Below are 230,686 nucleotides of genomic sequence, written 5' to 3'. Positions count from 1 at the left end.
ACATACCGAGTGTGCGTACTTGTCAAGTAGCGCCCACGCGGCCGCCGGACACCCGACCACATTATGCTGCCCATGATGATCCTGCCTCTGGTCAGCGTCATCTCTGATGGCGGCCGCCCGCAGCATGGGCGACGCCTTTTTGCCGCCTTCTCGCGTTTTCTTCCCGCTCAGCCTGCCGGGCGTGCGCGGCGGTTCCCTGTGGTGTTTGTGATCTGCCTCGGCTTTTACATCACGCCGGCCCCTCGGCGGGTTGGGAGACGCCATGCTGTCGACCTTCATGGCGTCGCAGTCCAGACCTCCTGTAAGTTTGCGCGCGTCGCCCTCGGCCGTCACCGCTTCTGGCGGTCGCCGTTGTCGTGCTTTCCATTCTCGGGGCTAGACCTTTCCGGTAGGCAGGGCCGCACGGCGCAACCAGCGCGGAAGTTGGCTGACCCGGCTGCCTTGGTAGTGTGCTGAGAGTTCTGCAAATTCGCTGAGAGAGGGCGGTCATGGCAGGCTGATGATTGTTCACGTCACCGATTCCCGCGAAGGAACGCCGCCATGACCAAGACTGAAGATAAATCCGCCGGCCGTCAAAGACATTCTGCTTTCGAACCCGGATACGGATGGATTGCACGAGGTGATCCGCGCTGTGATGCAGGAGGTGCTCGAGGCCGAGATGGACGAGGCGCTGGGTGCTGCGAAGAACCAGCGCACGCCGGAGCGTCTCGGCTATCGCTCTGGCTATTAGTCTAGGGCCGCACCCTTGTCACGCGGGTCGGCAAGCTTGAGCTGCGGGTTCCGCAGGATCGGGCGGGCCGCTTCTCCACCGAATTGTTTGAGCGCTAGTATCGAAAAACTAGGTTCGGGTCTGCGGATATCCGTCGACGTTCCCGCTGGGGCGCGGCAATCAAGTGAGAGCGCAGCGTCAATCAAGATGAGAATGCCGCCGGCGGCGTTCCCTTTCGGAGCGTTGTCTGGCGATCGCGGCCGACCGGGTACGCCAGTGGTTTGTCGGATTGGAGGAATCACTTAGTGCCCGGCCGCCACGTAACCGATCACCAGATGAGGCTTCATGAAGTTCCGGCAGACCCATACGACGGCCGTCGCGGCGGCGAAGGCGTCGATCGGCACGGCACGGCCTATCGCATCGAGAAGGATTCGAGGCTGCCCTCGCAGAGGAAGGTTCCGCGACAACGCCGCCGCCCGATCCGCTCGCCCGACAATTTTGACGCCGAGATCGTGCCGCTGCTGTGGGCTGCGCCGGGAATCCGGCCGGTCGCAATCTTCGAGGAGACGCTGCGGCGTCATCCCGAGCTGGGCAACGCCATTCGCCAGCGTCGCGTCCGATCCCGGCGCGCTGTCCGATGGCGAGGAACAGGAAGTCATCTTCCGGCAAACGCACGAGCCGGCCGCCTCGGCCTGTCGGATTTCACCGATCATGAGCAGCACCGGCCTCACCATCGCCGGACAGCCGCTCGATCACCGTCTCTATCATTCGCGGCTCGCCTATTCCGGCTTGCAGCCGTGATGGCAGGCGTTGACGCACTGGTTTTTCCGAAGACGGATTCGGCAGAGTGGGTTTTAGAGATCGCGAATGCGGTTTCGGAACTCGAACGCGAAAGAAATCTTCCGCCGGGAGGCCCCGGTCCTTGCCCAGATCGGATCTGAACAGTTCACCAGTCCGACTATCGCACGATTCATCCTCCGAATCCATTCAAGGAAAATGAATCACGGCCGCAGCCCAAGGGCGAGCGCCTGTTTCAACATCCTGCTAGGTCGAGCCGGGTTCAAATCCTTATTTCTCGTCCTCCGCTTGAAATGACTTATTCCGCCGCACGAGATCTTGCCTGCCGCAGTTGTTGCGTGGCGTCGAGATCGATGACGATGCCCGCTTCACTCTTCGTGAGGACTACGGCGTAGTCGCGCCGCGCACCTTCTATGCTGATCTTGCCGAGACGACAGTCTTCCAGCACGCGCTCCGGCTCCCGTTCGGATGCTGGGCCGTACCCACCCCCCGATGGCATCACGTGGCAGAACAGGTCGTTTTTCTTCATTGGTACCGGCTCCTTAAGGAGCACCGGCAGCACGATGGCATTGTCGCCCGAGATCAGACGGTTCATCGACGGCTTGCCTTCGCAGCCCCCAAAGAGGCCATGCGGCGGATAGGCACGCTTATCGGAACGGATATTCAAGGTCGCTGAGCTCGCAAGGAGCCGATAATCGCGCCGGATGGCGAGCCCACCCCTACGGCGTCCCGGACCCCCTGTGTCGGGGACGAAGCCGTATTGCTCGATGCGGATAGGATAGGTCTGCTCGATCATCTCAACCGGCACGTTCGACTGGTTGGCGCCGATATGTGGGCCACCGTCCAGCCCGTCATTCGCTAGGCTGGCTCCCCAGGTTCCCATAACCGTTTCACAGAAGACGAACTGGTTGCCCCCATGCAGGCCCGCAATGGTAGGCAAAGTCGAGCCGCCGGATCCGTCGGCCGTTACCCGGTCGGGAGCAGCCTGCGAAAGCGCGCCGAAGAGGCAGTCGATCATTCTGTAGCCGGTAATGCCGCGCGCGCCGCAGGGGGCTGGCGATACGGGACGGACCACGGTGCCTTCCGGAGCCCTGACCTCGATGATCTCGGTGAACCCGTGGCAGTTGGGAACGTCCGCCTTCATCACGGATCGTAGGGCTGCGTAGGCACAGGCCTTGGTGAAGGGGAAAGTGGCGTTTACGCCGCCGGCGACCTGAGGCGAGGACCCGTCCCAGTCTATCACAACCCGGCTGCCCTTAATCTCGACCTGAACCTTGAGAAGGATCGGCTCAGGATTCTCGCCGATCCCGTCAATATGGTCGGTGAAGTGATAGACGCCGTCGGGAAGATCGCCGATCTCAGCTTCTGCCAGCTCACGTGCGTAGTCGTTCAGATCCTCTATCGCCTGCAGAACCGTATCGGCGCCATAGCGATCGAAGAGACGCACCATTGCCCGCGCACCCGTCGCTCCGGCGGCCATCTGTGCCTGAAGATCGCCCAGGACGAGATCGGGCGTACGCACGTTGATCGCTATCATATCCCACAGAGTGGCGTTGCGGCGCCCTCGATCCACAAGCTTGAGGACAGGGATGCGCAGGCCCTCCTGAAATATTTCGTGAGCGCCGAGAGCGTTAGAGCCCGCCACGATGCCGCCGACGTCCGAATGGTGCGCCAGTGTCGTCGCCCAGCCACGCAGGACATTCTCGTAAAAAATAGGGCGGACGATATAGATGTCGGGAAGGTGCTGGCCCGCTGCCGCGTACGGGTCGTTCATGATCAGCACGTCGTCCGGATGGATGTCGTCGCCGATTTTCCACAGCATCGTCTGTAGCGCATCATAGAAGCTGCCTAGATGCATGGGCGTGCACACGCCTTGAGCGATTGTACGCCCGGTCGCATCGCAGAGGGCCGTCGAGAAATCCAATGAGTCGCGAACGATCTGGGAGTAAGCGGTACGAACGATCGTAAGCGTCATCTCATCGGCGATCGTGTCGAACGCGTTCTTGAATATCTCGAGCAAAAACGGGTCTGTCTTGCGGTTTCGCATCACGCGACTCCTCGTTGCAGATCGACGACCAGGTTGTCAAATTCGTCTCGGAAGACGGAAGCGTCTGGCGGCACAACCGTCGTCCCTTCATATTCTTCCACGATAACCGGCCCGGCCTGCCTCTCCCGCGTGACTTCCGCGCGTCCCACGACAGCCGTCTCAATGAAGCCGTACCTCTTTCCGAACCACACCGGCCTTGAAGTGGTCTCGCTTGGCTTGAGTGCGTGCCGTAGGCGAGCAGGCACGACATGGTCCGGGTCGGATGCCCTGAGACGCAACGCGACGATCTCGACTGCGTTGTGCTCATCGAAACGGTGACCAAACCGTCGCTCATGCTCGGCGTCGAAGCGGGCGCGCAGCTCGCTGCGCGCCTCGGTGGATAGGTGCCCATCATCGAGATCAATAATCAGCTCGAATGCCTGCCCAAGGTAGCGCATCTCTACCTGGCGCATGCACCTGGCCTTCCCGGAAACACCCAGAAGGCGCTCCGCCTCACGCTGGAGCTGAACGTAAGCCTGTTCAGCTGCCGTATAATCGAGCTCGTCCAGTCGTGCGACGAAGGCTGATGCGACAGCTACTGACTTTTCGGCCAGAAGCAGACCCACGGCACTGAAAACGCCCGCTGCTGCAGGAACATATATGCGGCCGATCTCCAAGCTTCGCGCAATGGACGCCCCATGCACGCCGCCATTGCCTCCAAAAGCGAACATGGCGAAATCGCGCGGATTGCGCCCGCGATAGGTCGTCACCGCCTTGATGGCCCGCACCATCGTCGCATTCGCAACCTCATGCACGCCGTATGCGGCTTCATGCACGGACATTCCGAGCGGGGAGGCGATCGTCCTCTCAAGAGATGCGCGCGACAAGCCGGCATCGATCCTTACTGTTCCGCCGGCCAGAGACTGCTGATTCAAGAAGCCGAGCACGATATTCGCATCCGTAACGGTCGGCTCCTCACCGCCCAGCCCGTATGCGGCCGGACCCGGCGCCGCGCCGGCGCTGTCAGGGCCGACTTTGATAGCCCCTGCCCGGTCCAGCCGCACGATGGAGCCGCCACCAGCGCCAACCTCAGCGATGTCGATGACCGGAAGCTTGAGCGCGTATCCGCCGCCGCCGGCGATCGCACCCGCGGTGCTCATCGAAGCGCCGATCTCGTAGTTTTCGGCGAAGATGACATCGCCATCCTCGATCAGGGAACCTTTCGCGGTGGTGCCGCCCATGTCGAACGTTATGGCGTTCCGGATACGCAGAAGGCGGGCCAGATGGGCGGCGCCGACGACACCCGCCGCCGGCCCGCATTCCACGATCTGGGCCGGCTTGTCCTTCACCGCATCGGAGGAGATCGAGCCTCCGGAGGACTGCATGACTGATATGCGGGCGTTGCAACCGGCCGCAGCGAGATCGGCTTCCATCCCTTCCAGGTAGCGCTTAACCGGAGGGCCGACATAGGCGTTTACCACCGTCGTGCTGGTACGTTCGTATTCACGAATCTGCGGGAGCACGTCGACCGAAAGGGTTACGAAGCAGCCGGGGAGCAATTTCCGGAGGAGCGCGCCGGCGCGGCGTTCGTGGTCGGGAAAGCGATAGGAGTGCAGGAAGCAGACGGCGACAGCCTCCGCCCCCGACCTGGCGATGACCTCGGCGGCCTTGCACACATCATCCTCAACCAGCGGCACAACGACGCTGCCATCGGCTCCGACGCGCTCACGAACTTCAAGCCTCAGGTCGCGCGCCGCCAAAGGAAGAGGTTTGACGTAGAGCGGCTCGTAGAGCTTAGGCACACGGATGCGCCGCAATTCAAGCACATCACGAAATCCCGCCGTTGTGAGCAGCGCGACGCGGGCACCCTTGCCCTCCAGAATCGCGTTTGTAGCGACGGTGCATCCGTGCGCCATTTCGGCCATCGTCTCGATCCGAAGATCTCGGGCCGATGCGAGGGCTTTCGCACCTTCGATCACTCCGCTGGCATAATTCTGGGGTGTCGATGGCACCTTAATCGTACTTAGCAGCCCGTCCTCGGCTATAAAGGCAATATCGGTGAATGTACCACCAATGTCGGACGCCAAACGCCAGCCTTTCATCGAACCCTCCCTGCTCCACCAATTTGACGAAACATAGAAAGGAGCGCCCCATAGATGCAAATCGCAATTTACGCTGGAGATCAATAAAGTAATTTTATCGAGTCCGATGAGCCGCGTGCCTTCAAGAACTCTATGGCACGTTCGGTGAGCGTCTCGGGGACATGCGTGTCCGGCCCCTGCGGGTAGCAGACCGTGAAGCGGACATCGGTGAGCTTGAATTCGGTATCGACGACGACAAGGCTGCCGGTAGCGACTTCCTCCTCGATAGAGCCGAGAGGCACCGCGCCTATCCCCAAGCCCTTGCGAACCATCAAAATGGTTGTCTGAAGCGAGTTGATCGGGTTCAGCCTGGGCGCAATATCGGCTTTGCGAAGATCGCGCAGCAGATCCTGGTGTGGCCTAGTCATCCGCTCGAAGGTGAAGATGTCCATGCGGTCGATTTCGGCCGGTGTTAGCTTCCTGCCGTGCAGGCCGAGCGACGGTGCGGCTGCGAATACCATGGGACAGTCACAGAGCAGATGGTTGATCATCTGCGGATTGGAGATGGGACCCACAATGAACCCGATATCGATTTGTCGGGCAAGCAATTCGTCGCGCAGTCGATAGGATGGACCGATGTGAAGCTCGAACTCGGCATCCGGATTTGCCGCGCGCAAGGCCGCAAGGAAGGGCGGGATCCAGATGACTGCCATCGTGTCTGAAGCCCCGATACGCACGATTCCACGCAGCTCGCCTTTGCCGTAGCGTTTGAGGGCCTTGGCTTGGATTTCCAGTAGCTTCTCGGCGCTGCGAAGAAAGCTGCGGCCCTGCGGAGTGAGCGCAACCCGATGGCCCGAGCGATCGAAAAGACTGACGCCCAGCCGATCTTCGAGCGCCGCGATACGCGCTGAAATGGTTGGCTGTGTTGTGTTCAGTTGCTCCGCAGCCTTGGCAAAGGTCCCGAGCACCGCTACAAGATAGAAGCTTTTGATCTGGTCAAAGGTCATGCAGCTTTATCGGTCGGCGTCGGCGGTTCTGCAAGCGCCTTGGCGAGCCGGCCAGCCCCGTGATGGCACGCGGACCCTCGCGTGGGACTGATGATGCCGGTGGCAAACGACTACTACTCGGACCTAAACGACGAAAGGCGCCACTTCGATCTCGCCGACGCCTGCGCCGGCTACAGTGATCAGCTGGAGCTGCAAGCTGTTTCCCTCCTTGTCTTCCCGAATTCCGTCGCCGTTAGTACGCCGATATCCAACGGCATCGAAGCTGCCCGCGCACGCATTGAGCAAAAAATCAGAATGTTGGAGGAGCACATTCTCGGGTTCGCCACACAGGGATCCGTGCCGCCGTGATGACCGTACCCGGCATTGGCGTCTTGACGGCCAATCCGCTTCGTCACCGCGGTGGATGATTTAGCGCGCTTTGTTCGCTCATCGGGTGTTGGCGCCCATTTCGGCCTGACGCCGAGACGGTATCAATCGGGAAGTCGATCGTGACGGGTCGGTGTCAAAATGCGACGACACGCTCACAGGCACCTATCTATCTCTTCGAGCTGCGGGCACTCTGTTGGCACGGGTCGCCAGATGGTCTGCACTGAAAGCGTGGGCGCGCGTCTGGCGCGCCGGATTGGCAGCAAGAAAGCCCGAGTGGCCGTCGCCTGCAGAGTACCCATCCGGTGAAGTCCGCAGACGTGCGTATCTGGTGACCGTGAGGACCTGAGCACCGGAGTGCTGGGGTCAAGCTTTCGATGAGGAGACCCGATGATATTCTTCGAGGAGGAGTTTGACCTCCTCGATGCCTTCATCGGTGAAGGCCAAGATCCCGTCGTCATCGTTGGTGCCGTACACCCAGATGACGCCGTCCTCCGGCTCGAGACCGAGGGTCAGTTCGTGGATGAGCGCTTCGCTGACGCCGAGGTCGCTGGCGACACGGCCGACGGTGTAGACGTGATGCACCTTATTGCGCTGCATGATCAGGCGGCAGCTGGTTGGGTCCGCAGTTTTGCGGACCTCCAATTCCACGGCAGCAGATCATCGATCCGATGGGCCGGATAGGCGGGCAGTCGGGCGAGGACGTCGGCGAGCCAGGCCTGCGGGTCGATATCGTTCATCTTGGCGCTGACGATCAGGCTGTAGAGAACGGCAGCGCGCTGTCCGCCGCGATCGGAACCGCAGAACAGCCAGGACTTTCTGCCGAGAGCGATGCCGCGCAGGGCTCGCTCGGCTGCACTGTTCGATAGGCAGATCCGCCCATCGTCGAGGAACCGGGTGAAGGATGACCAGCGGCGCAGCATGTAGTTGAAGGCCTTGCTCAGGTCGTGTCCGCGCGAGAGCTTTGTCGCGCGTCTCGATCATCCAGCGCTCGAGCTCGGTGAGCAGCGGCGCGCTCCGCTCCTGGCGCACGGCGTGGCGTTGGGCTGGCGACAGGCCGTTGATCGCGCGTTCGATATCGAACAGGGCATCGATGCGCTTCACGGCTTCGACCGCCAGTGGATAGACCAGGTTGGGCTTCTCGCTGCGCGCCTTCTTGCGCGCCGCCGCTTCGATATCGGCCAGCTCGAACATTTTGCGCCGGCTGTGGGCCCAGCAGCTGGCTTCCATAACAGGCGCCGGCTGACGACCCGTCGCATAGAGATCGCCATAACCGCCAAAGGCATCGGCCTGCAGAATGCCGCTCCAGCCGGCGAGATGCGCCGCGGGATGTTCGCCTCGACGATCGCGGGAATAATAGAATACCGCCGCCGGCGGATCGGCGCCGCCGAACGGTCGGTCATCGCGCACATAGGTCCATAAACGGCCGGTATCGGTCTTGCCCTTGGCCAGGACCGGCACCGTTGTGTCGTCGCCGTGCAGACGTGAAGCGGCCAGCACATGGGCTTCGAGCTGCTTGAACAGCGGCATCAGCGCCGCGGCGCCGGCCCCGACCTGGTCGGCGAGCGTCGACAGGCTGAGCGGCACGCCTTCGCGCGCATAGCGTTCAGCCTGGCGGTTGAGCGGCTGATGCTGGCCGAACTTCTCGAACAGGATCATCGCCAGCAGGCCGGGACCGGCCCAGCCACGCGGGGTGGCGTGGAACGGCGCCGGAGCCCGGCTGATCGCCTCGGAGTCGCGGCAGGTGAACTTCTCCCGCACGTGCTGGATCACCTTCCATTGCCGCGGCACCACCTCCAGCGTCTCGGTGATATCCTCACCCAACTTGCGTAGCCGATGACCGCCGCAGCAGTGACAAGCAGTCGGCGCGGGCTCGACCATGCGTTCGCGCGGCAGATGCTCGGGAAATGGCTGGCGCGCGGGTCGCTTGCGCACATAAGGCGCCACCTCGGTGGTCCGGGCCGCAGCCTGTTCGGCGGCGATCTCGTCTTCCGTCGCGGTGCTCTGGAGTTCCTCGAAGATGAGTTCCATCTGGTCGTGCAGGCGGGCTGAGCGTTCAGAACTCTGACCATGCAGCGCCCGCTGCAGCTTCCGGATCGTCAGATCCTGATGTGCGATCAGCGCTGCATCATCCGATGCCTTGGCTCTGGCGACCGCCAGTTCGGCCTCGACCAGCGCAGCGCGCGCGGCCTTGTCTTCGGCTCTGGCCAGCGCCGCGATCAGCGCCGCTCTCAGCGCGCCAATATCGTCCGGCACAGCACCCTGGGCGGTGGCAACCATGCCTTGGAGTGAATCATAAAACGAGTCCGCTGACTCGCGGAAAATGGCGCAAACTCAAAGAAAAACTCAGCCCGCGCGCTGCGGTCGGAACGTGTGACGCGGGTTGCGCCAATCGATCCCGTCGAGCATGTAGGCAAGCTGCGCCCGTGATATCGAAACCGTGCCGTCCGCCGGCGACGCCCATAGAAACCGGCCCTTCTCGAGCCGTTTAGCATACAGCGACATGCCGAGCCCATCATGCCAGATAATCTTGATCAGGTTGCCGCTGCGGCCGCGGAAGACATAAAGATCGCCGGCATGCGGATCCCGGCCCAACGTCTCCTGAACTTGTAGAGCGAGACCCTGCATTCCGCGACGCATATCGGTCTGGCCGACTGCCAACCAGATACGCACCTGGCTCGGAACCGGGATCATGAAACCCCTAGCGCCTTCACCATCGCCGCCGCCAGTGTTGGCGGCGTGGTCAGCGGAATCCGCAGCCGCACCTTGCCGGCGACCTCCAGCTCGATCACCGCTGGGGATGCCGCCGGCCGCGAAACGGCGACAGGCTCATCGGGAGCCACGACAACTTCGGCAAAGCCCGTCTCGCGGGCTCTCACCGTGCGGCGCCACTTGTAGATCAGGCTGGTCGCGACATCGTACTGACGCGCCACCGCCGCCACTGTGGCCCCAGGCGCGAATGCCGCGGCCAGTATCCGGCACTGATCCGCTTCACTCCAACGGCGCCGCCGCTCCGGCCCGGTCAATAACGTCACATGGCTCATGTTGTGCTGCTAACCACGCTCGTAAGGACGACCTTAAGAGCGCAGCCTCGCTACCGTGCCATCTTCTCGCAAGGCGGCCTCCGCCGGAGGCGTACCCTGCAGACTGGCTGTGATCATGCATCGGATCTGGATCGACGTCAGCGAATTCCGCTGGTCGAAGGAGGAGGCGACCGCGATCACCAGCTAAGCATTAAGCAAGATCCGCCCTTTCGGCGGTGAATGTCCCTGCCGGGATGATGGCGTCGTGATCTCGTGGATGGGGAGGCAGCCCTAACTTAAGGTACTACTGCGTCGATTACATTGAGGCACCCACGTCTTGAACGCTAAATGCGGCGACCCAGTGTTAACCGCGAAGAGAACCACAGAGCCGGCAGGAACATGGATACGCCGACAGGAGCTTGCAATCAGCTCCACGATCAGAGAACCCCATCTAAATCCTAGATACCTGCGATATTGATTCTGTTCTTGCATTCCGTCTTTGCCCGCGACCATCATCTTCAACGCAAACGAAGGGAACCGCTGCATCACGCCAAGACATGGCCTAGGCTATGCGCGTTCGGTTTGAAATTGCGGTGCACTAGAATTTAAAGGGAGGACAGAATGAACGAGTGGCAGCTCAACCGCCGTGCCATGATGAAGGCTATGCTTGCGGGATCAACCGCGCCTTGGATCATGCACTCAAACGCGTTTGCCTCGTCGTGTGGTGATCATATCGTGCGCTTCGGCACAATGGGCACCCCGGACACGATGAACCCTTTTGCGAGTTATGGTTCCTTCTGGCCCCTGGTTTTCTCCTATGACTGCTTGGTGGGTATGGACGCGCAGCGCCACGAGGATCGGAAGGGGTTTGCGAAGGAGTGGTCCGTCGCTGACGACAAGCTCACCTGGACCTTTAAGATCTGGCCTGGCATGAAGTGGTCGGATGGTCAGCCTGCGACGGCCAGGGACGCTGCGTTCACCTATAATTATCTACGCGACTCCATTGGCAAGCCCGACGAACTAAATCGGGGTCTCAACAACACCGACGGCATGGACCAAATCGATCTCATAGAGGCTGTTGATGATGAGACTTTGCAAATAGTAACGAAGGCTCCTACGCGCTGGCCAATTGACAACTACCTTCTAATTGTCCCCGAGCACATTTGGAAGGATATCAGCTACGCCGATGCTCGCGGCACTTTCCGCAATAATCCCCCGCTGGTGGGAACTGGACCTATGATCGTTGCGGAGTTTAAACAAGGTCAGTTTGATCGCCTCACGCCAAATCCTTATTTCCGTACAGGACAGCCAAAAACTGCCGGCATGATATTGCAATACGTCACGACAATCGATTCAGTCGCGCAGGGTTTGAAGAGCGGCGACCTCGATTACGGCAGCGGTCTCACGGCCGCCCAATGGGCCGACCTCTCAAAGGATCCCAACATAAAGGTCGGTGAATCGCGCGTTGAGCAGCGTAATTATTTGGCCTTTAACACTCTCTCGGAGAAGGGGGCAGGCAGCACCAAGGCCCTGCAGGACCCGGCTTTTCGCGACGCGATCGGCTATGCGATCGACCAGAAGGCCATCGTCGACCGAGCTTACCGCGGGCACGCGGACCCTGGCGTGGGACTGGTAATGCCGGTGGCGGCCGATTACTATTCGGACCTAAACGACATCAGGCGCCACTTCGATTTCGCCGAGGCAGGCCGCCGACTCGATGCCGCCGGCTATCGCGACAAGAATGGAGACGGCGTCCGGGAGGACAAGGAGGGCAACAGCTTCCAGCTCGATCTGATTACCGGAAAGTTCTCGGGTGTCCTCGAGATGCCGATTGCGGTCGTGCAGCTTATCGCTGGCTGGCTGCAACAAGTCGGCATACCTTTATCGGTTACCCAACTCGACTCCGGCGCGCTCACTGCCCGCACGGCGGCGCCGGCGGATGGCGGCGGAGGCTGGGATTTGCTCGTAGCCAGCAACTGGCCATCTCCCACACCTCACGACCTGCTTAGGATGGGGAGCAGCAAGGCCATCGGCAACCCAAACATGTCATACTGGACCGATGACAACTTCGAAAAGCTCTTGTCCGAGGTCGACAGTACCGTCGACCCTAAGAAGAGCCAGGAACTGGTCGATGAGGCGGCGCGCCTCATTTATCGCGAAGCACCCTATATCATGCTATGCTATCCCCTCGTGCTCGACGCCCATCGCACAGATTGTTTCGAGGGCTGGGGGACACAGGACATGGTGTCGATGTGGACCTATTTTCCGTTCGATCGCTTGAGGTCAATCTGACATGGCTGCCAATGGTGGCCGGACCACGCGGCACATTGGGCATGCCCTTCTCAGAGCAGCCGTAACGCTTTCGATGGTAGTAATTCTGAACTTCATTTTATTCAGAGTCATTCCGGGCGACCCCGCTAAATTGCTATTGGGCGGGGCACGAGTTTCTGTGACCGCTGAGCAGTTGGAAGCGCAGCGGAAGAGTTGGGGCCTTGAGCGGCCGCTGGTGCCGGACCAGCTTGTCGACTACGTGTCAGCAACGCTTCATGGCGACCTCGGTTATAGTTTCAAGTTCAGGGGCAGGCGGGTCGCAGGCCTGCTCTTGGAGCGGCTGCCGGCCACTATTGCACTGGTCGGCATCGCTCAGCTCATCGCAATCGTTGTGGGGGTCACGCTCGGCATGTATGCGGGCTGGCGCAGGGGAGGAGTCGTCGATCATATCACGACGGGTGCCTCTCTCGCCCTCTATTCAACGCCATCGTTCTGGGTCGGCATGCTTCTGGTGGTCATCTTTAGCACGGCATTGGGCTGGCTACCTGGCTACGGTGGATATTCTCCGGGCGCGCTTAAGGGTTCTCTTGACTTATTGTTAGATTATCTGCGGCATCTCGTACTTCCCGTGTCCGCAGTGGCTCTTGGTCTGATCGGGCAATACGTTGTGGTTTCTCGTGCTGCTATGAGCGATGTTGTCGCCGAGGACTACATGGTAACTGCCCGGGCTAAGGGGCTGACTGACCTCCAAATGTTGATGCGTCACGCCTTTCGCAATGCAATGCTACCAGTCATGACCTTGGTGACGCTAAATCTTGGTTATGTAGTGGCGGGTGCTATTACCGTCGAATCTGTATTCGCATGGCCAGGCATAGGCAACTTAACTGTTGAGGCACTCAACGCGAGAGACTATCCAGTTCTGCAAGGGATATTCCTATTGCTTGGTGTGTCGATCGTTGTCGCGAACCTCGTCGCTGATCTTACTTACGGTCTTCTCGATCCAAGAGTTAGGCAATGAGTGAAAATACTGTTCAATATTCTAAGCGCAGCCGAGAGCGGGCTATCAAAGACTTTCTGCGTCAATTTCTTGGTCATGGCGGGGCTCAGCTGGGTATAGTATGCCTTATCTTCTTTTTTGTGCTGGCAGCGGTGCCGAATATTCTGGTGGGACCTCTGCAGACTGCGATCAATGCAACCGGCGACTTCCTCGCACCACCATCAAGCCAGCATCTGCTGGGGACGGATGAGGTGGGGCGAGACGTGCTCAATCTGGTCGTCCATGGTGCCCGGATATCACTCACGATCGCGCTGCTGGCGACTGTAATCAGCCTCATCGTCGGCACCACGGTCGGAATGACCTCGGGCTACTTTGGTGGCTGGGTGGATGTCTGGCTGATGCGCATCACAGATTTCTTTTTTGTTATGCCTTCATTCGTGCTCGCGCTGGTCATCACGCCTGTGGTCCTTGAGGTGATGGGGCGCGGTGGAGACATCCTTGGCTTCCGCCCTTCTCTTTTTGTGATCATTGTTGTCATCGGCATGACCAGCTGGGCGTTCGTTGCTCGTATCGTTCGCAGCCAGACACTCTCGCTTAAGGAGCGAACATTCGTTGATCGTGCCCGGGTGGTGGGAAGCAGCGATTTCAGCATCATGGTACAGCACATCCTGCCCAATCTCGTGCCGCAAATTGCAGCCAATGGCGCCTTGGTCGTCTCCGGCGCAATCTATATCGAGACTTCACTCTCGTTCCTTGGGCTTGGCGATCCCTTGCAGCCTTCATGGGGCACGTTGCTATCGCTCGCTCAGCGCGCCGGCGCCGCCAGTGCTGGAGCCTGGTGGTATCTTGGCGCCCCCGGGCTGTGCGCGCTTACGGTTGCGCTTAGCTTCGTCCTGATTGGCAATGCCCTCGACGATACGTTCAATCCACGCCGGAGGGTGATCCCATGACAGAACCCTCCCGGAGCACGGCGTTGCTTCTGAACGTCGACGGGCTCTCTGTTGACTACAAGCTCAAGGGCCTTTCATCGCGTGCAATCGATGGCGTAAGCTTTGCGCTTCGAGCCGGAGAGGCCGTTGCCCTCGTCGGTGAATCGGGCAGTGGAAAGACCACGACCGCAATGGCGATTGCGGGTCTGCTATCGCCCAACGCGCGGGTAAGCGAGGGCGAGGTACGCTATCGCGGAGAGCGACTGCCTATCAATGACGATGTCGCCATGCGGCCACACCGCTGGAGCGAGACGTCCGTCGTCTTTCAGGGCGCGATGAATGCGCTCAATCCCGTTCACCGCATCACCAAGCAGATCGCCGAGCCATGCATCCTGCGGCTCGGTTTGTCGCGCAGCGAGGCCACCGTGCGGGCAAGGGAGCTGCTCGAACTGGTCGGCATTCCGGCGGACCGCGGTGCAGCCTATCCTCACGAACTGTCGGGTGGGATGCGTCAAAGGGTGATGATTGCGATGGCACTCGCATGTCGCCCCTCGATTGTCATCGGCGACGAGCCCACCACGGCGCTCGATGTCATTACACAGGCTCAGATTCTCAAGCTCTTTGGGGACTTGCGATCGAAGCTTAACCTTGCCCTGATTTTGATTACCCACGACCTTTCTGTTGTTGCCGAGACTTGTGATCGCGTGATGATTATGTACGCTGGCCGCATCGTCGAGGATGGCACTGTCGCCGATGTCTTCGCGCAACCCAAGCATCCCTATACCCAGCTGCTGATCGAATCGATACCAAACCCAGCAAACGGCAAACGGATGATCCGGCCTATCCCCGGTGATCCTCCCAACTTGGTGAATCGACCCTCAGGCTGCGCCTTCCATTCACGTTGCCCGTCTGCAATGACGGTATGCGCGACCGAAGTCCCCAGCCTCGACGAAGTCCGGCGGGGCCGCGTCGCCTGTCACCTTCACCGGCCCTTGACGCAAGAGGACAAGGTCGCAATTCATGCCTGACACTGCCGACATCCTGCGTCTGGAAAGCCTGCAGGTCCACTTCCCGATCCGTGGCGGATTCTTCGACCGTGTTCTGGGCCGACCTGCCGGTGCAGTGCGTGCGGTGGACGGGATCGACTTGAACGTCGGACAGGGTGAAATCGTTGCCCTGGTCGGGGAATCGGGGAGCGGCAAGACGACAGTGGGCCGCGTCATCACCAAACTTGCTCAGCCGACAGGCGGCAGGTTGCTGTTCGAAGGCCGAGACATGACGTCGGAGCGAGGCTCCTCGACCCTGCGTCCTTACCGGCGTCGCGTGCAGATGATCTTCCAGGACGCCTATCAGGCGCTCAATCCGCGACACACCGTATTCGATATCGTGGCGGAGCCGTTGCGCTCCCTGCGGTTGGTCGAGAACCATTCCCAACTTACGGAGAGGGTCAGCGAAGCGCTTGCGGCAGCCGGGCTTAATCCTTCCGGCGATTTCTTTCCCCGCTTCCCGCACGAACTGTCCGGCGGGCAGCGACAGCGGGTCGTGATTGCCGGAGCGCTTGCCGTGAAGCCGGAACTCATCGTCGCCGATGAACCTGTGTCGATGCTCGATGTCTCGATACGCGCACAGATTCTTCAGGTCCTGGTGGATTTGCGTGACAAACACCACATGGCGCTGCTGTTCATCACCCACGACCTGCCGCTCGCGTGGTTGATCGCCGACCGGATTGCGGTGTTGTATCTTGGGCGACTGGTGGAAATCGGCACAGCGGATCAGATCACGTTCAACCCCCGCCATCCGTATACCGTCGCGCTGCGCAACGCCACGCCGCAGATTCGCGGCGACGCAGATCGCAGCAAGCTACCGGCCCTGCAGGGCGAGGTTCCAAGTGCCGCACGCGTGCCGAAGGGCTGTCGTTTCCATCCGCGCTGCCCGCTTGCCTTCGACCGCTGCAAGGAGGAGGAGCCGCCGGCCCTCGAAGTGGGACCACAGCATATGTCCGCGTGTTGGCTGACAAAGTGAAGGTCAGCCAATGCCGGTCAGTAAGGGCTCAGTGGTTGATACTCCAACCCCGTGCAAATCATCGACTGGTATGCTGTTTATGGGCGGGCTCCAGGCGGCGGTTGCGGGCGTTTGTCGCCTTGCTGGGTCGTTGCCGAGCCCATCGTCCCCCAAATACCTCCTCGAACTTCGCCCGCTTGTCGATCATCTCGTAGCTTCTCTTCCGAGAGACTTGATCTCTGGAGGAGGACATGCGGATGAAGATCCCACTGCGCATTCAACTGGATTTGTTCGCGCCCGCTGCGCCACCAACCGACATGTCCGACCGACGATCGGCTGAAGCGAGTGGCTCTGTTGCAATCGCTACTCATCGAAGCGGCGTCCGTGCCAGCCGACGGACAGTCGATCCGCGAACCTGAAGGAGGCGGGCAATGAGCAAGATCACCGCTGAGCACCTTTGCCGACCATCGTCTACATCCGGCAGTTGACAAGCTGCCAAGTCATGAACAACCGCGAAATCCAGCGGCGCCAATACGGCCTGGTCGAGCGAACTCGCCAGTTGGGCACAAGCTGCTGCTCGAGATAGTGCGGAGGCACTGGCCGTCAATCGGTCCGTTGAGAACACAGAGCCAGTCAGTTGCGTAAGGCGCCAACGTTTAACCTTCGCTCGCGGCCATGCGCGGTTCACAGGCGCTTGCTTTTCGGCCCCCACCTCGAGCGTACAACTGGCCATAACTTCGATTCGACGCGATCGACGTTGCCTGGCCGTGCACCGCACCGGCCTGTCCCCGCCGCCGGCGAGCATTGAGCATCTGGATTCGCGATAGCTGATAGCTTAATTCTATGCTTGTCAATTCCGGCATAAGCTTGAAGGTCTAATCAATAGCAAAGCAAGCGAGCTGCAGGGCCATCATCTAGGTAGCTGAAACGGTCGCCCGCGTGTTTATGACTATGTAACAGCGGATTTTTTGCAGTTCATGTTATTAATGATGGCTGAGAATAGCATGCACGTCGCTATTGTAAGCAAGTTCTGCGTCGTGCTGAACGCTATGCTGTCAAAATCGGAAAGAGAAAAACAATGAGGCATCTCATGGGTCATGATTTCTTGAGCGGTTTGCTCGCTAGTCGGGCGGGGGCATTAGTGAAGAAACTATATTTTTGAGGGCTGCCGCGGCAATCCTTACTTTTGCTTCCACGTGAGGGAAGTGTGATGGGAGACAAACGCCTACAGCCGCCGCTTCCCCATTCCGAGCCGCGGATCAGGGTGCTTCATGACGACGTAACAATAGACCGGTATCGATGGCTTCAACACCGGGAGAATCCCGATGTCCGCGCTTATCTGGAAGCCGAGAACAGCTATGCGGAGCAAGCGACAGCTCACCTGAAGGGGCTCAAGGCGGAACTCATCGCCGAGATCGAAGGTCGTCAGACCTGCGAGGGCGTCGCCGCACCAGCGTTCCAGGTTGGACCTTTCGAGTACTTCCAAAGTCACGAGCGGGGCTTGTGTCATCCCGCATGGTGGCGCCGGCCGGTGACCGGAGGCTCGGCCGAGCTTGTTCTCGATCCGAACGCGATTGCTGGGGCCGAGGTCTTCTATCAGCTCGGTGTGTTCGAGCCGAGCGACGATGGGCGTTACGTGGCGTTCAGCTTTGATCTCATCGGCGACGAGCGCTACGAGTTGAGAGTGCGGGACATGGCCGCCGGCCGTGACATATGGCGCGACTCGGGTCGCGCCCGGCGCGTTGTCTGGGCCGCCGACAATCACACGCTCTTTCTTACACGGGAGCGGAGTGATCGGCGGCATGTCGATCAGATTGTCCGCTTGGACGTAGACGTCGGAAACTTCGAGGTGGTGTTCGAGGAGGCCAATGAGCGACTGGCGGTGCTGGTTCGGCGTTCTGATAGCGGCGCCTGGTTGTTCCTCGACGTAGTTACGACCTATTCCTTCAGCGTTCAGCAAGGCGCTGTAGAGGTGTGGTGTCTTCCGTCCGACGAGCCGCAGGGCAAGTGGCGCCGGATCGTGAAGCGTGAACTTGGGCACGAGATCTATGCCGAGCACTGGGGCGACAGGTTCCTGTTTCGGGTGGACGATGCTGGACCGTACTGGCGGCTCGTGTGTGCGCCGATTGACGACCCGTCGCCATCGCGCTGGGAAGAAGTCATACCACATCGGAACGGCGTGACCCTCGAGGAGGTCCACGTGCTCGAACAGCATCTGGTTGTCCTGGAACGAGAAGGTCTTCGTCCTCGCCTGATCTCGCGTAACGGAAGCGGGCGGGTTGGGGCCACGATCGTTCCCGACCAGCCGAGCTGCACTCTAATGGTCGGCCTGTCGGCAGGGGGGCACTGTTCGGTCGCACGGCATCCGTTCCGAAGCTCGAAGTTGACCTACTCGGTTAGCTCGTTTGTGACGCCGGACACCGTCATCGAGCATGATCTTGTCGACGACCGATCGGCAGTCCTGTACCAGGCCCGAATTCCGGGATATGACGCGGCTCAATATGTGGCGACGGTGGTCATGGCGGAGGCGGAAGACGGGGTGCAGGTCCCGATCTCCTTGGTCGCGCGGCGCGATCGAACAAGCCCGGGGCCGGTACTATTGAATGTGTACGGCTGTTACGGAATACCGAGATGGCCCTCGTTCTTCTCGTGGCCCTCATCCATAACAAAGCGCTTGAGCCTGCTCGATCGCGGAGTTGCTTTCGGCATCGTGCACGTACGAGGGGGCGGTGAGCTCGGACGTCCATGGCACGAGGCGGCTACCCGCGATCAAAAGCGCATTACCCACACAGACTTGATCGCCGCTGCAGAGGGGCTCGTTCAGCGGGGGATTGCCATCCGCGACGGCATCGTCATTGAGGGAAAGAGCGGTGGCGGGGGTACCGTGCTTGCCACGGCCGGCTTGCGGCCCGACTTGTTCCGCGCCGTGCTCGCCGAGGTTCCAGTCGCCGACATCCTAGATACCGAACTGGACTTCACGATGCCGTACGCGCTACATGAAACGGCGGAGTACGGAGATCCCCACATCGCCCACGAGTATCGGTACCTGCGCAGCTACGACCCGTACTACAACCTCAGCGCTGATCGCCCACTTCCGCCGACGTACATCGACGCCGCGCTCGACGACGGCCAGGTGCTCTATTACCAGCCCGCTCGCTACGTGGCGCAGCGTCGGTCCTGCGCGGCCGATCGCGATCCCGAGCTTGTCTTCCGCATGCGGATGGTGGGCGGCCACAGCGGCGCTTCACATGGGCCTGGTGTAGCCGAGGAAACAGCATTTCGCATTGCCTGGACGCTCGACCAGCTCCGACGAACAAGCAGCTGAACTGATGCTGTCACAAGTCCTCACGGATTGTGGTCAGACGGAAAGTTTGTCGTCGCCTATGATTATGTGGGCGCTCGGGCGGCCGACAAGTTAAGCAGCCGATTTGTGGACCCGCCTTCGTCCAGCTCTCGGCGCTTGCGTCGGCAATTTCGGGACAGGGACAACCGGCAGCCGAGCCTGAAGTGTACCTCGCATAAATCACCTTGGCTCGTCTGCGGGGCCGGGCCGGGTCCACGCCGCCGCAAAGCCCGCCGGGGCGTGGAGGGCGTAATTGCTGCCGTTGCTCTTTTGAACGAAAGATGTCATCGACGGCAGACGCGAGAGACTTTCGGACCTCGCCGTAGCGCCACATGAAGCGAATACCGATGTGCTCAGGTCACTGGGCATGTTGCTTTGCTGATCATATCGTCTGAGCACCGTGATGTCCTAGACGCCGCGAGATGGTTGCCGCCGCATTCATGACAAGAGGCGCCAGCTGGCGTTCACTTTGCTGGGTGAAATGAAAAACCGGCATCGTAACGGCAATTGCGGCCACAACTCTCCCCCTCCGATCGTGGATCACGGCCGCGATGGCGGCGGTTTCGGGAATGAACTCCCCCACATTCAGCGCGTATCCTCGTTCGCGCACGCAACGCAGCTCGCGTTCAAGCGCGTTCCCCTCGGTGATCGTGCGGTCCGTGTAGCGCTCTAGCCCGAGCGCCAAAACCTCTTCCAGGGTTGACCCAGGCATCTGCGACAGCATGGCTTTTCCAGTAGCCGTGCAATGCGCCGGATTGCGGCGCCCCGGTGCCGCGATGTGCTTGATCGACCCAGGACCAAGTACGTGCTCGATGTTGATGGCCTCCGTCTTGTTCCAAAGACTGAGCGAGGCCGTTTCCCTCGTGCTCTCGGCAAGTTCCTCCAGATAGGGTCGCGCCACCCGGACCACGTCAAGTTCAGCAAGAAGCCTGCTCGCCAGCGCGATGAGCTCAACTCCGAGCACAAACCGTCCAGTCTCTTCATCGCGCTCGACGAATCCGTTGTGCTCAAGCGTCGACAGTGTCCTGGAAACCGCGCTTGCATGCTGTTCTAGCCGCCGCGCGATCTCATTTACTCCGATCGGCCTTTCACTCGCGCCGACGATCCTCAGCAGATTCAATGCCCGTTGCACGGTTGTAACCTCACCACGGGCTCGGTCACGGGCGCTCGGGGATGTTTGACAGAATTCATCGATGACTCCTCAGCTCCACTGGACAAGTGTTCACACCCCTGTCACGTTTCAAACCTAGTTGCAATACAGTTGCATTATCTGCAACACGGACGAGGTCTCGACGAGGTAAATTCGTGCTGAAGTCCGGTCATTCTCACGGGCCACACCTCCTCCTTGGATCCTCCTTGTTCTCAATTGGGGACTGAACAATGGCGATTTCACCAGCCGACCGCACAGTTCCATCGTTCTGGAGACCTGCGTGCCGTCGATCCGATCGCTATTGAGAGTGATGTCACGGGTACGCTTCGGCATTGGCAAACCGGGCAGGTTGGGAACGCAACTGCGACAGCCATCAATAGAGCAGTTGGTGAGTAAGGATCTGTCGAATGAGAATGAGCGAATATGCCGACCACGATGCTACCGATTTGGCCTCTCTCGTGAAGGCGGCCGAAGTGACGGCCATGACGAGGTCAATCGACGCATCAACGCCGTCATAGACTGTCGAGACAGTTGTCGTCTCGGACGAAGGCATCTTGGGCGGAGTACCTTTCCTTCGCAAGGATATTGGCGCTACCGCATCTCGGCGCCCTCAAGAACAGGGGAGCCGTCTCTTCAAAGGATATCGGCCCCGAACCGACAGCCATTATTATCGCCGCGCGCGAGACGCAGGGCTCCGTACCATGGGAGAACAACATGCCCGGAGTTGGGTACCTCAGGTATGAGTGAACTCAATGGCATTACCGCCAATCCATGGAATCTGGAACGATCTGCAGGGGGTCCTCATCGGCGCTGCCGCGACGGTCGCTGCCGACATCACCCCCTTGCACATGCCAGCGACGGCGGCGGGTCAATTCGCATTCCTGCATCCTGGTGCGGTCTTTTCGGGCTCATTCCGATCCCGCGGACGGATTTCAGGTCCAAGACGCTCATTTGGTCGCACTCGCGAATTTGTTTTCTGTCGAACGGTGCGCGACATGGCCGCCGCATTAGACGTCCTTTCGGACCCTCATCCTGGAGATCCGTTTATATCATGGTCTAGCTGGAATGACTTTGCACATGGCGACAACCGCGGGTTAGAAGTCATCGCGTCGGTCGGGCTGCCAGCCGTGTGCGAAGCGCTCTCTGCCAAGCTGTAGAATTGTGACGAGTTGCAGTGCACAGAATGCGCGAAATTACTTCCATAATGGAGATAGATCAATGACCGGAGCACCACACCTTACATTCGATCTCGAAGCGCCTGGCGTGAGCATAGGTTTCCTCGTTGTGCCCAAAGGCGCAGGCTGCGAGGCCCTTTCGTTCCGATTTTCTGCCTAAATAGGGGCCTGTTGCGCAGTAGCGGAGGGATGTTTGAAGGGATCGGATTGCAGGGGGTTTCGCTCGTATTCTTGAGCTCTGTCGCCTTGGGTGGGGGTTGGCGGCGGTGCGGCCTCTTGCGGCCGGATTGTAGGCGCACCTATCCCGTGATGGCGGTCCATCGGCGCATGTTGAATGCGATCGCCGCCATCGTTACCTGGGCGGTCGCCTTGGCCAGCCCGACATAGGGGATTGCGGTCAATCTCATACGGTTCTTGAGCGTGGCGAAGGTGGTCTCGACCGTCGCCCGGCGTCTGGCGATCAGGCGATTGTAGTGCTTGAGCCGCGGCGGCAACTGCGGATGATGCTTGTTGGGGCGGCGCGCAATGCGCACCTTCTTGCCCTCGGCCTTGAGCCGGGCGCGGCGGGCATGGGTGTCGTAAGCGGCGTCCGCCCACACCCTCTTCTCGTCGCCACGGATCAAATCATCGGCCATGGGGACTGTCAGGAATTCCGTGTGCGGGTGGGCGGTTCAACATTGTGCCGCCATGGCTTTGATGAAGCGATTCGCCGAAGATGACGGCAAACTGGGCCTTGGCCATGGACCACTCACGTGGCGGCATTTTCCACTCTTTTCGGACCGGTTCAAGATCAGGTAGAGCAGCTTGGTGGCCGCGCCATCGCTGGGGAAGTGGCCCCTGGCCCTGACAGCCCGCCTGAGCTTCGAGTTCAGCGCCTCGATCGCGTTTGTGGTGTAGACGATCCGGCGGACTTCGTCAGGGAACGCAAAGAACGGGATGACCTCGCCCCAGGCACGCCGCCAGCTCTGGCCGATGGCGGGATAGCGCTGGCCCCATGGGCCGGCCTCGAACGCCGTCAGCGCCTTTTCGGCAGCATCGGCATAGACGGCGCGGTAGATGTCCTTGAGCGCTGTCGCAAGCCCTTTGCGGTCTTTCCAGGAGACGAAGTCCATGGAGTTGCGCAGCAGGTGGACGATGCAGGTCTGAACGATCGCCTCCGGGAAACGGCGGTGATCGCGTCGGGGAAGCCTTTCAGGCCATCGATGACGGCCAGCAGGATATCATCGACGCCGCGGTTCTTGAGCTCGTTCATCACCGGCAGCCAGAACTTGGCGCCTTCATTCTGCTCGAGCCAGGCCGAGTACCTCCTTGGCGCCAGCGGCGCGGACGCCCAACGCGATATGGATGGTTTTGTTGCGAACCATCCCTTCGTCCCGGGTCTTGACCCGGATCGGGTTCGAAGAAAATGAGCGGATAAACCGGATCGAGCGAGCGCTGTTGCCAAGTGGCGACTTCATCGAGCACGGCGTCCGTCACCGTGCTGATCAGATCCGGCGACACGTCGACGCCATACAGATCATGCAGGTGCCCGGTAATCTCCCGGGTGCTCATGCCGCGCGCATACATTGACACGATCTTTTCGTCGAAGCCGGGTAAGCGACGCTGATACTTGGCGATTAGTTGCGGATGGAAACTGGCGTGGCGATCACGCGGTATGTCCGGTTTCCGTCGTCACGGTCTTGCGGCCGTAGCAGTTACGCGTATTGCCAGCGCCTTCGCCGCTCGCCAGATGATGGTCCATCTCCGCGTTCAAGGCGCGCTCGGTCAGAGCCTTCTTGAGCGTATCCAGCAGGCCGCCCTGTTCGAAGGCTGCACTGGCTGCGCCTCCTGCCAGAAGCTGGTCGAGAAGATCATTTGGATCGCAGGCTCTTTAATCCTGGCGCAGAGCATTGGGGCTACAAGCTACGTAGTCGTGATTGTCTCAGCGACTTTAGCCAACTTTGATAGACGTTTAGAGCAAGCTGCCATGAGCATGGGGGCGGGTCCCGTCCAGACCTTCCGACGAGTAACTCTGCCTTTGATTCTGCCTGGTATCCTGGGAGGGGCCGTTTTTGCCTTCATTCATTCATTTGACGAAGTGGTGATAACCTCATTGGTACGCGGTTACTCAATCAAGACCTTACCGCTAAAGATGCGGGAGAACATTAGTCATTCGATTGATCCTACAATCGCCGCGGTTTCCTCTCTGTTAATGCTCCTGCCTGTCCTTTGGGTGGTCGCCATTTATTTTACGTGGTGGCGCTCAATGAAGGAAAAAACATCGTCTCATGCGGCGATTTAAGTGCCGGCAAGGCCCACAAAGAATACTCTGTTCTTCGCAGCGAGGCGGCAAAAGCGATAGTATGGTCAGGGCATTGCAATCGCTGCCGACGGCGGGATCCGGTTCTCTTGCAGGTCGGGCGCCAGTCAATTTAAGATCGCGAAGCGGTGTCATGTGCAATCGTTCCCCATGCCGCACTTTCATTCAAGGGAGCGCGTTCCGCCTAGATGGCAAGCATTCCGCGCGGCAAGCGAGATAGTAGGTTGTGTCTGTAAGTGTCGTGACCGAAGATGGAGCTGCAACAGGAACAGTGCACGTCGGAGCGGTGGCGCCGCAGGTGAAGCGGTTCACCGCGCACCTGGGGAGGTTGTGCGGGCAGAACGGCTTGCCCCACTATGCCGGGCGAACCTACGCACCACCGTGGAGCCTTTTTCGTCCGTCAAAAATTGGGGGAGCTTCAGGGTCTTAGGTCAGGGCCGTTGAGAGAAACCTTCTGCGGATTGGATGCATGGGTCCATGAGTGACTCCGCTTCCATGCTTCCAACCTCAGGCCCGCCGCCTGGAAGAAAGCGGTTCATTAGCGCCGCGCATCAAGCGTTGGTTCAAATCCGGTCGTGGCCTACCACCCGCTTGGCGAAGACATGGGAAGGGTGGCACCCGCAAAAGCAACCCAAAAGCACCGCAAGGGCAGCGGATGGGCCACGCCGAGGATTGTTCCTGGGGGAGCATCTCGCTTCTAGATCATGACATATGCAAACTGAATTTGACGCAACTTGAGATCGACAGTTAGAGGATCAATAGGCGACGTATGCACAGAGGCGAAACTTTCCGGCATCTGCAGAGCTTGGCGCCACAAAGGTCCTAACCTCGGATGTCGGCTGAACAACGCGCCATCCAAACATCCGGAGACTGCACACAACGCCAGAGGCTGAGTTGCCCTGATCTTTCGATCCGTTGAAATGGGGTACGCAGCCACAATCATCCAAGAGACATCGTGGCCTTCGTCAGTATCTCTCAATTGCTGACAATCCCATTCATAGAGGCAGACGATTCTACCCCTCTAGTTCCCCCGCGCTTTACGCTTTTCGGACACTTGGGCGCGTGCTGTTGCCCTAAATTACCCTACCGACGGACGGCCCCACACCAGGCAAGGAGTTAAAACCAATGGCGATGCCAAAAGGACCACAAGCGTTTCCCCGGGCTGAATATCTGCGACGGCTGTCCGTAGTTAAGGCGGAAATGGAAAAACGCGAGATCGATGCCTTATTGGTAAGCACTTCGGCGGATATCACCTATCTTTCCGGATACACTGCCAAATCTGGCTACATCCCGGAAGCGCTGATCGTTTCCTTGAAAGATGAGGAGCCGACCTTTGTGACGCGCCGTTGTGATGCGCCGGGCGCTGTTCATCAGATGTTCTTCGATAGCAATCGAGTTATTGGCTATCCAGAAGCGCTTATCGCAAACCCTGACAAAGATGGCTATGATGCAATAATTGATTTCCTGCATGAAGGTGGCCTTGCGGGGCGGGTGGGGATGGAAATTAAATCCCTCAGGCCGGAATCGGTAGAGAAATTCAGGACCCGGATGCCGGACGCCAAAATCGTAGATTTTAGCAAAGCAGTCGCTTGGATCCGGCTAATTAAATCCGACCTTGAAATCGCTATGATGCGGGAGGCAGCGGCGATCACTGATGCGGGAATGTTGCGAGCGGTAGAGGTAATCCGGCCCGGCGTTAGAGAAGCTGATGCTGCGGCAGAGATCATCTCGACGTTGATCCGAGGTGCGAATGGCAAGCCAAGCACGGATTTGTCGCACTTTCTTTTATGTGCTTCACCGCGTTCCTCCACGCCGCATATCAGGTGGGCAGAAGATGTTTTCCACGACGGTTCGCAGATCAACCTCGAGTTTAGCGGCGTGCGTCATGGGTATACCTCTGGGCTGATGCGAACTCTGTCAATCGGCAAATCGTCGGAGCAGTTGCGTCGAGTGCACGAGGGAGAGGTAGCAGGACTGGAAGCTGCGCTTGCCGCGGTCAAGCCAGGTGCCACTTGTGCCGAAGTCGCTATGGCTTTCAATAAAACGCTGAAAAAGCACGGTTTTGCGAAAGAAACCAGATGCGGCTACGCCCAAGGAATCGAGTGGCTGGAACCAACGGCGAGTCTCAAGGAAGATGACCTGACCGTGCTTCGGCCGAACATGACTTTTCACCTGATGCTCGGAAACTGGATAGACGAAGACTTCGGCTATGTGATCAGTGAAAGCTTCCGCGTGACCGAAAGCGGCGCCGAAACATTCTCTCGCTTGCCACGAACAATCTTCGAAATCTGATTACAGTTTGCCGCGCACCTCCCATCTTTGAAAAGAAGATCGGGCGGGCGGAGCGACACTACGCGGGACTCAGCGTTCACGCGAGCACGTAGCGGCGGATCACTTCCTTGATCGTCGCCAGCCGCCTGTCTGCTTCCTGGTCTTCCAGAATGCTCTTGCCGAATGACACTTCGACCGTATAGGCCGTGGCTACGCTGAACCAGCACTGGCTCGATAGGGAGATCCACAAATCAGCTGGATTGAGGTTCTTCCGAAACACGCCGGTCGCCTCGCCGCGGGCAATAATGCCACCCACGAGCGTCATGAGCTTGTCGATTGCCAATTCTGAGCGCGGCACTGAGCGCAAATTGTCGCCATGATGGAGATTCGCGATTCCAACCAGCACAAGGAACCCAGGATTTTTCCGATAGTAAGTGAGCGTGAACTCGCATAGCTGATCGAGCGCGACCATCGGGTCGGCGGAGATTGTGAGCACGGCTTCGGCCTCGCGCATTCGCCGATAGGCGTTGACGAGTACCCTCTGAAACAACAGTTCCTTGCGCTCAAAATGGCGATAAACTAACGCCTTGTTCACTCTGGCCGCCTTGGCGATACTTTCCATCTTCGTACCGCTCAGGCCATTCGCGACGAACTCCGCCTCGGCAGCGGCCAGAATGGCGGCGCGCGTGCGCGAGCTCTTTTCCGATATGCCATGACCTTCAGCGACTTGCGGCTGGCCTACGTTGGCACGTGCTACGATCATACGTTTGCCTTTCGAATCGGACGAAAACTTAGTTTGTTTCCTAAAAGAAAACTGCGAGGCCTGCCCATAATATGTCTTGCCAGACCATACAGCATTGCTTACGGTAACGGAAACGTTATCGTTACAAAGCGGTGAATGAGCAGGCGCATTCGTGTGCATCGGACGTCGGTGGCACATTCACCGACAGCATCGCATACGACGAGGCTACCCAGACCATAACGGTTTCCAAGGTGTCGACCACGCCTGTCAATCGTGCGCAGGGCACCGTGACCGGGCTGAAGCGGGCTCTTCTTCTGCAGGGCGGCACCGGGAGTGAGGTCGTTTACGTCGGCCATGGCATGACCACGGCGACGAACGCCGTCATTCAGCGCAAGGGAGCGCGCACGGCCTTCGTGACCAATCGCGGCTTCCGTGATATCCTTCTGATCGGCCGGCAGAATCGACCGACACTGTTCGACATTACAATCGTCCGCCCGAGCAACTGGTACCGCGGGACCTCTGCTTCACCGTCCGCGGTCGTCTGGCGCCGGGCGGCACGGAAATCGAGCCGCTCAACGAGGCGGATGTGCATGAGGTCGCCGCTGCGATCAAGGCGGCCAATGTAGAGGCTGTCGGCGTCCTGTTCCTGCACTCCTATGCCAATCCGACTCACGAGGAGCGCGTACGCAAGATCCTCGAAGAGTCGCTTCCTGGCGTCGCCATCTGCATCTCCACCGAGATCAATTCGGAATTCCGCGAGTACGAGCGGGCGTCGACGACGGTCCTGAACGCCTATCTCCGCCCCGTTATGCAGAAAATACCTGGAGTCGCTGCACGGTATGCTCGTAGATGCGCGGGAGGGGCTCGCGCTTTCCAGCGAAAAGCCAATGATGGTCATGGACGCGGCAGGCGGTCTCATGAGCCTCGACAGCGCGCGGATAAAGCCAGTGCACACAGTCCTGTCCGGGCCGGCCGGCGGCGTCGTCGCCAGTGCCCATGTGGCCCAACTCGCCGGGATTCCTGACATCATCACCATGGATATCGGCGGCACCTCGACCGACATCAGCCTCATCCGCAACGGGCGCCCGGAAATCACGCGTTCGGCGAGCCTGGAGACAGTGCCTATCCGGCTACCGGTCATCGATATCAATGCAATCGGCGCGGGCGGTGGCTCAATCGCCTGGATCGACGACGGCGGCGCGTTGCGCGTCGGTCCGATGAGTGCGGAAGCCGTGCCGTGGCCAGTCTGCTACGGCCGCGGCGGGATCCTGCCAACCGTTACCGACGCCAATCTCGTGCTCGGTCGCTTCGACGAGAAGTCGCGACTCGGTGGCGATCTCGGTCTCGATCTGGCGGCTGCGCGCAAGGTTATCGAGGAAAAGATCGCCAACCCGATCGACCATCATCCGCTCGCAGGTTGCTAAGGCGAACGCGCATCTCGACCATGACGGCGTGCGGCAGGAAAAGCGCGACATCGAGGTCAAGATCGACGTGCGCTACCTCGGCCAGAGCTACGACCTGCCGATCCTCGTCGACATAACCGATAAGCATTTCTGGGACAAGCTTCCGGACAACTTCCACGCCGCCCACGCTGCACGCTTCGGCCATGCGGATCCCTCGAACCCGATCGAAATCGTGGGTATCGGCGTGACCGGCATCGGCCGGATCGACACGCCGGTCTTGCCGAAGCTCGCCGAGGGAATGTCGCTACCGCCTCCAGCCGCACTCAAGGGATCGCGCAAGATCTATTTCGAGCCGTTCAATCAGCTCGAAAGGGGCGAATTCCAGGACGCGCCGATCTACGATCGCGCCGCGCTTCTGGCCGGCAACACGATTTGCGGTCCTGCGGTGGTTGAGGAAATCTCGGCGACGACCATTCTTTATCCCGGCGACCGATTGACCGTCCATGTGTCCGGCAACATGATCGTTGAGGTTGCGCAATGACCGGGTTTGATCCCCTCCGCCTCGAAGTCCTCAAAAACGGCCTTGAAGCGACGGCTCAGGAAATGGGTGTCGTCCTGAAGCTGACATCATTCTCGCCGAACATCAAGGAACGCATGGATGCCTCCTGCGCGATCTTCGATGCCAAGGCGCAACTCGTTGCGCAGGCTGAGCACGTGCCCGTCCATCTGGGCTCGATGCTGAGGGCGGTTGGTCCGACCCTCGCCCTCATTGAACCACTGGCACAGGGTGACGTCGTCATTCTCAACGACCCCTACGTCGGTGGCGCGCATCTGCCCGACATCACGCTAGTCGCTCCCGTGTTCGTCGAAGGCCGCTGCATCGCCTATGTCGCAACCCGCGCGCATCACTCCGACGTCGGCGGCATGGAGCCGGGCTCGATGCCGGGCCGCTCGACCGAGATTTTCCAGGAAGGCCTCATCATTCCGCCCGTTCGCCTCTATCGTCAGGGTACCGAGCAGACCGACATTATGGCAATGATCCTCGCCAACGTGCGGACGCCGGAAGAGCGTAAGGGCGACATCAACGCCCAGCTCGCAGCGCTCCGGATCGGCATTCGCCGCATTGACGAACTGGCCCATCGCATCGGCTCTCAAACGCTCGAAGACGGCTTCGCTGCCATTCTCGACTACACGGAACGTCGCGTGCTGAAGCGGCTAGCCGAACTTCCGAGCGGCAGCTGGACGTCGGAGGACTGCCTCGACGACGACGGCTCGAGCGACGATCCGGTCGTGATCAAACTGCGCGTGGATGTCATGCCTGATAAGATGGTGCTTGACTTCACCGGGTCTTCGCGCTTGCGGCGCGGTAACATCAACGCCGTCCAGGCGATGGTTCATTCATCGGTCTTCTACTCCATCAAGATCCTGATGGACCCGACGCTGCCGCCGAATTCCGGCGTCATGCGCCCGGTCACGATCCTGATTCCTGAGGGCTCGTTTCTCGACGCAAAGATGCCGGCCGCCGTTTGCGCCGCCAACACCGAGACGACGCAGCGTCTGGCCGACACGGTACTGAAGGCGTTCTCGCAATTCGCGCCGGACCGGATCGCCGCCGCGAGCCAAGGGACGATGAACCTCGTCGGCGTCGGCGGTCGACCCGCGCAACGGCAAACCGTACACTTACATTGAGACAATCTGCGGCGGCCAGGGCGGGCGGCCGATGGGCCCTGGCATGAGCGCGGTGCACGCCAACATGTCGAACACGCTCAACACGCCGATCGAGGCGCTAGAAATCAGCTACCCGATGAGGGTGGAACGCTACGAGCTGCGCGAAAACTCTGGGGGAGAAGGCGCCAATCGTGGCGGTGACGGCGTCATCCGCTCGCTGCGTGTCATCGGGCACGAAGCGCGTGTCTCGTTGCAGACCGATCGTCGCCGGTTCAACCCCTATGGCCTGCATGGTGGCATGGTGGGGGCGACAGAACGCAATTGGATAGAAAAAAAGGGAGAGCTCACGAGGGCGCCCAGCAAGGGAACGATGACCCTCGACGCTGGAGATGCGGTCATCCTGGAAACGCCTGGGGGAGGTGGTTGGGGAGCTCCGACCGGTAGAAGAGAACCGAAGGAATGAATTTGAAGGGCTTTGACATTGCCGCAGCGAAAATCCGGGCGCTGTCGTTCATGGCCGTTTCGCAAGCGTTCTCGGCTGCGGCTCACACACCGACCGGGTGGTGTTTGGCCACGAAACAGCCCGACAGCTCCGAGGGCAAGACACACAAAGTCTTCGCCGAACAGGTCGAGGAGTATTCCGGCGGCGATCTCATCGTCACTGTCCATCCGTCTGAGCAACTCCACAAGGAGAACGCAATCGGGCTCGAATGCGCTCGGTGCGACCGAGATTTTCCAGGAAGGCTCCGCTTGCCGTTCTTAAGCTCTACGACGGCGGCGTCCTGAACGAGGCGATCTGGGAGATTATCGGCTTCAACGTCCGCGTCCCAGGTATTGTCCTAGGCGATCTGAAAGGCACAAATGGCTGCCTGCACGGCCGGTCGCCGGTCCTTCATGGAGTTGCTCGGGCATTATGGCCTGACGGAAATCCTTGCCTACGCGGAGGAACTTCATAATTACGCCGAGCGGCTCACGCGCGCTTAGATCACCGAGCTACCCGATGGCGTTTACACATTCACCGATCACATCGACGGGCTCGGCAAAACGCCCGAGCCGATCATCATCAAGTTGGCGGTCACGATCAACGGCAATCGACTGTCGGTCGACTTCGCTGGATCGTCGAAGCCGGTCAAGGACGGCATCAACACCCCGCTCCCCTTTACCAAAGCAAGTGTCTATACCGCGCTGCGCTCGGTGATGAAGTCGGAAATACCGAACTGTCGCGGCTTCGAGCGCGCCATAGTCGTCGCCGCGCCGCTTGGCACCGCCGCAATTCCGTGCATCCCGCGCCCTGCGGCGCGCGCGGAATTACCGGCTACCGAATTATCGATGCGATGTTCGGGGCACTCGCGGCTCCGTTGCCCGATCGCTTCACCGCCGACGGGATGGGCGGATCGAGCGTCCCGACCTTCGGTGGCTGGCATAACGGCAAGCCCCTATGTCTTCACCGAGACGGTCATGGGCACCTGGGGCGCTGGTCAGTCGCATGATGGCCAGGTCGGGGTACCGCACATGGGCGCAACCAGGCGAATGTGCCGATCGAGATGATCGAGGCGAGTTACCCCTCCGCATCCGCAACTACGGCACGGTCTCCGACACCGGCGGTGCCGTCGCCAGCGCGGTGGCAACTCCTTCATTCGCGAATATGAATTCCTTGGCGAGGATGGCATTTTGTCGCTGCGGTCCGACAAGCTCGCCTTCCCGCCGCATGGTCTCTTCGGTGGTGAGGTCGGTGCCGGCCCGGACAGCACGTTGTCGCGCAAGGACGGCGCGAGCGGATCCGCCTGCCGGTGCTCGTGACCGAGCCCTATGAACTGCTGAAGGGCGATATCTTCCGTCACGTTTCGCCGTCGGGCGGTGGCTATGGCGATCCGCTCGATCGATCGCTCGACGACATCCGCTACGATCTGCTCGAAGGCTACAGCATGCGCGCTCACCTTGAGGCGAAATACGGCGTGATCTTCACCGACGGCGAGGTCGATGCCGCCAAAACGTCTGCCGCGCGTGCCCGCTTGCGCAGCGAGCGGGCAATAGCCCAGGCAAAGAGCACCCAGGGCGTCTCGGCTCGTGGCGCCGCCCCTAGGCGATCGGCCCGAAATACCGGCAGACGTGCTCACCCCCCGACTTAAGGCACCCCAAAATCTGTTCCGTGAACAATCTCGCTCCTAGATGACTACGATATACAAACTGCGTTTGACGCACGTTGTTGGCCGATTGATGGTCCTCTGTAACGAATGTGCGGCGGCCAACCCAGCCAGGACTTGATAGATGCAGAAGTTTGAAAATTTGAGAGAATTGCAATCTGAGGTCGCCGGGTGGCGACGTCATCTGCATCAATACCCAGAGCTCGATTATCGATTGCATAACACGGCCAACTTCGTTGCAGAGAAGCTGGCTTCTTTCGGTATCAATCACATCGAAACCGGGATTGCTGAGACTGGGGTCGTCGCACTGATCCAAGGCGAAGGCGGAGAGGGTCCGACTGTCGGCCTGAGGGCAGATATGGACGCCTTACCGATTGCAGAAGCATCAAACAAGCCGTGGTCCTCCCGGGTGCCCGGCAAGATGCATGCCTGCGGCCATGATGGCCATACAGCTATGCTTCTTGGGGCAGCAAAGCATCTTGCTAAAACGCGGAACTTCAAAGGCACGGTCGCCTTGATCTTCCAGCCAGCTGAAGAAGATGGGCGAGGCGGTCAGAAGATGGTGCAGGAAGGGATTATGGACCGCTTTGGCATCTCACAGGTCTTTGGCATGCACAACTCGCCGGGTCTCGACGTCGGGAAATTCGCCATCGCTGATGGGCCAATATTGGCTGCGCTCGATGAGTTCGATATTACGATAAGGGGTAGAGGGGGGCATGCGGCAATCCCACATCTTACAATCGATCCGGTCGTTATTGGAGCGCAGATCATTCTCGGGCTGCAGACCTTGGTGTCTCGCTACACAGATCCCACGGAATCGCTCGTCATTTCCGTCACAAAACTGAGCGCCGCGCAGGCCTACAACATCATCCCCGATACGGTCGAGTTGTCGGGCACTGTTAGGACGCTGCTGCCGAGCATGCGAGACTTCGTCGAGCATCAGATTCTGGCGTCCGCTCGAGGCATCGCGCAGGGGTTCGGCGCAGATGTTGAGCTGAAATACCGGCGCCTCGAACCGATGACCATCAATCATACCGAGCAGACTAGTCTGGCAGTCGCGGCTGCTCGAAACCTCGTCGGCTCGGGTGCCGTGAATGACAAGGTCAAGCCTCTAATGGGCTCAGAAGATTTCGCCTATATGCTCGAAGCGCGGCCTGGCGCGATGATATGGCTCGGGAACGGATCGACAGCAGCCGTACACAACCCGGCTTACGACTTCAACGACGAAGCCCTCCCTTACGGGATTGGCTACTGGATAAGCCTCGTCGAGACGACATTGAAGGCATGAACCCCTGTAGCTGACCACTGCCCAGAATTGATCGGAGCGGTAGTCAAGATCCAGAGCCATCGACCAAACTCTCGACAAAGATAACGTGGACCCGGATGGGTGTCTGGCAAACGGCTCGGAATGAGACCTTGGATGCATGGAAAGAGATGTCTGACGCATCTCCAAATGCGCGCTCGCTACTCTCAGGCCAAAGCAGCGGGTGGACGTGTCCATCTGAAAACGCGATAGTGCCGTCCCGGACTCTATATTGGCGAACTCTGCCCCAAGTAGCGCATACTTAGCGTTCAGCTGGTGTGTGCGCCCATCAATGGCTCTAAATGAATCGAGCGAAGTGAAGTGCAGATCAAAGACGTCCTTCTTGCGCCTGGCAACGGCGCGTTCTTTTATGACGATCAAGCTGCCATTAGGTCCGGCGCGACCCAGGACGGCTTCATCTATGTCGGCACACCGACTACGCCTGGGTTTGATCGAATTCGCATTCCGGCATCGTCGCTCAGTGTCGGGCTGGTTCTTACCGACGAAACCGTCGTTTGGGGCGACATGATGAACGTCCAGTACTCCGGTGCAGGTGGACGCGGCCTTGTGTTCGACACCAATCAAATCTCGGATCTTACCTCACGCGCTGTCGTACCGCGGCTTCTTGATGTCGATGCCACTCAGTTTCGTGATTCCTGCACGAACGCTTTTCAGCTCGTCGAACATCGGCGTCTACCTCTGGCTATAGAGTATGGCGTCAGCCAAGCTCTTCTTCGCGCAGCCGCCCATCTCCACCGTAAGACGATGGCAGAGATCATATGTAGTGAGTTCGGGCTGCAGTTACCCACGTCCCGAGTCCCAATTTACTGCCAGAGCGGTGACTCGCGAGAAATCAACGTCGACAAAATGGTTTTGAAAGCCGTGGATGTGCTTCCCCACGGTCTGATCAACTCACGGCAGAAATTCGGCATCGACGGGCAAGCCTTCATGGAGTTCGTGAAGTGGGTTGCAACGCGTACGCGCCAAATCGGCCGCCCGGGGTATCATCCGGTGCTGCATTTCGATGTGTATGGCTGGATCGGCCAGGAAATCGGCCTGGAGCCGCAAAGCATCGCCGACTTTATCTGCAAGGTTGCAGATACGGTCCCGGATTTCACGCTCAACATCGAGTCCCCGGCGGATTTTGGTTCGACGCAAGCTCAAATTGAGAACTACGCCAAGATCGTATCGATCTTGGACAACCGGGGCTCCAACGCACGCCTTGTCGTGGATGAGAGATGCAATACGCTTGAAGATATTCGGCTCTTCGCAGAAGCGAAAGCCACGCATCTTGTCCAGATCAAGACGCCCGATGTCGGTTCAATTGCCGACACAGCGCGGGCCGTTCTCCTCTGCAAGAAAAACAAGGTCGGAGCGTATGTCGGAGGAAGCTGTACCGAGACAGATCTCTCCGCCCAAGCTTCTGTCCACGTATCCGTGGCAACCCAGGCCGACATGATGCTTGCAAAGCCCGGAATGGGTGTCGACGAGGCATTCTCAATTGTCGGGAACGAACAAAGCCGGTTGCTTGCGATGCTGGACCGTCGCCGGTCTCAAGCCATAAACGTTGGATGAAAAGCACGGTGTCGCATGCAAAACGCTCTTGAGGGGATCACTGTCGTAGCCGTGGAGCAGGCCGTGGCCGCGCCTTATGCATCGTCTCGCCTTGCCGATGCCGGCGCCCGGGTGATCAAAGTCGAAAGGCCCGAAGGGGACTTCGCGCGCAACTACGACAAACTGGTGCGGGAACAGAGCGCTTACTTCGTCTGGCTCAACCGGGGTAAGGAGTCGGTCTGTCTGGACCTGAGGTCGGAGGCGGACCGCGCCGTCCTGGACACGCTCGTTGCCAGTGCTGACGTTTTTATCCAGAATCTGAAGCCGGGCAGCATCGAAAAACTGGGTTTCGGGTCTGCGGATCTCCGTCGTCGTTTTTCGCGGCTGATCACCTGCGACATCTCTGGTTTCGGGGAGAAAGGCCCGTATGCCCATTTGAAGGCTTATGATCTCATCGTCCAGGCTGAAACAGGTCTGTGCGCGATCACCGGCACCCAACAGGGACCGGCGCGTGTAGGGGTCTCGGTTTGCGACATCTCGGCGGGCATGACGGCGCATAGTGCCATTCTTCAGGCACTCTATTACCGCGAGGTTACCGGCAAAGGGACCAGCATTCAGGTGTCACTGTTCGATGCCGTCGCCGACTGGATGAACGTGCCGGTTCTGCAACATGACTATAGCGGCTACCACACGGCACGCGCTGGCGTGAAACACCCGTCGCTTGCGCCGTATGGCGCCTATCGTTGTGCCGATGGCAAAGACGTCATCTTTTCGGTTCAGAATGACCGCGAATGGGTAAATTTCTGCGAGAAATTCCTGAAGCAGCCGGCGCTCACGCGCGCACCTGGTTTTGCCGATAATATGGAGCGCCTCGGTCACGGGGCGCAACTTGATGAGATCATTGAACTGCGTTTTTCCGAACTATCCTGCCACGAAGCAATGCAGGAGCTTGAGGCAGCCGGTTTGGCATATGGCCGACTGAACGAAGTGGCGGATCTTTCAAAGCATCCCCATCTTCGCAGGGTCGAGGTCGTCACACCCGAAGGAACTGTCGAGACGATAGCGCCTGCGGCGATCTTCAACTCGGAGCGCCCCTCGCTGCGCCCAGTGCCGGGTCTTGGCGCGCATACAGAGACTATCCGGGAAGAGGTTCTGGGGCGTTTGCGCGATACGGGCCACGTTTCTGGCAGCTCTGCGGTCTCGGCCATGCGGGAAAATACCAAGCGTTGCGCGGCCGAGGGGCTAGCGAAGGAAGTCGGGCGGCTCGGGGCCCAGCCCTTAACCATGAGATCATCACCTGGAGACCCAGAGGACCTTCTCCGGCCGCCGGTGTCATATATTTCCCTCCTCGCTGTACCACCATGAACCAACTTACGAGACGGCGCTGAGCGTCGTTCGCGCGGCGCGGGAGAGTGTTTCATTCAGGACGACCTTGCGAGCGGCGAAGCAGCGCGGTTTCCTAGGGACGGGCCATCTGCAAACGCGATGATATCGTCCAGAATTTTATATTGGCGAACTGAACACCACGTCGCGCATACTCGCAGCTAGCGGGACAAACGCCCGCCCGCAGAGATATGCTCCGGCGCCTGCAATAAGCGAAATGCCACATCTTACCTTCGATCTCGATGTGACTGGCGTGAGCATGGGTCCTGCTGGTGAATGAGGAAGCCTCGCTTGGTCCTTTGGTTGCAGACCCAGACCGCTGAAGCACCGGAAAAACCTGCTCTCGCTGCCGGGGAAGCCCGCATGAGTGGATCGAGCGATCTGGCATGATGAGAAGTCCTGAGGACCGGCTTTTACGTTTGGCATGAGAGAGGTGCCGCGCACTGACCAAGGTAATTCGGCAACAGTGAAGCATGTATGCGCTGTTAAATGCCATATACAAAGTTTATATGGAAAATAGTACCTATAAATGTGCAAACGTTCAATTTGTCCAAGTAAAATTCGAGACATAGTTGCATAAAAGCAACGTCTAATTTATATAGCTCTGAAAGATAAACTTTGCCCTTGCGCAAATGGGAGCCATGGGTAGCTTCGCGCTGCGAAGAATGCACTGCGATGTGCGTCCGTTTCGGTCGTCGGGGCAAAGATGGTCGTCAATCGACGTTCTTCCCCTTTTTGTTGAGAGGCACCAGGTTGAGGCCGCGAGACGGCTGCTAGTTCGCATGCGTGCGAAAACGCAATACATCGCAGTTCTCCAAACTTCATGTCTTCAACGCTCTTTCGGCGGCCTGTTGAGGGAATCCTATTGGGAAAGCCACCTATGTCCGGACCGAGTGATCTTGCGGATGAAAAACGCCAGAGCGAGCTTTCAAGCTTTGTCTTGAAGGAGGTGCAGCGCATTCTTGCCCAATGCGATGAGGCAAAGCAGGGCGACAAGGCTGCTGGCGCGCTTTCGGGTTCTCCTTCCGACAACTCGACCGCCGTGGTCGCCGAATTTCTTGGCAGACTCGAGGCCGAAGCAGCGCGACGGCTGGATGCTCAGGCGTGTGAGATCGCTTCGCGACCGCGGCCCGCCGATCATCCCTTGGGCATCCGCTTCTGAAAGATCATCCCAGAGAAGGCGCCCGCATTGCTGAGTGGGCCGGTCCAGTTGCGGGGTCGACGCATCTCGAGAGACGTTTTGGAATACCGCGGTCAACGCTACATTGGTGGCAGCGGCACAATGATGTGGTTGCCTTTCGCAGAGGCTCCCGCAAGCATGTATTTCCCCTGGCTCAGTTCATCGACGGCAGGCCTATGCCCGGAATCCGGGAGGTCCTTTCCTCGATCTCCGATCCCAGACTGGCTTGGCTGTGGCTGATCAGCCCGTCGCCTCTGCTCAAGGGTCGTGTTCCTGTCGAATTGCTCAGGGAAGGCATGAACACAGAAGCTGTTGCGTCGGCCGCCCAGGCTATTTCTCTGATTGGATCTATCTGACGATTCGTCGGCGTCGTTGGCTGTTCGCGCACGCTCGATGTGGCCGCAAGCAGTGAATGTGCCAATTGTGCGGTTTGTACAAATGTATAGTTGTTCAATTTGTGCAAGTAATAACGGCTATTTAGTGATAAAAATACAACTAATACTGGTACATATTGCAGTGGAACGGAATTTGAACTTGCGCTATTCCGCCCGGTGAATAGCGTTCGAACCGGGAAGGATGCATCGCGATGCGCATCTTTTTCGATCGTGGGGATAGGGAACGGTTCGTCTATCGACGTCCTCGCCCTTTTCAAATCATTCAAGGAGATCAAGTATGAACATCAAGAGCCTACTTCTCGGCTCCGCTGCGGCCCTGATCGCAGTTTCCGGTGCGCGCGCCGCCGACGCCGTCGTCGTCGCCGAGCCGGAACCGGCTGAATACGTCAAGATCTGCGACGTCTACGGCGCTGGCTACTTCTACATCCCCGGCACCGAAACCTGCCTGCGCATTGGCGGCTATGTCCGTTACGACATCAGCGCTGGCGATGTCGGCAGCTTCGATGGCGCACGTTCGACAGACGTTCTCAACGGCAAGGACCAGGGCACCTGGCACAAGAACGCCCGCTTCGCGCTGAAGACCTGGACCGGCCAGGAAACTGAGCTCGGCACGTTGAAGACCTACACCCAGACGAAATTCAACTTCGGCAACAGCGCCTACTACGCTGGCGAAGACGGCAATCAGGCCCACAACAAGGGCGTTACGATGGATTTTGCCTGGATCCAGCTTGGTGGGCTCCGGGTCGGTTTGGATGATTCGGCCTTTGACTCGTTCATCGGCTATGCCGGCAACGTTCTCAACGACACCATCGTTCCTTATGGTGATTTCTCCACGAACCTCATCCAGTACAACTTTGATGCCGGCAACGGCTTCTCGGCCGTGATCTCGCTCGAAGAAGGTTCGGTCGACGTCAATAATGTCTTCTACGTGGGCACGATCGACAGCTATGTTCCGCATGTCGTCGGCGGTGTGAAGTACACGCAGGGCTGGGGTGCCATCGCCGGCGTCGTCGCCTATGACAGCAACTACGAAGAATGGGCCGGCAAGGTTCGAGCTGACTTCAACGTGACCAGCGAGCTGTCGCTGTTCGCCATGTTCGGCTACGGCACCGACAAGAATTCGCTCGATTTCGCAAGCGGTCGCGACTTCTACAAGCAGTGGGGCGGTCACTGGGCCTGGTGGGCCGGCGGTACCTACAAGTTCAATCCCAAGACGTCGTTCAACCTGCAGGTTTCGGGTGACCAGGACAAGAACTATGGCGTGGCGGCTAACGTCGCTTACGACGTCGTCCCCGGTCTCACGGTCACCGCGGAAGTTGACTACGATCACTACGGTCACTTCAACGACGGCACGCCGTTCGGCAACTGGACCGCTGCCGACAAGAAGAACAGCATCGGCGGCCTCCTCCGCTTCCAGCGCTCGTTCTGAGGATTGAAGGGCCGTTCGCCGCGTTCGAAGCGGTAACTGCGAGCCTTCAATTTGTGGCTGAACCATTGTGGTGAGGCTTGAAGAAATTGTCGGGGAAGTGCTTGATCACGGACCTCCAATCCGAGCATTTCGTCGATGAGAAGGGGCGCCCTGTTCCCGGGCGCCCTTTTTTTGCGGGTCGTCATCAGACTCGCGTGAGCGAGACAGATCGGCAGCATCCGGCCGCAAGCCGGTAGCGCATCGCATTGATCACCTCACCCTCGAGCGGACGGCTCAACGCTCAGATCAGTTCCCATGCCTGGTCCGTCAGATTTGGACGAGTGGCACTGGTTTTCTCGGCGATCTTTGCCATCTGGCCGAGCTTGCGACCTCATAAACCACCGCGCCGAAGGGACATTTGCAACTAGCCGGCATAGGGGCGCCCGCGCGCCTTGTGGCGCGCGCCGGGTGCTCGTGAACCGAGCCCGCTTGTCTTCGGCAAGCTCAGGCGGTCTCGGCCCTGCGGCTTCGCCCCTGGCGAGAGGCAGCCTTTCGGCTGCTGACGGTCGCCGGCCTCTCGGCCGGCGTGGTTTTTTGTGCTGGCCTTCCCCGGTGGCGCGGGGTGGGCGGCACTCCCTTCTAGGCCCGCCGCGGCATCCCGCAACCCTTCGCTTGCCGCTCCGGGTCCTCCTCTTCGTTCCGGTCCTTCGGATGCGGTTCGCCTTTGACGTCGGGCCTTTCCGGTCGCTTTCGCCGCCCACCCCGCTTCCGGGGAGGGCGCGGAATTGAAGAGCGGAGGACCAGACGATGCGTGCAAACAGCAAGCGTTCCGGCAGCCGAAAGGCTGGCGCGGGCAGCGGCGGGCGCACGGGTGCCAGCCTTTATCAGGAAATCACCGACCGCATCATCGCCGAACTGGAGCGCGGCACCGTGCCATGGGTCAAGCCATGGGGCAGCGCAAAGGCCGGCCTCGGCCTGCCGAAGAACGCGGCCAGCGGGCGCGCCTATTCCGGCATCAATATCCTGATCCTTTGGGGCGCGGTCATCGAGCGCGGTTTCTGTAGCCAGAACTGGCTCACCTTCCGCCAGGCGCTTGCGCTTGGCGGCAATGTCAGGAAGGGCGAACACGGCACCACCATCGTCCATGCCGACCGCTTTGTTCCCAAGGACGAGAAGGAACGCGCCAAGGCCGATGGTGACGAGCCGCAGGCGGTGCCTTATCTGAAGCGCTTCACCGTCTTCAATGTCGCGCAGTGCGACAACCTGCCCGACCACCTCTATGCCGCCGCCCAACCGCTGCCAGAACGCGAGATGATCCCGCAGGCCGAGGCGCTGATTCATGCAACCGGCGCTGACTTTCGCATCGGCTGCGATCGCGCTTTCTACATGCCGGGCAGCGACTTCATTCAGGTGCCGCCGCAGCCCGCTTTCTTCCACCAGATCGACTATTACCGCAGCTGCTTCCACGAGCTTGGCCACTGGACCGGACACCCGACGCGGCTTGCGCGCGATCTTTCCGGTTCGTTCGGCTGCAAGGCCTATGCGCGCGAGGAACTGGTCGCCGAAATCGCCGCCGCCTTTGTCTGTACCACGCTCGGCATCGAGCCGACCGTGCGCCATGCCGACTACATCGGCTCATGGCTGACGGTGCTGCGCGAGGACAACCGCGCCATCTTCCGCGCCGCCAGCTACGCCTCGAAAGCCGCCGATTTCCTGCTCGGCGCTAACGCCGATGCCCAAGGCAGCGATCAGCAGGAGATCGCGGCATGAGTGCGCGCAATCCCCAAACGCTGCCGACCGAGACGACGCCGGAAGGCGACGAGACCCTCATTCCGGTGAGCGGCCCGTCAACACGCGCGACCGATTTTGCCTTCTCACGAACGCGCCGATGCGCCCGCGCGCGGAGCAGAAATCACCCGATCTCGGCCTCTTGGACGAGTGCATACGCAACCAAACCGACCTGTTCTGACAAGGAACTTTGCCATGATCCTGATCACCGACGACCTTTGCGCCCAACTGCTCGCCAATGGCGCGGCCGACAAGGAAAACGACCATGTTCCGGTGCTGAAACTGTTCGATCCGACCGGGCCGGCGACCTGGCTTCTGACCGAACTCGATATGGACGGCGACACACTGTTCGGGCTTTGCGACCTCGGATTCGGCTTTCCGGAACTCGGCAACGTCAGCCTTGCCGAACTTGAAAGCGTCAAGGGCCGGCTTGGGCTCGGCATCGAGCGCGACCTCTATTTTCAGGGGCGGTTTCCGCTCTCTGTCTATGCCGAAGCCGCGCGCCACGCCGGCCACATCACCGAGGAGGAGCGTCTGCTGCAACAGGCAGCAGACGGGCTTGCAAAACCCCATTCCGAGCTTCCGCCGGATACGGCGGAACAGACGCGCCGCTAGGTGCGAAAACCGTCCCGCCCGCGCCGGCCTCGTGGCCTTTGCGGCGGGGAAACCTCAACCAAACCGAAGGAGACAAATCATGCAGCTTGCCCATATCCCAATTGATCGGTTGAACATTTCCGCACTCAACATGCGCCACGGCAAACGCGCGCCGGATATCTCCGATATCCTGCCGTCCGTTCGCGCGCGCGGCGTCCTCGTGCCGCTTCTGGTGCGGCCCAACGGTTCGCCCGAAACCTTCGAGATCGTCGCCGGACGGCGACGCTATTTCGCCGCCAAATCGCTCGCCGACGAGCGCGGCGAAAGCGATGCCTTGCCCTGCGCCATCATGGAGGATGGCGACGACGCCGATGCGCTCGAAGCCTCGCTCATCGAAAACATCGCCCGCCTCGATCCCGACGAAGTCTCGCAATGGGAAACCTTCTCCCGTCTGATCCGCGAAGGCCGCGCCATTGCCGACATCGCAGCCACCTTCGGCCTCACCGAGCTTCAGGTGAAACGCGTTCTGGCGCTCGGCGAGCTTCTGCCCAAAATTCGCGAAGCCTACCGCCGCGAGGAAATTGACGCCGAGACGGCGCGCTATCTCACCATGGCGTCCAAAGCGCAGCAGAAGGACTGGCTGGCGCTTTATGCCGATCCCGAACAATACGCGCCGCGCGGCTTCCAGTTGAAGCAATGGCTGTTCGGCGGCCAGTCGATCTCCACCAAGGTGGCGCTGTTCGCCATAGAGGACTATCCCGGCCTCATCGTCTCCGACCTGTTCGGCGAGGACAGCTATTTTGCCGATGCCGACCTGTTCTGGCTAAAGCAGAACGAGGCGATTGCCGCCCGACGCGACGCCTATCTTGAGGCCGGATGGGCGCAAGTGAACGTGCTCGAACCCGGCCAGTATTTCCACTCATGGGACCACGAAAAGACGCCGAAGAAAAAGGGCGGCAAGGTCGTCATTACCGTCTCGCATCGCGGCGAGGTCGAGTGTCACGAGGGCTGGCTGTCGCGCAAGGAAGCGCGCCGCGCCCGCGCCAATGAAGGGGCGGCGAGCAGGAAGAACAGGTCGCAAAGCCGTCACGACCTGAACTCACCGGACCGATGCAGAACTATGTCGACCTGCACCGTCATGCCGCCGTGCGCACCGCGTTGCTCGACCATCCCGCCATTGCCCTGCGCCTCATGGTGGCGCATGCGATTGCCGGTTCAAGCCTGTGGCAGGTGCGCTGCGAGCCGCAGCGCGCCGCCAACGAGACGGTCGGCGCCAGCGTGGCGGCCTGCAAGGCCGAAGCCGCCTTTGCCGAAAAGCGGCGCGAGGTTTTGGCGCTGCTCGGGCAACCGGACGAGGACGGCGCGGTCGCAGGCGGCAATGGCGACGCCTTCGCCCTCGCCAGCGTCTTAGCAAAGCTGGTGGCGCTCTCCGACGACGATGTCTTGCGCGTTCTCGCCATCGTCATGGCCGAGACGCTCGAAGCCGGCAGCGCCGTCATCGAGGCGCTCGGCAATCATCTGAATGTCGACATGTCCGCTTGCTGGCAGGCCGACGACGCGTTTTTCGAGTTGTTGCGCGACAGGGAAATCGCCAATCTGATGCTCGCCGATATCGGCGGCAAGCCTGTCGCCGACGGCAATGTTTCGGAGAAGGTGAAGACGCAAAAGAAGATCATCCGCGACTTTCTCGCGGGCGAGAACGGCAGGGAAAAAGTCGACGCCTGGCTGCCGCGCTGGATGAAATTCCCTGCCCAAAGCTACACCAATCGCGGCGGCTTCCGCACCGCCGACCAGTGGGCCAAGGTACGGCACCTGTTCGTGTCGGAATAATCGACCAAGCCCCAGGCGGCGGCACTTCGAGAGCCGCCGCTTGGGGCACCTTCTCGGGCGGTACCGGCCGCACTTTTGGGACTTTTCGGTGCGCACCGTACGCGCAATCTCGACGTCAGTTCGATGCATCTCGCCAGCCCTGCGCCACGTGGGAATGCTCGCAGAGGCGCATCTCGGATAAGCACGTCCCCGCTGGCTGCGGTGTCTGAAGCCGTGCCAAGCTCGGTACCCGCCGCGCCGCCTGCTTGCCGTGTCAGCCGATCGCGCAACTGTCTCCCAAGCGTGTTTTAGGACCATTTCCCTGCGGCTGGCTTGTCGACCTATGGGCGATCCGGCCCGCCCGAAACCCTCGGCCGGCGGCTTTTTTCCCCGCCGCCTGCGGCGGCTCCTCGCGCCGCTTCGCTTCAAAAAAGCCGCCCGCTCGGGTCCTTCGCTGCCGCTGCGGCCCTATCGGGTTCAGGCGGGCCGGATGCGCCCATCACGGTCCGCCATCGCAGGGGAATGGTCCCCGGCGACAGCAAAACAGGAGACCAACATGACCGCGATCGGATACGTCACCAAGCAGGACAATGGCGGCTACAAGGGCCAGCTCAAGACGCTCAGCGTCCGCGCCGACATCGACATCGTGCCCAACCAGGCCAAGAGCGCCGACACCCATCCCGACTTCCGGGTGCTGACCCAAGGCGTCGAAGTCGGCGCCGGCTGGATCCGCATCGGCGAGGCTTCCGGCAAGGACTATGTGAGCCTCTCCATCGCCGCCCCGGAGTTCGGCCCGCGCAAGCTCTACGCCAATCTCGGCCGCGCCGCCGGCCAGGACGATGACGACACCTACGCCATTATCTGGAATCCCGTCGACTGAACGGCGGACACTGGAGCCTCGCGCCGCAGCCGGCGCGGGGCTCACCTCAAAAAAAGCGGCGAAAACTCGCCCCCGACTCTTCGCCCGTCCCCGACGCGATCCCGCTCGCCCATCCTCGCCGTCGCTTCTCCTTGAAGACACGAGGATCATCATGGACGACGAAAACGAACGCGCCGCCCGCGCCAAGAAGGGCAGCCCGTTTCTGAACACAGCGCAAGCCGCCTTCTATATCGGGCTCTCCCAACGCACGCTCGAAAAGATGCGGCTCAAGGGCGGCGGCCCGAAATTCCGCAAGCACGGCCGCTATGTCCGCTATCACATCGACGAGCTCGACGAATGGTCGAAAGGCCATCCCCAGGACGCTACTTCCGAGCACGGTTCCGCGCCGTCCGACGAGGGAGGCCAGTCGTGAACCGGAGCCCTTCCATCCGTCTGATCGGCAGCGCCTTGCGGCGCGTTCGCGCCCGCAAGACGATCGCCATTGCCGCGATTGGCCTCGGCCTTCTGGGCTTCACCACGCTCGCAAAACCCACGCCCTTGCTGGTCTGGAACGCCTCCGCCAGTGCGCCGGTCGGGCTTTATCGAGTCGCTGCCGGAGCCCCCGCGCGCGACGATCTCGTGCTCGTCCGCACGCCCGATTTCGTGGCCTATCTCGCCGACCAACGCGGCTATCTGCCCCGCAGTATACCGCTGGTTAAACGCCTTGCCGCGCTGCCCGGCGAGCATGTCTGCGCCTTCCACGACGCGATCATCATCGGCGGCGACATCGTCGCGCGCCGGCTCAAGGTCGACGCCAAGGGCCGAACTTTGCCCTGGTGGAATGGCTGCCGGGCGCTCGGCCATAACGAGGTGTTCCTGCTCGGCAGTGAGACAAATCACTCCTTCGATAGTCGCTATTTCGGGCCGGTGTCGGCCGAAAATGTCATCGGGAGGCTCGTGCCGCTATGGACCGAGTGACCCTCCTGCTGTTCGGCGTGCTCGCTATCGCGCCATGCGCCTGTTCCGCCTCGACCGGCGCCGAGCCGGTCGCCATCTCCCAAACTCCGCAGCTGCGAAACTGGCAGGAGTTCGTGGCGGAAGCGAGCCGGCGTTTTCGTCTTCCCAAGGCCTGGATCTACGCCGTCATGGATGCCGAAAGCGGCGGCAACACGATGCGCGATGGCCACCCCATCACCTCGAGCGCCGGCGCGGTCGGCCTCATGCAGGTGATGCCCGGCACCTATGCGGAGATGCGGGTCGAACACGGCCTTGGGCCTGATCCGCACGATCCGCGCGACAATATTCTCGCCGGAACAGCCTATCTGCGCGCCATGTATGACCGCTTCGGATTTCCAGGCCTGTTTGCCGCCTACAACGCAGGCCCCGCGCGCTACGACGACCATTTGCAGCATGGAAAACTCCTGCCAAGGGAGACCGTCGACTATCTCAAACAGCTCAAGGCGGCCGGAGTTTCAGGCGACGACATCGACAAGTCCAACGGCAAATCTGTCGCTCCAAAGGCGCAAAACGCTCCCTCCGGACGGTCGCTGTTCTTCCTCCAGGATGGTATTCGCGCCCGCGCGCGAAACGCGGATCTCTTCGTCCCGCTCGGCAAGGAAGGCGGGCTGCCGAAAGAGCCGGATCACTAGCGGTGGCGGGCGGGGCGCGTCCAGAGGGGGCGGGGCGCGTAAGGCAAGATAAAGGCACCGCCTCCACGAGCCGGCCAAGTCGTTGTCTGCACATCGTTTTTACTGGAGGCTCCCTCCTGCGTCAGGAGAGCAGGGACCCGCAAGTGGCTGATTCGACTCTGTTGCGGCCGGAGGCTGGGCATGAAGGATGACGAGTTCCGACCGAAGCTCGGCAAGATAGGCGCCCGCGGCTCCAAGGCCGGCAAACGCTATGCCGGCCAGCTCCGTGCGGCGATCAACAGGGCCGGCGGCCGGCCGCAGCACGGCGGACGCTTCACCGGAAGCCGGGCAGGGCGCGGCGGGGCCGCCGCGGCGCTGCTTAAATCGCGCGATCGTTATGCCGCCTTCCGGCAGCGGCGGGTCGTCGTCAAGGCGCGGATCGTCAAGCTCGCCGGCAAGGGCGCGGACGGGGCGCGTGCGCACCTGCGCTATCTGCAGCGCGACGGCGTCACCCGCGAGGGCGAACCTGGCGAGCTCTATGGCGCCGACAGCGACCGCGTCGACGGCAAGGCGTTCCTCGATCGCGCAAACGGCGACCGGCATCAGTTCCGCTTTATCGTGGCACCCGAGGACGGCATCGAGTACGAGGACCTCAAGCCGCTCACCCGGCGCCTTATGGCGCAGATGCAAGAAGACCTCGGCACGAAGCTCGACTGGGTGGCCGTCGACCATTTCAACACCGGCCATCCGCACAGCCATATCATCGTTCGCGGCAAGGACGACCGCGGCGACAATCTCGTCATCGCGCGTGAGTATATTTCGAGCGGCATCCGCGAGCGCGCCGCCGAGCTGGTCAGCCTCGATCTTGGTCCACGCACCGATCGCGAGATCGAGCAGCGCCTGCGCCAGGAAATCGAGCAGGAACGCTTTACCAGCATCGACCGTCGGCTGCTCAGCATTCGGGATGATGACGGCCTGGTCTCGCCGGCGAGCGGCGACGCCTTTCGGCAGACGCTGCACCAAGGCCGCCTGCGCAAGCTCGAGCGCATGGGGCTGGCCGAGGAAGTCGGCGCTGGCGCCTGGCGTCTCGGTGATGAGCTCGAAACGACGCTGCGCCGTATTGGCGAGCGCGGCGACATCATCAAGACCATGCACCGCGAGCTGAGCGGCAAGGGGCTCGCCCGCAGTGCCGCCGATTGGGCAATCCACGATCGATCCGGCGAGCCGATCCAACTTCTCGTCGGTCGCGTCGTCGCGCGCGGGCTGGCCGACGAAATCAATGACCGGCATTACCTGATCGTCGAGGGCGTCGACGGCAAGAGCCATTGGATCGACATCGGCAGAGGCGAGGCGATAGAACCGATGCCTGATGGCTGCATCGTGCGTGTCGCGCCGAGGAACACCGAGCCGAGGCGGGTTGACCGCACCGTCGCCGAAGTCGCCGGCGCGCATGGCGGTCGCTACAACGTCGATATCCATCTGAGGCATGATACATCCGCCACCGAGAGCTTTGCGCAAACGCATGTACGGCGGCTGGAGGCGATCCGCCGCGCGACCGGCGGCGTCGAGCGAGAGCCGAACGGCACCTGGCTCGTCTCGCCAGACCATCTCGATCGTGTCACGGAATACGAGCGCCAGCGGGCCAGGGCCGAGCCTGTCGTTGTCGACAAGCTCTCATCAATGCCGCTGGAGCGCCAAGTTACCTTCGACGGCGCCACCTGGCTCGACCGGGAGCTGGGTGCGGAGAGACCGGAGGCGTTGCGCGACTCTGGGTTCGGGCGTGAGGTTCGCGAGGCGCAAGCCCGCCGGCGGCAGTGGCTGATCGCGCAAGGCCTCGCGCATGAAGAGCAGGATCGGATCGTCTATCGCGCCAACATGCTTTCGATGTTACGGCAGCGCGAACTGAACCGTGTTGCCGGGCAGCTGTCGGAGGAGCTTGGACTGTCTTATGTCGAAGCCCGGTCTGGAGACGAGTGGAGGGTAGGCTCCGTCGCTCCGTCGAGCTTGCCAGCGGAAAATAATGCCGTCCTTGAAAAGTCGCGAGAGTTCACGCTGGTGCCATGGCGGCCGGTGCTCGAGCGGCACATCGGCAAGGAGGTTTCCGGGATCGTGAGCGGGGAGGGGATTTCATGGACCATCGGCCGGCAGAGGAGCGGGCCTACTGTATCGTGACATGGCTGCACGGAATCGTCGCCGGCGCGCCCGAAGTGACGGGCGCGGCGGACTGGAATAAGCTGGACAAGGGATGAGCGATAAAGAGCGGGACGGCATAGTGGAGAAAGCGGCGAAGTCGGATCGGGTATCGTTGAACATTCTCGTCCGAGGAGCCGAAAAGACATTCGACAACGCGGAACGCCTTTTTGTCGAGGCGGAGCTCTTGGCGAAAGCAGGCGCTGTGGCACGGGCGCTGTGTCTGCATCAGATATCGCTCGAGGAATGCTCGAAGGTCGACAGCCTCGGTGCCTGGGCAGTCAGCCTGGTTGTCGGTTTTGACGTCGATCAGAAGAAGGTCCTGTCCGCCTTCGCGCGTCATGCGTCGAAGAACAAGTCCAATGCGTATATGCTCAAGGCATCCGAGGCGGAGAGTGAGGCCAGATTGCGTGGTGACTGGGACGGCGCGATGGCGGCATTCAAGGACAGCCAGGAGGCGTTTCACGAGAGATCAAATCAAGCCAAGAACGCCTCACTTTACGTCGACTGGATCGACGGTGAGTTTGCCGCCCCGAGTGAACGCATCAGCAAGGAGATGCTGGCCGAGATCACTGAAAGGAACGCAGAGTTTCTCGGTAACAGCCACAATTCGCTGAAGATGCTGAGACGTTTGGAAGAATCGCCAGACAAGATGCGAGGCCTGCTTTCGGGGTTCGTTGAGCAGGTCGAAAAGCTCCGCGAGGAAAAGCAGGACAACCCAATGGAAGCGATGGAGGCATTGCTGTCGAGCTTCCTTGAAGCCGGCATGCGCGAACTGAAGGGCTAGGGCGTCGCTTAGTGAAAATCCCGGCTCCTCACCTATTTGCAACGTGGGGTCAACGAGGTCACGTGGTCTGAAGCCCCTGGGTAAGCTCCGCGGATCGACTCCCGGTCCCCTGTGACGAGCTTCGTCGCCTCGCCCATGCGGAAGGGGAAACGGCGTCTCGCGGTTGCCCACACTGGCAAGGTCCCCCGAAAGGTCGATGAGTTGGTGTGCAACGAGATGGACCACTTCGCCCTCACGCTGAATCTTGCCGCGAACGCTGAGCATAGAGGAGGAGAGCAGCACGCGGCGATACTTCTCGAAAACCTTGACCCAGACGACGACATTGGCAGAGCCGGTCTCGTCTTCCATCGTCAGGAACATCACGCCCTTGGCCGAGCCGGGCCGCTGACGGACAAGAACAAGGCCGGCCGCCTCCAGCCAGCGTCCGTCGCGCGCCTGCATCGCTTCCCTGCAGGTGACGATGGCGCGCCGGGCAAGGTCACTGCGCAGGAACGAGAGCGGATGGTTGCGCAGGGTGAGACCGACATGCCGTAATCCTCGACCACTTCCCGACCGGCCGTCATCGGCCGAAGCGACAAAGCGGGCTCATGGATTTCCGAGACTGTCTTCTGTTCGCGCGCCGAGGCGGCGGCAAAGAGGGGCAGGGGTTCGTCGCGCAACCCCTTGAGTGCCCATAGAGCTTCGCGGCGCGCGAGACCGAGGCTGGAACGGAAGGCATCCGCCTCGGCCAGTTGGACCAGAGCTGCCGACGGCATGCCAGCGCGATGCCAGAGATCGTCGATGGATGCGAAGGGCTCGTCAGTCCGGGCTGCTACGATCGCCGCCGCGTCCGCATTGGCTAGCCCTTTGACGAGGCGCAGGCCGAGGCGGACGGCGAAGCGTCCGTCCTCGCCAATCGGCTCCAGCGTGCAATCCCACCGGCTCGCATTGATGCAGACCGGCCGGATCTCAACCCCGTGGGCCTGGGCATCGCGCACGATCTGGGCCGGCAGGTAAAAGCCCATTGGCTGGGAATTGAGCAGCGCACAGCAGAAGACCTCGGGATGGTGGCATTTCATCCAGCTCGAGGCATAGGCGATGAGCGCGAAGCTGGCAGCATGGCTTTCGGGAAAGCCGTAGCTGCCAAAGCCTTCGAGCTGCTTGAAGGTGGTCGCGGCGAATTCCGGCGTATAGCCGTTGGCGATCATGCCGCCGATCAGCTTGTCGCGAAATCTGCTTACGCCGCCAGTGTGCTTGAAGGTCGCCATGGCGCGGCGCAGCTGGTCGGCCTCGCCGGCACTGAAGCCGGCGCAGACCATGGCGACCTGCATGGCCTGCTCCTGGAACAGAGGGACGCCCAAGGTCTTGCCGAGCACGCGCTCGAGCTCGGGGGTCGGGAACTCGACCGGCTCCTTGCCCTCCCGGCGGCGCAGATAGGGGTGGACCATGTCGCCCTGAATCGGACCGGGGCGGACGATGGCGACCTCGACCACCAGGTCATAGAAGGTGCGCGGCTTGATGCGGGGCAGCATCGACATCTGGGCGCGGCTCTCGATCTGGAAGACCCCGATCGTGTCCGCCTTGCGGATCATGGCGTAGGTCGCCGGATCTTCGGCCGGGATGGTGGCCAAGTCGAGGGTCATGCCCTTGTGCTCGGCCAGCAGATCGAAGCTGCGTTTCATACAGGTGAGCATGCCAAGCGCCAGGACGTCGACCTTCATGAATTTGAGAATGTCGATGTCGTCCTTGTCCCACTCGATGACCTGGCGATCGGCCATGCGGGCGGGCTCGATCGGCACCAAGTCGTCGAGCCGGTCATTGGTCAGAACGAAGCCGCCGGGATGCTGTGACAGATGCGGGGGCGTGCCCTCGAGCTGTTGCGCCAGTTCGAGCGTCAGCCGCAGCCTCCGATCGGCCACGTTGAAATTGAGCTCTCGAGCGCGCGTCTCGTCGATGCCTTCGCCGTGGCCCCAGACCTGGGGCGAGAGCAACTTGGTGACGTCCTCGGGCAGGCCGAGAGCCTTGCCAATGTCGCGGACCGCACCTTTGGTGTGATAGCGCACCACGGTCGAGCAGAGGGCACTGTGGTCGCGGCCATAGGTCTCATAGACCCACTGCATGACGATTTCGCGCCGCTCATGCTCGAAAACGACATCGATATCCGGGGGCTCGTTGCGCTCCTGCGAGACAAAGCGCTCGAAAAGGAGATTGTTGCGCTCGGGATCGATGCTGGTGATGCCAAGCACGTAGCACACGGCGGAGTTCGCTGCCGACCCTCTGCCCTGGCACAGGATGTCCCTGCTGCGCGCGAACTGCACGATGGCGTTCACGGTCAGGAAGTATGGGGCGTATTGCAGGATCTCGATCAGGCGCAGTTCATGCTTGATGACAGCCACCACCTTGTCGGGGACGCCCTCGGGATAGCGGCGCTCCGCGCCTTCCCAGGTGAGCTTTTCGAGCGCCTGCTGCGCCGTCAGCCCGGGCAGCATCTTTTCCTCGGGATACTGGTAGGCGAGTTCGTCGAGCGAGAAGCGGCACTGCCGGGCAATCTCGACCGTACGCGCAAGCGCCTCCGGATAGCGCGAAAACAGGCGTTCCATCTCCTCGGGCGGCTTGAGATAGCGGTCGGCGTGGCGCTCGCGCCGAAACCCCAACTCGTCGATGGTGATGTTGTGGCGAATGGCGGTCACTACGTCCTGGAGGATGCGCCGGCCGGGCTCGTGAAACAGAGCGTCGTTCGTCACCACCGTCGGCACCCTCATTTGGACGGCAAGGTTTGCGAGTTCGTGCAGCCGGACCTGGTCATTGGGTCGGCGACGCAAGGTGAGGGCCAGATAGGCGCGATCGCTGAAGGTCTCCCGCAGGCGACGCAGTTGCATCGCGCAGTTGTCGTCAGCCCGATCGGGAACGAGAACGGCGATCAGGCCCTCGGCATAGTCGGCCAGGTCGCTCCATTCGAGATGGCATTGGGCCTTGCCGCCGCGTTTCTTGCCGAGGGTCAGCAGCCGGCACAGACGCGAATAGGCGGCCCGATCGGTGGGATAGACGAGCAGGGACATGCCGTCGACGAGATCGAGGCGACAGCCGACGACGAGCCTGACGCCGGTGTCCTTGGCGGCCTGATGTGCCCGCACAATGCCGGCTAGAGAATTTCGGTCGACTACAGCCAAGGCCTCAATGCCGAGCGCCGCCGCCTGCGCGAACAGCTCAACGCAAGAGCTGGCGCCGCGCAGGAACGAGAAATGGCTGGTCACCTGCAATTCGGCATAGCGCGGGGTGGTCATGCGAAGACCCCGTGCAGGAACCATTTGTGCGAGCCGGTCTCGCGATCCTCGCCGTCACCGGCGCGGTAGATCCAGAAGCGCTCGCCGGACTCGTCCTCCACCTGGAAATAGTCGCGCACGGCGATTAGTTCGGCGTCGCGCTGCCACCATTCACCGAAAACGCGTTCGGGACCGTCTGCCCGCGCGACGCGATGCCGGATGCCGCGCCAACTGAACCAGACCGGCGGATGGTCGGGTAGCAGCGCCATGGTCTCAATGGGTTCGGGGTGGGTCAGCAGACGCGCCGGGCGAGGCCAGTCACTGGGCGAACTCGTCCCGTCGTCCGGCGCATTCGGTGCGATGCGGCGGACTGAGCGTTCGGGCACGTCACTCTCGACCGGGGCAAAGCGGTAGAGCCGCTGCTCGCCGATACGGTTGGCAAGCACGTCGATGAGATCGGTAATGTCGGGCTCCGGCTCCTCGACCAGTGAGGAGATGATCTGCTTGGCTCCGAAGGGCTCGGCGAGCGTTGCGGCCAGGGTCATCACCTCGATGCCGAAACCGGGATCGACGCTCTCGATCCGGTCGGTAAGGAGACGGGTCAGCCGTTTGACATCGCGCACTGGCACGGCGGTGCCGACGCGAATGGCCTCGATGCGGTTGTCGACACGATGAAACAGGAGGTCTAGCCGGCGTGGCCGAGCCCCTTGGCCTCGAGCGCTTCGCAAAGCGCCGCGACGAGCTTGCCGATATAGCGGGCTATGGTCTCGGCGGCGCCGATAGGCTCGCCGAAGGCCCGGCGAACCTCGATGAGTTCGGGAGAGCGGGCGGGCTCGAAGGGTTCGCTTCGCCGCCCCATGGCCTGGTCCAGGCGACGGCCGAGTTCGGGCCCGAAGCGCAGGGTGAGAGAGGCGCGCGCCTCGATACCGGAGGACGCCATGCGCGAGACGAGTCCCTCGAGCATGGCGTCCTCACCGCCATGCAGATGGTCGGTGCCCGTGGTGTCGATGATCAGGCCATCGGGCGGATCGGCGGCGACGATTGGCGCATAGCGCAGCGACCAGAGCGCCATTCTATCGAGTGCCGCGTTATCGCCGGCGGCATCCAGGTCGAAGCTCTGCACGTTGGGCACCAGCACCTGGGCCTTGCTCGCCGGCATGCCGACGCGCAGGCCGGCCGCGCGCGCCCCCGCATCGGTGGCCAGCACGAGCCGCCGGTTTCCCTGCCGGCCGAGCATGATGACCGGGGTTTCAACCGAGGGCGCGGATTGGCCCATGGCGCGCCGCAGGCGATCGGTCGGCCAGGTCGGAAAATAGAGCGAGACGACCCTTGTCATCGCAGGCTTCCACTTCAAAATCGGCGCTTTCTCCAGCCCGCACCCGGATCAGCTCGAGCTGCCAGCGAGCGCGGCCGATACCGGGGACCGGCAGGGGGCGGGAGGGGAGCGCGGTGACCCGCCAGCGGGTGACCGCAGCGGTTGGTTGTCCAAAATCGGTCGCCTCGGTCTGTCGGCGCCAACGGCGGATGGCGATGCCGATGGCGCCGGAGGTTTCGGCGGCAAGTTGCAGTCGGCGGGAGGCGGTCATTGAGAGCCGAGCCAGTTCGGCAACGACGGCCCCGAGCCCGCCATGGCGAAGCCCTTCCTCGAAACAGGCGAGCACGGAAGCTTCGTCGCCGGCCTCGACATAGACGACGCGGCCTGGGAGCAGACCGGCCTGGGCGAGGGCGGGCGCAAAGAGATCCTGCCGCGTAACGCACCACAGCACCTTGCCCTTGGTTCGAGCGGTAATGCCGGCGGCAAAAAGCGCCGCCGCGGCGCCATCGATCGCTCCGTTTCGGCCGCCGGCGATCTCGTGCAGCGCGCCGAGCGCCAGCCCGCCTCCCGGCAGGACCTTGTCGATGGCGGGAACGCCGAAGGGAAGCGACGCACGGTTACGCGTCGGCCCGCCCTCGAGGCGCGCGATTCGCTCGCGAAGCGCGGCGATAGCAGGGCTGGCGGCCGGCTGACCCATGGACGAACCACTCTCAAACTGTCTTCCCAACGAATTTCGGGGCTGATATGTTCCTTATTTGTTCTCTTGGGGCTGATGAGTCGATCGGGGTCGTTGCGTCGCTTCGAAAGTTGGATCGCAGACTGCACTCCATCGCGTTGCGGTCTATTTTCATATGCGGCAGGCGATGCGGGAAAGGGCGTTATGGGCGAGCGAATTGACAACGGCCAAGAAGCTGATGCGCCGAAGGCGAAAGGCATGGCCATTCTTCGCAAGATCATCCATGTCGATATGGATGCCTTCTTCGCCTCGGTCGAGCAGCGCGACAAACCGGACCTGCGTGGCAAGCCTGTGGCGGTTGGTGGCTCGGCGGCGCGGGGGGGCGTGGCCGCCGCCAGCTATGAGGCCAGAAAGTTCGGGGTGCGATCGGCCATGCCCTCGATCACCGCGAAGCGCAAATGTCCCGAACTGATCTTCGTGCCGCCGCGGTTTGACGCCTACCGGGCCGTCTCACAGCAGATACACGCGATCTTCGCCGAGCACACGCCACTGATCGAGCCGCTTTCGCTCGACGAAGCCTATCTGGACGTCACCGACAATCTTCAGGGCATCCCGGTCGCCACGACGATCGCGGAGATGATCCGCACGAAGATCAAGTCCGAGACCGGTCTGACAGCGTCAGCCGGCGTCAGCTACAACAAGTTCCTGGCCAAGCTCGCCTCTGGCCAGAACAAGCCAGATGGGCTGTTCGTCATCACTCCGAAAATGGGGCCGGCTTTTGTCGAGGCATTGCCCGTGCGGAAGTTTCATGGCGTTGGCCCGGCGACCGCCGACAAGATGGCCCGGCTCGGCATCGAGACAGGCGCTGACCTGCGTGCGCAGAGCCTGGTGTTCCTGGAGGAGAAGTTCGGGAAGGCAGGCCCGTACTATTACTGGATAGCCCGCGGCATCGACGAGCGTCCGGTGCGGGCCGATCGCGAGCGCAAGTCGGTGGGGGCCGAGGACACCTTCGTGAACGATTTGTTTGACCTCGAAAGTGCTCGCAGGGAACTGGCGCCATTGGTCCGAAAGGTCTGGCGCTATTGTGCGGAGCGATCGATCCATGGCCGGACCGTGACGCTCAAGGTGAAGTTCGCCGACTTTCAGCAGATCACACGCAGCCGAACGATCGGTGGCGTCATCGAGACGGAGACGGACCTGGCGACCGTCAGCGGCACACTCCTCGAACAGGTGTTTCCCGTCACCAAGGGGATACGCCTGCTTGGGGTGACGCTTTCGAACTTGAGCGGAACGCGAGCAGAGGCAGACGGCCAGATGTCGCTGACCATCTAGGACTGGCTGCTGTTACCGGACTGCTTTTCGGATCCGCTCGGTCAGGGTTTGTTCGACGTCGAAATAGCCTTCCCACGCGTCGTCGGACTGCCGAGCTCGCGCAGCGGACGCGTAGACGTCAAAGGCGCTGGCGCTTTTGAAGGCCGGCAATTCATCCCAGGTGACGGGTACGGCACAGGACGCTCCAGACCGGGCTCGGGTCGACCAGGGACATATTGCCGTGGCACCCTGGCCATTGCGCAGATAATCGAGGAACATACGGCCCTTGCGCCTCGCCTTGCTCATGTTCGCGACGAAGCGGGCCGGATCCGTGCGGGCCAGCAATTCGGCGAAGTCCTGGCAGAAGCTCTTGACCTCTTCCCAGTCGGCTTCGGGAACGAGTGGAACGACCACGTGAACGCCTTTGCCTCCGGACAGCAGCGGCCAGGATTGAAGGCCGAGCGCTTCCAGAACGCCCCGGATGTCGAGGGCTGCCTGCTTGACGTCGTTGAAACCAAGGCCCTCGTCGGGATCGATATCGAAGATCATGCGATGCGGCAGTTTCGGCTGCTGGCGCAGGCTGCCCCACACGTGGAATTCCAGCACGTTCATTTGGACGCCGGCGATCAGCCCCGCCAGATCGTCGACCCAAAGGATGCGTCTTTCCTTGCCGGACATCTTCTCCAAATGGCCGTCGTGGATGGCCTTGGGCATGCCTGGCAGCTTGTGCTTCTGAAAAAAGGTCTGCCGCAGATCGCCATCAGTGTCGCGCACCAGTGACAGCGGCCGATCCTGGATATGCGGCAACATCTTCTCAACGACCGCGGCGTAGTAGGCGGCGAGCGTAGCCTTTGTAACCTTGGTGCCGGGATACCTAACCTTGTCCGGATGCGTCAGCTTGACGCCGACCGCGACGGCGACCTCCTTGCCGATCGCCGGATCGAGATTGGCGGCGCCAGGCGTCGCCGGTGTCTTCGGCATTTCCATCGCCACCTGATCGGCTCGCTTGTCTTCGCGCATGCCCTGAAAGCTTGGATGTCGCAGGCTGCCATCTGGTGTGACCTCCGAATACGCAACCTCGGCAACAAGCTCGGGCTTGACCCATCTGGCTCGGCGCGCGATGTCCCGCGGTACGGAGGCGAAGGCCGGCTTATCGAGGCGACGCTTCTCAAGTTGCTCGAGGATGTTCTTGCGCATCGGCTGGGTGAAGCCAGTGCCGACGCGGCCACGATAGATCAGCTTGCCGTTCTCATAGGTACCCAAGATCAGCGATGCCATGCCGCGTCCGGTGTCGCTTGGGCGGTAACCGCCGACCACGAACTCCTGTCGTCTTGTGCACTTGATCTTGAGCCAGGTGGGGGCGCGGTCGCCGACATACCGGCTGTCCGCGCGCTTGGCGATGACACCTTCGTGGCCGCCGGCGCACATGGTGTCGAAGACTTTCTTCCCATTGTCGGCGATATGACTGGAGAATTGCAGGCTGTCGCCGGGCTCCCGCTTGCCCAGAAGGACCTCAAGTCTTTCCTTGCGGTCGAGGAGTGGACGGTTCGACAGATCGTCGCCGTTCAATTCGAGCAGATCGAAGGCATAGAACTTGAGCGGCATGCCCGCGGCGATGCCGGTTTTCAGCATGGAGAAATTGCTGCGACCCTGGCTGTCGATGGCCACGATCTCGCCATCGATAAGCGCGGAGCCCTTGGTCAGCGACCTCAGCGGCGGCACGATCACCTTGAACTGGCGGGTCCAGTCGTGGCCGTTGCGGGTATAGACCACGACCTCCGAGCCGGAGATCGCGGCCTGCGCGCGATAGCCATCGAACTTCATTTCGAAGAGCCAGTCGGCGCCCACCGGTATGTCGTCTGTCAGCGTGCAGAGCTGGAATGGGCGAAACTTGGGAAGCGCGTATGGAGGGATAGATTCCGAGTCCTTGCGCCGTGCGCGCTTCTTGCTGAGAGCGGCCTCTACGGCCGACATAGGGAACTCGCATACATTGTGCGATTCAATACTCTGACCTGAGATTCAGTTCCACTCCGCGCGTCTATCGATTGAACCGGAAGAGCCCGACCGCGTTGTTGGGAACTGCACGCAACCCCTTGGAGGAAGAAATGGCCACTACTCAAACAACTCGCGGACGTAGCCAGGACCGCGCGAAAGTCGCTGGTGGGCAGGATCATGAGGTGAAATACGAGGCGGGCAAGACTGGGGCCACCAAGGCTGGTGTCAAGTCGGCTGTGAAATCGGTCGGCAACAGTCGCAAGAAGGTCGAGGAAAAACTGGGCAAGAAGTGAGCCTCGGCCGCGAGGACAGATGGTCCGCATCGCCACCTTCAATGTGAACGGCGTCAATGGCCGGCTGCCCGTGCTCCTCAAATGGCTCAGGGCAAGGGACTACGACATCGTCTGCCTGCAGGAACTGAAAACGTCGGACGAGAAGTTTCCAGCCGACGCGATCCGCGAGGCGGGATACGGCGCGGTCTGGCATGGCCAGAAATCCTACAATGGAGTGGCCATTCTATCTCGGGGAATGGACCCGGTGGAACGCCGGCGCGGTCTGCCGGGCGATCCTGATGATACGCACAGCCGCTACATCGAGGCCGACGTGGACGGGCTTGTTGTCGGCTGCCTTTACCTGCCGAATGGGAATCCAGCGCCTGGTCCCAAGTTCGACTATAAGCTACGCTGGTTCGACCGTCTGATCAGCCACGGCCAAGTCCTGCTCAAAGAGGGAGCACCAACTGTGCTGTGCGGAGACTACAATGTCGTTCCAACCCCAATTGACGCTGTGGTGCCGCGACGATGGCTAGGCGATGCGGTTTACTTCCCCGAGAGCCGGCGAGCCTATGCCGAGATGCTTGAGAATGGGTGGATCGATGCGGTTCGACGCATTCATCCGGAGAAGGGCGTCTACACCTACTGGAATTTCTCCTACGGCGGTGGCTACGATAGGAGCTCTGGCTTCCGAATGGACCATCTGCTCATTAATCCCTCAGTTTCCGACAGGCTCCGCAACTCCGGTGTGGATGTCGAGTTGCGTGGTGAGGAAAAGCCGAGTGACCATGCGCCGGCTTGGATCGAACTTATCTAGCCCACGAGGCTGCGCGGGGTGCAAATAGCGCATTCCAGGCACCCCGAAGCTAACACCGGCTGAACTCATTAGTTGTTGTATGCTTGCACACGCCCAGGCAGGCATGAGGCCGCTTCATTGACAACGAGCGAAAGTAAAGAACTCCATTTCGACGATGTGGATAACAGACTCTACGGTAAGCTGCATGCTGCACGCCACGACTTGGCTGCTGCTCACAGCTACGGGCTGTTTATCTTAAAGAAGGGGTGGAATGGTCACCCGTATGGGCGCGCGTTCGGAGGGAGCAGGGGGTGGCCACAATTTCCCAAGGAGCTTCTGGATACCTACGACACAGCAGAAGCTGCGCTGCACATGAATGTCATTCGCCTGCGTCACCAAGTTTACGCTCATTCTGACTCCCAGAGCTACTATGTTCGACCCTGGCGATCCGACTACCATAGCGATATCGAGCAGGTGCCGATCTTGGAGTTCGATGCGGCGAGTACCCAAACGCTGGTTACGATGTCCCAGAAGATGATGGCGGCCATTGGCACGGCGATGCATCAGATAAAGGCTCGGTATCCTTAGATCGGTCACTGCGATGCAACCCCACGTCCGACATCCTTGCTGTCGACCCCAGTTGTAATCCTGCACCGATCCATCTGATTCGCGGCTCATTTCGCCTGTCGCCTTCCATGGCGAGATACTGGTATAGAATTTCTATTCGCGGGTTGGGGGAGGGAGCGTGTTCTTTACAGTATTGCCTGTCGGCGGGCGGCCGCCGAGCAAGGCTCGATCGCGAGCATTTCTAATCAGCGACAACTGGGACGATTGGTTCGCATTCTCGACCATGTATTTCCTGACCTACATCGATGCCGATGGTGAGAGTCGGGACATCGGGTCCGTGAAAATCGGCCAAGTCGGGATGGAGAAACCTCAGCGGCGTCCCGACATTCCAGAGCGCTTCGAGGCCTTGGAGGAGCAATTTTTCTCTTTGGGCCAGGACGATACCTATTATGCCGCGCTGAACGAAATCGGGCCCGAGCTACGCGACCGAATCCTCGAAGGCCTCAGGGACCTCGCTTTCGATTCGGATCTTTTTGAGCGCGCGCTGCAGGAGCGTGTCACGGGACTATCGCTGCTTCGTTCCGTGTCGACGCAGGCGGTGCGTGGGCAGTACCGCCGCATGGCACGTGGTGGGGCTCGCGTCACACCCTTCGAATTCTCATACAGGATGCCTCGCGATCGCAGGTCGATTACGCAGCGGGTGGAATTGACGTTTGGGGTGTTTCCCGAAGTTCAGCCACCGACCAACATCCATGTCATCACGGGGCGGAACGGTGTGGGCAAGACCTACCTGCTAAACTCGATGACAGAAGCGTTCTTGGATGACAACGATCGCGCAAAGGGGCGCTTCGTCGTCAGTCACGACGACGAAGACGCCGGCTCATTTACAGGGCTCGTGTCGGTCAGCTTCAGCGCGTTTGACGATTTCACTCCAATCAGCGTTCCGAGGGACAAGTCCTCTGGTCCGCAATACTCAACCCACTCCCCTGTCGTGTTGCAGGAGGTGCCAATGAGTTGCGTCTGGAAGATTCGACGCAACGGACGCACTGTCGTCGCCGAACGTCCAGAAATTGAGACCTTTGGTGAGAACGTGGAAATTCTGACCCGCGAGGTCTTCGGCTTGGAGGTAACAGGGTCCGGCTTCCATAGGATGCTGCGAGATCAGGTGGCGGCGGGTGGCGACTTCGATGAGATCGTCGAACACTTCGTCGGTCAACTTGGCCTCGAAGGCCAGGCGATCGTTCGAGGCCTTATCGCTGCACGCGACGCGAATGGCGATGACTGATGTGGAAATTGCCAAAGCCCGAACAAACGGCCGAAGATGTGTTCACCACGACGATCAGCAAGGTGGCAAATGAGGACCTCAAACAGCGCCTTGTGAGCGTAACCGCTGCAATCGTTGGCGCCTCGATCGAGTTCGATGACGCGGCCTCCAACAATGAGATCCACACCATTGCACCGAGTGCGAACATCGACGGTATTGTAACAGTCAAGGAAATGTCGAGGGTCTACACTGGCAGATTGGCCGCGAAGGGGGCCCCTGGCCGGACCGTCTATGATGAACTAATGGCCGCTCCGAAGCACGGCCGATGCCCGCTCTGTGGCCAACACGTGGTCTCAACCCTCGATCACTATTTACCGAAAACTCAGTTTCCTGCGCTCGCGGTAGCCCCGTGGAACCTGATTCCGGCCTGTCATGACTGTAACAAGGCCAAGTCGGATGTCCGGCCATTGACGGCGAGCGAAGAGACTATCCATCCCTACTATGACGATATCGAAGGCGAGCCCTGGCTTGTCGCTGAAGTCGTCGAAGGTACGCCTGCGGCTCTGCGGTTCCTCGTTTCCCCACCAGCCGGCTGGAGCGAAATCTTGACCTCCCGGGTCCAGCGCCAGTTTAAGATGCTCAATCTGGCGAGCCGATATGCGGCAAAGGCCGCACAGGAACTTACCGAACTAAGCGATCTGATGAACACAAACTATGCAGATGGCGGCGCGGACGATGTGCGCTCACTTCTGCAGAGCACGGCGAACAGCTGTCGGCTGGTAAATGTGAATGGTTGGCGGACGGCCTCCTACCAGGCGTTGGCCGACAGTGACTGGTATTGCCGAGGCGGCTTCGCGGCGGGTGTAGCATGAGGAGGATTATAAACGGGGTCGTGTACGATACCGAAACCTCCGAGCGATTAGCCCGAGGCGACCACGGCGACGACAGGTCGGATGCCTCCTGGACGCTTTACCGGACACCAAGCGGCGTGTTCTTTGAGCTGCTGGCAGGTCATGATGGTGTGTTGGAGGGGTTCTTCCCCCTGACGGACCTGGAGGCGCGAAAGTTCCTAGAGCGCCATGCCAATGATCGGGTCGAGCAGTATTTCGGGCCCGCTCGCGAGGCGACGCGCTCGCTGTTTTCGCGCCGGACGATTATTGCGGCGGCTGACGTTCTGGAGAACCTGACGCAGGCTGAAATCAGTGCGCTGCTCACCGACTTTGGGCCCAGCGTTTACGAGAATATCGGAGGTGGTAGCGCAAAAGCACGGATGGTTGAACTGAAGCAGTTCATCGATAGAAATCCGAGACATCCCGTTGACGATGGACTACTTGAAAACGCGCTGGTTGAACGCGCGGCTGCGCGTCTTCCCGCCGTCAAGCCAGTATATGAATGGTCGAAGCCGACCGTTGAGAAGCCCGAGTTTCAAAGGCTCCGCTACGGACTGGAGCAAGACGGGTTCACAGTATCGGATGGCATTCTCCGGCGCAGCCTTCCCACGGACATTGGGCTCCCGCAAACCGATTCCGAGTTGCTGTTGCTTCTAAAGCAGCATCGGTTTGAGGTGTCGCGTGGTCACCTTGTTCAGGCACGGGATGCTCACGCCCGGGGAAATTGGGCGTCCGCAAACGCTGCTGTCGAATTGTGTAAGTTCGTTTGTGCTTGGGGGCCAAACGGGAAGCGATGCATACCCAAACTGAAGCAACCGCTGTCCTGTGCCGGTTTTGCGTACGGCGTCCGCCACAGCCGGCCAAACGAAGTGCGCCTTGGGCGCCGCAAAGGCGCTGACGGAAATGATGTAGTCAAAAGAATGCATGCCGCGACAGCGACTACATTGTTGTAGCCTTTTCAACAGCGTAGGAATCCGACGGTATTTGGAACGGTATTATCGAACTCATTGATAGAAATTATATAATAATTCAATTCGTTGATGCTCCAGTTGATCATCGAGTGGGAATGATTCAGGCCCACCCAAACGCCGCCTATGTGCAGGCGTCGTTCGGTGACTTGTTGCCTGGCGGTTTCTCCCGGTATCAATGTCGCTGACCTGCAAATATTGCTGATGTAATAGCCCGCTCAAGGCACCCACTTACCCGGCCATGCCGGGTGCTTGCGATTTATCGCATGGTCTGCCCCGAATATCCGTAGTTGTGCCGCGCGTCGAAAATGTTTACTGTTAGGAAATAAAATGGAATCAGCGGGTGGCGGCAACATGGCGAAGACTCAAGCAGCAAGGAAAAATGGCAGATCGCCGGCTCCCGTCAAAACATCGGGTGCGGCGACACTTAGCGCGCTGCCGCGCAGTACTCCCCTCATTCAGGATCCCCACGCCGTTCGCGACATGCGCGAGAACGTGCTCGAAGTCGCGATTGGCCACGAGGTTCGCGCCTTTCGCAAGAAGCTCGGCATTACCGTTGCCGACCTTGCCGCGACCACAGGCCTCTCGCTCGGCATGCTGTCCAAAATCGAGAATGGCATCACCTCGCCGTCATTGACCACCCTGAAGTTGTTGTCGCACGCGCTCGGAGTACCGCTCACCGCATTCTTCCGCAGCTTCGAGGAAGAGCGTAAGGCCGTCTTCGTCAAGGCCGGATCGGGCGTGGATGTGGAACGGCGTGGCACGCGCGCGGGACACCAGTATACATTGCTAGGCCATATCGCTTCGGACACCAACGTCGTTGTTGAACCCTACCTCATTACGCTGACTGAAGACTCGGACGTCTTCCCAACCTTTCAGCATGATGGCATGGAGTTCCTCTACATGCTGGAAGGCGAGGTGGTTTACCGCCATGGCAGCAATCTCTATCGCATGACCCCAGGCGACAGTTTGTTCTTCGACGCCGATGCACCGCACGGTCCCGAAGAACTGACGCACTTGCCGATGCGATACCTGTCGATCATCTCCTATCCCGGCGGGCGCGGAAAAGGCTGACGTAAGCCCGCCAGGAGCGATTTCCCCCTGCAGGACCATGCTGAGGTATTGATCGCCTGGGCCTCAACGGATTGATCTCTACGACCGGCGAATGACTCTGATTAGCGCATGACCTCGAGCCGGAGGTTCGGAAAAGATCATGCGCAAAAATCAAGCACTACAACCCAAGAGCGCGCGCGGCGCTGTTGCGACCGCCATTCAAGCGTGCTCGACTGGCCACCAATTGGGCGCCTTTGCGCATTTGGACGACCGTCGCCAGGCGCCTCGATTTCCACGGCTTCCTTAATAGTTGGCGCGCCGACATGCCACGCGCGTCGGCAAGACCTGCGGCCGTTGAAAAGGATTACCGGGCCTCCTTCCACCTCAGGCCGTCATGTTTTTCTACAGGAAAAAAAAATTCATGACAGTTGAATTGTGACTGGGAACCTGCTAGGCATTGCCATGGGTAACAATCAATCGAGGTGACCGGGATATGTGTGGGATTGTTGGACTCTTTCTGAAAGACAAATCACTTGAGCCGCGACTGGGCGCCCTCCTGTCGGAAATGCTGGTCTCATTGACCGACCGCGGCCCTGACAGCGCCGGCATAGCCATATATGACGGCGCAGCAGCGAAGGGGCGTGCCAAGATCACCATTCAGTCTTCGGCTCCCGCAGTGGATTTCCCTGGTCTCGAAGCCGAGCTTGGCAAGAAGATAGAAGCCAAAGTTTCGTCGACGGTGAAGTCTACCCACGCCGTCCTCGACATCCCTGCCGGCAAGCTCGACGAAGCCCGTGCCGCGATCGCCGAACTGCGCCCGAATGTGCGTGTCATGGGCGCCGGCGAAGCGATCGAGATCTACAAGGAGGTCGGCCTGCCGGCCGAAGTGGTCAAGCGTTTCGACGTGACCAAGATGACCGGCAGCCACGGCGTCGGCCACACGCGCATGGCGACCGAATCCGCCGTAACCACACTGGGCGCGCACCCCTTCTCGACCGGCCCGGACCAATGCCTGGTGCATAACGGCTCGCTGTCGAACCATAACAATCTTCGCCGTGAACTGATCCGCGACGGCATGCGCTTCGAGACCGAAAACGACACCGAAGTCGCCGCCGCCTATCTCTCGTCCAAAATCGCTCATGGTCAGAACCTCGGCGAGGCGCTGCAGAGCAGCCTCGACGACCTCGACGGCTTCTTCACCTTCGTGGTCGGCACCAAGAACGGCTTCGGCGTGGTGCGCGATCCGATCTCCTGCAAGCCCGCCGTCATGGCCGAGACCGACCAGTATGTCGCCTTCGGGTCCGAATACCGCGCGCTCGCCAACCTGCCCGGCATTGACAATGCGAGGGTTTGGGAACCGGAGCCGTCCACCGTCTATTTCTGGGAGCACTGAGGATCATGAATATTTCGAATGTTGCCACGGCGCCATCGCGTGAAATGGACTTCGCGCGGCGTGTCTTCGACCTTGGCGAAAATTCACTGCGCGAGCTCAATCAGGCGCTGCACAATCTTGGCCCCGGCTCGAACGAAACCTCCTGGGAAGTGCTCAACCCGAAAGGCAGCCATTCCGTCGCCGTCGGTGTCGACCAGCCGGTCGCTATCGATGTGCGCGGCAGCGTCGGCTATTACTGTGGCGGCATGAATGCCGGCGGCGCCATAACCGTGCACGGCTCCGTAGGCCCGGGCGTCGGCGAGAACATGATGTCGGGCTCGATCGTGGTCAAAGGCGATGCCAGCCAATACGCCGGCGCCACCGGCCGCGGCGGTCTGCTGGTCATCGAGGGCAACGCCTCGTCGCGCTGCGGCATCTCGATGAAGGGCATCAATATCGTTGTCCGCGGTAATATCGGCCATATGTCGGCGTTCATGGCCCAGTCGGGCAATCTGGTGGTGTTGGGCGATGCCGGCGATGCGCTCGGCGACTCGATCTATGAGGCGCGGCTGTTCGTCCGTGGCAAGGTCAAGAGCCTGGGCGCGGATTGCATCAAAAAGGAGATGCGTCCCGAGCACATCGCGCTCCTGCAGGATCTGCTCGACCGTGCCGGCATCAAGGATGCCAAGCCGGAAGAGTTCACTCGCTACGGCTCGGCCCGTACGCTTTACAACTTCAACATCGACAACGCTGACGCATACTGAGGGCGACCATGACCTACCACAATCCTCCGACGACGCCGCGCAAGTCAGCGACCTTCGACGACTACGCGATGTCGGAAATCCGCCGCGCCGCGGCAACCGGCATCTACGACATCCGTGGCTCCGGCGCCAAGCGCAAGGTCCCGCATTTCGACGACCTGCTGTTCCTTGGCGCCTCGATCTCGCGCTATCCGCTGGAAGGCTATCGCGAGCGCTGCGACACCTCAGTTGTGCTGGGCTCGCGCCACGCCAAGAAGCCGATCGAACTGAAGATCCCGATCACCATTGCCGGCATGAGCTTCGGCTCGCTTTCCGGTCCGGCCAAGGAAGCTCTCGGCCGCGGCGCAACCATCGCCGGCACCTCGACCACCACCGGCGACGGCGGCATGACCGAGGAAGAGCGCGGCCATTCCAAGCAACTGGTCTATCAATACCTGCCGTCGCGCTACGGTATGAACCCGCGTGACCTGCGCCGCGCCGACGCCATTGAGATCGTCGTTGGCCAGGGCGCCAAGCCCGGCGGCGGCGGCATGCTGCTTGGCCAGAAGATCTCCGATCGCGTGGCGGAAATGCGCACTCTGCCCAAGGGCATTGACCAGCGCTCAGCCTGCCGTCATCCCGACTGGACCGGCCCTGACGACCTTGAGATCAAGATCCTGGAAATCCGCGAGATCACCGACTGGGAAAAGCCGATCTACGTCAAGGTCGGCGGCGCGCGGCCCTATTACGATACCGCGCTTGCGGTTAAGGCCGGAGCTGATGTCGTGGTGCTCGATGGCATGCAAGGCGGCACGGCCGCCACGCAGGAAGTATTCATCGAACATGTCGGCCAGCCGACGCTCGCCTGTATCAGGCCCGCTGTGAAGGCGCTGCAGGACCTCGGCATGCATCGCAAGGTCCAGCTCATCGTCTCCGGTGGCATCCGCAACGGGGCCGATGTCGCTAAGGCGTTGGCGCTTGGCGCCGATGCCGTATCGATCGGCACCGCGGCATTGATTGCGCTCGGCGACAATGATCCGCATTGGGAGGACGAATACCAAAAACTTGGCACGACCGCCGGCGCCTACGACGACTGGCATGAGGGCAAGGATCCGGCGGGCATCACCACACAGGACCCCGAGCTGATGAAGCGGGTCGACCCGGTCGTCGCCGGACGGCGGCTGGCGAATTACCTGAAGGTCATGACGCTCGAGGCGCAGACCATCGCACGTGCCTGCGGCAAAAATCACCTGCACAATCTCGAGCCCGAGGATCTCTGTGCTCTTTCGATCGAAGCAGCGGCCATGGCCGGTGTGCCGCTCGCGGGGACGAATTGGGTACCAGGGCAGGGTGGCTTCTAAAACCAGACGAATGGGAGCAGTAGACAATGAATAAGGCCTTTGAAGCCAAAATCGATCAGTCTGAGGGGACTGATCTCCAAGAGTTCGCAAGGGTTCGCAACGTCAAGTATTTCATGGTCTCGTATACGGATCTGTTCGGCGGTCAGCGCGCAAAGCTGGTGCCGGCGCAGGCCATCGGGGACATGCAGAAGGAGGGCGCCGGCTTCGCCGGCTTCGCCACCTGGCTTGACCTGACGCCGGCGCACCCCGACATGCTGGCGGTGCCGGATGCCTCTTCGGTGATACAGCTACCATGGAAGCCGGAAGTCGCCTGGCTCGCTTCGGACTGCCTGATGGAGGGCAAGGGCGTCGCTCAGGCGCCGCGCAATACCCTCAAGCGGCTCGTTGCTGAAGCCGCCAAGGAAGGCATGCGCGTGAAGACTGGCGTCGAGCCGGAATTCTTCCTTGTCACGCCCGACGGTAAGCAGATCAGCGACGAGTACGATACGGCCTCGAAATCCTGCTACGACCAGCAGGCGGTGATGCGTCGCTATGACGTTATCGCCGAAATCTGCGACGCCATGCTCGACCTTGGCTGGCAGCCCTATCAGAACGACCATGAGGATGCGAACGGCCAGTTCGAGATGAATTGGCAATTTGACGATGTGCTGGCCACAGCCGACAAGCACTCCTTCTTCAAATTCATGGTCAAGTCGATTGCCGAAAAGCACGGCCTGCGAGCGACCTTCATGCCGAAGCCCTTCCAGGGCCTCACGGGTAGCGGTTGCCATGCCCATATCTCGGTATGGGATCTCAGCGGCAAGACCAATGCTTTCGCCGACAAGGAAATGGAGTTGGGTCTGTCGGAAAAGGGCAGACACTTCCTGGGCGGCATCATGAAGCATGCCTCGGCGCTGGCCGCGATCACCAACCCGACGGTCAATTCCTACAAGCGCATCAATGCGCCGCGCACCGTTTCGGGCGCCACCTGGGCGCCCAACACGGTGACCTGGACCGGCAACAACCGCACCCACATGGTGCGCGTGCCCGGTCCCGGCCGCTTCGAACTGCGCCTGCCCGACGGCGCGGCCAACCCCTACCTGATGCAGGCGGCCATCATCGCCGCCGGCCTCAGCGGCATCCGCACCAAGGCTGATCCAGGTCAACGCAGCGACATCGACATGTACAAGGACGGACACACCGTCACGCATGGCGCCAAGCTGCCGCTCAATCTGCTCGACGCGCTTCGCGCTTATGACGATGACGCCGAGTTGAAGGCTGCTATGGGCGAGGAATTTTCCGCCGCCTACATCAAGCTCAAGACCCAGGAGTGGAACGCCTACGCCTCGCACTTCACCCAGTGGGAGCGCGACAACACGCTGGACGTCTAGCTGTTTGCCAGGCCCAGCGTCCGATCTACGAATTGGGCGCTGGGCGCACCACATGACATTTCGCCGGAACAACTGCGATGAAATATTCGATCTTTTCGCTCGCCAAGGCGGCACTGTCCGGACACAAGGGATGGACGCGGGCGTGGCGCGATCCGGCACCCAAGAGCCGGTATGACGTGGTCATCATCGGTGGCGGCGGCCACGGACTGGCGACGGCCTATTTCCTCGCCCGTGAATACGGCATCCGCAATGTCGCCGTGCTGGAGAAGGGCTGGATCGGCTCCGGCAATGCCGGCCGCAATACCACCATCATCCGCTCCAACTACGGCCTGCCCGGCAATACCGGCTTCTACGAATTGTCGATGAAGCTGTGGGAGCGCATGGAGCAGGACCTCAACTACAACACGATGGTCAGCCAGCGCGGCATCATCAACCTCTACCACTCCGACGCGCAGCGCGATGCCTTCGCCCGCCGCGGCAACACCATGCGAATCAACGGCATCGATGCCGAGTTGCTCGACGCCGAGCAAATCCGCAAGGAATTGCCGTTCCTGAACTATAACAATGCCCGCTTCCCGATCATGGGCGGTCTCTTGCAGCGGCGCGCAGGTACCGCTCGCCATGATGCCGTCGTCTGGGGTTATGCGCGCGCCGCCAGTGAAGGCGGCGTCGACATCATCCAGAATTGCGAGGTCACCGGTTTCGTGCGCGACGCCAGCGGCAGGGTGACCGGTGTCGAGACCTCGCGCGGCAGGATCGGCGCCGGCAAGGTCGGTATGGCGGTCGCCGGCTCTTCGTCGCGGGTCGCGGCGATGGCCGGCATGAAGCTGCCAATCGAAAGCCACGTGCTGCAGGCCTTTGTCTCCGAGGCTATCAAGCCGCTCATCCCGGGTGTCATCACCTTCGGCGCCGGCCACTTCTATGTCAGCCAGTCGGATAAAGGCGGGCTGGTCTTCGGCGGCGACCTCGACGGCTACAATTCCTATGCCCAGCGCGGCAACATGCCGGTCATGGAGGATGTCTGCGAGGGCGGCATGGCCATCATGCCGATGATCGGCCGCGTGCGCATGCTGCGGCAGTGGGGTGGCATAATGGACATGTCGATGGACGGCACGCCGATCATCGACAAGACACCGGTCGACGGGCTCTATCTCAACGCCGGCTGGTGCTATGGCGGCTTCAAGGCAACGCCGGCATCGGGACTCGTCTTCGCCCATCTTCTGGCGCGCGACGAACCGCATTCGGAGGCCGCGCTGTTCCGCCTCGACCGGTTCCGCCGTGGCGCGACGATCGATGAAAAGGGCCAGGGCGCCCAGCCGAACCTTCACTGAAAGAGAGACCGGTTGAATGCGTATTGCATGTCCTTTCTGCGGTGAGCGTGAGAACGGCGAGTTCACCTATCTTGGCGATGCCTCGCCCAAGCGGCCCAACTTCGCCGTCGATGGCGGGGAGAGCCCCGAACGTGTCGAGGATGCTTTCCACGACTACGTCTACCTGCGCGACAATCTGGCGGGTGTGATGCGCGAGTATTGGTACCACGGCGGCGGCTGCCGTTCCTGGCTCGCGGCCGAGCGCAACACCGTCACCCATGAATTTGTTTCCGTGACGGCGGCACCGGGTGCGGGCGCTGCCTTGGCGGCGCGGGCAGGAGAATGACCATGTCGGGGTATTCGCAATCCGAGCCGCTCGCCAGAACAGCGCGGGAGGAGGCCAGCATCCGCACGGCGGTCACGTCCGCCAGCCAGTCGCACCGGCTGCCCGGTGACGGCATGATCGACCGACGGTCGCCGCTCCGGTTCTCCTTCGACGGCAAGGCCATGACCGGATTTGCCGGCGACACACTGGCTTCCGCACTCGTCGCCAATGGCGTCAAGCTCGTGGCGCGGTCGTTCAAGTATCATCGCCCGCGCGGCATCGTCACCGCCGGTTCTGAGGAGCCGAGCGCGCTGGTAGAGATGCGCACCGGCGCCCGACGCGAGCCGAACACGAGGGCGACCACGCAGGAACTGTATGACGGGTTGATCGCGAACAGCCAGAACCGCTGGCCATCGCTGCGTCACGACTTGATGTCGATCAACCAGTTGTTCGCGCCGATCTTCGTCGCCGGATTCTACTACAAGACCTTTATGTGGCCGGCGAAGTTCTGGGAATCGATCTACGAGCCGATGATCCGCCGCGCCGCCGGTCTCGGCAAGAGTGCCGAATTGCCTGACCCAGACCACTACGACAAGGCCTGGGCTCATTGTGACGTGCTGGTTGTCGGGGGCGGTCCCGCCGGCCTGTCGGCGGCGCTTGCTGCCGGCCGCGCCGGGTCGCGTGTCATTCTCGTGGAAGAGGATACCTTGCTGGGCGGTCGTCTGCTCGGTGACGGCGGCGAGATCGATGGCATGGATGCCAGGGAGTGGCTGCGTAGCACAACACGCGAACTCGTTTCTCTGCCCAATGTCCGGATCATGACCAGGACGGCCCTGTTCGGCGTCTACGATGGTGGTACCTACGCCGCGCTCGAGCGCGTCAGCGACAACGTCGCGATGCCGGATCGCCATCAGGTGCGACAGCGGCTCTGGCGCATCGTCGCAAGGCGATCGGTGGTGACCGCCGGTGCGATTGAACGACCGATCGTCTTTCCTGGCAATGATCGGCCAGGCGTCATGATGGCCTCCGCCGTCCGCACCTATGTCAATCGCTTCGCGGCTCTGCCAGGCAAGCGTGTGGTGTTGTTTACCAATAATGATGATGGCTGGCGCACGGCCGAGACCATCCAGCGGGCTGGCGCCCACATCGTGGCGGTGATCGACCCCCGCCGCGAGGTGCCGGCGCAGCACCGGAGGCTTGTCGATACTTACGATCTGCGCGTGCTTGCTGGCGTCGTGTCCGATGTAAAGGGCGGCGTTGACGGCGTCCGCAGCATCGTCGTGACCAACGACAGAAATGGCCAGACGCAACGGGTCGAAACTGACTGCCTTGCCGTTTCGGGAGGGTGGAATCCGAATGTCGGCTTATCTTGCTTCCATCGTGGCAAGCCGATCTGGCGCGAGGACATCGCGGCCTTCGTGCCGGGCGGTGCGCCAAAGGGGATGGCCACGGCTGGTGCTGCCAATGGCGAGCTCTCACTCGGCGCCTGCCTTCGCGACGGGCATAGCGCGGGTGCCAAGGCGGCCGCCGAATGCGGTGCCGCCGGAAAGCCGGGGGAGGCATCGAAAGCCGACGAAGAGGGCTACGGAATCGCGCCGCTCTGGCATGTCAAAGGTAAGGGCAAGGCGTTCGTCGACTTCCAGCACGACGTTACCGCGTCCGACGTGACGCTGGCGCAGCGCGAAGGCTTCGAGAGCGTCGAGCATTTGAAGCGTTACACCACGCTCGGAATGGCGACCGACCAGGGCAAGACGTCCAACATCAACGGCCTCGCAATCATGGCGGAAGCGACCGGCCGCACGATCCCGGAAACCGGCACGACGATCTACCGGCCGCCCTACGCACCCGTCGCCATAGGCGCCTTCGCCGGCCATCATCGCGACGAGAACTTCCATGCCTGGCGGTTGACACCGTCGCATCATTGGGCCGCCAAGCAAGGCGCGGTGTTCGTCGACACCGGGCTGTGGAAGCGTGCGCAATGGTACCCGCGTGCCGGCGAGAAGGACTGGCTGGAATCGGTAAGCCGCGAAGTGCTGGCCGTGCGCAACGGCGTCGGCTTCTGCGACGTCTCCACGCTCGGCAAAGTTGACGTCCGCGGCGCGGATGCAGGTGTCTTCCTCGATCGCGTCTATATCAACGCCTTTTCCTCTCTCGCCGTGGGCAAGGCGCGCTATGGCCTCATGCTGCGCGAAGATGGCATCGTCTATGACGACGGCACGACCTCGCGGCTCGCCGAGGATCACTATTTTCTCACCACCACCACTGCCAAGGCCGGTCTGGTGATGCAGCATCTGGAATTCTGCCGGCAGGTATTGTTCCCGGACCTCGATGTTCAGCTGACCAGTGCCACTGACCAGTGGGCGCAGTTCTCCATCGCTGGGCCGAACGCCCGCAAGCTGCTGCAGGATCTGGTCGACCCGTCGGAAGATCTCACCAACGAGGGCTTCCCATTCATGGGCGCCCGTGAAGTCAAGCTGCGCGGTGACGTGATTGCTCGGCTGTTCCGCATCTCGTTCTCCGGCGAAATGGCCTTCGAGATTTCGGTGCCGGCGCGCTACGGCGCGGCGATGGCCGAGAACCTGATGATCGCTGGCAAGCCCTATGGCGTAACGCCTTACGGGACTGAAGCGCTCGGCGTCATGCGCATCGAAAAGGGGCATGTCGCCGGGCCCGAGCTCAACGGCACGACCACCGCTGACGACCTTGGCCTTGGTAAGATGATGTCGAAGAAGAAGGACTTTATCGGCCGTGTCATGGCCGGGCGCGAAGCGCTGATTGCGCCGAACCGGCAGGTGGTCGTCGGCGTCAAGCCCACGAACAAGGCGCGGCGCCTGCGTTCCGGCGCGCACGTTGTCCCCAGGGGCGAGACCCCTGGGCCGAAAACGGATCAAGGCTATGTCACCTCGGTCTGCTTCTCGCCGGTGCTTGACCAGTGGATCGGCCTTGGTCTGGTCGAGCGCGGGCGCGAGCGCATCGGCGAGATCGTTCGCATCCATGATCCGCTGCGGAGCGAGGACTACGAGGCCGAGATCTGCAGCCCGGTCTTCTACGATCCCGAAGGAGTGCGTCAGCGTGGCTGATTTTTCCTGGAACACCCAATCGGCGCTGGAGAAGGCGCTCGTCCCCGGTCGTCACGGCGTGGCCGGCACGCAGGCAGGCGTCACGCTGGAGGAAGTGCGCGACATCAGCCTCGTTCAGGTGATGGCGCGGCGCGGCAGAGCGGCCGAGACCGCAAAGGCCGCCAAGAAGCTATTTGGCATTGAGCCGCCCCGTGCTCCCGGCGCAGCAGTGGCCCGGAATGCTACGCTGATCTGGTCTGGCCCAGACCAGTTCATTGTCTTCTCTGCACGACAGGCAGACGGACAATTTGCCAAAGTGTCAAAGGCGTTTGCCGGCATCGCGTCGCTCTCCGATCAGTCGGACGGTCGCTGCCTCATCCGGATTGGCGGACCTCGCGCTCGCCAGGCGCTTGCGAAGTTCTGCTCGTTGGACCTGGATGACAAGGCGTTTCCGCTGGGCGCCGCGGCGACAACCTCGATCGACCATACGGCGATGAATATCTGGCGCGGGGCTGATGGCTTGGATGGACACCCCGTCCTCAACATGCTCGTCTTCACCAGCTTCGCCGACAGCCTTTGGCACACGATCCTGGACTCTTCCCTTGAATATGGGGTTCAGGCATCCTCGGCTCACGCCGCATAGTCCTGCTGAGCCGTTTGCACCTCGGCTGAGACAAACCCATTTCGACGCGGCGATTCGCCGTTGCGCATTGACCGCGCAGCGGTGGTTTCGCTGTTGTTGTGTTGATCTGACTTAGCCGACATCCTGGCAACCACCCCCAACAAGAAAGTCTTGGCACGATGTGCCAAGACTTAAAGGGCGCTCCATGGTCTAGCGCCTTGGGGAGAGCGCGGATTTCCCTAGAACAGGCCCTCGATCTGACCCTGTTCGTTGAGGAAGATCTTTTCCGAGGACGGCGCCTTGGGCAGGCCGGGCATGGTCATGATCTCGCCGCAGATGATGACGACGAAACCGGCGCCAGCCGAGAGCCTGACCTCGCGCACCGGCACGGTGTGGCCGGTCGGCGCGCCACGCAGGTTCGGATCGGTCGAGAAGGAGTACTGGGTCTTGGCCATGCAGACCGGCAGGTTGCCGTAGCCGGCCTGCTCCCAGGCATGCAGCTGGTCGCGGATCGACTTGTCGGCGATCGCCTCGTCGCCGCGGTAGATACGCTTGACGATGGTGTTGACCTTCTCGAACAGCGGCATCTCGTCGGGATAGAGCGGCGAGAACTGCGAGGCACCGGACTCGGCAAGCTTGACCACTCTGTGGGCCAGATCCTCGATGCCCGCGGAGCCTTGCGCCCAGTGCTTGCACAGGATCGCATCCGCCCCCATCGAGGCGACGAAATCCTTCAGTGCCCTGATCTCGGCCTCGGTGTCGGTGGTGAAGTGGTTGATCGCCACCACCACCGGCACGCCGAACTGGTGCACGTTCTCGATGTGGCGGCCGAGATTGAGGCAGCCCTTCTTGACCGCCTCGATGTTCTCCTTGCCGAGGTCTTCCTTCTTGACGCCGCCATTCATCTTCATGGCGCGCACGGTGGCGACGATGACGGCCGCCGCCGGCTTCAAGCCCGCCTTGCGGCACTTGATGTCGAAGAATTTCTCAGCGCCGAGATCGGCGCCGAAGCCGGCTTCGGTGACGACGTAGTCGGCAAGCTTGAGCGCCGTCGTGGTGGCGACGACCGAGTTGCAGCCATGCGCGATGTTGGCGAACGGGCCGCCATGCACGAAGGCCGGGTTGTTCTCCAGCGTCTGCACGAGGTTGGGCTGGATGGCATCCTTCAAGAGCACGGCCATGGCGCCGTCGGCCTTGAGGTCGCGGGCATAGACCGGCGACTTGTCGCGGCGGTAGGCGACGATGATGTCGCCGAGGCGCTTCTCGAGGTCCTTGAGGTCGGTGGCAAGGCACAGGATCGCCATCACTTCCGAGGCGACGGTGATGTCGAAGCCGGCCTCGCGCGGGAAGCCGTTGGCGACGCCGCCGAGGGAGCAGAGGATCTCGCGCAGCGCCCGGTCGTTCATGTCCATGACGCGGCGCCAGGCCACGCGGCGGATGTCGATGCCGAGCTCGTTGCCCCAGTAGATGTGGTTGTCGATCAGCGCCGAAAGCAGGTTATGGGCGGTGGTGATGGCGTGGAAGTCGCCGGTGAAGTGGAGGTTCATGTCGTCCATCGGCACCACCTGGGCGAGGCCGCCGCCGGCCGCACCGCCCTTCATGCCGAAATTCGGGCCGAGCGAGGCCTCGCGGATGCACACGATCGCCTTCTTGCCGATGCGGTTCAGGCCGTCGCCGAGCCCGACCGTGGTGGTCGTCTTGCCTTCGCCGGCGGGCGTCGGGTTGATCGCGGTGACGAGGATCAGTTTGCCGTCCTTGTTGCCCTTCACCGATTTGATGAACTCGGCCGAGACCTTCGCCTTGTCGTGGCCGTAAGGCAAAAGGTGCTCGTATGGGATACCGATCTTGGCGCCAATCTCCTGGATCGGTTTTTTCTTGGCAGCGCGAGCTATTTCAATGTCGGTTTTGAATTCGGCCATGGGTCTTTGCCTCGAGATCGGGTTGCGGGGAATGTATGCTGTTTCTAGAACTGTGGCCTCGGCAGGTTGCTGGCGAGGTAGGCTGAGGTCAGCGTGTTGGCCATCAGAAGCGCGATCGTCATTGGCCCGACGCCGCCGGGCACGGGCGTGATCGCGCCGGCACGGTCCGCCGCCTCAGCGTAGGCGACGTCGCCGACCAGGCGGTTCTTGCCATTGCCCTTCTCCGGCGCGGTGACGCGGTTGATGCCCACGTCGATCACAGTGGTGCCTGGCTTCACCCACTCACCCCTGATCATTTCCGGCCGGCCCACCGCCGCCACGAGGATGTCGGCGCCACGACAAAGCTCGGGCAGATTCTTCGTCCGGCTATGAGCAACGGTAACGGTGGCGTTCGCGGCAAGCAGAAGGTTGGCCATCGGCTTGCCAACGATGTTGGAGCGGCCGACGACGACTGCATTGAGACCGGAAAGATCCTTGCCATGCACGCGCTCGATCAGCAGCATCGAGCCGGCCGGTGTGCAGGGTACGAAAGCCGTCTCGAGCTCACCGGTGCCAAGCTTCCCGACATTGACAAAGTGGAAGCCGTCGACGTCTTTCTCCGGCGCAATCGCCTGGATGACCTTGCCCGCATCGATGTGATCCGGAAGCGGCAGCTGCACCAGAATGCCATGGATCGTACGATCACGATTCAAGATATCGATAAGATCGATCAGGTAGGCTTCGCTGGTGTCCGCGGGTAGCGTATGTTGCAACGAATTGAAGCCGCATTCCTTCGCCGTACGCGACTTCGCAGCCACATAGACCTGGCTTGCCGGATCCTCCCCGACGATGATGACCGCAAGACCGGGCGTTACATCCTTCGAAACAGCCAGGTCGTTGCTCGCGCTTGTGACCTTTGCGATCACATCGGCGGCAACAGCCTTGCCATCGATCACTTCAGCCATCGCCTCTCTCCCTCTTGAGAATGAAATACGGCATCGCATTGCCGTCGAACGTCGAAAATCAAGTTGCAAAACCCTGCAATTATTCGGGCTGAAAGTCAACTATAAGGAAAGAAAAATTCATATGAAGAAAAAGAAGTTTTCGCCTCGTCTGCCTCGATCAGTTGGCGGCAGCTACGCCAGGCCTTTCACGGATCAAAAAGGAAGTCACCGCCTGGCCCTTGCAGGCGGTGACTAAGCAACCGCGGTTCAACGCGGCCGGGAGGAGGGAACGTTCCCCGGTTCAAAGATGATCAGGCTCTCGCCGATCACAGTACGAAGATCCGGTCGGCGATCAGCACCACGATAAGGCCGGCCGCCAGCGTCGCGTAAGGCAGGAGTCCGGCTTTCTTGGCTCTGAGATCGGTGGATTTCATGCCGAGATCGTCCAGCATGTGATCGGGGAACTTGCCGCCGTCCTGAATGTAGTGCCGGAAGCAGAATACCGGGAGGATCAGTGCCGCGGTGATCAGGCCGGCCCACAGCGCCATCGGATTCCAGACCTTGGCGCCGGCACCCATGAAGATGGCGTTGACATAGGCGAAGATCGCCCCGATCCCCAGCAGCCAGGTCGGCGCCTTCCAGGGCCGCTCGATATGGCCGTTGTCGATGCGGTGGATCCAGCCGGCGTTGAGGTTGAGGAAGTTGAAGATGATGTAGCCGCAGTTGGACACCGCGAGGATGAAGAAGAAGCTCGTCGCGTCGGCCGAGGCGATGGCCAGCACGATAAGGTTGAAGCAAAGGTCGGTCCACATCGCCCGCGTCGGCGCGCCGTGCTCGTTGACGTGGCTCAGATAGCGCGGCAGCCAACCGTCGACGGAGCCCTGGTAGAGCGTGCGCGAGGAGCCGGCCATCGCTGTCATGATGCAGAGCACCAGCGCCAGGATCATCAGCATCACCAGCAGGCTGTGAATCAGGTTACCGCCGCCGACCATGCTGGCCAACGCATCAGCGACGCCCGAGCCATCGACGATTGGCGTCGCCAGCATGCCGTTCAAGCCCAACACGCCCTGGAAGGTGAACGGAACCAGGATGAACAGAAGCATACAGAGCAGGCCGGAATAGAAGATCGCCTTGAAGGTGTCTGTGCCGGGGTTCTTGAACTCCGACGTGTAGCAGACGGCGGTCTCGAAGCCGTAGGTCGACCAGGCGGCGATGAACATGCCGCCGAGCGCCAGCGTCCAGCCGGCGATGTTCCAGGTGCCGGGATCAGGCGCATAGGCGGCGGCCAGCGGGACCAGCGGCGAGAAGTTCGCCCAGTCGATCTGGCCGGTGAAGATCGGCACGACACCGACGATCAGCATCGGGATGATGACGAGCAGGCCGATATACTTCTGCACACTGGCGGTGCCCAGGATGCCGCGGTGCTGGATGGCGAAGATGATCAGCATCAGCACGGCGCCGATGAAGAAGGTCGCGTTCAATGAGAAGCTGACGGGCCCAAGCGTGTGGCTGAAGAGCGACCAGCTGCGGATCGCAGGCGTTGCGGCAGCCGTCACCGCCGCGATGGCGTCGGCCGCGCTCGTCCCGGCATGCGTCCCGATGTAGGCAATCACCTGCGGAGAGCTCTCGGTGAAGACCGGAACCGGCGCCAGCGCATTGAGGATGTAGGCGGCGGCGATGGAGCAGCCGAGCGACAGCACCGGCGACCAGGCGAACCAGTTGCACCACACCGACAATGGCGCGATGAACTTCGAATAACGCAGCCAGGCGGTCGCACCATAGACCGAGGCGCCGCCGGACTTGTTGGGAAACAGACCGGCGATTTCGGCGTACGTGAACGACTGCAGGAAGCCCATGATCATGGACACGGTCCAGATCAGGAAGGCCAGCTTGCCAGTCGTTCCAGCAATGCCGCCGATCGAAAACAGAACGAGGGCGGGGACGCCGCTTGCCACCCAGAAGGCGCCTCGCCAGTCAATGCTCCTATGCAACTGCCCCGCGGCTTCCACCGCGTAAGTGTCAGATAAAGCGCTCATGGCCTTTTTTCCCATTGTTAGAGGTTGAGTGTTCCTGCGATCCGGCTTCCCTTTGCCGGTTATTCTGTTTCCTACCAGGCTTGTTTTTTTCATTTCAATAAAGGCTGTTGACGATCCTCCGTATCGTCAGGCGCTTCCCACCCCCATTCCCCTAGATCGTTGACCAGCGTCAGTGCGACACGGCGGAATGCCAGGCGCATCTTGTCTACCTGCGGGCCTGAAAGCCGCATTTCGGTGATGGCTCGATCCATGAGAGCCAGCCAGTCCTCGGCGTCGCCCGCCGAGATCGGCACATGCGCGTGCATGAGACGGACGTCCATGTGCCCGTGCTTTTCCAGATAGTGACGACGCCCGCCGAGAAAGCCGCACAGAAAGTTGAACTGTTCCTCGCGGGCATGATTGACGCCGTGTCCGCGAAAATGCAGTCGCAGCAACGCCTCTCCGCGAGGATCGGTCTCGATCAGGTCGTAGAAGCAGTCGACCAGACCGCGCAAAGCCGTTTCGCCGCCGATCTGCGCAAGAAGAGTTTCCTTGGCTGCTACTGGTTCCATATGCGTCAGGACTGTGGACGGGTTTTCTTGGGATCATAGTGCGATAGCGGGACGATCGTGGCCGGCAGCCGCTTCTGGTGCCCGTCGAGCTTGCCGATCTCGACCTGCGTGCCGACATCGGCATGGGCCACGTCGATGCGCGCCAACGCAATGTTCTTGCCGAGGATCGGCGAACGCATCGACGATGTGACCTCGCCGATCTGCGCGCGCCCAAGATGGATGCAGTCGCCATGGCCGACCGCGACGGCCCCTTCGATGTCAAGCCCGACTATCTTGCGCGATGGATGCTCCTTGCGCCGGATCAGTGCGTCGCGCCCGATGAAATCGTCGGCCTTGGACTTGAGCGGCACGGTGAAGCCGATGCCCGCCTCGAATGGGTCGGTCTGATCAGAGAAGTCATAGCCGGCGAAGATCAATCCGGCCTCGATCCGAACCATATCGAGGGCGGACAGGCCCATTGGCGTCAATCCGTGTGCCGGCCCCTCGGCCCAGATCGCGTCGAAGACCTCGCCCGCGTGCCTGGGGTGGCACCAGACCTCGTAGCCCAGCTCGCCCGTGTAGCCGGTCCGCGACAGCACGACAGGTAGGCCCTGGTCATCACCGATGCGGCCAACGGTGAAACGGAACCAGCCGAGTTCGGCGATCGACGGCTGATGCGGCGGCGTCCAGATCACCTTCTTCAGCAGCTCGCGGCTTTCCGGCCCTTGCACGGCAATGTTGTGCAGTTGGTCGGTGGAACTACGGACCAGGACGTTGAGGCCGAGCTTTTCCGCCTGTTCGCGCAGCCATATGCCCGAATACTCGTCGCCGCCGACCCATCGGAAATTGTCCTGACCGAGGCGGAACAACGTGCCGTCGTCAATCATTCCGCCATGCTCGTAGCACATGGCGGTATAAACGATCTGGCCGACCGCCAGCTTCTTCACGTCACGCGTCAGCGTGTACTGGAGCAGCGCTTCCGAATCCGGCCCCGTCACCTCGAACTTGCGCAGGGCAGAAAGGTCCATCAGCACCGACTTCTGCCGGCAAGCCCAGTACTCCTCGATCGGCCCGGCTTCTGCGTAGCGGTTGGCCAGCCAGTAGCCGCGATATTCCACGAAGTTGCGGGTCAGCTTGGACAGGCGGTCGTGAAACCCGGTTTCCTTGGTCATCTTCGGCTCCGAATCGGGAGTGGCGCGGATCGCCACGGCGCGTTGGAATTTCTCCGCCCCTGAATAGGTGCGCACATGGATGTCGGTCGGATTCCAGCCATTGGCCGCCGTCGTGTCGTCAGGGCAGGCGGAGTTGACGCAGACGAGGTCGGTCAGCGCCCGCAAGAGCACGTAGTCGCCCGGCCGCGACCACGGCTCGTCGGAATACATGACGCCATGCGCGTCGACCCCGGTGTTGAAGAAGAAGTTGGCCGCCATCCAGCCGCCGCGCGGACCGACGCCGTATGAGCCGAGCGCCTTGTTGAAGTTTTCCGTGCAGTTGATATGGCCGGGATAGCCGATATCGTCGTAATATTTTGCATAGCACGCCAGCGAGAAGGCGTCGTGGCGACCGCAAGTGTCCTGCACGACCTCGACCAGCGGCAGGAAGTCCTGATCGTAGTACTTCGAATGCAGGCCAGGCAGCGGATAGGCATGCCCCATCGCGCTGCGCGTGGCGGTGACGTCGAGCGCATGCTCATTTCCGCTGTCCAATTTGCGTGCCGAGAAGCATTGGAAATCGGTGCACTGGCGTCCGTCGACATCGATGATCTGAATGTAGTCCCCGGCTTTGACGAAATAGGCCTCCGCCGTCGATGAGTGCACGCGAAGCTCGAGAACCGGATCGGCAAGCGGATCTGGCAAATCCCGGGAGGTCTCACGCAAGCGAACCGTCGCGCGCCGCACGAGGACGCTCAGGGGCGTTGCAGTCTTCTGGTCGTCCGGCGCCATGTCGGTTCCCGGCGCGGCGATGACGAGCCAGCCGCCGCGCTGGACGGTCAACTCGACTTGGGTCTTCGGTGGCGTTGTCGCTTCGAAGAAGCGAATCCCGCCCGCCGCAGCGAGGTCGATACCACGGATCTCCAGCGCCGTGCGCAGCCGTTGCAGGCTGCGGTCCTGACTGACTAGCAGCGCCTTCAAACCCGCAGCATCCGAGTTCGGACCATGGCCGACCATGCCGGCGTCAATGCGGCCCGACGCGTCGGCCACGACCACCTCGCAGATTTGGCCGCCCTCATCATTCGTTACGGTGATGCTGTCGCCTGCCGCAATGTCGATCAACATCGCTCCGGCGCCGCTGACGATGTAACGCTCGGTGCCGGCCGGTAAGGTCAATCCTGCGGGACGGATGATGCGGCTCGCCTGCGGCGGTCCACCGCGGACGGGAGGGTAGATCGTGTTTAGCATCGTTTCCTCCTCGCTGAGCTGGGGCTCAGCTGCTTCGTCGGCTACGCGGTCATCGACAACCTGTGTTGGGATACATCTGTGCAGTTCAGGCCCAGCAGCGCCGGGTCCATCAGGTCGGCGTGCCCGTCCTCTCGGGCGGACAGTCGTGTCTGATGCGGAGCGCATCCGTAGGCTTCGCGATAGACTTTGGAAAAGTGCGACGGCGAGATAAAACCGCAAGCCACCGCAACTTCCACGACTGGCAAGTTGGTGCTCACAAGAAGCAGCTGCGCGCGTTCCAGACGCAGCTCCATGTAGTATCGGTTCGGTGAGCGCCCCAACTCTCTGTCGAAAAGCCTTTCGATCTGCCGGCGCGATATTCCGCTTAACGCGACAAGATCGTCGACCGGCATAGGATCGTCCAAGCTTTCCTCCATCAGGCCAATGACCTTCATCACTGCCTTGTGGTTGAGCTTGACACGAGAATGGAGGGGCAGGCGCTGTCGCTCCCCGGCTGAACGCATTCGGTACGCGATGGCTTTTTCGCAGACGCGGTTGACGACGACTGAGCCATGGTCGCGTTCCACCAAGTTCAGGAACATGTCGAAAGGTGCATCCCCACCCGAACAGGTATGCAGATCTCCATCATGTTCAAAGGCCGTCTGGGTGGACTCTATCCCCGGAAACTGCTCGCAAAATAAAGGAAGCTGCTCCCAGTGAACGGCGCACCGACGCCCGTCCGCCAATCCAGCCCGCGCGACAACGACGGTGCCACTGCCGATGCAAACGACTGGAATACGGCGCATGCGGCATTCCCTTAGCCAGGCATCGAGCTGCCTATTTGGGCGGGGGATGCCGCTGCCGCCGCAAATCACCGCGGCTGACGTTGAGTTTGACTTTTGGGTTCTCTCGCGTTCAGCTCTCAACGTGGAGTCGATGCCGACGGTCATTCGGCAACTCGACATCACGGGTTGCCCGTCTTCAGATATGACTTGCCAGCTGTAGACGGTTTTCCCGATTGCTTCGTTGGCTAACCGCAGCACTTCGACCGCGCAAGAGAACGCCTGAAGCGAGAAGCCAGGCAAGAGGTAGAAACTGAACGACCTATGTGCGGTCTGTGTAGTCAGCATCCCGGCTCCTCCTTATTTTTGCCCTACTCAGCGTGTGCTGACCAGGGCCCGTCTCGTCATCTGCCCGGAACTGCTCCCAACGCGGCAAGGGGAAGTGAACGGTCCGCAGGGCTTCTGGAAAAGTCGCTGGGCAACGAAGCTCAGTTGCGCAGATAACTCTGCATTGTGTCGTCCAGCGCGTCTTTCCACGGCGTGTGATGCTGCGGCGCCATGGTACCGGTCATGACCGATTTGTAGCTGTTGTTGCGGAAGCCCATGATGTCCTTGGCCTTATGCTTCTTCCATTGGAAGAAAGCTTCGTCGGCGCCGTCGACATCAAAGCTTGGATAGTCGGTCTCGGCGATCAGCTCCTTGATATAGCTGCCCTGGTAGCGGATCGCGTCATAGCTGTCCTCTCCCGCATCCTCGGCCGCCACCCGCTTCTCGACGTCGGCAATCAGCTCGTCCTTGGATGCAGGCAGCTTGATCCTGCCGAGGATAACGTCGCGCGCCCACCAGGCCTGCGCATCGAACATATTGAAGGTATACCACTGGTCCTGCATGCCGAGATAAAACAGCGCCGGATTGTGGACGTAGACGACACCCTTGTAGAGGTCAGCCGTGGCCAACCTGTTCGCGGTGCGCAGCCGCAATTCGTCCGACATGAACGGGAAATGGTGCTTGTAGCCGGTACACAGGATGATCGCGTTGACGGTCGCCGTCGAGCCATCCTTGAAGGTTGCGACGTTACCTTCGACCTTGGTCAGCAGGGGCACCTCTTTCCAGTTGGCCGGCCATTTGAAGCCCATGGCCTCCGTCCGGTGGCTGACCGTGACGGACTTGCAACCGTACTTCCAGCACTGGGAACCGATATCCTCGGCGGAGTAGCTGGTTCCGATGATCAGTATGTCCTGACCGACAAATTCTCGTGCATCGCGGAAGTCGTGAGCATGGAGGATACGGCCATTGAATGTCTCGAATCCGGGGAATTCCGGCACGTTCGGAGTCGAGAAATGCCCCGACGCGACGATCACGTGGTCGAACTCTTCCGAGTAGGATCGGTCATTGGGAAGATCGTGCACACGCACGGTGAACTTGCGGGTCTCAGCGCTCCAGGTCACATACCTGACAACCGTAGAAAAACGGATCCACGGGCGGACGCCAGCCTTCGTCACGCGCCCTTCGATGTAGTCAAACAACACGGCCCGGGGCGGATAGGAGGCAATCTGCTTGCCGAAGTGCTCCTCGAAGGAGTAGTCGGCGAACTCGAGGCCCTCCTTCGGGCCGTTGGACCAGAGATAGCGATACATCGAGCCATGCACCGGCTCGCCAAATTCGTCCAGGCCCGTGCGCCAGGTGTAGTTCCACAACCCTCCCCAATTCCTCTGCTTTTCGAAGCAGACGATTTCGGGAATCTCGGCACCTTTCTGCGCCGCGGACGCAAAGGCGCGCAACTGAGCCAAGCCGGACGGGCCGGCACCGATGACGGCAATCCGTTTCTTCATCATGATTCTCCCATTGGTCTGAACCGGTTTTTGCTGGATTGGTTCTTTTGGTTCAAACCAGTTATGATCGAAACGGCAAACTTGTCAACTAATATTCATGGAAGGAAAATGAATTTGCACCGGAATTGGCCTCGGTCTATGAACGGTCGGTGAGGAGCGCCCATGAACGCCGCCAGCCTAGTGCAACGACTTGCAGTGAACGCCCAGGTCAAACGGCTGGGCGTCGGCGCACAACGAGTAGTCAAAGTAGGCTTTCTCGGGCCGCTCAGCGGGCCTGTCAGCTCTTGGGGGCTGCCGGGACTGAACGGCTGCCGCATCTGGGTGGACTGGATCAATCGCACTGGCGGAATGCTCATCGGCGGGACGCGGCACAACGTCCAACTATTGGCCGAGGACTGCGGCTATGAACCCGATCGGGCAGCGGTAGGGGCTCGGCGCCTCGTGCAGGATCACGGGGTAGGGCTGCTGATGATGCACGGAGGCGACACGTTTCGTCCGGTCCAGAACTATCTCATGTCGCGCAAGATCCTGACCTCGACGCTGCTGCCGAGCGATCTTTCGCCCGACACGCCGTACCTGATCGCGCCCAGCGAGATCCACCCCCTCTACAACGTCACGGCAGTCGAATGGCTTGGACGCAACCGCCCCGACCTGCGCCGCGTTGCGATGTGCAGCCAGACGGATGCGCTGGGCCTGCCTTCGCTGGCTACCTATCGCGCCGCCTTTGCGGCCGAGGGGATCGCGTCGGTGGGCGAGATACGCTACGCGCCGGAGGCCACGAACGCCGACGAAATCCTGCGCGCAATGCTGGCCGGCAATCCCGACATTTTGTGTTGGTGCACGAGCTATGAGCCAATGGTTCACGCGCTGACCGAGGCTGCTTTCCGGTCGGGATTCCGGGGGCAGATCATTTCTTGTACTGCCGACTATTATCGGCGGCTTGTCGACCGGACATCGATCGATTTCATGGAGGGCTTTCTGTTCCAGTTCCCGGATTTCGACGATCCGGAGCTTCGCGACAAGGCCTTCTTCTTCAATCGTCCAGCCGAGTTCTTCGCGGAATACAACCGGCGTTTCCCGGACAGCTGGAGCGCGGTTTCCTGGGAATACGTTGCCACGCTCGACCTTTGGCATGCGGCGGTCGAGAAAGCTGGAACGGCAGCGCCTGTCTCCGTTCTCGCAGCGATGAAGCATGGCGGGCTCGGCGAACATGCGTTCGGGATGGCGCAATGGGCGGGCTCGGAGCTATTCGGGAATGACAATGCCCTGATCGGCGACTGGCCGGTCGTACGCATTACGAATGGCCAGGCGCGTATTGTAGCCTTTGGATCGGTCCCGGCTTGGCTGCAGAGGCACGGCGCCCGGTTGCGCGACGAAATGCGCGCGCTTGGGCTGATGTGGGATCAGCGTCATTCCAGTGCCTCCGGAGAGCTGCGCATCGCTGCCGAATTGGACTGACCGAGGCTCAGTCTTCCTGCAGAAGCAGCTTTTGTTCCTCAATCAATAGCAGCTTGGTGAATTCGACCGCACTCTCGATATCGCGGGCGATGATCGCGTTGAGCAGCGTGTTGTAGCGGCGCTGGTAGTCCTGTATTCGCCTGGGTGTCAGATGCCGCCGGTTGAGGGCGGCGCGGAAGCTCTGGCGGCGAGCCTGGAGCAACAGATCGTAGCATGACGTCAGCAGCGGATTTCCCGCGCCGCGGGCTACCTGGCGGTGGAATTCGTCCTCGAGCCGGGCGAACTCCGCCGCTTCGGTTTGAACCGCTTCCATGGCGGACAAGGTCTCGCTCAGTCCCTCAATGGCGCGCGGCGACATGTTGATGATGGCGAGCCTCATCATGTCGGGTTCGATTATTCCGCGCATCACCAGGAGGTCGAGCGGGCTTGTCTCGGCAGCAATACCGCCGGTCGCGTCATCCGGGGCTGCCTGACCCTTCACGAAGCTGCCGCTCCCGGCACGCCGGCGTATGAAGCCATGCTTCTCGAGTATGTCCAGCGCTTCGCGAACCGTGTTGCGGGCGACGCCAAGTTCACTGGCCAATGTCCGCTCCGAGGGCAGTCGCTCGTCAGTGGTGTATTGCTGAGAGCTTATTCGCGCCAGCAGCGTGTCCACCACGACACGAACCGTGGCGGTGATTGAATGGTCCGCGATCAGTGCCAAGGCAGCCTCATGTTTCGATGACATCTGCGACGTTCCTTTCGACATCCGAAAGTTCGCATCCATTTGCGATGGTTCTGGTTGGCCACGCAAGCCACGGCCGATGACCGCGCCCTTCTGGCGGTCGGGTGATTCTGATCGCCAATTCGGCGTTTCGGCGTCTGTTTCGCGCAAGTGTCTCGCTCGCCATTTCGGTTGGCCTTCGGTTCTTCCTTGCCGCGATGTCCGATCGGTCATTTTTGCTCTCAGGTAAAAAATTTTAACGGGGAGTATTGATTTCAAGAACCAGTTCTCGCAAACTGGTTCAATAATTGGTATAAAAAAGGGGAATGCAATGACCAATTCCTGGAGATTTTCCACGCTCGCCGATCGCCATCGCGCGCTAGGTTCGAAGCTTGAAGACTGGAGCGGCATGGGCACCGCCTGGCAGTATGCGGGCGACCCGGAGCGCGAATATCTGGCGATCCGCACCAAAGCCGGCCTTATGGACGTCTCCGGTTTGAAGAAAGTCCATTTGAACGGCCCCGCGGCGAGCCACATCATCGACCGCGCCACGACCCGCAACGCCGAGAAGATCATGCCCGGCCGTTCAGTATACGCGACCATGCTGAACGACGCCGGCAAGTTCATCGACGACTGCGTGATCTACCGCATGGGACCGAACAGCTGGATGGTCGTGCACGGCTCCGGCGGCGCCCACGAACAGCTTACCATGGCGGCTACCGGGCGCGACGTCGCCATCCGCTTCGATGACAATCTCCACGACCTGTCGCTGCAGGGGCCGCTCGCTGTCGACTACCTGCAAAAGCATGTGGAAGGCATCCGGAACCTGAACTACTTCAGCCATATGCAAACCTCGCTTTTCGGTCTGCCGGTGACGATTTCGCGCACTGGCTACACCGGCGAGCGCGGCTACGAAATCTTCTGCCGCGGTCAGGATGCTCCTGCGATCTGGGATCGGATCCTGGAGGAGGGCGCAAGCATGGGCATCATCCCCTGCCGGTTCACGACGCTCGATCTGCTGCGGGCCGAAAGCTATCTGCTGTTTTTCCCTTACGACAATTCGGAGAAGTATCCTTTTGAGAACGAAGGTCCCGGCGACACGCTGTGGGAACTCGGGCTCGACTTCACCGTCTCGCCCGGCAAGGTGGGCTTCCGCGGGGCCGAGGAACATTATCGGCTGAAGGGCAAGGAGCGCTTCAAGATCTACGGCGTCAAGCTCGAAGGCACGACGCCGGCCGAGGAGGGCGCGCCGCTGTTCAAGGACGGCAAAAAGGTCGGCGTCGTGACGATGGGCATGTACTCCAGTCTCAACAAGCACAATATCGGCATTGCCCGCATGCCGGTGGATTGCGCGGTCGACGGAGTGAAGATGACCGTTCAGAATTCCACCGGCGAAATTCCCTGCGTCGCCCACTCGATGCCGTTCTTTGATGCGGAAAAGAAACGTCGCACCGCCAAGGGATAGGTCGCGGTGAGAGGTCGCAGACGGGATTCAAGCCCGCAAACCAACCAAAACGGAGCCGAGGGTTAAAGTCAGTGTTAGAAGGCTCGATTCTAAGCCGTCCCGTCTATGACGTGCTGGAGATACGGCCGGGCAGGCTGCATTTGATGGTCGCCGACGCTGAAGGGGCGGAAGCAATCCTCGATTTGGCTGCCTCTGCGCCCTCCGATTTCTTCGCTAGGGCCCACGTCATATACATTCCCAAAAGGGCCGGGGACAAGTTCGTTACCAAGTTGGAGCAACTGGCCCCAGCCCAACTCTATGTCGGGCCAAGCTATGAGGCCGCGCTTCCACGGCTGAGGCGGGTGCTGGCCGGGGCGCATATGGGCCTGCAGGTCTATCTCGCGGGAACTGAAGGGCTGGTGGGACAGGCGATGTTCGAGGCCACGGAGGCCGGCATTCCGCATTCCGCCATCCAGACGGAACATCGCGGCTCGACGGCACGCCGTGTGCAGTGCGTGCATTGCAAGGGTATCACCGAAGACGTGACACACGATCCTTTCCAATGCGCCCATTGCGGGCTGCATCTGTTCGTGCGCGATCACTATTCGCGCCGCATCGCGGCCTTCCAGGGCGTGCGCGTCGATGCGGAAGATCCCGGTAACATTCCGGAATCGGTGGAGCGGTTCAGATGAGCGCAGGCGCCGCGAAAATACCCGTCAGGGTGGCTGAGGTCACGCCGGTCAACGAGCTCGTCACCCGGTTCAGGTTCGTGCGCCGTGATGGCGGCTTGATGCCTACTTTCTCGGGCGGCGCGCATACGGTCGTGGAGATGAACGACCGGGATCGCGTGCGCCGCAATCCCTACTCGATCATGAGCGATCCCGGCGACCGGGAGGGCTATTCGATCTCGATCCGCCGCGACGACAACGGAAGAGGCGGTTCGTTGTTCATGCACCGGCAGGTGAGGCCGGGGATGGAAATGGTCATCTCCAACCCGGTCAATCTCTTCGCCCTGGATTTGCGGGCGCGAAAGCACCTGTTGCTTGCCGGAGGCATCGGCATCACGCCGTTCCTGGCGCAGATCAAGCAACTAAGCGCCATGAACGGCAACTTCGAACTGCACTACTCCGTGCGGACCGCATCCCTTGGTTCCTACGCGGACGAGCTGGTGGCCAACTATCGCCCGCGCGTTCATCTTTACCACGACGACCGGGGCGAGCAGATCGACCTGCCGGCATTGCTCGACGGGCAGCCGCTCGGCACCCATGTCTATGTCTGCGGCCCCAAAGGTATGATCGCCTGGGTGCGCAAGACCGCGACGGCGCTCGGATGGCCGCGCGAGGCGGTGCATCACGAAGAATTCCTTGCACCTGCCTCAGGCAAGCCCTTCGAGGTCATGCTGGCGCGCTCGAACAAGACGATTCAGGTCGGCGAGCACCAAAGCCTGCTCGAAGCGATCGAAGCAGCCGGCGTCGAGGCGCCATATCTGTGCCGCGGCGGAGCCTGCGGTCAGTGCGAGACGGACGTCCTCGAGTATGAGGGAACGTTCCTGCACAAGGACCATTGGCTGACGCCGGCGCAATGTGCCAGCGGCACCAAGATCATGCCTTGCGTATCACGCTTCGAAGGCAAGACGCTGGTGTTGGATCGATAGCGAGGAGGACGCTGCGATGACTATCATCTTCAAGGAAGAAACCTTTCACGACGATTTCACCTTCCGCAACTCGCCGGAGGCGGTCAAGCGCTTCCCTTTCCCGTTCCCCGAGGACAGCTACATGTACTCGGTGAATCTGGAGCCGCATAAATCATACCGCCCGGGGAGCGTCTACGAGCGGACCTTCGACGTCGATGAGCACTACGTCTCGGAGATGCGCGACCGTGCCCGCGTTTTGGCCGAGGATCCGTTGCGCTGCCAGTCGCTGCCGCACATGACCTTGGCCGGATGGGACCTGCTCGAGCTGATCATGACCTCGAAGGCGGAGGAGTATCCAGAGCTTTTCGAGCTGCACCGCGACGGCGCCAAATGGCACTGGATCAACCGTCCGCTGGGGATCGAACAGAAATTCACCTTCCTCGATGAGACCACGTTGCCCTGTGGTCCGATGGAGTACATCACGCGGCAGACCCAGGGCGACTTTGCGGTGCTCGACCAGCGCGACGACAACCTGTGGATGGACGCCGGCATGGTGACGACCCAGGCCGACTGGAGCCTCGATTTCGACATCGGCATGAACTTCTTCGAGTGGCACGCCCCGGTGCCGAAGGCGCACGAGATGGGTATCTTCCAGCGCGCCCTGAAGTTCCTCCTGAACGTGCAGCAAGGCTCGCCGGCGCGGCGCCTGAACTGGACGATGACCGTCAATCCGCTGCTGGATACAAGCCCCGAAAACTATCACAAATGGGGCGTGATGAAGAAAGACCTGACGCTCGAGAACATGGGGCAAATGATGCATTTGCGCGTCGAGCTTCAGACCTTCTTCCGTCTCCCGCGCTCGAATGCCCTGGTGTTTCCGATCCGCTGCTACCTCATCAAGCTCGACGAACTGGTGACGGTGCCGAAATGGGCCAGGCGCTTCCATCGCGTCATCCGCGACCTGCCGACCGAGCTTGCGACCTACAAGGGCTTTGTCACCAATCGGCCCAAGATCGTGGAATGGCTGTCGCGATATGACGACGGCGCCCCGACGTCGCCGGGCATTTGGCCGGACTGAGCAAGCCGTGTCCGCTGGCGGCCCAAGCCACGAAAGCTGGTGAGCTCCCTGCTCCCATGAAGCCGCATGGTGTTTGCCACGCGGCTTCAAGCGCGACGCACTGAAACGGATTCAGGCGACGCGCTTCAAGTCTTTGATTTGATGCACGTCGTCTTCCCAAAACCGCTGCGCACTTTTGGGCGACATGCATTGACGAAGTCCTGCGCATTCTCTGCCACGGAGATTGAGCCCGCCACTTTGGCTGGCCGTTTCCTGCTCCAGCCCCTTTGGATGACCGCCACGTTGTCCGCCGAACCTGGCGCTGCAGTATGCAGTCGCAAGCTCGTGTCCGGCCCGCCAAAAAATGGTTTCGGTTCGCGCCGAACAGGCTTCCAGCGAAGACGGCCTGTCAGCGCCCAGGCAATGATTTCAAGGGTTCGTTTCGATTGCCTGGCGTTCATCATCCGGCCGGGTAGGCAAAAACCTATCCGGCCAACAGGTCATTTCTATCCGGGCAGGTGTTGTTGGTAGCCGGCCATCGATCGATGCTCCTTTCATGACAATCGCGGGTCAGCCGCTTATCGAGGAGGATTTCATGGCTGGGTTCACCCACCTTTTCATCCCAGGACCCACCAACATCCCGGAAGAGATCCGGCAGGCCATGAACCTGCCGATGGAAGACATGCGCGCCGCCTCCTTCCCCAATCTCACGCTGCCGCTGTTCGAGGACATCAGACGGGTCTTCAAGAACGAGACCGGTCGTGTCTTCATCTACCCCTCGTCGGGCACCGGCGCCTGGGAAGCGGCGATGACCAACGTGCTCAGCCCCGGCGACCGGGTGCTGATGTCGCGCTTCGGCCAGTTCTCGCATCTATGGGTCGACATGGCCGAGCGCCTCGGCTTCGACGTCGACGTCATCGACTGCCAATGGGGAACCGGGGTTCCGCTGGATATTTATGCCGAGAAGCTGCATGCGGACAAGGCCCACCGCATCAAGGCGGTCTTCTGCACCCAGAACGAAACGGCGACCGGCGTCACCAGCGACGTCGCCGGCTGCCGCGCCGCGCTCGACGCCGCGAACCACCCTGCGCTGCTCTTCGTCGATGGTGTCTCGTCGATCGGCTCGATCGACTTCCGCCAGGAGGAATGGCGCGTCGACTGTGCCGTCTCCGGCTCGCAGAAGGGCTTCATGCTGCCAGCCGGCCTTGGCTTCCTGTCGGTCAGCAAGAAGGCGCTCGCCGCGTCCAGGACCGCGACGCACCGGCGCTGCTACTTCGCCTTCGAGGACATGATCCGCACCAACGACACCGGCTACTTCCCCTACACGCCGGCCACGCAGCTCCTGCGCGGCTTGCGCGCCTCGCTCGATCTCATCGCCGAGGAAGGGCTGGACAACATCTTCGCCCGCCACCATCGCCTGGCCGAAGGCGTGCGCAAGGCGGTCGATGCCTGGGGGCTGAAGCTGTGCGCCAAGCAACGCAAATGGCACTCCGACACGGTGAGCGCCATCCTGGTGCCCGAAGGCATCGACAGCGCCGACGTCGTCAAGCGCGCCCATCGGACCTATCAGACATCGCTCGGCGGCGGCCTCAACAAGGTGTTCGGCAAGGTCTTCCGCATCGGCCATCTCGGCTGGCTGAACGAGGTGATGGTCTGTGCTTCGCTGTCGGCGGCCGAAATGGCGCTGCTCGATTGCGGCGTGCGCCTTGCGCCGGGCTCCGGCGTGGCGGCGGCGATCGAGCATTTCAGGCGCACCGCTGCGATGCCGGTCGCCGAGGCGGCGTGAGGAGCAGACGATGAGCCACACCATCAACCACCTCAAGAAGCTCAGGCTCCAGCGCAGCGAGCTGGCGGTTCCGGGCTCCAGCCCGGAAATGATCGACAAGGCGGCGAACAGCGCCGCCGACTTCGTCTTCCTCGACATCGAGGACGCGGTCGCGCCGCCCGACAAGGAACGCGCCCGCAAGAACATCATCCAGGCGCTCAACGACATCGACTGGCGCGCCAAGGGCAAGACCGTCTCGGTGCGCATCAACGGCCTCGACACCCATTACATGTACCGCGACGTGGTCGACGTGATGGAACAGGCCGGCGATCGGCTGGACACGATCCTGGTGCCGAAGGTCGGCGTGCCGGCCGACCTCTACATGGTCGAGGCCATGGTCAACCAGATCGAGATGGCCAAGGGTTTCAAGACCCGCGTCGGCCTCGAGGCGCTGATCGAGACGGCGCTCGGCATGGCCAATGTCGAGGCGATCGCCGCCACCCCCGGCAGGCTCGAAGCGATGCATTTCGGCGTCGCCGACTATGCCGCCAGCAACAAGGCGCGCACCGTCAACATCGGCGGCTTGAACCCCGACTATCCCGGCGACCAATGGCATTTCGCCCTGTCGCGCATGACCGTCGCCTGCCGCGCCTACGGCCTGCGCGCCATCGACGGACCGTTCGGCGATTTCTCCGATCCCGAAGGCTACAAGGCAGCCGCCCGGCGCGCCGCGGCGCTCGGCATCGAAGGCAAGTGGGCGATCCACCCTTCGCAGATCGCCTTGGCCAACGACGTCTTCTCGCCGCCGGAAAAAGAGGTCACGCGCGCTCGTCGCATTCTCGAGGTGCTGAAGGAAGCGGAGGCGCTCGGCAAGGGTGCGGCGGCGCTCGACGGCAAGATGATCGACGCCGCGTCGGAGCGCATGGCGCGCAACGTGCTGGTGGTGAGCGAGGCGATCGAGCGCGCCGGCCAGGCGCAGGCCGCCGCGCAGTAGGAATTACCGGGAGGACAACATGGACATTCACGAATACCAGGCCAAGGAATTGCTCGCCAGCCACGGCGTGCACGTGCCGCGCGGCGGCCTCGCCTACAGCCCCGAGCAGGCGACCTACCGGGCGCGCGAGATCGGCGGCTCCAAATGGGTGCTGAAGGCGCAGGTTCATTCGGGCGCGCGCGGCAAGGCCGGCGGCATCAAGCTCTGCTCGAACGACGAGGAGATCTCCAACGCTGCCGAAGGGATGCTCGGGCGCAAGCTGGTCACCCAGCAGACCGGCCCGCGCGGCAAGCTGATCTCGCGCCTCTATCTCGAGGAAGCGGTCGACATCGCCCAGGAGCTCTATCTCGGCTTCGTGCTCGACCGGAAGGAAGAGCGCGTCATGATCGTGGCTTCGGCCGCCGGCGGCATGGAGATCGAGGACATCTCCGAAAAACAGCCGGATTCCATCATCCGCGCCACCGTCGATCCCGGTGTCGGCATGCAAGGTTTTCAGGCGCGCGAGATCGCCTTCGGCCTCGGCCTCGAGAGCAACCTGATCGGCAAGGCGACCGAAACCATCCTCGGCTGCTACCAGGTGTTCCGCGACTACGACGCCTCGATGCTCGAGATCAATCCGCTGGTGGTGACCCGCGACGGCAATCTCGTCGCGCTCGATGCAAAAATGTCGTTCGACGAGAACGCGCTGTTCCGCCGCCCGGAAATCTCCGAGCTGCGCGACAAGAGCCAGGAAGACCCGCGCGAGACCTTCGCCAGCGACCGCGGCCTCTCCTATGTCGGGCTGGACGGCAATATCGGCTGCATCATCAACGGCGCCGGCCTTGCCATGGCAACGATGGACATGATCAAGATCGCCGGCGGCGAGCCGGCCAACTTCCTCGACATCGGCGGCGGCGCCTCGCCCGAGCGGGTGGCGAAGTCTTTCCGCGCCGTGCTCGGCGACAAGAATGTCGAGACCATCCTCGTCAACATCTTCGCCGGCATCAACCGCTGCGACTGGGTCGCCGAAGGCGTCATCAAGGCGATCCGCGAGGTCGGCGTCGACGTGCCGCTGGTGGTGCGGCTCTCCGGCACCAAGGTCGAGGAAGGGCGCAAGATCCTGGCCGATTCCGGCGAGAAGGTGATCGTCGCCGACACGCTGGCCGAAGCCGCCGAAAAGGCCGTCGCCGCGTGGCGCGCGGCCGCCAAGAACAAAAAAGCAGCCTGAGGGAGGTCGAGAAATGGCAATCCTGCTCAACCGCAGCACGCGCGTCATCGTTCAGGGTTTTACCGGCAAGATCGGCAGTTTCCACGCCGAGGACATGAAACGCTACGGCACCAAGCTGGTCGGCGGCGTCACGCCCGGCAAGGGCGGCCAGACCCATCTCGGCCTGCCGGTCTTCAACACCGTCAAGGGCGCGGTGCGCGAGACCCGCGCCGAGGCCAGCATCGTCTTCGTGCCGCCGCCCTTCGCCGCCGATTCGATCATGGAGGCGGCGGATGCCGGCATCAAGCTTTGCGTGTGCATCACCGACGGCATTCCCTCGCAGGATATGATGCAGGTCAAGCGCTACATGCGCCGCTATCGCTTCGAGGACCGCATGCGCCTCGTCGGCCCGAACTGCGCCGGCGTCATAACGCCCGGACAGGCGCTGATGGGCATCATGCCCGGCAATATCTATCTCCCCGGCCGTGTCGGCATCGTCGGGCGCTCCGGCACGCTGGGCTACGAGGCGGCCTCGCAGATGAAGGCGTTGGGCATCGGTGTGTCGACCAGCGTCGGCATCGGCGGCGATCCGATCAACGGCTCGTCCTTCAAGGACATCCTGAAACTGTTCGAGCAGGACGACGAGACCGACGCCGTGGTGATGATCGGCGAGATCGGCGGACCGCAGGAGGCGGAAGCCGCGATCTGGGCGCGCGACAATATGAGGAAGCCGCTGATCGCCTACATTGCGGGCTTGTCTGCCCCGAAGGGCCGCCGCATGGGCCACGCCGGCGCCATCATCTCCGCCTTCGGCGAGTCGGCGCAGGAGAAGGTCGAGATCCTCAAGGACGCCGGCGTCGTCATCGTGCCGACCCCGGCAGCGTTCGGTGCAACGGTCGCCGATGTCCTGAAACAGAGGCTGAAGGCGGCTTAAGTCCGCGCCTGGCCCGGCCGAGGTGGTGCGCAGAAATCGCTGGCAGCATCGCGAACTGCTGGACTCGTCCGGCGGTTCGCCGTGCGATTGCGCAAATTGAGAGGTAATGAATGAAGCCGCGTGTGATCGTAACCCGCCGCTGGCCGGCCAAGGTGGAGAGGATCCTGGTAGAACGGTTTGACGCCGTGCTGAATGAAGATGATGTGCCCCTGACGGCAGCGGAACTCGCAACGGCGTTCCAGACCTATGACGCAATCCTTCCGACGGTCAGCGATCGACTGCCTGCCTCGGTGTTTCCGTCTGACCGCTGTCGCACTAGACTGCTCGCCAATTTCGGGGTCGGTTTCAGCCACATAGATGTGGCGGCTGCCCGCGAACGCGGCATCGCGGTGACGAATACACCGGGAGTGCTGACGGACTGCACGGCGGACATCGCGATGAGCCTGCTCCTGTCCGTCGCACGCCGCGCCGGGGAGGGCGAGCGGCAACTGCGCGCCGGCGGCTGGAAGGGATGGTGTCCAACGCATCTCATCGGCACGAAGGTCTCAGGCAAGAAGCTCGGGATCATTGGCATGGGACGCATCGGCAAGGCCATGGCACGTCGAGCGCATTTCGGCTTTGGCATGGATGTCGTCTTCTACAACCGTTCCAAGATTGACGACGACGAGACCCGATCAATGTCTGCCCGGCAACTTCCTTCCATCGAGGCGCTGCTCGGTGAGTCCGACTTCGTCTCGCTGCATTGTCCCGGCGGAGCCGAAAACAAGCATCTGATTGACGAAGCAAGGCTCTCAATCATGAAGCCGAGCGCTTTCCTCATAAATACGGCGCGCGGAGATGTAGTCGACGAGACCGCCCTCGTCCGCGCGCTCGACAAGGGAATGATCGCCGGCGCCGGACTCGACGTCTATGCGGAAGAACCGGCAGTGCCCCGAGGCCTGGTTGAGCGGGAGAACGTGGTTCTCCTTCCCCATCTCGGCAGCGCGACCGCAGAGACACGAGAGGCGATGGGCATGAAGGCCCTGGACAATCTCATCGCTTTCTTCGACGGCAAACCCGCTCCGGATCGGGTGGTGTGATGGTGCTGCCCGGCCCTGCGCCGGCATTTATGGACCTCCGCAAGCAGGCGATCGATCTGTTTCGGATGGGCGTCGCCGCGGCCGAGCCGGGCCCTGCGGTTGTCGCTGCGCTGGAACGGCACTCTGAGCGGCTTGAAAAGGCCAGGCGCGTCATCGTTATCGCCTTCGGCAAGGCGGCTTGCGCGATGACTTGCGCGGCATTGCCGCTGATTGGCGGCAAGCTGCACAAGGCCGTAGCTGTCACCAATGCCGAAAATGCCGTGGCGATCGATGGCGTGGCGGTCATCACGGCCGGCCACCCCCTGCCGGATCAGGGCAGCCTCGATGCGGGCCGCGCCGTCGAGAACCTCGCCCGGTCAGCGGAGCCTGGCGATCTTCTTCTCGTTCTCGTCAGCGGTGGCGGCTCGGCGCTGTTATGCGCACCCTCGGCCGGGCTGTCGCTGGCCGACAAGATTTCGCTCAACGACACCCTCATTCGTTCGGGCGCCGACATTCGGGAAATCAACACTGTCAGGCAGCATTTTTCGCGCCTGAAGGGTGGACGCTTGGCGCAATTGGCATCGACGGCCGACATATTGGCGCTCATTGTCTCGGATGTGCCCAACGATGACGTTCGCCTGGTGGCTAGCGGCCCTACAGCTCCACTTTATGCTTCCGTTTCCCACGCGCGCAGAGTGCTTTCGAAATATCGTATCGATCCGCCGTTCAAGGGGGCTCTTCTTTCGCCAGATGAGCGCTTTTCAGAAGCGATGTTCGACCGCATCGAGAATGTTGTCGTCGGTTCCAACCGCATCAGTGTTGAAAGCGTGATGGCAAAAGCACGGCAACGCGGCATTCGTGTCGTCAAGGCCACCGACTGGTTGTCCGGCAATGTCCGTGACGCTGCTGGCACGCTTCACGGTATCGCACTCCAACATGCCTGCCATGCAGGACCGGTGGCGGTGGTCGTCGGCGGCGAGACAACAGTCGAGGTCTCAGGCACTGGCAAGGGAGGACGCAATCAGGAACTGGCGCTGCGGTTCGCGCTGGCCAATGAAGAGAAAGCGATCCTCCGCGACTGGGTGTTTCTGAGCGGCGGTACCGATGGCCGGGATGGTCCCACCGATGCGGCCGGGGCTATCGTCGACGCAGGGTCCACGTTCCGAATGCGCAATTTCGGTCAGGAGCCCGCCGTCCTGCTGGCCAACAATGATTCCTATGCCGCGTTGGCAACGTCTGGAGATTTGTTGATGACGAGCGCTACCGGCACCAATGTCGCGGACCTGCAGATATTGTTGATGCAGTAGCATTTCGTCGCATTCCACGCCGTCCAATAACATGAAGCCGCGCCGGCCAGAGCGCGCGCAAGGCCCACGCCTCGCGAAGGCCCCAATCCAACCGTGTGTCGACCTGATCGATTGTACTAGAAGGAAAATTAGATTCATGCTATGAATGGAGATCATTGCGGATCGCGTCGAGCGGGGATCAATGCCGAAGGGTGGTCGAAGCAGGAAAAGCGGTCGGCCAGCATAGGGGACTGCAGGGGAGAAGGCGCAAGAGCCGAAGGCCGGGAACGCGCATGAATGCCGCCGAGTCTAAGATCAGCGCCAATGTGTCGGGACTTAGGTGGAGTGAATGCCCGAAAAGAGCAGATTCAGGATCTTGATCGGAGAGCGCAATCCGCTCGTGGTCGCTGCCCTTGGGGATATGATCTCGCGAGATGACCGCTTCGATCTCGTTGGCAGCGTCCAGGCCGGTGAGGCTTTTCTCCGGGCGGCGTCAGCCTCGACTCCTCAGTTCGACCTCGCCGTGCTCGGGTGGAGATTGTCGGATATGGACGCCGGCGCTGTCATGACGGAGATGCAGCGGCGCAGCCTGCATGCGCGCCTCGTGATCTTTTCCAACGATCACGACATTGCTATCCTCAAGCAGTGCGTGCGCCTTGGCGTTCAGGGGTTCTGCTATCAGTTCGATGACCCGGCGATCCTTTTCGACACCTTTGTCGCGGTCGCCAATGGCCGGATTTGCGTCCCTTACCTGGACGTCTCGAAAATCAACGACACGCCGATGTCGCGACTGACGATACGCGAGCGCGAGCTGCTTTCGGTTCTGGCCGACGGCTGGACCAATCTGCAGATCGCGACCCGCACCGGAATTTCCGAGAATACGGTCAAGTACCACCTCAGAAACCTCTACGACAAACTTGACGTCCGCAACAGGGCGATGGCTGTGGCGCTCTACGCCGGCGAGAAAAATCGAGGGCGCGTTTGAACCCGCCGTGAGGGTTTTGCCATGGCCTGCGTCGCTGTTCTTGGCAATCCTATATGCGGGACAGCCATCACGGCCTGGGGTTACCCGGTCCCCGCCGTGTTCGGCGGCTTTGAAGCAATACGTGACGGCTAGAGCCTCTCCAAGGAAGTCCGGGGTGCTGTCAAGGATAAGCGGGAAGGGCGCCACGGTCTACCCGCGCAGCGAACAGGGGCATCGCAAGCCTTGCTGCGTCAGCGTAAAGCATCCGTCCTGAGGCGCGAACCAGATCCCTGCCGATGATCGCTTCCAGAACACCTTGTGTTCTGAGCGGCATCAGATCGGTGCAGTCGCTCATTCTGGCGAAAACGCTGCTGATCGGCATGGCAATGCCGTGGATCGGAACGAGCGGCTCTTCGTCTTTCTCGCCCCATTCCTCGAGCGCCTCGAGCGCTTCGTGAAAGGCGTTCTGAAGGGTGATCGGCGCATGCCCTTCAAAGAGATCTGGAAACACCTTGTGCATATCCATGTCCAAGTCCCTCCCGAGGTCCCCTTGTGAAACGCGCTGAGCTAGCGGTTAGTGGGATCTGAACCTCAGTCTTAGATGCTTTGCCTTCTTTTCCTATGAGGCAACATCTTTGCATAACAGTTAAATGACGTCCAGATCCAAAACGCGCTGGACCAATGTTGGCAAGATCGTGATTCATGCTTGGTTCGACAGCCCAGGTCGGCCTTGCGGATCATCATTCGGTCGGTGATCCAACCCACCCGAACGAATGGCAAATCTACCCGTCCGGGCGTTTTCAAGAAGGCGGAAAGTCTATCTGCTTCCAGGTGGAGAATCCCGAGATATCCGCCTCATTCGGCAAGCTCGGGACAACGCTTGGAAGAATGGGTGCCGCTTTGAACGACAGCAGACCAATCAGCTGTCACGAGGACGTCAGGAGCCTGCTTTTCAGGCTCCTGACGGCCGTCGTCAGCGAACGGGAACCCGGGATGGGGGATGTTCTGACCGGGCGTGCAAGCCTCGACACCCTCACTGACGCCCAGCGCATTCCTGCCCTGCAGGCGACAGGGATATGGTTCCAGCTCGTCGCGATCGCTAACGAATTGCTGGCAATGCGTTCACGCCGCGAGCTTGAGCAAATGGGCGGCGCAAACGAGGTGATTGGCTCCTTCGCCAATGTCATAGGCGAAATAAAAACCGCCGGCTACCCGGCCGAGGAGATCCAAGCCACCCTCGATAAGCTGAGTGTCGGTCCAACCATGACCGCCCACCCGACGGAGGCAAAGCGAGTCACAGTTCTCGAAATCCACCGGCGCATCTACCGCAAGCTCACCGAGCTCGAGCAGCAGCGCTGGGCACCACGCGAGCATCAGCAATTGATCGACGATCTCAGGAGCGAGATCGAGCTGCTGTGGATGTCGGGTGAGTTGCGGCTTGAACGCCCCTCGGTTGAAAGTGAGATTGCTTGGGGCCTGCATTTCTTCCGCGAGGTGATCTTCGAGGCGACTCCGAAGATCTATGATGCCGTGGAGGAAGCGCTCGCCCGTCACTACCCGGATTACGACCTCAAGGTGCCATCCTTCATGCACTATGCGTCGTGGATCGGCGGGGACCGTGACGGCAATCCGAATGTGACCGCAAGCACTACCGCTTGTGCGCTCAAGGAATCGCGCCAGGCGATTATCGGCTGGTACATCCAGCAGGTTCGCCGATTGGTCACGGTGCTTAGCGTCAGCGCCAATGTCGTCGACATCCCTGAGGACTTCACCAAGGCGCTGGGCCAGGCGCTGCATCGGAGCGGTGCGGCTCGCGAGATTGTGGCGCGCAATCCTGGAGAGCCGCTGCGGCAGTTCGCGGCCGCGATGCTGGATCGCTTGCGGGCCATGCTCGGTGAGACCGCGGCCAAGCCGTATGCCCGCTCGGAATTGCTCAAGGCCGACCTACGCCACGTCGAAACGGTGCTGGCCAAACTGGGTGGCAACCTCGTCGGGCGACGCTTCGTCCGCCCCTTGCGACAGCAGGTCGAAACCTTCGGCTTCCGAACGGTCGCATTGGACATTCGCCAGAACTCGACGGTCGTCAATCGAGTGCTGGCCGAACTTTTCAGACTTACAGACGCGGATCAGGCGCCCGCGCCGGATACGCCACAATGGAGCACGCGCATTCGTACAGCGCTCAGCACAGGCGAACAGCTTGGTATCGACCGGGGGGCGCTTTCCGCGGAGGCGCGCGAGCTCCTTGACCTGTTCGACGTCATTCGCGAGGCCGCGTCTGGACTGAACGGCGGTGCGGTGGGCGCCTTCATCTTGAGCATGACACGCTCTTGCGATGACTTGCTTGCCGTCTATTTGCTCGGCCAATACAGCGGCATGGCCACCGCGCTCGACGGCAGCGGCACAATCGGACTGCGCGTCGTGCCCCTTTTCGAGATCATTGCCGACTTGCGTGCCGCCCCCGACATTTTAGATCGGCTGCTGGCGGTCTCGATCGTACGCCGCTCGCTGCGCGACTTCTCCAACCGGCAGGAAGTCATGCTGGGATATTCCGACTCGAACAAGGATGGCGGGTTCCTCGCTTCGAACTGGGAGTTGAATAAGACGCAAAGGCGTATCCACGCCCTGGGCCAGAAGCGGAAGATCAAGATCAGCTTCTTCCATGGCCGCGGCGGTTCGGTCAGCCGGGGCGGTGCGCCGACGGGCCGCGCGATCGCCGCCCAGCCCGCCTGCACGGTCGACGGAGCGATGCGCGTGACGGAGCAGGGCGAGGTGGTGTCGTCGAAATTCGCCAACCGTGGCACGGGGCGTTACCAGCTCGAAATCTTCGCCGCGAGCGTTTTCGCCCACAGCGTCAAGTCGGCCAACGAGCCCGAACTGAGGGACATTCCCGAGTTCAATGAGGCTCTGGAGGCGTTGACCGGCATGTCGCAGGCATCCTATTCGAGCCTTATCAACGAGCCCGGTTTTATCGATTATTTCCATCAGGCCAGTCCTGTGGAGGAGCTGTCACTGCTCAAGATCGGATCGCGTCCGGCACGCCGCTTCGGGGCTCGCGACATTTCCGACCTGCGCGCCATTCCTTGGGTTTTCGCCTGGAGCCAGAACCGGCATCTGCTGACCAATTGGTACGGCATCGGCAGCGCGCTCAATTCCTTCCTCAATGTTCGAGGCAACGCCGGATTGGAGCTGCTCAGACAGATGTTCGAGCGCTCGCGCTTCTTCCGTCTCATCGTCGACGAGGTCGACAAGGGAATTTACCAGACCGACATGGAAATCGGCCGGCTCTATGCCGGTCTGGTCCAAGATCGCGAGGTGGGTGAACGGATCTACGGCAAGATCGCCACCGAATATCTGCTGACCCGAAAGATGATCGCAGAGGTCAATGGTGGCCTGAAAGTCTCGCAGCGCTTCCCCACCTTCAAGCGGCACTTCGATCGCATTAGGCCGCAGATGGACAGCATACACCGATTGCAGGTGCAGCTCTTGCGCGAGGTCCGCGCACAGGACGGCTCCACCGCAAAACCAAAGCGGGCGGTCAACGCGCTTTTGCTTTCGATCAACTGCATTTCAACCGGTCTTGGCTGGACTGGGTGAATAGCAATCTTGACGCAAGCGTCGCGTCGCAAGGGAGGAGCCTTATGAATATTTCGACCAAGCCTGGCACCAGCTCCGCAGGTCGGTTCTTCCGCGCGGGCGTGGCCATTACGGATCGTGCCGTCGATGACGCCATGAAGCGCGAACTCACACGCCAGCGTGACGAGGTCGAGCTGATCGCTTCCGAAAACATCGTTTCCAAGGCGGTGCTCGAGGCACAAGGTTCGGTGCTGACCAACAAATATGCAGAGGGCTATCCGGGCCGCCGGTACTATGGCGGTTGCCAATTCGTGGACGAGGTCGAGGATCTGGCGCGCGAGCGCGCCAAGACGCTGTTTGGCTGCTCCTTCGCCAACGTCCAGCCAAACTCTGGCAGTCAGGCCAACCAATCGGTTTTCATGGCGCTGATGCAGCCTGGTGATACCTTTCTGGGTCTCAACCTCGCCGCCGGCGGACATCTCACCCACGGCGCGCCGGTCAACCAATCCGGCAAGTGGTTCAATGTCGTTTCCTACGGGGTTCGCCCTGATACTCATCGCATCGACCTCGATGAGGTGCGCGATCTGGCACGCAAGCACCGGCCCAAGGTGATCCTTGCCGGCGGTTCCGCCTATCCGCGCATGATCGATTTCAAGGCCTTTCGCGCGATAGCCGACGAGGTCGGCGCCAAGCTGTTCGTGGACATGGCGCATTTTGCCGGCCTAGTTGCTGGTGGCGTCCACCCCAACCCCCTCGAATACGCCCACGTGGTGACCACAACCACCCATAAGACCCTGCGCGGCCCGCGTGGCGGCATGGTGCTGTCCAACGACGAGGAGATCGGGAAAAAGATCAATTCGGCGGTGTTCCCCGGCCTCCAAGGGGGACCGCTGATGCACGTAATCGCCGCAAAAGCCGTCGCTTTCGGCGAGGCGCTGGCGCCCGAATTCAAGGTCTATGCGGCAAACGTTGTGGCCAATGCCAAGGTCCTTTCCGAGACCCTCGCCGAGGGGGGCGTTGATATCGTCTCGGGCGGTACCGACACGCATTTGCTGTTGGTCGACTTGCGGCGCAAACGACTGACTGGCAAGTCTGTTGAGGCCGCACTAGGTCGAGCCCACATCACCTGCAACAAGAACGGCATCCCATTCGACCCGCAGGGCCCGATGGTGACGTCGGGCATCCGCCTAGGCAGCCCGGCCTGCACCACACGCGGCTTGCTCGCGGAAGAATTCCGTCAGGTCGGACGCCTGACGATGAGCGTGATCGATGGGTTGGCTGCCAATGACGAGGCCGGCAACGCAGCAATCGAGGCGGCTGTGCGCGAGGAAGTGCACGATTTGGTCAGCCAATTCCCGATCTACGACTGATTCCTGGAGCAGCTCAGTTTTGATAGAATTGGTCGTCCAAAAGTTGATTCTCAAGCAACTCCAGACGGAAAGCCGCAACGCCTTTCCTCGCCGGTGAAGCCGAGTCGCATCGCGTGCGGAGTACTTCGGCAAGACGACCGGATTTAGTCTAATCTAGAGCAGGTAAGCGCTCGGTATAATCGCTGAACTGCTCCAGCTTTTTTACGCTATTCCGGACGGAAATCGTTACGCACTTGGCGCGAGTTCGCCCGAGATGTCGGCCAGCGAGCGACTATCAATCGTGACGACGGCTTCAATTCCCACCGAAGCAACGCGAGTGGCAAGGCTTCTGATGGTCGCGCGAAAGATGCGTTCGATCGCGACCTGGTCTGAGGTGTCGCGAACGCGTGCGCGCGAATGCAAACCCATATCAAGGTTCAATCTGTTCAGGAGCATCTCTGCCTTACCGACGCCATCCACTATCTGCACCGCGTCACTTGACAGGAAATTAACTTTGCCTGATATTCCTGTTGGGAAATTAATTTTCCCATACGAAAAAGCGAAACGAAGCCGAAAATGGCCGTCTGGAGGAGAACAAATGGAAGCAACACTCAGTAGAACTGACGAACTCAGCCTCAGCCAGCGTATCGATAGGATGCATGCCCGCGATCGCGCTGGCCTGCTGGTCTTCGTTGTCGTGCTGTGGGGCACACTTCTTTTCGCGCTGTTCAGCGTGTGGCCATTCATTTCGATCCCCGCCATGCGCGTTATCCTGTCGGTAGCGTGCGGATTGGTGCTGGTTTTCAACACCGCGGCGATAATCGCCATGCTGCGCCACTACGTCGAGGACAAGCACTTCATCTACGGACTTGACATCAAGCATCTCGACGAGATGCGCAGGCGTCGGGGCTAAGGAGCTAGAAAATGGCATATCAACCTCCCAAGCAAGGCCTCGCCGGTCAGGTATTCGACGTCATTACCCTGCTCGTGCTGACCGTGGGCGCCCTCTATTTGCCCCTCTACCTGGGCTTTGCCGGCGCCGCCAAAACACCTAACCCCATCGCCAATCCGACCTGGGAAGCGCTTGGTCAGAATGCGACCGAGGCCAAACAATGGGCGGCGATTGGAATTGCCGACCCGGCTGCCGCGAACGACATCATCACCGCGCGCTTCGATTACAGCTTCAACTGGCTGCCGCTGATCGTCATGGCGGTGCTGGTTGTTGGCTATTTTGTCCTGGTCGTGCGGCTTTCCGACAGGGAATACCGCGAAGTGATCGAAGAACGCTTCGATCCCAAGCGGCGATAGGGAGGCGACCATGGATATCTGGAACATTCTCGAATACGTCGCCTGGGCCCTTTCAGCCATGTTTGGTGCGCTGATGCTCATGAACCTCATTCGCATAGACACCACCTACGACAACGAGCTGCTAACCTCATCACGCGAAGGCGAGATCGAGGTGACGGCCGAGCGCCACCAGATCTGAGGGGACGGAAATGGCAAACGTGACTGCAACCGCACCCGCAACCGAGCGACTTCAGCTCCTGCGCGTGCTCGGCCCCGCCCATATCTGGGCCCTCGGCGTCGGCATCGTGCTTGTCGGGGAATATATGGGCTGGAACTTCTCTGTCGGCAAAGGCGGCATGATCGCCGGACTTGCCGCCTGCTGGGTGGCAGGCCTGCTCTACACATGCGTGGCGATGATCGATTCCGAAGTGACGTCAACCATTGCCGCGGCTGGCGGCCAGTACGCTCAAGCCAAGCACATTGTCGGGCCGTTGATGGCCTTCAATGTCGGCCTGTTCCTGGTCATGGCCTACACCATGCTCGAGGCGGCCAACGCGATTACCGTCGGCTATCTGCTCGACACGGTCGCGGGGATGATGGGCCATACCGGCCTCAACCAGAAGCCGTTCATCATCCTTTCCATCATGTTCCTGGCGTGGCTCAATTTCCGCGGCGTTTTGGCTACACTGACCTTCAATCTGGTCATCACTGCCATTGCCTTCCTGGCGATCATTGCCCTGTTCGTCTCGGTGCAACTCGGGGCCTCTGCCGTGCCGATGGACTTTTCGGCGATCACCACAGCCCCGCTGCCCTACGGCTGGATCGGCATTGTCGCAGCGCTGCACTTCGGCTTGTGGTATTATCTCGGCATCGAGGGCACCTGCCAGGCCGCGGAAGAAGTGCGGTCGCCAGCGCGTTCGCTTCCCTACGGTACCATGGCCGGCATCATGACGCTGCTGATTGCCGCGACCATGACCTGGTACGTCTGCTCCGGCCTCCTTCCTTGGGAATATCTCGGTCAGGCCGGAACGCCTCTCTTTGACGCCGCGCGCGTCACGGGTAACACCGGATTGATGGTGCTCCTCTTCGTCGGCACGATGTTTTCGACGCTCGCATCGGCCAACGGATGCATCAACGATGCATCGCGCGCCTGGTTCTCGATGGGCCGCGACCGCTACCTGCCGAGCTGGTTCGGCGCGGTGCACCCGGTCTACCGCACGCCGTATCGGTCGATCGTTTTCCTGGTTCCCATTGCCCTCATCTTCGCGCTTGGCGCGCCACTCGACCAGGTCGTGACATTCTCGATCCTGTCGGGCCTGCTCGGCTACACCTTCATGACCTTCAATATGGTCATGTTCCGGCGCAAATGGCCGCTCGAAACGATCAAGCGCGGCTATGTGCATCCGCTCCACCCACTGCCGACTATCGTCCTGCTGACGCTGTGCGCTGCCGCGTACTTCGCTGTGTTCCTCGGCTACGGCACGCAGCTCAGCGCGATGATGTGCTTCTACATCGTGGCATCGCTCTGGTTCCATTTCCGGCGCTATCGGTTCGTGCGTCGGGGCGACCAGTTCACCATGCCCTGGCCAAAGCCGCGCGGTTACTGAACCTGTCAGACGTGGCGCCGCGCTCTTGCGCCGCCACGTCCTCATCAAGGCGATCTCGATGATCACCACCATCGCTCTTTCCGCTTTCATCGCTGCTGCTGGCGCCTGGATAGGCAAGCGCGCGATCAGCGACCATCGTGCCTCCCTCGCGAAACGCAGGGGCTTCTTGATGAGGCGGCGAGGTCTTTTCCCGATGCGCGGATCAGCTTCGCCCCCGATCACTTTCCCATTCTTGTCAGCCGCCTTGAGGACGGCAGACAGGTGCGGATCGAACTCCTTGCCGACACAATGGTCACACGTCGACTGCCGCAGCTCTGGCTCCGGGTGACACTCAGCGAAGTCAGCGAACGCAGCCGGCCAGCGATTGGCGTGCTCGCCCGCCCGACCGGTGCTGAATATTATTCGCTTGTCCATGACTTGCCTGAATGGATGGCGCCACCACAGATGGACGCATCAGTGTTGATGCGCGGCGATGGTCGCGCCACTGCCTGCCAGGTTGAGCGCGCCATAGCGATCTTCCGTAACCTCTTTTCCGATCCCGCCCTTAAGGAAGCCGTCATTTCGCCGCGCGGTACCCGGGTGATTCGCCAGGTCGCCCAGGGCGAGCGCGGAGCACATCTATTGCTGCGGCAGATCCGCTTTGCAGTCACCACGATTTCCGCCGATCTCGTCAGCAAGGCAGTCGCGGAGGCGCAGTCCTTGAGCGAGGCGCTGGCCGCGGGCGGCGCCATCACTGCTGTCCACGAAGCCGCCTGAGGTCGCCGATGGCCAAGCCAATCAATCCATACCTGGTCCTCGCCATGGCGATCCTCTGCCCCGGGGCCGGTCATTTTGCCGTCCGCGACCCGAGGCGCGGGCTAGCGTTTGCATTCTTCGTGCTTTTCTTTTCGGCGATTAGCTACGTGACGACCACCCCGGATCAATCGTTCATCGGGCGACATGCGTTCGGGTTGTTCGTGTGGGCACTGTCGATCCCAGATGCCTATCGTCGGGCTCGGGTCCTGGCGACGGCGGCATCAAGCGCGAGGCATCAAAGCCGTCTCGCTTGAGCGAAGATACTGCGAGACTCGCGCCGGTTCGTGCTCGCGCCGGCAATCGCCAGGGCAACCCAAGCCGCAACGATGCCTCTTATTGTCGGTATTTCGCCGCGGCGTGCCGCCGAATGGCGCTGCCCAGCGAGGCGTCTTATTCATCGGCGGCGACGGTACTTTCGGCGACACCTTCGAAGCGTTACTGCTCGGCCGAATAACCGAAATTCGTCCCGGCCGATACCGATAGGTCCTGAGCCCTCAAGAATATTTTTGCGGCGATTTTCCCTTTAAAATCAAAAGCGTAACTTTTTGGCGGCCTCGGCGTCGGAGTTTGCGTGCCATCAGAATAAATTTGCTAGATGTTTAGTCCCGGCATTTCCTGGAGCGGATTTAGTCTGAAGCGTTCGGGCTGAGTGGTCCACGCCTTGCAGACGAACTCGTAGGGTGTGAGCCCTTTGAGCGTCTTCAGCCTGCGGGCGAAGTTGTAAGCCGTGACGAAGTCGGCAAGGTGCTGGCCCAGCTGATCGTGGCTCTCGTAATAGAAGCGCTTGACGGTGGCGTCCTTGATGGTGCGGTTCATCCTCTCGACCTGGCCGTTGGTCCACGGATGCTTGGCTCTGGTGGTACGGTGCTCGATGCCGTTGGTGGCGCAGGTGTATTCGAAGGCATGAGCCCAGAAGCGCTCGCCGTTGGCGATGGCCTCTTTGATCAGCGGCACGGCTGATCCTCCTGCGCCGGGCGTGGTGAACTGGATGCCGTTGTCAGTGAGCACGGTGTGGATCTTGTAGGGAAACGGCCGCGATCAACCGAAGCAGGAACTCTCGCGAGACGGCGGTGGTGGCCTTTTCATGCAATTCGACGAAGGCGAACTTCGAGGTGCGGTCGATGGCCACGAACATGTGCAGCTTGCCCTGTTCTGTCCGCACCTCGGCAATGTCGACGTGGAAGTAGCCGATCGGGTAGCTCTTGAACTTCCTCTTCGCCGGCCTGTCACCCTCGACATCGGGCAGGCGGCCAATGCCGTGGCGCTGGAGGCAGCGGTGCAATGAAGATCGCGTCAGATGCGGGATCGTCGGCTGCAGCGCATAGAGGCAGTCGTCGAGCGGCAGTAGCGTGTAGCGCCGGAAGGCGACGATGACCGCCTCCTCTTCGACGAAAAGAACCGTCGACCGCGGCTCTTTCGGTCCCGTCGGAAGGTCGGCTGTTGAGGTCCGCTCCCGCCACTTCGCGACAGTCTTCTGGTTGATCCCGTAGCGCTTGGCTAGGGCTCTCAGGCTCTCTTGACTATGTTGTATCGCTCGACGGACCGCCTCTGTCGTCGTGGCGCTCCCATGGAGAACCTGGCCCATAGTGCCTCCTTCGATTCGGAGGATAAGGATGCCCCATCAAAGCCTGGGATCAAACACCTAGTGATTTCGGTATGTTATAGGGTATTTAGACAATCGAGTGGGAGTAGAGGGAAAACGGCGGCAATAGCGTAGTTTCGGCGGCGATTTTCGCGGCCGCATCAACAGGCAATTCCAAGGATGGCCCTGGCCTGCTGAGCCGATGCAAGCGGCCGCTCTGCATTGGCGGCTACGCGGGCGATGACAGCGACGCGCTCGGCGTTGTCGCGCGCTACCTCCCCATCGGCATTCCATAGCGAGTTCTCGAACCCCACACGAACATGACCGCCCCGTGCGATGGCCGTCGCCAGGGCGGAGGTTTCGCCGCGACCGAAAGCGCAGACCGACCAGACCGTGTCCGTAGCGAGTCGGTGGCGTTGGAGGCCGGCAAGGAAAGCATCGAGATCTTCAGGTCGACTTTCCTGATCGCGCGCGTAGCGGCCGAGCACGAAAAGCAACCGCGGCCGGCGCATATCGCCAAAGTCTCCCCGTCGAGACAATTGCGCGAATTTCTCGAGATCGCCCTCGTCATAGAGGATGTGCTGCACGCCGATGCCTTGCTCGGCTGTCCAGGCGAAGAAGGCGGACGCCGCCGCCTCCCCCGCGCGCAGGATTTCGCGCAGCGCGACCGAAACCGCGGCGGGGCGGAGCGCGCGGATCAGTTGCATCTGCTCTGAGGGCGAATAGCGGCCGACCGCTTCCGTCGTGACCTGGACAATCATTCCGCCGTTCGTGCGCTCACGGATCGCGGCGAGCGCTTCAGCGTAGAGATCGGCGTCGAGCGCATGCGCTCCCGCCTCGTCGCGCACATGAACATGCATTGCGGCCGCACCCTCGGCCAAACATGCCGCTGCCGTCTCCGCCAGTTCCGGAACCGTCATCGGCAGGGCGGGATGGTCGCTTTTGGTGCGCCGGGCGCCATTCGGCGCAACCATGATGAGCAAGGGATCGGCGGTCATGTTTCACCTCTTTGTTTCCCAGGCGGCTTCAATCTATGGTCTTTGGCAAGAGGGACCTGGAATCACGATGACTGACACAGCCGAAAAACTGTCGCCATTTGCCACCGCGAGCGAGCTTGCCGCGTCGCTGCGCATCGGCGCAACGACATCGACCGATATTGTCCGGCGCGCACTGGGCCGGGCGGCGATGCATGACGGGCAGTTGCATGCCTTCGTGGAGATTTTCTCCGAGGCAGCACTTGCGGCGGCGGCTGCTGCCGATGAGCGCAGAAGCCGGGGAGCCGTGCTCGGCCCGCTCGACGGCATCCCTTTCGCCGTCAAGGACCTGTTCCACATGGCGGGTTACGCGACCTCGGCTGGATCGAAGGCTCTTTCCGGGCAGCCCGCCACCATAACGGCCAATGCCGTGCGACGGCTGACGCAGGCGGGCATGATCGCGTTCGGCAAGGCGCATACCGTGGAATTCGCATTCGGAGGATGGGGTACCAACGCCATCCTGGGCACGCCGCTCAACCCGCGCGACTGCGATGTTGCAAGGGCTCCCGGAGGTTCGTCGAGCGGTTCGGGCGTCGCGGTGGCCGCCGGCCTTGTGCCGGTCGCGCTCGGCACCGACACCGGCGGATCGGTGCGCAATCCTGCGTCCATGTGCGGCGTCGTCGGCCTGAAGACGTCCGTCGGCCTGGTCGGGCGCGGCGGTTTGCTGCCTCTGGCCGCATCGTTCGACAGCGTCGGCCCCTTGGTCCGGTCCGTCGAAGACGCGGCACTGCTGCTCTCTCTTCTGCAAGGGCCGGACCCGAGCGATCCCGCGACATTCTGCGTCTCTGCACCCGATCCGCTGCAAACCTTGGAGCATGGGGTCAAGGGCCTGCGCCTGCGCATCCCCTCGGAGCGCGACCTCGGCTCGGTTCAAGATGGCGTGCTGACGATTTTTCGGGCGACTGTCCAGCAATTGACCGGGCTTGGCGCCGAGATCGAAGAAAAAGCCATGCCGCGATCTCCCGAGGAATACATGGCCACGACCGGCGACCTCATGGCGGCGGAGGCATGGCATCACATGCGCGAATATGTGGAGTCTGAGACGAGTGTCGTCCATCCGGTCATCAGGGCACGGATTCTGCGCGGCAGGGAAATCGACGGCGCGCGCTATCAGGAGCTTCTCGGGCTGAGGCGAGACCTGCAGGCCGAATTTCTCCGCTATCTGGAGGGCGCGCACGCGTTGCTGACGCCAACTGCGCCGATCCTGGCGCCGCCGCTGGCGGAAATCGACGAGGCCAAGACCCCGCTGGGCACTTTCACGCGCCTGGTGAACCTGATGGACATGGCGGCGCTGAGCGTGCCGGCGGGGCTTGTCGCAGGTCTGCCCGCCGCGCTGCAGATCGTGGTGCGCCACTTCGATGACGCCGTCGCGCTCAGGATCGGGCGTGCGCTCGAGGTTGCGCGAGGCGGACTGTTCGAACCGCCTCAAGGTTACGGGCAGCCCTAAAGCGCGTCGCGATCTTTCAGATGCGCTCCATCGCTTTAAGCCTTTGATTTTACGCATGTCCTTGTCCCGAAACCGGTTTCCACTTTCGGGAGACATGCCCCAGAGCGGGCTGCAGATGCGAACCAATGTCATTCACCGCTGGCGTAAAGCCAGCGTGCGACCAGCGCGTCCGTGTCGCTGCCGAAATCCTCGCGCGCGCCTTCCGAAAAGACCGCTCCGTTCTTGACCACGTAGACATAGTCGGTGATGGCGAGCGCGGCGCGGATGTCCTGGTCGACCAGCAGCACCGCCTTGCCGAGGTCGCGCGCCAGGTCGCGGACGATCTCGTAGATGAGTTCGCTGGTCTGCGGGTCGACGCCGGCGGTCGGCTCATCGATGAGATAGATCGACGGGTCGGTCATCAGGCTGCGGGCGATCTCGACCTGCCTCTGCTGGCCGCCGGATAGCTGGCCGGCCGGCTGCGCGCGTTTCTCGCGGATGATGGGAAAGCGCGCATAGGCGCGCTCCAGCTTTTCGGCGAGCACAGCCTTCTTCGGCCTCGCGTGCCACAGGCCGAGCTTGAGGTTGGTCTCGACCGTCAGGTGCGGGAACAGGCTCGGGCGCTGCGGCAGGTAGGCGAGCCCGGCGGCGAGCATGCGGAAGGGCGGCTGGCCCGTGATGTCCTTATCACCAAGCCTGACGCGGCCGCTGCTCGGCTTGAGAAAGCCGAACAGCGCCTTGAGGAGGGTCGATTTGCCCGTGCCGTTCGGGCCGACGACGCAGGATATGCGCCCGGCCCAGGCCTTGGCGGACAGGTCGCGCAGAATGTCGATGTCGCGCGTATAGCCAGCGACCAGGTTCTCGCATGAAAGCAGCGGTGCTGACCGGGGCCAGCTTTGGGATCGGGACGTGGAAGCGACGTCGGCCATCTTAATGTACCCGCGTTCCGGTGTAAGCGCGCACGACCTCCGGATCCCGCAGCACGTCGGCGGCAGGCCCGTCGGCGATCTTGCGGCCACGCGCCATCACCATGACGCGCGTGACCACGGATTGGACCGCTTCCAGATTGTGATCGACCAGCACGATGGTGTAGCCGTCCCGGTTAAGGCTGCGGATGTGCTCGGCGATCTGGTCGAGAAGGCGTGGATGCACGCCGGCAAAGGGCTCGTCAAGCAGCAGGAGCCGCGGCTTCAGCATCAGCGCCCGGCCAAGCTCCAAAAGCTTTTGCTGGCCGCCCGAGAGCGAACGCGCATAGTCGTCGGCGAGATGGTCGAGACGCAGGAAGGCCAGCACCGCGCGGGCCCGCGCTTCCGAAGTTGCATGGCGCGCCGCCGCCTCGGAGAGCGCCGGCACCATAAGGTTTCCAGCACCGTCATGCGCCGGAACAGGCGGGGCACCTGGAAGGTGCGGGCCACGCCGCGCCGGGCATAGAGGTGCGCTGCCGAGCGCGCCATGTCCGTGCCCTCCACGACGATGGCGCCGGCAGTCGGCTTCAGCGCACCCGTCACCATGTTGATAGTCGTGGTTTTGCCCGAACCGTTCGGGCCGATCAATCCGACGATCTCACCGCGCGAAAGGGTGAAGGAAAGCCCCTCGACGGCGTGGATCCCGCCGAAATGCTTGGCAAGCCCCTCGACCGAGAAGAAAGGCGCGTTGTTGTCAGCCGGCATGGCGCTCCTCCTTTATCGAGGCCGTCTTTGCGGTGCTGCGACCTATCCGTCGCGGCCGGCTCCACTGTTCGAGGATGGGGAAGAGGCCGTTCTGGGCGAAGCGCTGCACCAGGATCAGAGCTAGCCCCATCAGCACGAAGCGCCACTCTCCGTAGGAACGAAGCGATTCCGACAGCAGGTAGACGACGACGGCACCGATGACCGCGCCGGGCAGGCTCTCGATGCCGCCGATGACCGCCATGGCGACGACCAGACCCATTTCCGGCAGGATGGCCATGTTCGGCGTCAGGATACCGATGAAATGGCCGTAGTAGATGCCGGCAATGGCGGCGATGACGCTGGTGACGACGAAGACGAGGATCTTGTAGCGAGTTGTGTCGACACCGCTGGCCCGCGCCGCGCCCTCGTCTTCGCGGATGGCGCGCAGGAAAAGGCCGACACGGGTGGCGAGCAGCCAGTTCATGCCGGCCACGGCAAGTACGACTAGGCCGAGGCCAAGATAGTAGTAGGGAAGGTCGGAGCGGCCCGGGAACAGGCCCGGCACCGGCAAGCCGAGCATGCCGCGCGTGAAATCCTCCTCGGCGATCAGCATCATGCGGAAAATCTCGGAGATGGCGAGCGTGAAGAGCGCCAGGTAAGGTCCGGACAATCTGAGCACCAGCGCGCCGATCAGCGCGCCGGTCACCATGGCAAGCACGATGCCGACGATAATGGCTATCGGCAGCGGCAGGCCGAAGCGCGCGATGCACAACGCCGAGGCGTAGCCGCCCAGCGCCGCGAAGGCGACATGGGCGAAAGAAAACTGGCCGGCAAAGCCGGCGAGCAGCGCCCAGCTTGCCGCGAGCAGCGCGTAGTACCATGCGATCGCGCCGACATGCGTCCAATATGGGCCGATGCCGAGGACAGGCAGTAAGACCGCGGCCATGAGCAGGATCGCCTGCGTCGCCCGGGAAAAGAGGGAAGAGCGCGTCATTGCCGGCACTCCTATTCTAGGCGGAGATGCGAGCGGCCGAAAAGGCCGGTCGGCCGCACCAGCAGCGTAACCACCAGAAGCAACGCGCCGAAGGCTTGCGTGTAGGCGAGCGCCCGGTTCGGGTCCGGCAGGTAACCGACGCCGAGCCCTTGCACAAGGCCGAGCAGGATGCCGCCGGCGATGCTGCCGCCGACCGAGCCCATGCCACCGAGCACGATGATGATGAAGGCCTGCACCGCCGGCAGGTCGCCCATCGACGGTGACAGCGCGAAGATCGGCGCGATCAGCGCGCCGGCGCCTCCGGCCAGCGCCGAACCGAGTCCGAAGGCTACAGTGTACATGCGAAGCGGGTCGATGCCGATGACGGCGGCCGATTCCCGGCTCTGGCTCACCGCGTCGAGGGCCTGGCCGAGCGATGTGCGCTTGAGGAAGAGCGCAAGTCCGACCAACAGCACCACCGCGGTTACGGCCGCGATCAGCCGGTCATAGGGCAGGATCAACGGGCCGAGGATCAGCGCGCCGGTCATGAAGGAGGGTGGCGACTTGGCGAAGGGGCCAAAGACGACAAGACCGAGATTGGTCAGCAGGATAGTGAGGCCGAAGGTGACGATGATGGCATATTCGTCCTTGCGCTCGACCTTGTCGGTGTACATGGGTGCAATCACCAGCCGCTCGAAGACGACGCCGAAGATAAAAAGCGCAACCATGGCGCCGGCAACGCCGACCAGCGGCGGCACATGCAATGCGGTGATGATGTAGTAGGAGGCGTAGCCGCCCAGCATATAGAGCGAGCCGTGACCGAAATTGACCACCTTCAGCACGGAGAAGACCAGCGTCAGCCCGGCGGCGGTCAGGGCGTAGATGAGGCCGATGACGAGGCCGTTGACTGCCAGGAGAAGGAAATAGCTCATCGTTGCATCGCCTGTTTCGCTGAGGGCGCATAAAATGGCCGGCGGCCGTTAGGCCGCCGGCTTGGCTCCGCTCAGGGCAGTATCTTGTCGCTGGTCGCCCATTTTTTCGGATAGACGACCGCCGCGTCCCCTGGCGCCTGGTTCATCGCCGTATACTGGATGATGGTGAAGGGCACGTCGACAAACTGATGATAGGCCCAATCCGGCGCCTTGGTCGTCGGGAAGTTGTAAGTGGCGTTGGTGCCTTCGTACTTGATCCCTTCCAGCGCCTTGACGATCGCGCTGCGGTCGGCGGAACCGGCCTTCTTGATCGCCTCCACGACGACGTTGAACGTATCGTAGGCTTCCATCGCCACACCGGTGGGCGCGCGATTGAAGCGCTCGGTGAAAGCCTTGACGAAGGCCTTGGTCTTGTCGTTCCACTGCGACGTCGGCTGCGCGACATTCACGATCAGAAGGTTCTTCGCGCATTCGCCCGCGACTTCCCAGACTTCCTTCTGAAGAAGACCCGAGGAGCCGATCAGCTTGGTCGCGGCGGTAGGCGCAAATCCCAGCTGACAGGCCTGCTTGACGAGCTGGTACTGCGCCTGCCCGGCGACAACCATCTGGATGGCGTCCGGCTTCGGGTCCTGGCTCATCAGCCTCAGAAGCGCGGGCGTGAAATCTTGCTGGGCGAGGTCGATCGTTACCAGCGTGTGGGGAACTTTCTTGACCTCCAGCTCGTCGGCGATGACTTTGGCGCCGCCCTGGCCGAAATCGGTGTTCTCGGCAATGATGGCGACGTTCTTGAAGCCCTGCTCAACGGTCCAGTCGGCCGCCTTGACGTAGACGAGAGAATTGGCAGGCGCCAGGCGGTACACTTCCGGATATTGCTTGGCGGTGATGGCGTCCGCCCACACGTCGGTACCGACCCAGGCGACGCCGTATTTATGCGCCTCCTCGATCTCGGCCAATGCGACGGAGGAATGGAATTCACCGAAGATGGCGGCGACATTGTCCTTGGTGATGAGCCTGATGGCAGCCGCGCTGCCGTCGGCCGGCTGGCCTTTTGTATCCTCGTAGGTGACGTTGATCTGCCGTCCGAGCACGCCTCCGGCCTTGTTGACCTCATCCACGCCGAGCTGCACGGCCCATTGCATCTCCTGACCGCCCGAATAGTTGCCGGGCGGTGACAGCGGCCCGACCCAACCGAGTGCGATCGGTTCCTCGGCCTGCGCTGGCGCGGCCGCGAACGGCAGCGCCGCCAGAGTGAGCGCGGCGGCGCCCAGCCAGCATTCGAGTGTGCGTTTCATGCGTGTGTTCCTCCCTGCTTCTGATTGGTTTGGATGAAACACTACACTCATTTTTAGGAAATTGAAATATTCATTGCAGCACGAAGCCCGCAGGCGTAAATTCCTCTTCATGCTGGAACCCGCCTTCCGTTCGCGGCTGCTGGAAGCCTTCGACGCGATGCCGCGCCAACTGCGCGCGGCGGCGCAGTGGGTGCTCGACAATCCGCGCGATGTGGCGCTTCTCTCCATGCGCGAGCAGGCCAAGCTGGCCGGGGTCAATCCGGCGTCGATGACGCGGCTGGCGCAGCGCATGGGCTTCAGCGGTTACGAGGGGTTGCGCGATCTCCATGCGCAGACCCTGAGGCGTGGCGAGACGGAGTTCTCCGGAAAGGCAGAGGCCTTGGTCGCACGCCGACGTCAGAGTGGCGATGGCGCACTGGCCTTCGATTTGGCGGAGACGCTGGAGCGTCATATGGCGGCGCTTTGCCGGCCGGAGGCGCTCGATGCGGTGAAAGGGGCCGCTACGGCGCTCGCCGCGGCGGGATCTATCTACGTACTCGGCTATCGCTCGAGCTACCCGGTCGCCTGCCATTTCGCCTATGTCTATGGCTTGGCGGGAGGCTCAGTACGGCTACTCGACGGTCCTGGCGGCACCGGTCCAGACGCCTTGCGGGAAGCAAAAAAGGGAGACGCGTTGCTGGCCGTCAGTGTGAAACCTTACACGCGCGCGGCGGTCGAGCTCGCGGACTATGCGTTGGCCATGGGGCTCGAAATCGTCGCGATCACCGACAGTGTCGTTTCGCCGCTTGTCGCAAGGGCGCGGGCAGCCGTCATCGTTCCCACTGAAAGCCCATCCTTCTTTCACACCATGGCGCCGGCCTTCGCGGTCGCTGAGACGCTTGCCGCTATGCTGGCCGCATCCGCCGGAGAACCAGCGCTGGAGGCCGTGCGCGCCATGGAACGCCAGTTCCAGAGCCTTTCCACCCATATCCGAGGCCGTCAGATCCCATGACCCATCTCCTCCATCGATCCATCAAGGCCAGGTTGCCCGTCGCCGTCGGTGGCAAGGGCATCGAAATCTTCGACCAGGAGGGCCGAACCTATATCGACGCATCTGGCGGCGCCGCCGTCTCGTGCCTTGGCCATAGCCATCCTGATGTGCTGGCGGCGCTGCACGATCAACTCGACCGGATCGCTTACGCCCATACGAGCTTCTTCACTACCGACGTGGCCGAGAGACTCGCCGATCGGCTGGCTGCCGACGCGCCCGAGGGCCTCGGCCATGTCTATCTGGTCAGTGGTGGTTCGGAGGCGATCGAGGCAGCGCTCAAGATGGCGCGGCAATATTTCGTCGAGAAGGGCGAGCCGCAGCGGCGCCACATCATCGCCCGCCGGCAGAGCTATCACGGCAACACGCTCGGAGCGCTCGCCGCCGGCGGCAACGAGTGGCGGCGTGCGCAGTTCAAGCCGCTGCTGATCGAAACCCATCACATCGACCCTTGCTATGCCTACCGGCTGCAGAAACCCGGAGAAAGCGACGAGGCTTATGCGGTGCGCGCCGCGCAAGCGCTGGAGGACAAGATCGTCGAGCTCGGCGCCGACCAGGTCATCGCCTTTGTCGCGGAGACGGTTGTCGGCGCCACCGCCGGTGCCTTGCCGCCGGTCGCCGACTATCTGAAGCGTATCCGCACCATATGCGACCGTTACGGGGTACTTCTGATCCTGGATGAGGTGATGTGCGGAATGGGCCGCACCGGCACACTACATGCCTGCGAGCAGGAAGGCGTCGCACCGGACCTCATGACCATCGCCAAGGGGCTCGGCGGCGGATACCAGCCGATCGGCGCGGTGTTGCTCTCGGACAGGATCTTCGACGCCTTCGCCAGCGGCTCCGGTTTCTTCCAGCACGGCCATACCTATATGGGCCATCCGATGGCCGCCGCGGCTGCACTTGCCGTGCAGGAGGTCATTCGCCGCGACGATCTCCTTCAGAACGTTCGAGCCATGGGAGAGCACCTCTCGCGCCGCCTGAACGATCGATTCGGCAACCATCACAATGTCGGCGACATACGCGGTCGCGGCCTGTTCCAAGCCATCGAACTCGTTACCGACCGCAGCACGAAGGCACCGTTCGATCCGGCGCTGAAACTGCATGCTCGGATAAAGCAGGAGGCGATGGGCAATGGCCTGATGGTCTACCCCATGGGCGGAACAATTGACGGCAGGTCCGGCGACCATGTGCTCATCGCCCCGCCCTTCATCGCAGCATCCCGCGATATCGACGCAATCGTGGAACGACTGGGCGATGCCGTCGACGCGGCGATAGAAGACGCGCGGTCCGGCTGACCGCCAAGTCGTATCGGCTTAGCAATCGCGGCACCGTCAGCTCCCGGCCCAAAACCCTATCGTCCGCTCGTTCCTCTTCTTGGCCCGATCATGAGTCCCGCTCCAACGCCAGTGGGCAGCCCATGCGAGAGCATGTCCACTACCATCATGGGATGTCGCCAGGCCTTACCCCGGATCAGGTATTTGTTTGCTTAAGACGAGTGCGGCACCGCCTCTATTGCCTTCAAGCAACTAAGCTCCAGATTTCTCTCGATAAGGATGTTCAAGAACAGCGCAGCCAACACAGGCATTCGACAGTTAGAGCATTTTGACAATTTTCAGCCTGCGGCGGGGTCCGCTCTAGGGGAAACATTCGTAGGGAGGAATCGCTATGTCAAACAGAATGGTTTCCTTGCTCGGCGCCGCCCTGTTGGTCTGTGCGGCACTTGCAGCCTCGCCGGCAGCCGCGGACGACATCGTGCTCGGCGCATCGGTGCAGATGACCGGATCCTCGGCCAATACCGGACGCTATTACAAGGACGCTTACGCATTCGCCATCGAGAAGATCAACGCAGCGGGCGGCGTCAGTGTCGGCGGCGAAAAGCGCAAGCTGGCGCTGAAGATCTACGACAACCAATCGGACGTAAATTTGAGCGTCAGGCAGTACACGCAGCTCGTCGCCAAGGACAAGGTTGCGCTGCTGCTCGGGCCGTTCGCGTCGAACTTCGCGCTCGCGGATTCGGCCGTATCGGAGAAATACCAAGTCCCGATGGTCCAGGGCGGCGGTGCCTCGGACCAGATTTTCTCGCGCAAATTCAAATACATATTTGGAACACTCGCGCCGGCCAGCAACTATTTCGGCTCGACCGTCAAGATGCTGAAGGAGCTTCAGCCGGCACCCAAGACTGTCGCGCTCCTCTATGCAGACGATGCATTCGACGTGTCGGTCGCCGAGGGTACGCGACCGCTGCTCAAGGAGGCCGGCTTCGACATCGTCATGGACGAGAAATACAGCTCCAATGCCAGCGACTTCAATTCGCTCCTGTCACAGATCAAAAGCAACAGCGCCGAGGTCGTGCTGGTGGCCGGCCACGAAACGGAGATCCTCAACTTCGTGCGCCAGGCCAAGAGCCTGGCGGTGGCGCCGAAAATGTATTCCTTCACCGTCGGCGTGCCGAGCGAGGATTTCCGCAAGGCGCTCGGCGCGGACGCCGACTACGCCTTCGGCATGACCGCCTGGCTGCCGTCTGCCAAGCTCAAGGACAGATGGTTCGGCGATGCCGCCACCTTCGCCAAGGAATACAAGGCCAAGTTCAATTACGATCCGGACTACCACGCCGCATCGGGCGCGGCCGATGTCGAGGCGCTGGCGCAGGCGATCGAGAACGCCGGCGACACCGATCCAGCCAAGGTGCGCGATGCCCTGGCCAAGCTCAATTTCGACAGCCTCTACGGCAAGATCGCCTTCGGCGAGAACGGGCAGATCGACCTGCCGCAGACGGTCATCCAGGTGCAGGGAAGCGAGCTCAAGGCGATCTATGGGCCGGACGGCCTGATCGAGAAGCCGAAATATCCGATGCCGGCCTGGAACGCGCGCTAGACCAGGGGCACCCGTCGACGGAGGGCGACCTTGAACCTGCTCGCGCAAATCCTGACCAACGGCGTGCTGCTCGGCGGCCTCTACGCCGTCATGGCGCTCGGGCTGGCGCTGGTCTGGGGCGTGCTCAACATCGTCAACCTGGCGCACGGCGCCTTCATCATGTTGGGCGCCTATCTCTCCTGGCACCTCTACAGCTACCTCGGCATCGACCCGTTCCTCGGCCTGCCGCTCACCGCGGTTCTCATGTTCGCGCTGGGCTACGGCGTGCAGCGCGGCCTGCTCAACCTCGTGGTGCGGGCGCCGATGTTCAACACGCTCTTGATCACCTTCGGGCTGGAGGTGGTGCTGACCTATCTGGCGCAGCTTGCCTTTTCCGCCGACTTCCGCACCATCAACCCGCCCTATGCCGGCAACAGCATCGCGCTCGGGCCGCTGGCGCTACCGCAGGCGCGGCTGATGGCCTTCGGCGTGGCTCTGGCGCTGACGGCGGCGATGTGGGCGTTTCTGCTGCGCACCAGGCTCGGCCGCGCCATCAGGGCGACAGCGCAGAACCTGACCGCGGCGCGGCTTTATGGCGTCGAGCCGCGCCATCTCTATGCCGTCACCTTCGGCATCGGCATCGGCCTTGCGGGTGCTGCCGGCGGGCTCTACGGCACGGTCTCGCAGATCAACCCCTACATCGGCGCGACGCTGACGGCCAAATGCTTCGCCATCGCCATCATCGGCGGGCTGGATAATCCCCTCGGCGTGCTGGTCGGGGGTCTGGTGCTCGGCATCATCGAGTCGCTCGCCGTGCTCTATATCGGCGCTACCTTCGGCGACGTGGCGAGCTTCGGCGTGCTGGTCGCGGTGCTGATCGCGCGGCCGAGCGGCCTGCTCGGCAAGACGGCATGAGCGCGGCGCGCATCGGCCTTTGCGCGCTGGCGGTGGCGGTGCTGGCGGCCGCGCCCTGGTTCGGCTCGGACGTGCTGGTCCAGTTCGGCATCAACGCGCTGCTGCTTGCCGTGCTGGCGCAAGGCTGGAACATCATCGGCGGCTATGCCGGTTACGCCTCCTTCGGCAATTCGGTGTTCTACGGCCTCGGCAGCTACGGCGTGGCGATCGCCATGGTGCAGTGGGAACTGCCATTCGCCGTCGGGCTGGCGTTCGGCGTGGCGATGGCGGTGGCCTTCGCCTTCCTGCTTGGCCTGCCGGTGCTGAGGCTCAAGGGCCATTATTTCGCCATCGCCACGCTGGCGCTGGCGCAGGTGATGATCGCCATCGTCTCCAACGTCGAGCTCGCCGGCCAGAACATCGGCCTGGTGCTGCCGCCGCTCAACAACGATCCACTGTTCTACGAGCTGGCGCTCGGCCTGCTGGTGCTGGCGACGCTCACGGTCTACTGGCTGACCAAGAGCCGCTTCGGTTTCGGACTGATCGCCATCCGCGAGAATGAGGAAGCGGCGGCGGTGATGGGCGTCAACACTACGCTCTACAAGGTGCTGGCCTTCGCGCTTTCGGGCGTGTTGTGCGCGCTGGCCGGCGGCATCCACGCATACTGGATCACCTTCCTCGACCCCGAAAGCGCCTTCGACATCAGCCTCAACGTCAAGATGATCATCATGGCGGTGTTCGGCGGCCCGGGCACGGTGCTCGGCCCAGTCGTCGGCGCGCTCGGCCTGTCGGTTGTCTCGGAGGTCCTGTCGAGCGAAGTGACCAGCCTCGCCAGCCTGTTCTTCGGCCTGGTCGTGGTCGCCGCCGTGGTGCTGATGCCGCGCGGGCTGGCCGATGTGGTGCGGCGGTTCCGCAAATCGGGCTGGCGCTATTTCGCCGAGAACATCAGGGCGCACCGCATATGAGCACGATTCTGGAAATCAGCCATGCCACGCGCCGCTTCGCCGGGCTGGTCGCCGTCAACGACGTCTCCTTCACGCTGGAGGAAGGCGAGATCCTGGGCATCATCGGTCCTAACGGCGCCGGCAAGACAACCCTGATCAGCCTGATCAGCGGCACGCTGGCGCCGAGCTCGGGCGACATCGTCTTCGAGGGACAGTCGGTCGCCGGGCTGCCGGCCTATCGCCGAGCCCGGCTCGGCATCGGCCGCACCTTTCAGATCATGCGGCCGTTTCCCGGCCTTTCTGTGCTTGACAATGTCGCCGTCGGCGCCCTGTTCGGCCGCAACGAAGGCAGCCTGGCGGAGGCGCGCGAGCGGGCGCGAGGCCATCTCGATTTCGTCGGGCTCGGCAGGTTCGCCAGCCAGCGCGCCGACGAGCTCGGCGGGCCAGGTCGCAAACGGCTTGAACTGGCCAAGGCGCTGGCCATGCGGCCAAAGCTGCTTTTGTGCGACGAGGTGATGGCGGGCCTGAACCATGTCGAGATCGACGAGGTGATCGGCGTGATCCGAAAACTTCGCGACAGCGGCATTTCGATCCTGGTGATCGAGCACGTCATCAAGGCGATCAAGAGCCTGTCCGACCGCCTGCTGGTGTTGCACCACGGCGTGAAGATCGCGGACGGCGCGCCCGATGCGGTGCTCGCAGACCGCACGGTGATCGAGGCCTATCTCGGCAGGAGGCGGGCATGATCGGGAGGAGGAAACCGGACGCCGGCCGCGTCGCAAGCAGGGCGACCGCGGGGGCGCCGGGCAATGCGGCGCCCCTGCTGAAGGTGTCCAGTCTCGGCGCCGGCTATGGTGGCATGCCGGTGCTGCGCGAGGTCTCGCTGGAGGTCGACAAAGCCGAGATCGTCGCGCTGGTGGGCAGCAACGGCGCCGGCAAGACGACGCTGCTGAGGGCGCTGTCGCGAGTGATCGGTTCGACTGGCATGATCGAGTTCGCCGGCCATGACCTCGCGCCGATGACGCCCGACGAGGCATTCGGCGCCGGGCTGGTGCAGGTGCCGGAGGGCCGCCAGCTTTTCGACCGGATGAGCGTCGAGGACAATCTCCTGATGGGCGCCTACAGGCGCGGCGACGGCCGGGCGATCGGGCGGGACCTCGAACGCATCTACGGCCTGTTCCCGCGCCTTGGCGAGCGTCGGCGACAGCTTGCCGGCTCGCTGTCGGGCGGCGAGCAGCAGATGTGCGCCATGGCACGCGGGCTGATGGCGGCGCCGGTGCTCCTGATGATCGACGAGATGAGCCTTGGCCTCGCGCCCGTGGTGGTCGAGCAGTTGATGGAGGTGCTGGCCGCGATCCGCAAGGACGGGGTCACGATCCTGCTGGTCGAGCAGGACGTGCACCTGGCGCTGTCGGGTGCCGACCGCGGCTATGTCATGGAAACCGGCCGCATCGTTCACCACGGCGCGGCAAAGGATTTGATCGACGACCCGGAGGTTCGCCGGGCATACCTCGGACTGTAGGTGGGGCGACTCGCTCGCGTGCAGCCATGAGCGGGCCTCTCCAAGCAAAAAGTGGAGCGCGGCACAAGCTTGGTCTTAAGCGACGATCTGACTGTCCAGCACGCATCGTTTCGCGCGACGTCGACTAAGTTTCGTCCGGCGAGGAAGCAGCTTCAATCAGAGAACAACGCCGAGTTGAACGGCAAGGTTTACGAGATTTCCTCTCGCAGCTCCGGCGGGAGTTTCTGGCCAACGATATGGCCACGGCTTCAGAAGGGTGACACCTGTTCCACCGGCCACGTCACTCAGCGTCCTCGCCCGATCTCTCCCGAAGGGGAAGCCAACGGTTGCTGGAGAACATAGGCGTTGTTGGCCCCACGGTGATGGGAGGCTTCGGAATCTGCGGTTTTGACCGAATAGGCTCGATGAGGGCCTAGCGGACAGCGCGTCTTTCGACCGATACATTGTCGCGACGGAGGCGGCCCTCTACCACCACTCCGGGAATCTCGTGCGAACCGCCTTCGCCAACGGCACGATCTCCGCGTCGGGGACAGAAGAATATGGCCACAAAAGGCGTGGACCGATTTTGCCCCAGCCGCCGGCCGCAGCCATTGCCTTGTCCAGCGCGGCGTCGCTGACCTGATAACGCGCGCGGAAGGGCAATACGTGATCGGCCAGGAATGCCTGTATGCGTGCCTGCATTTCGACAGCATCCGGTGCGCCGCTCAATATCTGCCGCCACCAGGATAATGCGCCTTTTGGACTGAGGCAGGCGACATTGGAATAGCTGCCGTGGGCGCCTTGAGCGTAACCTGTTGCCAGCGTGTGTCCCGGCACGAATACCGAGAATCCCGGCAGCAGCTTTCGCATCTCATCGAACCAGTTCTCGTCGCCTCCGGACAGCTTGGCGCCGATCAGCGTCGGCACTGCCTCGCGGAGGCGCGCGATACCCTCCAGCGTGAGCCGTCGTTTCGCATGCGGCGGGTTGTAGAGGACAAGCGGGAGGCTTGGCGCCGTCTCGGCGAGGCCTTTCGCGAAGCGCGCAATCTCGTCGTCGCCCGGCGGCCACCAGTCGGGCAGGGTGAACTGGACGGCGAAAGGCGACAGCTCCGCAACGCGCCGCAGACGCTCGCGCGCTACGCGCGCGTTCGACTGGCTGATGCCTATCTGGAAGGGAAGACCGGCACGACCTGCCTCCTCGGCGACCAACGCGCTCAGCCGATCGAACTCGTCCTCGGTCTGACAATGGAACTCGCATGCCGTGCCGTTCGAATAGATGCCGCCGACGCCGGAAGCGCACAGGTTGGCAACGGTTTCGCGCGTCGCGCTCCAATCGATCTCGCCGTCATTGCCGATGGCGAGCAGGGCGGCGCCCCAGAGGCCCCGCGGCGCGTTGGCCGGCAGGGCGGCGAGATGATCAGGCAAGTTCTTCCTCCCTGCGGCTTTCGTTCGACCGGTAGGCGGCCTCGATGATCGCGATAATGTTGCGGCCATAGTCGCCGGTGACGGGAACCGGCGCATCGTCCAGGATCGCGTCGCGCATGTGCGTCCATTCGCGGATGACGGCGTTGTGCATCCAGTCTGGCTCGAATGAATTCGGCAGGTCGGTCAATCGGGTGCCACGACCGAGCGAGGTGCCCCGGTCCATGTCGATCCTCAGCGTTCCGTGCTCGCAGACCAGATCCATTGCGAAATTTACGGCTCCGTCGCGATAGCCCACGCTCTGGACCTGGCCGATGCCACCGCCCGCGAAGCGGAGGCTGAGCATCGAAGCATCGTCTGCCTCCTGGTCATGGAATTTGGCGCCGAGCATGGCGCCGACGGAGACGACGTCGTCGTCCATGAGCCAGACCAGCCGGTCGAGCGCATGAATGCCCGCGGTCATGAGCATGCCGCCGCCGGTTCCATGGCCGAGATGCCAATCCCGCCGGTTCTGCTCCATCCACAACTTGATCATCCAGCTCGAAGCGATCAGCGGGAGGCCGAGCGAGCCCTCGGCGAGCGCCTCCTTTGCCGTCATGCAAGGGCGTGAGAAGTGCATCAGATGCCCGACCATCAGCTTGACGCCATTCGCCGAGGCCGCGGCATTGATCGCATCGCAGGCAGCGGCGGTCGGAGCCATCGGCTTCTCGAGCAGGATGTGCTTTCCAGCCTGCGCCGCGCCGATCGCCATTTCCGTGTGCAGATGGTGCGGCGTGGCGATGAGAACGGCATCGACCTCCCTGTCTTCGACAAGCGCGCGCCAGTCCCTATAGCCGCGGCCGCCGTGCTCGGCGATGAAGGCGCCAAGTGCGGGCTCGTCGTTGCGGCATGCCGCGACAAGGCGGACGCCATCGACCTTCTCGATCGCACGCGCGTGTGCGGCGCCAAAATGCCCGGCGCCGATAATCCCAACTCCAATCATTCTCTGGCCTTCCGGTAAGCGGTATCGATTAGCGACATTGCGGCGACGTAGTCATTGAGAGAGATGGTCGCCGGCTCGTTTCGCGCCAGCCGGTCGAAAGTGTCGCGCATGCAGAGGCGGTAGCGCGTCGCCGTCGGTTCCGGCGCGAGCTCTGTGCCTGCCCCATCATCAAGCGTGGCTGAGATCGCTTTGTCGCCGTGATCGATCAAAGTCGCGTTCGCGCTGACGATGCGCCATTCGAAATCACCGCCGGGGCGCATGGATGCAAAGGTATAGCCCGCCTCGACGGTGAACATCGCACCGGCCTCGTCCTCGAGCACCAACAGCGCATAGTCTTCGACAGCTGAATTGTGAATGCGGTTGCCTACGCATGCCGTTCTCAGCCTGAGGCGGCCGGTTGCGAGGTCGAGCGCGGCGTCGATGCCGTGGATGCCCAGATTGCGCAACGCACCGCCACCGCCGATTTCAGGGTCGATCATCCAGGCCACTCCATCCTGCGCATATCGTTGAGGCGGGCCGTTGACGATCCGAAAGTGGCCATGCGCGATCGTGCCGACGCGCCCCTGCTGCTGCAGCTTCCGGAATGCGACCACCGCTGGCCCGAAGCGGTTGGGGAAGGGCACGCTGACGAAGGCATTTCGTCGCCGGGTCAGTTCGAGCAGTTCCGACAAGATTTCGGTGCTGCTTGCCGCCGGCTTCTCAAGGATCAGCGGAATGCCTGCTTCAATGATCCGGCGCGCGCGCCCCGGCACGCTGTGGGGATGCCCCATCAGAAGAATGACGCCGGCTCCGGCAGCGAGCACATCGTCGAAGCGATCGATCGAGCGCAGCGAATTCGACCGCGCAAACATCTTTGCGTGTTGTTGATCCTCGTCCCAAACGCCGATGATCTCGCCGCCGGCGGCGCGGGCAGCGTCCAGGTGCATTCCGGCGTGCCAGTGGCTCGATCCGGCAAGGATGATCTTCATGTGCAGGCACTTTCCTTTATCGCTTGCAGGATATCCTACAAGTCGTTATCAATACAAGTCGACAACGCTCGTTTCGTGGAAGCATGCGGAAATGGTCAAGGATGAAGGAGCAAACGTGCAGGCGATGAAGTCGCTCGAGCCACTCAACCGCCCACCCTTGCTGCATGTCACGGTGCAGGAGAGCCTCAGGAATTACATCGAGGCGAACAGGCTCAAGGCCGGGGACGCGCTGCCGCCGGAGACATTCCTAGCCCAGCAGCTCGGTGTCGGACGCAACTCCGTTCGCGAAGCTATCAAGGCGCTGGAGTCGATCGGCATTTTGGAGACGCGCCGGGGCATCGGCGTCTTCGTCAAGGAGTTCTCTTTCAAACCGCTGCTCGACAATCTCGCTTACGGCTTGCAGGACTCGCTGCGCGACGTCGAGGAGCTCCGCGAAATGCGCCGCGTGCTGGAGACAGGGCTCATCGGCAAGACGGTCGAGATGATCAGCGCCGAGGACATCGAGGCTCTGCGCGGCTTGACCGAGGAAATGCGCCGGCGCGCCGAGCGAAACGAAAGCTTCGCTGCCGAGGACCAGCAGTTCCACCAGCTGCTGTTCCATTGCCAGAACAACCGCATGCTGAGCGCGCTGATCGACATCTTCTGGATCGCGTTCAACAAGGCATCGAACTTCGCGAACTTGGAGAATCCGACGCCGCTCGCCACCTGGCGGGACCATCACGAGATCGTCGAGGCCGTGGCGGCCAAGGATGTCGAGCGCGCGCGCCAGCGCCTCGACGATCACTATCGGGGGATCCAGCAAGTCATCGCCAAAAACCGAAACACGTGAAAAAGCCAAGGGAGGAAATCATGGGCAGAAGTAGCACCGCACGTCGTCTGGCCCTTGCCGGCCTGCTGATCGCCGGCACCGCTTTCGCCACAGTCGCTGAGGCACAGTCCGGCAAGACCATCACCGGCGGCTTCGATGTCGGCCCGGGCGGCTTGCCCAAGAACTTCAACCCGCTCGTGTCGACCGCCGGCTTCACCTGGCTCAGCACCTATTTCGAGCCGCTGATCATCTGGAACGCCGAGCTGACCGAGCTGAAAGGCAGCCTTGCCAAGGACTGGAAGGTCAGCGACGACCAGCTGACCTACACATTCAACCTTGCCAAGGAGACCTGGCACGACGGCAAGCCCTTCACCTCCAAGGACGTGAAGTTCACATTCGATCTTGCGAGGAACAAGGCGTCGGGCAGCCTGTTTGCTGCCCGCCTGGGCGACATCCAATCGGTCGAGACGCCGGACGACCGCACTGTGGTGATCAAGCTGTCGAAGCCCAATGGCTCCTTCCTCGCTGTCATCACCCAGGTGCTGATCCTGCCTGAGCATGCACTGGCCGGCATCGCGCCCGAACAGCTGGCCAACAGCAAGTGGTGGTCGACGACGCCGGTCGGAACCGGTCCGTTCAAATTCAAGCAATATGTGACGGACCAGTATGTCGAGCTCTCCGCGGATGACGACTACCGCGGCGGCAAGCCCAAGGTCGACACGCTCATCAACCGCTATTTCGAGAACCCCGCGGCGGCCGTCGCCGCGCTTCGTGCCGGCGAAATCCAGTTCACCTATGTCGAGCCGGACGACGCCGCCACATTCAAGAACGACAGTAACTACACGCTGATCGAAGGCGGCTCCTACGTGGTCAACTACATCGGCCTCAACCAGAAGGTGGACCTTTTCAAGGACCCGAAGGTGCGCCAGGCCATCATGTATGCGATCGATCGCAATGCGATCGTCGAGAGCCTCTATGGCGGTGCCGCCAAAGTCGCGAACTGCGGCTACGTCGCGCCGCATCTGGTGCCGGAAGGGCTGGAGCCCTTCGCCTACGATCCGGAAAAGGCCAAGGCGCTGCTCGCCGAGGCTGGCTGGGACAAGATCAACGGCGACAAGCCGATCACCTTGCTCACCTATTACAGCTCGCCGCAGGCAGCCAACGTCACGGCGGCCATCCAGTCGATGCTTGCCCAGGTCGGCGTCAACATCGTGCCGCGTGTCGTCGATACGCCCACCTATAACGGCATCGTCTACAAGCAAGGCACACCGGACTGGAACGCGTTTCCGATGATCTATGCCGGCCTGCAGAACGGTCCGAATCCAGCGGGACTCAATCCCGGCCTCAACAAGTCGCAGCTTCCCCCGGCAGGCTTCAACACCATGCGCATCGAGTTCGACGACCTGAGCGCAGCGTTTGATGCCGCTCTCGGGCAGATCGATCCCGCCAAGGTCAACGCTTCCTGGCAGGATGTCTGCAAGGCGATGAACAAGGACCTGCCCTGGGCGACCTTGTGGGTGGCAAACCGCTACGGCGTCGCTTCCAAGAAATTGAAGGATTTCGTGTGGACGCCGGCTCCGGCGGGCGGCCCCTATGCGGCCCATCCCGAACTCTGGGACATCCAGTGAAAACTCTGGGACATCCAGTGAAATAGATAACTTCGCCATTTGGCCGAGGCCGGCATCACCGTGGTGCCGGCCTGGTCAGCCGCCAGACGTGAAAGCCATGCTGAGCTTCATCGCCCGCCGCAGCGCCGCAGGATTGTTGATGGTGCTCGCATTGAGCGTCCTGATCTTCCTCCTGCTGCGGCTCGCGCCCGGCGATCCGATCGACGCCTATATCAATCCGTCGGTGCCATTGTCGCCGCAAGATCTGGAGGCACTGCGGTTGCGCCTCGGCCTCGACCAGCCATTACCGATCCAGTATCTCGGCTGGCTTCGCGCCGCCCTGTCGGGAGATTTCGGCTATTCGATCCAGCGGAGCGGCGTTGCGGTGCTTCCGCTGGTGCTGGGACGCGTCGGCCCGACGGTGCTTCTCATGGGGACCGGCCTCGCAATAGCGATCGTCGTCGGAATTGCCGGCGGCATCGTCAGCGCCGTTCGACGCAACGCATGGCCCGACATTTCCCTTTCGGTGCTGTCGTTTGTCGGCATTTCCAGTCCGGCGTTCCTGACCGCGTTGCTGGGCCTGTACTTCTTCTCGGTTCTGCTGCGCTGGGCTCCATCCGGCGGCATGCAGACGCCCGGAACGCCATTCTCGCTGTTTGACGTGCTTACACATCTCATTCTTCCCGCCTGCCTGCTGTCGATCGGCCATGCGGCCATGATCATGCGGTACATGCGTTCCTCGCTGCTCGAGGTTCTCGGTCAGGATTATGTGCGCACGGCGCGGGCCAAGGGCGTGCGCGAGTTCTGGGTGATCATGAAACATGCGACGCGCAACGCGCTGCTTCCCGTGATCACCTTGATCGGCTCGACCATCGGCATCGCGGTGGGCGGAGCGATCTTTCTCGAGAGCGTCTTCAACTGGCCGGGTATGGGGCTTCTGCTGGTTAACGCCGTCGGCACCCGCGACTATCCGGTCATCATGGGCGCGACCCTGGTGGTCGGCGCCTGCGTCATCCTCGTCAATCTTCTCACCGACATCGCCTATGCGTTTGTCGACCCGCGCGTTCGAGTGTCGTGATGGCCCTGACCACAAGCATGGGAGAGGGTGTGCCACGGACAAAAGGTCCACTGCGTCGCGCATTTGGCCGCTTCATCGCAAACCACGCGGCACGCGCCGGCCTCATCATCCTGATCCCGATCCTGCTTGCTGTCTCGACCTATCACCTGTGGTGGCCGATCGGGCCGAACGCAATCGATCTCAGGGCAATGAACAAGGGCCCATCGGCGGTGCATTGGCTGGGCAGCGACGGCGTCGGCCGTGACGTCATGGCCCGTGTCCTGCAGGGCGGCCGCATCTCCTTGATCGTTGCTGTGGGTTCGGTTGCAATCTCGACAGTCATCGGTTTTCTGGTCGGTGCGATCGCCAGTTTCGGCGGCCGGGTGGTCGACAGCACCGTCATGCGCCTCGTCGATCTCGCAATGACCTTGCCGCCGGTGATCTTTCTCCTGGTGCTCGCCTCGATCGCGGGGACGGGGATCATGCCGACCATTCTCGTCATCTCGCTGCTGTCCTGGCCGGTGCTCTCGCGCATGGTCCGCGCGCGCCTCATGGAGCTGCGCGAACGCGATTTCGTCGTCGCGGCGCGCGGGATGGGCGCGCGGATGCCGCACCTCCTGTTACGCCATGGCCTGCCGAACTCAATCGACATCCTGGTCGTCTACGCCACCTTGCAGATCGCGAACGCGATCCTGCTGGAGGCAGGCCTCTCCTTCCTTGGGCTCGGCATACCGCCGCCCGAGGCCAGCTGGGGCAACATGCTCAACCTCGCCCGCTCGACCATCGTGCTGGAGCAGTATCCCTGGCAATGGATGTTTCCCGGCGCGGCCCTCGTGCTCACCGTTCTGGCCATCAACTTCATCGGTGACGGCCTGCGCGACGCCTTCGACCCCAGATCCGATCTCAACTGACCAAAAGGTTCAAAATGCCTCTCTTCACCGGCGTCGTGCCACCCGTCGTCACCCCGCTCAATCCCGATTTCAGCGTCGACTTCCCGTCATTCACGCGGGGTGTCGAAAATCTCCTGGATGGTGGCGTGCACGGCCTGTTCGTGCTCGGCTCGACCAGTGAGGTCGTGTTCCACGATGAAGCCGCCCGCCAGGCGATCGTCGAGCATGCGGTCAAGGTCAACAACGGGCGAGTGCCTCTCTTCGTCGGCGTCATCGACCCGACGACCGATCGCGTCATCAAGCATTCCCGGATCGCCAAGGCGGCCGGTGCCGATGCCATCGTCGTCACCGCGCCGTTTTATACACGGACCAGCCAGCCCGAAATCATCGACCACTTCCGCTACATCAAGGATGCGGTCGATATCCCGATCATCGCCTATGACATTCCGGTCTGCGTCCACGTCAAGCTGGAGCGCAAGACGACCGTGACCATGGCCAGGGAAGGGATCGTGGCCGGACTGAAGGACTCCAGCGGCGACGATGGCAATCTCCGCTACGTGCTGCAGGATATGGCCAGCGACCGCGGCTTCTTCGGCATGACAGGGTCGGAGATCATGGTCGACACCGCGCTGTCGATGGGCGCCCATGGCGTCGTTCCGGGGCTCGCCAATGTCGACCCGCGTGGCTACGTCAAGGTCTGGAATCTGTTGCAGGCGGGTGACCACAAGGCTGCTCGGACCGAACAGGAGCGCCTCCTGAAACTGTTCGAGATCGTGACGATCTCGCTTGGCCGCACAAGCGCCGGCTCGGCCGGCGTCGGTGCCTTCAAGTCGGCGATGCGCAGCCTGGGGATCATCGCCTCGAACACGATGGCGCGCCCGCAGCGCACGTTGAATGACGAGGAGGCGGCGAAGATCGACGCCATCCTGCGCGACGTCGGATTGCTTGGCTGAAGCCGTGGGCGCGCCTACCCTTGCCGTCTCCGGCCTGCGCGCCGCCTTCCGCATCGCGGGACGCGAGATCGCCGCCATCCAGGATGTCGGCCTGACGATCGCGCCGGGCGAAACCGTCGCGCTCGTCGGCGAGTCAGGATCCGGCAAGTCGGTGACGAGCCTGTCGATCATGGGCCTGCTGCCGCGGCGCGTCGGCAAGATCGTCGAGGGATCGATCAGGCTCAGGCGCAAGGACGGCACCGAAACTGAACTGACCACGCTCGATGCCGAACGGTTGCGACGCATCAGAGGAAACGACATCGGCATGGTGTTCCAGGAGCCGATGACCAGCCTCAACCCGGTCCTCACGGTCGGCGAGCAGATCGCGGAGCCGATCCGCGTCCATCTTGGCAAATCGCGACGCGAGGCTGCGCTGGATGCCGTGCGACTGCTGGTGCAGGTCGGCATCCAGGATTCCGAACGGCGGGCGCTCCAATATCCGCACGAGTTGTCGGGCGGCATGCGCCAGCGCGTGACGATCGCCATGGCGCTCGCCTGCGACCCGACGCTGCTCATTGCCGACGAGCCGACGACGGCGCTCGACGTGACCATCCAGGCACAAATCCTGGAGCTTCTGGAAAAGCTGCAGGCCGAGCGCGGCATGAGCATTCTTTTCGTTACCCACAATCTCGGCGTCGTGGCCGAGATCGCCGACCGGGTCGCCGTCATGTATGCGGGACGCATCGTCGAATCCGGACCGGTGGCGGAGGTATTTTCCCGCCCGCGCCACCCCTATACGGTGGGCCTCATGCGTTCCGCGCCGCGCCTCGGCGAGGCGACCGCGCTGAAGGCCGCCGGCACTCCGCTGCCCACCATCGCCGGCAATGTTCCCTCGCTGGCCATGCTGCCGAAGGGCTGTGCCTTCGCGCCACGCTGCAGCATGGCGATCGATGCCTGCCGTACCGCCGTGCCGCCGCTCCATCAGGTGCCGCCGAGCCAGGAGAGCCGGTGTCTCAGATGGGAGGAACTCTAGCGATGCCGGCCCCCTATCTTTCTGTCCGCAACCTGACCAAGCACTTCGCACCCCAAGCCTTTTCACGTGGTCCGGTGGTCAAGGCGCTTCAGGATGTTTCTTTCGACATCGGGCGTGGCGAAGTCGTCGGGCTCGTCGGCGAATCCGGCTCGGGCAAGACAACGATCGGACGCTCGGTGCTCCGGCTCATCGAGCCGACCTCAGGCGAGATCAGATTCGAGGGGATGGACATCACCAAGCTCGGTGCGACCGAGCTGCGCCGGCAGCGGCGCAAAATGCAGTACATCTTCCAGGATCCCTTCGCCAGCCTCTCGCCGCGCATGACGATCGGCCAGATCCTGACCGAAGGGCTCGATATCCAGGGCATCGGCAGCAAAGCCGAGCGCCGTGTGCGAGCGAAGGAGGCTCTCCTCGCGGTCGAGCTGCCCGCGGACGCGTTCGACCGCTATGCGCACGAATTCTCCGGCGGTCAGCGGCAGCGCATCGGCATTGCGCGCGCTCTCACGCTCGAGCCGGAATTCATCGTCGCGGACGAGCCGGTATCCGCGCTCGACGTCTCGATCCAGGCGCAAGTCGTCAATCTCCTGCACGACCTCAAGCTTCGCCTTGGTCTGACGATGCTGTTCATCTCGCATGACCTCGCCGTGGTCGAATATATCTGCGACACGGTCGTGGTGCTCTATCTCGGGCGGATCATGGAAGTGGCCCCGGCCGCCGAGCTTTATGCGAGACCGCGACATCCCTACACGCGGGCTCTGCTCTCCGCGATCCCCGCGCTCGACACCGCGGTCAAGCGGCAGCGGCAAGTTCTCAAAGGCGACATACCAAGCCCGGCAAATCCGCCGTCGGGCTGCGTTTTCCGCACACGCTGTCCGTACACTATCGAAGCCTGCGCTGCGGTGTCGCCTGTCTTGACAGAGGTCGCTCCCCGGCACCGCAAGGCCTGCATCCGCGACGACATCGAGTGAAGCGAATAAGGAAGATGGCCGCGCACGCTCGAAGATCCGGTGGTGATCGAGTATCTGAAGACGCCGCTGAGCCCGTGCGGCTGTTCTGATCTCGGCATGGACATCACGAGGCGCGAGGAAGAGGAAGGCCAGGGGCGGCGCTTCGGGTCTTCCGCCGAAGACCGCTCCTGACACGTAAGCGGCAGCGCCCCTTAGTTCCTCGATCGTGCGCGGCGGCTCCGCAACGGCTTCCTCTGGCATCGTTGCTGTACACCCCGCGACAGGGACCGGCCCATCCCGCATGTCGAAGCGCGCTGCTTCGTGCTGTCTCGTGCGCCACGACCCGCTGGAGCCGCAATCCAGACGCCGATCACCTCGGGCTCCTTCCCGTCGTTACTGTGGCGAGCAGGTCCGCTCAGGCGAGCCTTATCGGAGTCATCAATACCGGCATTCTCACAATGAATTGGCCGCTTATGGAAAGACAACGAAAATAAACGAAACAGAATGACGACTGCGAGGAAATGAATGGCGGCGGAAACGACAATCAAGGACATGCATTGGATACAGGCGATCCGCGTTGACAGCCTGCCCGTCGGCGACGCGACGCGCATAGAGCACGGCGGCGCGTGCATCGCAATCTTCAATCTCAGTGGCCGGTTCTACGCGACAGCCGGCGTCTGCACGCACGCACACGCCTTTCTCTCCGAGGGCTACATAGATGGCCAGACGATTGAATGCCCGCTGCATCAGGGACTGTTCCATATCCCGACCGGCATGCCGCTTTCGCCGCCGGTCACCGAGCGGCTGAAGACTTACGAAACCAAGGTGGCGGACGGCTACGTCCACATCCTGGTGGAAGGAGGAGACTAGCACTGACTTCTTCGGGGCATATCCCGGGCTGAAACCAAAAATTGGGAGGAAACCTTAAATGCTGAAACTATCTCGCCGTCATCTGTTGAAGACGGCTGCGACACTGACCGTGCTTGCTGCCGCCCCGCTGGCAATCGCTCCGGCGGCCGCCGAGGAATCGGTCCATTCCGTCATCAACGCGCTCATCAAGAAATATTCCGACGAGGCAGGGGCCGGAATGTCGAATGGGGACGTGAGCGCGCTGTTCGAAAAAGATGGCTTTCGCGATTACCTCGACGTCTACCCTGTCGGTGATCTCGCCGGCGGGTTCGTATGGAAGCCCGGCATGGGGGCGAGTTTCGTCGGCCCTTACAGCAAGCTTCAGATCAAGTCGCCTTTCACCGACTATCTGCCGCTTGCCGAAGGTCCGGTGTTGGATCACAGCAAGAAGTACCGCATAGGATTGGTCTTCCACGGCTTCAACCATCCCTGGCTGATCAGCCTCGCCGACACCGCCGCGTGGGAGGCCAAACGCCATCCCAACATCGAGCTCGAGGTGATCGACGCCGAGTTCGACGACAACAAGATGGGCCAGGTGATCGATACCTGGATCGCCAAGCAGTATGACGGAATCGTGCTTTGGCCGAACCGCGAAGCGCCGATGGGGCCGCCGGTCGACCGCGCCATCGCGGCCGGCATCCCGGTAGTGAGCCTCGACCGCCGCACTTCGTCCGAGCAGATCAGCTCGGAGGTGCTTGGCAACTTCTATGCCAATGGTCTGCAGCAAGGCCTTTATCTCAAACATGCTGCGCCCGAGGGCAACATCATCTTCAATCGCAAGGATCTCGGCAGCACGGCGGACTCGATCCGCACCGGCGCCTTCCTGGAGGCGATCGGCAACACGCCGGGCTACAAGGTGCTCGCCAACTATCACACCAACAGCCAGCGCACGCTGGCCTTCAAGTCGACGGCGGACGCGCTGCAGGCCTTCCAGGACATCTCGGTGTCGTTCAACACCGGCGGCGAGGAAGCCATGGGCGCACTCGACGCGATCCGTGAAGCGAACCGGCTGAACAGCGCGCCAGGCGGAAAGAAGATCATGATCCTCGCCAATGACGATGCCCGTGAGGTGCTGAAGGAGATCAGGGCCGGCAATATCGAGATGGTGTCGCCGTACACGCCGCTGATCGGCGACATCGGCATCCGCGCCGTTGTCATGCATATCGGCGCCAAGGCAGGCCTCAACGAAGCGCCGCCGAAGCTGATCATGACACCCAACCTGCCAATGATCACCAGGGAGAAGATGAACATCGAGGGCATCGAGACGCTGACGCCGGACGAGTGGCCTTACGCCTACGGTCCGGAAGTCGCGGGCTGATCGGCAGCTCCCGCGCCTGCCGGGTTCTCTCGTGAGAGCCGGCAGGCGCTGACCGAAAACGCAGGCGAGCACGTCATGACCATGAGTACCGTTGAAACCAAGGTCGCCTCACAGGCGCAGCCTTCCGACGCCTGGCGGCACCTGGGCGTCGGCGACATGAGCCGCGTCGCGGTGCTGATCGCCCTGCTTATTGCCGGGCAGGCGATCACACCGTCCTTTCTCTCCCTCGCCAACATCCATGTCATACTTCTGGCCGTAGCCGCGATTGGTATCATGGCCTACGGAATGACACTGGTGGTGATCACCGGTGAGATCGACTTGTCCATCGCCGGGATTGCTATCCTATCCTGCATCGCCGGCGGGCTGCTGATCCCGACAGGCTCCGCAGCGCTCGTCATCGGCACCACCTTGCTCACGGGCCTTGCCATCGGCCTGGTCAACGGCATTCTTGTCGCCGCATTGGGTATTCCCTCGTTGATAACCACGCTCGGCATGCTCGGCATAAGCCGCGCGCTAGCCAACATCTTCTCAGGCGGCCAGGCGCTTTATCCCGAACCGATCGCCGCCTACCTCTGGTTCGGCCGCGGCGACCTCGCCGGCATTCCGCTGCCGGTCGTGCTGCTCGTCGTGCTGGGCGCGGCCGCGATCGCGCTTACCAAATACTCGATCTTCGGACGTGCGCTCTACGCGACCGGCGGCAACGTCAAGGCGGCCGCGTTGTCCGGTATCAATGTCGTCGGCGTGCGCGCCGCCGTGTTCGCGATTTCCGGCGTCTGCGCTGCGCTCGCCGGCATGCTTGAAAGCGCCAGGCTGTCCTACATCAATCCAGCAGGCTTCGAAGGCATGGAGCTTTCGGTTTTGGCGGTCACCGTATTGGGAGGCGCGGCGCTGTCCGGGGGCGCGGGCTCGATCATCGGTACGGTTGTGGCTGCCCTGATCATCGGCATCGTCAACAACCTTCTCAATCAACTCGGTGTCAGCATCTATCTGCAGCAGGTCGTGACCGCGGCGGTCATCCTTGCCGTCGTGATACCTGGCATGTGGCAGCGGGGGATCGCGAAATGAGCGCCCTGGAACTTTCCGCTCCGCGCGGCGCGCCTTTCCTGCAGGGTTTGCTTCGTGATCCCATCATCTGGCTGATCCTGCTGATCTTCGCGGTCGGTGCCCTGACGTCCGAGTATTACCTCACCGCGCTCAACATCGAAAACCTCATGCGCAGCATCGCCGTGATCGGCCTGTTGTCACTTGGCATGACGGTGGTGCTGCTTACCGGCCGCATCGATCTGTCGGTCGCGGCGCTGATGATCTTTTCGGTCATTGTCGGCGTAGTCGTCATGGCCGAGATCGGCCCAATGCTGGGAAGCCGCTGGCTGGTGCGCGGCAACACCTACGCCGGTCCGATCGTCCCGGTCATTTTGATCGCGCTGGCGACCGGTATCGCGGTCGGCGCGCTCAACGGCATTGGCGTGGCATATTTCAAGGTCGCGTCCTTCATCATGACGCTGGTGTCGCTGACGGCCTTGCGCGGCTTCAACTATGTGCTCACCAATGGCCATCCCTATTATCTCAAGGCGCCACTCTACAGCTGGATCGGCGATGGCAAGATAGTCGGCATCCCGATCAGTTTCGTGGTCTTCGTTCTCGTTCTTCTTGCGCTCATGGGGTTCATAAACGGCAGCATGCGGGGCGGCCGCTTCTACGCCATAGGCGGCAACGAAAAAGCCGCGCTCTATGCCGGCATCAAGACGCAGCGCTACGTGGTGCTGGCCTATGCTATCAGCGGATTGTGCGCCGCCGTTGCCGGCATCATCTTCACCGCGCGGCTGAAGTCGGTCGATGCGCCGCTCGCAGCCGGCTATGAATTAACCGCCATTGCCATTGCCGTCATCGGCGGCACGGCGTTGGCTGGAGGCGTCGGATCGCCTTGGCGTACGCTGCTGGGCAGCATTGCGTTTGCCGCCGGCCTCAACCTGCTCGCCATCTGGGGCGTCGGGACCTGGTATCAGAACCTCGCCATCGGCGTTGTTCTCATCTTGTCGGTCGGCTTGTCGAAGATGAGCCGCAAGAAAACACAAGCATAGACACTCTGGGAGGAGCGATTTATGGGCGGACATCTCACGCTCGGCATCGATATCGGCACGACCAATGTGAAGGCGGCGATTCTCGACACCAACACCGGCAAGGTGGTGGCGTCCGGCTCGCAGGAGCATCCTCTGTTCCACCCGTTTCCCGGTTGGGCCGAACAGGATGCGTCGAATTACTGGGGCGCCGTGGTCTCGTCCATAAGGCAATGTCTGGAACAGGGGCGTTTCGCCGACGACATCGCGGCCGTGGCGCTTTCGGGCCTGGTTGGCGTAACTCTCCCGGTCAGCGACCAGGGTAAGCCGTTGCGTCAGGCCATGATCTGGATGGACTCGCGCTCCGAGGAAGAGTGCGAAGACATCCGCCGCAGCGTCGGCGAGGCAACCATCAACAAGAACAACGGCAACCGCATTGCGCCCTGGTTCATCGACCCCAAGGCTCTATGGATCAAGAAGCACGAGCCGCATATCTTCAACGCCACGCACAAGTTCCTGTCGCCCTCCGGCTATTGCACCTACCGGATGTGCGGCAACTTCACGATGAACACCGGCGATGCGGGGCTCGCCTACGCCTACGAATATCGCGAGGAGCGCTGGAACGAGTCGGTCGCCAGGGCGATCGGCATTCCGCTTGAGAAGCTGCCGCGGCTCTACCAATCCCATGAAGTGGTGGGCGAGGTGACCAGACAAGCGGCCGAGGAGACGGGGCTGCGGCCCGGCACCATCGTCGCCGCAGGCGGCACCGATATCAGTTCGGCGGCACTTGGCGTCGGTGTCACCAAGGCCGGCGAGGCCTACTACTCCATGGGCACGGGTTCCAACCTCGGCATCATGATCCCGACCGAGCAGAACGTCGAGGAATACCGTATCCTGAAATGGCCGCACGTGCTGCCCGGCCTGACTATGTTCGATGGCCCGATGGCCTTTACCGGCGCGTCGTTGAAATGGTTCCGCGACCAGTTCGGCGATGCCGAATTCCGCCTAGCCGAGCGCATGGGCCACAATGTCTTCGACCTTTTCACCGAGCAGGCGAGGCGCGTGCCGGCATGTTCCGACGGCCTGCTTTATCTGCCGTATCTCGGCAACACGCTGTCGCCCAACTGGAACAGCAATGCTTGCGGGAACTTTTTTGGCGTACGCCCAACGACAACACGGGCGCATTTCATTCGAGCACTGATCGAGGGCGTCGCCTTCGACCTTTACTCCAACGTCCGCGTCGCCAACGCGGCCGGCGTCAAGGTCGACGGCCTGATCCTGAACGGTGGGCCGACGAAGAGCCGGTTCTGGAACCAGATCACCGCCAGCGTGGTGAACCTGCCGTTGAAGACCCCGGACATAGGCGAAGCCGCTCCGATCGGCGACGCCATTCTTGCCGGCGTCGCCGCCGGAATCTACAAATCGCCGACCGAGCCTCTTGAAAGCATCGTCCGCATCAAGGAGACGATCGACCCCGATCCGAAACTGCACGAGCGTTACCGGGATTTCTTCGAAGTCTGGTCGTCGGTCTATCAAAACTTGCGCGGAGACATGGATCGCCATCGCGCGCTTCTCAACAAATATCATTCGGCGTGATCGCGATGGGCGCCCCGCTGCTCGAGGTCCAGTCAATCCGCAAGACATATCCTGGTGTCATCGCGCTTTCCGACGTGACCTTCGATCTGAAGGCCGGCGAAGTGCATGCGCTGGTCGGCGAGAACGGCGCTGGCAAGTCGACGCTGCTGTCGGTGATGAATGGCCTCGTCGCGCCCGACAGCGGCGAAATCAGGATCGACGGCCAGCCTGTGGTTCTCGACGATCCCACAGTGGCGCTCGCCAACCGGCTGGCACTGGTCCACCAGGAGCTGGTGCTATGTCCGAACCTGAGCGTCGCCGAGAACATCTTTCTCGGCCGTGAACCGGCCGGCCGTCTTGGCAAGACGCGCGCTATGCTCAACCGTATGGCGAAGGACCTGCTCGATGAGATTCATGTCAGCCTTGATCCTTCGCGGGCCGTCGGCGAACTCAGCCTCAACGAGCAGCAGATCGTCGAGATATGCCGCGCTTTGGCGAGCCGTCCGCGCGTCCTCGTCTTTGACGAGCCGACCGCCTCGCTGAACGACGACCAGGTCGCGCATCTCATCGCCATCATTCGCAAATTGAAGGCTAATGGTCTCGGCATCGTCTACGTCTCGCACCGGTTGAGCGAGGTGATGCAGATTTCGGATCGCGTTACCGTGCTCCGCGACGGTCACGTCGTCGCCACCCGGGACATTGCCGGCTTGAACGAGGCTGCTCTTGTCGCGTTGATGGTCGGGCGTGAACATAAGCCGGGCCAGTCCGCCTACAAAGAGAGGCGCTGTGGCGACGTCGCGCTGGAAACAAAGGGGATCGGCAAGGCTCGCCTCTTCGACGATATTTCCCTGCAGGTGCGGGCGGGCGAAATCGTCGGCATTGCCGGATTGCTTGGCTGCCAGCGCGAAGCAGTCGTGCGCGCGATTTTCGGCGCCACGTCCATCGATCGCGGCGAAATCCGCGTTCATGGACGCAAGGTGCAGCTGCGCTCTCCGCGGGACGCCATTGCCTTTGGCGTCGGCTTCATGCCGGCCGATCGCAAGCGCGAGGGCCTCGTCCTGCCGATGAGCGTCGGCGACAATATCGGCATGACGATCCTGCGGCGTCTCGGCCGCCTCGGCTTCATGAAGCGTCGGCACAGGAACGCGATGGCCAACGGCCTGGTGCGCACATTGGCAATCAAGACCAATGGCCTGTCGCAGCTGGCGTCACAATTGTCCGGCGGAAACCAGCAGAAGATCGTCATTGGCAAATGGATCGCACGTGGCGGCGACATTGTGATCGCCGAGGACCCAACCCGCGGCGTCGACGTGGGCGCCAAGTTCGAGATATGGCGTGCCATCCAGGATCTGGCGGAAGAGGGCAAGGCAATTCTGCTGCTGACCACGGAATTGCAGGAGATGATGGATGCCTGCGACCGCATCCTCGTCATGAGCCGCGGTCGGGTGACCGGACATTTTCACCGCAAGGACTTCTCCGCGGAAGCGATCGCGCATTGCTTCGTGGCCTGACGCCGAACCGATAACGCCATGGGAACAATGAATTTTTCTTCGATGCGGCGGCCCGCTAGACCTGTCGCGACAATGGCAACCTGAAGGAGGATCGGCATGCAAGGCGATAATTCCGCGAGCTATGCTGGGATCGGTGGCATCGGCAGCAAGATATGGCCGCTGACGGGACCGGAGATCATTTCGCGCGAAAAGCTGAAGACGCTTCGCACCCGATCCAACGGACCGGGGCTGATTAGACTGGCGGTGCATCTCACGGCCCTGGCTCTCGGCGTACTTGCCGTCTACCTCTCCGGCGGAACGCCGTGGCTGCTGATACCTTCAATGCTCGCTTACGGCATCGTCATCGTGCTGCTGTTCGCACCCTTGCATGAATGCTCGCACGGCACCGCTTTCCATTCGCGATGGATCAACCACATCGTCGGATTTGCGGTCGCCGCCTTCACGTTCCGTCCTTTTCTCTACTTCAAATACCGGCACGCAGCGCATCACACGTTCACCCAGCACGAGGACCATGACCCGGATATCGTGCCGTTCCCGACATCGCTTCGCGACTATTTCGGGCAGATAATCGGCCTCTCCTTCTGGCCGAAGCTGGTCGGCACGCTGTGGCGCGGCACGACCGGACGCTTCACTGAGGAAGAACGTGAATTTCTGCCGAAATCGGTCTGGAGGCAGGTGATGCTGGAAATCCGGCTGCTCGTCCTGCTCTACGTCGCTATCGCCGCCGTCTCGATCTATTTCGGCAGCACGATCGCGCTGGTCTATTGGTTGCTGCCCCGCGTGATGGGCGAGCCGGTTCTGCGTGCCATCCGCATGGCCGAGCACACGGGCGCCGAAGAAAGTCCGAATCTGCTTGCCAATACGCGCACCACGCTCGCGAACCCATTGCTCAGGATGCTCTACTGGAACATGCCGTTCCATGCGGAGCACCACCTTGCTTCCTCGGTGCCGTTTCATGCGCTGGGCAGGCTTCACGACGAGGTCTCGCCGCATCTTCAATGCGTCAGCAAGAGCTATTTCCATGTGCATCGCGAGATCATCCGCGACGTGCTGCGGAATGGTCGTGCCGGCGCGACGCCTGCCGGGCAGGGGGCCTGAACGACAGTGGTGAGCGCAGGACGAAAGCCCGGCGTCGTTATCGTCGGTGGAGGACACGCTGGCGGCCGCGTCGCGGAGAGGCTGCGGCACGGCGGCTTCGTCGGACCGATCGACGTGGCCGGGGCCGAAACGGAGCTGCCTTACGAGCGGCCGCCTTTGTCCAAGGGCGTGCTGACATCGCCGAGCGTGCCGGCAAATGCCTATCTGCTACCGTCGGCGCGGTGGCACGAGATCGGCGTCCGGTTCCATCTGGGTGTGGAAGCGGTCGGCATCGATAGACAAGAGAAGACCGTGGCTCTTTCCAATGGCGCCAGCCTCTGCTATCGGAAGCTGGTTTTGGCGACAGGATTGTCGCCCCGCCGGATCCGACCGCTTGAGCCCATCGCGGCGCGCACCTTCTATCTTCGCTCATTCTCGGATGCGCTTGCGCTGCGCAGCCGCATCGTGCCTGGCGCGCGGTTGGTGCTTGTCGGAGGAGGGCTGATCGGCCTGGAAGTCGCCGCAAGCGCAGTCAAACTCGGCGCGGCGGTGACGGTCCTGGAGGCCGCCGAGCGCCCCTTGGGTCGACTGCTCCCGCGCTATCTTTCGCAATGGCTCGCCGAGCTTCATGAGCGGGCGGGTGTGCGTATCCTGTGCGGCCGGCAAGTCATCTCGTCCGAAGCCTTGGACGCTTCGGGCCGCCTCCACCTCGACGACGGGTCAAGGTTTGAGGCCGACCTTATTCTGGTCGGCATCGGCGGCACGCCGAACGACCGGATCGCCAGCGAAGCCGGCCTGCACACCGACAACGGTGTTGTCGTCAATGAATTTGGGCAGACTAGCGATCCCGACATTTTCGCAGCGGGCGATATCGCGGCTCACGAAAATCATCTCTTCGGTGGGCGTTGGCGGCTGGAGTCCTGGAAGAATGCGGAAGACCAGGCGGCGGCGGTCGCGTCCTATCTGTGCGGCAACCCGGCCCCATACAGCGAGGTGCCCTGGTTCTGGACGGATCAATACGGCCTCAACGTCCAAGTGGCCGGGGTGCCAGGCGCCGGAGAGCCGGCATTTGAGCGTGGCAAGCCAGGCGACCGTGCCTATCTCGCATATTTCACGGCTGGCGGCCGGCTGATCGGCGCAATCGGCATCGGCTGCGGCCGCGACATCCGCATCGCGCGTGAGATGATCAAGGCGGGCGGAAGGCCGGACGGCGCCGAGCTCGTTTGCAGGGGGTTCACCCGCCTCGGCGATGCGCTCGAGAGGCAGGCATCATGATCCGTTCACCGGCAGCGGTCTGCTTCGAGATCCACAAGCCGCTCACAATAGAAGAAGTGCAAGTCGCGCCGCCCGGTCACGGCGAGGCACTCGTCGAGATCGTCGCGTCGGGCCTTTGTCACACGGATCTCACTGCGCTCGACGGCGTCAACGCGACCAGCGTCTATCCTCTCATTCCCGGGCACGAGGGCGCAGGGCGGGTGATCGAAGTGGGCGAGGGGGTCTATGATCTCAAACCGGGCGATCATGTCATTCCGCTCTATGGTCCGGAATGCAGACATTGCCGCATGTGCAAGAGCGGACGGACCAATCTTTGCTGGACCATCAAGCCGATGCGCGACAAGGGCGTCATGCCGGATGGAACCTCGCGCTTCTCGATAGGATCGCAGCCGGTGCATCATTTCATGGGCACCTCGACCCTTTCCCGCTACACGGTCGTCCCTGAAATTGCGCTGGCGAAGATCCGCAAGGATGCGCCGCTGGAGAAGGTCTGCCTGTTCGGCTGCGGCGTCACGACGGGCGTCGGCGCGGCGCTGGCCGAGGTCCGCGAGGGTGACGCCGTTGCCGTCTTCGGGCTGGGCGGCATTGGCATCAATGTTGTGCAGGGAGCGCGGCTTGCCGGTGCCGGAAGGATCATCGGCATCGACGTGACCGATGGCAAATCAAGACTCGCCCGCTCCTATGGCATGACCGATTTTGTCGATGCGTCGCGCGACGGCGACAAGGTCGTGCAGGCGGTTCGGGATCTTACAGACGGCGGCGTCGACGTCGCCTTCGAATGCACGGGCATCGTGCCGGTTATGCGGCAGGCCTTCGACTGCTGCCAGCCGGCCTGGGGCACCGCTGTGTTGCTCGGCGTCGAGCCGCCGGGCGCCGAAATGGGGTTCCCGCCGGTCGGCGTACGCTATGGCCGCTCGATCCGCGGAAGCTATTTCGGCGGCGTCAAAGGACGCGGCGGACTGGGCAGACTGATTGACTACTATATGGACGGCCGGGTCGATCTCGACCGGCAGATCACACACAGGCTGGCCCTCGATCAGGTCAATCGTGGCTTCGATCTGATGAGAGCCGGAGAGTCGGTGCGCAGCGTCGTTCTGTTCGAATGAATGGCCAGAATTCCAGCACGGAATGTGGCTACGTCTTCCGCGACCGTCATCCGGAAAGAACGGACGTTTATAGACTCTTCGATGAGGCGAGCGCCGCTGCCCGCAGTTCACTGATATGCCAGCGCAACGTCGTCTACGGCGCGCATCCGCGCGAAGTGTTCGATCTGTTTCCGGCCGGCGAGCGTGCGCCGCTGGTGGTTTTCGTGCACGGCGGCTACTGGCAGAGCCTCGACAAGGACCGTTATTCCTTCGTTGCCTCCGTGCTCGTTGGCCGCGGCTTCTCCGTGGCGCTGCCAAGCTATCCGCTGGCGCCGGAGACACCCATCGAGACGATCGTTACCGGCATCGGAGCGTTCTTGCCGGCGATTTTGCGAGCCCTCCCAACGCCGCCGGCTTTCTGGATCGCGACCGGCCATTCCGCCGGCGGTCATCTTGCTGCCACACTCGCGATGAGAAGCCCTATGGCAAGCGTGCCGCTGGCAGCTTGCGTTCCGATCAGCGGCATCTTCGATGTCGAGCCGCTGGCGGAGACGTCACTCAATGCGGCGCTTGGGCTCGATCGCGAGCGGGCCGCAAGGATCAGTCCGATCCGCTGGCCAGTGCCGCATTGCCGGCTCGCGGCCATTGTCGGCACGGACGAGACCCAGGAGTTCCGCGAACAGTCCCAGCGGTTCTCTTCCTATTGGAGCGACTCGGGCCAGCACGCCGAACTGGTTCCGATGCACGGAAAAAACCACTATACGATATTGTGCGATCTGTTGGAGGAACGCTCGGAAATCGCTGAAGAAATCGTGCGGATGGCTGAAGCCTTTCGCAGGGAGACAGGCCGTGGGCGGCATTAACAAGCTTCATTTCGTCAATTTCAGCCAGCTGCGTTCCTTCTACGCGGTGGGTCGCGAACTTAGCTTCACGAAGGCTGCCGATCTGCTCTGCATCGGCCAGCCGACGGTGACCACGCAGGTGAAAGCGCTTGAAGAGACTTATGACGTTCAGCTCTTCTTGCGATCGCCGCGCGGCCTGAAACTGACGGATGCGGGCGAAGCGCTTCTGACCGTGGCGCGCCAGATTTTCTCGCTGGAGGAGCAGGCGGTGGGTATCTTGCGGGCGGAAGGCAATCAAATTTCCGGCAAATTGCGCGTCGGCACGGTAGGTCCGTTCTTCGTCATGGAACTGCTCTCGGCGTTTCATGCTCAATATCCCCTGGTGCAGGTCTCGCTCGAAAGCGGCAATTCCGACGTCGTCTATAACAAGCTCATGAATTACGAGGTGGATGTCGCCATCATCGGCCGGGACTACGACGATCCGCGTCTCGACCTCATCCAACTCGGCCGCCATGAGGTCATCATCTTCGTCCACCGCAACCATCCGTGGGCGGGCCGGCAGCAGATCGATCTTGAGGAACTCGACGGGCAGCGGATGATTTTTCGCGAACCGGGTTCGATGACGCGTCGGGCGCTGGAGGAGATGCTGGAATTGCATCGGATCCGACCAAACGTGGTCATGGAGATCCCGCGCGATGGTGTTCGCGAAGCAGTCGCGGCAGGCTTGGGCGCCGGCATTGTGTCAAAGACCGAGTTCCAGCTCGACGACCGGTTGACGCCATTGTCGATCGCAGATCACAAGCCATTCACCGAGTCTTTCGCAACGTGCCTAAAGGCACGTCAAGAACTTCGTCCAATCGGGGCCTTCATGAAACTTGTGACTGAAGTTTCAAATCCGAAGTTCAACCAAATGGCTGCCGCCGTCCTTTGAAGGAATGAACCTCAGCCAGAGGCGCTAGGATGACAGGTCCTTCAAGCTATCGGCGAAAGTGGCGACGTGGCTGGAGGGCCAAGTCTACAATGGATCGGGTCGCGGAATTAGCCAAATCAACCTGATGTCCGCTCCAAATGCTTCGCTCTCGGCCCCGCTCTGCCGGCCAGGCCGCCAGCAACGCATGCCGTGAGATTGGCAGCGACTGAGTGGGCAATCCCGGCCTCAAGTGAGGCCATGTCGGACGAGATGGCGAACGATCGGCGAAAACATCTGCTGGCCGACATAGGATCCGGTATTCGCATTCTCGAAGAGTGCTTCGGCGACGGCGCTGTCCTCGACGACGGGAATACCCGCTAGGCGCGCTTGAGCCACTAGCTCGTTGGCGGCACGCCCCTGGCCCTTGGCGACGACTGTCGGCACCGGCGTTTCGCCCTTGACGTAACGCAGCGCCACGGCCTGGTCCCCGGATATAAAGGCGATGACCGCATTTTTCACGCCCAGCTTCGCCGGTTGCATCACCGCCTCGCGCCGCTGCCGCTGTTGTTCATGACGGATCAACGGATCTCCTTCGATATCCTTGTACTCGCGCTTGTATTCGGTTGTCGTCATGCGCATGTCGCGAAGGAACAGCCAGCGCTGAACAGGAACATCGATCACGCCGATGACGACGAAGGCCAGGCCGGCGGCGATTCCGAGAGGCGTCAGCACCGCTTTGATCGTCGGGGCCAGGCATGACGGACCGCAGCCCGGCGCATCGAAAAGCGGCTGCAGCCATGTGATCAGCACGAATATGAAAAGGCATGCCAGCAGCACCAGTTTGATCACGCCTTTGGCGAACTCGATGACGTTGCGGAGCGACAGGATCTTCTGCAGGCCCTTGGCCGGGTTGATGTGGTCGAACTGCGGCTTGAGCGGCTCGAACGAGAAGACCGGTCCGAACGTGCCTAGCATGCCGAAAGCCGCGGTGAGAACGACGACGATGCCGACCAGCGGCAGTGTGGCAAGCATCAGCAGCGAGAACGTATGACGGATGGCGCGCAGGCTGACATCCCCGAACGAACCGCCGGGCACGGTTACGGTCTGCACGAGGTCCGAGAGGTGCTTGAAGAGCGTCGGCCAGAAGAAATAGAGATAGGCGAGCGCTGCGAGGAAAGTGAAGCCCGAGGTGAGGTCGCGGCTCTGCGGAACCTTGCCCTTGCGGCGGGCGTCCCGCAGCTTCTTGTCGGAAGCCGGTAGTTTCTTTTCCTCAGCTTCTTCGGCCATGTTGCAATCTTACCGCACTGTTGTGGTTCCAGTCCGTTGATGCTCTGTGTAAGGTGAAAGCGGGCTTGAATACGGAGAGGTGGATATGCGGTTGCATGTCGTATTCTTGCCAGTCGCCGTCATGCTGGCGTTGTCCGGTTGCCAGACGACCAAAACCGGCTCGGTCAACGCGAAGGACCAGGTCCTGGCCTCGCAGTCGGATCGGCTGATCAAGCTTGCCGACGATATCGATGCGCGCGGGGAAAATGATACCGCGATAGCGCTCTACCAGCGTGCGGCAGCGATGCCGGACGCCAAGCCGAGCGCGCTCGTCAAGGCAGGCGACGCCTATATGCGGGCGGGATACCCGACCGATGCCGCCAAAGCCTATCAGGCAGCGCTCGCCAAAGCGCCCAATGACGGCGAAGCGATGCTCGGGCTTGGCTCGGCGATGATAGAGGCCGGCGATGTCGAGGCCGGCATGCGCGCGCTCGCCCAGGCAGCGCCTTTGGTCAACAGCAGCGCCGCTTACAACCGTCTGGGCGTGGCGCAGACATTCGCCGGCCGGACTGCCGATGCGCAGGCGACCTTCGCCCAGGCGTTGAAACTTGCGCCCGGCGATCTCGACGTCGAGACCAACATGGCTTTGGCGGCAGCCCTTGAGGACAACTCCGCCACGGCACTGCCGCTGGTGCAGAAGATTGCCGCCGCGCCCAACGCGCAATTGCACCACAAGCGCAACATTGTGATGGTCTATGGACTTCTTGGCCAAGCCGATCAGGTCAAGGCCTCGCCACCCATCGGTTTGATGACCAAGGAGGTGGCCACCTTGCTGGCGCGTGCCAGAACCATCCGGTCGAAGGGCAGCACGCAGGCCAAGGCCAAGACGCTCGGCTCCATCCTCGGCTAGAGCAATTCCACGAAAAGTATGTAACGGTTTTCCGTCCGGAATTGCGTGAGAACAAAGAGGTAGAGCGGTTCGGCGCTTTCGTGAAACGGAGAACCGCTCTAGCGCCTGAGGCGCTCTTTTGCAAAGCCCGCCGCGCAAACAGGTGCCACATGGGCGATGATCGCGCCGGCTCATTCGACTGGAAGCGTCGTTTGCGGCGTTGCCGGCGCGCTGTTGGCGCCGCCGACCGGAGCCTCCTCGCCATCGAGGTAACGACGGGCCGCGCGCGCAGTTGGCGCGGCGGCTGCCGGCCCCATGCGACGGCCCTCGACGAGGTCACGCTGGCTTTCGGTCATGCGTTGCAGATTGTAGGCATTGGCGCAGCCGGCCGGCAGATGAGAGCCGACGCCAGAGACGATGGTGAGGTCGGTCTTGGCGGCGGTGTTGTCGTCGTCGGCCGGTTCGGCCAGACACGCATTGGGAGCCAGGATGGAGCCACTGACGCCTTTCTCGGAGCCGCCGGTATCGGTCGAAACATAGCTGTAGCCGGGCGAATAATCCTGCCGCTGTTGCGGGCTGTTTACGCAGCCGGCCAGAAACAGCGCGGGAAGCACGGAGCAGAAAGCGGTGCGCGATGTCATGGTCGTTTCCTGCTATTTGATGATCAGACCGGTCGCCGACGCGTCATTGGCGTGCTTGCGGCTGAGGCGCTTGGCTGCCGGACGGTCGAGCGGGGTGGCCAGACTGTCCCGCACCGGCGCCACCAGATAGGGCGTGATCAGGATGACCAGTTCGGTCTCTTCATGCTGGAAGCGCTGCGATTGAAAGAGCGGGCCAAGCACGGGCACATCGCCCAGAACAGGAAATTTCTCCAGGTTGCGCGAGGTCCGCTGCTGGAAAAGCCCCGCGATCGCAAAAGTCTGGCCGCTCGCCACCTCCACCGTCGTGTCGGCTCTTCGGACCACGAAGCTCGGCATGGCAAAGCCGTTGGCGGTTACAGAGCCGGAATCCGACAAAGAGCTGACCTCCGGCTGGACATGGAGCGCGATGCGATTGCGGCCGATGAGCGTCGGGGTGAAGCCGAGGGATACGCCGAAAGGTTTGTATTGAACGGTCGTCACGTCGGATCCCTGCGCAATGGGCACCGGAATTTCTCCACCGGCTAGAAAGTTCGCCGTCTGTCCGGTCACGGCGGTCAGGTTCGGCTCGGCCAGTATCTTGACGACGCCATTGCGTTGCAGGGCTTCGATCAGGACGTCGAAATTGAGGCCGTGAGCCTGGTTGAGGCTCAGACCAAAATTCCCATCGCTGCCTGAAGGCACGCCATTGTCCTGGAACATGTTGAATTCGAAGCCGCCACTTTTGTAGCCGACGGACCAGTCGACACCATATGACTGCAACTCCGTGCGTGAGACTTCGGCGAAGCGGACCCGGATGTTGACTTGCTGCGACCCCTGCACGGTCATGTTGTTCAGCGGCGGCGTTTCCGGCGGTGAAAACGTTCTTGCGACATTGTCCAGATCCTTTGCCTCATCGACGCCTCGTGCCTCACCCGTGATGACGATGCGGGTTCCGAAAATGTGAAGATTTGTCGCCGAATTCGGCTGCATCGTATGCTTGGCTTCAGCGGCGGGCGTGATATCGGGTGTGACGCGGAATTGAGCCGTTGCCTCGATACGCTCGTCGGCCGTGACTGCAATGAGATTGGTCAGGCCGGGCTTGAGGCCGAAGACATAGACCATGCTTGGCGACACGACCTGGAGGTCTGCGATCGTGGTGTCGGCGACCAGGACGGATTCGACCGGCTCATTGAACCGCAGCAAGCGTCCTTGCCCGACCGGCAGGTCGAGCGTTGGCTTGCTCGGCAGGGGCGATACGTTCTGCGCCCTCGCGTCGGCGATCATAAACAGCAAAGCCACCAAAATGCCAACCGTCGCGATAGCGAGCCAGCGCATGTCCGTCCGCCAGGCGGAAGCGGCGGATCGAACGCCTGCTGCGGTATCGTGGATTGTCATGCCGTTCCTCTCCTGATTCCCCAAATGTCCCCGATCGTCCGGCTGCCGTCATGAGGTTGCCTCCTGCGCGGCTTTCGCCTGAGCCGACGGCAGCGCCTGGGTGCGCGCGCCGGCTCTTCCGCTACGGCCGGTGATCGTGGCCAGCGGCTGGACGTTGAATTCCTGTGCAAGTTCCTGGAAGGACAGCACCGGAAGCTCGATGGCATTGTGCGTGAGCAGGCTGCGCATGTGACGGCGCACGTCCATCGCTGCAAGGACGACCGGCGAGACGTCGGCGGAATTGTGCGACAGCGCGCGCTCGACTTCACTGACCAAAGCCTGCGCATCGTCATCCGAAAGGTTCAGGAATGTGCCGGTCGATGTGCTTTGCACAGCGTTGCGTAGAACATCTTCCGCCGACCGCTGCAGTACATAGGCCGCAATGATGTTGTTGCGGCCGGCGCAGCGGAAGCTGATCTGGCGCTTCAGGGATGTGCGGACGTATTCCGTCAGCAAAACAACGTCCTGTTCGCGTTGGCCCCATTCGATCAGAGCTTCGAGGATCAGGCGCAGATTGCGGATCGGCACGTTTTCGCCGACAAGCCGGCGAAGCACCTCCGCGATCTTCTGCAGCGGCACGATCTCCTGAGCCTGTCTGACCAGATCCGCATATTCCGCCTCCATGTCGGACAGCAGCCTGCGGGTCTCCTGAATACCGACAAAATGGCCGGCATAGAGCCGAAGTGCGTTTCCGGTCCACTTGGCGGCTGTTTCCGGTGGCGTGGCGAAAACGAAGCCGGCTTCTTTCAGCGCAGGGATGTGGCGGTCATCGACCCATACGAATTTGCGCTGGCCGGCAATCGAGGCGGCCTTTTCGTAGGTCACTTCGAGCAGATCGAGGTGCGTCAGGTCCGCTTCGACCAGAACGCGGCCGGCGGGAATTTCGACATCCAGGATAGGCGCGCCTTCGAGGTCGATACGGATGCTTCGTGGTGAGAGCATCTCGTCGACCTGCATGCCGATGGCTGGAACGTCGACACCGAGATCGCCGAAAAGCTCGCGGCGGACGCCGTCGGCGAGCGCGGCGAATTCGGGCTCCGCAATCGCGTCCGCCAGTTCGGAGCCGAGGCGTGCGACCACGCGATACGAAGCAGGCAGCGTTGCGGTGGGAATTGCGGAGCTGCCCCGTTGTTCCTGCACCTCGATCAGGTCAATGTCCTTGGGTTCGGAGTCCTGCGTGCTGCGGCGATTGATTGCATAGGCGCCTGTCCCGAAGCAGGCACCAAGGACCAGGAACACGATGGAAGGAAAGCCTGGCACCATGGCAAGGCCGACCATAATCGCCGCTGCGAGGGCAAGTGCACGCGAGTCCCGCAGCAGCTGGCTGGTTATCTGCCGGCCAAGGTCGCCTGTCCCATCCGCGCTGCCGACGCGCGTCACCATCGTGCCGGCGGCGACGGCGACGAGCAGTGCCGGTATCTGCGCCACCAGCCCGTCACCCACGGTGAGCAGCGAGTAGGTCGCTGCCGCATCGCCGAGCGACATGTCGTGCTGCAGCGTGCCGACAGCGAAACCGCCGACAAGGTTGACCAGGATGATCACAATCCCGGCGATGACGTCGCCCTTGACGAATTTCATGGCGCCGTCCATCGCGCCGAACAGCTGGCTCTCGCGCTCCAGCTGCTGGCGCAGACGGCGTGCTTCCGCCTGATCGATATCGCCGTTGCGCAGTTCCGCATCGATGCTCATCTGCTTGCCCGGCAGCGCGTCGAGCGTGAAGCGCGCGGCCACCTCGGCTACGCGTTCCGCACCCCGCGCAACCACGATGAACTGCGCGACGGTGATGATCAGGAAGATGACGAGGCCGACCGCAATGCTGCCGCCGACGACGAAGGTGCCGAAGGCGGTGATGATCTCGCCCGCGTCGGCCTGGAGCAGGATCAGCCGCGTGGTCGTGATCGTGATCGCCAGCCGGAACAAGGTGGCGATGAGAATGACCGACGGCAGCGACGAAAACTGCAGCGGATGAGAAACGTAGAACGAAGCCAGCAGGATAAGCACGCTGATGGCGATATTCGCGGTGATGAGAATGTCGACGAGAAATGTCGGCAATGGGATGAGCATCATCACCACGGCCACGAGCAACAGGACGGCGATGACCAGATCGCTGCGGAGCGACAGCCTGGCAAGGAACTGCAGAAGCCGCTCGGACACGCTCATGGTCATTCAACGCCTCGTTGCGACAGGAAGCGCAGCAAGGCGCTGTGAGCCTCCGTCTTGCGCCCGGCCACCAGCAGGGCGCGGCTCTTCAGCAATGTAAGCGCCGGGTGGTCCATTTCTTCCAAGGTCTCCAGCCTGGCAATCGTGGCCAACGCCTTTTCCGCCTCGCCATCAAGTATGAGCAGGTGCGCCAATGTCCTCAGGAGACCGGCATTTTCCGGCGCCAGCTGTGCGGCGATGAGCAGGTACGTCGCGCCCCGCTTGGCCTGCCCATGACACCCGTAGAGATAGCCCAGGACATGCAGCAGATGGACCGTGTCGTGCGGGTTGGTCAGATCTCGATTCCTTCCTGCATGCGACCAAGCAGATCGCGATGACGCTCGATCTCACCCTCGATCAGCGCTCTGGCGAGCGTCTTGAGCTGCTCGCCCCCCTCAAGGTCAGGAACCAGGTTCGTTATGAAATGCTGGAGAATAGGCACGGAGCGGCGCAGGATGGCCGGCTCCGGATTAGTGGGCATGACGAAGTTGATGAGTATGTCATCCAACGATTCTCCTGCCGCATCTCGAGAGGCTTGGAATTCCGCCGTTTCAGGCCTTTCGGCGGCCGCTGCCGATTTCGTCCCCTGAGGGCGCTTTGCGCCTTCGTCGACGCCATTCATCCGCCGCCGGTTGATTGTCTGCGCGCGCACGCCTTCCGCCTGATGTACGTCGCGGCCGGCAGTGTCCATCCTGGCCGAATCGAGGCGCGGCCCTTCGAGCCGGCGGTTCACGGATATTTCAGCGCGACCGTGGCGCCGCCCTTGGTCAGGAGAAGTTCCGTCTCGCCGATGCGCTTGATGGTCCAGCCGTCAGCCGTGAATGCACCTTCGTGGTAACGCGCGCCATCGGCTGCGATGACGTAAGGCCGCTCGCCATACCAGATCGCCTGCAGCGTCAGACGCGGCGCCTGTTGCGCGTCGCCGATCATGACATTGGACACCAAGGGGACATGAGCGCCGAATGCCTGGTCGAACCAGGATTGCGTTTCCGTCCAGACATTACTCTTGTCGCTCGGTATCATGCCAGAAACCACCAGGCGCCCGGGCGATCGCTGGACGGTTACGGTGCTTATACCGGACTGATCGAGACGCTGTTTGAGCTGGTTTTCCGCTTCGGCGGTCTGAATCTGCGCTGGCGATGAATCGTCCAGCACTTGCTGGTCCCGCTCGCCGGCGAAAGCCATTCTGACCGGTTGATCGTCTTTAGAAGGCGCCTGCACGCCAATGTCGGACTTGGCAAGAGAGAACCCGTTGGCAGCGACGGAAACGGCGAAAACGGCAAAGAGAACGCTGCCTGCAACCAGCATGGGGCGATTGCCGATCGACCACCGGCTCGCGGCCTGTTCCGGATTGACCAGCCGGATGCGGGCGTCGCCAATAGCAATGACGAGCGGTAACCGGCAGCGACTACCCTGTCCTTGACGGATGATTTCGCCTGTGGCGAGCGCGACATCTCCGCCGACGGCTTCGATTTCAAACTGGCTGCCCTTGCGCCGCAGTCTCGCGTGGATCGGAGCGATGCCGGCATCCCTGAGGACAACGTCCGATTCGGTGCTGGAGCCGATCGTATACAGGGGCCCAACCAGACTGAGTTCGGCGCCGGCATGAAAACCGTGGGTTACGCTGAGCGCGACGGACCGTGCCGTTGCCGGCGATGGGGAAATGATCGATCGGAGCCGACGCCCTGGCGCGGCGTCCAGATATCTGCCGATAGGACTAGCGGTCATGCCACTTCATCTCCCCCGCCGATGAGGATTTCAAATGCAGCCGGACGATGGCGCTTGGAAATTACCGCCATGCGAGTACGCCGCCGGTTGCTCGCGGCGGCGCATGAGTTCGAGCATCTCCTACGTCAAGCCTTTTCAGCCGACTCGCCGAGCGTCTTGGCGGTGCTCATCAGCATGTCGTGCTGGGATTTTGCCATTTCTTTCGTGATCTCCAGGCTGAACATGCGCTCCTGCTGCTTGATCATCTTGTCCAGGTTTTGTTCCGGCGATCCTGTAGAGCCGGACGTAATGGGAGGGGTAGCAGCCATCATTGTCTCCTTGAGGGGCTATTCAGGTTGCGAGGCCCGGGCTCACGCCTGCGGTCCCAGACTTGCTATAACAACTTAGGGCAGGACGATCGGAAATGAAAGTCCACTTGGAATATTTGAGGCCTGTTTGTTCCAACTGTTGCGTTTCAGGCGATCACGGAGTAGCCTGATCGCCGGGGTTTTAATGGGGTAATGGGAATGGAAAAAGGTCCCTTGGCGGAGCTGTTGGTCGAACGGTTTGAGAATATGCCGCCGCAACTGCGGGTGGCGGCGCGTTTCGTGCTGGATCACCCCAAGGATGTGGCGCTGATGTCGATGCGCGAGCAGGCGCAGCAGGCCGGCGTTTCGCACAGCACGATGATGCGGCTGGCGCGGTGGCTCGGTCTTGAAGGCTATGAGGACATGCGCAGCCTCTATGCGCGCGCGCTGCGTGAGACGATAGCCGGAGAACCGGCCCGGCAGGGTGTCGGACAGGGTAGCGATTCGGGATTTTCGACGGTCGGGGTCGTGGCCGACACTCTCGCTGCCCAGATTTCAAGTCTTGGCGAATACGGCAACGCCATGCAATTCATCGCCGCCGCCAAGCTGCTTGCGGCAGCGGGCAAGCTTTTCGGTCTCGGCTCAGGCTCGGCCTATGCAATTGCCAGCCATTTCGTCCGCGTCATGTCGTTCGCGGCTGGCCCTGAGCGCACGGTCACGCTTGTCGGCGAGATGGTCGGACAGGGTCTGGATGCTCTTCAGCATGCGAAGCGCGGCGACGTGCTTCTTGCCGTGGGCATGTCGCCCTATGAACGCACAACGATAGAAGTGGCGCGCCAGGCGGCCCGGCAGGGCGTCAGCGTGGTGGCGATAACCGACAGCAGTGTATCGCCGCTGACCCGGGTCGCGCGGGAAACGATTGTCGTCACCTCAAATTCGCAATCGTTCTTCCAAAGCATGTCGCCGGCGTTCGCCGCTGTCGAAATCCTGGCGGCGTTGACGGCAGCGCGGTTGGGAACAAATGCAGCGGAACGCGTGAAACAGTCGGAAGAACAGCTTGCTGCTTTCGGCATCTATTGGAAGCCCCCTCGATAACAGCGAAAGCTGCGGTCGGGGCGGGCGTGGCGGCGGCCGGGCTGCCGGCAACAGTGATTTCCGGAGGTCGTCCAGATGGTTCGCCCGATAACGCTCACCAAGCCGCCGCTTCAGCCGCAGAAAGTCAATGCGAAGGCGGACGCAGCGCAGATCGCGCGGCTGGAGGCGCAGGCAGCGGAGCTGCGGGAAGAAATCAGGCTTGCCAACAGAATGGGCGAGCGCGATTGGGCGGCACAAGCCCGCCAGGAATTGGCGCATGTAAACACACAACTAAGCTCCCTTCAGACGCGGCCGGCAACGGCTCCGGCGACGCCGGATGTCAATGTCGTGAACGCCAGCAATGGCACGTCCGGCAATGGAACGACGGTCACGCCAGCCCTCTTCGCACGGCCCGATTCGACGCTCGCGCTGACGCCGGTGGACCTCGACGGCGGCAAGCCCGAAGACAGCGCCGCGGCAGCGACGACTGCCCGCGACATCGTCAAGGACGTCACCGGCGGCAAAAGCATCGACCAGATTGCCGCTGCGCGCGGCATGACGCGCGAACAGGTTATCACTGCGCTCAGGTCCGGCGGAATGACCGTGTCGACCACTGACCCGACAAGTGGCAACGGCGATGTCCAGGCGACGAAAATCACGGATGCCATCGGCCGCACCGTCACGCAATATTACGACTACCAGCATGACAGCTACTATGCGACCGTCCAGGAACAGCCTAACGGCGCAACGACCACGACGCCGACCCGGGATGGGCTCGGACGCAAGGAAACCAGCAGCTACAATTCCGACACCGGTGCCATAACGACGCGCTATGAGGACGATCTCGGGACAGGAACTGTCACCGAGCGGACGTCATTGCCCAACGGTGCGTCGGTGGAAACGGTGACGCCAGGCGCCGGCCCCTCTCTTCCCGTGACCACCGTCACAGGACCGGACGGCCACAAAACCATATTGGCGCCCTCCCAGGATCCGGGCGGATCCAGCACGCAGGACATCAAGCACGATCTTGCCGACGGAAAAAGCATCGACCAGATCGCAAAGGAGAATGGCCTCACCAACGACCAGGTGATCGCCGAATTGCAAGCCGCCGGATATCAGGTCACGAGCACCAGCAGCAGCGACGGGCAGTCGATCGAGACGGTCGATCCGCGCACCGGCGACAAGACCGTCTACTCGCACGACTACCAGCACGACGTGCGCACCGTCACGACCACGGCGGGCGGCAAGCAAACGTCGCTATCCATCGACGGCAGCGGAACTGAAACCGAGACGGTCACCGACAAGGACGGTCGGGTGACGACGACCACCACCGAGAAGATCAATGGCGGCAAGCCGGTCGAGTACGAGGTCAAGCCGGATGACAATCTGACCCAAATTGCGCGGCAATATGGCGTCACGCTGGATGACCTCAGGCGCACGAATCCGGAGCTTTTCGGTTCCTCGCGCGACCCGAACATAATCCGCACGGGCGAAAAAATTACCATCGAGAACGGTACGCGCACGACCGTTGAGATCACCTTCAACGGTTATACGCTGACCACCAAGCCCGATGGCAGCATGACGCTGCACAACAACACCACCGGCACCGACCTGAAGATCGAGGCAGGAACCACCCAGGAGGCGCTGGCCAGGACGCTGCTGGCGGTCAATCCCAACAGCAGCGATCCCAAGGAGGCAAAAGAGGGCGAGGTCGTGAAGACCTTCGTCGAAGGGCTCCTGGCGGGCGAGACCCTGCCCAGTCTCATCGACGCCGCCGAGAAAGCCGGACAAGACAAACAGGCTCTGATCGACAAATACCCCTTAGGCCCTGCCGCGAAGCCCAAGTTGGACGGACAGAACAGGGTTGTCGATCCGTTTGGCGATCCGCCGCAGGGCAACGCGCCCTCCGGCGGAAAGTGGACGCCGATGAAGATCGACGGTGTCTGGACCTGGGTCGATCCGCAGGTCGCCCAGGCTATCATTACCCACGACGTCGCACTGTCGCGCGTCACTGAAACGCGAGCTTTGGCCGGCCAGCGGCAGGAGCAGCTCAACGTCGATATGCTCGATCCCGCCTACAAGGATGCGCTGGATGGCGCGCAGACGATCATAAACAAGGCGTTGGCGCCTAACGGTCTGCAATGGACGCCGCAGAAACCCAAGGGCACTCTTGCCGATGCGCAGGCGCGGCTGACCAAAGCCAACACCCTCCTGCAGAACGCGCAGGATGCCCGAGGCGAGTATGAGAATGCCGGGCGCGCCCTCAAGGATGCCATTGCCGGGCAAGGCAAGCTCACTCCTCTGGGCGATCCGAATGCGCCGGCAGTCCGCGCGCGGGGCACTCCCGACCTTCATCCGCAATATGATCAAGGCGTCGCCGATCATGCCGCCGTCGACAAGTTGTTTTCCGAGGTCGGCCTGCATCTGAGCAAGGGCGACAAGCTCACCATCGACTTCCTGGTGGGGCAGGCCGAGCTCGCCGGCGTTCCGGCGGACTCCAAGGAATACAAGGACCTCAAAGCCCTGCAGACGACGGCAGGCAGTCAGCTCGAACTGGCTCAGTCCTACCAGAACTATTTCGACGCCCATGCCGATGCCGCGCAGGTCAGCGCGCGGCAGACGGACCTCCAGCAGAAGCTGGCCAGCGAGTATCTAGGCGAACAGAAGTTTAACTTTGACGAGAAGTACAATCGCATCAGCGGCGATTACCTCGGGCACTACAAGAACTCGACGCTCGAGATCCGTGACGGCCAGCTCTGGGTCGTCAATCATTTCGATGAGGGAACCACCGAACAGCAGCTGACCTACAGCCTGAACGACAAGAATGTCAGGGGTGAATATCGCGATCGCCAACTCAACAAGGACTGGCAGGCACTTCTGGCCGGCTACGATTCCAATGCAAAAGTCTGCACGGCAAATGGTCTGCAGTCGGTGAGGTCCAGCGAGGAGCAGGCGGCAAAGAGCCTGAATGACGTCCTGGACCGGCAGCTCGGCGACAGCCTCGCCGATCTGAACGCCAAGCTGCCGACGCTGCAGACCAATTTCGACAATGCGCTGACGCATCACAAGCCGGGATCGGTCGATGCTCCCGAAGGCACGCTGCCCAACGGCGCGCAGCCGGTCGAGATCGACGTCGGCGGGCAGACGATCAAGGTGGCGCCGGACATTGCTCAGAACTATAAGCGGAATGGGATCGACGCCCTGACCCAGGGCGGCAAGGCAATCTGGATCGACCTGAATACGCAGGATGACGACAAAAATGGCCGTTGGGTCGATCCCGAACTGGCGGTCGCCAAGCTCAGGCTGGAGGCGACAAGGCTTCAGATAAGTCAAATCGAGGATCTGCGCAGGCAGTTGCAGGGCTTCAACGACTATCATGAGCTTCGGCTCAGCGAGCCGTCTCTGCTGGCCGATGACAACACCACTGTCGACAAGACCTATCTGGACGAGCACGAGCAGCAGACGCTCGACGCCATCTATCAGCCGAGATTCCAGCAACTGCTCACCAGAGGCCACGACAACGAATTTCGCGAGCAGCGTGGCACGGATCTCGATGAAATGGTGGCCCGGAAGCTCGGCCTGGACAGTTCGACCGATGACGGCCGCGACGCGATAGAGAATGTGACGGACGAGATCCGCGGTATCGGCGGTGACAATCCGTACGTGCGCAGCGTGCCGATCTTCTATGTCGACGACCAGGTCGGAACGCAGCAGGTCATCCTGTTTGCGGTGCGCGGCGAGGACGGCAACACCCGCTATGTCGACGCGACCGGCAAAAAGTTCGACGACCTCGGCGATTTCCAGGACAACAACAGCCAGTTCGGCGAGAACGGCAAGCTCGTTGTTTCCAAAGGCCTGGAGATGAAAGCAGGAGCCGACGGCAAGATCGAGCTTGAAGTAGTGAAAGCGCGAAACGTCTCCGTCTGGGACAAGGTCGTCGATCCGCTGGTTGGCATCGGCACCGGCATTGCCACCATCCTGTCGTTCACACCGGCCGCGCCGGTCGCGGCACCGCTGGCCTATACGGGCGCGGCCTATCTCGGAACCCGAGCGGTCATAAACGAGGTCAACCACCTGGACCATGGCGGCGAGTGGTACGATAGCGAGTCACTGACGAACATCGCCAGCGCAGCAACCACGGCGCTGCCCATGGCTTCCAGCGGCCTGCGCACCATCGGCATGGCGGCGAAGAGTGAGTCATTCTTGGCAGGCGTTGCCGCCAGCCCCCGCGCCTTCGCCGGCAGCATCGGCGCAACACGTTCGAACTGGGCGTTGGCATCCGAAACCCGCACATACATGCAATCGACCGCCGGACTGAACAAGGCAGCGTGGGGGATGGATGTCGGCTCGGTGATTGTCGGTTCACCGTTACTGGCAACATCTGCCTACGATCTCGCCGCCAACGGAGACCAGATGAACGGTCTCCAGCTTGCCAATGCGCTTACGGGTCTCGGCACCGGCGTCACCGGCACGGGGCTCGGCATCCATGGTCTGCGGACGATGCGGCCAGGAACGGGCACGCAGGACCCCAACGCTCCCGGCGCTGATGCCAATCCGCCGCCCGGCGGCGACGGACCGTTCCAGCAGCCGCCCGGCGGTAAAGGACCGTCGCAACTGGCGCTGGAACCCGGCCCTTCGGGACGTCCGATGGATGTGTACGAAATTGGCGCCGACGGCGTTTACAGGGCGACCGGAGAACAGGTCTTCCACGATCCCAGCCACCCGGTGATCCCAGGAGAGGTGATCAAGACCGATGACGGCAGCGGCAATGGCTCGACGGCGTCGCCGGACCGCGATCCCGATGGTTCGACTGCCTCCGGCACACCGCACCTCGCCGACGGCGATCCCATCGTCGTGCCGGGCGCGCCGACAGGAAAGGACGGGCCGGTACGTCTTGTCTGGGATCCGGAGACACGCAGCTTTGCCGGCATGCCCGAGCGCGACACGGGCGGCTACATCTACACCAGCGGCAAGGATCCGAAGACGCCGTCGGCGTATCTCGACGGCCTGACCGTCGAGGAGCTCGTCAACCGCCATGAACAGGAGAAAGGCTATTATTCCAGCCGCGAGATGGCCGAGCGTTATGGTCCGGATGGCGTTCAGATACCGCGCACGCCGCTTCGCGAGACATTGCCCGACTTCCGCGTCGGCGTCACCTTCCGGGTCCGGCTGAACACGGGCCAGGCGTTCGGGATCGGGTCCCCGACCGTTGCTGCCGTTGGCTTCGGCGTCGGCACCAAAACCGATTTCGGCATGATCGGATGGTCGATCGTCGACAGCGTCAGCCAACGCAGCCTGACGCCGGTCAAGGACGCACTCGGCACCCAGGGCGTCATCTCCTACAGGCCGCGCGAGTACAGGAACATCACCGGCCTCCAGGCCGGCGTCTGGCCTGTGTCCAATCAGACGGCCCTGCCGGTCCGTGCCAGCGATCTATCGGCGGCGGCGAGCAGGGCCTTGTTCGGCGACGGGACCGGCTATGACGCCAGACCGCTGGATGCCGCGATTGTCGGGATGACGCCGGACGGCGAGGGCACCGTGGTCGAGATGACCTACACGCCTTTGCTCGAAGGCAAGGAGGTTACCCTCGCGCCCGGCCAGCAAGATTTCTTTGGCGTGCCGGCGGAAAACAGCTCCGGCCATGTCACGCTGCAAGCCGCGCTGCCTTTCGATCGCGTCATGACCGAGACCAAGGCCGGCATACGCCTGCCGATCGTGGCCAATCATGTCGCGGCGGTCGATCAGATGCCGCGCATCGGTTTCGAGAGGCGTCCTGAACTGCCCGTCAAGGACACGCTGCAGCCGGGCGACGTCGTGTCGACGCAGGCGTTCGACCAGATCCAGTCGGCCCTTGGCTCGACAAACCTGAAGATCCAGTTCGCCGTCAAGGACCCGGCGCAGGCATCCGAACTCGTCGCGGCGATCGGGCAGGGCGATGGCGTCCGGTCGATCCGCGACCTCGTCAAGTCCGGTCAGATCGATCCGTCGAACACGGTTTCCCTTGTCGATGAGCCGACACTGAGCGGACTGCGGCTTTCAGCTGTGCCGGGCAAGTCGCCCACGGCGGACATTGTTTTATTGACCGGCGAGAAGGCTCGCGTGGTGAACCCCGAGGCGATGCTGGTCGACGTCATCTTCAATGATCGCAACAGGCTGCCGGGCGCGCTGGGCCTCAATCCGGATCGGGTGGCCACCTCCGCGACCTACAAGGTGAAATCGACAGTGCAGTCCTGGCTTCCGGCGCGTTTCACTCCGGACGGCTCACCGCAGTCGCGCTACATGCCGAGCGCCGGCAACATCTACCGAAACCTCTATGGTTCCGACGGGACTCCGGCGACGCGCTACACGATCTCGTTCTCCACGCCTCCGCTGCCGGCAGGCGCCGTGGCGTTCAGTGCCGAGGTGAGATTCCAGTACAAGTCGAAGGCAGCCAAGACCGCGCCCTCGATCGCCAAGAACGAAACCGCGACGCTGACTTTCGATCGCGCCGGCGGACAATCCGAGCAGGTGACGATCCCGGCCTGGCTCGCCCGTGCGGTGGAAACGTCTCGCGACGGCGCCTCGACGGCCATACCCAAGGGCGGCAAAGCCTCGCTGGACCAGTTCCTGGTCGACCTGCAAAAGACGGCACGGCCGGATCAGCTCGTCGCGATCGAGCAGTTCAAGAGCGATTTCGGCGCTTCGATCGTCGACGGCGGTTTCATGCGCCAGGACGTTGCCGACGGCGTGCTGACGTTCCTCTCCTCGCAGGTGGGCAGCCGCCGAAGCGGGCCGATCCAGATAAGGGACGAGAATGGGCAGTCCGTGACCGCCACCCGCTATGGACCGCTGCCAAAGAGCGCGGAGAACGTCTATGTGCCGCCGGCCGACGGGCCGCAAGCGCGTGGCGACGAACCGGAGTTGATCCACAAGTCGCATATTCTGTTTCGGGAGCCGGAGACGGGAGAAGCATACGTCTTGCCGTGGATACGCGGCGCCTCCGAGGACCATGTGCCGGGCGGTCAAGGAACGCCAAAGGGAGATGCGGTGCCACCGGGTACAGTCAGGAAAGCCATCGAGGCGGCGCCACCGACAACCTACTCGCTGCAGCAGATCCGCAACATGCGACAGCCCGAGAAGTGGAAGGCAGGCGAGATCTATACGCGCGAACTCAACGGGTCGCTTGGAGAAGTGCATTTCCCGGTCGAGGCCAACCCGGACGGTCCCTACGCCGTTACCGGCCAGGGCGGGCGTTACGTGGATGCGCCGGTCTTCAAGAGCCAGGATGTGATCGAGGCGATTGAGGTCAAGACCTACCATCACTGGACGACGATCAACGGTGTCGCGCAGATGCGCGAAGTGCCGCTCACGCCGAAACTGGAGGAGCAGATCAGCAAGGATGTGGCGCTGCGGAATGAGAACCCAGGCTATCAACCGCGCTGGGTTTTCCTCGACGCGCCGCCTTCGGCCGAGTTGCAAGGAGCGCTCGACGATGCCCGGATTGTCGGAAACATCTTCGGACACGACAAACCTGCCGCTGCAACACCGCAACCTCAGCCCGCGGCGACCAAAAGCGGCTCGAGCCGGACCATTCAGCTCGAGGACGAAAGCGGCAATGTGATTATGGCGACAATGCTGGGCACCGGGCCGAGGAGCCCGGAGCAGGTCTATGTTGCGCCCTCAGACGGCCCGCGCGTTTGGGGCGATGCCCCGGAGGTGGCGGACAAGACGCACATACTGGTGTACGACCCCGATACGGGCGAGGCCGTGGTGCTGCCCTGGATACGCGGAGCTTCCGACGGTCACGTGCCGGGGAATAATGGACCGCTCACCCGGGACGGCGTCAGAGCTACCCCGCTTGATCAGGTGCCGGATCTCGTCATGGGCGATTTCCAGCCGAACCAGATTCCCTGGCTGAAGCGCGAGCAGGTGGCCGAGCTGTCGGAACCACAGTTCCGCGACATGGATCGGGCGGGCTTGCTGCCCTCTCTGACCAAGAGCCAACTGCGCGGTATCCCGAAGGCGAAGATAGGCTATGTCAACATAGCGAGCCTCGCCGAGAGGCAGGTTCCTTGGCTGACCGAAGGCCATATCCGTAATCTGACCGACCAGCAATTCCATGATCTCGGCAAATCGGGTTTGATCCGCCACCTGACGAAACCGCAGTTGCAGGCGATAAAGGGAGACAAAGTCGGGCTCGTCGACGTGTCGAAGTTGGATGCGCGCCAGGTGCCGTGGTTCAAGCCCGGCCAGGCCGCGAAGTTCACGTCGCCGCAATTCAAGGATCTGGGCGAGGCCGGATTGCTGAAAAACCTTGCCGAGCGCCAGGTTCAGGCGATCCCCGGACCCATGATCGGTTCCGTGGACATGGCGAAACTCGATCCCAGGCAGGTGCCGTGGCTGACCGGGAAGCAGATCCCGGCGCTGACCCGCGATCAATGGGGCGCCTTCACGATCCACCACGTCGAGGCGCTGACCCAGCCGCAGATCGAAGCGGTGACACCGAAACAGTTCGAGGAAATGAGCCCCGGCCAGTTCCGCAAGTTCACGCTTGAGCAGTTCGAATGGATGAGGGGGGATCAGACGAACGCTCTCTCCGTACTCCAGCTGACGACCTTCCGGGCGACCCATAAAAAGGCGATGACGCCGGATCAGGCCGCCAGCGTCGATCTGGCGCTGAGCCATGCCAGGATGCGCGAAAACGCTCAGGCGCTCGCCACCTTTGGCGGCATGTCGACCACCTCCTACATGTTATGGACTTCGTTGCCCCCAACGTGGACCGCCACTGCCGGAGCCGTGGCATTTGGCGTGCGAGGCCTCGTTTTCGGCACGCAGGCGATCTTCCCCAACGCGACTGCAAATCACAAGCCGTTCGGGCGGTTCCTCAATGCGCTCGGCGGAGCCACATTCATTGCCGCGGCGCCAGGTGCCGCGACCGGGACTATCCAGGGCAAGGACCTTGTCGTCAACAGCACGTTCTCGCTCGGCAACGTCGTCTATGGCACGAAGTCGATGCTGCAGTCGTTCACGGGCAGGCCGGTCATCCGAAACCTGGCGGAGTATCTGGCTGGACCCGGCTATGTGCTCGGCTGCGCCGTCTATACGCTGCACTCCTGGCCGGCGCCGATCGCTACGGTCGCCGGCACCATGTTCACGTTCGGTTGTGCGGAGTTCTGGGCGTCGGCCATAAGGACGGATCGGATGAATCGCCGTTCGGTGCCGCGAACCGATGCCGATATCGCGGCGGCGGCAAAGTCCGACAAACGATGGAGCACAGCGGATCGATGGACGCTGGGCATCACCTTCGGCGTCGGAATGCTTCTCTTCTCGCTGGACTCCCTGCTCGCGCAGCCCTGGGACCCGAAAACGACCGCTCCGTCCGACCCGAAAAAACCGGATGGCGATGCGTCGTCCCAGCAGCCCGGCGATCACTCGGATGTTCCAGATGAGCCGAAGACCCTGCCCGAAGACCTTCCGCAACTCGTCGTGTCGGCGGATGACGGCCTGAATTTGCGGAGCCAGCCTGACGACAGCTCTGCCGTGGTGACGGTGCTGCTACCCGGCACGTTCATCGAACAGACCGCGAAGCCCTCGACCGATCCGTCGGGAGAGGCCTGGATACCCGTCGAAGGATTCGGGCCGGACGGCAAAAAGCATAGCGGCTGGGTTTCCGGCGACTATGTCGAGGTTCATCCCGAAGGCAGCAGCAATCCGGAGGGCCGCACGAACCCGACACTGGAGAAGGACGGTTATCCGTGGGTCGAGGTCAGGAATGGCGATAGCATCCGCCTGATCGCCAAGGCGCATTCAGCCGATGTGGCGGATACAGTGGTGCTCAACATGGATCACATTCTGAGCCCGGATATGATTTTCTCCGGCGACCGCATCTACCTGCCGATTGCGTCGGTCGGCTGAGACGCCATGGGCTCAACTCGGGAGTTGTTGGCAGGCTGCGCCTCGCCGATTCTCGCGGCATATGCATGTGCGATGCAACCGGCCAGCTTTGCCGCCCGCTCCGCTATCGGATTGGATGGTTCGGAGGAGTACGAGGCGGTGAACCGCAGGTCGGAGGGATGCCATTCACAGTCAACGATGCGCAGCGTGCCGTTGGCGGTATGATCCTGGACGACCTCCCTGGGGAGAGAGGCGATGCCGATCCCGTTCAGCGTCATCTTGATGGAAGCGGCCAGTGAATTGGCTGGAAAGATGCGCGGCGTCGCTTCGAGTTCGCCGGTCAGCTTGCGGTAAAGTTCGCTGTAGGGTCTGGTCGTGCGCGCGTAGCTGATGATTGGGAATTGCATCAGGTCGTTCAGCGTCAGCTTGCCTCGGTTGGGCAGTTTCAAGGCGGGCGAGCAGACCCATACGAGCGGAAAGGATGGCAGCTCCATATTCTCGATGCTGTATTCCAGAATAGGCCCCATCAGCACCGCAAGATCGAGCCGGTGGGACATCAGCTCGTTGCGAAGGGTCGTCGTCGTGTCGACGACGATATCCGTATCGACAAGCGGATAGTTCGCCTGCAATTCCTTGAGGAAATCCGGAAGCCAGGTGTGCACGATGGTCTCGGCAACCCCGAGCCTGAGCACTCCCGCGGTCTCCGAAAGAGAGCTTGCCGTCAACTGCAGCTGTTCGGCCACGCGCAGGACCCGTTGCGCCGGCGGCAGCAGCCTTTGTCCCTCGGCGGTCAGTCTTACGGTGCTGCTTTGCCGCTCGAACAACTTGGCGCCGAGCGCTCCTTCCAAACTGGCAATTCGGGTCGAGACCGCTGGCTGTGTTGTGTTCAGGCGTTCCGCAGCCTTTCGGAAGCTTCCGAAAGTCGCCACCAGAAGAAAGGTTTCGAGCTGCTTGATGTTGAAAGGGATCACGATTCAATGCCGGACAATAATCTGGGCGCCGATCTTCACTCGGTCATATAGGTCGATTACGTCGTCATTGGTCATTCTGATGCAACCGGAGGAGTTGGCCTGTCCGACGGTCCATGGCTGATTGGTGCCATGAACGCGATAAAGCGTGTTGCCGATGTAAAGCGCACGCGCGCCCAACGGGTTGTTCGGCCCTCCCGCGACAAGAGCGGGCAGGAAGCGGCCTTTCGACGCTTCCCTGGAGCGCATTTCGGCCGGCGGCCGCCAATCCGGCCAGTCCTTCTTGCTCGAAATTGTGTCGCGACCGGACCACTCGAGCCCCTCCTTTCCGACGCCCACCGCATATCGCAGGGCCTTGCCGTCCCCCAGAATGTAGTAAAGGCGTCGCTCCGTGGTGTCGATCACAATTGATCCCTCCGGTTGAGCCTCACCGAAATCAACGATCTCCCTAGCGATTGCCGACCACGCAGGCCGCATTTCTCCACCAGCAGCCCGGTCGGGAGCGGATGGCGAGACCAGCACATTTCGGGCTTGATCGTAGCTCCAGCTTCGCGGGTCATAGCCGCTATTCGATTGACCCTGCGCCGGCGTCATGGCGGCAGTCAACGTGGCCGCGACCAGAACCGAATTACCCAAGCCCCTCACGAGACGCGAACCGGCCAGGATCCAGCGCCCAGTGCCGGCAGGATCATTTAAGCTCGAGAGAAGGTACTTCTGTGCCGCCACCCAGGCCGATCCCTTTCATATTCGAGCATGGAGCCGGCGACCAAGAACCGCTTCTGCCTGATTCCATGCGCACCATATCGCTTTGCTCACCGTTCGCAACATTTGGAACCAACTACACATCTGCAATCCAATTGGACTTCCAATTTGGCAACGCGCGCGATAGGATGAACTCGGCGGGTAAACCATGACACGGGCGACGCGGGCTATTGCTCCGCGCCCCTGCGATAGGACCCAATGTTGACGGCACGCGGTACCTGCCATGTGCACCAGTTGTCGAAAGCCAACGCTGTCTTCGTGGCCGGCGGCATCGCGGTGATTCTGATGTTCGGCCTTGCTGCTTCGCCGGCCAATGCCGCCGAGCCGCGCTGGCCTCCCGGTCCCTACAAATACATCACCATCGATCAGTCGGTGACGGATGCGCTTGTCGAGCTTGGCCGCAACATGCGGGTGCCCATGCGCGTCAGCAAGCTTGTAAAGGGGCGCCTGAGCGACGGCATGCCCGTTGGAACGGCCCGTGAGTTTCTCGAAGAGATTTGCAATCGATACGGCCTAGTCTGGCATTTCGACGGTATCGTCATGAACGTCGCGACCGAAGCGGAGGTCCAGACGGAGATGATCCCGCTTGACGCCAATACGGCTGCCGACGCGGAAGATCGGCTTTCGCGACTGGGCGTCCTCGATCCGAAGTTTCCGGTGAAGGTTTCCAGGCAGGACGACGTCGTCTCGGTATCGGGGCCGCCGTCCTATATCGAACTCGTCAGGAAGACGCTCGGAGTTCCGGCCGCACAGGGCGCCAAGCAGGAAGCGGGCAAGGTTGCTTCGGTCCGCGTTTTTCGCGGAAGGCAGGCGGAGGCGCAAAATGTCCCCTCCGCAAAACCGATTAAGGAATAGGAGGGCAGCTTCATGCAGATCGCGCCGATTGGAGCCCTGGAGGCCACGCTGGCAAACTTGACCACCAGCATAGGCTCGCAGCAGCAGATCAACGCCGGCGCGGCGGCGCAGCCGGGCAACCGAATGGCAGGCGCCAAGCAGGACGAGCACGAAGCCGCGCGGCCCAACGCGCCCGAGCGCGGCGATGTCGCCACACGCGCAGGCCAGCAAGTGGCGCAGGCATCGTCCGGAGCCAATCCGGCAATGGCCGGCCAGTCTCCCAAATCGGAAAAGACCGAGCCGATCGTCGAGCGCAAACTCTTCGACTATCTGGCCGAGGTGGAGAAGTCCGGAGGGGGAACGGTCGCGGATCCCTCGGCCCTGTTCGGCTCCGCTGTTCAGTCGCTGGAAGGAACCATGCAGCAGGTCCAGAAGGCGCTCGGCAGGGCGAACACGCCGGCGCACGCTGAAACGGCCGCCACGCAGGATGCCGCACCGTCAGGCAAAGAAGCCGAAAATGCTCCGGCAAAGAATGCCGAGCAACTGCTCGAACGGTCCATTTCGGTGATGTGGGCGGCAGCCAATCTCGAAGTCGTGACGAGCAGCGTGAAGGCTGTGACTTCGTCCACCAGCACGCTGATCAAGCAACAATAGGCGCTGCGGAGTGTTCGTGCCCGAATTGATCCTGCCTCGGCGGTCAGCGCTGTTCAGTCGATGCGTCGCCGGGTGCCGCGTCGCGCTTGTTGTCGTGGGCATGCTTATGCTCCAGGCCTGCTCGGTGGAGCTCTATTCCAACCTCGATCAACGGCAGGCCAACGAGATCGTGGCCACGCTGATGCGTCATGGGATTCCGGCCCAACGCGAGGCCAGCAAGGACGGCAAGATGACGGTTTCGGTACAGAAGGGCCGTTTTGCCGAAGCCATGGCTATCCTCGACGAAAGCGGTTTGCCCAAACAGGAATTCCAGTCGCTCGGCGAGGTGTTCAAGAGGGGCGGGCTTGTGTCCTCGCCGGTGGAAGAGCGGGCGACGATGATCTATGGCCTAAGCCAGGAGCTTTCGCAGACGATCTCGGACATCGACGGCGTGCTTTCCGCGCGCGTTCATCTCGTTCTGCCCGAAAACGATCCGCTGAGACAGCAGCTGGTGCCGTCATCCGCCTCCGTCTTCATCCGGCATCGGGCATCCGTGCCGATGAATGCGTTGATCCCACAGGTCAAGATGCTGGTGGCCAAGGGTATCGCCGGGCTGACCTATGACAACGTCTCCGTCACGCTCATTCCGGTCGCCACGACAGCCCCGGAGCAGGAATCCGAGGCAGGGTTTACAACCTTCCTTGGCCTCTGGCTGCATCCGGACAGCGTGGCGGCCGCTATGTGGCTGTTCTACGGCATGGCGGCGGCGATAGTCGCGCTGGCTGCGCGGTTGGCCTACCTGCAGTGGTACCGACGACTCGGTGTCTATGCCCTCGACGCTTCCGCAATAGCTGTGAAGAAGACATGATCCGCGCCCGCTCGGAGCAAGCCGCCAGCCCGCAGTGGCAGGCATTCGTCTCCGGCCCCGCATCCTATGCGGACGCGGCCCGGCTCTCGGACTGCTTTGACGGCGCGATCGGCGAAGCCGCGTGCCATCGCATGCTGCAGTCGCAACGCCTGCATGAGCGGTTGTCGAAGCTTCTGCTGGAGCGTTACCGCCTCTCTTGCGCGGTCGATGAACCGTCCGACGAAGTGGATCGGGCGATCGCCCTGTCTTCGGGCGAGGAACTGGAGGACCTCGCGCTTCGCTCGGGAGCAATCTACTGGGCCGGCAGTCTTGCCGCCGTCATTGACGGACGCGAGGCCGATGCGCTGCAGGCGGCGCTCGGCGCGGATCTCTGTACTTTCGCAGTCGCCAACCGTGACCTGGCCGGTCCAGTGCGGCCGTCGGAGCCCTTGGAAGATATCCGCCATCGTGTCTATGCCGATGGCCTGAGCTGCCTTGGCGGGTGGTGTCAGGCAATGCCTGGCGAAACGGGCATGCGCGTTCGCCTCAAGCTCATGCCGCATGAATTCGTCGACCGGACGGCCAAGCCGTTCGTCGAGTGCGGTCCGGCGATCGTCCGGCGCGCGATGGGGTTGACGTGATGGTCGAACCGGACACTGCGACCAACGATATGCCAAGGCGGCCTTACGCCCGCATTCTGCGCGCCGCCGAGGCGCGCGCCTGGCAGGATGGCTATGCATTTCTCGATGGGGCGAGGCGTGATGCCCAGCAGATGCGCGACGCCGCCCGGCGAGCCTATGCGGCCGAATACGCGCAGGGCTACGAAGACGGCAAGGCGCAAGGCGATGCCGATGCCGCCCGGCTGATAAGCGAAACGGCGGTCAAGGTGGATCGCTATCTTGGCGGGTTGGAAGCCGAAGTCACCAGTCTCGCCCTCGATGTCGTCAGGCGGATTCTGGGAGAATTCGACGTCGGCACGCTTGTCGCCAAGGCAGCAGGACAGGCGGTGACCGATATTCGCCGGGCCAAATATCTGAAGGTCCGCATCCATCCCGCATCTGTGGACCGGGTTCGCGAAGAGCTGGACGCGGCCTTGCGCAAGAGTGATCTGGGCATGACGGTCGAAATCGATGTCGACGATGCGCTGGCGCCGGCTGCTTGCATACTCTCGACCGATGTCGCCGTCATTGACGCCAGCATTGACGCTCAGCTCGATGCCATCGCCACCGCAATCTCGTCGAAGGCCGAGGCGCCGGCATGACAGGTCTAGCCATCGATATCGAAGGCCGTCTGGCGTCCATCATTCCAAATCTCCGCTCCGGCCTGCGCGACGATTCCAGCCGCCCTCGGAAAGGGCGTGTGCGGCGGTTGATCGGGACGGTCATCCACGCAACCGTCGAAGAAGCCCGGATCGGCGAGATATGCGAGCTAGTCGACCCCAAAACCGGCAGGACGACCAAGGCGGAAGTCGTCGGGCTCATGGATGAGATGGCGATCCTTGTTCCGTTAGGCGATCTGGCCGGCCTTTCAAGCCTGACCGAGGTCGTTGCGACCGGAAAGGACCAACTGGTGCCCGTCGGTCCCGGCCTTCTGGGCCGCGTGATCAGCGCTTTCGGAGAACCATTGGATGGCAAGCCGCTTTCGGCGGAAGGCATTGTCGGCAGCTATCCCGTCAATGCCTATCCGCCATCCCCGCTGGAGCGCAGCCTGATTTCCGAGCCGATCCAGCTTGGGATCCGCGTCCTTGATGGGTTGCTCACCTGCGCGCGCGGGCAGCGCGTCGGCATCTTCGGCGAGCCCGGTGTCGGCAAGTCGATCCTGCTTTCCGATATCGTCAGCGGCACCGACGCCGATGTCGCCGTGGTTGCCCTCGTCGGCGAGCGCGGGCGCGAGGTGCGCGAATTCTTCGAACACCAGCTTGGACCGGAAGGGCGTCAGCGGGCGATCGTCGTCGTCGCGACGTCGGACCGGCCCGCCATCGAGCGCGTCAAGGCCGCTTATGTGGCGACCAGCATTGCCGAATTTTTTCGCGACCAGGGCAAGCATGTGCTGCTTGCGATGGACAACATAACGCGGTTTGCCCGCGCGCAGCGTGAAATCGGCCTGGCCTCGGGCGAGCCGCCGACGCGGCGCGGTTTTCCGTCGTCGCTGTTCGCGGTGCTGCCGCGCCTGCTCGAGCGCTCCGGGCCCGGTCGCGTCGGGTCCATCACAAGCCTCTACAGCGTCCTTCTGGAAGGCGATGGCACGCTGGATCCGGTCGCCGAGGAAATTCAGGCGCTGCTCGATGGCCATGTCTTCCTGTCGAACGAACTTGCGCAGCGGAACCATTTCCCTGCCATCGACGTCCTGCGCAGCAGAAGCCGTCTGATGGATGCCGTCGTGCCGTCCACGCATCGGGCCGACGCCGGCCGTCTGCGCGAATTGCTCGCCCGCTATGCCGACATCGAACTTCTCTTGCGTGTCGGTGAGTATGAAAAGGGCAGCGATGCCGTGGCGGACGAGGCGGTGGCGAAGAACGACGCCATCAACGCCTTCCTGCGTCAGCCGTCCGCCATGCACGAGAGCATCGAGAAGACTCGCCAATTGATGCGGGAGATCGTCGGATGAAGGAGCCTGACATGATCGCCCGATTGCGCGACCTCAGAAGCCGCCGTGAAGAGCGCGCCAGGCAAGATGTGATCAGAAGGCACGCGGCGGCGCAGCGGGCGGCAAGGCAAGGCCAGGAGGCCGCCGCCGCGGTGACGGATCATCTCGAGCGTATGCTCGACGCCGAAGATGCGGCCTTCGGCGCGCTCGTTGGCCAGCCGGTAAAGGCTGCCAGCCTCCATCGGCTCCAGGGACGGTTCGAGGGCGCCGCGAGAAAAACCGATGAGTTGCGGGAAAGCGCGAAGACTGCGGCGCTCGCCGAGCAGCGACGACATGCCGAGTTGTCGGTGGCTCGCAACGATCACCGCGCGAGCATGAAGGCTGTAACCAAGCTGGACAGGCTGTCGGAGCAACTGGCCAGACGCAACGTGAGTCGTCGCCTGGCCCTGGCCGAGCTGTCCGAGGAAGAGGAGCGCGGCCGGTCGCGACTGCCCGCGCAACGATAGCCCAATCCGTGATCGATATGAATGTGATGCCTCAAGACGTCGCGCCGGCGAAAAGGAAAGCGCGGGTAAAACCGGCGAAACGGACCGCCGCACGTGCAAGCGTTGGAGAACGGCTGACGCTGGAAATTGTCGCGCCCGTGGATGTTGGGGCGTTGAACGCCTTCTACCGTCGCCGCAACGCCGCGCAGATCACGATTGCGCAGAAGGCCATGGCGATCGCAGCCATCTGGCCGGCGCCCGGCCCTGCGGACCAGCCGCAATGCTCGATCGGGTTCGCCGTCGGGGATATGGCCGCACAATTGCGCCTGCCGCTTTCCGTTGTCGAGCGGGGCCTCGCCAGGGTCGACGGATCGGTCGATATCAAACGGCTGGCGCCGGCTCATGCTGCGCTTCTGCTAGAGGCCGCGTTCGAAGATGATCTCGCGTGGATCGAGGGCAAGCTGGATGAGCGGATCGCGATCATCTCCGTCGCGCCGGAAGATGCAATTTCCGGCGAAACTCCGTTCGCTTTTGTCCTGACGGGTAAGGATGAAACGATAGGCTGCGTCTTGACCGCGGATAATGCCGCTCTGGCGGTGCGGATCGGTCGCTTTCTCGACGAGCTCGGCAAGACCAGGGCGCCGGTCCCCGACGAAATTCCGCTGCCGGTCTGCCTTCGGCGCGGCCCGCTTAGGCTCACCCTTGGCGAGCTTCAAAGCCTGCAGACTGACGATGTGGTGCTTCTCAGCGATGCGGTGGAGGAACGCATGGCGGCGCTCGTCATTGCCGAGCGCCTTTATGCGCCGGTGGCCCTGATGGCCGACGGCCCGCAATTGCTTGCCGCGCCGACCGCAATCGCTGGATCGAATTGGGAGTGGACCATGAACCAGACCGAGCAGCAGCCGGCCGTGCAGGCCCTGGAAGAGTCAACGATCGACGAGCTGTCGATCGCGCTTGCCTTCGAGGTCGGCCGCACCGCAATGCCGCTCGGAGAAGTGAGGCAGCTTGCGCCCGGCGCTATCGTTCCGCTCGCCGATGTAGCCGGGGCGACTGTCGACATCCTCGCCAACGGCAGGCGTGTCGGTCGTGGTGAGATCGTGCGGATCGGAGAAAGCATGGGCGTGCGGATCGTTCGCATGTTCGATAATGCTTGAGAATTCGCCCAACCTGCTTGGGATTCTGATCGCCGTCGGCGTGGTCGGATTGCTGCCGCTGGCGGTCGTCACGATGACGGGCTTCCTGAAGATTTCGGTCGTGCTGTTTCTGATCCGCAACGCGCTTGGCGTTCAGCAGATGCCGCCCAATCTGGTACTCTATGGCATAGCGCTCGTGCTGACGGTCTATGTCACCACGCCTTTGCTGAGCGAAATGTCGGCCCGGCTTCAGGAAGGGCAGGTCCAGTTCCAGACCACCGATGACCTCGCCAGGGCGGCGCAACTGGCCAGGGAACCCTTGCAGCGCCACCTCATGAAATTCACCCAGCCGCAGGAGCGGCAGTTCTTTCTCGACGGAACGAACCGCCTGTGGCCGGAACAGGCCCGGCAGAATCTCAAGGACGACGATCTCTCGATACTTGTCCCTGCCTTTGTCGCATCCGAGCTTACCCGCGCCTTCGAGATCGGCTTCCTGCTTTATCTGCCTTTCCTGATCATCGATATCGTCGTTGCGAACGTCCTGATGACGCTTGGCATGATCATGGTTTCGCCGGTCCTCATTTCGATCCCGCTGAAACTGTTCCTTTTCGTCGCCATAGACGGCTGGTCGCGGCTGATGCACGGCCTCATCCTGAGCTACGGCTGACGCCGCTGGAGGTTTTGCATGAGCAACGACTTCATCCTGGCGAAGGTCCAAGGCGCGCTTCTGACGGTTTTGCTAGCGTCCAGCCCGGCGATCATCGCGGCGCTGGCCGTCGGCATCCTCGTCGGACTTGCCCAGGCGCTGACGCAGATCCAGGACCAGTCGCTGCCGCAGACCATCAAGCTCGTCGTGATCCTGCTCGTCATCATGGTCTTCGGTCCGCTGCTTGGCCAGCAGATCGCGCAGCAGGCCTCGACAGCATTGGACGAATTCCCCGTCGTCACGCGTTGAGGCACGCGGATGCCGGTCGAACCACTCTTCACCTCGGTCAAGGAGCTTCAGTTCTACCTCCTGGCAGGCGCTTTCGCGCTCGCTCGCCTGACCGGGTTCATGCTGCTGATGCCGCTCTTTTCGCGCGTGCCGCTGTCGGGGCTTCTGCGCAATGGCGTGGCGCTGGCGCTGGCGGTCCCGGTCTTTCCGATGATCGTGAACAAGCTGACGAGCACCGACCTCCCGACGACGATGATCGTGCTCTATATGCTCAAGGAGGTCGTCGTCGGGGTGACGCTCGGCCTGGCGATGGGCATACCGTTCTGGGCGGCGGAGGCGGCGGGCGACATCCTGGATTTACAGCGCGGTTCCACGCTGGGGACGCTGATCGATCCGATGATGACCCATGAGACTGGTGCTACCGGCACCTTCCTCGCCATCATCATGATCACGATCTACCTCGCAGCCGGCGGCCTGCAACTTTCCCTGACCGGCCTCTACGACAGCTATGGCCTCTGGCCGATCGACCGACTTCTGCCGGTGTTCAGCAAGGACGCGGCCGGAATCTTCCTCGATCTGCTGGACCGCATTCTGGTGATGGCGCTGACCCTCGTTTTCCCGCTGATCATCAGCCTGCTCCTGTCCGACATCGTGCTGGCCTTTCTGGCGCGCGCCTCGCCGCATCTCAATGTTTTTGCGCTTTCGCTGGTCGTCAAGACGCTGGTCTTCAGCCTCGTCTTTGTCCTCTACGCGGCTTTCCTGCTTTCCTACATGAACCGTGACCTCGGTTTCCTGTGGGAAGCAGGCCGTCAGATAGAAGCGATCAGCTGCATAAACTGTCAGTGAGAGTCAGTATGTCTATGCTAAAATGCTAATAATAAGGCGTTCGTTGGCTAATCAATAAACACAATTTATCGAAGAGGAAAGATTCTGACGATTTGACAAGCGACTAGCCTGCCGATGATCTTACGCATCTTTCGATGCGTCCGCGAAACGTGCATACTTCAGGAAGCCATGGCTCGCCAGACCACTTCATTGTTCTATGACAATTTGCGGCTGGTGGATGCGGATAAGCTGCGTATGCTGGTCAGAACGGGTGTCTATGAGGGGCACACGGGCGGGCTTGCGCGCGGCAAGCTGCAGGCCAATGTCGTGATTGTGCCCAGCCGCTTTGCCGGCGATTTCCATCAGTTTTGCGTGCGCAATCCCAAGCCCTGTCCTTTGGTGGGCGTGAGCCGTGCCGGCAGCCCATTGCTCCCGGCCCTGGGTGATATCGATATCCGCACCGATGCCCCCCAGTACAACATTTATTATTTCGGCGAGATGATCCGTCAGAAGACAGATATCATCGACCTATGGCGAGATGATTTTGCCGCCTTCGCCCTCGGCAGTTCGCTTACCGTCGAAGCTGCCCTCATCGAAAAGGGGATCAAGCTGCGCAGCAGAGGTCGCGGCAATGCCCTGCCCAAGTTTCGAACCAAGATCATGACGTGCGACGCGGGACCGTTTGGCGGCGAGATGGTCGTCTCCATGCGTCCGATAAGATTGAGCGATGTCGACAAGGTTCGCGCCCTTACAGCGCGCTTCCCGCGTGCCCACGGCTCGCCCATCCATGTCGGCGAGCCATCGATAATCGGAATAGCGGATCTGATGGCTCCCGACTGGGGCGACGCGGTCGAAATCATGGAAGGGGAGGTCCCGGTGTTCTGGGCGAGCAGCCTGACCGCGCAAGATGCGCTTGCTCGTGCCGAGCTCGCGGTATCGATCACAGTATCGCCAGGGCATATGCTGATCACCGACGTCGACGCACAAGCGGATGCCGGTGTCTTCAAGGTCTGATACCAGCTTTCCGGCTCTCTCCGATACCGCTGTCGGTTCCGGCGCCGCTGACGGGGCGCCTACGACCGGGATACTCCGGAAGCATCCGTCCGCTTTTCTAGCCTAACCATCCCAAAGCCGTCAGTCCGCTTGCGGCCCCGAAGCGGACCGTGTCAACCGATCCGATCAACTACCGCCTTACCGGCGGGGTACGCCGCCACCGGACGTCAGGGGGAGCTTAATCTTCGTTCGAGCACTATAACGGCTTTTGCGCGTCTCCCCGAAGGTCTACGGCGCTGTTGGTAGCTAGGCGACGAAGCGGACCACGCCGCCGTCCACCCGCAGCGCGGCGCCGGTCGTCGCGGAAGCCTGGTCCGAGCAGGCGTAAATGATCATGTTGGCCACTTCTTCCGCGGTCGCGAAACGCTGAATGAGGGTGGTCGGACGCATCGCCTTCAGGAAGCCTTGTTCGGCCTGCTCCTGAGTGATCCCGTTCGCCTCGGCCTGCTTCGCCATGAAGTCGCCTAGGATCTCGGACCGCGTTGGTCCTGGCAGGACAGCGTTGACGGTGACGCCCGTGCCCGCGACCGCCTCCGCAAGCCCGCGCGAGACGGCGAGTTGCGCGGTCTTGGTCACGCCGTAGTCGAGCATCTCCTTGGGGATGTTGACCGCGGACTCGCTGCTGACGAACACGACGCGGCCCCAACTCTTCTTCACCATGCGCGGCAGGTAGTGGCGCGTCATCCGCACGCCGCTCATGACGTTTAGTTCGAACAGGCCAAGCCAGTCTTCGTCGGGGATCTTCGCGACGTCCTCGATGCCATTGTAATCCCGGATATGCGCCGTACCCACGTTGTTCACGAGGATATCGGCGTCCGGCGCCTGCGCTATGAAGGCCCCGACACCCTCCACGGTCGCCAAGTCTGCTGCAACGCCGGCGACCTCGCTCCCGGGGACAGCCTGCCGAATTTGCCGCACGGCCTCGTCGACTCGCGAGGTCCCCCGGCCGCTGATAACAACCGATGCCCCGGCGCGGGCCAAGCCCTCCGCGGTGGCGCGGCCGATACCCGCCGTTGAGCCGGTGACGATGGCCGTCTTACCTTTAAGGTCGATATTCATGTCATTCCATATTGGCCGGCACGGCCGGCGCTCTGCTCACTGCGAATGATGCCCGGGCGGCGGGGCCGCCCGGCTTCAGGACAAATGGGTTAGCCTTCCCTGACTACTTCCGCCTCCGCCGCGCGGGCGAGGCGTTCGACCCATTCCTGGTGATAGCGATAAAGCGCTCCGGGACGCTTTCGTCCGAGCTCCTCGAGGAACCAGGGTCCCTGCTGGGTTTCCTCCGTCAACACGTGGCACCCATCATCGGTGGGGGTGATGACCCACCCATGGTATGCACTCGAGCCGGTCTCATCGCCGTTGACAGTCGTCGCCCATGCAAGCCGGCGTGAGGGCTCGCACTCCGTGACGACGAGGCTCATCGGGAAGCCAACCGTCACCCGGCTGTATTTGGTCCCGCGCGCTAGCTCCCTTTCACCGCTCAGGATCTTGACCTGGTCTTCGGGAGGGAAATAACTCGACCAGTTCTCGGCGTCGACCAACAGCCTCCATACCACTTCGGGGGGCGCCTTCGCGTTGATGTCGTTGAGCGCATAGATGGCCGACGTTTTGGGATCGTACTTCGCAGGCCAAATCACACGATCGTACATCGATTACTGCTCCTTCTTGAACAAATCCTGGAAGATGAGCCGGCCCCAGCTGCGGCCGCGTGCGTGCACCAGCGCGCCACCCTCGTTGAGCTTTCCCAGCTTGACGGGTGCGAACCCGAGTTGTTTGGCCAAATCCGCCACGGGAGCGGTCGCGTCCTCGTCGTCGCCCGACAGAAAGACGACCCGGTGGCCGCCCTCGACGATCGGATCGGTAGCCAGGGTGGCCGCAACCAAGTGATTGAACCCTTTCACGAGCTTGGCGCCGGTAAACGCCTTCGCGACAAAGGCGGAGGACGGGAGACCGTCCAGCTCTTCAGGGACTGGAAACGCGTTCGTCGCGTCAATGACTGTCTTGCCTTTCCAGCTCGGCAGGGTCTTCGCAATCTCGCGATGCTCCCCGAACGGGACCGCCAAGATGATTGTGTCGGCCTCAAGTGCATCCCGCAGCGACTTGGCGACGACCGTGGGTCCAATCGCCCGAGCCTGCGGCGCCAACGCCTCGGGAGGCCGGCGGCTCGCGACGGCCACCTTGATGTTCTTACGGGCGAAGGCCCGGGCGAGGGCTTGGCCTACCGCACCGAATCCTACAATCGCATAGCTCATGATACTTCTCCGATCCGTGTTGATATTGATTCCCCGGCCTTCAACGGCGCCGGGTTATCCGTTTCGCTGCATGGTGACCTTCGCGAGATCTTCGGACCGCCACCCAAGCGATGCGCGTCATCGGTTCGAATTCCTGAATTGACGCGTGGACGCCTGCCGTGAACGAGTTCCGCGCGGCCGGACGGTCAGCCACTTCCCGCGATCGGCGCGATTTCAGATGGCCGAGAAGCCGCCGTCGACAGACAGCTCCACCCCGTTCACGAAGCTCGAATCGTCTGAAGCAAGAAACACCGCGGCCGTCGCAATTTCCTCGGGACGCCCCATCTTTCCCCGCGGGATCAGGGATTCGAACATCCGCTTCGCCTCCTCGGTGAGAACTTGGTCCTGCATCGGTGTTGCGATCGGCCCCGGGTGCAGCACGTTCACCCGGATATTCCAGCCCTTCAGCTCGTTGAGCCACCCGCGTGCGAATGCGTGCAACGCCGCCTTGCTCGCCGCATACACGCTGTAACCAGGAAAACCCTTCACCGAAGCAACTGATCCGGTCATGAAGATCGATCCGCCATCGTTGAACAGCGGCAACGCCTTTTGCACCGTGAACAGTGTGCCGCGCGTATTCAGCCCGAAGGTCGCATCGAAATACTGCTCGGTAATTTCGCCCAGTGGGACGGCTTCGCCCGTGCCGGCGCTGGCGTACAGGACGTCGATCTTGCCCTTTTCCCGCTTAACCGTGTCGAATAGACGGTCGAGGTCGTCGAGATCGGCCGCGTCGCCGCGCACGCCGGTCACGTTCCGGCCAATCAGCCTGACGGCCTCGTCGAGCGCCTCCTGCCTCCGGCCCGTTATGAAAACATAGGCGCCTTCTTCAACGAACCGCTTGGCGCTTGCCAGCGCCATGCCGCTCGATCCACCCGTGATGACTGCAACCTTACCTTCAAGCTTTCCCATGACTTGTCCTTTCGTCGTGTCGGACAGCATCTGGTCCCATTGGCGACACGATGCTTCCTTCAGGTTTCCATCCTTGACTCGTCCGGGGACGTCCCCGGGAACCTTGAGATGGGTCCGCCGGCGTCAGGCGTTGAGTGCGGAAGTGCGCACATCGGTGGTGCGAAATCGATCCGCCTGGACGACTGACGCCAGCCGCGATCGGCGCCCGCCGTTCGGACTTGGACCGTGCTTGTAGGCAGTGATCACGCGCCCGTGCTACCCCACATTCGAGAGGATGTTCGATGGTGTTGGACTCGGGCTTTGGAAGGCGCACCGCGCGGTGCCGGATTGCACCATGATCGACTGGGATGACGTTCGCTACTTTCTTGCCGTCGCGCGCGGCGGCTCGGTGCGGGCTGCCGCCGACCGCCTCGGTGTGAACCACTCGACCGTGCTGCGACGCATCGCCCAGCTCGAGAAACGCCTCGGGGTGCACATGTTCGAAAAGCTGCCTTCGGGCCACCGCCTGACGGCTGCGGGCGAGGAGGTCCTCGAGTTCGCGGACCAGATGGAAGCGTCGTCGCACCTGCTGGAGACGCGCGTCTTCGGACGCGACCAGAGCGTGCGCGGGCTTCTGCGGGTGACGCTGGCGCCGCCCCTCGCGACACACCTGCTCATGCCGGACTTCGCCGATTTCGCGCGTCTGCATCCGGACATCGAGATGGAAATCGTGTCGTCCGGCGAACTGGCAAATCTGACCAACCGAGAGGCCGACGTCGCGATCCGCGTCGTCTACGACCGCAAAACCTTGCCGCTCAATCTTCACGGCCTGAAGGGGCCGGAGGTGTTCGGCGGCGTCTACATGTCTAGTGATCGACTAGCCGCATGGCGTGCGGGCGCGCCTGATCCCATCCGGTGGATCGTCATAAGCATCCATGGAATTCCGGATTGGGCCAGCGATGGCGAGGTTCGCACCACGGGGGTTCCATTCAGGACCACGGACGGCGAGGCGCAGATCGTTGCTGTACGGCAAGGGCTCGGGATCACGACACTGCCGTGCTTCGTCGGCGATGCCGACCCCCTACTGGTGAGGGTGCCGGGCACCGACCTGCATATGTACGGAACGCTCTGGCTTCTCACACAGGGGGAGACACGCAAGACGAAGCGCGTGCGGCTCTTCACGGAGTTCGTATCCCGCAGGCTCTCCGCGTACGCTCCGCTTCTCGCTGGGCTGTCCATATCGCGCGACTGACGCCCAGCAGGTCGCCGGCGACGCTTGCCGTAATCCGGTCGGAAGCCGAACTGCGATCGCTTGAAGCGGCGTCGTTCAATCCGCGAATGTTGCGCCGTATCGCAACCGGCGCGAGGCCCACACTACTGACGGCGACTGACTTCCGCTGACGGTCTCTTTGGCAGGCTGGAAACGCCGCTTTTGCGGAGAACTCCGAGGAAAAATAGACCAACCGATATCGATAGTCTTTGAAACCGAGCAGATCGCGGATCGCCTAAATTCTCCTTTGAATTCAAGAGCGAGAATTTCTGACGGATCCGGGATATGGTTCTTCGTCGTTGGCGGAAAGATTTTCCTCGATGGATCAACGCATTATGATGCTTCAGAACAATCGAGTGGGAATGATTTGATGTCCTTCGCCGGCTCGTGGTGAAGAGCCAGGCGGCCGATCGCGAGATCGACGACTTCATGACCATCCCCTGCTCGCGCCAAGGGTGACGAGAAGCTCGTCCAGTTGCTCGAACGTCTCGCTCATCGCATCCGCCGCCCCGGTGCCGGCTGCGTCGAGAGCTTCCTTCGAGGGATAGAGCTCGTGCATGACCAGCAGCGTCTTGCCACCTTTTTCCTCGAAGGTCACCGTGGTGACGGGTCCACCGTCACCACCTTCGTCATTGGTCCAGACGAGACGCGAGTGCGGTGTCACTTCGATATACCTACCGAAGAACTCGTCAGGATTGGAGGCATCGTGGCCGAACACCAAACGGTACCTGCCCCCGACACGAACATCCATCTCGCAGGAACGCAGGAACATGCCCATCGACTTCGGTGCCCACCACCGCATGAACAGCTCGGACTTGGTCCACGCCTCGAACACGATGCGCGCCGGGCCGTCGAAGGTTCGCGTAACGACCAGCTCACGCTCGGACTTCCGTTCCACCGTCGTGCGGTTCTTCACGGGGGTGGGCCTGCTATCTCTTCTTTCGTCCATCGACTCTCTCCTTCCGTTTCAATTCCTCGACAACCTTGTCCAACTCGTCGAAGCGTGCGTCCCAGAGCTGGCGGTACCTCTCGATCCATGCCGCCTCTTCCTCCAGTCGGCGCAGGCCGAGCTTGCAGGTCCGGACGCGCCCGACCTTCTCCGTGGTGACGAGCCCCGCCTGCTCCAGGACGCCGACATGCTTCTTCATGCCCGTGAGGGTCATGTTGAACTTCACGGCAAGGTCAGTGATCGAAGCGTCCGCACGTCCGAGCTGCTCCAGAACGCCGCGTCGGGTGGCGTCCGAGAGCGCGGCGAACGAGGCGTCGAGGCGGGGCGTTATATACTGAACCATATGGTTCAGTATATAACGCACGGATTGACGGCGTGCAAGGAGAGCCCGAGCGCGCGCTGCGCCGCCGAGCGGTGAATCTGAATCAAAGCCATCGGCATGGTGTGGCGTTATGGGTATGCAAATCGGCGGACTCGCCAGGGCTGCTTGCGACCTATCGAGGATCAGACTTTCAAGCTCATTCGGCAGCCCTATGGATTTTGCCAGACGGTAAATGCCAGGCCGATCGCAAGCGCCGTCGCGCCGTAAAGAGCCGGCAAAGCTCTGCTGCTGACGCCCATCCGCAGCAAAGCGTGTCCAAGATGGTCGGTACCACCGATCCAGGGCCGCCGTCCCTGCCGAATGCGGCGAACAACGACGAATACGGCATCGATCAATGGCACTGCTATCCAGGCCAACGAGGAACCGAAACCTTTCTCAGCCGCGAGAAGCACGATTGCCGCACCAAGCAGAAGGCTGCCGCTGTCACCCATGAAAACACGCGCAGGCGGGTAGTTGAAACAGAGGAATCCGGCGCAGGCCCCCGCACCCGCCATTCCAGCTTCGCCGCCAAGGCCAAGGAAGGCGGCCGCAACTGTGCTCGCGGCAAGGCCGTCGGCATGATCCAGCATGTTGACCGCGTTGCAGGCTGTCCAAATGACGATCGGTACCCACCACGCACCCGTGATGATGCCGGCAACTATCGCCGCAACGGCCAATGCCGCGGCCTTGGCTTCGGCGGAAAGGGATCGGACGTCATCGAGCGCGCCGACCAGGCAGAAAATGGCGAGGAGGAAGATTTGTCCGGGCGCAAGCCATGGCGACATCGCGATCAGCAGGGCCGGCCCCGCAAGTCGAGGAACCTCGCCCGATGTATGCCATCGGTCACTCTTGACTTTAGAGACAGCTCCGATGCGCGTCGCTAGACGCGCAAATAGCCAAACGCAAGGAACTGCTACGAGCAGGGCCCCGATGAGCGGGACCAATGGACCGAGCGTCAAGCGATAACTCGTTCGGCACGCATATGCTCTATGCAGTCGAGGATCGTCTGCATTGTGCCTCGCAGCGGACGCCAGCCGGTCATGGTGGTCAAAAGGCTTGTGTCCGGCACGCGGTCATATGTTACGGCGAACTTCTCGCCATAGACCGCACTGGAAGGTTTCATGACGATCGGCGCGTTCGTCTGGGTGGCCTCGACCACCATCTTTGCAAGGTTTCCGATCTGCACCGCCTCGCTGCCGCCGAGATTGACCGGCCGGCCCCGCAACGAGCGACACTGCATGACCAGAAGCAAACCTTCGGCGGCATCGGCAACATGGAGGAACGCCCGCCTCTGCTCGCCATCGTCGTGAACCACAAGCGGCTCGCCCCGCAAGGCCGCGTTGACAAATGCTGGCAACACAAGGCCGGTCGCCGAGCGCTGGCGCGGTCCGGCCATGTTGAATGGTCGAACGATCCAAGTAGGGATGCCCAAATCAAAAAACAGTCCAGCCACCAGATGCTCAACCGCCGCCTTGGCAGCGGCATAGCCCCATCGCGGTCGCAGGTCCGTCACAACTGGATCGGACTCGGTGATTGGCCGATCGCGGCCGGAGCCGTAAACTTCCGAACTCGACGTGTAAAGAAGCGGCCGCCGGTGCAGTCGGCATGCCTCGACGATCGAACAGCCTGACTCCAGAATGCCGCTGGTGACGGCGAAGCGTTCCTTATGGGCACGCTGTACCCCGATCGGGCTCGCCAGATGGAACACGGCGTCGGCCAAGCCGACCTCCTCGCGCACCGCCGCATCGTATGCCGGATCGCCGACCCTGAAAGTACGGATTGTCAAGCGGGGATCGCCGTCGGGCAGATTTCGAAGCGAGCCGTTCGAAAGATCGTCGATAACGGTTACCCTGCAATTGCGCGCAAGCAACAAATCGGCCAGCGCCGACCCAACGAAGCCTGCGCCACCGGTAACCAAAACATGTGTACGTGGGCCGAATTCAACCATGTCCGAGCTATGGTTGTCCAAAGTTGCCCCCTCCAGAACGACGCGTGGTCTCGCAACGCACAGGACAGTCTTTCTATACAGTCAAGGACATGATGAACAACTCGTTTTTCTATCAAGCCGATCTAAGCTGGCCGAGCTTTCGGCGATCCTCGACATCTTCAACGAATAAGCACGCCTCCCGGCGTGGTACCATGACCCAGACGCCTTGGCCCATGAGGGCAGCACTGATTCAGCACCTGTGTAGATTTCGTCGTTCTAGCGTGAAATAAATTGTGGGGGAATCCCATATTTCGCCAGTCCAAGTCGCAAGAGGCGCTAATATTCGAATATATCGGCGAGACTATTTGGAACCGCAGCGTGACCGTCGCACCTGGTCCCGCCATCGGCTTATGAGGCGCCATCAGGCGATGACGTTCGAGAGATAGCTCGGGAGGAGCTTTGAAGTTCGACTATCGGCCCGACGTGGACGGCCTGCGCGCGATCGCGGTGATCGCCGTCATTCTTTTCCATTTCGGCGTGCCAGGTTTTCCCGGGGGATTCGTCGGCGTCGATATCTTCTTCGTCATTTCCGGCTACCTGATCACGCGCCTTTTGACAGCCGAGGGCAGCCAACTGTCGCTTGTCGAATTCTATGGCCGGCGCGTGCGCCGGATCCTGCCGGCTATGCTGGTGATGATGGGAGTGTCGCTCGCGGCCGGCTGGTTCTTCCTGCTGCCCGGGGACTATGCCAGCCTGGGGCGCAGTGCAGCCTTTTCCGCAGCCGGCCTGGGGAACTACTACTTTCTCTGGAATACGGGCTACTTCGATCGCGAGGCGACACTTCTGCCGCTGCTCCATCTCTGGTCGCTCGGCGTCGAAGAGCAGTTCTATCTGGTTTGGCCGGCCTTGTTGATCGCCGCGAGTCGTATATCGCGGGGCGGACGGTCATCGTCCGTCGTGGTAATCTGCCTCGTCGCGGTGATCAGCTTTTCGATTGCTCTGCACCTCGTGGCCGTCGATCCAAAGCAAGCGTTTTACGGTCCCTTCAGCCGAGCCTGGGAGTTGGCGCTGGGCGGCCTGGTTGTATTCATGCCGGCCGTCGGGCGCCGTGGCATTTCCGAGGCGTTCGGCTTGGTAGGCTTTTGCCTGATCGTTGCCAGCACCGTCTGGCTATCGTCGAGCCAGCCATTTCCGGGAGCGTACGCGCTTCTCCCGGTGGCCGGCGCTGTCCTGCTGATCTGGCCTCGCTCCCAGACCATTTTGGGTGCCGCTCTCTCCAGCCGGCCGCTCCGAATGACAGGGAAGGTCTCCTACAGCCTCTATCTATGGCACTGGCCGATCCTGGTCTTCTTCCGCCACTATGCCGGTGACTCAACGCCGACGGCTGGCGAAGCGTCGGTTCTCATCGCGACGACCTGGCTGGCCGCGTATCTCTCTTGGCGAGTCGTCGAAGAGCCTGCTCGTCACCTGCGGTTTTTGCCCTTACGCACCATTGCCGCCGGAGCGGTTGCAGCATCGGTTGTCGGCTTCGGTGGTAATGCAATCTTCGAAGCCGGCGGCATCGCCAGCCGGATTCCGAAAGAAGGTGCGGCGATGCGCAGCCTCGACGTGATGTGGGACTGGCAATGTCCGCAACTGGTCAGGATCGACGAGCTGGGCAGCACGTTCTGCGCCTTCGGGGCGCGCTGGGACAAGGCCAGGCATCGCGGCATTCTTTGGGGCGACAGTCATGCGGAGCATATGGCGCCGTTGCTCGATGTTGTCGGACAGCAGGAGGATACGAGCTTCTTCCTTTATCGAGCTTGCCCGGCGGCTCTTGGAAAAGAGGTTCACCGCAACAACCCTGAAGAGCCCGCCTACAAGGAGAGCTGCGCTTCTTCACGCAAGGCCGCCGTTGCACTGCTTGGGCGGCGATCCGACATTGACATTGTTGTTCTTGCTTCAGCCTGGACGAACCTTGCCAATACCGATCTCGTTGCTGATGATGGTCGGCACGCGGACAAAGTCCGGCTGGTGCGCGACGGATTGCAAAGCCTCGTCGAAGAAATCAGCATCCCCGAACGGCGTATCGGAATCGTGGGACAGGTGCCGGGGCCAGGTTTGGATTTGACGTCGTGCGCGGCGCTGCGCGAAAGCAAGATATTGAGACGTTGCTCGACCGATATGGACAGCGAGCGGATTCTGCAGGCGTGGTCACCGATGGTGACCGCGCTGGGGTCGCTTGCAGCGGAAAATGGGGTGTTCTTTGTTGACCCGCTCAAAGGGATGTGTCCGAATAGGCATTGCGCCACCTACGTCAACGGTGAGTTCATTTACCGCGACGGGTCTCATATGCGCAGAAACCTGAAACCGGAGACCGACGCCGCCATTGCGCGAATGATGGGTCTATATCCGGCACTGGCTACTGGCGATACTCAAAGCCGGTTATCGACTGCCGCTAGCGATTAGAGCTGTCGGTAAGGCGATGGAGACGGGGGCAAGGGTCTCCCTACGAACCCACCCGGTGCGAGCCACGAATCGAAACCACCGTCGCAATCGACCACGCAATGATCGTACCCAGAAGAAGGAAACAGAGTGCGCTGACCGAGAGTGGGACTGCGACCTCATAGGTCCGTCCGTTTTTGCGAGGGTCGCTCGAATCCGTGGCCGAAAACAGCACCGAGTCCCGTCGGCGAAAGGTATACTCGCCTTGCCGGACGGCAGGCCATGCGTGAGCAGACCAGTCGACCCGCTGGAGCGATATCCCGTCTTCGCGCAGATAGGATCCTTGCAAAGGGGGAATGCCGGAAAGGTTGTCGAACTGGAAAAGACCGGGAAATTGCGGCGGCGGAAGCAGTGTCTCGTATCCGCCTCGGGCGGCAAACATGGTCTCGTTCTGCAGCCGTCCGGCAGCAAGCGGCGGTGTGACCAGCAATATCGCGGTGCAGCCGGCGGCAAACGCCGCGACGCCTGCAACTGTTCCCAACGCGAAGCTTCGAGGTTCCCCTTTCCCTGCAGGCGACAACTTCAAAGCGGACGCTCTGCGCTCGGCATGCATGCCGCCGATTCCGAGGGCCACCGGAAGAAAGAGACTCGGCGTCAGCAAAAAGTCATGCGAGGTCAGCATCACTCCCACAACTGCTACGCCAAGGGCAAGATCGTCGGCGTTTCGGCCAAAGCAGAAGGCGAAGCCGACGAGGCCGATCGGAATGAGCCAGCCGAGGTGACCGAAAGCGATCGCGAACAGGACGAAGGTGTTGTGAGGCACCAGGGCTTGCGCCTCTTCAAGCCCGCGGCCGAAAAAGCCGCCTTCTCGATAGGCGATCAGGCCTCGCTCCAGAAAGAGCGCTCTTGCCGAGATAGAATTTCTCTTGCCCTCGTCCGTCAGACGTTCGCCGAGCGCCCGCATCTTGGCGACGTTCGTGGACTGGCTGACCGAGGGCGTGGCGTCGGATGGCGGAGGAGATGGAGCGACAGCGTCCGCAGGCGTGTCGACCTTGGGTGGGGCCGAACCGATCCCGGGTTTTGCTGCGGGCGGGGCGGTGCCCGCGGACGAACTCGCCTCAAGGGTCGGTTGGCTTGCCCCTGCAGGCGATGGCGCGGTTGCGGCGGCAGGCGGGGATTGATCGTGAGATGTATCGACCGCTTCCGATGCCTCATCGAGTGCCTTGCTTACCGACAATACGCCGGCAAAGGAGTCGCCGATAGCGACGCGGAAGTAAGCATTTGTGGCCAGCGCGATGCAGATCGCTCCCAGCAGCGCGAAGGCGACGGCAAGCGCCCGGCCCCAGCCATTGGTATCGACCCGGAAGCGACGTCCACTTCGAAATTGGTGCCAAACGCGAACGACAATGGGCACCGCCACGGTGAAAAAGGCGGCAAGAAAGGTCGAGCGGGAAAGAGTGGCAAGAAGCGCCGCGCTTACAAGAACGAGGAAGCTCGCGCGCCACTTTTGCGAGACGGCGCGGTAGCTCGCTGCCGCCCCGAGCAGCAGTCCCGCCGCGGCCACATTCGGATTGATCGCCAAACCGGCGGCCCGACCAGGAGTATTGGTGAAGCCGTTGGCGAACAAAAGATCGAGGAAGCAGATCACCGCACTGAGCGCTGTAACAGATGCCGACAGCCTCAGCACGGTTGAGGGCGCGGAGGCGAGCATCAGGACAATCGCTGCGCCGCCGAGAAAAAGGCTGACCAGATAGCACTTGGCAACGATCCCGACCGGATGCAGCGCAACCGGGGCGACTGCCATGGCGGCAGCGATCGCAAGCGGGAGAACGGCGCTACGCACGTCCCGGCGCGCCGCAAGAACAGCGATCGAAACAATCAGGACGCCGCCATAAAGTGCATGGAAAACCAGCCTCGCGAACCCGTCCCGTCCCGTAAAGAAAGGCAGAAAGTACGGCATGAACCAGGACTGAAAGACGACGATGGTGAACGCGCAGAGCCCGGCGGAAATATTCGTTAGGATCGCCCGCAGCCGACGCGCTGAATTCAGCGAGCGACTCGAGGGAGTAGGGGCAATCCCGCTCATTCGTCACACCGCGAGATAGAGACGTTCATAAGCGTCGACCATAGCCCCTATGGAGTAGCGCTCCCGCATCGTCCGTTGCCGAAACTCCCGGTCAGCAGCCGGCTCGGGTAATCGGTCGAGAACAGCCAAAAGCCCACGCGCAAGATCGGCAGGATTACGAGGCTCCACCAATACACAACCCGGCATGCCGGAGACAGCCTCCGGATTTCCACCGACATTGGTGGCCACGACTGGAAGACCTGCCGCAAGCTTTTCCATCAAGGCGTTGCAAAAGCCTTCTTCATGGGAAGCGATCACGCCAATATCCATTCCGGCGAGCAAGCCCGGCACATCGCTCTGAATTCCCAATGCATGCACTTTCGAGCCGACGCCGAAGCGCTGTGCCTCCTCCGCCAGGCCCTGTCCGATGCCGCGGTCCTGACCTGCCATGAACAGCCGCAGATTAGGGCGCTTCTCGCTTGCGCGAGCGAATGCCTCGATCAGGTCCTCGTGGCCTTTATACGCAATCAAATTGGCGACTATGACGATCCCAATTTCGTCCGGCTCAAGACCGAGCCGGCGCCGGGTTTGATCCCGGCGGGGGTTGATGTCATCGAAGCGGCCCAGATCGAGACCGTTCGGGATCACCTTTATTTTGTCGATATCATAGCCGTCGCGGGCAGCCGTGTCGGCCGCGACCGCGTGGGAGTTTGCGACCACGATATGGGAAAGCCGATTGGCGATCCGATCCATCGGTTTCGCCCGAGGCCACCGCTCCTGATGATAGCCGAGACCGCGCCGTGACGTGATGACGAGTGGTGCCAGCGCAAACCGTCCCGCCAAGGCGCCCAGGAAATTGGTTAGCGGCAGGAAGGCGTGAACCACGCGGGGCCTGGTCAAAGCGATACGGACAACAAGCGAAGTGACGGCGGCGCCGAGAACCAGCATCGCCTTCACGCTTGGGCGCGTCTTCGGAGCGGTGCCCGATTTGGCACCCCCTTGGTCGACACCGGCAATGCGGGTGACGGATTCGGCCGATGAAGCCCGTATGATATCCGGATTCCCGCATCGTCCAGTGTCTCCGCCAGAACGCCGCCCCGCGAAAGCACAAAGACTTCGACCTTCCAGCCTCGCTTTTTCAGTCCCTTGGCAAGCAGCACAAGCTGGCTCTCCGTGCCACCGAGATCGAGTGTGCCGATAACAAAGAGCACGCCGCGGCGACGCCTTCTTGTGAGTGCGGTCGAAGGCTCGGCAGAGCACTCTTGTGGCACAGCATCAGTCATCCGAACGTCTTCTCGCAGCACCATTCGCCGGCCGCCCGTCCTCGCTGGCCCGCTTGCCATAAGGCGCGGTCCATCTGCAAGCACAGGTCCCCGTTGGACAATGGGATTTCATAAATGGTCACGAGCACGCGAAATTGAGATTGCCGGGTGGCTCTGTGAACCGGACCGCGACGCTAGCCGAGCACGTTCTTCACGCCGCTGAAGGAACGTGCCGCCGGCAGCGAGCAACATCCCCAGGGCAAGAAGCATGAGCGGCGGAACCCATTTCAGGCGTTCGAACTTTGCCTCGTACGCACGGACCTCGTTGAATCCTTCGGTAGTTCCAAGCGGTTGCCAGGACTCACCGTACGCCTTTCTTAGCAGAGGCAGCATCGATCCGAATTGCGCATAGTAGGAATCGATGATCGACGGATCCTGTTGTATTTCCGCAAGAGAGTGCGGGATGAAGACACCGTAGTCGGAATCGAGAATGTTGCCGTTCGACTCAACGACGGTGTGCTCGGGCGCGCTGAAAATAGCCGCTTCAATTCCCTGATCGGCGAGCACGGAATATACAATCTTCGAAACCTGGGAGCAGAACCCATACCCACGATCGAGTGCTTTCCGGGGTGTCACGAATTCATAGTTCTGTAGGTTTTCCTGATATTCAGGCCGAAAACTGAGCATCCAGAGCAAGTAATTGTCGAAAACACCGATCCTTGTGTAGCGCGTGTCGGCCGGTGTCCAGCGGTCACCTTCTGTCCAATAATGCACCATCCCGCCCGCGACAGCCTTTGTCAGGCGATCGAGATAGGCCTGCGTCGGCTCATCCGGGCCGCGATAGAGATCGCCGACATCACCCACCTTCCGCTCGAAACCCAACGGCCCGTCGGTTGCCGCCGCGGGCGGTGCCGGGTAAGCGCTGATCAATCCGAGGGGATAGGCGGAGACAAAAAACAGAAAGGCTGTTCCGGCACCCGCTGAGAACAGGCCGAGCGAACGCGTCAATGCCGCTGTTAGGTTCAGGCGCGGCTTTCGGTCCCGAATCTCGATGGCGTCATTCATGGTTGAAGCGTATCACTTCGCCGCGGTCGCGGCCTCTCGTCCATGACGGAGAACTGTGGACGGAGTACCTTCAGGCTTATGTGATAAAATTGTCAATCTGCGTCAGTTGTCGCTTGTCGTGGCGCGCTGAACGTGTGCATTGGGCGCTTTGAATGCGGACATCGACTTGGCGTTGAGCGGAAATCGAACGTCGGACAACACCCTCGACACACTTCGACGCTTGTGGCGGCAAATGTCGAAGCGCCGACAGCGGCAGTTCTTCGGCCTTTTGGTCCTGATGTTGCTCGGCGCGCTTGCCGAAGCAGCAACGCTTGGTGCTTTGTTGCCGTTTCTTGCTCGCATTGCCAATCCCGAAGCGATTGGTGGCCAATCGTTCCTCGGGCGCCAGCTTGCCGGCTTTCGACTGACCGGCTCTCCCGACAGCCTTCTCGGTTTGACGCTTCTGTTTTCGGTGGTCGCGGTTATAGCCGGAGTTGTGCGCATTTTCCTCTCCTGGGCCACGAATTCTTACGTCTTCTCGCTGGGACATGAATTGGGGGTGAAGGTCTATGACCGCGTGCTCCATCAGCCCTACAGCTACCATGTTTCGCGCAATTCCAGTTCTGTGCTGGCTGCGCTTCGTCAGGTCCAGGCGATTGCCGCAGGCGTGATGCTGCCCCTGCTGCAATCGATCAGCGGCATAATCATCGCTGTGTTCATCGTCGCTGCTCTTTTTGTCCTAAGCTCTTTCATCACCTTCGTTATTTTCGCCGGGTTTGGTGTGGTTTACCTCGCCATGTCGCTTGTCATTCGCAAGCACCTCAAGAGGAACGCGCGCATCATTGCCAGCGTGCAGGCGGAAGGCATTCGTTCTGTACAAGAGGGACTGGGCGGTATCCGCGATGTCATCATCAACGACACCCAACCCTACTTTCTTTCGCGATACAGCGAACTTGACAGCCACCTGCAGCGCGCGAACGCGACGAACGCGTTGGCGGCGAGCGCTCCTCGCTTTGCGATCGAAGCCGCTGGCATGGTGATCATCGCGGCGCTTGCCTATTTCCTGATCACCCGGTCCAACAATGCAGGCCAGGTGCTTCCGATGCTCGGAACGTTCGTTCTTGGAGCACAACGTCTGCTTCCGTCCATGCAGCTTGTATACGGCAACTGGGCGCTCATACTGAGCAATCTTGCCGGCACTGAAGTCGTGCTCCAGGCGCTCGAGGCTCCGCTAGGCCCAGAGTGGAACCAGCCTACCTCCAAGCGCGTCCCATTCCGTCGAGCAATCGTGTTCAAGGATGTTTCTTTCCGCTACGCGTCTGACCAACCGCCGATACTCGAGCGGTTCGATCTCACGATCTCGAAGGGGACCAAGGTCGGGTTCATAGGCAAGACAGGGAGCGGGAAGAGCACGACGGTCGATCTGGCAATGGGTCTGCTGGAGCCGACCAGCGGCGCGATCGAGATCGACGGGCAGAGGCTGGATGGCGCTACGCGGCGTGCCTGGCAAAGACAGATAGCGCATGTGCCGCAAAGCATCTTCCTGGCTGACGCCTCGATCGCCGACAATATTGCCTTCGGCATCGACCCCGCCACGATCGACCGTGAGCGCGTACGCAACGCCGCGCAGCAGGCCGCGTTGGCGGACTTCATAGAAAGCTTGCCGCAAGGCTATGAGACGCGGGTCGGCGAGCGCGGTGTCCGTCTGTCGGCCGGCCAGCGCCAGCGGATCGGCATCGCCCGGGCGTTGTACAAACAGGCGTCCGTGCTTGTCTTCGACGAAGCCACGAGCGCGCTCGACATGGAAACCGAGGCCGCGGTCATGGAAGCGATCCGAGACCTGCCTACCGACCTGACTGTGCTGATCATTGCACATCGCCTCACGACGGTCGAAAATTGCGACGAGATCGTAACACTCGAAAACGGCCGACCGCATATCTGGACGAGAGCCGGCGGGCAGATCGCTTAAAACGCGTCGCGTTGAAATGGACTCAATACCGCTGCGCAGTTGGGTGACGTGCACTAATTCGGATTGGATTGCGGCTTGTTCGGGTTCCGGAAAAGAAACTCCGTGCAGGCCTCGCCCGTAGACATCCTGACGAGCTCGAAATCGAACCTTTCCTTCAGGAAATCGACCACTGCCTGGTCCTCGGCAAACTCCATTGGCCAGCCGCCCAGCCAGTCGCGGACGTCGGTCATGTAGCTCATGCCCCGACCTTTTTTCTTCTCGTAGACCTGCTTCACAAGCGACGCCAGTCGGAGTGGATTGCGGCCGAGTCTGAAACGCCAGATGTACCAATATTCCATCCAGCGCCTCTTGCTCGGACCGGCTGCATTGTATCGTCGCTTGACGTCGAGCCAGAACTGCGCGGAAGGCTTCACGACATTCGACGAATATAGAGCAATGAAGAAGAGGCCGCCGGGCGCTACTCTCTGCGCCGCATTTTCGATTGCCTGCCACATGGCGCCGGTGTGGTGCAGCACGCCCCACGAATATACCAGGCTCCAAGTGCCCAGCTTCTCGAGATAATCGACGTCGAGCACGTCCCCGCGCTCAACCGTCCAGTTCGGCGGCTCGCCGGCCAAATGGCGCAGCTTTCCGGTTGTCCTGACTGAAAGCGGATCAAAGTCGAAGGAATGTATCCGCTCCGCCCTCGCGTCGAAGGCGGCAAGCGAATGCAATCCGCTGCCGCTGCCGATATCGAGAAAATCCATCCCTTCGAGACTCTCTTTGCCGAGGAAGGACAAAAGCTTGTCGCCGGCCACCCTACGGCGCTCGATCGAGTAATGCCTGTCGATGAACGACGCCCAATTGGCTCCGAATTCGTATCGGTTTGACGCTGAATTATCTGCAGATGTCATTCTGCGGCCCGGTACCCCGCTTCGATGATTTCCATCATATGAGCAGTAACTTTCCGAATATCATAGCGTTGTTCGGCGATCGAGCGACTGTTCTTGGCCATGGATTCGGCCTCATACGGGTTGTCGATCAGCCGGATCATGGCCTCAGCCAAGGGGGCTATGGCACCGACGGGCACCAGCAGGCCGTTCACCCCGGGAACGATCGGCGCGCGGCAGCCCGGCGCATCTGTCGTGATCACCGGGCGCCCCATCGCCATCGCCTCCAGAACCGAGCGCGACGTGCCCTCACGATAGGAGGGGAGCACGTAAATACGTGAAACGGCGATCACCCGACGGACGTCTTCGACAGCCCCGTGATAGCGGATCGTTTCATCCGCGACGGCTGCTTCAACCTCCGAAACCGGAAATCCCGCAGGATTGGGATCTGTATCGCCGACCAGGTCGAAACGAGCCTCCGGCCGAACAGCCTTCACCAGTCTCGCCGCGCCCAGATATTCCGCGAGGCCTTTGTCGCGAAGCAGACGCGCGATCATAAGAAATCGCGGCTTCTCCGGTAGAGGCGCCACCTTGAAACGGCCCAGGTCGACCCCCGAACCGTTGACCACATGGGTGGGCGTCCTCCCGAGCAGTCCAAGGCGATGGAAATCATCGCGGTCGTCATCATTCTGGAACGTGGCCGTGGTAGCCACACGCAGGCTGGCCGCGTAAAGAAGCCGAGCAATCGCGTTGACGATCCGCCAGCGCAGCGATTTGTGCCGGTCCGTGAACGCATAGCCGAGGCCGGTGATCAGTGCGTGCCGGCGCGACACTCCCGCAATCAGCGCCGCGGGTATGCCGTAGACGATCGGTTTGATCGCGCAGGCCAGCACGACCTGGGGCTTAAGCTCTCGTATCTTCTTATAAACCCGAACGGCCAAGAGCGCGTCGCCGAACGGCGCAACAGCGGCACGCTCCATTGGCAATGGATGAAAATGGACGCCGTTTTCGGTCAGCCAGCGAACGGTCATTGCATCGACCGGCGCTGCGGCATGAACCTCATATCCGGCAGCGCGCAGCGCGAGCAGAAAATGGCCTCGAGTGGTTGCAAGGGACGTCGGTTCGCTCACGATGACGACGATACGGTTCATGCGTTCAATTCCCGGGCCGGCCGCTTCCGCCATTCACTTTTGCAGTTTTTTGGAGCCCGAAACCCAATCCTGACGCATGTTATCCACAACATCGATCGTCATGAGCAGATGTGAAGGATAGGCATTGGTCGCGGACCGTTTTTGAGTGGAGACATCACCTTCGCAACGGCGCATCGTTGAATTGACCTATCGCCTGCCATACAAACGCCTCGGCCCATGTTTGACGTAGGAAATCCGCGGATGTCGGAACGCATCGCTGTAATCGGCTTGGGATATGTCGGCCTGCCGGTAGCCGTCGCGTTTGGAAAGGTTTTCCCGGGGACGATTGCGTTTGATATCAGCGAATGTCGGATCAATGAACTGCGCGATGGCGTCGACCGCACTGGAGAGGTCGACACGACGGCGCTCAAGGAATCGTCGATCGTGCTTACGGCCGACCGGGAGATGTTGAAAGGCGCGACCGTCTTCATTGTTGCCGTGCCAACCCCTATCGACATCAACCGCGCTCCCGACCTTGCTCCTTTAAAACTGGCATCCGAACTCGTCGGCGGAGCGATAAGCAAGGGCGCCGTCGTCATTTTCGAATCGACGGTCTATCCAGGTGTGACCGAAGATTTCTGCGGGCCGATCATCGAGCGGATTTCCGGCCTGCGGCATCCTCACGACTTCGCGCTTGGCTATTCGCCTGAGCGAGCCAACCCCGGCGATCGTGAACACTCGCTGCAACGGATCGTCAAAGTCGTTTCTGGCGAGAATGCCGAGACATTGGAACGCGTGGCGGGTATCTACGGCCGTATCATCGATGCCGGCGTCTACCGCGCCCAGTCGATCAAGGTGGCCGAGGCGGCGAAGGTCATCGAGAACACCCAGCGCGATCTGAACATCGCACTGATGAATGAACTGGCAATGATCTTCGAGCGACTTGGGATTCGGACCCAGGACGTCCTTGATGCCGCATCGACAAAATGGAACTTTCTTCCCTTCAAGCCGGGTTTCGTGGGTGGCCACTGCATCAGCGTCGATCCGTACTATCTGACCGCCAAGGCGGAGGCTGAGGGGTACCATCCGCAGATCATCCTCGCCGGGCGTCGCATCAATGACGGCATGGGAGCCTTTGTTGCCCAACAGGTCGTCAAGCAACTGATCCGCTCGGACATGCCAGTCAAAGGAGCTTCGATCGGCATCCTCGGCCTGACCTTCAAGGAGGACGTGCCGGATTTGCGCAACAGCCGCGTTTTCGACATGGTCAGGGAGCTAAGACAGTTCGGAATTGTCCCTAAGGTCCACGACCCACTTGCCGATGCCGAAACCGCCCGGCGCGACCATGGCGAAACAATCCTGCCGCTTGAGGAGATGAACGATTTGCAGGCGCTTGTCCTGGCGGTTCCTCACAAGGATTATCTGGAGGGCGAGAAGTTCCGTATTTTTCAGATGATCAGGCCAGGTGGAACGCTGTTCGACATCAAGTCTGCCATCAAGCCGGATGAAATTCCCGACAACATAAAATATTGGAGCCTGTGAGGCTCGGCCTGAAATCAACGCCAAGGATACGCCGTGACATCAAGCAGGCCAATTCTGATCACTGGCGCGGCCGGTTTCATAGGTTTTCACCTCTGCCACAGGTTGCTTGCAGACGGCCGGCACGTTGTCGGCCTCGATTCCATGAACGAGTACTACGACGTGAACCTGAAGCGGGCGCGGCTCGACCGGCTGAACGGGTTCCCAAACTTTCGTTTCGAGCATGTCGATCTCACGGAGCGCGACCGTATTTCGGCGCTGTTTCTGTCAGCCGCTCCGGAAATTGTCGTCAATCTCGCGGCGCAAGCCGGCGTGCGCTATTCGCTGACCAATCCGTACGCTTATGCGGAAAGCAACCTGAACGGCTTCCTCAATATCCTGGAAGGATGCCGCCACGCCTCGGTCGGCCATCTGGTCTATGCCTCGTCGAGCTCGATCTATGGCGGCAGCACGCGCATGCCGTTCTCCGTCCACGATTCGGCCGACCACCCGCTCAGCCTCTATGCCGCCAGCAAGAAGGCAAATGAGCTGATGGCCCACACCTACAGCCATCTGTTCGCGCTGCCGACGACGGGATTGCGTTTCTTCACGGTCTATGGCCCGTGGGGACGGCCGGACATGGCCCTGTTCATCTTCGCCAAGGCCATCCTCGCCGGCGAGCCGATCGACGTGTTCAACTATGGCAACATGCAGCGGGATTTCACTTATATCGACGACATCGTTGAAGGTATTGTCCGCGTTACGCAGCAGCCCGCGACCGCCAACCCCGATTGGAAAAGCGCTACGCCGGATCCGGCGACCAGCAACGCGCCGTTCCGGATCCACAACATCGGTGGCAATTCGCCTGTTCAGCTGAACCGGTTGATCGAGGTGTTGGAGGACGCGCTCGGACGCAAGGCGAACCGCAACCTCATGCCGATCCAGCCCGGCGATGTTCCGGCGACTTTCGCCGATGTCAATTCGCTTGAGGAGGCGACCGGCTTCAGGCCGAAGGTTCCAATCGAGATCGGAGTTCCGCGTTTCGTGAAGTGGTATCGGGAATTCTACCAGGTATGACCGATAGCTTCGGCGGACGACGGGTGAGACGTCCATGAAGGCGCGCTATGATTTCGGCCGCAACTGGTCCGACCTCGCCACGCGCTTCGAGAACGAACATCTGGACCGGGCTTGCGAGGACCTTCGCCGCCTGGTGGGCGATGTGGCAGGCAAGACATTCCTGGACATTGGCTGCGGATCGGGCTTGCATTCGGCGGCGGCGCTTCGGTTGGGGGCGGCGAGGGTCCGGGCGCTGGACTATGACACCGACTGCGTCGAAACGACGAGGGCCGTCCTTTCTCGGTTCGCGCCGGAAGCCGAATGGAGCGTTGAGCGAGCCGATATCCTCGACAACGGGTCGCTTCCATCGGGGACGTTCGACATCGTCTATTCGTGGGGCGTCCTGCACCACACCGGCGACATGTGGGCAGCGATCCGCAATGCGGCCGATCTCGTTGGTCGCGGGGGACGGTTCGGCATCGCGATCTACCTGAAGACGCCTCTTTGCAGGCTGTGGACAGTTGAAAAGAGGCTCTACTCCTCTCATCGGTGTCTAAGACCGCCGGCTAAGGCGCTGTTTGTTTCGGCTTACATGTTGGCGAGGACGCTGCGCCACCGTGACCCGATCGCTTTTGTGAAGAACTACCGCACGCACCGAGGCATGGAGTTCTTGGCGGATGTGGACGACTGGCTCGGTGGGTACCCCTATCAATCCACCTCGGCCGAGGAGCTGGAGACGACAGTCGAAAAACTTGGGTTTCGCACGAAGCGGCGCTTCAATGTAACGCCTGGAATTGGCCTTTTCGGCGCTGGCTGCGGTGAATGGTGTTTCGAGCGAATGGATTTATAGGTACCTGGTTTTCTTCTATCGGATTTCGCGGCATACAGAGGAAGACTGAAGACTCAGCCAACATGGAGCAGTAACGCCAGATGTGCGGTATTGTCGGTATTGTCGGTGGAGTGGCGGCGACAAGCAACGGCGCCTTCGCCATGCGCCGCATGGCGGATCTGATCCGGCATCGCGGACCGGATGGCGACGGCGTCTGGACTGACGCCGAGGCAGGTATCGCTCTCAGCCAGCGCCGGTTGGCAATCATCGACCTGTCGTCGGCTGGCGCGCAGCCGATGATTTCGCACAGCGGTCGCTATGTCATCGTCTTCAATGGGGAAATCTACAATCACGTCGAGATGCGTGCGCTTCTCGATCGGGAATTTGGCGCCCATGCTTGGCGCGGCCACTCCGACACCGAGGTCTTTCTCGCCGCGATCGAAGAGGTGGGCCTGAGGAAGGCACTTGAATCGGCCGTCGGCATGTTCGCTTTCGGCTTGTGGGACCGGCGAGAGAGAACGCTTGTTCTCGGGCGCGATCGCCTCGGGGAGAAACCTCTATATTATGGCCGGATCGGCAAGGCCTTCGTCTTTGCCTCGGAGCCCAAAGCGTTTCATCCGCTTCCGGATTGGCGTCCGGAGATTGACCGGGATGCGCTGGCGTTGTTGATGCGCCACAATTACATCCCCGCCCCTACAGTATCTATCGGGGCATACGAAAATTGAGGCCCGGCCACTTTCTCGTCTTTTCCGATCACATGCGCGAGCCGCGCGCTGAGAGTTATTGGAGCGCCAGGGAGGTCGCGGAGCAAGGCCAGCGTGGACCTTTTCAAGGCAGCCCCGAAGAGGCGGTCGACGAGCTCGAGCGTCATCTTCGCCGTGCGCTCGAAGGGCAGATGACCGCGGACGTGCCGCTCGGGGCTTTCCTCTCGGGTGGCATCGATTCCTCGGCAATCGTGGCGGTCATGCAGTCGATCAGCTCGCGGCCCGTGCAGACGTTCACGATCGGCTTTAGCGAAACGGCCTACAACGAAGCCGATCATGCTCAGCAGGTGGCGCGCCATCTCGGCACCAACCATACCGAACTTTATCTTAGCGAGCGGGACGCGCTCGACGTCGTGCCGCAACTGCCCGGCATCTATTGCGAGCCCTTCTCCGACTCCTCCCAAATCCCGACCTTCCTCGTCAGCAAACTGGCGCGTAGCAGTGTTACCGTGGCGCTGTCGGGCGATGGCGGAGACGAGCTGTTCTCCGGCTACACGCGCTACGCACTCGCCGACGCGTTCTGGAACAAGCTGTCCCGGATCCCGATCGGCCTGCGCCGCGTGTCCGCCAGCCTGGCTACGCTGCCATCTCCTGACCTCTACAACAATGTCGCGAGCGGGGTCATGCCGCTTCTGCCGCAACGCCTGCGCCGCCAGCGTGTGGGCGATAAGATCCACAAGGCCGCGTCTGTTCTTTCGCTACGAAGCGTCAATGACGTTTACCGTCGTCTCTGCTCGCACTGGGAGCCGGCTGAAATCATGCCGGATGCGGTCGAGCCGCCGACCATGATGACGGGGCTGGAAGCACTTCCGGCATCGCCGAGTAACGTCGAGCGGATGATGTACATCGATATGATGAGCTATCTGCCGGACGACATCTTGGTAAAGGTCGATCGCGCGGCAATGGCGGTCAGCCTCGAGACCCGGGTACCGCTGCTCGACCACCGCCTCGTGAGTTTCGCGCTTTCGCTGCCGCTTTCCATTCTGCGAGCCGGCGGCCAGACGAAGTGGCCACTCAAACAGTTGCTCTACCGGCATGTCCCACGAGCGCTTGTCGAACGTCCAAAGATGGGCTTCGGAGTGCCCATCGACGCCTGGCTGCGCGGTGCGCTTCGGGACTGGGCAGAGGCGTTGCTCGACGAGCGCCGGTTGCGGGACGATGGCTTCTTTCAGCCCGACGTGATCCGGCGCGCCTGGTCCGAGCACCTTTCCGGGCACCGCAACAATCAGTACCTTCTTTGGGACGTGCTGATGTTCCAATCCTGGCGGGAAGCACAGCAAGGAGCCACGACGGCTGTCGCTGCTTGAATAGACCTGAGGTCGACGATTTTTCAGTTCGGACAGTCCGCCGTTCCAGCGGACCGCCACAGTATCGCACTATCGGACACTGAGGCCAGCGGCTATATACCGACTTGGCGAAAAGGGGCCAGGCACGGTACGCGGGGATCGCTCGAACGATCTGCTCGCAACCTAGATGGATTGCGAAGCAAGGCATTGAACCCGTTCATATCGTTCCGGCGGCATCTCACACCCACGCAGATCAACGCCTACTTCTCCATGGTCTGCTTTTTTTCGCCACCTGTGCTGGGATCGGTGGTGAGCTTCGTTTTTCATGGCGGCGCATTCTGGTCGGGCCTGCTGCTGGTTGCCGGGCGGCGGCGCCTCAATATCGACCGGCACATGGCTGCGATGACCGTCGCGATCTATGCCTACTGCGCGGCCATGGTTCTGGCCTCGATCGTCAACGGCACGCTGCGGTCCGACGTTACGCATTTTCTACCGCTGATCACCTTGCTGTTCTTCCCGATCTCCTATTCGACCTGGAGCATCACCGACAAGGCTACCCTTGCGCGCATTGCCGTGCTTGCGAGCGCAACGGCATGTTGTGGCGCGCTGTTGCTGGCACTCATCCAATATTACGGGATAGGGATGCTCAGGGCCGAAGGGGGAGCCGGAAATCCGATCGTGTTCGCGACGGTCACTTGTCTGGCCGTGATGATGTGCCTTTCAGGCGCTCTGTCAGGGATAGAAAGAGCCTGGAGGCCACTCACTGTCGCCGCCTTCGCCGGAGTCGTAGCGACCCTCTACTCGGGCTCGCGTACGGTTTGGGTGGCATTGTTGATTGCCGTTGTCGCCGTCCTCGCGATCAATCGCCAGACGTTCACCCGGGCAAGTATAAGGCGGTTGCTGGCGATAGCCGGCGTTTCGATCGTGTTGACGGCGGCAATTGCGTTCCCAATCGTCGTGGATCGCACCCATGTCCTGCTCGATGACTGGAACGCCCTTGTTACCGAAGGCGATCATTCCACTCCGCTCGGATTGCGCGTTGGGCTCTGGGTCATAGGGCTCGATGCATTTCGCGAGGCCCCGCTTTTCGGCCACGGCATTTCTGCAAGTCGGGCGCTTACGAAGCAGGGGTTCAAGGAGCGGTTTGGGGAGAACCAAGGTTTCAATCACTTTCACAACGGCTTTTTGACGGCGGTTGTGGAGGCCGGCCTTGTTGGCGCCCTTGCGCTGGCGGCGATCTTCGTCGTTGCGCTCCGGAACGCAACAAGAGTCTTACGCTTCAGTGCCGACCCGCTGGAGCGATTTGGGGCGACGATGATCGTCATCACCGTCATAGTATACCTTGTTGGTGGGCAGACCGGCATCCTTGTCGGCCACGACATTCTTGATTCGACGCTGATGATATTCCTGGTTTCGGGAACGTATCTGGCTTGCGGAAGGACGGTGTTCCCGATCGGGGTAGGCGCTCCAGCCGATCGCGAGTCGGTGGTCCTTTAAAGCAGGTCGCGTGAAAAGGATTCACGCGACCTGCTTTAGGTTTTTGATTTTAAGCATGTCTTCGTCCTGAAACCGGGCCCACTTTCGGGAGACATGCTTTAGATATCGGATCCGATCTTTGAGTGAGAATTCTATTTGAGCTTTTCGCGCGATACGAGGAGCTTAGACTAGCCAGCCGACGACGAGATCGCGCAGACGCGCGTCGCCCACCGCGAAGCCGTGCTGGTGCGGGGCGAGGGAGGCTTCGATGTCTTCTTCGACACTGCCTCGACAGCCTTCTTCGTCAGAACAGTCGCCGCGGCGGCGAAGCTCGCCGCCAGCGATACGACGATCCGGGAGAACCATCGATGAACAGCGTGCAAGGCGTCATAGCGCCCCTCCTGACGCCCTTCGAAAAAGACGGCAGCGTCGCCCGCGACCTGTGGGTGAACCACGCCAAATGGGTGCTTGCCCAGGGCGCGCACTATCTTTCGCCGTTCGGGACGACCGGAGAGGCGCTGTCGCTGTCGCCGCGCGAGCGCATGCAGGCGCTGGAGTGGCTGGCCGAGGCCGGCATCCCGGCCGACAAGATGATGCCTGGCACCGGCGTCACCGCGCTGCCCGACACGGTCGAGCTCAGCAAGCATGCCCTGGAGCTTGGCTGCGCCGGCGTCATGGTGCTGCCGTCATTCTTCTACACGGCGGCAGGCGACAACGGGCAGGCCCGCTACTATTCGGAACTGATCGAGAAAGTCGCCAGCCCGAAGCTCAAGCTGATCCTCTATCATATCCCGCAGAATTCCGGCGTGCCGGTATCGCCGGCGCTGACGGCGCGGCTCAATGCGGCCTTCCCGGACATCGTCGTCGCCTACAAGGACAGCGCCGGAAGCTGGGACAACACCGCCGCCGTGATCGCGGCGGCGCCGAACGTCTCCGTCTTTCCGAGCTCCGAAGGCCAGCTCACCCAAGGCCTGGCCGGCGGCGCGGCCGGCTGCATTTCCGCCTCCGTCAACCTCAACGCCAAGGCGATCCGGGCCGTCTATGACGGCGCGCGCGCAGGCAGCGACGTGTCCACCGCCGATGCCGCCATCAAGGCATTTCGCAAGGCGGTGCAGGACGCCGGGCTGATCGGCGGCATGAAGGCGGCCCTTGCGGTGCGCTCCGGCGACCACCGCTGGCTCAATCTGCGCGCGCCGCATGAGAACACCACCCCGCAGGCAGGCAAGGCCTTGCTCGAAGCCCTGGGCTCTCTTGCCGATCACATCCCCGGTCCGAGGCGAGGCTGAAATGTCCGCGCGGCCAACAATCATCGTAAGCAGCGACGCGCCGGACGGGCCGATGGCCGTGCTCGCCGAAACCCATCCCGATCTAATGGTGCTCGGCTGCGACAGCTACGAGGCGCTGCCCGGCATGATTTCGGACACCGGCGCCGAAGTGCTGTTCACCATCAAGTTCGACCGCGGATCGCGCTATCCGCGCGCGGCGCTGGTCGAGAGCCAGACGGTACGCTGGGTCTCGGTCGGCGGCTCCGGCACCGATCATCTGCGCCCATGGAACCCGGCGCGCGTGACGGTGACCAATTCGGCCGGCGTCGCCGCCGACATGATGGCGGAATATGTCTTCGGCGCGATGCTTTCCTTCTCGCTCGGCCTGCGCGGTTTCGCGCGCGAGCAGGCGGCCAGGAACTGGACGGCCGGCAAGGTCGAGCCGATCCAGGGCAAGACGCTGCTCATCCTTGGGCTCGGCAAGACGGGTCAGGCGGTCGCCAGTCGCGCCAAGGCTTTCGGCATGACGACGCTGGGCGTGCGCGCCAGCCCGAAAGCGACCGATCACGTCGATGAGGTCCACGGCATGGCGGATCTGCCCAAGCTGTGGAGCCGTGCCGATTTGATCCTCTGTGCCGTGCCGCTGCTCGAAAGCACCCGCGGCATCGTGGGACGCGAGGCCTTCGCGGCGATGAAGCCTTCGGCGGTGCTGATCGACGTGTCCCGCGGCGGTGTCGTCGACGAAGCCGCACTTCTTGCGGCGCTCGATGCCGGCAGGATCAAGGGCGCGGCTCTTGATGTCTTCGCCACCGAGCCGCTGCCGCCGGCGCATCCGCTTTGGGGTTACGACAACGTGATCGTCACGCCGCATTGCTCCTCGGTCTATGACGGCTGGGACGTGAAGTCCGCGCGCATGTTCGCCGACAACCTGACCCGCTACCGGCGCGGTGAGCCCTTGGCGAATGTCGTCGATCCGGGGCGTGGCTACTAGGCAAAACCTCGGCATTCGGCACGGCGCTTCGAAACAACGCTCGGCCCCAACATGACCTGGGGGTTCATCGCCGCCGAAATGATCCTTCACCAGAACCGGTGAGCTATTTCGGCGGCTGGGACGCCTTGGGCGACCGCAACAGAAGCGCCAGAGGCACGAGCACCGCGGTGGCGATCGCCGTGTAGCGGAAGACGTCGACATAGGCGAGGAGCGTCGCCTGGCGGCCGATCAGTTGGCCCACCCAGCCGACCGCTTGCGCCTTGGCCTCGACGGCGGGGGAGCCTTGCGCGGTGAAGAATTCGCTGACCTGCCGCAGCGTCTGCTGATACGTGGACGATGATTGTGCAGTGTTTGCGATCAGGTTCGATTGATGCAGTTGCGCGTTCTGCGCGATCACCGTGTTGGTCAGCGAGACGCCGATGCTGCCGCCGATGTTGCGGGCGACATTGATCAGCGCCGAAGCCTGGTTGGTCTTCCTCGGCGGCAGGCCGAGATAGGCGGCCGTCGAGATCGGGATGAACAGGAAGGGCAGGCCAGCCATCATGAAGAGGCGGGCAAAGGCAAAGAAGCTGAAGCTCGCATCCGGCGCCAGCGAGGTCAGATGCCAGAGTGCTATCGCCACCGCCGACATGCCCATTATGATCAGGTATTTCGGCTGCACGAAACCTGAGGCAAAGCCCGAAATCGGCATCAGCATCAGCATGGCGATGCCGCCCGGCATCATCGAGAGCCCCGACCATGTCGCGGTATAGTCGAACGCGGTCTGCTGCAACTGCGGCAGGAGCTGCGTCGTGCTGTAGAGCACCGCGCCCACCGCCATCATGACCAGGAACGACGTGCCGAACTGGCGCATGAACAAGAGCCGCATGTCGACGATCGGATCGCGGCGCGTCAGCTCCCAGGGGATCAGGATGAGCAACGAGACGGCGGAGATCACCGCGAAGCTGGTGATGAAGCTCGAGGAAAACCAGTCGTTGCGCTGGCCCTCGTCGAGGAAGACTTCCAGGCATCCGAGCGCCAGCACCACCAGGATGAAGCCGATCCAATCCACCTTGAGGCCGCCTTTCAGCCTCTCCCGGCGCTCGCGTTCCAGCACGTCCGGCTCGACCACCAGCCATTGCACGAGCGCCAGCGAGAGAATGCCGAAGGGAACATTGATGAAGAAGATCCAATGCCAGGAGAAATTGTCCGTCAGCCATCCCCCGATCGTCGGGCCGACCGTCGGCGCGACGATGACCGCGATGCCGTAGAGCGCGAAGGCCTGCGAGCGCTTTTCGGGCGGGAAGGTATCGGCGAGGATCGATTGCTCGCTCGGCGCCATGCCGCCGCCGCCAAGCCCCTGGAGGATGCGGAACAGGATCAGCATTTGGAGATTTGGCGCCAGGCCGCAGAGCAGCGAAGCGCCGGTGAAGGTGGCGACGCAGAGCATATAGTAGCGCTTGCGGCCGATGACGTCGGCTAGCCAGCCGCTGATTGGAATGATGACCGAGTTGGCGACGAGATAGGTGGTGATGACCCAGGTGCTCTCGTCTATCCCGGCGGCAAGGCTGCCGGCGATGTTGCGCAACGCGACGTTGGCGATAGAGGTGTCGAGCACCATCATGAAGGTCGCGATGGAGACGACGACCGCGATGAGCCAGGGGTTGCGCCCGCCGGCGGCGGAGCGGCTTTCGCCGCCCTGGGCCAGTGCCGCATCAGTCATCGCACCGTGACCGTCGGCACCACCGACATGCCCGGACCGAGATAGGCATCCGGCGGCTTGTCGAAGACGATCTTGACCGGCACGCGCTGGACGACCTTGACGAAATTGCCGGTCGCGTTCTCGGCCGGCAGCAGGCTGAAGGCGGTGCCGCTGCCGGCCTGCACGCTATCGACACGGCCATGGAAGGTCCTTTCCGGATAGGCATCGATGGCGATGTCGACCGGCTGGCCGGGCCGCATCAGGCCGAGCTGGGTCTCCTTGAAATTGGCCTTCACCCAGACGTCCTTCGGAACGAACATCATCAGCACCTGCCCGGGCTGCGCGTAGGTGCCTCTTGCAACGGTGATGTTGGTCGCCCGGCCGGCGACCGGGGCCACGATAGTGGTGCGCATGAGCGTGGTCCTGGCCTGATCCTCGCTGGCGCGCTCCTGCTGCAGTTTGGCTTCGGCGCTTTTGCCCTGCGCCTGCAGCACGGCGAGCTGGCTTTTCGCAGCCCCTGCATTCGCCGTGGCCGTATCGAGGGCGGCCTGGTCCTGGCGCAGTGTTGACGCGGCCTGCTGTGCCTGCTGCTGGGTGGCGGTGCCCCTGGCCAGCAGCTCGCGGTTGCGCTGATCCTCCGACTTGGCGAATTCCAGCGCCGCCTGTGCCTGGGCGACTTGCTTTTGCGCGGCATCGATCTTGGCGTTCTGCGCCTGGGTCTGGGCCTCGACATTGGTGATCTCGGCCTGCGCCGCCGCCACGCTGGCCTGCGCCTGCTTGAGCGAAGCCTGGTAGTCGCTGTCGTCGATGCGAAGCAGGACCGCGCCCGCCTCGACGGGCTGATTGTCGGTGACGGCCACCTCCGTGATGCGGCCGGCGATTTCGGCGCCGACGGTCACCGTGCGCGCGTCGATGAAGGCGTCGTCCGTCCATTCGTAGTTGCGCGCGTTCAGCCACCAGAGCACTGCGCCGGCCGCGACCAGCAGGACGACAAGCAGGACGGTTCCCGCTGTGACAGGGTGCCGTTTGATGGACCCGAAAAGGCTTCCGCGTCGCTTGTCCTGGGGAGCACTCCCATCTCCACGGGATGCGTCGGCCTTATCCCTCGAGGCATCGGCCTCTGCACCCCTTCGGGTATCGGCGCGGCGCGTCGGCCGCTGCGTTTCGTCCACGGGTTCGGCAACTGGAGAATTCGTATCCACCGGCATGCCTTTCGATCGAAGTATTTGTTCTTCCGCGATTCCGGATGGAAAACCGCTGCGCGCTTTTCCTGGAATTGCTCGCATGGGATCTTGCGCGGCGCCGCCGCGCATCGCCAGGCCGAGGGTCAACCTCCGGCATTCGGAAAGGTTCCTTTGCCGTCACAACCGGCTTTGCCTCAAAATCCCTGATACCGGTTCATCGTGATGCCCTGGAAGGTTCCAGGTCACTCTTTCGTGACCTGCTTCTGCGCGGATAAATCCGGAACAATGCCCTGGCTGAGAGGTTAGCGCTGATACCCAGCCAGCCAGGGAGCGAGCCATGTCCCCAAACCCCGCCTCGAGCGCGACTGGCCTCAGCCGACGAAGCTTCATGACCGGAACCGTTTCAGCCGCCGCTGCCGCGCCGTTGCTGACCTCCGTGGCGAAGGCGGAAGCGCCGGTTGCGACCCGTTCCAAACTCAGGGAAGCGGTCGCCATATCGCTGCGCATCAACAAGCAGCCTTACGAGCTTTCGCTGGATACAAGGACGAGCCTGCTGGATGCGTTGCGCGATCATGTCGGCCTGACCGGCACGAAGAAGGGCTGCGACCACGGCCAGTGCGGTGCCTGCACGGTGCTCGTCGACGGAAAACGGGTGCTCTCCTGCCTCAGCTTCGCCGTGATGAACCAGGGCAAGGAGGTGACGACGGTGGAGGGGCTTGCATCGAGCGACGGCAAGCTGCATCCGATGCAGCAGGCCTTCATCGACCACGACGCCTTCCAGTGCGGCTACTGCACGCCGGGTCAGATCATGTCGGCCATCGGCTGCATCAACGAGGGCCACGCGAACTCCGAGGACGACATCCGCGAGTTTATGAGCGGCAACATCTGCCGCTGCGCGGCCTATCCGAACATCGTCGCCGCGATCGTCCAGGCGCGTGACCAGACGAGGGGGGCCTGACGATGCGTCCTTTCATCTATGAACAGCCGGCGGATATTTCGGCCGCAGTCGCCGTCGCATCCCGCTTTACGACCAACGACGATCAGCCGACGCGGGCGAACGCGCAGTTCATCGCCGGCGGCACCAATCTCGCCGACTATATGAAGCTCGGTGTCGCCGCACCCAACCGTGTGCTGGATCTCAACCGGCTCGAAGAGCCTGCGCTCAGACAGATCAGGGTCACCGACGACGGCATCCGTTTCGGCGCCCTGGTGCGGATGGGGGAAGCCGCCGACAACACTGAAGTCAAACGCCGCTATCCGGTCATTGCCGATAGTTTGAGATTGGCGGCAAGCGGCCAGATCCGCAACATGGCGAGCCTTGCCGGCAACGTGCTGCAGCGAACGCGCTGCGAATATTTCCGCGAGACCTCATGGGCCTGCAACAAGCGCGTGCCGGGCTCGGGCTGCGCCGCAATGGAGGGCTTCAACCGCCAGCACGCGGTGCTGGGCGCCAGCGACGCCTGCATCGCCACCTATCATGGCGACTTCGCCCAGGCCTTGATCGCGCTCGATGCCGTCATTCGGGCCGAGGGCTCGCGCGGAGCGCGCAAAATTCTCTTCGCCAGGCTGCATCGGCTGCCTCGCGACACGCCGCATATCGAGACCGATCTCGCGGCCGACGAGATCATCACCGCCATCGAAGTGCCCGCCATGCCGTGGGCCAGGCGTTCGCGCTACCTGAAGATCCGCGACCGCGAATCTTATGCCTTTGCGCTGGCCTCGGCGGCTGTCGCGCTCGACCTCGACGGCGACAGCGTCCGCGAGGCGCGCATCGCGCTCGGCGGCGTGGCGACGGTGCCCTGGCGCGCCAAGGAAGCCGAAGCGGCCTTGCAAGGCAAGAAACTCGACCAGGCGTCGGCAAGTGAGGCGGCGAAAGCCGCCTTTGCCGATGCCGAACCGCGCCAGCACAACGCGTTCAAAGTCGAACTCGGCAAACGAACGCTGGTGCGCGCGCTGCTCGAAACCCGAGACATGAAGGTGTGACCATGGACGCAGCCGCTCCGAAACCCAGGGAAAACCAGGGCGAACCGCTGCCGCGCGTCGATGCGCGGCTGAAAGTCACCGGGCAGGCCGGCTACCCAGCCGATCTGCCGACGGCCAACCTCGCCTATGGCGCGCTTGCAACGAGCAGCATCGCCAAAGGCAGAGTGACCAAGCTTCATCTCGATGAGGCTCGCGCGGTGCCGGGCCTGCTCGATATCGTGACATACGGTGACATGGATAGGGTCGACAGGCCGAAGTTCGGCAATGGCAGCGCAACCTCGGTCGGACCGCTGCACGACCGGACGATCTTCCACGATGGGCAGATCATCGCCTTGGCCGTTGCCGAGACATTCGAGGCGGCCGAAGAGGCCGCGCAGCTGATCCGCGCCGAGTATGAGGAGGAGAAGCCGACGGCAAGCTTCGACAGCCCTGGAACGAAGACCGTCCCCGCTGCCGGCAAGAGCCCGATGCTGAAGGAGGACGTCAAAGCGGGCGATTTCGACGCCGCCTATGCGGCGGCTCCGGTCAAGATCGACGCGCGCTATTCGACGCCGACCCAGCATCACAATCCGATCGAGCTGTTCTCGACGACGGCGCTCTGGCAGGGCGATCAGCTTGTCGTCCATGAGCCGTCGCAGAACGTCACCGGTTGGAAGGTCGAGCTTGCCAGGCAGCTGAAGCTCGATCCGGCGAATGTGCGCATTCTCAGCCCCTTCATCGGCGGCGCGTTCGGCTCGAAAGGGCCGATGACGCCGCGCACCGCGATTGTCGCCGTCGCCGCAAAGCGGCTCGGCAGGCCGGTGCGTTGCGTGACGAGCCGCATGCAGGCCTTCGGCACACAGACCTACCGGGCCGAAACTAGACACCGCATCCGGATCGGCGCCGGCAGGGACGGCCATATCACTGCTTTCGCGCATGAAGGCTGGGAAATGACGTCTCGCACGGACGCCTATGTCGTCGGCGGCACGTCGGCGACCGGCCGCATGTACGATTACGGCTCGGTGCTGACCCATGTCTCGCTGGTCGAGGCCGACCGCAACACGCCGGGCTACATGCGCTCGCCGCCCGAGACGCCTTACGTCTACGCGCTGGAAAACGCCATGGACGAGATGGCGGTGGCGCTCGGCATGGATCCGGTCGAGTTCCGCCGCATCAATGAACCAAAGACGGAACCGATCGGGAAGAAGCCGTTCTCCAGCCGCTCGCTGATCCAGTGCTACGAACAGGCGGCCGACGCCTTCGGCTGGACGAAGCGGGACCCGAAGGTCGGAGCGATGCGCGATGGCGACTGGCTGGTCGGCATGGGCTGCGCCACGGCGATTTATCCAACCGCCGCGGCGCCCTGCGCGGCGCGCGTGCGCCTGACGTCCGACGGCGAAGTGCGTGTGCAATGCGGCTCGCACGAGATCGGCACCGGCGTCCGCACCGTGGCCGGCCAGATGGCTTCGGAACGTCTTGGCGTCCCGATCGGAAAGGTGAATGTCGAGATGGGCGACAGCAGCCTGCCTCCGGCCCCGGTGTCGGGCGGCTCGATTTCCACCGCGAGCGTCTGCTCGGCGGTGCTGAAGGCCTGCGATGCGATCCGGACGAAGCTTGCCGCGGCCGCGACAAACGAGGGCGCTCCGCTTGCCGGTTCCCACAACGAGGAACTGGACTTCGCCGATGGCAAGATCGTTGCGAAGGGCGGCGCCTCGGCGAAGATCGAGGATGTCTTCAAGATCATGCAAGTCGGCGCGATAGACGAATATGCCGAGTTCGCGCCCAAGGGCGCGACGCCTGGGGCGCTGAAGAAGCTCTACGCCGGCCTGCCGGAATTCCATGGCGGCGATCAGGACGAGGATTCGGTGAAATACGCCTTCGGCGCCGAATTCGTCGAAGTTCGCATCAACCGCCATACGCGGGAAATCCGGGTGCCGCGCATCGTCGGCGCGTTCGCGGCCGGCCGCATCATGAACACGCGCACCGCGCGCAGCCAGCTGATGGGCGGCATGATCTGGGGCATCGGCCAGGCGCTGCATGAGGCGACCGAGGTCGACCAGCGCTATGCCCGCTACGTCAACCGCGACCTGCAGGATTACCTCGTGCCGGTCAACGCCGACATCAAGGACCTGCAGGTCATCCTGGTCCCGGAAGTGGACCACGCGGTCAATCCGGCCGGTGTCAAGGGCCTGGGCGAGCTAGGCAATGTCGGCACCGCCGCCGCCGTTGCCAGCGCGGTTTACCACGCAACGGGCAAGCGCATCCGCGACCTGCCGATCAGGATCGACCAGCTTATCGCTTGACGATGCCGGTGAGCGGCAATGCGCCGCGATCCGCTCCTTAGCCCGCCGATCCGATTGCTTGAGCCATCATTGCAAGGCGGAACCCCGATCGGGGTAAGGCGAGAGGCAAGTTTTCCGATCGTAAGTCCTTGAAAGCGTTTCCCTGCCTCGCACGCCAGCGGCCGCAAGGCGCCTGCTTCGGTTTCGGCGAAGCAAAGGACAGAAAAAGACTTCTTTTTGCGATCCGGCCCGGATGCGCTGTTGCCGACCCTAGAACAAGGCTCGCCCGGGAGGCGACGCATAACAAGAGAGCGGCTGCCGGCGTTGGCTGCGGAGTAGAGTGGAGGAAGCGTCCGCCGTTCTGTGGCTCGATCGCGCCGTCGATATCGTTTTCGCGAGGTGCAAGGTTGCGAGCGCGAGGTCTGGCGGCTATGCCGGGCCGAGACAGATGACAGGAAGGCGGAGCCGATGAAAGTTCTTTCAACGTCCAAATCGCATGGCGGTGTCCAGGGCGTCTACTCGCACGTCTCGGAGACCTGCGCCTGCGACATGACCTTTGCCGTTTTCGCGCCGCCCCAGGCCGCAAAGGGCCATGTGCCGGTGCTCTGGTATCTGTCCGGCCTGACCTGCACGCACGCCAATGTCATGGACAAGGGCGAATACCGCCGCATGGCATCCGAGCTGGGGCTCGTCATCGTCTGCCCCGACACCAGCCCGCGCGGCCCCGATGTTCCCGACGAAAAGGACAATTGGCAGTTCGGCTGTGGCGCCGGCTTCTACGTCGACGCCACGCAGGCGCCCTATGCGAAAAACTACCGCATGTATTCCTACGTCACCGAGGAACTGCCGGCGCTGGTCGCCGCGAACTTTCCGGTCGATATGTCACGCCAGGCGATCTTCGGCCATTCGATGGGCGGGCACGGCGCGCTGACGATCGCGCTGAGGAACCCGGAACGGTACCGGAGCTGCTCGGCCTTCGCGCCGATCGTGCAGCCGACCACCGCGGGCTGGTCGCGGCCGGCGCTCGAGAAATATCTCGGGCCGGACGAAAAGAGCTGGCGCGCCTATGACGCTACGCTGCTGATAGAGGATGGCCATCGTTACGGTGAGCTGCTCGTCGACCAGGGCACAGCCGACGGCTTCCTCCAGGATGGTCTGCGTCCGTGGCTGCTCGAGGACGCCTGCAGAAAGGCAGGCATCGCGCTGACGCTGCGCATGCAGGAAGGCTACGACCATTCCTACAACTTCATGTCGACCTTCATGGACGACCATTTGAAGTGGCACGCAGCGCGGCTGGCGAAGTAGAGGGCGTGCAGCGGGCTCCTTGGGGAAGGTCCGATTCAGAACCGCGGCCCCGCCACCATCCGCGCGACCCGCGCCATGTCCGCGCTCATTTCGCGGTCGTCGTCGAGCGGGGCGACCAGAGCACGGACAGCGGCATAGCTGCGTTGCGGACCTTCGCCCATGCTGTCGACCACGCCGCGCAACTCCACGCCGGTCGCCGCGAAGATCAGCTCCATCGCAACGAGATAGCACAGCCGCTCGATGATGCCGGCGGTCTTGGCCACCACCCGCGGCGCCATCGACGACTGGTCCTCGATGCCGTCCGAAACCGCAAGCGGGCTGAGCGACATCGGGTTGGCGAGGTGCCGGATCTCTGCCTCCAGTGCGGCGACCGGTTTCTGCAGTTCCGCATAGCCCTGGCGGCTGCCGCCCCTGGCCGACAGGAAGCGCGGCAGCTCCGCCACCGTCGGCGACATCAGCTTCATCGAGCGGTTGGCGGTGGCGACCGCGCAATGCGCGAGCGCCTGCCCCAGCTGTTCCCAGGCCAGCGTGAAGGCGGTGAGGTCGAAATTGCCGTTTGAAACGACCCGTTCGGCCTCGAGCAGGATCACCGGGTTGTCGCCCGAATGGCCGAGCTCGATCTCCGTGGCCAGCCTGGCCTGCTCGTAGGCGTGCAGCAGGCCGCCCCACACCTGCGGCACGCAGCGGAAGCTCAGCGGATCCTGAAGGCGCCGCGCGGCGGTGTCGTGCCAAAGCCCGCTTCCGGCCAGCTCCGCCCTCAGCCGCGCGCCGATCTCGCATTGGCCGAATGCCGGCCGCGCGGCCAAGGCGTCCTCGTCGATGGCCTTGAGGGACGCCCGGAACGCTTCATAGTTGAGAGCCACGGCTGCCAGCGACCAGTCGATGAGGTAAGCGACGTCCTCGAGGGCGAGGCACGCCGTTCCGGTCGAAAGGCTGTTGGCGACGATGATGGCGTGGCCGTCCTTCTCGCGCAGGTCGAGCGGCTCGAGCCCGGCAAGCTTCAGCGCTTCGGCGGCCGGCATGACCCTGCCCTGGAATTCTGCATCGCCGTCGCCGCCAAGCGCCCTCGCCATGTGGCCGAGCGGCGCGAGATCCGCCGCCCCGATCGATCCCCAGCTAGGGATCACCGGATGGACGCCGGCGTTGAGCGCCGCAAGCAGGCCCATGATGACCCGCTCGGAGGCGCCGGTGCCGCCGGCGGCCATTCCGGAAATGCGCGCCGTCATCAGCGCCCGCACCGCTTCGGTCGGCAGGGCAGGGCCGGCGCCCATCGAATGGCTGAGCGGCACGCTGTGCTGGAAGGCGACCAGATCGGCCTCGGCGAGCGGCGTGTCGACACAGGCGCCGAGCCCGGTGGTGACGCCATAGAGCGGCTTGCCGAGCTGCGTGAGGCGCTCGACGAGCGCGCGGCTGGCGCGGATGCGGCGCACGGCCTCCTCGCCAAGCACGAGGCGGGCGTTGCGCCGCGCGATCTCGGCGACATCGGCCGCGCTGAGCGGCCTGGCGTCGAGGACGATCACTCTCGCTGTCATGTCCTTGCATCTATCCCAAGATCGGCGCCGTGCAAATGTGCCACGCCGCTCCTGGACGCAGCGCAGCGTCATTGCAGCCACCATGTCTCTGGAGTATTTTAGAACTTGATTGGATAAGACGCATGCCTGTTGTCGTTATGCATGCGGTCTGCTCCGTCTTGGCAGATTGTGAACTCTTTAACAGACCTCGGCGCCGCAAGCTGCATTCCTGTGGCCGACAGGTCATAGCAGTTAAGGATTTGCCATGCTGCGATGCTGCGCGTTCCTTGCAGCCTTGGTCCTCATGGGCTTCATGGCGTTCGAAGCGCACGCCGATCGCAGGGTTGCCTTTGTGATCGGCAATTCCCAATACCGCGGCATCCCGGCACTCAAGAACCCGGACAAGGATGCCGAGGATGTGTCGACCACGTTCCGCCTGGCCGGCTTCGACGTGTTCGTTGCCAAGGATCTCACCAAGCTCCAGTTCGAGGAGCAGTTCCGCAACTATCTTGCGGCGGCGGATGGCGCCGATCTCGCGGTCGTCTACTATTCGGGCCACGGCTTTCAGATCGGCGGCGAGAATTTCCTGATCCCGGTCGATGCCTCGCTCAAGGCCGCGGCCGACATCGAGGTTCAGGCCATCAAGCTCGACGACGTGCTGGAGCAACTGCGCTCGAAGTCGAAGATCCAGGTGATCATCCTAGATGCCTGCCGCAACAATCCGTTTCCGCGCAAGGATTATTGGCTGCGCGACCAGCTGATCGCCGCCGGCGGCGCCGGCCTTGCGCAGGTGAAGAGCTCGCTGAATACGCTCATTGCCTTTGCCACCGAGCCGGGAGCGGTTGCCTATGATGGAACCGGCGATCTCAGTCCCTTCTCGTCCGCCTTTTCCCGCCGCGCGCTGGCGCCGAACCAGGAGATACGCACAGTGATGGCGGCGGTTCGCCGCGACGTGGTCAAGGCCACCGACGGCAAGCAGGTTCCGTGGGAAAACTCCTCGCTGATCGACGAGGTGGTGCTGATGCGCCGCGCCAGCCGACCCGCGCTGCCGCCGGTGCTGGAGAAGGTTGTGCCGTCGGGCGTCGGGCCCGTCGCGCTCGACCTGCCGGAGCCGGTCGATGTCGATGGCGGCGCGGTCACCGTCAGCATCGAAAGACCGCCGGCGCTTGGACGCCTGATGCTGGACGGCAAGCCTGTCGCTACCGGCCAGCCGATCGCCGGCAAGGACCTGCCGCGCCTCGAGATGGACGTGCCGAAGGGCTCCGGCGCGCAGGAAGAGGTCGACATGCTCGCCTATGCCACGCGCGACAATTGGGGCGGCCAATCCCAGGGCATCCTGGTGTTCCGGGTCAAGAACGGCGAGGGCGCCGAGGGGCAGCAGCTCGTCGCCTCGCTCGAGGCAGAGCAGAAGCAGCAGGTGTTGGAGCGCGGCATCCACATCGCCGGCGCCGCCGAGGCGATCGAGAACCACGACATCGCCGTCCCTGTCGGTGTCGGTCCCGTTCCGCTGAAGATCGATTTCCCGACCAAGGATCCCGCGGTCAGCCTGAAGTTCGCGAGCTATCCGGCGACGGGCACGCTGTCGCTGCCGGACCGGACCCTGTCTCCGGACTCCAGCCTGATGGCCGATGAAGTCGACCATCTGCGCTACGAACCCCAGATAGGCGAAGCCAAACCACTCATGTGTCGGTCGACACGCTACGTCACAGCGCGATGGCTGTCGCCAGCGTCGAGCCCTGCGACAGGGAGGCCGGCGAACCTCTCGACCTGCAGGGCGTCGTCCCGGGCCTGCTGCCGAACGAAATCAGCAGCAACGCCGTGGACGTCTGCCGGGCGGCGGTCAAAGCCTATCCGGACGTCGCCCGCTTCCGCTACCAGCTCGGTCGGGCGCTGCTTGTTGTCGGCAAGGTCGACGAGGCCAGGAAGGCCATTCAGGAGGCGGCCGACAAAGGTCATGTCCGCGCGGTGTTCGAGCTTGGCTACCTCAACGCGACCGGAACGGGGATGCCTGCCAATCGCAAGCAGGCCAACACCTTCTACGCGGCGGCGTCCGACAAGGGCGATCCCTACGGGATGACGTCATGGGGCCGCGCCTTGTTCAACGGCTACGGCGTGGAGCGTGACACCGGCAAGGGCCTGGACCTGCTGCTCAAGGCGGCGGCGATGGGGCACACCTATGCCATGAACGATCTTGCCGCGATCTTCACGGAAGGTCGTAACGGCGTGCCCGCCGATCCGGCTCGCGCCGTGGCTTTCCTCAAGGCCGGCGTCGAACGGCAGGACATGTATTCGATGAACCTGCTTGGTCGCAATTATCTCGCCGGCACGGGGGTCGAGAAGGATCCCAAGCAGGCGCAGTCGCTTTTCCAGAAGTCCATGGATCTTGGCCAGCCCTACGCTCCCGGCAGCCTGGCACGCATGTACAGGGACGGCGTCGGCGTTCAGCAGGATCTTGCCGAAGCGCAAAGGCTGTTCGAGCTGGCGACCGGTCGCGGCGACCAGTCGGCTGCCTATGATCGCGCGGCCTTGGAGATGCAAAGGGGCGACAAGGCCGACCAGGCGGTGGCCGTGCGCTACCTTGCATTCGCGGCAGCGCTCGATCTTCGCAACGAAATTCCGGATGCAAGGAGCACGCTGGCGAAATTCGGAGCCAAGGCGAAAACGGCGGCCCTGAAACAGCTGCGTGGAGAACTCAAATCGAAGATTTCGGCGGACGGCTCGTTGGACGACCAACTGGTCAAGACGGCCAGGGCGGTCTGGGAACAAGCCAATCCGCGTCGGGACTTGTTCTGATCAGCAAGGAGGCAATGCGGTGGGCTGGGCATCGAAACAGGCAATCGTCGCAACAATCCTATCCGGTGCTCTGGCTGTCGCGGGCTGCACGACCATGACGCCCACCGTCGAGCCGACCCCGACGGTGAAGCACAGGACGAAGGTCGTCCGCACGACGACCGCGCCAAAGGTCGTCACGCAGAAAAAGGTCGTCACGCAGAGAAAGGCCGCTGCCAAGAAACTGATCAAACCCGTTCAGGAAGAAACCACACCTGTCGTCGTGCCACCTCTGGGTGGCGGTGGCGGTGGTGGCGGCGGTAGTGGTGGTGGTAGCGGTGGTTGGGGATGAGCGTTTGACGGCCGCCAGCCCGTCGCGACGTGGCTTTTGACCTTGGCATTGCTCGCCATCGCTCGCCTGGCTCCGTCTTGTCAGCCATTTCCGCAGCCAGGATTTTAGACTTGGAGAGCAACCACGACCGCTCGCCAAGCGGGAGCAACTCCTCTATGCTCTCGGCACGTGCCGGTATCGATATAGGGTTGTCCTTGGGGGGCGTTCCATGGTCGAAGTCGTCGCATTCTGGCGGACTATGCGGTTGGAAACCGCCGAGCGGGCCGCCGCTTTCATCGTCGCCGCGCTGTCCGCTTTGCTGCTATTCGAGCCACAAGCCGCCAACGCAGTGCCGAACTGGACGCTCGATCCTTCCGCCTCGGTGCTCACCTACCAGTCGGTCAAGAAGAACACGATCGTCGAGACCAACAAGATCCGCAACATCACCGGCACGCTGAGCGCGGCCGGCGATGCAAAGGTCAGCTTCGACCTCAATTCGGTCGACACCGGCGTCGACCTTCGCAACGTCCGCATGCGCTTCCTGTTCTTCGAGACCTTCAAGTACCCGACCGCCGAACTGACGGCGAAGGTGGACCCCGCCGCATTCGCCGACCTGCCGGCCAAACGCAGGATCAAGGCAACCTTGCCCTTCCGCCTCAGCCTGCACGGCGTCGACAAGGACCTTGAAGCCAGCATCGTCGTCACCATGATCAGTGACACCCAGGTCTCCGTCGCTTCGGAAGCGCCGGTCGCGGTGCATGTCGAGGATTTCGGCCTGCTGCCCAACGTCGACAAGCTGCAGCAGGCGGCCAATGTCACCAACATCGTGCCGACCGCATCTGTGTCCTTCGATTTCGTCTTCACCGCCGACGGCAGCAAGCCGGCCGCGGTCCAGACCGTCGCGGCAAGTGCGGCCGATGTCGGGCCCGTCGCCACCGATGCCGCGAAATCGAATTTCAGCGACGAGGAGTGCCTCAACAGGTTCGCCGTGCTCTCGCGCACCGGCGCCATCTACTTCCGGCAGGCGAGCGCAAGGCTCGATGCCAAGAGCCGCCCGCTGCTGGCGGAGGTCGAAGGCGTCGTCGGCAAATGCCCGGCCCTCAAGGTCGAGGTGTCCGGCTACACCGACTCCGACGGATCGCCAGAGGCGAACAAGGCGCTCTCCGAGCGGCGGGCCCAGGCGGTCGCCGACGCGCTGGTCGCCGACGGCGTGCCGCGCAACCAGATCAGCGCCGCCGGCTATGGCGAGGAACGGCCGGTCGCCGCCAACGATACGCCCAAGAACAAGGCGCTCAACCGGCGGATCGAATTCTCCGCCACCAGGCTCGCGAACTGAGGTCGGGATGGTCTCCGGCCCAATCGCCCGCTGCGGCCGGCTGCTTCGCGCCGTCGGGCTCGCGCTGCTTGCCATGTTCCTGGCTTTGACCGCCGCCGGTGCCGAGCGCCGTGTCGCGCTGGTGCTCGGCAACTCGCAATACCAGCACGCGGCGCCGCTCACCAACCCGGTGCGTGACGCTCAAGCCATGGCCGAGCGCCTGAAGGATTTGGGCTTCGAGGTAGTCTCCGGTTTCGACCTTACCAAGCAGCAGACGCAGACCACCGTCGCGCAGTTTGCCAGAGAGGTGCGCGGCGCCGACGTCGCGCTGTTCTTCTACGCCGGCCACGGCCTGCAGGTCTCGGGCAAGAACTATCTGCTGCCGGTCGATGCCGCGCTCGAGGACGAGACCTCGCTCGACTTCGAGGCCGTGTCCGTCGATTTCGTGCTGCGCCAGATGTCGCGCGAGACCAGCATCAGGCTGGTGTTCCTCGATGCCTGCCGGGACAACCCGCTTGCCGAGGTGCTGGCCAGGACAGCCGGCGTCAAGGGCGCGGCCAGCGGCCTGGCCGAAATTCCGATCGAGAATGGCGGTGCCGGCACGCTCGTCGCCTTCGCCGCCAGTCCGAACCAGCTTGCCTTTGACGGATCGGGCGAGCATTCGCCCTTCACCGCGGCGCTGATCCAGCATATCGGCGAATCCAACATCTCCATCACCGAAGCGATGAACAGGGTGACAAGCGACGTCTTCAAGGCGACGGCCGGCAAGCAGCGTCCCTGGATCAACGTCTCGCTGACCACCGAGGTCGTCCTGCACAAGGTCGATCTCAACGCGCCGCTGATCGTCGGCGAGGCGAGCGCCCCGCAGACCGAAGCAGGCTCCGATACGCGCAACACCGGAGCAGCGCCAGGCCAGAGCGATGACCAGCTTGCGCTCAACCTGCTGCGTCAGAAGATCCCGAAACTGGCGACGGACGAGCCGATCCTTTTCGACCGCCCGGTCAAGTTCGGCGATCCGGCCATCGACGGCAAGAGCATCGCCCAACTGATCAAGGGCAAGCCGCTGTTCAGCCCGGTCGAGGGGCTCGACAAGTCGGCCTGGGAAGGCAAGCACTGCGACGGCTGTCATGAGTGGAACGAGGCGCGGCTGTGCGAGCAGGCGAAGAATTTCGCCGCCAACGATGTCTCGGTGCTGCGCCTGCAGCACCCGCTGGGAACCCGCTTCAAGGTGGCGCTGGCGAAATGGGCGCAAGGCGGCTGCAAATGATCGCGGATATCTGACTGAGCTTCGCCTAGTAGGCGTCGGCCGCTTGCCGCTGCGCCTCCATCTCCGCCATCTGGATGCCCATTTCGACAAAGGCCGAAAGCACGGCAAAACGGTCCGCCAGCGATACCCGCGCCAGCCCCGCCAGGATGCCCGCGCTGACGGCGTGGGCGGCTGGAGATCCGGCCGCCGCCGTGTCGATGGCCGAGCCGTTGTCGCGCCAGCCCGTCGCCAGCGCGATCCATGAAACGGGCGTCGTGGGCGGCACCTCCACGGCCTGGGCGACCGCCTCGCTATGGTCGGGATTGCCGGGTTCGCCGACCCAGTCGCCGACGAGCGCCAGCAATTCGAGGTCCCTGTCGCCGAGGAGTTCCGCAAGATTGCTCAAGCACTCATGCGCCCACCAGATCGCGGCCCGCTCGGGCAGGAGATAGGCGCAGAAGGTGACTGCCTCCTCAGGCACACGCCCGGCCAGCAGCGCGCGGCAAAACTCGATCGACGGCTGTTCGGTGGGGGCGGCTTTCATGTCTTGGGCGACGGCAGGGTAAGCGCTGAAGAGATCCCGCGCCGTCCTGAACCGAAGCCCCTTGGCCATGGCTGCCACGCCCTCACTTGTGCATGTCGCCCAAAAGTGCGCAGCGGTTTTGGGGAAACGACATGCAAAAAACAAAGACCTAGGAAGAAGATACTGAAACCCCGGCGGGGGCGCTGGTCAAGCGATAGCTTAACAAATGGCCGCCGCCCCAAGCGTGTGTTTGTTCACAGACAACGGTCGCGAAATTTGATATTTTCCGTCGCAGCGAGATCCGCTCAAACAGGGAGTAACGGTCATGAGGTTGGCCAGCTCAGCCTTTGCATTGGCGGCCGTGCTTTTTTCGACGCACGTTTCCGCTGATCCGCTTCAGAAATCCGAAGACATCGTGAAGTTCTTCACCGGCGCTGGCAATCTCGGCGCATCGCGCGGCATCTGTGTCGGCACCGAGGAAGAATGCAAGAGCAAGAACGACAAGAGCGCGGCCCCCTCCAAGACGGGGCTCGATATGATGATCAATTTTGCGCTGGATTCCGCCCAGCTCGACCAGACCGCGCGCACCGAGCTCGACGAGTTCGCCAAGGCGCTGAAGGACAACCGGTTGAGCACGTTCAGCTTTGTCGTCGAAGGCCATACCGACGCTTCCGGCTCGACACGCTACAATCAGGACCTGTCGCAAAGAAGGGCGCAGTCGGTGGCTGCCTTCCTGACCGCGAATGGCGTTCAGGCCGCCCGGCTCGAGGCGATAGGCCTGGGCAAGTCGCACCCGCGCGTCGCCAATCCCTACGATCCGGTCAATCGCCGGGTGGAGATGCGGATCAGGACGGAGTAGAGCGCCGGCACAAGTTATCCGACGCCTCACATAGCGATCAACGGGAGCCCGGCCTCAACAGGCCGGGCTCCCGTTTCGGTTAAAGCGGACAATCAGGGCTTGTTGAGCACACCGCCCACCGCGACACCGGTACCGAAGATCAGCGCTTTGGTCAGGAAGTCGTTGTTGTCGTTCGGCGGCGGGCCTTCCTCGCGAACCACGGTCTCGCGGTCGCGCCTGCGCTGGACGACCTGTTGCTGCTTCCTGCGCGGCTTTTCCGCCACCGGCTTCAGCGTGCGGGTCTTCTGCACCACCGGCTTCTTCGGCGCCGCCGCGCGTGCCTGATCGGCGGCATTCTTGGCGCGGATAGCATCCATCATCGGGTCGGTCTGGATCACCAGGAACGCCAGTTGATCGCCCGTCAGATAGGTGGTCTGCGGCAGGCCGTTCTTGCCTTGCCAGACGCCGATCGCCTGGCGCGTCCGCGGACCGATATTGCCGTCGACCTGGCCGAGCTCGTTGCCCAGCGCCTCGATGCGCAGCTGCAGGTCGATGCGGCCGTCGCGATCGAGCCCGATCGCGCCTTCCGTCTGCTCGGTGCCCGGCGTCTGCTTCATTGCATCGGTGATGCCCACCGAGGTGCGCACGGCCGAACCGGCATTGGCCTCAGCCCCATTCGCATCGAGGGCCGCGACCCGCTTGTTGGCCTTCGGGTCCTTCAGTTGGTCGATGTTGAGCTTGGCCACCGTGGCGAAGCGGCCGTTCGGGAATTGTTCGAGATAGGCCTCGTAGAACGGAATGGCATTCTTCTTCGAGGCCTCGTCCCACAGGCGCTGCTCGACTTCCCAGGAGGGCGGCTCGCTGGCCACCGGAGCCGGCGCTGCCGTCGTCTTGGCCGCATCGGCCACCGGTGCCTCGACTGGCGTGGCTTCCGCGGGTTTGCCGAGGAAAACCTCGCGTCCCAGCGACGCATTGTGCCATGGCCGCTGACGGCCTTGCGTGGCCTCCGTCACCTCGCCGCGCACCCGCGTCAAGGCGCTCTGGATCTCGACGCCGGGTTCGGTCAGGTGCTTGGCCAAAGCCAGCGAATAGGGGCTGTCGACGCCGTTGCCGTCGAAGGCGATGGCGCCGGGGTCGGTCGCATAGGCGATGAGCACGCCGCCGGTGCCCACGCCATCCGCTTTCGCTTCGACCGGCGCAAGGCCGGCGCCGAGCGAGCGGCTCTTCGGCAGCGAGGCGGCCAGCGTCCTTGCCAGCGGATTGTCGCGGCAGGCATCGAGGATGATGACGCCGACGGCTGGATCGGGCGGCAGCGCCGCCATGAACTCGTCGATCTGGACGGTGCGGGTCTTGAGATAGGCGGGCGACGTCAGCTCGGCATCGACCGGGATCAGGTAGTTCTTGCCGTCGACCTGCATGCCGTGGCCGGCATAGAAGATGACGGCGAGGTCGGCATTGTAGGATTCCTCGGTGAACCGGCTGATCAGGCTATGCATGCCCTGATTGTCCTGGTCGACGCCTTCGATCACGTCGAAGCCGGCATTGCGCAGCGTCGATGCGATGAGTTGCGCGTCGTTGGCCGGGTTGGGCAACGGCACCGCGTTGACATATTTGCTGTTGCCGATGACCAGCGCGACGCGCTTGGCGGCTTCGGGCGTGGCGGCCTCTGCGCTGAACGCGGCAAGGACAAACAGGATAAATCCACTCACAAGGACGGCGAACGTTTTCATGGATCAGCCCTCCGCCCCTCTGGGGCGCGCTATCGGTGTCTGCGCATGCTAAATTTCGCTTCTGCCAAAAATGGCTCTTGGGCGTATGTGATCCCGACCACAGTTTTGGTTCACAAGGAGCCCGAAAAAAGTGGGTCATAATAACATCGGCCCGCAGCGACACCAATGGCCTGACGCCGAAACCCAACTTTCAAAGGGTGGTCTGGATCGAGTTTATGAGAGCCGTGACGGCCTGCTTGTATTTTTCGAACTCCGGCGAGGTCTGCCGGATCTGTGTCGTGGTCGTCTGCTGGCTCTGATCGGACGCCAAGCGGGTCACCTTCTGCCCCATCTTCCGTTCGGCCCAGTCGATGACGTAGCTGGTGGTCTTGCCGGTCAGGAAAGGGTTGGCCTGGATGACGGCTGATCCGAGCACGGCGCTCAATTGCGAAGAGCCCGGCGCCCCCAGCACCTGGGCCGCGCCTTCCATGCCCAGGAAATGGCAGAGATAGAGCCGCCCGGCGGTGATCTGGTGGCCGCGGGCGCGAAGATAGGCTTCGCCCTCGCGCGCCAGGTTGCGCACCATCTCGCGCGACAGCGTGGCGTCAAAGCGAAGCGCCAGCAGGTCGGCGGTCGACAGCGAGCGGGCGAGATCGGGCCGGTAGGTGTTCATCATCCGGATCCACGTCTTGGTGATGAATTGCCCGGCGCCCGTCGCCGAGGAAAGCGGGTTCTTGGCCCGCGCGCTGCCGCCGCTTTCGACATGGACGATGCGGTCGGTCAGCGTCTCGACGGCTGCATCACCGGAACCACCGGAAGCGTAGGCGGCGACCGTGGTGACCGTCCCCAGCGGGTCGATCGCCTCGCCGCTCTGGTAGAGCTCGAAATGCAGATGTGGTCCGGTCGAAAGCCCCGTGGTGCCGATATAACCGATGACGTCGCCGGCCTTCACCCTGGTGCCGACGCCGCTCGCGATGGCGAATTTTTGCATATGCGCGTAGCGCGTCTCGCGCCCGTTGGCGTGCGCGATCTTCACCAGGTTGCCATAGCCGCCGCCATCACCCTGGAAGGTGATCTCACCGTCGAAGGCGGCCACGATCGGCGTGCCGACCGGAGCGGCCCAGTCGACGCCTTTGTGGATGCGGACCGTGCCGAGGATCGGATGCTTGCGCGGGCCGAAGGTGGAGGTCATCACCCCGGCGACCGGCGTGACCATGCCGTTGGTCACGGTCAGCGAACGAACTTCGTCATTGCCGGTGACGCATGCATACTGCCCGTCGCTCTGCTGGAAGACGAAACAGTCGAGGCTCTTCTGCGCGCCCTGGACGCCGACATAGAGAACCCGTCCGGAGATCTCGCCCTGGCCGCGCGGCGTCCGCGAATAGATCAGCACCAGGCGCTGGTCCTCGCTGGCAAAGGCGTCGAGATCCTGTCCTCGCGACAGATACATGATCGCCTCGCCGATCACGCTGGTCGGAACTTTGTTGCGCGCCGCCGTCGAATAGATCGCGTCGAGCAGGCGGTACTGCCGCTTGGGCCCGCCTTCGTCGGAAGCGCCTGAATAGTTGAACAGGTCCTCGCGCACCCAGGGGTCGACGCCCGACACGAACGCGCCCGCCGCATTGCGCGTCAGCGTGCCGACATAGACGTTCCTGGCATAAATCGAGACCTGCATGAGCGACATAGTCGCCGTCTCGCGGTTCGGCCTGAAGCCGCGCATGGCCACGACGTAGCCCGCCTGCAATCCATCGCGGTTGAACAACGCCTTCAGCGCCTCGCCCGCCAGCTTCGCGTCGTCGGCGGAGAAATGCGCATCGGCGACGACGCTGTCCAGGCTGCGGTCGTTGAGGATTTTTACGAACGTGTCCTCGGTCGCCTCGAAGCGCTGGTATTCGCTGGTGACGGTCGCGACGGTCGTATTGTTTTCGATCGCGGTCTTCTTGAAGGCGGGTAGGGCGGCTTCCCCCTGATCGACGGTCTCGCCCCAGCCGGCCTCCGGATCGTCGGCGTCTGCCTTGGGCGCTGAACCGGCAGGCGCTTCGCCCTCGTCTGGCGCCGGCTGCAGGTCGTTCTCCAGATCGCCTTGCTGATCGTCGGTTGCTGCCGGAGCTGGAGGCGCGGCTTGCTGATCGTCAGGCGCCGTGGCCGGAGATTTCGGCGCGGTCTGCCGCTGCGCCTGGAAGAACGCGAAATCCTCCTGTGTCGAGGGGATCGTCGTCATGAATTTTTCGCTGGCGCTCAGCATCGCGTCGGAGAGGATCTCGATCTGCGGCGAGGCGCCGGAACTGTCGAGCTCGGCAGGACGCGCGACCGTGCGGCCTTTTGTTGCCGTTTCGGTGTCGGGGGCGAGCGTGATCCACATCGGGTCTCCGGCGAGGTCGATGATCGCCGGCACATAAACCGAAGCGTCGGGCGGCACGTCTTCCATACCCTCGACGGGGTGCAACTCCTCGTCCTCGTCGCCGAACGACCAGTAGTCCCTGGTAAGGTAGAAACCCGCCGCGATCGAAACGACGGCAATCGTGGCAAAGCCGGAAAGGACCCAGCGCCAGTGCTTGCGCCGGCGCTCGGCCAGGCGCGCCTGCTTCTTCAATTTGAAGCTCGTGTCGATGCTGTGCGTCACGGGCTGTTTCCGGTCAGGAAATACGTCCAGCGCACCTGCTCGAGCGTGTCGACCTCGACGAAGCGCGCGGCGATATGGCCGCGTTGCCAGCATTCGTCGATGCCGCGTATCGAGAAGCGGCGCCGGTCGATGCACATATCGATCGATCCGTTGAGGATCGCGTGACCGAAGACGTCCGTGGCGTAGATGTAGATGTAGCGGTTGGTCAGCTCCTCGCGGATGACGTTGACGCATTGGTTGGCGCCGATCGTCCACCAGCCGTCGGTCTGGTCGGCATCGTCGACCTTCTGTCCGACGGCGAGATTGACGACGTCGAGCGTCTGGTTGCAGACGGTGAATTCGGCATGCGCCCGGTCGGTCAGAAAGATCGAGAGCAGTGCCGTGCCTAGAAACGCGGCAAGCCTCATGGGGTCAGGCAGAAGTGGCAAGCCACACTTCTTGCGTGGCGGCGGCTGGAAAGATGAACGCGGGCGGCGGAGTTCCATCGTCGTCCATGTCTATCCGCCAAGCCGAAAATACTTGGCCGTGGCGGAGAACTGGGAACCGTCGGCTTCGATCTCCTCGAGAATCTTCGGCAACAGCTCCGAGGCCGGCGTCGGCCGCGAGAACATTGCGGCCTGGATGTCCTTGGGCCCGGTGATGACCAACATGATCTGCGGCACGGCCTTGCCGGCCGCCTTGTCCGCGCCGCCGAGCCCGATCGGGATGCTGAACGTCGCCTTGTCCGCTTGCGCGACCATACGGTCGTCGAGGTTGAAGGCGATGCCCTTGTGATCGATCAGCATCACGTTGGAAATGAGCCCGCCGCGCGTCGCCAGGGTGCCGCTGATCGGCGAGCCGTCCGGCACGGACATCCGGTCGAGAACGAGTTGCGGCCGCTCGGTCCCGCTCCGGTCGAGAAAGCGCAGGAAGTTGGTCACCTCGCATTGCGGCTGGTCGATGAGGCGCACGCTGATGTCCGGTTCGAGATGGAATTTCGCCTGGAAATCATTGAGCATCTGCTCGAAGGGCTGCACGGCGGTTCCAAAACCTTCGATTGCCGCGGCGCTGTCCGTTGCCGATGTCAGGCTCGCATAAAAACAGTCGCCGCCGCTGAAGTCGCGCACCCATGAGGCGCGCTGAGCCAGCTCGTTTGTCGGCGGCGGAACCTGCGGCTTGGGCAGGTTGATGGCGACGTCCGTATTCTGAGGCTCCTTGGCTGCAGGCGGCTGCTGCGGCAGTGGTGCCGGTTGTGTCGAGGCGCTCGGAGTTGCCGGCTGGCTGGCCGGCGCTTCGGTCGGCTGGTTGGGAGGCGACGCCTGTGCATGGTTTTCCGTAGGCGAGGGGGTCAGTGGTTTGGGCAGCTTGGACAGAGCTTCGATGATGTCCGATACCCTGGGCTTGGCGGCCGGCGGCTCGCGGGCCGGTTGCGCCGGTCTCTGGCTGTCCGCAGCCTTCGGCGCGGGAGCGGGCGACGGTGACGTCTGGGTTGACGGTTTCGCAGGCTCGGTCTCAGCTGGCTGCGGCATCGGCGCCTCATTGTTGGCGAGGTTCCCCGACTGGGCCGCCGGTGGCGCTTTTTCGGCGGGCTGGACCTCTGCGGCCGGCGGCTGAGATTTCGGGGTCGGCCCGGGAATTTCGGCAGGCTGTGCCGGCGTCTGATCGGCCGCCGCATCCGCCGGCTTTTCCACGGGGGGCGCCTCGGCTTTTGTTTGTGATGGCGTAGTCTGAACAGGCTTTGCCGGTTCATTGGCGGTGGCATTGTCGGGGTTCTGTGGCAGGGGCTTCGCCAGCTCTGGCTGAGGCTTGGGTGCCTCCGTCACAGATTCTGCCGAAGGCTTCGGCAGAAGAGGCGTGAGTTTTTCGGTCACCGGCGGCGGAGGCGACATGACGCCACTGAAATAGAGCCCGGCGCCCGCCACGATAGTCAGCGCCGCCACCGCGCCGACGGCGATGGCTGGGGTCCTCGAAGCTTTTTTCTGCACCGCAGCCGTGGCGGCTCGCGGCGGAGTTGCCTGCGGCGAAGGCCGCGGCTCGGACAGAAGCGCCGGCCGTACATGCGGGACGAAGCGCGGTTCGCCGGGAACCGTCGAAGCCGGAGGGCTGGAATTCGGCAGCGCGGTCCAGCCGGCGCGCGGCAGGCCGGAGCGCTCGCGCGGCGCGAAAGATGCGGGCGGTGGCAAGGTTGCGTCGAGATCGTCGTCGCGCGTTGCCCTGGCAATCTCGGCCATGCTTGCCGGCCGTTCGCGAGGATCCGGCTGCAGCATCGCTTCGATGAGCATGCGGAAGTCGGGGTCGATATCCGACAGGTCCGGCACTGTCCGGCGCTTCTCGACGACTTCATACTGCGAGCCGCTCATGTCGAGCGGCTTTCCGCGCAGCGCGGCGGCCAGCACCAGTCCGAGACTGTAGATGTCGGATTGCTCGCTGACTTCGCCGCCATAGAGGCCGAGCTGTTCGGGCGAGACGTAATTGTATTTGCCGGCGAACTTTCCGCCGATCAGCGTCTCGCCGCCGACGTTGGCCGAGCGCGCGATGCCGAAGTCGATGATCTTGGCGCGCTCGACCCGACCGCCCGGTAGGATGATGTTGTCGGGGGAGAGGTCGCGGTGGACCGCGCCGGCCTGATGCACGGCGCTCAAGCCCGAGGCGAGGCGATGGCAAAGCCTGCGCACATCGGGCGGTGACATGGGACCGCGCCGCATGACATCGAACAGCGACTGGCCGTCCACGAACTCCATGGCGAGGTAGGGACGGCCGATCCCCGGATCGATGGTGAAGACGTGGTATCGCACCACCGCATCATGCGACAAATGGTTGAGGATCGACGCTTCCTTGCGGAACAGGGACAGGATCGTCTGGTCGCGGGCGAACTCGGGCAGCACGATCTTGATCGCGACATGATCGCCGGTCTGGATGTTATGGCCGCGATAGACTTCGCCCATGCCGCCGGACGCGATCCGCTCGTCGAGTTCGTAGATGCCGCTGAGCTGCGTGCCGACGCCGGTATACGCGAGGCTAGGCGAAATCCGCGTCTTATTGTCGTCGTCGCTCATCTATCTCAGCCTTCCGCCCTGGACCGACCTGCATGAAGCGGTCCGTTGCGCCCGTCGCCGACCTTGACCAGCACGATGGTGACATTGTCCGTTCCGCCGCGCGCCAGCACCGTCTCCAGGAGCTTCTCGCACGCCTCCTGCGGCGGCGCGGACTTGACCGCCGCCTCGATCTCGGCGTCGCTGACATGCGCGGTGAGCCCGTCGGTGCTGAGGACGAAAACATCGCCCGGCATCAATTCGCCTTGCTGGAAATCGATCTCGAGCTCGTCGCTGACCCCGACGGCATGTGTGATGACATTGCGACGCGGCCAGACCAGCGCTTCCTCCGCGCTGATCATGCCGCGATCGACGAGTTCCTGGACTTCGGTATGGTCCCTCGAAATCTGAGAGATCGCCCCGCCGCGCACCAGATAGATGCGGCTGTCGCCGGCCCACAGGCCCGCGAACCGCCCGTCCATCGCGAGCAGGGCGGCGAAGGTGGAGCCGATGGTGATGCCGCGCGATCGCGATATGTTGCGGATCTCGGCATTGGCGCGGCTCAGCCGGTCCTCGAAGCGCGCGCGAAGGTCCGGCGCGGAGCTGGCGATGCCGATCGTCGCCAGATGATCGACGATGCTGGCCGAGGCGACCTCGCCGGCCTCATGCCCGCCCATCCCGTCGGCCACCACCCAAAGGCCGGTCCGAGGATCGACGAGGTAATTGTCCTCGTTGTGGTCGCGCACGCAGCCTTTATGGCTCACACCGAAGCTTTCGATGGGGAGGGCGACAATGCTCAATTTGCCACCAAGCGCTTCGCGAGCGTCCTCTGTGACGAACCATGGGCCGCGTGCCCAGGCCACTCTGCCACAAGCGCATACATTAGAGTACCGAAATGAAGGCTGGCGCCGGCGATGCTCTGGAGCGCTGCCATGTCAGAACGCCTTCGGGCAGCTGAAATCGGACAGCGCCGGGAGCAGGAAGGGGTTGGCCCCCGACCCGGTCTCCATCTTGTAGGCGACGTCGCGTCCGCCGATCACGAAGCGCGCTTCGGTGTTGCCGCCATCGCCGGTGACCGTCGCCTTGTCCAGCAGCCGCTTCAAGGCCCATGGCCCCTCGAATTTGAGGGCGGATTCGCGGCCCGGCATTTCCGGCGTCAGGCTGAGACTGGCCGATCCGGAAGCGGCACCGCTCGGCCATGTCACGATGCTTGGCGCGTTGCCGGCCTGCGCGCTTTGGACGGTCTGCCCGTCGACATTGAGCACCGCGCTGTCGGCCTCGCTGTTCAGCGAGGTAGGCGTGAAGGTGATCGAGACCGACGGCGCCGAACCGCCGGACGGGAAGTAGGCATTGCGGATTTCCGCCGCCGACTGGAACGCTTTCAGGGTCGACTTGGCAAGGTCGCGGCCGGAGCGCGCGTCCTGCTTCCAGGTCCAGTCCTGACCCGTCATGTCGATCAGCGGCGCCAGGTTCTGCGCGAAGAACCGGTCCATCAGGCCGCCCGGCGCGAACAGCTTGGCGAAATCGGCAAGAGAGATTTCCTCCGTGCTGTCGCCGGCGAAGGGATAGTGACCGTTGACGGCCTCCTCGCAGGGGCGCGTGACCGCCTCATCGAGCGTCTGGTTGAGATTGGCGATCGAGGTTTCGGCAACGTTGCCCTCGAACTCGTCGGCCGCAGCATCGACCATGCGCGCGAGCGGCTTGGGCAAGCGCGAAGCATTGGCGCGCAGCGTCG

The 230,686-nt window shown here is 62.1% G+C and carries 194 protein-coding genes and 13 pseudogenes (1 of these 207 cut by a window edge); 138 read left to right on the top strand and 69 right to left on the bottom strand.

The features are described 5' to 3' along the window. Window positions 1-540 precede the first annotated feature (540 nt). Window positions 541-825 (top strand): annotated as a pseudogene (locus EJ071_RS34500) (transposase); the annotation flags it as partial. 219 nt (window positions 826-1,044) lie between these two features. Then, window positions 1,045-1,533: pseudogene (locus tag EJ071_RS39830) on the top strand (IS21 family transposase); the annotation flags it as partial. Between the two features lie 272 nt (window positions 1,534-1,805). Here EJ071_RS39830 and EJ071_RS34490 read toward each other — a convergent pair. From EJ071_RS34490 to EJ071_RS34480, 3 genes are all read right to left on the bottom strand, one after another. Further along, a complete protein-coding gene (locus tag EJ071_RS34490; protein WP_126101850.1) occupies window positions 1,806-3,554 on the bottom strand; it encodes a hydantoinase B/oxoprolinase family protein in 1,749 nt (582 codons plus the stop codon). Continuing rightward, window positions 3,554-5,635 (bottom strand): hydantoinase/oxoprolinase family protein, encoded by a 2,082-nt coding sequence (locus EJ071_RS34485; protein WP_126101849.1) that lies wholly within the window; start codon window positions 5,633-5,635, stop codon window positions 3,554-3,556. The genes EJ071_RS34490 and EJ071_RS34485 overlap by 1 nt, the downstream gene beginning before the upstream one ends. An 80-nt stretch (window positions 5,636-5,715) precedes the next feature. Continuing rightward, complete coding sequence (locus EJ071_RS34480; protein ID WP_126101848.1) at window positions 5,716-6,621, bottom strand: LysR family transcriptional regulator; 906 nt, start codon at window positions 6,619-6,621, stop codon at window positions 5,716-5,718. An 81-nt stretch (window positions 6,622-6,702) separates the two neighbouring features. Between EJ071_RS34480 and EJ071_RS38865 the strand changes: the two genes are divergently transcribed. Next, window positions 6,703-6,969 carry a hypothetical protein gene (locus tag EJ071_RS38865; protein ID WP_167498733.1) on the top strand — a complete coding sequence of 89 codons (267 nt, stop codon included), beginning with the start codon at window positions 6,703-6,705 and terminating at the stop codon, window positions 6,967-6,969. A 384-nt stretch (window positions 6,970-7,353) separates the two neighbouring features. On the opposite strand, the gene EJ071_RS34465 is transcribed toward EJ071_RS38865, so the two are convergent. Further along, a complete protein-coding gene (locus EJ071_RS34465) occupies window positions 7,354-7,587 on the bottom strand; it encodes a hypothetical protein (protein ID WP_126101846.1) in 234 nt (77 codons plus the stop codon). 2 nt (window positions 7,588-7,589) lie between these two features. Then, a protein-coding gene (locus EJ071_RS34460; RefSeq protein ID WP_245460384.1) for an IS66 family transposase occupies window positions 7,590-9,147 on the bottom strand; the annotation gives its coding sequence in 2 pieces (ribosomal slippage) (window positions 7,590-7,952 and window positions 7,954-9,147; 1,557 coding nt in all). Between EJ071_RS34460 and EJ071_RS39825 the strand changes: the two genes are divergently transcribed. Next, entirely contained in the window at window positions 9,058-9,279 is a 222-nt protein-coding gene (locus EJ071_RS39825; protein WP_245460400.1) for a hypothetical protein, read from the top strand. The two genes, EJ071_RS34460 and EJ071_RS39825, sit on opposite strands and share 90 nt — an antisense overlap. A 54-nt stretch (window positions 9,280-9,333) precedes the next feature. Here EJ071_RS39825 and tnpB read toward each other — a convergent pair whose 3' ends face one another. Further along, complete coding sequence (gene tnpB / locus EJ071_RS34455) at window positions 9,334-9,681, bottom strand: IS66 family insertion sequence element accessory protein TnpB (RefSeq protein ID WP_126101844.1); 348 nt, start codon at window positions 9,679-9,681, stop codon at window positions 9,334-9,336. After that, a complete protein-coding gene (locus EJ071_RS34450) occupies window positions 9,678-10,031 on the bottom strand; it encodes a transposase (RefSeq protein ID WP_126101843.1) in 354 nt (117 codons plus the stop codon). The genes tnpB and EJ071_RS34450 overlap by 4 nt, the downstream gene beginning before the upstream one ends. Before the next feature lie 600 nt (window positions 10,032-10,631). Here EJ071_RS34450 and EJ071_RS34445 point away from each other — a divergent pair. The 6 genes from EJ071_RS34445 (at window position 10,632) to EJ071_RS34415 (ending at window position 19,533) form a co-directional block, all read left to right on the top strand. Then, the gene (locus EJ071_RS34445) at window positions 10,632-12,302 is read left to right on the top strand and encodes an ABC transporter substrate-binding protein (protein ID WP_126101842.1); all 1,671 of its coding nucleotides are present in this window, start codon (window positions 10,632-10,634) and stop codon (window positions 12,300-12,302) included. A 1-nt stretch (window position 12,303) separates the two neighbouring features. Further along, the gene (locus tag EJ071_RS34440) at window positions 12,304-13,299 is read left to right on the top strand and encodes an ABC transporter permease (RefSeq protein ID WP_126101841.1); all 996 of its coding nucleotides are present in this window, start codon (window positions 12,304-12,306) and stop codon (window positions 13,297-13,299) included. After that, window positions 13,296-14,228 carry an ABC transporter permease gene (locus EJ071_RS34435; RefSeq protein WP_126101840.1) on the top strand — a complete coding sequence of 311 codons (933 nt, stop codon included), beginning with the start codon at window positions 13,296-13,298 and terminating at the stop codon, window positions 14,226-14,228. Before EJ071_RS34440 ends, EJ071_RS34435 begins: the two co-directional genes overlap by 4 nt. Then, window positions 14,225-15,235 (top strand): ABC transporter ATP-binding protein, encoded by a 1,011-nt coding sequence (locus EJ071_RS34430; RefSeq protein ID WP_126101839.1) that lies wholly within the window; start codon window positions 14,225-14,227, stop codon window positions 15,233-15,235. The genes EJ071_RS34435 and EJ071_RS34430 overlap by 4 nt, the downstream gene beginning before the upstream one ends. Further along, window positions 15,228-16,229 carry an ABC transporter ATP-binding protein gene (locus tag EJ071_RS34425; protein ID WP_126101838.1) on the top strand — a complete coding sequence of 334 codons (1,002 nt, stop codon included), beginning with the start codon at window positions 15,228-15,230 and terminating at the stop codon, window positions 16,227-16,229. The genes EJ071_RS34430 and EJ071_RS34425 overlap by 8 nt, the downstream gene beginning before the upstream one ends. A 1,189-nt stretch (window positions 16,230-17,418) precedes the next feature. After that, window positions 17,419-19,533, top strand: coding sequence for a S9 family peptidase (locus EJ071_RS34415; protein WP_126101837.1), 2,115 nt, complete (start codon window positions 17,419-17,421; stop codon window positions 19,531-19,533). A 400-nt stretch (window positions 19,534-19,933) separates the two neighbouring features. On the opposite strand, the gene EJ071_RS34410 is transcribed toward EJ071_RS34415, so the two are convergent. Next, window positions 19,934-20,683 carry an IclR family transcriptional regulator gene (locus tag EJ071_RS34410; RefSeq protein ID WP_126101836.1) on the bottom strand — a complete coding sequence of 250 codons (750 nt, stop codon included), beginning with the start codon at window positions 20,681-20,683 and terminating at the stop codon, window positions 19,934-19,936. Window positions 20,684-21,011: 328 nt separating this feature from the next. Here EJ071_RS34410 and EJ071_RS40305 point away from each other — a divergent pair, with 328 nt between their 5' ends. Beyond that, a complete protein-coding gene (locus EJ071_RS40305) occupies window positions 21,012-21,761 on the top strand; it encodes an amidase family protein (RefSeq protein ID WP_348628166.1) in 750 nt (249 codons plus the stop codon). A 414-nt stretch (window positions 21,762-22,175) separates the two neighbouring features. Here the strand turns inward: EJ071_RS40305 and EJ071_RS34400 are convergent. Together EJ071_RS34400 and EJ071_RS34395 are read right to left on the bottom strand one after the other, a co-directional pair. Beyond that, window positions 22,176-22,511 (bottom strand): annotated as a pseudogene (locus EJ071_RS34400) (transposase); the annotation flags it as partial. A 36-nt stretch (window positions 22,512-22,547) separates the two neighbouring features. Continuing rightward, window positions 22,548-23,766, bottom strand: a pseudogene (locus EJ071_RS34395) (IS256 family transposase). On the opposite strand from EJ071_RS34395, the gene EJ071_RS34390 reads away from it, so the two are divergent. Together EJ071_RS34390 and EJ071_RS34385 are read left to right on the top strand one after the other, a co-directional pair. Continuing rightward, window positions 23,750-24,157, top strand: coding sequence for an ABC transporter permease subunit (locus tag EJ071_RS34390; RefSeq protein WP_245460383.1), 408 nt, complete (start codon window positions 23,750-23,752; stop codon window positions 24,155-24,157). The pseudogene EJ071_RS34395 and the gene EJ071_RS34390 sit on opposite strands and share 17 nt — an antisense overlap. 1,143 nt (window positions 24,158-25,300) lie before the next feature. Next, the gene (locus EJ071_RS34385) at window positions 25,301-26,467 is read left to right on the top strand and encodes a Xaa-Pro peptidase family protein (RefSeq protein ID WP_126101834.1); all 1,167 of its coding nucleotides are present in this window, start codon (window positions 25,301-25,303) and stop codon (window positions 26,465-26,467) included. Between the two features lie 76 nt (window positions 26,468-26,543). Here the strand turns inward: EJ071_RS34385 and EJ071_RS34380 are convergent, their stop codons facing one another. Next, complete coding sequence (locus tag EJ071_RS34380) at window positions 26,544-27,209, bottom strand: TetR/AcrR family transcriptional regulator (protein ID WP_126101833.1); 666 nt, start codon at window positions 27,207-27,209, stop codon at window positions 26,544-26,546. Window positions 27,210-27,340: 131 nt separating this feature from the next. Here EJ071_RS34380 and EJ071_RS39820 point away from each other — a divergent pair. The 13 genes and pseudogenes from EJ071_RS39820 to EJ071_RS34345 form a co-directional block, all read left to right on the top strand. Continuing rightward, window positions 27,341-27,640, top strand: a pseudogene (locus tag EJ071_RS39820) (hydantoinase/oxoprolinase N-terminal domain-containing protein); the annotation flags it as partial. Window positions 27,641-27,690: 50 nt separating this feature from the next. After that, window positions 27,691-27,834, top strand: a pseudogene (locus EJ071_RS39815) (hydantoinase/oxoprolinase N-terminal domain-containing protein); the annotation flags it as partial. Between the two features lie 193 nt (window positions 27,835-28,027). Further along, window positions 28,028-28,612: a hydantoinase/oxoprolinase family protein gene (locus EJ071_RS39810; protein WP_245460083.1), complete on the top strand. Its 585-nt coding sequence runs from the start codon at window positions 28,028-28,030 to the stop codon at window positions 28,610-28,612. Between the two features lie 28 nt (window positions 28,613-28,640). Beyond that, the gene (locus EJ071_RS39805; RefSeq protein WP_245460082.1) at window positions 28,641-29,132 is read left to right on the top strand and encodes a hypothetical protein; all 492 of its coding nucleotides are present in this window, start codon (window positions 28,641-28,643) and stop codon (window positions 29,130-29,132) included. Then, complete coding sequence (locus tag EJ071_RS34370) at window positions 29,129-30,280, top strand: hydantoinase B/oxoprolinase family protein (RefSeq protein WP_245460081.1); 1,152 nt, start codon at window positions 29,129-29,131, stop codon at window positions 30,278-30,280. Before EJ071_RS39805 ends, EJ071_RS34370 begins: the two co-directional genes overlap by 4 nt. Beyond that, on the top strand, window positions 30,276-30,722 hold the full coding sequence (locus EJ071_RS39800; protein WP_348628165.1) for a hydantoinase B/oxoprolinase family protein: 447 nt from the start codon (window positions 30,276-30,278) through the stop codon (window positions 30,720-30,722). Before EJ071_RS34370 ends, EJ071_RS39800 begins: the two co-directional genes overlap by 5 nt. After that, window positions 30,719-31,045, top strand: a complete 327-nt coding sequence (locus tag EJ071_RS39095) for a hypothetical protein (RefSeq protein WP_210211891.1) — start codon at window positions 30,719-30,721, stop codon at window positions 31,043-31,045. The genes EJ071_RS39800 and EJ071_RS39095 overlap by 4 nt, the downstream gene beginning before the upstream one ends. A gap of 75 nt (window positions 31,046-31,120) precedes the next feature. Continuing rightward, window positions 31,121-31,807, top strand: a pseudogene (locus tag EJ071_RS39085) (hydantoinase B/oxoprolinase family protein). Window positions 31,808-32,049: 242 nt separating this feature from the next. Then, entirely contained in the window at window positions 32,050-32,388 is a 339-nt protein-coding gene (locus EJ071_RS39075) for a hypothetical protein (RefSeq protein WP_135897370.1), read from the top strand. Between the two features lie 139 nt (window positions 32,389-32,527). Then, entirely contained in the window at window positions 32,528-33,691 is a 1,164-nt protein-coding gene (locus EJ071_RS34360; protein WP_126101832.1) for a M20 aminoacylase family protein, read from the top strand. 336 nt (window positions 33,692-34,027) lie between these two features. Further along, window positions 34,028-35,281, top strand: coding sequence for a methylaspartate ammonia-lyase (locus EJ071_RS34355; protein WP_126101831.1), 1,254 nt, complete (start codon window positions 34,028-34,030; stop codon window positions 35,279-35,281). A gap of 15 nt (window positions 35,282-35,296) precedes the next feature. Next, window positions 35,297-36,430 (top strand): annotated as a pseudogene (locus EJ071_RS34350) (CaiB/BaiF CoA-transferase family protein); the annotation flags it as partial. A gap of 1,036 nt (window positions 36,431-37,466) precedes the next feature. Next, window positions 37,467-37,805: a hypothetical protein gene (locus EJ071_RS34345; protein WP_126101830.1), complete on the top strand. Its 339-nt coding sequence runs from the start codon at window positions 37,467-37,469 to the stop codon at window positions 37,803-37,805. Between the two features lie 172 nt (window positions 37,806-37,977). Here the strand turns inward: EJ071_RS34345 and EJ071_RS40300 are convergent, their stop codons facing one another. Next, a complete protein-coding gene (locus EJ071_RS40300; protein WP_189521335.1) occupies window positions 37,978-38,493 on the bottom strand; it encodes a hypothetical protein in 516 nt (171 codons plus the stop codon). Window positions 38,494-38,495: 2 nt separating this feature from the next. Between EJ071_RS40300 and EJ071_RS34335 the strand changes: the two genes are divergently transcribed. The 11 genes from EJ071_RS34335 to EJ071_RS34290 all read left to right on the top strand — a co-directional run bounded on the left by EJ071_RS34335 (window position 38,496) and on the right by EJ071_RS34290 (window position 49,281). Next, window positions 38,496-39,647, top strand: coding sequence for a porin (locus EJ071_RS34335; protein ID WP_126101829.1), 1,152 nt, complete (start codon window positions 38,496-38,498; stop codon window positions 39,645-39,647). 786 nt (window positions 39,648-40,433) lie between these two features. After that, a complete protein-coding gene (locus EJ071_RS34330; RefSeq protein WP_126101828.1) occupies window positions 40,434-41,396 on the top strand; it encodes a zincin-like metallopeptidase domain-containing protein in 963 nt (320 codons plus the stop codon). Between the two features lie 213 nt (window positions 41,397-41,609). Further along, a complete protein-coding gene (locus tag EJ071_RS34325) occupies window positions 41,610-42,029 on the top strand; it encodes a DUF2958 domain-containing protein (protein ID WP_126101827.1) in 420 nt (139 codons plus the stop codon). A gap of 79 nt (window positions 42,030-42,108) precedes the next feature. Then, window positions 42,109-43,419 carry a ParB/RepB/Spo0J family partition protein gene (locus tag EJ071_RS34320; protein WP_245460079.1) on the top strand — a complete coding sequence of 437 codons (1,311 nt, stop codon included), beginning with the start codon at window positions 42,109-42,111 and terminating at the stop codon, window positions 43,417-43,419. Further along, window positions 43,338-43,838 carry a hypothetical protein gene (locus tag EJ071_RS39790; protein WP_245460078.1) on the top strand — a complete coding sequence of 167 codons (501 nt, stop codon included), beginning with the start codon at window positions 43,338-43,340 and terminating at the stop codon, window positions 43,836-43,838. Before EJ071_RS34320 ends, EJ071_RS39790 begins: the two co-directional genes overlap by 82 nt. 535 nt (window positions 43,839-44,373) lie before the next feature. Then, entirely contained in the window at window positions 44,374-44,697 is a 324-nt protein-coding gene (locus EJ071_RS34315) for a DUF736 domain-containing protein (RefSeq protein WP_126101826.1), read from the top strand. Window positions 44,698-44,848: 151 nt separating this feature from the next. Further along, complete coding sequence (locus EJ071_RS34310; protein ID WP_126101825.1) at window positions 44,849-45,109, top strand: helix-turn-helix domain-containing protein; 261 nt, start codon at window positions 44,849-44,851, stop codon at window positions 45,107-45,109. Next, window positions 45,106-45,654: a S26 family signal peptidase gene (locus tag EJ071_RS34305; protein ID WP_126101824.1), complete on the top strand. Its 549-nt coding sequence runs from the start codon at window positions 45,106-45,108 to the stop codon at window positions 45,652-45,654. Before EJ071_RS34310 ends, EJ071_RS34305 begins: the two co-directional genes overlap by 4 nt. Then, a complete protein-coding gene (locus EJ071_RS34300; protein WP_126101823.1) occupies window positions 45,642-46,325 on the top strand; it encodes a lytic transglycosylase domain-containing protein in 684 nt (227 codons plus the stop codon). Before EJ071_RS34305 ends, EJ071_RS34300 begins: the two co-directional genes overlap by 13 nt. A gap of 180 nt (window positions 46,326-46,505) precedes the next feature. After that, a complete protein-coding gene (rlxS, locus tag EJ071_RS34295) occupies window positions 46,506-48,476 on the top strand; it encodes a relaxase/mobilization nuclease RlxS (RefSeq protein WP_126101822.1) in 1,971 nt (656 codons plus the stop codon). 73 nt (window positions 48,477-48,549) lie between these two features. Then, window positions 48,550-49,281, top strand: coding sequence for an AbiV family abortive infection protein (locus EJ071_RS34290; RefSeq protein ID WP_126101821.1), 732 nt, complete (start codon window positions 48,550-48,552; stop codon window positions 49,279-49,281). 120 nt (window positions 49,282-49,401) lie between these two features. Here the strand turns inward: EJ071_RS34290 and EJ071_RS34285 are convergent. The 3 genes and pseudogenes from EJ071_RS34285 to EJ071_RS34275 form a co-directional block, all read right to left on the bottom strand. After that, window positions 49,402-52,544: pseudogene (locus EJ071_RS34285) on the bottom strand (error-prone DNA polymerase); the annotation flags it as partial. Beyond that, window positions 52,541-53,859: pseudogene (locus tag EJ071_RS34280) on the bottom strand (DUF6504 family protein). The pseudogenes EJ071_RS34285 and EJ071_RS34280, both read right to left, overlap by 4 nt. Then, a complete protein-coding gene (locus tag EJ071_RS34275; RefSeq protein WP_126101820.1) occupies window positions 53,774-54,535 on the bottom strand; it encodes an ImuA family protein in 762 nt (253 codons plus the stop codon). The pseudogene EJ071_RS34280 and the gene EJ071_RS34275 overlap by 86 nt, the downstream one beginning before the upstream one ends. Before the next feature lie 237 nt (window positions 54,536-54,772). Between EJ071_RS34275 and dinB the strand changes: the two genes are divergently transcribed. Further along, window positions 54,773-55,846: a DNA polymerase IV gene (dinB, locus tag EJ071_RS34270; protein ID WP_245460077.1), complete on the top strand. Its 1,074-nt coding sequence runs from the start codon at window positions 54,773-54,775 to the stop codon at window positions 55,844-55,846. A 12-nt stretch (window positions 55,847-55,858) separates the two neighbouring features. Here dinB and ligD read toward each other — a convergent pair whose 3' ends face one another. Beyond that, on the bottom strand, window positions 55,859-57,799 hold the full coding sequence (gene ligD, locus EJ071_RS34265; protein ID WP_126101818.1) for a DNA ligase D: 1,941 nt from the start codon (window positions 57,797-57,799) through the stop codon (window positions 55,859-55,861). A gap of 131 nt (window positions 57,800-57,930) precedes the next feature. Between ligD and EJ071_RS34260 the strand changes: the two genes are divergently transcribed. The 15 genes from EJ071_RS34260 to EJ071_RS34190 all read left to right on the top strand — a co-directional run bounded on the left by EJ071_RS34260 (window position 57,931) and on the right by EJ071_RS34190 (window position 73,810). Next, on the top strand, window positions 57,931-58,113 hold the full coding sequence (locus tag EJ071_RS34260) for a DUF3606 domain-containing protein (RefSeq protein ID WP_126101817.1): 183 nt from the start codon (window positions 57,931-57,933) through the stop codon (window positions 58,111-58,113). Window positions 58,114-58,132: 19 nt separating this feature from the next. Beyond that, a complete protein-coding gene (xth, locus tag EJ071_RS34255; protein WP_126101816.1) occupies window positions 58,133-58,909 on the top strand; it encodes an exodeoxyribonuclease III in 777 nt (258 codons plus the stop codon). A 117-nt stretch (window positions 58,910-59,026) separates the two neighbouring features. After that, window positions 59,027-59,476, top strand: coding sequence for a hypothetical protein (locus tag EJ071_RS34250; RefSeq protein ID WP_126101815.1), 450 nt, complete (start codon window positions 59,027-59,029; stop codon window positions 59,474-59,476). 157 nt (window positions 59,477-59,633) lie between these two features. After that, window positions 59,634-60,740, top strand: coding sequence for a hypothetical protein (locus EJ071_RS34245; RefSeq protein WP_126101814.1), 1,107 nt, complete (start codon window positions 59,634-59,636; stop codon window positions 60,738-60,740). Continuing rightward, on the top strand, window positions 60,740-61,591 hold the full coding sequence (locus EJ071_RS34240; protein WP_126101813.1) for an HNH endonuclease: 852 nt from the start codon (window positions 60,740-60,742) through the stop codon (window positions 61,589-61,591). The genes EJ071_RS34245 and EJ071_RS34240 overlap by 1 nt, the downstream gene beginning before the upstream one ends. 20 nt (window positions 61,592-61,611) lie before the next feature. Continuing rightward, window positions 61,612-62,562 (top strand): hypothetical protein, encoded by a 951-nt coding sequence (locus tag EJ071_RS34235; RefSeq protein WP_126101812.1) that lies wholly within the window; start codon window positions 61,612-61,614, stop codon window positions 62,560-62,562. Window positions 62,563-62,931: 369 nt separating this feature from the next. Beyond that, complete coding sequence (locus EJ071_RS34230) at window positions 62,932-63,651, top strand: helix-turn-helix domain-containing protein (protein WP_126102840.1); 720 nt, start codon at window positions 62,932-62,934, stop codon at window positions 63,649-63,651. A gap of 472 nt (window positions 63,652-64,123) precedes the next feature. Continuing rightward, window positions 64,124-65,023 carry a glutamine amidotransferase family protein gene (locus EJ071_RS34225; protein ID WP_126101811.1) on the top strand — a complete coding sequence of 300 codons (900 nt, stop codon included), beginning with the start codon at window positions 64,124-64,126 and terminating at the stop codon, window positions 65,021-65,023. Between the two features lie 44 nt (window positions 65,024-65,067). Beyond that, window positions 65,068-65,766: a GXGXG domain-containing protein gene (locus EJ071_RS34220; RefSeq protein ID WP_126102839.1), complete on the top strand. Its 699-nt coding sequence runs from the start codon at window positions 65,068-65,070 to the stop codon at window positions 65,764-65,766. 8 nt (window positions 65,767-65,774) lie between these two features. Beyond that, a complete protein-coding gene (locus EJ071_RS34215) occupies window positions 65,775-67,103 on the top strand; it encodes an FMN-binding glutamate synthase family protein (RefSeq protein WP_126101810.1) in 1,329 nt (442 codons plus the stop codon). Between the two features lie 26 nt (window positions 67,104-67,129). Continuing rightward, window positions 67,130-68,473, top strand: a complete 1,344-nt coding sequence (gene glnT, locus EJ071_RS34210; RefSeq protein ID WP_126101809.1) for a type III glutamate--ammonia ligase — start codon at window positions 67,130-67,132, stop codon at window positions 68,471-68,473. Window positions 68,474-68,550: 77 nt separating this feature from the next. After that, on the top strand, window positions 68,551-69,804 hold the full coding sequence (locus tag EJ071_RS34205) for a sarcosine oxidase subunit beta family protein (RefSeq protein ID WP_126101808.1): 1,254 nt from the start codon (window positions 68,551-68,553) through the stop codon (window positions 69,802-69,804). Window positions 69,805-69,820: 16 nt separating this feature from the next. Beyond that, on the top strand, window positions 69,821-70,129 hold the full coding sequence (locus EJ071_RS34200) for a sarcosine oxidase subunit delta (RefSeq protein WP_126101807.1): 309 nt from the start codon (window positions 69,821-69,823) through the stop codon (window positions 70,127-70,129). Between the two features lie 113 nt (window positions 70,130-70,242). Further along, complete coding sequence (locus EJ071_RS34195; RefSeq protein WP_245460381.1) at window positions 70,243-73,188, top strand: sarcosine oxidase subunit alpha family protein; 2,946 nt, start codon at window positions 70,243-70,245, stop codon at window positions 73,186-73,188. Continuing rightward, entirely contained in the window at window positions 73,181-73,810 is a 630-nt protein-coding gene (locus EJ071_RS34190) for a sarcosine oxidase subunit gamma family protein (protein WP_126101805.1), read from the top strand. The genes EJ071_RS34195 and EJ071_RS34190 overlap by 8 nt, the downstream gene beginning before the upstream one ends. 218 nt (window positions 73,811-74,028) lie before the next feature. Here EJ071_RS34190 and EJ071_RS34185 read toward each other — a convergent pair whose 3' ends face one another. From EJ071_RS34185 to EJ071_RS34155, 7 genes are all read right to left on the bottom strand, one after another. Beyond that, complete coding sequence (locus EJ071_RS34185) at window positions 74,029-75,708, bottom strand: formate--tetrahydrofolate ligase (protein ID WP_126101804.1); 1,680 nt, start codon at window positions 75,706-75,708, stop codon at window positions 74,029-74,031. 44 nt (window positions 75,709-75,752) lie between these two features. Beyond that, window positions 75,753-76,652 (bottom strand): bifunctional methylenetetrahydrofolate dehydrogenase/methenyltetrahydrofolate cyclohydrolase FolD, encoded by a 900-nt coding sequence (gene folD / locus EJ071_RS34180; RefSeq protein ID WP_126101803.1) that lies wholly within the window; start codon window positions 76,650-76,652, stop codon window positions 75,753-75,755. Window positions 76,653-76,957: 305 nt separating this feature from the next. Next, window positions 76,958-78,667: an APC family permease gene (locus EJ071_RS34175; protein ID WP_126101802.1), complete on the bottom strand. Its 1,710-nt coding sequence runs from the start codon at window positions 78,665-78,667 to the stop codon at window positions 76,958-76,960. A gap of 89 nt (window positions 78,668-78,756) precedes the next feature. Beyond that, window positions 78,757-79,218, bottom strand: a complete 462-nt coding sequence (locus EJ071_RS34170) for a group II truncated hemoglobin (protein ID WP_126101801.1) — start codon at window positions 79,216-79,218, stop codon at window positions 78,757-78,759. 5 nt (window positions 79,219-79,223) lie between these two features. Beyond that, on the bottom strand, window positions 79,224-81,596 hold the full coding sequence (locus EJ071_RS34165) for an aminomethyltransferase family protein (protein ID WP_126101800.1): 2,373 nt from the start codon (window positions 81,594-81,596) through the stop codon (window positions 79,224-79,226). 41 nt (window positions 81,597-81,637) lie between these two features. Then, entirely contained in the window at window positions 81,638-82,705 is a 1,068-nt protein-coding gene (locus EJ071_RS34160) for a GlxA family transcriptional regulator (protein ID WP_126101799.1), read from the bottom strand. A 140-nt stretch (window positions 82,706-82,845) separates the two neighbouring features. Further along, on the bottom strand, window positions 82,846-84,189 hold the full coding sequence (locus tag EJ071_RS34155; RefSeq protein ID WP_189521593.1) for an NAD(P)/FAD-dependent oxidoreductase: 1,344 nt from the start codon (window positions 84,187-84,189) through the stop codon (window positions 82,846-82,848). Window positions 84,190-84,351: 162 nt separating this feature from the next. Between EJ071_RS34155 and EJ071_RS34150 the strand changes: the two genes are divergently transcribed. Beyond that, window positions 84,352-85,647 carry an ABC transporter substrate-binding protein gene (locus EJ071_RS34150; protein WP_126101797.1) on the top strand — a complete coding sequence of 432 codons (1,296 nt, stop codon included), beginning with the start codon at window positions 84,352-84,354 and terminating at the stop codon, window positions 85,645-85,647. A 7-nt stretch (window positions 85,648-85,654) separates the two neighbouring features. Here the strand turns inward: EJ071_RS34150 and EJ071_RS34145 are convergent, their stop codons facing one another. Then, the gene (locus tag EJ071_RS34145) at window positions 85,655-86,707 is read right to left on the bottom strand and encodes an FCD domain-containing protein (RefSeq protein WP_210211889.1); all 1,053 of its coding nucleotides are present in this window, start codon (window positions 86,705-86,707) and stop codon (window positions 85,655-85,657) included. Between EJ071_RS34145 and EJ071_RS34140 the strand changes: the two genes are divergently transcribed. The 11 genes from EJ071_RS34140 (at window position 86,682) to EJ071_RS34090 (ending at window position 98,692) form a co-directional block, all read left to right on the top strand. Then, complete coding sequence (locus EJ071_RS34140) at window positions 86,682-87,815, top strand: aminomethyltransferase family protein (RefSeq protein WP_126101796.1); 1,134 nt, start codon at window positions 86,682-86,684, stop codon at window positions 87,813-87,815. The genes EJ071_RS34145 and EJ071_RS34140 overlap by 26 nt on opposite strands. A gap of 71 nt (window positions 87,816-87,886) precedes the next feature. Beyond that, window positions 87,887-88,486 carry a dimethylamine monooxygenase subunit DmmA family protein gene (locus EJ071_RS34135; protein WP_126101795.1) on the top strand — a complete coding sequence of 200 codons (600 nt, stop codon included), beginning with the start codon at window positions 87,887-87,889 and terminating at the stop codon, window positions 88,484-88,486. Beyond that, the gene (locus tag EJ071_RS34130; RefSeq protein WP_126101794.1) at window positions 88,483-89,448 is read left to right on the top strand and encodes a PDR/VanB family oxidoreductase; all 966 of its coding nucleotides are present in this window, start codon (window positions 88,483-88,485) and stop codon (window positions 89,446-89,448) included. Before EJ071_RS34135 ends, EJ071_RS34130 begins: the two co-directional genes overlap by 4 nt. Before the next feature lie 16 nt (window positions 89,449-89,464). Next, the gene (locus EJ071_RS34125) at window positions 89,465-90,505 is read left to right on the top strand and encodes a DUF3445 domain-containing protein (RefSeq protein WP_126101793.1); all 1,041 of its coding nucleotides are present in this window, start codon (window positions 89,465-89,467) and stop codon (window positions 90,503-90,505) included. Between the two features lie 574 nt (window positions 90,506-91,079). Beyond that, window positions 91,080-92,270 carry an aminotransferase class V-fold PLP-dependent enzyme gene (locus EJ071_RS34120; protein ID WP_126101792.1) on the top strand — a complete coding sequence of 397 codons (1,191 nt, stop codon included), beginning with the start codon at window positions 91,080-91,082 and terminating at the stop codon, window positions 92,268-92,270. 10 nt (window positions 92,271-92,280) lie between these two features. Further along, window positions 92,281-93,243, top strand: a complete 963-nt coding sequence (locus EJ071_RS34115; RefSeq protein WP_126101791.1) for a CoA ester lyase — start codon at window positions 92,281-92,283, stop codon at window positions 93,241-93,243. A 19-nt stretch (window positions 93,244-93,262) separates the two neighbouring features. Further along, complete coding sequence (locus EJ071_RS34110; protein WP_126101790.1) at window positions 93,263-94,450, top strand: malate--CoA ligase subunit beta; 1,188 nt, start codon at window positions 93,263-93,265, stop codon at window positions 94,448-94,450. 13 nt (window positions 94,451-94,463) lie between these two features. Beyond that, entirely contained in the window at window positions 94,464-95,363 is a 900-nt protein-coding gene (sucD, locus tag EJ071_RS34105; protein WP_126101789.1) for a succinate--CoA ligase subunit alpha, read from the top strand. A gap of 110 nt (window positions 95,364-95,473) precedes the next feature. Further along, on the top strand, window positions 95,474-96,442 hold the full coding sequence (locus tag EJ071_RS34100) for a D-glycerate dehydrogenase (protein ID WP_126101788.1): 969 nt from the start codon (window positions 95,474-95,476) through the stop codon (window positions 96,440-96,442). Further along, complete coding sequence (locus EJ071_RS34095; protein WP_210211888.1) at window positions 96,442-97,728, top strand: DUF4147 domain-containing protein; 1,287 nt, start codon at window positions 96,442-96,444, stop codon at window positions 97,726-97,728. Before EJ071_RS34100 ends, EJ071_RS34095 begins: the two co-directional genes overlap by 1 nt. A 328-nt stretch (window positions 97,729-98,056) precedes the next feature. Further along, window positions 98,057-98,692, top strand: coding sequence for a response regulator transcription factor (locus EJ071_RS34090; protein WP_126101787.1), 636 nt, complete (start codon window positions 98,057-98,059; stop codon window positions 98,690-98,692). 160 nt (window positions 98,693-98,852) lie between these two features. On the opposite strand, the gene EJ071_RS34085 is transcribed toward EJ071_RS34090, so the two are convergent. Beyond that, window positions 98,853-99,197 carry a hypothetical protein gene (locus EJ071_RS34085; protein WP_126101786.1) on the bottom strand — a complete coding sequence of 115 codons (345 nt, stop codon included), beginning with the start codon at window positions 99,195-99,197 and terminating at the stop codon, window positions 98,853-98,855. Window positions 99,198-99,373: 176 nt separating this feature from the next. Between EJ071_RS34085 and EJ071_RS34080 the strand changes: the two genes are divergently transcribed. Further along, window positions 99,374-102,265: a phosphoenolpyruvate carboxylase gene (locus EJ071_RS34080; RefSeq protein ID WP_245460076.1), complete on the top strand. Its 2,892-nt coding sequence runs from the start codon at window positions 99,374-99,376 to the stop codon at window positions 102,263-102,265. A 44-nt stretch (window positions 102,266-102,309) separates the two neighbouring features. After that, entirely contained in the window at window positions 102,310-103,614 is a 1,305-nt protein-coding gene (gene glyA, locus EJ071_RS34075; protein ID WP_126101785.1) for a serine hydroxymethyltransferase, read from the top strand. A 225-nt stretch (window positions 103,615-103,839) separates the two neighbouring features. Here glyA and EJ071_RS34070 read toward each other — a convergent pair whose 3' ends face one another. Continuing rightward, complete coding sequence (locus EJ071_RS34070) at window positions 103,840-104,049, bottom strand: hypothetical protein (protein WP_126101784.1); 210 nt, start codon at window positions 104,047-104,049, stop codon at window positions 103,840-103,842. A gap of 142 nt (window positions 104,050-104,191) precedes the next feature. On the opposite strand from EJ071_RS34070, the gene EJ071_RS34065 reads away from it, so the two are divergent. From EJ071_RS34065 to EJ071_RS34040, 6 genes are all read left to right on the top strand, one after another. Continuing rightward, window positions 104,192-104,506 carry a hypothetical protein gene (locus EJ071_RS34065; protein ID WP_126101783.1) on the top strand — a complete coding sequence of 105 codons (315 nt, stop codon included), beginning with the start codon at window positions 104,192-104,194 and terminating at the stop codon, window positions 104,504-104,506. A gap of 11 nt (window positions 104,507-104,517) precedes the next feature. Then, window positions 104,518-104,901: a hypothetical protein gene (locus EJ071_RS34060; RefSeq protein ID WP_126101782.1), complete on the top strand. Its 384-nt coding sequence runs from the start codon at window positions 104,518-104,520 to the stop codon at window positions 104,899-104,901. A 10-nt stretch (window positions 104,902-104,911) separates the two neighbouring features. Continuing rightward, on the top strand, window positions 104,912-105,079 hold the full coding sequence (locus EJ071_RS34055; RefSeq protein ID WP_189350760.1) for a hypothetical protein: 168 nt from the start codon (window positions 104,912-104,914) through the stop codon (window positions 105,077-105,079). A gap of 10 nt (window positions 105,080-105,089) precedes the next feature. Continuing rightward, on the top strand, window positions 105,090-106,487 hold the full coding sequence (locus EJ071_RS34050) for an amino acid permease (RefSeq protein WP_126101781.1): 1,398 nt from the start codon (window positions 105,090-105,092) through the stop codon (window positions 106,485-106,487). 261 nt (window positions 106,488-106,748) lie between these two features. Continuing rightward, entirely contained in the window at window positions 106,749-107,243 is a 495-nt protein-coding gene (locus EJ071_RS34045; protein WP_245460075.1) for a hypothetical protein, read from the top strand. 8 nt (window positions 107,244-107,251) lie between these two features. Then, window positions 107,252-107,536: a hypothetical protein gene (locus tag EJ071_RS34040; protein WP_126101780.1), complete on the top strand. Its 285-nt coding sequence runs from the start codon at window positions 107,252-107,254 to the stop codon at window positions 107,534-107,536. A gap of 337 nt (window positions 107,537-107,873) precedes the next feature. Here the strand turns inward: EJ071_RS34040 and EJ071_RS34035 are convergent. Further along, window positions 107,874-108,867, bottom strand: a pseudogene (locus EJ071_RS34035) (IS481 family transposase). A 158-nt stretch (window positions 108,868-109,025) separates the two neighbouring features. After that, window positions 109,026-109,862: a 3-keto-5-aminohexanoate cleavage protein gene (locus EJ071_RS34030; RefSeq protein WP_126101779.1), complete on the bottom strand. Its 837-nt coding sequence runs from the start codon at window positions 109,860-109,862 to the stop codon at window positions 109,026-109,028. A 67-nt stretch (window positions 109,863-109,929) separates the two neighbouring features. Between EJ071_RS34030 and EJ071_RS34025 the strand changes: the two genes are divergently transcribed. Beyond that, complete coding sequence (locus EJ071_RS34025; protein WP_189521333.1) at window positions 109,930-111,345, top strand: amidase; 1,416 nt, start codon at window positions 109,930-109,932, stop codon at window positions 111,343-111,345. 128 nt (window positions 111,346-111,473) lie between these two features. Here the strand turns inward: EJ071_RS34025 and EJ071_RS34020 are convergent, their stop codons facing one another. The 5 genes from EJ071_RS34020 to EJ071_RS34000 form a co-directional block, all read right to left on the bottom strand. Next, the gene (locus EJ071_RS34020; protein ID WP_126101777.1) at window positions 111,474-112,253 is read right to left on the bottom strand and encodes an ABC transporter ATP-binding protein; all 780 of its coding nucleotides are present in this window, start codon (window positions 112,251-112,253) and stop codon (window positions 111,474-111,476) included. A gap of 1 nt (window position 112,254) precedes the next feature. Then, entirely contained in the window at window positions 112,255-112,680 is a 426-nt protein-coding gene (locus EJ071_RS39070) for an ATP-binding cassette domain-containing protein (RefSeq protein WP_245460074.1), read from the bottom strand. Between the two features lie 303 nt (window positions 112,681-112,983). After that, window positions 112,984-113,967 carry a branched-chain amino acid ABC transporter permease gene (locus EJ071_RS34010; protein WP_126101776.1) on the bottom strand — a complete coding sequence of 328 codons (984 nt, stop codon included), beginning with the start codon at window positions 113,965-113,967 and terminating at the stop codon, window positions 112,984-112,986. Between the two features lie 11 nt (window positions 113,968-113,978). Next, on the bottom strand, window positions 113,979-114,878 hold the full coding sequence (locus EJ071_RS34005; RefSeq protein WP_126101775.1) for a branched-chain amino acid ABC transporter permease: 900 nt from the start codon (window positions 114,876-114,878) through the stop codon (window positions 113,979-113,981). 71 nt (window positions 114,879-114,949) lie between these two features. Beyond that, a complete protein-coding gene (locus EJ071_RS34000) occupies window positions 114,950-116,170 on the bottom strand; it encodes an ABC transporter substrate-binding protein (protein WP_189521332.1) in 1,221 nt (406 codons plus the stop codon). Between the two features lie 109 nt (window positions 116,171-116,279). On the opposite strand from EJ071_RS34000, the gene EJ071_RS33995 reads away from it, so the two are divergent. The 7 genes from EJ071_RS33995 (at window position 116,280) to EJ071_RS33965 (ending at window position 123,413) form a co-directional block, all read left to right on the top strand. After that, the gene (locus EJ071_RS33995; protein ID WP_126101773.1) at window positions 116,280-117,161 is read left to right on the top strand and encodes a MurR/RpiR family transcriptional regulator; all 882 of its coding nucleotides are present in this window, start codon (window positions 116,280-116,282) and stop codon (window positions 117,159-117,161) included. Continuing rightward, a complete protein-coding gene (locus EJ071_RS33990) occupies window positions 117,158-118,495 on the top strand; it encodes an aspartate aminotransferase family protein (RefSeq protein ID WP_126101772.1) in 1,338 nt (445 codons plus the stop codon). Before EJ071_RS33995 ends, EJ071_RS33990 begins: the two co-directional genes overlap by 4 nt. A 382-nt stretch (window positions 118,496-118,877) precedes the next feature. Next, window positions 118,878-120,074, top strand: coding sequence for an amino acid ABC transporter substrate-binding protein (locus EJ071_RS33985; protein WP_245460379.1), 1,197 nt, complete (start codon window positions 118,878-118,880; stop codon window positions 120,072-120,074). A gap of 30 nt (window positions 120,075-120,104) precedes the next feature. Next, on the top strand, window positions 120,105-120,968 hold the full coding sequence (locus EJ071_RS33980; protein ID WP_126101770.1) for a branched-chain amino acid ABC transporter permease: 864 nt from the start codon (window positions 120,105-120,107) through the stop codon (window positions 120,966-120,968). After that, window positions 120,965-121,912, top strand: coding sequence for a branched-chain amino acid ABC transporter permease (locus tag EJ071_RS33975; RefSeq protein ID WP_126101769.1), 948 nt, complete (start codon window positions 120,965-120,967; stop codon window positions 121,910-121,912). Before EJ071_RS33980 ends, EJ071_RS33975 begins: the two co-directional genes overlap by 4 nt. Then, window positions 121,909-122,637 (top strand): ABC transporter ATP-binding protein, encoded by a 729-nt coding sequence (locus EJ071_RS33970; RefSeq protein WP_126101768.1) that lies wholly within the window; start codon window positions 121,909-121,911, stop codon window positions 122,635-122,637. The genes EJ071_RS33975 and EJ071_RS33970 overlap by 4 nt, the downstream gene beginning before the upstream one ends. A 113-nt stretch (window positions 122,638-122,750) precedes the next feature. Beyond that, entirely contained in the window at window positions 122,751-123,413 is a 663-nt protein-coding gene (locus EJ071_RS33965) for an ABC transporter ATP-binding protein (protein WP_245460378.1), read from the top strand. Between the two features lie 465 nt (window positions 123,414-123,878). Here the strand turns inward: EJ071_RS33965 and EJ071_RS33960 are convergent, their stop codons facing one another. Genes EJ071_RS33960 through EJ071_RS33950 form a run of 3 tightly spaced genes read right to left on the bottom strand, consistent with a single transcriptional unit; the run spans window position 123,879 to window position 126,764 of the window. Continuing rightward, the gene (locus EJ071_RS33960) at window positions 123,879-124,817 is read right to left on the bottom strand and encodes a dihydrodipicolinate synthase family protein (protein ID WP_245460073.1); all 939 of its coding nucleotides are present in this window, start codon (window positions 124,815-124,817) and stop codon (window positions 123,879-123,881) included. Next, window positions 124,810-125,796: a Gfo/Idh/MocA family oxidoreductase gene (locus EJ071_RS33955; RefSeq protein ID WP_126101765.1), complete on the bottom strand. Its 987-nt coding sequence runs from the start codon at window positions 125,794-125,796 to the stop codon at window positions 124,810-124,812. The genes EJ071_RS33960 and EJ071_RS33955 overlap by 8 nt, the downstream gene beginning before the upstream one ends. Further along, entirely contained in the window at window positions 125,793-126,764 is a 972-nt protein-coding gene (locus EJ071_RS33950) for a Gfo/Idh/MocA family oxidoreductase (protein WP_126101764.1), read from the bottom strand. The genes EJ071_RS33955 and EJ071_RS33950 overlap by 4 nt, the downstream gene beginning before the upstream one ends. Window positions 126,765-126,855: 91 nt before the next feature. Between EJ071_RS33950 and EJ071_RS33945 the strand changes: the two genes are divergently transcribed. The 19 genes from EJ071_RS33945 (at window position 126,856) to EJ071_RS33860 (ending at window position 146,618) form a co-directional block, all read left to right on the top strand. Beyond that, complete coding sequence (locus EJ071_RS33945; RefSeq protein WP_245460072.1) at window positions 126,856-127,593, top strand: FadR/GntR family transcriptional regulator; 738 nt, start codon at window positions 126,856-126,858, stop codon at window positions 127,591-127,593. Window positions 127,594-127,613: 20 nt separating this feature from the next. Continuing rightward, window positions 127,614-129,200 (top strand): ABC transporter substrate-binding protein, encoded by a 1,587-nt coding sequence (locus EJ071_RS33940; protein WP_126101763.1) that lies wholly within the window; start codon window positions 127,614-127,616, stop codon window positions 129,198-129,200. 97 nt (window positions 129,201-129,297) lie between these two features. After that, a complete protein-coding gene (locus tag EJ071_RS33935) occupies window positions 129,298-130,257 on the top strand; it encodes an ABC transporter permease (protein ID WP_126101762.1) in 960 nt (319 codons plus the stop codon). A 17-nt stretch (window positions 130,258-130,274) separates the two neighbouring features. Beyond that, entirely contained in the window at window positions 130,275-131,147 is an 873-nt protein-coding gene (locus EJ071_RS33930; RefSeq protein WP_126102834.1) for an ABC transporter permease, read from the top strand. A gap of 14 nt (window positions 131,148-131,161) precedes the next feature. After that, window positions 131,162-132,079: a dihydrodipicolinate synthase family protein gene (locus tag EJ071_RS33925; protein ID WP_126101761.1), complete on the top strand. Its 918-nt coding sequence runs from the start codon at window positions 131,162-131,164 to the stop codon at window positions 132,077-132,079. A 4-nt stretch (window positions 132,080-132,083) separates the two neighbouring features. Then, window positions 132,084-133,091: an ABC transporter ATP-binding protein gene (locus EJ071_RS33920; protein WP_245460071.1), complete on the top strand. Its 1,008-nt coding sequence runs from the start codon at window positions 132,084-132,086 to the stop codon at window positions 133,089-133,091. A 2-nt stretch (window positions 133,092-133,093) separates the two neighbouring features. After that, entirely contained in the window at window positions 133,094-134,059 is a 966-nt protein-coding gene (locus EJ071_RS33915; RefSeq protein ID WP_126101759.1) for an ABC transporter ATP-binding protein, read from the top strand. A gap of 42 nt (window positions 134,060-134,101) precedes the next feature. Then, window positions 134,102-134,230, top strand: a complete 129-nt coding sequence (locus EJ071_RS40150; RefSeq protein ID WP_281058887.1) for a hypothetical protein — start codon at window positions 134,102-134,104, stop codon at window positions 134,228-134,230. A gap of 333 nt (window positions 134,231-134,563) precedes the next feature. Then, complete coding sequence (locus tag EJ071_RS33910) at window positions 134,564-134,908, top strand: non-heme iron oxygenase ferredoxin subunit (protein WP_126101758.1); 345 nt, start codon at window positions 134,564-134,566, stop codon at window positions 134,906-134,908. Window positions 134,909-134,966: 58 nt separating this feature from the next. Next, window positions 134,967-136,265 (top strand): sugar ABC transporter substrate-binding protein, encoded by a 1,299-nt coding sequence (locus EJ071_RS33905; protein WP_126101757.1) that lies wholly within the window; start codon window positions 134,967-134,969, stop codon window positions 136,263-136,265. 75 nt (window positions 136,266-136,340) lie between these two features. Next, a complete protein-coding gene (locus EJ071_RS33900) occupies window positions 136,341-137,330 on the top strand; it encodes an ABC transporter permease (RefSeq protein ID WP_126101756.1) in 990 nt (329 codons plus the stop codon). Next, window positions 137,327-138,346, top strand: a complete 1,020-nt coding sequence (locus tag EJ071_RS33895) for an ABC transporter permease (protein ID WP_126101755.1) — start codon at window positions 137,327-137,329, stop codon at window positions 138,344-138,346. The genes EJ071_RS33900 and EJ071_RS33895 overlap by 4 nt, the downstream gene beginning before the upstream one ends. 21 nt (window positions 138,347-138,367) lie before the next feature. Next, window positions 138,368-139,918, top strand: coding sequence for an FGGY family carbohydrate kinase (locus tag EJ071_RS33890; RefSeq protein ID WP_126101754.1), 1,551 nt, complete (start codon window positions 138,368-138,370; stop codon window positions 139,916-139,918). A 5-nt stretch (window positions 139,919-139,923) separates the two neighbouring features. Continuing rightward, entirely contained in the window at window positions 139,924-141,408 is a 1,485-nt protein-coding gene (locus EJ071_RS33885; RefSeq protein ID WP_126101753.1) for a sugar ABC transporter ATP-binding protein, read from the top strand. A gap of 96 nt (window positions 141,409-141,504) precedes the next feature. Further along, window positions 141,505-142,506, top strand: coding sequence for a fatty acid desaturase (locus tag EJ071_RS33880; RefSeq protein WP_126101752.1), 1,002 nt, complete (start codon window positions 141,505-141,507; stop codon window positions 142,504-142,506). A 9-nt stretch (window positions 142,507-142,515) separates the two neighbouring features. Next, on the top strand, window positions 142,516-143,760 hold the full coding sequence (locus tag EJ071_RS33875) for an FAD-dependent oxidoreductase (RefSeq protein WP_189521331.1): 1,245 nt from the start codon (window positions 142,516-142,518) through the stop codon (window positions 143,758-143,760). Next, window positions 143,760-144,866 (top strand): zinc-binding dehydrogenase, encoded by a 1,107-nt coding sequence (locus EJ071_RS33870; RefSeq protein ID WP_189521591.1) that lies wholly within the window; start codon window positions 143,760-143,762, stop codon window positions 144,864-144,866. The genes EJ071_RS33875 and EJ071_RS33870 overlap by 1 nt, the downstream gene beginning before the upstream one ends. Continuing rightward, window positions 144,863-145,708, top strand: a complete 846-nt coding sequence (locus tag EJ071_RS33865) for an alpha/beta hydrolase (RefSeq protein ID WP_126101749.1) — start codon at window positions 144,863-144,865, stop codon at window positions 145,706-145,708. Before EJ071_RS33870 ends, EJ071_RS33865 begins: the two co-directional genes overlap by 4 nt. Further along, window positions 145,695-146,618 (top strand): LysR substrate-binding domain-containing protein, encoded by a 924-nt coding sequence (locus EJ071_RS33860; protein ID WP_189521330.1) that lies wholly within the window; start codon window positions 145,695-145,697, stop codon window positions 146,616-146,618. The genes EJ071_RS33865 and EJ071_RS33860 overlap by 14 nt, the downstream gene beginning before the upstream one ends. Before the next feature lie 225 nt (window positions 146,619-146,843). Here EJ071_RS33860 and EJ071_RS33855 read toward each other — a convergent pair whose 3' ends face one another. Further along, window positions 146,844-147,884, bottom strand: a complete 1,041-nt coding sequence (locus EJ071_RS33855) for an EscU/YscU/HrcU family type III secretion system export apparatus switch protein (RefSeq protein WP_126101747.1) — start codon at window positions 147,882-147,884, stop codon at window positions 146,844-146,846. Between the two features lie 85 nt (window positions 147,885-147,969). Here EJ071_RS33855 and EJ071_RS33850 point away from each other — a divergent pair, with 85 nt between their 5' ends. Continuing rightward, complete coding sequence (locus EJ071_RS33850) at window positions 147,970-148,773, top strand: tetratricopeptide repeat protein (RefSeq protein WP_126101746.1); 804 nt, start codon at window positions 147,970-147,972, stop codon at window positions 148,771-148,773. Between the two features lie 170 nt (window positions 148,774-148,943). Here EJ071_RS33850 and EJ071_RS33845 read toward each other — a convergent pair whose 3' ends face one another. The 7 genes from EJ071_RS33845 to EJ071_RS33815 form a co-directional block, all read right to left on the bottom strand. Continuing rightward, window positions 148,944-149,393 carry a hypothetical protein gene (locus EJ071_RS33845; protein WP_126101745.1) on the bottom strand — a complete coding sequence of 150 codons (450 nt, stop codon included), beginning with the start codon at window positions 149,391-149,393 and terminating at the stop codon, window positions 148,944-148,946. Window positions 149,394-149,405: 12 nt separating this feature from the next. Then, on the bottom strand, window positions 149,406-150,767 hold the full coding sequence (locus EJ071_RS33840; protein WP_126101744.1) for a type II and III secretion system protein family protein: 1,362 nt from the start codon (window positions 150,765-150,767) through the stop codon (window positions 149,406-149,408). Between the two features lie 48 nt (window positions 150,768-150,815). Continuing rightward, window positions 150,816-152,972 carry a type III secretion system export apparatus subunit SctV gene (gene sctV / locus EJ071_RS33835; protein ID WP_245460070.1) on the bottom strand — a complete coding sequence of 719 codons (2,157 nt, stop codon included), beginning with the start codon at window positions 152,970-152,972 and terminating at the stop codon, window positions 150,816-150,818. Beyond that, window positions 152,969-153,160: a hypothetical protein gene (locus tag EJ071_RS39785; RefSeq protein ID WP_245460069.1), complete on the bottom strand. Its 192-nt coding sequence runs from the start codon at window positions 153,158-153,160 to the stop codon at window positions 152,969-152,971. Before EJ071_RS39785 ends, sctV begins: the two co-directional genes overlap by 4 nt. A 137-nt stretch (window positions 153,161-153,297) precedes the next feature. Continuing rightward, window positions 153,298-153,738 (bottom strand): hypothetical protein, encoded by a 441-nt coding sequence (locus EJ071_RS33825; RefSeq protein ID WP_245460068.1) that lies wholly within the window; start codon window positions 153,736-153,738, stop codon window positions 153,298-153,300. Then, window positions 153,735-154,733 (bottom strand): EscD/YscD/HrpQ family type III secretion system periplasmic domain-containing protein, encoded by a 999-nt coding sequence (locus EJ071_RS33820; RefSeq protein WP_126101742.1) that lies wholly within the window; start codon window positions 154,731-154,733, stop codon window positions 153,735-153,737. Before EJ071_RS33820 ends, EJ071_RS33825 begins: the two co-directional genes overlap by 4 nt. A 125-nt stretch (window positions 154,734-154,858) precedes the next feature. Continuing rightward, window positions 154,859-155,044: a hypothetical protein gene (locus tag EJ071_RS33815; RefSeq protein WP_126101741.1), complete on the bottom strand. Its 186-nt coding sequence runs from the start codon at window positions 155,042-155,044 to the stop codon at window positions 154,859-154,861. Window positions 155,045-155,254: 210 nt separating this feature from the next. Here EJ071_RS33815 and EJ071_RS33810 point away from each other — a divergent pair, with 210 nt between their 5' ends. Further along, the gene (locus tag EJ071_RS33810; RefSeq protein ID WP_126101740.1) at window positions 155,255-156,115 is read left to right on the top strand and encodes a MurR/RpiR family transcriptional regulator; all 861 of its coding nucleotides are present in this window, start codon (window positions 155,255-155,257) and stop codon (window positions 156,113-156,115) included. 75 nt (window positions 156,116-156,190) lie between these two features. Then, complete coding sequence (locus tag EJ071_RS33805; RefSeq protein ID WP_126101739.1) at window positions 156,191-165,988, top strand: LysM peptidoglycan-binding domain-containing protein; 9,798 nt, start codon at window positions 156,191-156,193, stop codon at window positions 165,986-165,988. Here the strand turns inward: EJ071_RS33805 and EJ071_RS33800 are convergent. Then, window positions 165,961-166,938, bottom strand: coding sequence for a LysR family transcriptional regulator (locus tag EJ071_RS33800; protein ID WP_126101738.1), 978 nt, complete (start codon window positions 166,936-166,938; stop codon window positions 165,961-165,963). The genes EJ071_RS33805 and EJ071_RS33800 overlap by 28 nt on opposite strands. 3 nt (window positions 166,939-166,941) lie before the next feature. Beyond that, window positions 166,942-167,661, bottom strand: coding sequence for a L,D-transpeptidase (locus tag EJ071_RS33795; protein WP_245460067.1), 720 nt, complete (start codon window positions 167,659-167,661; stop codon window positions 166,942-166,944). 234 nt (window positions 167,662-167,895) lie between these two features. Between EJ071_RS33795 and EJ071_RS33790 the strand changes: the two genes are divergently transcribed. From EJ071_RS33790 to EJ071_RS33735, 12 genes are all read left to right on the top strand, one after another. Further along, complete coding sequence (locus tag EJ071_RS33790; protein ID WP_245460066.1) at window positions 167,896-168,552, top strand: type III secretion protein; 657 nt, start codon at window positions 167,896-167,898, stop codon at window positions 168,550-168,552. Between the two features lie 12 nt (window positions 168,553-168,564). Next, window positions 168,565-169,185, top strand: a complete 621-nt coding sequence (locus EJ071_RS33785; protein WP_126101737.1) for a hypothetical protein — start codon at window positions 168,565-168,567, stop codon at window positions 169,183-169,185. 106 nt (window positions 169,186-169,291) lie between these two features. Then, window positions 169,292-170,032, top strand: a complete 741-nt coding sequence (gene sctJ, locus EJ071_RS33780; protein WP_245460065.1) for a type III secretion inner membrane ring lipoprotein SctJ — start codon at window positions 169,292-169,294, stop codon at window positions 170,030-170,032. Then, a complete protein-coding gene (locus EJ071_RS33775) occupies window positions 170,029-170,652 on the top strand; it encodes a SctK family type III secretion system sorting platform protein (protein ID WP_126101736.1) in 624 nt (207 codons plus the stop codon). The genes sctJ and EJ071_RS33775 overlap by 4 nt, the downstream gene beginning before the upstream one ends. After that, window positions 170,652-171,272 carry a type III secretion system stator protein SctL gene (gene sctL, locus EJ071_RS33770; RefSeq protein WP_126101735.1) on the top strand — a complete coding sequence of 207 codons (621 nt, stop codon included), beginning with the start codon at window positions 170,652-170,654 and terminating at the stop codon, window positions 171,270-171,272. Before EJ071_RS33775 ends, sctL begins: the two co-directional genes overlap by 1 nt. Continuing rightward, the gene (locus tag EJ071_RS33765) at window positions 171,269-172,618 is read left to right on the top strand and encodes a FliI/YscN family ATPase (protein ID WP_126101734.1); all 1,350 of its coding nucleotides are present in this window, start codon (window positions 171,269-171,271) and stop codon (window positions 172,616-172,618) included. The genes sctL and EJ071_RS33765 overlap by 4 nt, the downstream gene beginning before the upstream one ends. Next, window positions 172,615-173,103: a hypothetical protein gene (locus EJ071_RS33760; RefSeq protein ID WP_126101733.1), complete on the top strand. Its 489-nt coding sequence runs from the start codon at window positions 172,615-172,617 to the stop codon at window positions 173,101-173,103. Before EJ071_RS33765 ends, EJ071_RS33760 begins: the two co-directional genes overlap by 4 nt. 152 nt (window positions 173,104-173,255) lie before the next feature. Continuing rightward, window positions 173,256-174,236: a type III secretion system cytoplasmic ring protein SctQ gene (gene sctQ, locus EJ071_RS33755; protein WP_189521328.1), complete on the top strand. Its 981-nt coding sequence runs from the start codon at window positions 173,256-173,258 to the stop codon at window positions 174,234-174,236. Next, window positions 174,229-174,882, top strand: a complete 654-nt coding sequence (sctR, locus tag EJ071_RS33750) for a type III secretion system export apparatus subunit SctR (protein WP_126101731.1) — start codon at window positions 174,229-174,231, stop codon at window positions 174,880-174,882. The genes sctQ and sctR overlap by 8 nt, the downstream gene beginning before the upstream one ends. A gap of 18 nt (window positions 174,883-174,900) precedes the next feature. Further along, complete coding sequence (locus EJ071_RS33745) at window positions 174,901-175,170, top strand: flagellar biosynthetic protein FliQ (RefSeq protein ID WP_126085461.1); 270 nt, start codon at window positions 174,901-174,903, stop codon at window positions 175,168-175,170. Between the two features lie 9 nt (window positions 175,171-175,179). Continuing rightward, the gene (sctT, locus tag EJ071_RS33740; RefSeq protein WP_126101730.1) at window positions 175,180-175,995 is read left to right on the top strand and encodes a type III secretion system export apparatus subunit SctT; all 816 of its coding nucleotides are present in this window, start codon (window positions 175,180-175,182) and stop codon (window positions 175,993-175,995) included. Between the two features lie 168 nt (window positions 175,996-176,163). Then, window positions 176,164-176,988 (top strand): DUF1445 domain-containing protein, encoded by an 825-nt coding sequence (locus EJ071_RS33735; protein ID WP_126101729.1) that lies wholly within the window; start codon window positions 176,164-176,166, stop codon window positions 176,986-176,988. A gap of 285 nt (window positions 176,989-177,273) precedes the next feature. Here EJ071_RS33735 and EJ071_RS33730 read toward each other — a convergent pair whose 3' ends face one another. From EJ071_RS33730 to EJ071_RS33715, 4 genes are all read right to left on the bottom strand, one after another. Then, window positions 177,274-178,086 carry an SDR family oxidoreductase gene (locus EJ071_RS33730; RefSeq protein WP_126101728.1) on the bottom strand — a complete coding sequence of 271 codons (813 nt, stop codon included), beginning with the start codon at window positions 178,084-178,086 and terminating at the stop codon, window positions 177,274-177,276. Between the two features lie 89 nt (window positions 178,087-178,175). After that, window positions 178,176-178,676 (bottom strand): SRPBCC domain-containing protein, encoded by a 501-nt coding sequence (locus EJ071_RS33725; protein ID WP_126101727.1) that lies wholly within the window; start codon window positions 178,674-178,676, stop codon window positions 178,176-178,178. A gap of 3 nt (window positions 178,677-178,679) precedes the next feature. Continuing rightward, a complete protein-coding gene (locus EJ071_RS33720) occupies window positions 178,680-179,279 on the bottom strand; it encodes an NADPH-dependent F420 reductase (protein ID WP_126101726.1) in 600 nt (199 codons plus the stop codon). 213 nt (window positions 179,280-179,492) lie between these two features. After that, window positions 179,493-180,227: an SDR family oxidoreductase gene (locus EJ071_RS33715; RefSeq protein WP_126101725.1), complete on the bottom strand. Its 735-nt coding sequence runs from the start codon at window positions 180,225-180,227 to the stop codon at window positions 179,493-179,495. A gap of 334 nt (window positions 180,228-180,561) precedes the next feature. Here EJ071_RS33715 and EJ071_RS33710 point away from each other — a divergent pair, with 334 nt between their 5' ends. Further along, window positions 180,562-181,458 (top strand): LysR family transcriptional regulator, encoded by an 897-nt coding sequence (locus tag EJ071_RS33710; protein ID WP_126101724.1) that lies wholly within the window; start codon window positions 180,562-180,564, stop codon window positions 181,456-181,458. 445 nt (window positions 181,459-181,903) lie between these two features. Here the strand turns inward: EJ071_RS33710 and EJ071_RS33705 are convergent, their stop codons facing one another. The 4 genes from EJ071_RS33705 to EJ071_RS33690 form a co-directional block, all read right to left on the bottom strand. Further along, window positions 181,904-182,425 (bottom strand): SRPBCC domain-containing protein, encoded by a 522-nt coding sequence (locus EJ071_RS33705; protein ID WP_126101723.1) that lies wholly within the window; start codon window positions 182,423-182,425, stop codon window positions 181,904-181,906. Next, window positions 182,406-182,768: a metalloregulator ArsR/SmtB family transcription factor gene (locus EJ071_RS33700; protein WP_126102828.1), complete on the bottom strand. Its 363-nt coding sequence runs from the start codon at window positions 182,766-182,768 to the stop codon at window positions 182,406-182,408. Before EJ071_RS33700 ends, EJ071_RS33705 begins: the two co-directional genes overlap by 20 nt. Window positions 182,769-182,956: 188 nt before the next feature. Beyond that, entirely contained in the window at window positions 182,957-183,745 is a 789-nt protein-coding gene (locus EJ071_RS33695; RefSeq protein WP_245460064.1) for an MraY family glycosyltransferase, read from the bottom strand. Further along, window positions 183,742-184,755 (bottom strand): NAD-dependent epimerase/dehydratase family protein, encoded by a 1,014-nt coding sequence (locus EJ071_RS33690; RefSeq protein WP_126101722.1) that lies wholly within the window; start codon window positions 184,753-184,755, stop codon window positions 183,742-183,744. The genes EJ071_RS33695 and EJ071_RS33690 overlap by 4 nt, the downstream gene beginning before the upstream one ends. Window positions 184,756-185,172: 417 nt before the next feature. Here EJ071_RS33690 and EJ071_RS33685 point away from each other — a divergent pair, with 417 nt between their 5' ends. Continuing rightward, on the top strand, window positions 185,173-187,161 hold the full coding sequence (locus EJ071_RS33685; protein ID WP_126101721.1) for an acyltransferase family protein: 1,989 nt from the start codon (window positions 185,173-185,175) through the stop codon (window positions 187,159-187,161). 40 nt (window positions 187,162-187,201) lie between these two features. Here EJ071_RS33685 and EJ071_RS33680 read toward each other — a convergent pair whose 3' ends face one another. From EJ071_RS33680 to EJ071_RS33665, 3 genes are all read right to left on the bottom strand, one after another. After that, the gene (locus tag EJ071_RS33680) at window positions 187,202-189,223 is read right to left on the bottom strand and encodes a hypothetical protein (protein WP_126101720.1); all 2,022 of its coding nucleotides are present in this window, start codon (window positions 189,221-189,223) and stop codon (window positions 187,202-187,204) included. Between the two features lie 3 nt (window positions 189,224-189,226). Continuing rightward, entirely contained in the window at window positions 189,227-190,150 is a 924-nt protein-coding gene (locus EJ071_RS33675; RefSeq protein ID WP_245460377.1) for a glycosyltransferase, read from the bottom strand. A gap of 443 nt (window positions 190,151-190,593) precedes the next feature. Further along, on the bottom strand, window positions 190,594-191,529 hold the full coding sequence (locus tag EJ071_RS33665; protein ID WP_126101717.1) for a hypothetical protein: 936 nt from the start codon (window positions 191,527-191,529) through the stop codon (window positions 190,594-190,596). Window positions 191,530-191,668: 139 nt separating this feature from the next. On the opposite strand from EJ071_RS33665, the gene EJ071_RS33660 reads away from it, so the two are divergent. Continuing rightward, on the top strand, window positions 191,669-193,477 hold the full coding sequence (locus tag EJ071_RS33660; protein WP_245460063.1) for an ABC transporter ATP-binding protein: 1,809 nt from the start codon (window positions 191,669-191,671) through the stop codon (window positions 193,475-193,477). A gap of 53 nt (window positions 193,478-193,530) precedes the next feature. Here EJ071_RS33660 and EJ071_RS33655 read toward each other — a convergent pair whose 3' ends face one another. Beyond that, window positions 193,531-194,370 carry a class I SAM-dependent methyltransferase gene (locus EJ071_RS33655; RefSeq protein ID WP_126101716.1) on the bottom strand — a complete coding sequence of 280 codons (840 nt, stop codon included), beginning with the start codon at window positions 194,368-194,370 and terminating at the stop codon, window positions 193,531-193,533. Further along, window positions 194,367-195,497 carry a glycosyltransferase family 4 protein gene (locus EJ071_RS33650; protein WP_189521327.1) on the bottom strand — a complete coding sequence of 377 codons (1,131 nt, stop codon included), beginning with the start codon at window positions 195,495-195,497 and terminating at the stop codon, window positions 194,367-194,369. The genes EJ071_RS33655 and EJ071_RS33650 overlap by 4 nt, the downstream gene beginning before the upstream one ends. Window positions 195,498-195,737: 240 nt before the next feature. Here EJ071_RS33650 and EJ071_RS33645 point away from each other — a divergent pair, with 240 nt between their 5' ends. From EJ071_RS33645 to EJ071_RS33615, 9 genes are all read left to right on the top strand, one after another. Then, window positions 195,738-197,018 (top strand): nucleotide sugar dehydrogenase, encoded by a 1,281-nt coding sequence (locus EJ071_RS33645; protein WP_126101714.1) that lies wholly within the window; start codon window positions 195,738-195,740, stop codon window positions 197,016-197,018. 33 nt (window positions 197,019-197,051) lie between these two features. Then, a complete protein-coding gene (locus EJ071_RS33640; protein ID WP_126101713.1) occupies window positions 197,052-198,071 on the top strand; it encodes an NAD-dependent epimerase in 1,020 nt (339 codons plus the stop codon). Window positions 198,072-198,105: 34 nt separating this feature from the next. Then, window positions 198,106-198,900 carry a class I SAM-dependent methyltransferase gene (locus EJ071_RS33635; RefSeq protein WP_126101712.1) on the top strand — a complete coding sequence of 265 codons (795 nt, stop codon included), beginning with the start codon at window positions 198,106-198,108 and terminating at the stop codon, window positions 198,898-198,900. Between the two features lie 140 nt (window positions 198,901-199,040). Further along, complete coding sequence (locus EJ071_RS39780) at window positions 199,041-199,604, top strand: hypothetical protein (RefSeq protein WP_245460062.1); 564 nt, start codon at window positions 199,041-199,043, stop codon at window positions 199,602-199,604. Then, window positions 199,601-200,950, top strand: a complete 1,350-nt coding sequence (locus EJ071_RS33630; protein WP_245460061.1) for an asparagine synthase-related protein — start codon at window positions 199,601-199,603, stop codon at window positions 200,948-200,950. Before EJ071_RS39780 ends, EJ071_RS33630 begins: the two co-directional genes overlap by 4 nt. A gap of 186 nt (window positions 200,951-201,136) precedes the next feature. Further along, window positions 201,137-202,426, top strand: coding sequence for an O-antigen ligase (locus tag EJ071_RS33625; protein ID WP_126101711.1), 1,290 nt, complete (start codon window positions 201,137-201,139; stop codon window positions 202,424-202,426). Between the two features lie 225 nt (window positions 202,427-202,651). Continuing rightward, on the top strand, window positions 202,652-202,777 hold the full coding sequence (locus tag EJ071_RS40145; RefSeq protein ID WP_281058886.1) for a hypothetical protein: 126 nt from the start codon (window positions 202,652-202,654) through the stop codon (window positions 202,775-202,777). Continuing rightward, window positions 202,774-203,691, top strand: coding sequence for a dihydrodipicolinate synthase family protein (locus EJ071_RS33620; RefSeq protein WP_126101710.1), 918 nt, complete (start codon window positions 202,774-202,776; stop codon window positions 203,689-203,691). The genes EJ071_RS40145 and EJ071_RS33620 overlap by 4 nt, the downstream gene beginning before the upstream one ends. Window position 203,692: 1 nt before the next feature. Beyond that, window positions 203,693-204,661 (top strand): D-2-hydroxyacid dehydrogenase, encoded by a 969-nt coding sequence (locus EJ071_RS33615; RefSeq protein ID WP_126101709.1) that lies wholly within the window; start codon window positions 203,693-203,695, stop codon window positions 204,659-204,661. Between the two features lie 103 nt (window positions 204,662-204,764). Here the strand turns inward: EJ071_RS33615 and EJ071_RS33610 are convergent, their stop codons facing one another. Then, window positions 204,765-206,363, bottom strand: coding sequence for a DHA2 family efflux MFS transporter permease subunit (locus EJ071_RS33610; protein ID WP_126101708.1), 1,599 nt, complete (start codon window positions 206,361-206,363; stop codon window positions 204,765-204,767). Then, entirely contained in the window at window positions 206,360-207,307 is a 948-nt protein-coding gene (locus EJ071_RS33605) for an HlyD family secretion protein (RefSeq protein WP_245460060.1), read from the bottom strand. Before EJ071_RS33605 ends, EJ071_RS33610 begins: the two co-directional genes overlap by 4 nt. A 607-nt stretch (window positions 207,308-207,914) precedes the next feature. On the opposite strand from EJ071_RS33605, the gene EJ071_RS33600 reads away from it, so the two are divergent. The 4 genes from EJ071_RS33600 to fghA all read left to right on the top strand — a co-directional run bounded on the left by EJ071_RS33600 (window position 207,915) and on the right by fghA (window position 213,075). Next, window positions 207,915-208,484 (top strand): (2Fe-2S)-binding protein, encoded by a 570-nt coding sequence (locus EJ071_RS33600; RefSeq protein WP_189521326.1) that lies wholly within the window; start codon window positions 207,915-207,917, stop codon window positions 208,482-208,484. A 2-nt stretch (window positions 208,485-208,486) separates the two neighbouring features. Further along, a complete protein-coding gene (locus EJ071_RS33595) occupies window positions 208,487-209,509 on the top strand; it encodes a xanthine dehydrogenase family protein subunit M (protein WP_126101706.1) in 1,023 nt (340 codons plus the stop codon). Between the two features lie 2 nt (window positions 209,510-209,511). Then, entirely contained in the window at window positions 209,512-211,791 is a 2,280-nt protein-coding gene (locus EJ071_RS33590) for a xanthine dehydrogenase family protein molybdopterin-binding subunit (protein ID WP_126101705.1), read from the top strand. Window positions 211,792-212,238: 447 nt separating this feature from the next. Then, on the top strand, window positions 212,239-213,075 hold the full coding sequence (gene fghA, locus EJ071_RS33585) for an S-formylglutathione hydrolase (RefSeq protein WP_126101704.1): 837 nt from the start codon (window positions 212,239-212,241) through the stop codon (window positions 213,073-213,075). A gap of 35 nt (window positions 213,076-213,110) precedes the next feature. On the opposite strand, the gene hutH is transcribed toward fghA, so the two are convergent. Next, window positions 213,111-214,607 carry a histidine ammonia-lyase gene (gene hutH / locus EJ071_RS33580; RefSeq protein ID WP_126101703.1) on the bottom strand — a complete coding sequence of 499 codons (1,497 nt, stop codon included), beginning with the start codon at window positions 214,605-214,607 and terminating at the stop codon, window positions 213,111-213,113. Window positions 214,608-214,851: 244 nt separating this feature from the next. On the opposite strand from hutH, the pseudogene EJ071_RS39775 reads away from it, so the two are divergent. From EJ071_RS39775 to EJ071_RS33560, 6 genes and pseudogenes are all read left to right on the top strand, one after another. Continuing rightward, window positions 214,852-215,541, top strand: a pseudogene (locus EJ071_RS39775) (caspase family protein); the annotation flags it as partial. Between the two features lie 758 nt (window positions 215,542-216,299). Further along, window positions 216,300-216,563 (top strand): annotated as a pseudogene (locus EJ071_RS39770) (tetratricopeptide repeat protein); the annotation flags it as partial. 27 nt (window positions 216,564-216,590) lie between these two features. Beyond that, the gene (locus EJ071_RS39765; protein WP_245460376.1) at window positions 216,591-217,379 is read left to right on the top strand and encodes a tetratricopeptide repeat protein; all 789 of its coding nucleotides are present in this window, start codon (window positions 216,591-216,593) and stop codon (window positions 217,377-217,379) included. 19 nt (window positions 217,380-217,398) lie between these two features. After that, window positions 217,399-217,707 carry a hypothetical protein gene (locus tag EJ071_RS33570; protein WP_126101702.1) on the top strand — a complete coding sequence of 103 codons (309 nt, stop codon included), beginning with the start codon at window positions 217,399-217,401 and terminating at the stop codon, window positions 217,705-217,707. Between the two features lie 208 nt (window positions 217,708-217,915). Further along, entirely contained in the window at window positions 217,916-219,022 is a 1,107-nt protein-coding gene (locus tag EJ071_RS33565) for an OmpA family protein (protein WP_126101701.1), read from the top strand. 7 nt (window positions 219,023-219,029) lie between these two features. Then, entirely contained in the window at window positions 219,030-220,268 is a 1,239-nt protein-coding gene (locus tag EJ071_RS33560) for a caspase domain-containing protein (RefSeq protein ID WP_126101700.1), read from the top strand. 25 nt (window positions 220,269-220,293) lie between these two features. On the opposite strand, the gene EJ071_RS33555 is transcribed toward EJ071_RS33560, so the two are convergent. Continuing rightward, on the bottom strand, window positions 220,294-220,860 hold the full coding sequence (locus EJ071_RS33555) for a hypothetical protein (RefSeq protein WP_189521325.1): 567 nt from the start codon (window positions 220,858-220,860) through the stop codon (window positions 220,294-220,296). A gap of 235 nt (window positions 220,861-221,095) precedes the next feature. On the opposite strand from EJ071_RS33555, the gene EJ071_RS33550 reads away from it, so the two are divergent. Continuing rightward, entirely contained in the window at window positions 221,096-221,629 is a 534-nt protein-coding gene (locus tag EJ071_RS33550) for an OmpA family protein (protein WP_189521324.1), read from the top strand. Window positions 221,630-221,721: 92 nt separating this feature from the next. Here EJ071_RS33550 and EJ071_RS33545 read toward each other — a convergent pair whose 3' ends face one another. The 6 genes from EJ071_RS33545 to tssM all read right to left on the bottom strand — a co-directional run. Then, window positions 221,722-223,338, bottom strand: coding sequence for a caspase family protein (locus tag EJ071_RS33545; RefSeq protein ID WP_126101698.1), 1,617 nt, complete (start codon window positions 223,336-223,338; stop codon window positions 221,722-221,724). A 190-nt stretch (window positions 223,339-223,528) separates the two neighbouring features. Next, complete coding sequence (locus EJ071_RS33540; protein ID WP_126101697.1) at window positions 223,529-225,940, bottom strand: M23 family metallopeptidase; 2,412 nt, start codon at window positions 225,938-225,940, stop codon at window positions 223,529-223,531. Then, the gene (locus EJ071_RS33535; RefSeq protein ID WP_189521588.1) at window positions 225,937-226,347 is read right to left on the bottom strand and encodes a DUF1036 domain-containing protein; all 411 of its coding nucleotides are present in this window, start codon (window positions 226,345-226,347) and stop codon (window positions 225,937-225,939) included. The genes EJ071_RS33540 and EJ071_RS33535 overlap by 4 nt, the downstream gene beginning before the upstream one ends. 90 nt (window positions 226,348-226,437) lie before the next feature. Next, the gene (locus EJ071_RS33530; protein WP_126101696.1) at window positions 226,438-228,975 is read right to left on the bottom strand and encodes a serine/threonine-protein kinase; all 2,538 of its coding nucleotides are present in this window, start codon (window positions 228,973-228,975) and stop codon (window positions 226,438-226,440) included. A gap of 5 nt (window positions 228,976-228,980) precedes the next feature. After that, entirely contained in the window at window positions 228,981-229,751 is a 771-nt protein-coding gene (locus EJ071_RS33525) for a protein phosphatase 2C domain-containing protein (protein ID WP_126101695.1), read from the bottom strand. Window positions 229,752-229,886: 135 nt separating this feature from the next. Further along, window positions 229,887-230,686: the 3' portion of a type VI secretion system membrane subunit TssM gene (gene tssM, locus EJ071_RS33520; RefSeq protein ID WP_189521323.1), read on the bottom strand. It continues 2,725 nt past the right edge of the window; only the last 800 of its 3,525 coding nucleotides appear in the window; the start codon falls outside the window, past its right edge; it ends in the stop codon at window positions 229,887-229,889.

This window comes from Mesorhizobium sp. M1B.F.Ca.ET.045.04.1.1 (assembly GCF_003952465.1).
GTDB lineage: Bacteria > Pseudomonadota > Alphaproteobacteria > Rhizobiales > Rhizobiaceae > Mesorhizobium > Mesorhizobium shonense.
The sequence above is the reverse complement of the archived record's forward strand: the minus strand, read 5'-3'. Positions and strand labels throughout refer to the sequence as shown.

What these genes read in the sequence shown, in the direction of transcription:
- EJ071_RS34490 (WP_126101850.1), bottom strand. Translation starts at nt 3,554, where the DNA reads ATGCGAAACCGCAAGACAGACCCGTTTTTGCTCGAGATATTCAAGAAC.
- EJ071_RS34485 (WP_126101849.1), bottom strand. Translation starts at nt 5,635, where the DNA reads ATGAAAGGCTGGCGTTTGGCGTCCGACATTGGTGGTACATTCACCGAT.
- EJ071_RS34480 (WP_126101848.1), bottom strand. Translation starts at nt 6,621, where the DNA reads ATGACCTTTGACCAGATCAAAAGCTTCTATCTTGTAGCGGTGCTCGGG.
- EJ071_RS34465 (WP_126101846.1), bottom strand. Translation starts at nt 7,587, where the DNA reads ATGCAGCGCAATAAGGTGCATCACGTCTACACCGTCGGCCGTGTCGCC.
- EJ071_RS39825 (WP_245460400.1), top strand. Translation starts at nt 9,058, where the DNA reads ATGCAGCGCCCGCTGCAGCTTCCGGATCGTCAGATCCTGATGTGCGAT.
- tnpB (WP_126101844.1), bottom strand. Translation starts at nt 9,681, where the DNA reads ATGATCCCGGTTCCGAGCCAGGTGCGTATCTGGTTGGCAGTCGGCCAG.
- EJ071_RS34450 (WP_126101843.1), bottom strand. Translation starts at nt 10,031, where the DNA reads ATGAGCCATGTGACGTTATTGACCGGGCCGGAGCGGCGGCGCCGTTGG.
- EJ071_RS34445 (WP_126101842.1), top strand. Translation starts at nt 10,632, where the DNA reads ATGAACGAGTGGCAGCTCAACCGCCGTGCCATGATGAAGGCTATGCTT.
- EJ071_RS34440 (WP_126101841.1), top strand. Translation starts at nt 12,304, where the DNA reads ATGGCTGCCAATGGTGGCCGGACCACGCGGCACATTGGGCATGCCCTT.
- EJ071_RS34435 (WP_126101840.1), top strand. Translation starts at nt 13,296, where the DNA reads ATGAGTGAAAATACTGTTCAATATTCTAAGCGCAGCCGAGAGCGGGCT.
- EJ071_RS34430 (WP_126101839.1), top strand. Translation starts at nt 14,225, where the DNA reads ATGACAGAACCCTCCCGGAGCACGGCGTTGCTTCTGAACGTCGACGGG.
- EJ071_RS34425 (WP_126101838.1), top strand. Translation starts at nt 15,228, where the DNA reads ATGCCTGACACTGCCGACATCCTGCGTCTGGAAAGCCTGCAGGTCCAC.
- EJ071_RS34415 (WP_126101837.1), top strand. Translation starts at nt 17,419, where the DNA reads ATGGGAGACAAACGCCTACAGCCGCCGCTTCCCCATTCCGAGCCGCGG.
- EJ071_RS40305 (WP_348628166.1), top strand. Translation starts at nt 21,012, where the DNA reads ATGTCACGGGTACGCTTCGGCATTGGCAAACCGGGCAGGTTGGGAACG.
- EJ071_RS34385 (WP_126101834.1), top strand. Translation starts at nt 25,301, where the DNA reads ATGGCGATGCCAAAAGGACCACAAGCGTTTCCCCGGGCTGAATATCTG.
- EJ071_RS34380 (WP_126101833.1), bottom strand. Translation starts at nt 27,209, where the DNA reads ATGATCGTAGCACGTGCCAACGTAGGCCAGCCGCAAGTCGCTGAAGGT.
- EJ071_RS39810 (WP_245460083.1), top strand. Translation starts at nt 28,028, where the DNA reads ATGCTCGTAGATGCGCGGGAGGGGCTCGCGCTTTCCAGCGAAAAGCCA.
- EJ071_RS34370 (WP_245460081.1), top strand. Translation starts at nt 29,129, where the DNA reads ATGACCGGGTTTGATCCCCTCCGCCTCGAAGTCCTCAAAAACGGCCTT.
- EJ071_RS39095 (WP_210211891.1), top strand. Translation starts at nt 30,719, where the DNA reads ATGAATTTGAAGGGCTTTGACATTGCCGCAGCGAAAATCCGGGCGCTG.
- EJ071_RS34360 (WP_126101832.1), top strand. Translation starts at nt 32,528, where the DNA reads ATGCAGAAGTTTGAAAATTTGAGAGAATTGCAATCTGAGGTCGCCGGG.
- EJ071_RS34345 (WP_126101830.1), top strand. Translation starts at nt 37,467, where the DNA reads ATGTCTTCAACGCTCTTTCGGCGGCCTGTTGAGGGAATCCTATTGGGA.
- EJ071_RS34335 (WP_126101829.1), top strand. Translation starts at nt 38,496, where the DNA reads ATGAACATCAAGAGCCTACTTCTCGGCTCCGCTGCGGCCCTGATCGCA.
- EJ071_RS34330 (WP_126101828.1), top strand. Translation starts at nt 40,434, where the DNA reads ATGCGTGCAAACAGCAAGCGTTCCGGCAGCCGAAAGGCTGGCGCGGGC.
- EJ071_RS34325 (WP_126101827.1), top strand. Translation starts at nt 41,610, where the DNA reads ATGATCCTGATCACCGACGACCTTTGCGCCCAACTGCTCGCCAATGGC.
- EJ071_RS34320 (WP_245460079.1), top strand. Translation starts at nt 42,109, where the DNA reads ATGCAGCTTGCCCATATCCCAATTGATCGGTTGAACATTTCCGCACTC.
- EJ071_RS34315 (WP_126101826.1), top strand. Translation starts at nt 44,374, where the DNA reads ATGACCGCGATCGGATACGTCACCAAGCAGGACAATGGCGGCTACAAG.
- EJ071_RS34310 (WP_126101825.1), top strand. Translation starts at nt 44,849, where the DNA reads ATGGACGACGAAAACGAACGCGCCGCCCGCGCCAAGAAGGGCAGCCCG.
- EJ071_RS34300 (WP_126101823.1), top strand. Translation starts at nt 45,642, where the DNA reads ATGGACCGAGTGACCCTCCTGCTGTTCGGCGTGCTCGCTATCGCGCCA.
- rlxS (WP_126101822.1), top strand. Translation starts at nt 46,506, where the DNA reads ATGAAGGATGACGAGTTCCGACCGAAGCTCGGCAAGATAGGCGCCCGC.
- EJ071_RS34290 (WP_126101821.1), top strand. Translation starts at nt 48,550, where the DNA reads ATGAGCGATAAAGAGCGGGACGGCATAGTGGAGAAAGCGGCGAAGTCG.
- EJ071_RS34275 (WP_126101820.1), bottom strand. Translation starts at nt 54,535, where the DNA reads ATGGGTCAGCCGGCCGCCAGCCCTGCTATCGCCGCGCTTCGCGAGCGA.
- dinB (WP_245460077.1), top strand. Translation starts at nt 54,773, where the DNA reads ATGGCCATTCTTCGCAAGATCATCCATGTCGATATGGATGCCTTCTTC.
- ligD (WP_126101818.1), bottom strand. Translation starts at nt 57,799, where the DNA reads ATGTCGGCCGTAGAGGCCGCTCTCAGCAAGAAGCGCGCACGGCGCAAG.
- EJ071_RS34260 (WP_126101817.1), top strand. Translation starts at nt 57,931, where the DNA reads ATGGCCACTACTCAAACAACTCGCGGACGTAGCCAGGACCGCGCGAAA.
- xth (WP_126101816.1), top strand. Translation starts at nt 58,133, where the DNA reads ATGGTCCGCATCGCCACCTTCAATGTGAACGGCGTCAATGGCCGGCTG.
- EJ071_RS34240 (WP_126101813.1), top strand. Translation starts at nt 60,740, where the DNA reads ATGTGGAAATTGCCAAAGCCCGAACAAACGGCCGAAGATGTGTTCACC.
- EJ071_RS34230 (WP_126102840.1), top strand. Translation starts at nt 62,932, where the DNA reads ATGGCGAAGACTCAAGCAGCAAGGAAAAATGGCAGATCGCCGGCTCCC.
- EJ071_RS34225 (WP_126101811.1), top strand. Translation starts at nt 64,124, where the DNA reads ATGTGTGGGATTGTTGGACTCTTTCTGAAAGACAAATCACTTGAGCCG.
- EJ071_RS34220 (WP_126102839.1), top strand. Translation starts at nt 65,068, where the DNA reads ATGGACTTCGCGCGGCGTGTCTTCGACCTTGGCGAAAATTCACTGCGC.
- EJ071_RS34215 (WP_126101810.1), top strand. Translation starts at nt 65,775, where the DNA reads ATGACCTACCACAATCCTCCGACGACGCCGCGCAAGTCAGCGACCTTC.
- glnT (WP_126101809.1), top strand. Translation starts at nt 67,130, where the DNA reads ATGAATAAGGCCTTTGAAGCCAAAATCGATCAGTCTGAGGGGACTGAT.
- EJ071_RS34205 (WP_126101808.1), top strand. Translation starts at nt 68,551, where the DNA reads ATGAAATATTCGATCTTTTCGCTCGCCAAGGCGGCACTGTCCGGACAC.
- EJ071_RS34200 (WP_126101807.1), top strand. Translation starts at nt 69,821, where the DNA reads ATGCGTATTGCATGTCCTTTCTGCGGTGAGCGTGAGAACGGCGAGTTC.
- EJ071_RS34195 (WP_245460381.1), top strand. Translation starts at nt 70,243, where the DNA reads ATGATCGACCGACGGTCGCCGCTCCGGTTCTCCTTCGACGGCAAGGCC.
- EJ071_RS34185 (WP_126101804.1), bottom strand. Translation starts at nt 75,708, where the DNA reads ATGGCCGAATTCAAAACCGACATTGAAATAGCTCGCGCTGCCAAGAAA.
- folD (WP_126101803.1), bottom strand. Translation starts at nt 76,652, where the DNA reads ATGGCTGAAGTGATCGATGGCAAGGCTGTTGCCGCCGATGTGATCGCA.
- EJ071_RS34175 (WP_126101802.1), bottom strand. Translation starts at nt 78,667, where the DNA reads ATGAGCGCTTTATCTGACACTTACGCGGTGGAAGCCGCGGGGCAGTTG.
- EJ071_RS34170 (WP_126101801.1), bottom strand. Translation starts at nt 79,218, where the DNA reads ATGGAACCAGTAGCAGCCAAGGAAACTCTTCTTGCGCAGATCGGCGGC.
- EJ071_RS34165 (WP_126101800.1), bottom strand. Translation starts at nt 81,596, where the DNA reads ATGCTAAACACGATCTACCCTCCCGTCCGCGGTGGACCGCCGCAGGCG.
- EJ071_RS34160 (WP_126101799.1), bottom strand. Translation starts at nt 82,705, where the DNA reads ATGCTGACTACACAGACCGCACATAGGTCGTTCAGTTTCTACCTCTTG.
- EJ071_RS34155 (WP_189521593.1), bottom strand. Translation starts at nt 84,189, where the DNA reads ATGAAGAAACGGATTGCCGTCATCGGTGCCGGCCCGTCCGGCTTGGCT.
- EJ071_RS34150 (WP_126101797.1), top strand. Translation starts at nt 84,352, where the DNA reads ATGAACGCCGCCAGCCTAGTGCAACGACTTGCAGTGAACGCCCAGGTC.
- EJ071_RS34140 (WP_126101796.1), top strand. Translation starts at nt 86,682, where the DNA reads ATGACCAATTCCTGGAGATTTTCCACGCTCGCCGATCGCCATCGCGCG.
- EJ071_RS34130 (WP_126101794.1), top strand. Translation starts at nt 88,483, where the DNA reads ATGAGCGCAGGCGCCGCGAAAATACCCGTCAGGGTGGCTGAGGTCACG.
- EJ071_RS34125 (WP_126101793.1), top strand. Translation starts at nt 89,465, where the DNA reads ATGACTATCATCTTCAAGGAAGAAACCTTTCACGACGATTTCACCTTC.
- EJ071_RS34120 (WP_126101792.1), top strand. Translation starts at nt 91,080, where the DNA reads ATGGCTGGGTTCACCCACCTTTTCATCCCAGGACCCACCAACATCCCG.
- EJ071_RS34115 (WP_126101791.1), top strand. Translation starts at nt 92,281, where the DNA reads ATGAGCCACACCATCAACCACCTCAAGAAGCTCAGGCTCCAGCGCAGC.
- EJ071_RS34110 (WP_126101790.1), top strand. Translation starts at nt 93,263, where the DNA reads ATGGACATTCACGAATACCAGGCCAAGGAATTGCTCGCCAGCCACGGC.
- sucD (WP_126101789.1), top strand. Translation starts at nt 94,464, where the DNA reads ATGGCAATCCTGCTCAACCGCAGCACGCGCGTCATCGTTCAGGGTTTT.
- EJ071_RS34100 (WP_126101788.1), top strand. Translation starts at nt 95,474, where the DNA reads ATGAAGCCGCGTGTGATCGTAACCCGCCGCTGGCCGGCCAAGGTGGAG.
- EJ071_RS34095 (WP_210211888.1), top strand. Translation starts at nt 96,442, where the DNA reads ATGGTGCTGCCCGGCCCTGCGCCGGCATTTATGGACCTCCGCAAGCAG.
- EJ071_RS34090 (WP_126101787.1), top strand. Translation starts at nt 98,057, where the DNA reads ATGCCCGAAAAGAGCAGATTCAGGATCTTGATCGGAGAGCGCAATCCG.
- EJ071_RS34085 (WP_126101786.1), bottom strand. Translation starts at nt 99,197, where the DNA reads ATGGATATGCACAAGGTGTTTCCAGATCTCTTTGAAGGGCATGCGCCG.
- EJ071_RS34080 (WP_245460076.1), top strand. Translation starts at nt 99,374, where the DNA reads ATGCTTGGTTCGACAGCCCAGGTCGGCCTTGCGGATCATCATTCGGTC.
- glyA (WP_126101785.1), top strand. Translation starts at nt 102,310, where the DNA reads ATGAATATTTCGACCAAGCCTGGCACCAGCTCCGCAGGTCGGTTCTTC.
- EJ071_RS34070 (WP_126101784.1), bottom strand. Translation starts at nt 104,049, where the DNA reads ATGCTCCTGAACAGATTGAACCTTGATATGGGTTTGCATTCGCGCGCA.
- EJ071_RS34065 (WP_126101783.1), top strand. Translation starts at nt 104,192, where the DNA reads ATGGAAGCAACACTCAGTAGAACTGACGAACTCAGCCTCAGCCAGCGT.
- EJ071_RS34060 (WP_126101782.1), top strand. Translation starts at nt 104,518, where the DNA reads ATGGCATATCAACCTCCCAAGCAAGGCCTCGCCGGTCAGGTATTCGAC.
- EJ071_RS34055 (WP_189350760.1), top strand. Translation starts at nt 104,912, where the DNA reads ATGGATATCTGGAACATTCTCGAATACGTCGCCTGGGCCCTTTCAGCC.
- EJ071_RS34050 (WP_126101781.1), top strand. Translation starts at nt 105,090, where the DNA reads ATGGCAAACGTGACTGCAACCGCACCCGCAACCGAGCGACTTCAGCTC.
- EJ071_RS34040 (WP_126101780.1), top strand. Translation starts at nt 107,252, where the DNA reads ATGGCCAAGCCAATCAATCCATACCTGGTCCTCGCCATGGCGATCCTC.
- EJ071_RS34030 (WP_126101779.1), bottom strand. Translation starts at nt 109,862, where the DNA reads ATGACCGCCGATCCCTTGCTCATCATGGTTGCGCCGAATGGCGCCCGG.
- EJ071_RS34025 (WP_189521333.1), top strand. Translation starts at nt 109,930, where the DNA reads ATGACTGACACAGCCGAAAAACTGTCGCCATTTGCCACCGCGAGCGAG.
- EJ071_RS34020 (WP_126101777.1), bottom strand. Translation starts at nt 112,253, where the DNA reads ATGGCCGACGTCGCTTCCACGTCCCGATCCCAAAGCTGGCCCCGGTCA.
- EJ071_RS39070 (WP_245460074.1), bottom strand. Translation starts at nt 112,680, where the DNA reads ATGGTGCCGGCGCTCTCCGAGGCGGCGGCGCGCCATGCAACTTCGGAA.
- EJ071_RS34010 (WP_126101776.1), bottom strand. Translation starts at nt 113,967, where the DNA reads ATGACGCGCTCTTCCCTCTTTTCCCGGGCGACGCAGGCGATCCTGCTC.
- EJ071_RS34005 (WP_126101775.1), bottom strand. Translation starts at nt 114,878, where the DNA reads ATGAGCTATTTCCTTCTCCTGGCAGTCAACGGCCTCGTCATCGGCCTC.
- EJ071_RS34000 (WP_189521332.1), bottom strand. Translation starts at nt 116,170, where the DNA reads ATGAAACGCACACTCGAATGCTGGCTGGGCGCCGCCGCGCTCACTCTG.
- EJ071_RS33995 (WP_126101773.1), top strand. Translation starts at nt 116,280, where the DNA reads ATGCTGGAACCCGCCTTCCGTTCGCGGCTGCTGGAAGCCTTCGACGCG.
- EJ071_RS33990 (WP_126101772.1), top strand. Translation starts at nt 117,158, where the DNA reads ATGACCCATCTCCTCCATCGATCCATCAAGGCCAGGTTGCCCGTCGCC.
- EJ071_RS33985 (WP_245460379.1), top strand. Translation starts at nt 118,878, where the DNA reads ATGGTTTCCTTGCTCGGCGCCGCCCTGTTGGTCTGTGCGGCACTTGCA.
- EJ071_RS33975 (WP_126101769.1), top strand. Translation starts at nt 120,965, where the DNA reads ATGAGCGCGGCGCGCATCGGCCTTTGCGCGCTGGCGGTGGCGGTGCTG.
- EJ071_RS33970 (WP_126101768.1), top strand. Translation starts at nt 121,909, where the DNA reads ATGAGCACGATTCTGGAAATCAGCCATGCCACGCGCCGCTTCGCCGGG.
- EJ071_RS33965 (WP_245460378.1), top strand. Translation starts at nt 122,751, where the DNA reads ATGCCGGTGCTGCGCGAGGTCTCGCTGGAGGTCGACAAAGCCGAGATC.
- EJ071_RS33955 (WP_126101765.1), bottom strand. Translation starts at nt 125,796, where the DNA reads ATGATTGGAGTTGGGATTATCGGCGCCGGGCATTTTGGCGCCGCACAC.
- EJ071_RS33950 (WP_126101764.1), bottom strand. Translation starts at nt 126,764, where the DNA reads ATGAAGATCATCCTTGCCGGATCGAGCCACTGGCACGCCGGAATGCAC.
- EJ071_RS33945 (WP_245460072.1), top strand. Translation starts at nt 126,856, where the DNA reads ATGGTCAAGGATGAAGGAGCAAACGTGCAGGCGATGAAGTCGCTCGAG.
- EJ071_RS33940 (WP_126101763.1), top strand. Translation starts at nt 127,614, where the DNA reads ATGGGCAGAAGTAGCACCGCACGTCGTCTGGCCCTTGCCGGCCTGCTG.
- EJ071_RS33935 (WP_126101762.1), top strand. Translation starts at nt 129,298, where the DNA reads ATGCTGAGCTTCATCGCCCGCCGCAGCGCCGCAGGATTGTTGATGGTG.
- EJ071_RS33930 (WP_126102834.1), top strand. Translation starts at nt 130,275, where the DNA reads ATGGGAGAGGGTGTGCCACGGACAAAAGGTCCACTGCGTCGCGCATTT.
- EJ071_RS33925 (WP_126101761.1), top strand. Translation starts at nt 131,162, where the DNA reads ATGCCTCTCTTCACCGGCGTCGTGCCACCCGTCGTCACCCCGCTCAAT.
- EJ071_RS33915 (WP_126101759.1), top strand. Translation starts at nt 133,094, where the DNA reads ATGCCGGCCCCCTATCTTTCTGTCCGCAACCTGACCAAGCACTTCGCA.
- EJ071_RS33910 (WP_126101758.1), top strand. Translation starts at nt 134,564, where the DNA reads ATGGCGGCGGAAACGACAATCAAGGACATGCATTGGATACAGGCGATC.
- EJ071_RS33905 (WP_126101757.1), top strand. Translation starts at nt 134,967, where the DNA reads ATGCTGAAACTATCTCGCCGTCATCTGTTGAAGACGGCTGCGACACTG.
- EJ071_RS33900 (WP_126101756.1), top strand. Translation starts at nt 136,341, where the DNA reads ATGACCATGAGTACCGTTGAAACCAAGGTCGCCTCACAGGCGCAGCCT.
- EJ071_RS33895 (WP_126101755.1), top strand. Translation starts at nt 137,327, where the DNA reads ATGAGCGCCCTGGAACTTTCCGCTCCGCGCGGCGCGCCTTTCCTGCAG.
- EJ071_RS33890 (WP_126101754.1), top strand. Translation starts at nt 138,368, where the DNA reads ATGGGCGGACATCTCACGCTCGGCATCGATATCGGCACGACCAATGTG.
- EJ071_RS33885 (WP_126101753.1), top strand. Translation starts at nt 139,924, where the DNA reads ATGGGCGCCCCGCTGCTCGAGGTCCAGTCAATCCGCAAGACATATCCT.
- EJ071_RS33880 (WP_126101752.1), top strand. Translation starts at nt 141,505, where the DNA reads ATGCAAGGCGATAATTCCGCGAGCTATGCTGGGATCGGTGGCATCGGC.
- EJ071_RS33865 (WP_126101749.1), top strand. Translation starts at nt 144,863, where the DNA reads ATGAATGGCCAGAATTCCAGCACGGAATGTGGCTACGTCTTCCGCGAC.
- EJ071_RS33855 (WP_126101747.1), bottom strand. Translation starts at nt 147,884, where the DNA reads ATGGCCGAAGAAGCTGAGGAAAAGAAACTACCGGCTTCCGACAAGAAG.
- EJ071_RS33850 (WP_126101746.1), top strand. Translation starts at nt 147,970, where the DNA reads ATGCGGTTGCATGTCGTATTCTTGCCAGTCGCCGTCATGCTGGCGTTG.
- EJ071_RS33845 (WP_126101745.1), bottom strand. Translation starts at nt 149,393, where the DNA reads ATGACATCGCGCACCGCTTTCTGCTCCGTGCTTCCCGCGCTGTTTCTG.
- EJ071_RS33840 (WP_126101744.1), bottom strand. Translation starts at nt 150,767, where the DNA reads ATGACAATCCACGATACCGCAGCAGGCGTTCGATCCGCCGCTTCCGCC.
- sctV (WP_245460070.1), bottom strand. Translation starts at nt 152,972, where the DNA reads ATGACCATGAGCGTGTCCGAGCGGCTTCTGCAGTTCCTTGCCAGGCTG.
- EJ071_RS33820 (WP_126101742.1), bottom strand. Translation starts at nt 154,733, where the DNA reads ATGACCGCTAGTCCTATCGGCAGATATCTGGACGCCGCGCCAGGGCGT.
- EJ071_RS33815 (WP_126101741.1), bottom strand. Translation starts at nt 155,044, where the DNA reads ATGATGGCTGCTACCCCTCCCATTACGTCCGGCTCTACAGGATCGCCG.
- EJ071_RS33805 (WP_126101739.1), top strand. Translation starts at nt 156,191, where the DNA reads ATGGTTCGCCCGATAACGCTCACCAAGCCGCCGCTTCAGCCGCAGAAA.
- EJ071_RS33790 (WP_245460066.1), top strand. Translation starts at nt 167,896, where the DNA reads ATGTTGACGGCACGCGGTACCTGCCATGTGCACCAGTTGTCGAAAGCC.
- EJ071_RS33785 (WP_126101737.1), top strand. Translation starts at nt 168,565, where the DNA reads ATGCAGATCGCGCCGATTGGAGCCCTGGAGGCCACGCTGGCAAACTTG.
- sctJ (WP_245460065.1), top strand. Translation starts at nt 169,292, where the DNA reads ATGCTCCAGGCCTGCTCGGTGGAGCTCTATTCCAACCTCGATCAACGG.
- EJ071_RS33775 (WP_126101736.1), top strand. Translation starts at nt 170,029, where the DNA reads ATGATCCGCGCCCGCTCGGAGCAAGCCGCCAGCCCGCAGTGGCAGGCA.
- sctL (WP_126101735.1), top strand. Translation starts at nt 170,652, where the DNA reads ATGGTCGAACCGGACACTGCGACCAACGATATGCCAAGGCGGCCTTAC.
- EJ071_RS33765 (WP_126101734.1), top strand. Translation starts at nt 171,269, where the DNA reads ATGACAGGTCTAGCCATCGATATCGAAGGCCGTCTGGCGTCCATCATT.
- EJ071_RS33760 (WP_126101733.1), top strand. Translation starts at nt 172,615, where the DNA reads ATGAAGGAGCCTGACATGATCGCCCGATTGCGCGACCTCAGAAGCCGC.
- sctR (WP_126101731.1), top strand. Translation starts at nt 174,229, where the DNA reads ATGCTTGAGAATTCGCCCAACCTGCTTGGGATTCTGATCGCCGTCGGC.
- EJ071_RS33745 (WP_126085461.1), top strand. Translation starts at nt 174,901, where the DNA reads ATGAGCAACGACTTCATCCTGGCGAAGGTCCAAGGCGCGCTTCTGACG.
- sctT (WP_126101730.1), top strand. Translation starts at nt 175,180, where the DNA reads ATGCCGGTCGAACCACTCTTCACCTCGGTCAAGGAGCTTCAGTTCTAC.
- EJ071_RS33735 (WP_126101729.1), top strand. Translation starts at nt 176,164, where the DNA reads ATGGCTCGCCAGACCACTTCATTGTTCTATGACAATTTGCGGCTGGTG.
- EJ071_RS33730 (WP_126101728.1), bottom strand. Translation starts at nt 178,086, where the DNA reads ATGAATATCGACCTTAAAGGTAAGACGGCCATCGTCACCGGCTCAACG.
- EJ071_RS33725 (WP_126101727.1), bottom strand. Translation starts at nt 178,676, where the DNA reads ATGTACGATCGTGTGATTTGGCCTGCGAAGTACGATCCCAAAACGTCG.
- EJ071_RS33720 (WP_126101726.1), bottom strand. Translation starts at nt 179,279, where the DNA reads ATGAGCTATGCGATTGTAGGATTCGGTGCGGTAGGCCAAGCCCTCGCC.
- EJ071_RS33715 (WP_126101725.1), bottom strand. Translation starts at nt 180,227, where the DNA reads ATGGGAAAGCTTGAAGGTAAGGTTGCAGTCATCACGGGTGGATCGAGC.
- EJ071_RS33710 (WP_126101724.1), top strand. Translation starts at nt 180,562, where the DNA reads ATGATCGACTGGGATGACGTTCGCTACTTTCTTGCCGTCGCGCGCGGC.
- EJ071_RS33705 (WP_126101723.1), bottom strand. Translation starts at nt 182,425, where the DNA reads ATGGACGAAAGAAGAGATAGCAGGCCCACCCCCGTGAAGAACCGCACG.
- EJ071_RS33700 (WP_126102828.1), bottom strand. Translation starts at nt 182,768, where the DNA reads ATGGTTCAGTATATAACGCCCCGCCTCGACGCCTCGTTCGCCGCGCTC.
- EJ071_RS33680 (WP_126101720.1), bottom strand. Translation starts at nt 189,223, where the DNA reads ATGAGCGGGATTGCCCCTACTCCCTCGAGTCGCTCGCTGAATTCAGCG.
- EJ071_RS33675 (WP_245460377.1), bottom strand. Translation starts at nt 190,150, where the DNA reads ATGCTGGTTCTCGGCGCCGCCGTCACTTCGCTTGTTGTCCGTATCGCT.
- EJ071_RS33665 (WP_126101717.1), bottom strand. Translation starts at nt 191,529, where the DNA reads ATGAATGACGCCATCGAGATTCGGGACCGAAAGCCGCGCCTGAACCTA.
- EJ071_RS33655 (WP_126101716.1), bottom strand. Translation starts at nt 194,370, where the DNA reads ATGACATCTGCAGATAATTCAGCGTCAAACCGATACGAATTCGGAGCC.
- EJ071_RS33650 (WP_189521327.1), bottom strand. Translation starts at nt 195,497, where the DNA reads ATGAACCGTATCGTCGTCATCGTGAGCGAACCGACGTCCCTTGCAACC.
- EJ071_RS33645 (WP_126101714.1), top strand. Translation starts at nt 195,738, where the DNA reads ATGTCGGAACGCATCGCTGTAATCGGCTTGGGATATGTCGGCCTGCCG.
- EJ071_RS33635 (WP_126101712.1), top strand. Translation starts at nt 198,106, where the DNA reads ATGAAGGCGCGCTATGATTTCGGCCGCAACTGGTCCGACCTCGCCACG.
- EJ071_RS39780 (WP_245460062.1), top strand. Translation starts at nt 199,041, where the DNA reads ATGCGCCGCATGGCGGATCTGATCCGGCATCGCGGACCGGATGGCGAC.
- EJ071_RS33620 (WP_126101710.1), top strand. Translation starts at nt 202,774, where the DNA reads ATGAACAGCGTGCAAGGCGTCATAGCGCCCCTCCTGACGCCCTTCGAA.
- EJ071_RS33615 (WP_126101709.1), top strand. Translation starts at nt 203,693, where the DNA reads ATGTCCGCGCGGCCAACAATCATCGTAAGCAGCGACGCGCCGGACGGG.
- EJ071_RS33610 (WP_126101708.1), bottom strand. Translation starts at nt 206,363, where the DNA reads ATGACTGATGCGGCACTGGCCCAGGGCGGCGAAAGCCGCTCCGCCGCC.
- EJ071_RS33600 (WP_189521326.1), top strand. Translation starts at nt 207,915, where the DNA reads ATGACCGGAACCGTTTCAGCCGCCGCTGCCGCGCCGTTGCTGACCTCC.
- EJ071_RS33595 (WP_126101706.1), top strand. Translation starts at nt 208,487, where the DNA reads ATGCGTCCTTTCATCTATGAACAGCCGGCGGATATTTCGGCCGCAGTC.
- EJ071_RS33590 (WP_126101705.1), top strand. Translation starts at nt 209,512, where the DNA reads ATGGACGCAGCCGCTCCGAAACCCAGGGAAAACCAGGGCGAACCGCTG.
- fghA (WP_126101704.1), top strand. Translation starts at nt 212,239, where the DNA reads ATGAAAGTTCTTTCAACGTCCAAATCGCATGGCGGTGTCCAGGGCGTC.
- hutH (WP_126101703.1), bottom strand. Translation starts at nt 214,607, where the DNA reads ATGACAGCGAGAGTGATCGTCCTCGACGCCAGGCCGCTCAGCGCGGCC.
- EJ071_RS39765 (WP_245460376.1), top strand. Translation starts at nt 216,591, where the DNA reads ATGCCTGCCAATCGCAAGCAGGCCAACACCTTCTACGCGGCGGCGTCC.
- EJ071_RS33565 (WP_126101701.1), top strand. Translation starts at nt 217,916, where the DNA reads ATGGTCGAAGTCGTCGCATTCTGGCGGACTATGCGGTTGGAAACCGCC.
- EJ071_RS33560 (WP_126101700.1), top strand. Translation starts at nt 219,030, where the DNA reads ATGGTCTCCGGCCCAATCGCCCGCTGCGGCCGGCTGCTTCGCGCCGTC.
- EJ071_RS33555 (WP_189521325.1), bottom strand. Translation starts at nt 220,860, where the DNA reads ATGGCCAAGGGGCTTCGGTTCAGGACGGCGCGGGATCTCTTCAGCGCT.
- EJ071_RS33550 (WP_189521324.1), top strand. Translation starts at nt 221,096, where the DNA reads ATGAGGTTGGCCAGCTCAGCCTTTGCATTGGCGGCCGTGCTTTTTTCG.
- EJ071_RS33545 (WP_126101698.1), bottom strand. Translation starts at nt 223,338, where the DNA reads ATGAAAACGTTCGCCGTCCTTGTGAGTGGATTTATCCTGTTTGTCCTT.
- EJ071_RS33535 (WP_189521588.1), bottom strand. Translation starts at nt 226,347, where the DNA reads ATGAGGCTTGCCGCGTTTCTAGGCACGGCACTGCTCTCGATCTTTCTG.
- EJ071_RS33530 (WP_126101696.1), bottom strand. Translation starts at nt 228,975, where the DNA reads ATGAGCGACGACGACAATAAGACGCGGATTTCGCCTAGCCTCGCGTAT.